Source organism: Psychrobacter sp. D2 (assembly GCF_013608135.1).
GTDB lineage: Bacteria > Pseudomonadota > Gammaproteobacteria > Pseudomonadales > Moraxellaceae > Psychrobacter > Psychrobacter cryohalolentis.
The window spans coordinates 1-207,806 of the sequence record NZ_JACDXZ010000006.1; the positions used below are offsets into that span (position 1 = coordinate 1).

Below are 207,806 nucleotides of genomic sequence, written 5' to 3' on the forward strand. Positions count from 1 at the left end.
TGTCTCGTCCTAAAATATATTGATAGTTTTTGCTAAGCCAGATACCCTGAATATCTGGCTTTTTTGTATTAAGCAGGAGATAAATAACCGTCATGTACCTCAGCAGGTGTTCTCATATTTAAACTTAAATGCGGTCTGATATGGTTATAGACATAAACAGACTCATCGATCAGCTGTTTAAGCTCACTCATCGTATTGCACTCATACAACAAGAACTCATTCTTTAAAATCCCATTAACGCGCTCAGCCAATGCATTTTGATAACAATCATAGCCATCGGTCATAGACGGTGTGATGTTATTTGCTCTAAGCACCTCTTGATACTCTGATGCACAGTACTGTAGACCTCTATCAGAGTGATGAATCGCTTTATGAGTATAACGCCGCCTTTGAGCTGCCATCTTAAGCGCTTTTACAACCTCAGTCGCTGGCATACTCTCACTTAAATGATATCCCATAATCTGTCTTGAATACCCATCCGTCACTAAAGATAGGTAGTGCGTCCCTTGTTTGGATGTGACATAAGTAATATCAGCCACCAAGGTTTGTTCAGGCTTGATAGGCGCAGGGGCATCTTTCGTTAGATTGGGATGCTTTTTCATCCAGTGCTTACTAAAGGTCGTCTTTGTATAGCTACGTTTGGGCTTAACCAACAAGCGGTGTGCTCTTAGATAATCAAAGAAGCCATCACGGCCAATCTTTATGCCATGAGCCATCAGCTTAGGCTTAATGAGCCAATATAACTTCCGACCTCCTATGCGAGGCATGAGCATTCGATACGCTTGCACCCAGTCTTTGATGACAGTAAACTTGCTTGCTTTGTCATGCTGCCGAATACGATGTTGATATACCGCTTGCGGACTAACACTAAGCAAACGACATCCTTGAGCTAAACTTATTTGTTTGTCTGTTTTGAGTTTCCAAAGGATGCCGTAGAAGACTTTTTTCTAGCATTTTCTCCATAGTCATTTTCAAATACTTCGACTACTTTACTTAAAATAAGGTTATGTGCTTTAGCATCAGCCAGTTCACGCTCTAAACGTTTGATGGTTTGGGCAGGGGTTTCTTTATGCGGCATAGTCTGGCTCTTAAGGGGATGGATCCAGTCTAATTTACCATGCTTTCGCAGCCACACCAAAACGGTACTGCGTCCTTGTATGCCATAAATTGCTTGCGCTTGTTTATAGGTCATGTCGCCTTTTTCTATACTGTCAACGACGGCTAATTTAAAGCCTAAGGTGTAATCTTTTTGAGTGCGCTTAACCTTTACAGTGTCTAACTTGTCCATGAATAAGCTCCTTTTTCGTAAACTTATTTCAGGACGGGACAACTGCATAAAAAAAGCCTTATAACTCTTTATAAGGCTTTTTTTATGAGCAATATTTTCTGGATAGTGTGAATGCTAATAATTAATAGCGCGGCGGCACATACATATCATCAGGAATAGGCTCGCGATAATATTCATCATCACGCTTACGATCAGGTAGCTCCACCTCATCGCGTGGCACTTCTTTATACGGAATTTGCTCAAGTAAATGGGCAATACAATTGAGCCTTGCACGTTTTTTATTATTGCCCTCAACCACCCACCAAGGCGCTTCAGGAATGTGCGTACGCTCAAACATCGTCTCTTTTGCTTTTGTATAATCTTCCCAGCGTCGCCGTGATTGCAAATCCATCGCTGACAGCTTCCACTGTTTCAGTGGGTCATGAATCCGGCTCATAAATCGAGAATGCTGTTCATCATCAGTAATTGAAAACCAATATTTTACCAAACGTATGCCCGAACGTACCAGCATACGCTCAAACTCTGGCACTGATTGAAAAAACTCTTCGTACTGCGCATCCGTACAAAACCCCATGACACGCTCGACGCCCACGCGGTTATACCAGCTACGATCGAATAAGACAATCTCGCCTGCAGCAGGTAAATGCGCCACATAACGCTGAAAATACCACTGTGATTGTTCACGTTCAGTAGGTGCGGGTAGCGCAGCGACTCTACAAACACGGGGGTTTAATCGTTGGGTGATACGTTTAATCGCCCCACCTTTACCCGCAGAATCACGCCCTTCAAATATCACCACAATGCGCTCACCGCGATCAACGACCCAATCTTGCAGTTTAATCAGCTCACGTTGTAAACGTACCAGTTCTTGAAAGTAGGTACGCCGATCTAACCGCTCTTGCTCACTCATCTCGCGACCATCAAACCGGAAATCGCGTACATAATCGTCTATTTCATTCTCAAGCTCTTCATCGTAACTGTCAATTAAGTCTTGATGCATCTTGCGTTTTAACTCATCGTTCAAAAGATCTTTATCCATACGCTCTATGAATGTCACTTGCTCAGGTGTAGTTAATTTACTGCGTTCTTGCTCGGTTAAAGATGTCGGGTCAATTATTAAGGGTTTTTTACCCATGATGCGCTCCTGATAAATATTTTTATTATGCTGTTACTATCTTATAGCCCATTGAATCCAAAAGTACGTCGATATAAGTGTCGTTTTTACAAATATCTTTATTCTGTTTTATACCCATCTTTACTTTAGCATAGCAAGCTCAATTCTATGAGTAGAGTAAGCTTCATTATTGTGTTAATAAAGTAGCCAATATTTATTTAGATAAAAAAATACCCTCTAATCAATAGATTAAAGGGTATTTTTAAAACTGCATCAGTCTTACACGTTGTATTTACATATCACTATTTTTCTAAGATACAGGTCACACCTTGACCGCCAGCGGCGCAAATAGAGATAAGCGCACGACCTGAGCCTTTTTGATCTAATAGTTTGGCAGCAGTGGCTAGGATACGACCACCGGTTGCAGCAAATGGATGACCTGCAGCAAGTGATGAACCGTTGACGTTTAGCTTACTACGATCGATAGAGCCTAGTGGCGCATCAAGACCTAGACGCTCTTCACAGAACTTCTCGTCTTCCCATGCAGCAAGCGTTGATAATACTTGTGAAGCAAAAGCTTCATGGATTTCATAAAAATCGAAATCTTGTAGCGTCAAACCAGCACGCTCAAGCATACGCGGTACGGCATAGGCCGGTGCCATGAGCAAGCCTTCTGTATCACCAGATTTACCGATGAAATCAACAGCCGCTGTTTCTTGATGGACGATATAAGCCAATGGTTTTAGACCATGTGCTGCCGCCCACTCATCAGTACCCAATAGGATACAAGATGCACCATCAGTCAATGGGGTAGAGTTAGCAGCAGTCATGGTTGGCTTAGCATTCTTCTTACCAAAAACAGGCTTGAGCTTAGCTAGCTTCTCTAAAGTGGTATCTGGACGCAAGTTGTTATCGCGGGTCAGACCTTTATATGGGGTAATTAAATCATCAAAGAAGCCTTCGTCATAAGCGCGTGCTAGGTTTTGATGACTATTGAAGGCAAGCTCATCTTGCGCTTCACGGCTGATGTTCCATTCAAGCGTAGTGATCGCTTGATGGTCGCCCATGGATAAACCAGTACGTGGCTCACCATTTTGCGGCGTATCAAGTAAATCTTTCGGGTTTAGACCCATCAATGCTTTTAGGCGTTGTTTATTGTCTTTAGCTGCGCCCAATTTAATCAATACTTTACGTAAGCCATCGCCGACTGCGATAGGCGCATCAGAAGTAGTATCAACACCGCCAGTAATGGCTGAATCGATGATACCAAGCGCGATTTTATTGGCAGAAGCAAACGTCGCTTGCAAGCCAGTACCACAAGCTTGTGAGATATCATACGTTGGGGTATGTGGGTTAAGTGCAGTATTTAATGTCGCTTCACGAGTCAAGTTGATATCGCGGCTCAGTTTCATAACTGCACCAGCAACGACTTCACCGATTTTTTCATCTTGTAAGTTAAAACGCTCGACCAAACCATCTAACGCAGCAGTGAGCATATCCGTGTTGCTAACATCAGCATATGAGCCGTTTGAGCGAGCAAATGGGATACGGTTGCCACCTAGGATAGCCACACGGTTCTGACCTGAGCTAAGCTTAGTCGTACTTGCTTTTTTAGCCACAGTATTTGTTTTCTTAGCAGGAGTCGCGTCAGCCTTTTTAGGCGCTTCTTTTTTATCGCTGTTACCTTTTGCTGCACTTTCTTTAGCTGCGTTATCCTCTTTCGTAGCAGTGGTTTTACTATCTTTTGCTACGGTTTCTTTTTTAGCGCTATCAGCTTTTGGTTCTGCTGCTTTGGCATCTGTTTTTTTAGCATCAGTGGTGTCTGATTTTACAGCAGTATCAGTGCTCTTAGTATCACTGGCTTTTACCACGGTGGTCTCAACAATAGGACTATCTGGGTGATTGCTTTTGTTACTCATAATATTATCCTTAAAAAATATGGGTAGAAATAGAAAAGGGAAGTTATCAAAAAAAGATTTAAATAATAGAAGTCTTTATTCTAAAAACAACTAAAATACTTTAGATACGTATTACCATTTATTGCGATATATATTACACATTATTGTCATACAGCATAAGACGCTTTTTATAACCTTACTGTATATCTTTAGCAAACGATGTGACGCTTAACCGTAGATATTGCAGTGTTTACAAGGATAAATACAAGCTTTATAAACTGGCTAGTACTGATTAAAAGCATTGCATAATCGTAGGTTTGATAATATATTGTTATCGATAAATGGATTTGCTATAACTTATAGGTCTTAGTTTAGCACAAACTAAAATCCTTTAACGGCAGAAAAATAGACCATCTTGTATACTGGCTTGTCTACATATTGCTATGGACATTAGTGGTTTTTGGACTTATTCGGTATGAATGTGTATAGTTAAGACCGTTTCTAACCTATTTAATAAGTACTTATTATTTATAAATGATGATGTTAATGTCGCTTTATACAGGTAGTTTTTATAATCAATGCACTTTAATAGCGCGCATTTCATCATAGATACATTTTATTCTTGTTTACTATTATTTTACTCATCAATTAAAGGATTATATTATGTCAGACCGTTATGGTGATTTTGTTCAGTCGTCTATTGGTAAAAAGGTTGCAAAGAATTTAGGCTTACCGATGCCAGTAGATCTTGACCGTTTTGATAGTGGTCAACCTTTGGTACGTGGCAGCGTGCTGGTTGGTCGTGCTAATGGTGGCGATAACGCAGTTAGTGCGTCAGTGGCTCGTATTTTGTCAGAGCTGCATACGGAAATCTTTGTAAATAGTGGTGATGACGTAAAAGATACCCTGTCGGATGCAGGCGTTAAAGCCAAAGCCAATACTGGCAGTGATGATAAGTTTAAAGTTTTATTGTTTGATGCCAGCAATATTAGCAATGCTGAAGAGCTCAAACAAGTGTACGAGTTCTTTCATAGCGTTGCGCGCCGTGTCGAAAAATCAGGTCGAGTGATCGTCATTGGTCGTCCACCAGAAGCGTTGACTGATATCGAAGCCGCATTGGCGCAGCGTGCCCTTGAAGGTTTTGTAAAATCAGTTGGTAAAGAGTTTAAACGTGGTATTACCGCACAGCTTATCTATGTTGAAGCAGGCGCAGAGCAGAATTTAGACTCAACGCTACGTTTTTTCACGTCAGCGCGTTCAGCTTATGTGTCAGGACAGGTCGTACGTGTCAGTAATGGTTCCAATGTCGATGTCGATTGGAACCAACCATTAGGTGGCAAAACCATGCTTGTCACTGGCGCAAGTCGCGGTATTGGTGAAGCAATTGCCCGTGTATTGGCTCGTGAAGGGGCGCATGTTATTTGTTTAGATGTACCACAGCAGCAAGCTGACTTGCAGAAAGTGGCAAGTGAAATTAGTGGTTCGGCTTTGACAGTGGATATTACCAGTGCTGATGCTGGTAAAGAAATCGCAGAAGCTGCACAAAAACGGGGTGGTTTGGATTCAGTGATTCATAATGCTGGTATCACCCGCGATAAAACACTAGCAAATATGGATGATAAACAGTGGGATATGGTGCTCAATATCAATTTGGGCAGTATCGCTAAGCTCAACCGTTATTTACTAGATAACGATGTACTAAAAGATGCTGCACGTATCGTCTGTGTGTCTTCAATCTCAGGTATCGCTGGCAACTTGGGTCAAACCAACTATGCGACCTCAAAAGCTGGTGTCATTGGTTTAGTCAATGCAACCGCCAAGCAGCTAGAAGATAATGCAAAAGGCATGACCATCAATGCAGTTGCGCCAGGATTTATCGAAACGCAAATGACTGAAGCGATTCCATTTGCTATCCGTGAAGCAGGTCGTCGTATGAACTCGATGAGCCAAGGCGGTTTACCAGTCGATGTTGCAGAAACCATCGCATGGTTTGCATCGCCTGCTTCTGGTGGTCTAAATGGCAACGTTGTCCGCGTTTGTGGTCAAAGCTTATTGGGTGCATAATTGTCCTAATACCATATGAAAATGCAGATAATAACGAGGGATATGTGAGCCATAAAGCTGGTCGCTGATTGCCTTTATTAAGCAAGATATTGAGGTTACTTCACATATGCTTACGAAAAAACTGCTCATAACTTGTAATAAAGCTGCCCAAGGGTGGCTTTTTTATGATAAAAACAAAGTGACAATAAGCCAAACACCGTTGCGCCTATTTTAGGATTTCATCTTATATTTTAGTCATCGAATTCATAGCATATTAAATGCCATCAAAAAACTACTCAATCCCAACTTAGGATGTATTATGTCAGACAAACATTATGATGCGTTGCCCAAAGCGCATACTACCTATGCAAATATTGTCAAAAGCCTATTGCCTATCGGTAATAATGGTAAAGTCAGCCGCGATGAGTTGCCGCAAGCGACATATTTTGTAGATGATTTGCATATTGATCAAAGCAATCTAAATGATTATCGTAAAATTTGCGGCTTTGCAGACGATGGCAATGTGCCAATTACGTATTTTTCGGTGCTTTCACAGGCGTTACAGATGAATATGATGGTCAAAGAGCCATTTCCATTTGCTATGCTAGGACTGGTTCACGTCGATAACAGCGTGACCCAGTATCGTGCCATTAAGCAGAGTGAAACGGTTGCTATGTCAGTGATGTTTGATAATTTGCGTGACCATGCCCAAGGTCAGCAGTTTGATTTTGTCACCAGGGTAAAAGCAGCAGACGAAATCATTTGGGAAGGCACGTCGACTTATCTATCACGCAGCAAAAAACCTGCCAGCAGTAAGGACAAAAAGAGTACGCCGCGTCCAGTAGCCGTTAAGCCATCAATCAAAGAAGAAGGTGTTCACAGTATTTTTGAAGTGCCAGAAGATATCGGTCGCCGTTATGCGTTTGTCTCAGGTGATTTTAACCTGATACATTTGCATCCATTATCAGCGCGTGCCTTTGGTTTTCCAAAAGCCATTGCTCATGGTATGTGGTCAAAAGCTAAGTGTTTGGCGATGATGGGCGAGCTGCCTGATGCTTGTACGGTTGAGGTGTCATTTAAGCTGCCTATTTTCTTACCATCAGAAGTAGAGCTTATCGCTGATCCACTTGCTCAGTTAAAAGGCGCAGAAGATACTTGCCAGTTTGGTTTGTTTAGTGCAAAAAATGACAAGCCGCATCTTGCTGGTGTGATTACCTTGCAGGATGAAGCAAAGTAAAATATAATTTTTATATCAAAAATCATTACTATTGAACACATTTATCCTTATGACTTTACATGAAAATTCAAAAAGCACCGAATGCTCTGCTCATTCAGCTGCGGTAGACAAAGCAGCAGTTGCTGATGCTAGCAGTGCCGACACTAGTAGCAACGATAATGGCATCGATCTTGCCACCATATTTGAGCCATATTTTCGTCCTGATGAAAATACCATCGTATGCGGTGCGCTTGATGATGAAAAGGTGGCCGCATTGGCAGCAGCTGGAGTTGAGTTGGTTATTAACTTGCAGCCTGATGAAGAGCTGAAATTCGATGAAAGTACAGCTGTAGAGCAAGCAGGTATGCAATACGAGCATTTACCTATCAATGGCACTGCTGACTTGAAACAGCTTAAAATACTGGCGTTTGATAACATACTACGTCAGCATCATGGCAAAAAAATTGCCATGCATTGTGGCTCTGGCAATCGTGTTGGCGCTGCCATAGCCTTACGGGCTGGTTGGTTACGTGGACGTAAAATGGATACGGCTATGGAGCGTGGGCGTAGTCATGGTTTAACTAAACTTGCAGAAGAGGTTCATAATCGATTGCTAGTGCCGCGTTAAATCATAAATATCCCTAATAATAAAAATGGCGACCTTAGGGTTGCCTTTTTTATTGTGTGATACATTATAAAAATATTTTGGAGGATAGAGATTTTTTATCCTGATAAGATGTATGACAGGCTTTAAACTGAATAACTTCATAAATATAAAATAGAACAGGGCACTTATGAAAAATAATAATGAAAGCATCTCTACAGCTACCCATCAAAACGCTACCGTAGGTACATATACTGACAATCATATCCAACGTCGGCTTCAACAGTTGCTAACAGATTTGCAGCTTGATGATGCGCCGGCAGGCGGTGCATTAGTGGTTTATCAAGCTGGCAAATGTATCGCACAGGCAAGTGTGGGACTGGCACGTGCTGATTTATCATGGAATCCAGATACTTTATCATTGAACTTTTCGACTGGCAAAGGCATCTTGGCGACACTGGTTCATGTATTGGTATCACAGAAAAAACTGGATTATGACCTACCGATTGCCCATTACTGGTCAGCATTTGGCGCGCAAAATAAAGAGAAAATCACTTTACGCAGCGTAATGTCGCATCAAGCCAATATTTTTTCGATTCAAAGTATTGACCTCGATAATGAAACCGTCCTTGATTGGAATATGATGCTAGAGAAAATTGCAGCAATGCCTGTGACTGCCCCTGAGCAGGCGGAATTATACGACAGTGCTTACAGTGCCTTGGTCTATGGTTGGGTGCTGGGCGGCGTGATAGAAGCCGTTACTGCGATGCCACTGGCTCAAGCGTTACGCCATTATCTAACAGAGCCATTAGGTATTGCCAACAGCTGCTACTTTGGTGTACCAAAAAATCAGGTCGACAAGGTTGCGCGATTGGTTAAAAACTTTGAGTCAGTAGAAGAAGTGTCAGAAAATGCACAAGAAAGCTCACAACCGCAGCCACGTTCCCGCCGTCATAAACCAGTTTTAAAACCAGATTCGGTAGATACCTTGCAAACTTATAGCGATTTACCAAGCTATGCCTGCTGGCAACAACAAGCAGCCAATCAGTATGTAATCCAATCAGTAACAGCTGATAATAAAGAGCAGAGAGGGAAAGTATTGCCAACATTGGATACGGCACAAATCAACCGTTTATACTTTGATAACAGTCAGCTGAATCTCAAAAACTATAAAGCAGCCCTGTTACTTGCGAGCAAAGAACCGATTGACTATTATCATCCGCAGACTTTACGAGCTACTATCCCTGCTGCCAATGGCGTCGCATCAGCACATGCACTGGCGACGATTTATGCGATGTTGGCTAATGGTGGTATGTGGCAAGGGAAAACACTCATTGATGAGGCAACTTTTAAGCAGCTATCAACGCCGCAAGTCACTGGTATGGATGCCGTTATGCCAGCCCATATGGATTGGCGCTTGGGTTACCATCGCCGCTTTAGTATTTGTAATAGCGATAATTTTGAGGTAAACACTCACGATACAAAATTTCATGCGCCACAAAGTTTTGGACACATGGGCTATAACGGTTCAGTTGCGTGGTGCGACCCTGAGCGGCAGCTATCGTTTGCCTTTGTCCATAATTTTGATGTGACCATGCTCAACGATATCCGCCAGTTTGCGCTGACGGAAGCAGTCTTGGATCTAATTAATACTGAAATTTAATCAGCGTTAGTGCTTTATAAATAGCATTTTTTAGTTAAAGAAATACTGTTCATTTTATTATTGCGCTTTGTTTGGTGTCATTTTAAGCAGCTGTTTTGCTGTTAAACCATGTATAAAAATAGACGCTAAAATCACAATTGAGCACACTATCCAAAGTTTAAGGGCATCTTCATCATTAAAAAACCCTTGGTTGAGTGCATAAGATAAGTAGTACAGGGTACCGATGCCGCGGATACCTAGGGCTGATATGGCGTATTTTTCAGTAGGCGGTAGATTCAGCCCTGATAAGGCAATAAAGCCGCCAAGCGGACGAATCAATAATAAAAAAGTAAAGCTGACGATGTAGACGCGCCATGTTAGCTCAACGCCAGCTTGTAGACCTTGTCCAAGGAACATGCCAAAGATGACAAGCACCAGTGACATGAGTAAACCTTCTGATTGCTCAGCAAAATCATGCAATTTATGGTGGTAAGTGTGTTCAGATTCGGAACGACGGAACGCAAATGCCGCGACAAATACGGCAATAAAGCCGTAACTATGGACGTATTCTGCCAATCCATATGCCACCAAAGTCAGGGCAATGACCACATAACCTTGAGACATAGTCGTCTCACGGCTATACTTTGAGAACACCAACTTTGCCATGACTTTGCCAACAACGATGCCGACCAGTAACCCTGCGCCAATCTTCCACAATACATCATGGGTAAACCAAGACCACAGCATATCCCCCGTAAAACGCTCTCCTTCGCTATAGGCTTCTGCGATCTTAATCGCAAGATATACAAAAGGGAATGCTAGACCATCATTTAACCCTGCCTCTGAGGTTAAGGTAAAGCGTGGTGTATCTTCACCTCCGGTATTGGGCGGTCCAACTTGAATGCTAGAGGCCAATACCGGATCCGTTGGGGCAAGGACAGCGCCCAATAAAATCGCAGCACCTATCGTCATACCAAAGGCATAGTAACCTAATACTGCCATCGCAAAGATACCGATGGGCATGGTAATCAGGAGTAGGCGCATCGTCGGACGCCATAATCGCCAGGACAGCTCTGTATCAATCTTGATACCCGCACCGACCAAAGAAACCAACACTACGATTTCAGTCAGTTTTTCAATAATCAGTCCATTATCGATAGGGTTTAAAAATGCCAAACTTGTCCAAAAATAGCCCATCAGCAAACCAAAGCTTAATTGCAGCATGGGCAAGGAGATAGGCGTGCGTTTAAAGATAATCGGAAATAGCGCACCGAATACGAAGGCAATGCCGCAAACCAATAAGAATAAATTGTAATTTTCAATCATGAGGTTGATGCACGCTGTTATATTTGATTTAAAGTTTAAAAAAGTCACACTTAGTAGCTGTTTATAATGACGGTAAAAATATCTAAATATCGCAAAAAATCGTTATCAGATAGTGATTAAATAGACAGATACGTTGTTTTTTGGTGAAAAAAAGCCTGCATTGCGCAGGCTTAATAAATTCAGTTCAAGTATAGTACTTAAATATTATTGTCTAACGTTCAACTTGGCTGACGTCACGTACAGCGCCCGTATCGGCGCTGGTGGTCATTGCGGCATAGGCACGTAAAGCAGGAGAGACATGACGCTCACGGCTGACGGGTTTCCAAGCATCACGTCCACGACTTTCCATTTCTTCGCGGCGAGCCGCTAATTCGGCGTCGCTCACTTGCATATTGATGGTACGGTTTGGGATATCAATATGGATAGTATCGCCTTCTTGCACTAAACCAATGGCGCCGCCTTCAGCGGCTTCTGGGCTGGCATGACCAATAGACAAGCCTGATGTCCCACCAGAGAAGCGACCATCTGTAAGCAGCGCACATTCTTTGCCTAGGCCTTTAGATTTTAGATAAGTCGTCGGGTAGAGCATCTCTTGCATACCAGGACCGCCTTTTGGACCCTCAAAACGGATGATAACCACATCGCCTGCGACGATTTGATCATCAAGCACCGCTGCTACTGCGTCATCTTGTGATTCAAAGATGCGTGCACGTCCGGTGAAAACCAAGATGCTGTCATCAACGCCCGCAGTTTTGACCACACAGCCACGCTCAGCAATGTTTCCGTATAGAACGGCAAGACCGCCATCAGTTGAATAAGCATGTTGGGCACTTCGGATACAGCCTGACTCTCGGTTCACATCCAGATTTGACCATTCTTTTGATTGTGAGAAAGCCTCAGTCGTCCGTACGCCACCAGGGGCTGCGATATAGCGTGCACGTGCTTCAAGATTGTCAGGATTCATAATATCCCATTTATCAATCGCTTCTTTCATCGTGGCACTATGGATAGTTGGCAAATCGGTATGCAGCAAACCAGCACGGTCAAGCTCGGCCAATAGCGCAAAGACACCACCAGCACGATGCACATCTTCCATATGATACTTTTGTGAAGCAGGGGCAACTTTAGCCAAACAAGGGACGCCACGACTTAAACGGTCAATATCGTGCATTTTAAAGTCGACTTCGGCTTCATGTGCAGCAGCAAGCAAATGCAAAATAGTATTGGTAGAGCCGCCCATGGCTATGTCTAAAGTCATGGCATTTTCGAACGCGGCTTTAGTGGCGATAGAGCGCGGTAGGACTGAATCATCATCTTGCTCGTAGCGACGTTTGGCTAGTGACACGATAGTACGACCAGCTTCTAGGAATAGCTCGCGACGTAGCGAATGAGTTGCCAATAGGGAGCCATTACCCGGTAATGCCAATCCTAACGCTTCGGTCAAGCAGTTCATCGAGTTGGCAGTGAACATGCCAGAGCACGACCCACAAGTCGGGCACGCTGAGGCTTCAATAGCAGCGACATCTTCATCACTAATGCTATCATCGGCCGCGTCCATCATCGCATCGACGAGGTCAAGCTTACGAATGGCATTACCTTTACTGTCAGTGCTATGGACGTCGCTACTACCATCATTATTATGACTGTGTGCGACCGTGCTGGCGATAATTTTACCCGCTTCCATTGGACCACCTGAAATAAAGACGACGGGAATATTGAGGCGCATGGCTGCCATCAACATGCCAGGGGTGATTTTATCGCAGTTAGAAATACACACCAAGGCATCCGCACAATGAGCATTGACCATGTATTCAACAGAATCAGCAATTAAATCTCGACTCGGTAGTGAATACAACATACCGCTATGACCCATGGCAATACCGTCATCGACGGCAATGGTATTGAACTCTTTTGCCACGCCACCGGCTTTTTCAATCTCGCGTGCAACCATTTGTCCCAAATCTTTTAAATGCACATGGCCGGGTACAAACTGGGTAAAAGAGTTCGCAATGGCAATAATAGGTTTGCCAAAGTCGCCATCAGTCATGCCAGTTGCGCGCCACAGGGCACGAGCGCCTGCCATATTACGACCGCCGGTAGAGGTTTTTGAATTATAATCCATGTGGTATTCCTTACAAATGAGCGAGATTTATTAATATGTGCAGCATCCGCTGCAATGTTGATAGTGTGCTTTTTATACCGGGCGAGTACTAGTGAATAATACTAAGTCGTTACCATACCATTAGATATGAGTAACTGAAAATAATTAACCTATAACAAACAAGAATTAAGGGTAAATCATTTATGCAATGCGCTCCAAAATAGCGGTTTCAAACCAAGGGAGCTCAGCTTTATCTGCTTCTAGCTTGGCAATGACGACTAAGGCGTGAGTCGCTGGTAGGTATTGATACTCTATATTGGCTTCTATCGTCAATGGTAGCGGCTGATTGGTTTCTGTATCAATGCTCTGTTCGTCAATACTAATCAGCGCTTGTTTATTGTTTTTATACAGGATATCAATACGACCAAAAAACTGCCATTCTTTAAAGGCTGCAATGATAGCATCATCTTTATCTTTAGTATAAATCTGCTGCGTCTCTTTACCCGTATTGGTCCAATGCAAACGCACAGCGAGTTGTAATGCTTCGCTAAATACCACCAATGAGCCAATCACCTTGACATGCCACGGATTGGATATGAGTCCTTCATCGATACCAATTAGCTTGGCAGCTTCTTGCGCTGTCATCGGTGTATTAAATTGTGCCAGTAGCTTTGGGGTTAAAGGATAAGTCTGCTTAACGACATCGTCCAAACTGTCATAATGATATAAAAATGGCAGCGGTAAGTCTTGAGTGATGGTCTTTTGACTGATTTTACAGTTATGAATACGCCAACTGATGGCTTTATCAGTCAATGCTTGCGCTAATATAATGGCATTTGGGTCAGTAGCTGGAGGGTTATTTGCCCCAAGCGTTTGCTCATGCTCACCATTGTTTATGGTAGCGTCGTTGATAGACTGCGTATGAGCGTCAGTATTATTAGATAATTGAGTTGGCAAGGCAGTCAAATCCATCATGGTAAGGTCATCGAGAGAGTAGATTAATATAACATTTATCGCGCATGGCTCGTCAATAATTTAATTATCAACGAGAGCAGCAAGTTAGTTCATGAAGATCAATCAGTGATTATCTGATACTTGTACTTAAGTGAGATTTCGTCCACTATATTTAATGGTGTAAGTATTCGTTTAATACTCGCTATCCAATCAATACTAACTTTGATTCAATAATAATACAGGTTAAAGGAATAAGATAATGAGCCAAGCCAATCCGCAAACTACTTATAAAGACGATAATATTTTTGCCAAAATGCTCGATGGCGATATCCCTTATCATAAAGTTTATGAAGATGATAAGACTCTTGCTTTTATGGATATCATGCCACAAGCAAAGGGGCATGTTTTGGTCATTCCTAAGCAAAAAGCGGTGGACTTAGCTGATCTTGAGCCTGAATACGCGGCAGCTGTGTTGATGACGGCTAAAAAAGTCATGGAAGCCCAGCGTCAGGTATTTGATCGTGAAGGCATTATCCAAATGCAGCTAAATGGTGCAGAAGCGGGGCAAACAGTTTTTCATTATCATGTGCACCTGATTCCTTCTAGTATTCATGAGCTTGGTCGCCATGCCGTCACACAAGCAGATCATGCCGAGCTTGCAAAAACAGCTGAACAACTGGCAGCGATTATTGCTGCGTAATTTTAAAAACGTCTATCGTTGTTCTGAGTTAAAAGAACAGATAGTACTTACTCTTTAGATAATAATAAAAGGGCAACTAACAAGTTGCCTTTTTTGTTTTTAGGTAATAGTGCTGTAACAATAGTTCAAGTAATGTGACAAATGGGCAGCAATACTGGGGTTAGTAATCGGTTTGTGGTAAACATTAAGTCTACTTGATCGTTAATATAAGAATCTGCTTATGAAGAACAAATCCTCCCGTTCCACTATCTTATTGCCCGTCTTCGTGCCGGCAGCAGCCATTATGCTGCTATTAGTGATTGGTACTGCTATTAATCCTGAGTCTGCTGGGGAACTATTTAGCACCGTTCTGAATTTTACCACTGAGACTTTCGGCTGGTTCTATATGTTAGCAGTCGCCATATTTTTGATGTTTATCATTGTCTTGGCGTTTTCGTCTTATGGCAGTATTAAACTGGGACCAGATCATGCTCAGGCTGAGTACAATTTTCTTGAATGGTTTGCCATGCTATTTTCAGCAGGGTACGGCATCGCTTTACTATTTTACGGCGTAGCAGAGCCAGTCATACACTTTGCCAGTCCGCCACTCTCAACGCCACAGACTATTGAGGCTGCCAAAGAAGCGATGCAAATTGCCTATTTTCACTGGGGTTTTCATATTTGGGCGATTTATGGTGTGGTAGGTTTGTCGCTGGCATATTTCTCTTTTCGTCATGGCTTGCCCTTGTCAATGCGCTCAACACTATATCCACTCATTGGTGATAAAATTTATGGTCCGATTGGACATACTGTTGATGTGTTTGCCATTGTGGGCACGATGTTCGGTATTGCGACCAGTTTGGGGATTTCTGTATCACAGATCAATGCCGGGTTAAATTATCTATTACCAAATACGATACCTGTTAGTATTACAGTTCAGGTGATTATCATTGCGCTGGTGACACTAGCAGCTTTGGCATCTGTTCTCGCTGGCATGGATAAAGGGGTAAAGCGACTCTCAATTTTGAACATGATGTTAGCAACGGGACTGATGCTGTTTGTTTTTATCGTGGGTCCCACCATCTTTATTCTAAACGCTTTTATGGAAAACACGGGCAGCTATTTAGGCAATATCGTTGAGCGTACTTTTAGTTTACAAGCTTATCAATCGAGTGATTGGATCGGCAGTTGGACACTCTTTATCTTTGCATGGACGATTGCTTGGGCACCCTTTGTCGGATTGTTTATTGCCAAGATTAGTCGGGGTCGTACTATCCGTGAATTCGTATTGGGCGTGATGTTAGTACCAACCTTCTTTACATTCTTTTGGTTCGCGGTTTTTGGTGATACAGCGCTCCATATGATTATGGTTGATGGCTACGATGCACTCATTACTGAAGTGCAGAACAACCAAGCAATTGCGTTATTTAAATTATTAGAGAACTTGCCTTTTACTCAGATAGTGTCGTCATTAACAGTACTATTAATTATTACCTTTTTTGTGACCTCATCGGATTCAGGGTCGTTGGTGATTGACTCTCTTGCAGCGGGTGGACGTAGTGATACGCCATGGTGGCAACGTACTTTTTGGGTAGTAACTGAAGGGGCAGTTGCCGCGGCTTTACTGGTAGCTGGTGGACTGACAGCATTGCAGACTGCCGCTATTGTCAGCGCCTTACCCTTTGCCGTTATTATATTGATTTCGATATTTGGCATGTGGCGAGCGCTACGTATTGAAGGTCATCGTAACCAGAGTTTAGGTAACGATAACCATTTGCCGCCGCATCTTCTGAAACTAGAGGCTTGGCGCGAGCGTATTGATTATATGACTGAGCAGCCAACACGCGATAAAGTGCTTAGTTATATCAGAGGAACGATTTTATCTTCTATGAACGAAGTGGCTGAGAAGTTCGCCGATACAGGTTGGTTACCTGATGTGAATTATGATGAGATCAATAACCGCGCTGTATTAGAATTGAGAAGTGGCGATAATGTGGAGTTCTGGTACGAGGTTCGCTTATCAGAGCATGATATTCCTGATTATTATACGGAAGATATGGCAAACAAATTGCCGCAAGAGCACCATTACCGTGCTGAAGTGTATTTGCGCCGTGGTGGTCAGACCTATGATTTATATGGTTATGAATCAGTGTCGATTATTAATGACATTATCGATCAGTTTGAGAAATATCTACACTTTGTCAATGTTTCACCAGATATTCTACCGTGGCGTATGCAAGAGCATGATGAAGATATAACGCTTGAGCAGGGCAGTGTGTTTGATAAATAGGTATATTAAACAGGACATTCAATGTTGATAAACTTTATGAGCTGAGCAAATGATTACGTAATCCCTTGCAATATGCGCACGAATCCTTAGAATAACGGCTTGTTTTCATTACCAATCAAGCCGTTTTTTATGTCTATTGATTCTCCAGTTTTACTTTCGTCTAATCCTACCTCAGACCATCCTTTATTGCAGCCACTCGTGATTGGCGGCTTGACGATTGAGAACCGTTTGATAGTTGCACCGATGGCTGGCGTGACAGACAATCCTTTTCGCAGATTGTGCAAATCCTTTGGGGCAGGTCATGCAGTCAGTGAAATGATTATCGCTGATACGGCATTATATGCGCGCAAAAAATCGCTCTATCGTGCCAATTTTGATAATGAAATCGCGCCAATTTCGGCACAAATTGCTGGAGCTGAACCTGATAAATTGGCAGAAGCGGCGCGTTATCAGATTGATAATGGTGCACAAATTATTGATATTAATATGGGCTGCCCTGCCAAAAAGGTTTGCCGTAAATTGGCAGGCTCTGCACTATTGCAAGATGAAGACTTGGTAGCGCGTCTATTAGATGCAGCCGTCAACGCAGTGGATGCGCCCGTTACATTAAAAACGCGCTTGGGCTATGAGAATGGACGTGAAAATATTTTGCGCGTGGCAAAGCGAGCAGAGCAAGCGGGTATAGCTGCTATTGCTATCCATGGACGCACGCGTGAAGATATGTATACCGGAGAGGCGCGCTATGAGCTGATACGTGAGGTCAAAGAAAGTATTAGCATTCCAGTAATTGCCAATGGTGATATCGATAGTGCGCAAAAAGCGCAGCGCGTTTATGAGCTGACCGGCTGCGATGCGGTGATGATTGGACGTGCTGCCCAAGGACAACCATGGATATTTCGCGATATTGAGCATTTTTTGCGCACAGGTGAGACGCTGGCATCACCCAGTGTTAGCGAGATAAAAGAAATTGTACTGACACATTTAGAAGAGCTATACGGTTTTTATGGTGAATACTCAGGCTGCCGTATTGCTCGCAAGCACATTGCTTGGTATACCACCGGTATTCCGAACTCTAACGCCTTTAGGCAAGCCATGTATGGTAAGGAAAGTACCGCCGGACAGTTCCGTGTGGTAGAGGATTTTTTGAATGCTCATGAATAAACAGTAAAGAGCATATGTCGAGCACAAAGTGATCTATACTTCATCTAATAACAATGTCTATCCAGTTAAACTGGCTTTATTGCTTATTTATTTCCTTTAACCTATATTTCTTTGTTATGATTTAGGTAAATATTAACGGAAGTCTAATTTTTAAAAGGATGTTTCATGGCTAACCCTTCAAAAAAAGCAATCGGTAAAGCAGTTCAAGACAAGAATATTATTATAACGGGGGCATCAAGCGGTATTGGTGAGCGTACTGCTTTTTTGCTTAGTGAATGCGGTGCTCATGTTATTTTGTTGGCACGTACTGAAGAGAAGCTAAAAGCGGTTAAAGAAAGTATCGAAGAGCTTGGTGGTAAGGCAAGTTATTATCCTTGTGATTTGACCAATATGGATGCCATTGAAAAAGTTAGCACGCAAATTTTGGCGGACTTTGGTCACGTTGATGTCTTGGTAAATAATGCCGGTCGCTCGATTCGACGCTCGGTTCACGAATCCACTGAACGTTTCCATGATTTTGAGCGTACCATGGATATTAATTACTTTGGCGCAGTCAAAATCATTCTTGGGTTTTTGCCGACGATGATTGAACGTCAAACAGGTCAAATTGTGAATATCTCATCCATTGGTGTATTGGCAAACAGTCCGCGTTTTGCCGCGTATGTTGCCTCAAAATCGGCCTTGGATGCCTTTAGCCGTTGTCTAGCTGCCGAAGTCAAAGGCGATAATGTGACGATAACCAATATCTTTATGCCATTGGTACGCACGCCGATGATTGAGCCAACTAAGCTTTATCGTTATATGCCAGCGCTTATGCCAGATGAGGCCGCAATGATGGTCGCCAAAGCGATCGTTCATAAGCCAAACAGTATTGCCAGTAACATGGGCAAGTTTGCGTCGGCTACTTATTCATTAGCACCAGCGATTAACGTTGGTATTCAATCGATGGGTTATCGCATTTTCCCGAGCACTCGTGCCGCTCAGACCACCGATAAAAAACCAAACCTTGCTCAACGTGCCTTTGCCAGAATCTTACCGGGTGAGCATCACTAGAATAGTATTCTATTAGCGCTAACATAAAATCAAAAAGGATACTTCGGTATCCTTTTTTAGTGCCTTAAAAGCATTTATAATGATATAGACGGGTAAGCAGTGGATTTCTATTTACCATAACGCCCGTTATGGGAAGAAGGGCTGCTATCTAATGAGGATTTGAATATCAAGCTGTATGCTAATGTCATCGGTGCTTTAACTCACTGAAATATTTACAGTGTGAAGGTTTTTAATAAAGCATTACAGTTAAATATATTTAAAGCCCTTTAAACAAGGGGTTTTCTTTCAGTAAATAGTCATTATCACGTAAAGGGATTTTTCCCCAGAAAATTCTCATAATATGAGTAAACCTATCGTAATATTCTGTTAACTCTTCTATATCTATATTTTCTACACTCCAACCATCATATGGGTTTAGAGTTGAAGAAAATGCTGTTTCAATTGATCTTCCTAAATAATAAACATCTGCCATCACCGTCTTGTCTACAGTTTCCTTATTTTCAATGTCTTTAATAATATCTAGTAAAAAGATTTCCAGATCCCAATATTTATCAACGTCCCAAACAAAATCATTCTTTAATGTATTAGTAAAGGATTCGTGACCCCAAAGATACGTTCGTATGTTAGCCTTCATTTCAATGTCCATTTTTTTACAGAACCTGCCATAATTATTGAGAATATAGCTTACAGTTCGCTGTCTGTATAGCGCACTCAACTAACTTAATGATTTCATAACTGCCGAACTGATTGAATCAGTTCGGTCCCCTAGTGAGGACTTGAACAATAGGCTGTAGGCTAATGGCATTAATGGTCTAAGCGTATAAAGTAGTGTAAGTGTACTTAGCAATGTACATGAAATAGAATTTGCAATAATATCTATCTTAATACTTAATCTCTACAGCCTAAAGTGATCAAATTTAGTATGTCGCTGCTATTAAATTCGAAGTGTATGTATTTGTTCTTATCTAAGTAATATTTAATAAATTTCTCTTTTTCAACGTTAGGCATTCCTATGCTTTTAACTACCTCTGATCTAGTTGAAAAGCGCTCAATATTATCAAAAAGCCTATCTCCTAAGGCGTATTTTTTATACTGTGCGTTGGCTACCATAAATATAAAAATGGCATCAAGTACTTTATCTGTGAAACTAAATGCAACTCCATATTCTAAAAATTGGTAAGAGCCATACTCAATTCCTTCAATCTCCATAGCTTCCATAAAGAACCTTGGTCCTGACAATACCATGGCATCTAAAATTTTTTTATTACCTTTTTTAGTACCTAGACTATTTAAATAGATATTAACTTCACCTGACAACACTAGCATTTTATTCTAAGCTCCTTGTCTGGGATTAAAATACATCTGTAACTATTTATCAATACGTGATCGATGCGCTATACAGTTGTCGAACGATTGTCTATAAGGGCATTTTTTATCTTATATTAAACGTATACCCCAAGGGAACCAGTTATTTCACCCTTCAAGCCTATTAACAGACTACTTAAAACAGACTGTTAGCATGGAACCACTTATAAAAGACTAGCCAAACACACGCCACATTATCCAAAATAACCCAGCCATAATGATAGCAATGATGAGTAGTCGCTTTGCCCAGTAGGGCAGTAAGGGTTTTTTATAGCCCAAGTCATTAAGCTGACTGTTAACGCCTTCTTGTAGGCTTTGAAAGCTTTGCTCCGTTGGTGTGCTTTTTACTTTACTCTTAATCAAGCGCTCAGTATCATCTTCGACTGTTTCTCTATCAAAGTTCATGGCTTGACTAGGAATGCCTTGTTTATTAGCGATACTGTTTAATTTTTGCTGCTGCTGATTTTTGAGAGCAAGCTCGTATGCATCGATGCGAGATTTTGCAGCATCCATACTGATATTTTCGTCGGCGGCTAACGTCTTAATTGCCATGACCAGATTGCCTTTTTCGACCATCATAACAACCGTTTTCGGTAATTTTACTTTGGCAGGTTTTGAGCCTGAATCAGAATCAAACATGACTGTCCTTATTTGAACATGATAATAAGTAGATTGGGGTATTATAACCTTGTTGTACAGTCAAAATTCAAGCAAAAAAATACCGCAGTTATCATCATATCTGCGGTACTGTTATCAATTTTATTTCATTCTAATTTATAGATCTTTCCAGCGTTGGATAGACTCTTTAATGACTTCTTTGGCTTCTTCTACGTCACCCCAAGATTCAACCACCGTTGTACCTGCTTTTTTGAGGTCTTTATAGTGACTGAAATGGAATTCTAGCTGATTGATCAGCTGCTTTGGTAAGTCCGCTAGACTGTTATAAGCATTGCCTGTATCACGGTCGTCAGCAGGTACGACGACGATTTTGTCATCGACTTCGCCATCATCAACGAACTTCATCACACCGATGACTTTCGCTTTTAAGAAAATACCAGTCGGTAAAGGCTGTTCTGTGATGATAAGCGCATCTAACTCGTCGCCATCTTCATCAAGAGTTTGTGGGATAAAACCATAGTTGCAAGGCTTGGCAAAAATCTGTGGGTCAACACGATCAAGCTCAAATACGGCCAACTCGCGATTCCACTCAATTTTATGGCTACTACCAGCTGGGATTTCTATTACAACATTAATAATGCCGCCGTCGACGTCGCCTGCGTCCAAAATTTTATTAAAATCTGCCATAAAATACTCCAATGTGCTTTTGTTATGAATGTTTGAATCGTAAAGGGTTAAAGTTGGCGTATAAGGTTTGTTACTGCGCCCAATTTGTACCATGTACGATTATAACAAGTTTGAATCAAATTTTCTCAAAATGCTTAAGTCTAAGCGCGCACGATATTATGCAAAAAAGGATTATGCAAAAAATACCTATTTTGGCGCTAATTCACGCAATGGGATGTCTCCTGCATGACGTTTTGCGATATTGTCGATGAGCTGTTGCGTAAATTGCTCGTAGGTAAGTGTTTTTTTGTCATCGGTAAGCGGTAGGTTATTTGGCTGTATATTGGTCGCTTGGTTCATATTAACAAAATCCGCCAAACGCAACATTTGCATGCCAGCATAACCACAAGGATTGATAGCATTAAATGCTGATAAATCACAATCTAAATTAATGGCAATACCATGGTAGCTAAAGCCATGCTTGATTTTAAAGCCAAGCGACGCAATCTTGCCAATCATAATGGTATTATCAACTTCTATCTCATCAGTAGAAGTAGCGCTGTCAATAGGAGCGCTGTCAATTTCTGTAGCCGTATCAGCATATAGATAGACACCAGGCGCATCACGGCGGGCACGGGCGCTGATATGGTTGGTGTCAGTTGATGCTGTGCTCTTGAGACAGTCATTGACCACATCCTCAATCGCTTGCTCAGCGTGTGAGACCATATTGCGCACACTCCAGCTGATACTGTCCAAATCAAACAGCCAATACATAACCAGCTGACCATGTCCATGCCATGTTACCTGACCACCGCGATCCGTCTTAATGATAGGCGTATTAGTACGTTGCAGGATATGCTCTTCTTTACCTGCTTGCCCAAGAGTATAAACGTCATTGTGATCGACAATCCATAACTCGTCAGGCGTACGCAGTCCTTGCTCTTTTTTAAGAGAAATACGCTCTAACGTGCGTGATAACATGGCATCAAGAGTAGCCACATAGTCAGCAGCAGTGAGTGACTTTGTGATAAGATTTTCATTAAGTGGTTGCGTATGAAGCGCCTGCATAGTGTTTGGCATGAGAGTGGCTGTCTTATGTTTTTGTTATGTAAAATGGGCTATCTATTGTTAATATTACTGTCATTGAGTGTAGCAGTTTTCATATTGTCGCCCAAATTTTAATTTTAATTATATTGAACTGGAAAAATATAAAAGAATAAAATAGTCACAAAAGGCCACTTTGTAGTGAGCAGATACGCATCGTATACAAACGCATGGGTGCATTAAAGATGCTGTTCATTCAGGAATCAATGGGCTACATTAAATAGTACTAAACAAAAGTAATATCTAAGAAAATGATGTTTTAGCCTTATTCACTATTAGACTTTTTCACATAGATAGCACGTTTACAAGGATAATAGAGTGATATCAGTGATTTTTAGTGTCTAATAATAGCTATAGAGTCTTAAATTTGACAAAACGTGCTGACTCTCACGTATATGACAAGGAAGATATATGACAGACAGCGATCAAAACAATCAGGTTCAAGCGATGCATCCTAAATACGATGAGCACGAAGGGCTTAGTATTATCAAAACCGTGGCAGATATGCAGTCACAGTTTTCACGCATGCAAAATCTAAGCCGTACTCAGCCTATCAATGATTGGGCAACGCGTAGAGACCAACTCGATAATCTAGAGCTAATGCTGAGTGACAATCAACAGCTACTTGCTAATGCTATCAGTGCTGATTTTGGCTATCGTAGTGAATCAGAAACTCAATTTGCCGAGCTGTTTCCGAGCTTTACGGGTATCAGTCATGCCAAAAAGCACGGTAAGAGGTGGATGAAGGCGCAGCGAGTATCGATTTCAGCACTATATATGCCAGCCCATAATGAGATTTTGCCACAGCCATTAGGTGTGGTTGGTATCATGGTACCTTGGAACTATCCTTTGTTCTTGGCGATAGGACCGATGATTGACGCGATTACCGCTGGTAACCGCATCATGGTTAAAATGAGTGAGGCAGCACCGCAATTTGCGCAAACGTTTGCAGAAACCATTTCACGTTATTTTTCAGCAGATATGGTTTGTGTGGTCATCGGTGAAGTTGAGATTGCAGCTGCCTTTAGTGAGCTACCTTTTGATCACCTGCTCTATACTGGCTCTACCGCCGTTGGTAAAAAGGTGATGGCAGCGGCAGCACCAAATCTAACACCCGTCACGCTTGAGCTCGGTGGTAAGTCGCCAGTCATAGTACTAGAGGGTGCTAACCTAGAAAATGCTGTCAATCGCGTGATGATGGGTAAGACCTTAAATGCTGGTCAAACGTGTATCGCGCCTGACTATGTACTGATTCAGCGCCAATATCATGATGAATTTGTGCGTCTGGCAAGAGAGTGGATGGAGAAACACTATCCCAATATTGAAAGCAATCCTGATTACTCGCGCATTATTAATGTTCAGCAGTTCAAGCGTGTTAAAGGCTATTTAGAGAATTTATCAAGTGAAGGTGTCTATAGAATTACTGATGCGACGTCTAATCTTGAAACGCGTCTCATGCCACCGGTTATTGTCAGCGAGCCTGCGCCTGAGAGTGATTTGATGCAAAACGAGATATTTGCACCCGTTTTACCGCTCATGCACTATGACACTCTTGATAATGCGATTGCATTTATTAACGCCCGTCCACGACCGTTAGCACTATATGTCTTCGGTGATAATAGCCGTGATATCGATAAGGTACGCACCAATACGGTATCGGGCGGATTATGTATCAACGAAGTGATTATGCATGTAGCGCAGCATGACTTGCCGTTTGGCGGTGTTGGCGATTCAGGTACAGGCGCTTACCATGGTAAAGCTGGCTTTGATCGTTTGAGCCATATGAAACCTATCTTTGTACAATCCAAATTGAATGGGCTAAATATATTGTTACCGCCCTATGGTGGATTATTTAAAAAGGCAATGGCACTGTTTTTGAAATAGCGGTTTAAAATAGTTGCCTTATTGAATAGATAGTATTTATTCACATTCATCAATAGCATCTACTAGGGTAGGTGCTATTTTTTTGTCTAAAGAATCATTTGTTATCAGTGTTATAAATCGCTACACTTTGTGGTGACACTAAACGATAGTTTTGTTTGTTTTAGATAAAAATCAGTAGTAGATGTTAGGCTTATTAATTACTCAGGTAAGGCTAATGACAGCTATTTTCATAATAAAGATAATAAAGATAATAAAGATAATAAATAGGATAACGCCGTGCGCCAATGGATTGCATTTAGCTTATTGCTTATAAGCTCGCTTTTACTGTCTTTGCCAGTATCAGCTGCTGTGCCAACATGCCAAGCACCGATTAAATTTGGGGCATTGACATGGGAGAGTGGTCAGTTTACAAGCGGTGTTTTAAAATACATCATTGAAAGCGGTTATGGCTGTCAGGTAGAAGAGGTGCCGGGAGCAGGTCCTGCACTTGAAACGGCATTGTCGCAAGATGATATCCAAGTTATTGGAGAGCAGTGGGTAGGGCGCTCACCCATCATGACACAAGCTATTGAGCAGAATAAAGTCGCTGTCATTGGTGACACGCTTAAGGGCGGTGCAACCCAAGGTTGGTATGTTCCTAAATATGTACTGGACGAAAACCCGGGTCTACGCCGTTATCAAGATCTGCCTAAATACGCTGAGCTGTTTAAAGACCCTGAAAACCCCAGTAAATCACGCTTTATGAACTGTCCATCTGGTTGGACGTGTGAGATTTTTAATACGCGATTGCTTAAAAATACTGGCTTGGATAGCGATTTTAATAATGCTCATCCCGGCACAGGTGCAGCCCTTGATGCCGAAATTGCCTCTGCTTTTGAGCAGCATAAGCCACTCTTATTTTATTACTGGCAGCCGACAGGTTTGATGGCAAAATACGATTTTGCCGCATTAGAATTTCCTGCCCATGATGATGCCTGCTGGCAAGACTTATTACTTGCTGATGGCACAGCTGATTGCGTGTCTGGATTCCCTGTATCGCCCTTAGGTATCGCTGTATCTACCCCGTTTATCAATGCCAATCCTGAGCTTGCAGATGTTTTCAAAAAAATCCAATTTAGCCCCGCTGAGCTTAATGGTGCTATTTTAGAGATGAGTGAAAGCAAACGTAGCGGAGAAGAGCAAGCCTTTGTTTTTCTGCGTGATAACCCCCAAGTTTGGCAGAAGTGGTTATCGGACGAGGCAGCTACCAACCTTGCAGCTAAATTAGGTATTAGCTTAACGGGTGCTGCTATCGTGACTGATAAAACAGCATCTAGTACGAACCTAGCAGACCCGTCATCTATCTTCCCTTCATGGTCACTTGAATCTCCACTGAATAACACCTTAGCCAGCGTTGTTCGCAATCATGGCGACGTATTCCGTACGATCAGTACTGTCGCCTTAACGTATTTATTGCTTCCTATTGAGCGCCTATTAACGCTTATCCCACCATGGCTAATTATTGCCCTTGTGACGGTATTGGCATGGTTTGCTGTACGCAAGATTTGGTTTGCCTTAGGATGTGGTGCTGGGTTGTTCTTGATTGGGGCATTTGGATTATGGGGGGCGTTAATTGATACCTTGGCACTGCTCATCGTTTCAGTATGGGTGACGGTGGTTATTGGTATTCCTATCGGCATTGCCATGTCAGGAAGTAAGCTATTGCGTAAGGTTGTGACGCCTATATTAGATGTGATGCAAACCATGCCAAGCTTTGTTTATCTGATACCGGTACTGATGCTGTTTGGAATCGGTAAAGTCCCAGCGCTGTTTGCCACCATTATTTATGCATTACCGCCGCTTATTCGTCTGACGACCTTGGGTATTACTCAAGTGAATCATGAAATGGTGGAAGCAGGGCGCTCGTTTGGCAGTACGCATCTGCAATTGCTTATTTGGATTAAGCTACCACAAGCGCTGCCCAGTATCATGGCAGGGGTAAATCAAGCCGTCATGATGTCACTGTCTATGGTGGTATTGGCGTCCATGATCGGAGCGCCAGGTCTTGGTGAAGATGTATTGCAATCTATTCAAACGCTCAATATTGGTCAAGGCTTACAAGCAGGTACGGCGATTGTCATTGTGGCGATTATCATTGACCGCATTACTCAGGCGTTTGGGCAAGGTAAGCGTGCGCGCCAAAAAACCATTGAAGCTGGTAGACGCCCGATTGGTTAACGATTATTTGCAGACATAATAATGCCTTGTGTCGGTTTTAAAATAACTCAACTACATGAATCAATCTTAATAAATAACAACTCTAAAAATAAAAACAAAGAGAACGACAATGAATCATATTCAGCTAGAAAATATCAGTAAGATATATAACGCCAGTCACGCACAAGCAAAAATGGCATTGGCATTGCTGGCTGAGGGTATGGATAGTATTGCGGTAAAAGAGCAAACCGGCTATTCGGTCGGGCTTTATGATATTAATTTGGCGGTCAAAGCAGGCGAGCTGCATTGTATTATGGGGTTGTCAGGCTCCGGCAAGTCAACCTTAATACGTCATATCAATCGTCTGATTGATCCAACCAGTGGCAAGATATTGGTAAATACAGATATCAATGCTAAAAACTCTGTGACTAAAATAGTATATAACTCAGTAGTTACAAATAAAGATGTCTTGCCAGTAGAGAAAGGAGAACCATCTTCTGCTATTAATATCTTAGCGCTCAATGATAAAGAGCTTCAGCACTATCGTCAGCAAACGGTCAGTATGGTGTTTCAGCATTTTGGTCTGGTACCTCATATGACCGTCATTCAAAACGTCGCCTATGGCTTGCGGGTGCGAAAAATGAGTATCAAGGAACGTCATGAGGTAGCTCGGCACTGGCTCAATGAAGTTGGTCTAGCCAATCTAGAGCGTAGCTATCCCGATGAGCTGTCAGGAGGCATGCAGCAGCGCGTTGGGCTGGCACGTGCTTTGGCAATGGACAATCCTATATTGCTCATGGATGAAGCCTTTTCGGCGCTCGATCCTTTGATTCGCGCTCAACTACAGGATCAATTATTAGAGCTACAAGCACGATTGAATAAGACGATTGTATTTATTACCCATGATATTGATGAAGCTATCAAGGTAGGTCAGCGTATTAGTATTTTGAATGGTGGACGTTTGGTGCAAACAGGCACACCAAGCGACTTACGTCATAATCCCGCTGACGAATATGTATCTAGATTTATGGGTGCTAAGCACTAGGTGTATATAGTTGATTCATTTTAAAAACGATACAGTGCTATTGGCTATAAATTTTTTGCAGCCTCTGTCACGCCTGCGAACAGCAAGCAAGAAAAAATTATAGCCAATAGCACGTTATTACAATCGTATCGCTTTTATTTTGAACTGACTATATAGCGACTTATGTCATCGTCATTATATTATTAAAAAGACAGTTCGACTAAATTCTTCTATCACTCTACTATTTCCATGCTGTTAAAAAAGTGTAGCAGTGCGCCTTTTACTATTAAAGAAAACTCCATTATCAGTATATACTATTAAGATAGTCTAATATGGAAGTCATACTTAAAGCATGTCATATCTTTATCTAAGCTAAAGCCACTATAGGTACAGATACAGCATTAGGTTTCAGCTCTAGACTCACACTCTATTTCTATTTTGTCTTATAGCTTTTACTAAGCCTGACTCACCCTTTTACAGTATGTTTATCGCTCCAAAACCTTTACTCATTCACTTTAACTAATAGCGCAAAAAGACCATAAGCTGCCCTACAGCATGTAGCTTATAGTCGTAAGACTTCGTCAAAAGGATATCTCATGCCACATAAGAAAAACCATCATGATGCGAATAATCATAACACTAATAGTCATGAAAATAAGAACGCTAATAATTCTGCGATAGCCTCACCGCAGGCTGCGTCACGTTGGTTAAAGAATATCAGTGCGTTTGGCGTCACGACGGTCTTGAGTGCAGGCATATTGGTAGCGTGTGGACAGATGAGTAGTGCAGAGAATAACGTCAGTAGTAGCACGAGCAAGCAAAATAGTGGCGTGAAAAGCTCACGTGATATGTTGCCATCTGATATGCTCAAAACAATGCAAGCATTACCGCAGTTGACTAAAGGTTTGGGTAAAAATGGCGCTGCTGTGATTGACCCTAATAAACCCACCTTGGTTAAGTTTTGGGCGAGCTGGTGCCCATTATGCTTAGGGACGCTAGCAGAAACTGAAGAATGGCGCACGGATCCTAAATTTTCTGGTTTAAATGTCGTCACTGTGGCAAGTCCCGGTCATCTGAATGAAAAAGCCGATGGCGAATTCAGCACTTGGTATGCTGGCGTGCAAGCCGATTACCCTAAGCTTCCTGTATTGATTGATGCCTCAGGTGAGCTGATTAATACGCTTGGCGTACAGGTTTATCCAAGCTGGGCAATACTCGATAAAAACGGTAATTTGGTGCATTTGGTCAAAGGTAATATGTCAGCAGAGCAAGCCTACGCCCTTGCTGAAAATGCGAATAATGATTTTGCTGAACTCAAAGCTGGTAGTGCTAAGCCTGCAAATGTCCAAACATTAGATAACAACAGTAAAATTGAGACTATTAAGCAAAAAGATGGCGTTTATTATAATGACAAAGGTAAAGCGATTAATACCCGCTCAATCTACCTAGCAGGTGGCTGTTTCTGGGGCGTAGAAGCCTATATGGAGCGGGTCGATGGTGTCGTAGATGCTGTATCAGGTTATGCCAATGGCGATACGGTCAACCCAAGCTATGAGCAAGTAATCCGTGGTTCAGGGCATGCCGAAGCAGTCAAAGTCACCTATGATGCTGATAAAACTGATCTGGATACGATTTTAAAGTATTATTTCCGCGTGGTTGATCCAACCAGCTTAAACAAGCAAGGTAATGATCGCGGTGTACAGTATCGTTCAGGCGTTTATTACACGGACAAAGCAGATAAAGCGGTAGTTGATGCTGCAATTAAGCGTGTGCAAAGTCAATATAAGCAAAAGATAGTCGTTGAAAACAAAATATTGGACAACTTTTACTTAGCTGAGATGTATCATCAAGATTACCTAGCGAAAAATCCGAATGGCTATTGTCATGTTGATTTAAGCCTTGCCGATGACAAGCCTGAAGACACGGTACGTACTAAGCTTGCATCAGTAACTACTGTCGCTGAGACGTTAGATCCTAAGCGTTATGCTGGGTTTGATAAAGGCGCGTTAAAAAACACTTTGACCAAAGCACAATATGATATCACTCAAGATGCAGGCACTGAGCGGGCGTTCAGTCATGAATATGATAACTTGTTTGCACCCGGTGTCTATGTCGATGTGGTCAGCGGTGAGCCTTTATTCTTATCAACTGATAAATATGCCTCAGGCTGTGGTTGGCCAAGTTTTACCAAGCCAATTGATAAGCAAGTGATTACGCAACATGACGATATGGCATTTAACATGGTACGTACTGAGATTCGTTCACGAGTAGCGGATTCGCATCTGGGTCATGTGTTCCCTGATGGTCCAAAAGACCGTGGCGGTCTGCGTTATTGCATCAATGGCGGGGCATTGCAGTTTATCCCAGTCAATGTGATGCCTCAGTCAGGCTATGCGCCACTAGTGAAGTTGGTTAAACCTGCGAAACCTTAGTAAATAACATGGTTTAATAATTTTATAAAAAGACGTTAAGAATATTCTTGGCGTCTTTTTTATAGGTGATAGGCGGCTAATAATGTGATGAATACTGCTATGAATCGTAGTAATTTTGCTGCAATCCATAGTGAATTCTGAAAAATAACCTAAATTTCGTTATACTCAAACGCTTATGATTGTTCTATCAGTAATATATATAGTCAAAATACTCTAGAAACGCTACGGTACTGCTGGTACAAATTTTTTGCAGCCTCTGTCTGCGTAGGCACAGCAAGCAAGAAAAATTGATACCAGCAGTACATAATGTGTCGATATTACTTTTCATTGACTATATCGTTATGTCCATCTATTTATCGCTTGCTTCGTTTAGCGATTTTTCATTTTTGTATTTAAGGCTGTAACATGACCGTTACCCATACTTCTACTACTTTTGAGCCTATTATTACCTCGTTACTTGATAACGACTTGTACAAATTTACTATGCTACAAGCCATGCTACATCAGTTTCCTCAAACCCATGGTGTCTACCGCTTTCGCTGCCGTAATAACAAAGATGCCGCTTATCCACTTGCTGACATTAAAGAGCAATTAGAGCAGCAACTAGACAGCTTATGTGAATTGCGATTTTTAGAAGATGAACTAGAATACTTACGTGGCTTGCGCTTTATGCGTTCAGACTTCGTTGATTACTTGGAATTGTTTAAATTAAAACGTCGTTTTATCACGGTGACTACCGATGACAAAGGTCGCCTATTTATCGATATCGAAGGTCCGATGATTCAGGCCATGTTCTTCGAAGTATTCGTACTAGCCATTGTCAATGAGCTATATTTTAAAGTATTAACGGATGCAAGTGTGCTTGAAGAAGGGCAGCGCCGCTTAGAGAAGAAAGTGGAGTTGTTACATCGTTATGCTGCCGAACAAGCAGGTAATAGCCGTGATATCCCTCCTTTTATCGTTGCTGATTTTGGTACACGTAGACGGTTTAATAAAGACTGGCAAGCTCATGTGGTTCAGACTTTGCACAAAGCTGAGCCAAATATAGTGGGCGGCACGTCCAACGTTTATTTGGCAAAAAAGCTTGGCATGACGCCCATTGGTACCATGGCGCATGAGTTTATGCAGGCATTTCAGGCATTGGATGTGCGTTTGCGTGATTCGCAAAAAGCAGCGCTTGAAGCTTGGGTACACGAGTATCGCGGTGATTTGGGTATTGCGCTGACTGACGTCGTTGGCATGGATGCGTTCTTACGCGATTTTGACTTGTATTTTGCCAAGCTCTTTGATGGTTTGCGTCATGATAGTGGCGACCCTTATCTTTGGGGTGATAAGGCGATTGCTCATTATCAAAAGCTAAAAATAGATCCAAGAACCAAAGTGTTAACCTTTAGTGATGGCTTGGATCTGAATAAGGCGTGGGATTTGCATCAGTATTTTAAAGGTCAAATCAAAACCAGCTTTGGTATTGGCACCAATCTCACCAACGATATGGGCATCACGCCATTGAATATTGTTCTGAAATTGGTTGAATGCAACGGTCAGCCGGTCGCTAAACTGTCTGATAGTCCAGGCAAGACAATGATCAATAATGACACCTATCTTGCCTATCTGCGCCAAGTGTTTGAGGTTGACGAGCCTGAATAGCTTTCATTAAAAGCCATTTAGGCACGAAAAAACGGCTATTTAGCTCTCGCTTGCAACCGTTTTGTTTTCTTCAGAGAATGCGGCATCTAAAGCTTGTTGTACTGCGTTAATGCGAGTCTCGCAAATGCGATAAGCGGCAATCGATTCTTCAACAGTGGTCATGAGATTATCAATATCAGGCTCATCTTGTTGCTGCAATTCAGCAGCATTGGTTTTTAATATATCGTAGGCCGCCTTAAAGGTTTTTGGGGCGGCTTTTTTGCGTTTACGTATAGGGGTAGTCATAAGGTTTCCTAATATCTAAAGTAAAAGTAATAAATAATCGTGAAATATTATTATGGGGTTAAGTTGAAGCTTCTGTAAATTCTGTGGGCTTCTTATCCATTTTGATGTCAATGATCTGTGCTTTTGCTTTACCGTCTTTTAGGACGATATGAATGGTCTGCTCCGGGTAAAGCTGGTGGCTACTGGTCAGTATTCGTTGGTCCTGTTCATCAGTCAGCATGCTATAGCCCTGCTTAAGCACGCGAGACGGTCGATGCAAGAGTACAATATCACGCAGATGTGCGCTATCACGCTGCGCTTGTATTAACTGCTGCTGAGCACTTTGCATAATAATTTTCTGATGATTTTTACTATAAGTAGAGGCGAGTGAAAGTTGTTGATAAGCAGAGGCTTGAGTCTGTATATGCAGCTGGCTTGCTTGTCTGGCAGCTTGTTTCACTTGACGATGTGCACTTTGTTGGATACTACGCCACGCATAAGCACTGTCTTTTTGTAGTGCCGTTAATTGACCAATGGTTTGCGATTGTATTTGGCTCAATTGGCGCGCAGTTTGTTGTTCAGCGGTGTTTAATTGACGCTGCGCAGCTTGTTTGATCTGCATTTGATATTGCAGTGTCTGAGTGACCAGCTGTGCTAAATGCGCCATGATAGCCGCAATGACTTTTGATGGCGTATCAAAGCTAGTATGAGCCACTTCATCTAAGATAACTTTGTCACGCTCATGACCAATCCCAACCCAAACAGGGACAGGTTGCTCAGCGACTAAAGCAGCAAGCTCATAATCGTTAAGGTAAGCCAAATCACCAACAGCGCCGCCACCACGAATAATCACTAATAAATCTGGCAGGCGCTGATAAGTATTTTCAAATTGTTGCTGAGCACTGATGATTGCTTGACGAATCTCCGCTGGGGCATGATTACCTTGAAAAGTGGCGTTATGATAATGGAAATGACAAGCGCCTGTACTAGCGAGTCTGTTGGCGTCCGCTTGAAAATCGCCTAGCCCTGCAGCTTTTTCAGGCGCGATGACCAATACATGCTCGATATCAAACGGAGTTGGCAACTGCTGATTCAGGTTTAATAATCCTTCACCTGCCAAGCGGTCAACCATCTCAGCATATTGACGCGCTAAATCGCCTAACGTATAGCTTGGGTCAATATCTTCAATGGTGAGAGAGAAGCCGTATTGCGCATGGAAACCTGCCGATACCTTTAATAAAACCGTCAAATCGCGATCCAGTGGCATACCCGTTGCGCGCTCAAACTTGGCTAAAACCCGCCCCGCTTTAAAGCGCCATAGATTGCCACGGCAGCTGGCAATGACTTTACCGTCGTCATCTTTTTCTGCCAATTCAAAATAATAATGCCCACCTTTACTGGATAAATTTCGTATCTCAGCTTTGACCCAAACACGGTGATTAAAAGTTTGCTTGATCACCATATCGACCGCTGATAAGTAATCACTAAGGCGCAGGACAGTATCTTCTAAGTTATTTTCCACACTGTTTTCTTGTTCTGCCAACTCTGCCTCCAAGGTCGCTAAATCTTTGGCAGGCGCTAATACTTTAGTGTGCTTGGTATTTGACAGGTTGGGTTTGCGCATAATAATAGACCAGAGATAGTGAGGGCTTAGAGACGGGTTAGGTGACGTAAAAGACAAGATAGGGTAGTTTAACCCAAAAGCCTCTACACAAAAAGCAAAGCCAACAAGCAGCGATTGATATCGTATCTTTATCGCAAGCTTATTGGCTATAAGTTATCGCTAATACACTACATATATAACTGCAGCTTTATGACATGACTTACTGACAGCGGAAACTGATCATATACTCATAGTCATCATCACGTGATAAATTTGGTGAGCCTGTGCCAAGGATGGTACCGAGCACGGCACTCGCTTGACCAATCATACGCCCTGTACTCTCATTTAAGATGCCATTATATTTCACTTGATCCTCAACGATAATCACCTGTTTGCCTCGGCAAGTAGTCTTAGCACTATCTAGTGCGTTTTGCTGAGCTTTTATCTTGGTCTTGGCAATACCAGTTGTTTCATAAATAGAGTTGGCACGTTGAATAACTGGCGATGAAGGCGTGGTTTGACAGGCACTCAAAGTGAGGGCAGCGACTAAGGTGGCTGCTAAGGTAGCCGTTTTATTAAAAGTCTTCATAAGTATTTCCTAATTCCGGTAAAGTAAAAATGAAAGCATGAACCCAAAAGTGACAGATATAGTTAAAATATCTCAAAACGCTACAGTGCTGCTGGTATAAATTTTTTGCAGCCTCTGTCTGCATAGGCACAGCAAGCAAGAAAAATTAATATCAGCAGTACTTGATGTATCGATATTACTTTTCTCTGACTATAGATACGTTAAAGCTCTTATCGAACGATGAATTTACCCTATTGATATATTGAGTGTCTAGACGGTTATTGTGTTCGATATTGCGCTTGTATTACCTACCGAAATAGACAGCGATAAAGGTGCACTAAGTTTGCCCAAAAGTCATAAGTAATGTCTGTCTGAAGCAATATCTGTCTGCTATATTTTTTGACAATTTTCTATGATTAATAGTAAAAATTCGACAGATAGCGGCAATACACAGCAAATCACTTGAAATATAAACCATATCTAGGATAATTGAGCTATTCATTCTTAACTAATAAGTATTATATGCAATTGATTCCCGCTCCTGCTGGCGTGTTAGAAGTTGACGCGTTTTGGCAACAAGACAATTCTAATGATCCAAATACGGATACCGTTGCGCTGCTTTGCCATCCCAATCCGTTGTTCGATGGCACGATGAATAATAAAGTGGTGACGACCATGTATCGCTTTGCTCGTGATAATGGTATGCACGTGGTACGTTTTAACTTTCGTGGTGTTGGACAATCGACCGGTGAGCATGATTATGCTGATGGGGAAGTAGTTGATGCAATGACCGTGCTACAATGGATTGCTGAGCAAACTCCTGCACGAAAATTATGGCTTGGCGGCTTCTCCTTTGGTGGTTATGTGACAGCGCGTGTGGCTGAGCAAGTATTGGTATCACCTCATATATGGGGACTGGATGATTTTGAAATATCTAAGATTGCTCTCATTGCTCCCTCAGTCGAAAAAAATGACAGCAGTGATATAGACTTACCCGCCGATAAGACCTTTGAGATTTACGGTAATGCGGATGAGGTTATCAACCCAAGCAATATGCAAGATTTTGCTGAGCGCTTGGGGATTGATGTCAGTATCGTTGATGGCGCAGGACACTTTTTCCATGGGCGTTTGTCTGAGCTGAAAAAGCTTTTGGAGCAGCATACGTATAACGGCGATATATAGTATTTAGAGAGCGCTTAATACTCTTTAAGCTACCTAAAATAGCTTTGCGCCAATCAGTATTGTTAAGAGTTAACGGATTATTTTTACAATCTTAAGCTGTGTTAACCTAAAGAATGGTTATGATAAGCCATTCTGATAAACCAGTTGCTACTATCTCAGTGTAAAAATCATAAGTTAGTAGCGATTGTCGGTATTAATACTTTATTCTGATATTTATTTTGTTTAATGATGAGTCGTATTATGAGTTTATCTCCCTTACAGCGTTATGAGCAAGCCATCAGCACGGATGAGTTTACTCGTGATGAGCAGCAGTATTTGGCGATGAGTTACTTGGATGGTCTTTACCATCAGCTCAATGATAGCGCGGTACAGAAAAAAGGCTTTTTTAGTTTTTTAAAAGCAAAACCTGTTGCACCCAAAGGTTTGTATATGTGGGGCGGGGTAGGACGTGGTAAAACATGGATGATGGACATGTTTTATGATTCATTAACCATTGAGCGCAAGATGCGTCAACATTTTCATCATTTTATGCAGCGGGTACATCAAGAATTACATAAGCTGCAAGGCGAGAGCGACCCGTTAGAAAAAGTCGCTGATATCATCTATGCTGAAGCGGTGATTATCTGTTTTGATGAGTTTTTTGTCTCTAACGTCTCTGATGCGATGATTTTAGGTGATCTGTTTACGATGCTATTCAATCGCGGTATTACGTTGGTGGCGACATCAAATATTGAACCATCTGGACTCTATAAAGATGGCTTGCACCGAGATCGCTTTATGCCAGCGATCGCTGAAGTTGAGAAGCATACCAGCGTTATGAATATCGACTCCGGTATTGATTATCGCTTGCGTGTACTGCAACAAGCTGAGCTATACGAGTCGCCCATGACCAAAGCCAATCATCACTGGCTCGCCAACCGTTTTGCCAGCTTGTCTAACAATCAAAAATTCAGTAATGAGCCTATCACTGTTAATGGTCGTGAAATCAGGATTAATGCGCGTACCGATGATATCTTATTCTGCGACTTCCGTCATTTATGCATGGAGCCGCGTTCAGCATCTGATTTTATTGAAATCGCTAAGCAGTTCAGCACCGTACTTATCAATGCCGTACCAGCGCTCGATGATGATTTGCGGGATCCAACACGACGTTTTATTTATTTAGTTGATGAGTTTTATGATCGCCGTGTCAAATTATTGGTGCGCGCGCAACAGCCGATTCTTGAGTTATATCAAGGACAAAAACTGGCGTTCGAGATTGAACGTACACGTTCGCGCCTGCTTGAGATGCAGTCAGAAGATTATCTGAAAATGGAGCATCGTACTGAAGATTCGGATGCAGCATAGATTTTATTCAATTTTCTAAATATTAAAAACCAGTTGCTGTCAAATACTGTTGGCTACTCTATAACAATATAGCAGCAGCTGGGTTGTTTCTACTTATAATCCCATAAAACTATAATAATATTACCTATAATAGGCAAATGTGCCTAACCGCTAAACACTTATAATAATGAATAAGGATAGACCATGAGTACCTCTGAAAAGAGTCACAACCATAATAATGATGAGCCAAACAATACTGAAAGTCCGATAGTAACCAACTCACAAGTGACCGATGAACAACTGATCAATTGGATTAAATCGAGGCGCAGTATCGGTAATCTGAGTATCCCTGCACCGACAGAAAGCCAGATAAAAGCCGCTATTGATTGCGCAGTGACTGCCCCAGATCATAAGAAACTACAGCCGTGGCGCTTTATCGTCACACAGGGTAATGCTCGTCATGAGCTAGGTCGTGCATTTTTGGTGGCAGCTGAAGCCAAAGCAGCACAAGAAGGCGATACCTTATCTGAAAAAGATCGGCAAAAAACTTATATTATGCCATTACGTGCACCCGTTATTATTACTGTCGTCACACAAATGCAAGCGCATAAAAAAGTACCACCCTTTGAACAGATGCTTAGTGCGGGTGCGGCAGTTCAAAACCTCATCTTAGCGCTAAAGGCACAAGGTTTTAGTACGGTGTGGCGTACTGGGTTACTCTGTAATGAGCCTGCTGTTAAAGCATATTTCGATGTAAGTGCAGATGATTATGTCACGGCTTTTGTTTATACCGGCAGCAGCCCTTGTGATATGCCAACGCGCAAGCCGATTGATATTGAACCACTGACGCGCTTTGAGCAATAAAAGTCTTTATTGCGTAATATAGTGGGCTACCAAGTGCGTAGCTAAGTAATGACTTAACGAGAATGGCTGTTTGGCTGAGCTAGTAGCCTAAAAAATACTGTTAATTTGTACAAATAATTGTTCATACATTTTGCTGCGCTCACTGTATACTCAGCATAAATCAATTTATCACAAAGTCAGTCAATACGGATAAAACATATGATAAGCGCGAATGACAAAAGCACAGATACCAATGTAGACAGTACTCAAGCTGAGCAAAAAATAGCTGAAAAACAAAATAAATTGTTGTCTGGTATCATTGAGCGTGCTACCAAATCTAGTCTTGGACGTAAAAAGTTAAATCCAAGTGTGGTGGAATCTGCCGTAGCAAAAAAAATGGAAGAGATACATAAAAATCCGACCAAGCTGCGTTTAGTGGTATTAGGCGGCGGTAGCTTTGGCACCGCCATGGCAAACCTAGCGGCACGCAATGGCTGCGATACCACGTTGTGGGTGCGCAACAAGCGTACGGTCAAAGCGATGGCAAAATCGCAAATGAATAAAAAATACCTGCCAGGCTATAAGCTTGATGACCGCCTAAAATACAGTCATGAGCTGCAAGCCGCAGTTAAAGATACGGATATTATCTTCATTGCCGTACCTGGATTGGCGTTTCGCGAAACGCTTAAAAGTATCGCCCCTTTTATTAGTGGTCAATCAATCGTTTCATTGACCAAAGGGATGGAAAAAGACACCTTTTCCCTGATGAGTGACATCATCAAAGACGAGCTACCTGAAGTAAATTTTGGCGTGATGTCTGGTCCAAATCTTGCTATAGAAATCATGAAAAATATGCCTTCTGCCACGGTAATCGCTAGTGAATCTGAACTATTACGTCATGCCGTACAAGCGGCATTACATAGTGCATTCTTTAGAGTATTTGCTAGTGATGATATCCGCGGTGTTGAGCTTGGCGGCGCGCTAAAAAATATTTACGCCATTGCTATGGGTATGGCAGCTGCTTACGAGGTTGGTGAAAATACCAAAGCGATGATATTGACCCGTGGCTTAGCGGAAATGAGTCGCTTTGGTGTACATGCTGGTGCCAATCCGCTGACCTTTTTAGGGCTATCAGGTGTCGGGGATTTGTATGCCACTTGTAGCTCTGAGTTAAGTCGTAATTATCGTATCGGTAATATGCTTGGTCGTGGTATGACGATTGATGCAGCGGTCAAAAAATTGGGACAAACTGCTGAAGGGGTGAATACCATTCAGCAAGTACATGAAAAAGCTACTAAAGAAGGCATTTATATGCCTATTACTCATGCGTTATATGCCGTCATTTATGAAGATAAAGCGGCGCTTGGTGTTGCCCTGCATTTGATGGAAGCAGGCTTTCGTAGTGATGTTGAGTTTGTCATGGAGCACGACCACAGTAATGCTTCGCTGACCGCGCAAATGCAAACTGCAAACAGTCAATCAAAAGAGGATAAAAGTAAGCAGGGTAATAAGTAATAATAGGTTGTTAGCGCAATAGCAATAACGTGTCATTAAAAGAGAGTTACTTATAATTTGAACTGGCGATATAACAACAATAAAAAAGGCTGATAACTTATGAAAATTATTTTGATGCGCCATGGTCAAGCAGAAGACGAGACGCGTCCCGATAGCGCCCGCCAGCTGACGGATTTTGGTCAGCAGCAAGCAAAGCAGACCGCAAAATATATCACTACGCATTATCATCCCGATTATTTTTTGGTCAGTCCTTATGCGAGGGCACAGCAGACACTGGCAGAACTACAGGCACAACTGCCTACTGTTCCAACGAGCATACAAGACAATCTCACACCGTCTGACGATGCGCGTCAAGCGTTAAATGAGATTGCTGACATTGAAGCTAAGTGTCTGGTGGTGGTTTGTCATATGTCTATCGTTGCTTATATCGCAGGATTATTAACCAATGACTATCCTGAGTCTTTTTCTTTGGCAGAAGCACGTGTGTTTGAGATGGATTTTGTGATGGCAGGTATGGCACGCGAGATTGCCCGCTTTGTACCGGATCAGCCTTATTAATATAAGTTATTATTGATGGTTAATAATAGTGCTGCTGTTGATGGTCCTAGATCATCTGCATTTTAGCTAAACGATAGCTTTGATATATTATAGCTTTAATAATTGAGGACACATTTGGTGTTACATGTTTGGTTAAGAGCGCAGCACAGTCCACTAGCGGTCTGGCATGAAGACAGTCAACACTGGCAGTTGGTCGAGGGTTGGCAGCAGCTACAGGATATCTATAGTCGCTATAAAGCAAATAGCCAAAAAGCCATTTGTCTTTATTTTCCGTCTACTCATATGTTACAGGTCGATACGGAGCTAAACAGCACTCAGCTTAAGCAGTTAGGCAGTAGCGGCAAGCAGTACTTGTTTGAAGAGACTTCTTTAACGCCTGTTGAGCAATTGGCTATTCGGCAAATGAGTCATAACAACACCCATCATCTGTATGCGCTGGCACAAAGTGATATTGAGTTATGGCAACAAAGCGCAAAGATTGCTGGCATGAATATCATCGCCTTGCTGCCTGATTTTCTATTATTGCCACTGCCAGAAGAAGGGGCTGGGCAGCAAATCACCCTATATCAAGACAAAGAAACGGTGTTGCTTCGCCAATCTTTATATCAAGGGATGGCAGTCAGCTATTTACCGCTAATTTTTGAGCGTTTTCCGCATTTAAGCGAGGTTTTGATAGTACCTGCCATTGATGACCCTGTTTGCGATACTGGCTACGTTTCTGACATTATTGCTACTGATATCATTACGACTGATAATGAGCTTGCTAATCGAACTGAGATTGAAAACTCTATAGCAGCAGGCAGCTTTACCGCGATTACAGCTGACATGATAGCTGAGCATCAACTGTTGTTAATCACACTAGTGACGACGCCAAAACCACTTGATAACGCAGAGCGTCATTCGCTGAACTTTTTTGTTAAGTCAACGGATTCGCAGTTGTCACCTTATCTTCGTGTGGCGATGATGGTGGCGTTATCGGCACTGGTATTGCAGATGGCGACCGATGCGGTGCAGTGGTATCAATATAATGAGGCAACAACTGCGACTAAGACTGAGATTGCGACACAATATCAGTCTTGGTTTCCAAATGAGCCACTCAGTACGCGTACCAAACTACAAGTTCAATTAGAGCCAAAATTGCGCAGCGATAGCCAAGCACCAGCGTCACACATGGCAGTGCTTTCGCGTATATCCCCTTTGATTAAACAGTCGTCATTAAAGGCGCAATCATTGGTTATGCAGCCTTCAGCACTTAGCTTTACGTTGATTGCTCCTGATCGCGGCAGTCTTGATCAGTTTACAGCTACACTCGTCGCGCAAGGTCTAACGGCAAAACTAGAGCAAGTGAATGGCAATGAGCAAGGGCAGTTTAGCGGTCAAGTAACGGTCAATGTCATAGAAAACAACAGCAGTGTCGGCAATAAAGGGTAATGATGAAAATACTACAGCGCCGTACCAAACGTAGCTCAACGATGCTGCAGACAAGTGGATTATCAGCGCGAATAACAGGCTATCAAAACCTGCTATTTGTACGCTGGCAAGCATTGTCTTCTCGTGACCAGTTAGCTTTGCTACTACTGTCTGCTTTTTTACTATTGTTTGTTGGCGGTTATGGCGGTTACAGCATTCATCAGGCAGCCAACAATAGTAAAAGCGAGTATCAAGAGCAGGTTGCTGATTATTTTTGGTTGCGTGCTCAAGCAGGTAATATCGATAGTAATGCGTTAGTGGCTGCCAATACTACTGATGGTGCAGAAGCAATACCTGCTGCTAGTAGTGTCAATGCGCTGTTGACTAACTCAGGCATTGTAGAGGCGCAAGTAATTGCTAATGGTGAGACGGTACAATTGAGCTTTAATAATCCGAGTCAAGCAGTGGTGAGTGCTGCCCTTGGTAAGCTTGAACAACAAGGCTGGCAATTCACTCAGTTGTCTATGCAGCAAGATTTACTCACTAAAGCGATTCAGGTTCAGGCTACCGTGACCTCATCATAAAGGGGCAAGGGGCAAGGGGCATTGGGATAAAGTTTACTCAGAAGTAGCCAATAGCTTTTATGCTAACAAACCCATTTATACAACAGACCTTATTGAAAAAGTACTTCTTAGACACTATAAAATAGCTATAACAAATGTTTCACTTTAAAATTCATGCCTCATTTATGTGTAGGGTTTTATAATCAGCACAATATGCTATGTATGCCATGACAGGTGATCATATAAATAATCCGATGAGTGATAATATGAATAATAAACAAAGCCGCTCTTTAGTAACGTATAACCACATTACGTATTTATTATATGTACTCAGTTATTTTACTGCCGGTTTACTGTGGATTGTGCCTATCTTTATGAATTATGCCAAACGTCGTGATGCTGATGGCACATGGCTTGCCACGCACTTTGACTGGCAGATTAAAACATTTTGGTACAGCATCGTATGGTTTATCGTGGGTATTGGCATCATCACTTTTGCTCTTGGTAGCTTTGGCGTGAGTATTATGGCGGATAGCGGTAATATCGCTGTCGGCTCGGTATTACTGGCTAGCATTGGTTTTATTATTATGGGTGTTGCCTTTATTTGGCATTTATACCGTATCGTGCGAGGCTGGATTGCTTTAGCGGATGGTCGACCTGTTCCTTAATAATTGAGCTGTATTTTAATATAGAGAGTAGATAGCTATAGTCGATTCCAAATAAAATAGATACGCTATATTGCAACGCGGAACTGGAATAAATTTTTCTGGCGTGCTGTGCCTACGCCGACAGAGGCTGCGTAAAATTTACTCCAGTCCCGCTGTATCGTTTTAATACTGAATTCACTATATATTCTCTATAGTAAAATTGGCTGATGAAACTTTGGTCTTATTTCGACTAAGCTGATATAATCGCTGCGCTTGACCACATTGGTTTTCTTTATTCATTTTCACTTTCAAGCAGGGTCTGTCGTTACTATGTCTTATGCCTTACTTCGCCCTTTTTTGTTTAATATGGACCCTGAACACGCGCATGAAATGACCTTATCCTTATTGGATAAAGCTCATAAAGCGCGGGTTTTAGGTTTGGTTTATGGTCAATCTATGCAGCCAACTGATTGCATGGGCTTGCAATTCTCTAATCCTGTTGGGCTAGCAGCCGGACTGGATAAAAACGGCGATTATATTGACGCCTTAGCTGAGCTTGGTTTTGGCTTTATCGAAGTAGGCACGGTCACGCCAAAGCCGCAAGCTGGTAATGATAGACCACGTTTATTTAGGCTCAAACAAGCAGACGCCATTATTAACCGTATGGGTTTTAACAATGAAGGCGTCGACTACCTCATTGAAAATGTGCAGCGCTGTAAATACAAAGGCAATATCGGCATTAATATCGGTAAAAACGCTGCAACGCCAGTTGAAAAAGCGGCTGATGACTATGTTTACTGCTTAGAGCGTGTTTACCCACATGCTTCCTACATCACTGTCAATATCTCTTCGCCAAATACCGCAAATTTACGTGACCTGCAAAGCGGAGAGGCATTAACCCATCTGTTAGATGTGATCAAAAACCGCCACAGTCAATTGGCAACAGAATACGGTTTTTATGTGCCATTGGTTCTTAAGGTCGCGCCTGATTTAGATCCAATACAGGTAGATTATATCTCTCAGCAACTGCTGGATTTCGAGATTGATGGTTTGATTGCGACCAATACCACATTGAGCCGCGTAGGCGTTGAAGATTTGCCCGATGGCGATCAAGCAGGTGGTTTATCAGGTCGTCCGGTCAGCCACATTAGTACGCAGATTTTACAACAATTCTCTGATCAGCTGGATGGTAAAGTGGCATTGATTGGGGTCGGCGGTATCGATAGCGGCGCTAAAGCTGTCAAGAAAATCGAAGCGGGCGCAGATATGGTTCAGCTTTATTCAGGGCTTATTTACAAAGGGCCTGGGCTTGTACAGTCTTGTATACAGTCTATCGGTGGTTATTACGACGCAATGGAAAATTAATTTAAGCTATATGGATTACATTCAAAGTATGAAGGCTTGTTATCTAATACTTAATTCAACACCTGATACAAAAGATATAAAGTAACGAGGCGGTAAACATGAGTGGTTTAGACATTGTGATTGCTGTTGTGGTGCTAATAGGCTTATGGCGCGGCTTTCAAGTGGGTCTGATTAAGACGGCAGTTGGTTTGGTCGGTTGGTTTATCGCTCTTATTGCAGCAAGTCGATTGGCTGCTTCCGTAGCACCGCAGTTATCGAGTATTATCCAGAACCCTGTCTTACAGATGGCTACTGCTTTTTTATTGGTAGTGATTGCGATATTGGCTATCATGCACTTGGTTGCTTTTGTCTTTTCAGGTGTCTTAAAAACCTTGCGTTTGGGTGTGCTTGATAAGATGGCAGGTGGTCTATTGGGCGCGGCTAAAAATGTGCTGATGGTCTTGGTAGTCCTTAGCATTAGTGCGCCGCTATTGGTACAAATGCCGCAGTGGCAGACATCTATACTGGCACCCGAGCTGTTACCTTATGCACCTGTCGGTAAAGCGCTCGTCTCAGATATGTTTGGGATGGCTTGGGATCAGGTCAATCAATCATAAGGGTTGAATAAAAAGCTATTAAACCGCATCTAATATTCGTAAAATACCATCCATCAATTATCACTGCTTAATTATTAGCTTAATCATCAACCGTTTGTGTCATAGATCATTCTCTTCTTAAAAAGATTTTAATCTTAGCAAACATCATCAGCTTGGCGGCATATGATAGGTCACAAACTAAAGCGACTTTATCAGTAGTGATGCCGTTATTGTGTTTTTAATGTGTGGTTCAAATTCAAAATAGGATACAACTATGTGTGGAGTCGTTGGGGTCGCAGCTCATGAGCCGGTCAACCAAATTTTGTATGATGCCTTAACCATGTTGCAGCACCGTGGGCAAGATGCGGCAGGTATTGTGACTTTACAGGATGGACGTTTATATTTACGCAAAGAAAACGGCATGGTACGTGACGTCTTTATGAATCGCCATATGTTAAAGCTGGTCGGTAAATTCGGTATCGGTCATGTGCGTTATCCGACTGCTGGCACGTCAAGCAGTGCTGAAGCGCAGCCTTTTTATGTCAACTCGCCTTACGGTATCACGCTGGCACATAATGGTAACTTGACCAATGCTGAGAGCTTGGCGAAGTCGCTTTATCAAGAAGATCGTCGTCATCTAAATACCGACTCAGATTCTGAGGTTTTGCTCAATGTGTTGGCACATGAAATGCAAAATCTAGGCAAAACTCATCCAACGCCTGCTGACATCTTTGAAGCAGTGACAGCGGTTTATGGCCGTGTTGAAGGCGCTTATGGCGTAGTTGCTTTGATTACTGGTCATGGTTTGCTAGCATTTCGTGATCCAAACGGCATTCGTCCGCTTATATTTGGTAAGCGCATGGCAGCTAATGGCGGCACAGAATATATGGTGGCATCAGAATCGGTTGCTCTGACCGGTTCAGGTTTTAGTATTGTTCGTGATGTTAAGCCAGGCGAAGCTATATTTATTGATTTGGACCATAAATTGCATACGCATCAGTGCGTTGAGCAAAAAGAATATACACCTTGTATCTTTGAATATGTGTATTTCGCCCGTCCAGATTCTATTATGGACAATATCTCCGTTTATAAATCACGCCTACGTATGGGTGAAAAACTGGCCGATAAAATCCTTGCTGAATGGGGCGAAGATCATGATATCGATGTGGTCATTCCTATTCCTGATACCTCGCGTACCTCAGCGATGGAGCTGGCACTAAAGATGAATGTGAAGTACCGTGAAGGGTTTATGAAAAACCGCTATATCGGTCGTACCTTTATCATGCCAGGTCAGCAGCAACGCAAAAAGTCAGTGCGTCAAAAGCTAAGTGCAGTGCCACTAGAGTTTAAAGGTAAAAATGTCCTTTTGGTTGATGATTCAATCGTCCGCGGTACAACCTGCCATGAGATTATCCAAATGGCACGCGATGCAGGCGCGCGCAAGGTATTCTTTGCCAGTGCAGCGCCACCGGTTAAGTATCCAAATGTCTATGGTATTGATATGCCAGTGCGTAGCGAACTTATCGCCTCAGGACATAGCGTTGAAGAAGTGCGTGATATCATTGGTGCTGACCGCTTAATTTTCCAAGATTTGGACGATTTGATTGAAGCGGTCAAAGATACTAAGCATAGTAAAGTTGAAGGTTTTGATTGTGCCGTATTTAATGGCTGCTACATCACTGGTCAAATCAATGAAGCGTATCTTGAGCATCTGCAAGAGCAGCGTAACGACACTGCTAAAAAGGGTAAGAAAGGGGTACAAATAGTCGCTGATACGCCAGTAGATATGATGGGTGTAGAAGAACTTTAAGCCTCTTTATATCTTAAAATAAAGTAAGTAAAAAAAGGCTGGATTCTCAATGAATTCAGCCTTTTTGCTATTAAATTTATTGTCAAAATATATAGTTTTAAGAGTGATTCTTTAGATTAAAAAAGCATTGAACAACCATAAAAAGCCATTAAGCGCAGTGATACCGACCACCATGCTGACCAGTAATTGACGGCTAATATGATAGACAAACAATACCAATAATAAAGCGCCAATTTGTGCCATTAGTAAATGCATCTCCGCACTATTAATACCGGTAGTTTGTGACAAACCTTGATAAGACAAGCTGGTCAAAATAAGCAGTACCATGACCGATAACGGTAAACTTTCATTTAATCGATGCAGCCAAGGCGTATCCAGTAGCTTTTTGGGTATTAAAGCGGGTAGAGCGCGGGTAATAAAAGTCACTGCTGCCATCGCGAACGTTGCAAAAATCAGATAACTACTGCTCATTACTGCCTCCTTGCACACTGCGCTGAACCCAAACTCCACGGACTAAAATCATAAGCATACAAATCGTAATCGCTACCAATAATAACCAGTTACTGGTAAAAAACGAGGCGATAACTAAAGCAATGACAGCAATAATAATAGGGAAATAGCGTTTGATACTTTGGAATTGCTCATAAGCTAAAATCGCAAATAGACACACCAAGGCAAAGTCTAAATGTGGCACCAAATCACTCAGTGCACTACCAATCATTACACCAATCGCACCTGCTAATACCCACCAGCTTTGATTGAATAAGCTTATGGGCACTATCAATGCTTGTCGTGATTCATTCGGCAAACTGGTCATCACCGAAAAAGTTTCGTCAGTTAGAGCAAACAAGCAATAGGTCTTGGCTATTTTATTCTTTGGGAGATATTGTAATAACGGCATGCCATAAAAAACATGACGCAAGTTAATAGCAGCAATATTGGTTGCGATATTGCCAATCGGTAATCCAGCACTTAACATTGGTAGGCAGGCATATTGAGCGGCACCCGCATACAACACCACGCTGAGCATAATCGTTGCCCATACTGGTATACCAGCAACTTGCGCAAGCACACCAAAGGCGATGCCCGCTGGCAAATAACCCATGGCGACTGGTAAGCTTTTTTTAAAGCCTTCTCCCCAGTCGTAGCCCTGTACTTGAGTTTGATTGATCTCATTTGATTGAGTATTCACGTCACATCCTAGTTTTTACCATTTTTGTTTGTTATTAAATTTTAAAGGGAGCTTAATAGTGTAATGCTGATCGGTCAATGGTCAATGGTCAATGGTCAATGGTCAATGGTCAATGGTCAAGTTGGAGTTTTTCATAGCTACCAGTTTGATGAGCACGGTATAAAAATCCAGCAAGTATCAACATTCTTAGCAACAATAAACACCATACGCTGAGCCAGATGCCTGTCATAGCCCACTGCTGATAAAACAACCAACTCAATGGGAAAAAGATAGCCGCTAATATAAGGGCTGCATTGCGAATAATGCTACCTGCTGTTAAACCAAAAAATATCCCATCTAACCAGTAAGCACCAACCCCGACAAGTGGTAACAGGACAGCATATAAATGATAGTCGTAAGCGAGCGTAAAGACCGGTTCGATATTGGTCATAAACTGTAAATATGTGGGCATGGCAAGCCACCATATCGCACTTAGCAGGATAGCAAGACCATAGCTCACGATGCCGGTACGCTTCACAATAATGCGAAAGCGCGACCAATCTCGTCGACCCGCTGCTTGTCCACTTAACGTCTCAGCAGAGACTGCCACCCCGTCAAGGGCAAAGGCTGAGATGCTTAATACTTGTAATAAAATAGCATTGGCAGCGAGTATGACGTCACCGCTTTGAGCAGAGAGTCGAGTAATCCAAGCAAAGCTTAATGTTAAAATAAGCGTACGAATAAAAATATCTTTATTTAATGAAAATAGCCTAAGCATCTTATCTTTATTAAAATGCTGCGGATCAGCAGTAAATAACGCCTGCCAAGAGATTTTCAAATGTAGACGACTTAACCATAATGCCAATACTACGCCCAGCCAGAAGGCAATCGCTGTACCCAATGCAACACCGACCAAGCCCATATCCATTGCAAAGACAAAAAATAGTGTCAGAATGATATTAATTAGGGCGATAAAACCTTGTTGATATAGCATATAACGGGTCTTGCCTTGACCTGCAAACCAGCCAATAAAAGCAAAGTTCATTAGCTCAGCAATCACACCCCAAAAGCGCACATCTAAATAGGTCTTTGCTGCATCGCCGCTATCAGGATTGGCGGCAAGCGCTTGTAGACCAAAATCAATGAGCCAAGGTTTTACCAGTAGTAAAACTGCACCAATCATAAATGCCAAAACCAAAGCGCGTTGCAAGATGGACAACAGCGGTGATTGCTGACTAGGATTATTCTTTAGAGTATCGTTATGAGCGGTATTTTTATTAGCCAGCTGTCCTAGCGCCTGTGCCGAAAGTCCAGATGAAGCATATTGCAAAAAGTTAAAACTGACGAGCAATAGTGATAGCAGTTGTACTGCAAGCCCGATACCAGCAAGTTTTGCCGTATCATTCATATTGCCAATAATCGCCGTATCAATGACGCTTTGGAGTGGCATTGCAAGATTTGCCAATAATACTGGCAATGCAATAGCGATAATACGTGCATAGCGAGTATCAATAGGCGGCATAGGACGTGGCGGTAGCATAGATGACATAAGGCAATCGCTTAGATAGGCAGATTAAGAATGCTCATAGGTAGTGCTAAGGATAATAACTTATAGCAGCGCTAAAATTTTTAGGTATTGATTTGATTTTGACCATGATACATAAACAAAAGCACCTAGAGTCTAGGTGCTTTTTTAATGATCACGCTTATCTACTCACTTAATAGAGAATTTACCAAGTGAGCAGGGGTGCCATTATCACTCTTGTTCAAACATCTTTGGATCATTGAAAGTCACGATTTCTTCTTCAAACTCAGGTTTTACTTTGACGATAAAGTCATCACGTGACAGACCCATCGCTAGAGGAATCGAGCTTGCAATATAGGTAGAGGAATAAGTACCAGCAAGTAAACCAATAAACAGTGCCGCTGAGAACCAGAATAAGCCATCGCCGCCCAAGAACAGCATTGCTAATACCACTAATAGCACGGTTGAAATGGTCATAATCGTACGACGTAGTGTCTCTGTTAATGACAAATCAATCGTTTGACGCGGACTGATACCACGGACACGGCGGAAATTTTCACGGATACGGTCATAGACAACGATGGTATCGTTCAATGAATAACCAATCAATGCCAAGATGGCTGCTAGTACTGTTAAATCAAATGGGAAGCCAAATAAGGCAAAGACACCGATGGTCACGATAGCATCATGGAACAAGGACAATACCGCGCCAAGTGCCAGTTTGAACTGGAAGCGCAGGGCGACATATCCCAGCATACACGCTAGTGCAAGCACAATTGACATGACTGAGCTTAAATAGATCTCGTTACCAACTTGACTACCGATAATATTCACGTTGCTGATTTCAACATCGTTATTAGGTAGCGCTAACGCTTCGCTCAAGCTGGTGTTAAGACCATCAATGTTATCAGATTGAGGCGGCAAACGTATTAGCAGCTCTTGCGAGGTGCCTAGGTACTGCACGACTGCATCATCAAAGCCATTATCTGCCAACGCAGTAACCACATCACCTTGCTCAACGGATTGCTCATAGCGCACATCTGCTGACACGCCGCCAGTAAAGTCGAGACCAAGGTTTAAGCCATTGACCGCAATTGCAATGATACTACCAATCACCAAAATGATTGATAAAATGCCCATTGGCTTTTCTAGCTTCATAAAAGGGATGATACGCTGATCACCGACGGCTTTGATACCCCCTTCGGCATAGGCAGCAGCATCTTCAGCGGCATCACCTAATGCTAAGCTAGGATCAAGAGCAGTAGTCGCGAATACTTGACTGTCTTTATTAGCGCCTTTGCCAGTACGCTGAGTTTTACTGGCTGATTTCTTAGCAGTGGCGTTATTGGTTTGGGTATTGCTGCCTTTGCCATCACGGCGCGGTTTTTTACGCCCACGCCCACTTGCTTCACTATTTGAGCCATTGGGTTCTGGATTGTTCTGTTTTTCTAGAGGATTGTTATTATCGATTGCCATAGTTTTCTCCTAACCGATGCTCAGACGTTTGATAGATTTACGCTTACCATAAGCAATTTGTATCAGTGCACGGGTTACTAAAATTGCCGTAAACAGCGAGCTGACGATACCAATGGCCAAAGTAATCGCAAAGCCTTTAATCGGACCTGTACCAATCGCAAATAAGATAAAGGCGACCAGTAAGGTTGTGATATTGGCATCGAAAATACTACTATAAGCACGATCAAAACCTGCCACGATAGCCGATTTCGGTCTGACTCCATTAGCTATTTCCTCGCGAATACGCTCAAAAATCAGCACGTTGGCATCGACCGCCATACCAATGGTCAATACAATACCAGCGATACCCGGTAGCGTCAGTGATGAGCCTAAGATGGACATAATAGAGATAATGATAATAACGTTGAATGCTAGAGCGATATTAGCGATCACACCAAATAGACGATAGAAGATAATCATAAATGCAAAGACTAGTAAGTAACCAACCTGCGTAGAGAATAAGCCTTTATCGATATTTTCCTGACCCAGTGATGGACCAATGGTGCGCTCTTCAACAAAATACATCGGTGCCGCTAACGCGCCTGAGCGTAGTAACAATGCAAGCTCAGCGGCTTCAGCACTACTATCCAGACCAGTGATACGGAAAGATGAGCCTAGTACTGCTTGGATATTTGCACGGTTAATGACTTTTGTTTCAGCATATGGCGTCCGAACTTCAGTCGTTTCGCCAGTAACTGGGTCTTCTTCATAAGCGATGCGCTGTTTATTTTCAATAAACAATACTGCCATTTGTTTGCCAACCGCGGTACGGGTAGCATTCTGCATCAGCTTACCACCAGCACTGTCTAAGGTAATACTAACCTCAGGTGAGCCACTTTCATCAATACCGGTTTGAGCATTGGTAACTTTATCACCAGTGACAATCGCTTGGCGCTCTAATAATACTGGCGGACCATCAAGGGTTTCAAATGGGAACGCTTCAGTACCGGCAGGTGGAATACCGCCTGTATAGTTTTCGGCACCTTCAGCGACCATACGGAATTCAAGATTGGCCGTACGACCAAGGACGCGTTTTGCCTCAGCGGTATCTTGTACACCTGGTAGCTCAACGACGATACGGCTAGCGCCTTGTGATTGTACCAAGGCTTCTGTTACCCCAAGCTCAGCAATACGATTGCGTAGGGTAGTCAAGTTTTGATTGACCGCATAGCTGTTGATTTCATCAAGCGTTGCATCGTTATACGCCAAAATCAGGGCAGGGCCTTGCTCATCAATAGAAGATTGCAGGGCAAAGGTGTTACCCATTGAGCTTTGCAAAACGTTTTGGGCACGGTTACGAGTGTCTGTATCGGAAAAATGCAATACCACGCTACGCTTGTCGTTTTTGATACCTTTAACAGCAATGCGCTCAGCTCTTAGATCTCGTCGAATATCGCGACTGGCACTGGTCAGACGTTGTTCGAGCGCCTTGTCCATATCAACTTCTAAGACGAAACGGACGCCGCCACGCAAATCAAGACCAAGTTTCATGGGCTTTGCGCCGATATCACGCAACCACTGCGGCGTTGTCTGCGCTAAGTTCAGTGCGACCACATAGTTCTCACCCAAGTTTTTTCTCAATACTTCCTGAGCTTTGAGCTGATCGACTGGATTGTCAAGACGTACCAATGCACTGTTACCTTTGAACGTACCATCATGGTAGTTCAAGCCAGCTTCTTTTAACAAGTCTTGTGACTGCGTTAAAATGCCATCAGACAACTGTGTGCCTGCTGCAGCACTGGTAATCTGTACGGCAGGTTCGTCAGGATATAAGTTAGGAGCAGCGTATAGACCGGCAATGATAAGTACGACGGTGATGAGTAGGTATTTCCAAGCGGGATATTGCATAATCACTTCTTTAGGTTGATAAACTACTGGCGACGCAGGCCACAAGTTAGCAGATGGGAAGTTAGCGATAACAATGGTGAGGTGCTTATTTAGCTGCCATAGAAGCCATGATAGTGCACCACTGTGATCATCCGCGATGATAATAAAGCATAAAACGGTAAAGCCAAAAATGACCGTAAATAATGTACGGTCATTTTATAATCATTACAACTGTTAATTGATACTGATACAGTAATAGCCAGTCATTATCGTGCTGACTAACTTTAACGATTACATATATCAATTATCAAAGATGCCAATGACGTTTAAACGCTTTCGATAGTACCAGCTGGCAATACTGAAATAACAGAAGCACGTTGTACCTTGATATCTGTATTATTATTTAAGCTTACCACTGCATAATCGCCTTCCAAATGTTTGATACGACCCATCAAACCACCAGCAAATATGATTTCACTGCCGACTGTCAAAGCACTTACCATAGCGCGATGCTCTTTAGTACGTTTTGATTGTGGACGAATCACCAAAAAGTAAAAAATAGCAAAAAAAGCAACTGGTAATAAGATTTGACCGAACAGTGATGCCGCACCGGCAGTTTCAGCAGCATGAGCGGCTTGGATAAATAACAACATAGTTTCTCTCGACAAGTTATAGATAACAATTAATTTAGACGCATAGTAGCAAAAAATACCAGACTTGGTAACTGTTAATCATAAGCTGGTTATGTTTTTCTTAAGCTAAAGGCATGTTGATAGCGCATTACTTTGCCTATCTGACTTTTTAAGCTGTCTACATTATATAGAATCCATTGACTTATAAAACAAGCCCAATAGTAAATAGTTAACATGCCATCAAGCGAAACCCGTATTTCTCTCATTCGCAAATGTGTCTTGATTATTGAAATATATAGCGATTTATTGTGAAATAAGCGCATCAATGCTACTATCGAAAGCAAATAGTCGCCAGTTTTTACAGTAAGATTTAAGCCATTGTGCTGAGCGATATGTGCTCATTTATATATCAAAGATCCAGACCATATCAGATAATATTTTCTATCTGCTTGCCTCTGCTCATGATATATTGTGACTTCCTTTTACTTCTTTGTTTAGGTTACCTAACTTGTTCACCTCTTTTATGTCTGTACCTCGTTTACATCGTTCGCGTGCTTGTCGTAAAGACGCCTCTGCCAAACCTCCCCCGACGATGCTTTGCGATACTCGATTGAGTATCAAATCATTGTTGGCGTTATCTGTCTGGATAACGCTGCTGCTACCGCAAACGGTCTGGGCAGCTGAAGGAGTAGCGGACCCAAGTACAAGTAGCATATTGCTGCTCATACTATATGTACTCGTTGCCATTGGTATCTCATTTATCTGTTCACTGGCAGAGTCAGCACTCCTGACGATGACGCCGTCTTATATCGCTGATGTTCAAGAGCGCAATCCAAAAAAAGCCCATATGTTAAGACGCCTAAAGATTGATAATATCGATCAGTCCTTGGCTGCTATTTTGACCTTGAATACAGTGGCACATACACTAGGCTCGATAGGCGCAGGTGCGCAAGCGACGATTGTATTTGGTAGTGCTTGGTTTGGTTTGTTTTCTGCCATCATGACCCTCGCTATTTTATTCTTATCTGAGATTATTCCAAAGACCTTAGGTACGATGTACTGGCGTCAACTCAGTGGCATGGTTGCCTACTTTGTACGTGGTATTATTTTACTGTTATATCCACTAATTTGGATCTCAGAAAAACTTACCAAGTTGCTGGTACGTGGTAAAGAGCCACAAACCTTTAGCCGTCGCGAATTTGCCGCGCTTGCCAGTATTGGTGAAGAAGCAGGACAAATCGATCCATTAGAGTCACGTATTATCCGAAACTTACTGGCATTTGGTGCTATTAAGGTTGAAGATATTATGACGCCGCGTTCGGTGATGCTGGCTTTTGAAGAGAATAAAACAGTAGCAGAATTGCTGGTTGATCGTCCAAAATTGACCTTTTCTAGACTACCGATTTATGATGGTGATTTGGATAATATTACAGGTTTTGTCTTAAAAACAGACATGCTATTAGCAAAAGTGAATCATGCCGTACATAAGCCACTGACGCAGTTTAAACGTGACATTACTTTTGTTTTTTCAAAGATGAAATTGTTTGATTTGCTTGAGCTGATGCTGAAAAACCGTATCCATATTGCCATTACGGTCGGTGAATACGGGGAAGTCAAAGGTTTAGTTACTCTAGAAGATGTGTTTGAAACTCTCTTAGGTCTTGAGATTGTCGATGAGATAGATCGCGTTGAAGACATGCAAGCATTGGCACGGCAAATGATGGACAGACGTGTCGAGCGTTTGGGTATGAAGCTGAGCGATGATGAGCATTATGAAGACTATACGGCTGAGAGTAAGCAGTAAGCAGTAAAAATTTAATCAGTTTTTATTGCGTAAACTACTGATAGTTTATCGTATGCTTTTTATAAGATAGCTCATTTATTCAAAAAGCATACTTTACTGAGGTAGTCGCAATAATTACACAGGGTGTCACATGGCTGTGAGAATTAAGTGATAGGCTAAAAGTATCCTAATAAGAGGCTGCTAGAAATTTAATATAAAAGCACTTGTTAGAAATGCCTATCAATAGAAATACTCGTTAATTACTGCATCGATTGAATATACTAGTTCGTCAGTAGTTAAAAAGTTCAGGGTATAAGATTTATTAGATATAAATAGCACTCTATAATTAAATCGTAGCTATTTCATTGTCGTTCAATAGTAATGATTATAAAGCCACCATTAAGGAATATCATGAAACAACTATGGGGAAAAGGGCTATTGGCTCTATTGATAAAAGGTGCCAGCTTGGCGGCAATCGTTGCTGCTGTCAGCACTATAACTATCACTGCGCAAGCAGCAACCATGACTGAAGCCTTGGTACAAAACTACGCAACTGCTATGAAGTCTGCCGCTAATAATCGAAATATTAATCAGGTGGCGCGTTTGGTTTCTGATGAGGCATTGATTTCGTTGTCAAGAAAAGGCAAGTCTACCAGTTTGGATAAAGAGGCTTATTTAAAACTGCTGCAAAATAGCTGGGGCAATACCTCAAACTATCGCTATGACATCAATGTTGATAACATTGTAATTTCAGGTGAACAAGCAAAAGCCAATGTAACGACCAATGAAAGCTGGGTCAAAGATGGTCAAAAGGTCTCTTTTGTTACTACTTCAAGAGTGACACTGGCTTTGTCTACTGGTGACGCCATACTTTTGCGTGCTGTATCCCAAGTTACGATTAATTAGTCTTTGTTCAATAATAAAGTCAGCCAATGAGCAGAACCTTTAGCCATCAATGATAGGGCACATTAATTTTTGTGCATTATCTTTTATATTGAGCTGGTCTTTATTAGATATTGCGTACTATACTGTTGATCAACTTTATTTCATCACTTCTCGTTGTTAGGAAACTTCCATTATCATGTCTACTGTGTCATCAAACTATCGCTCATTTATAGCTTTACCATTGACGCTTGCGGTGTCAACTCTTCTTATCAGTGCGTGTAGTAATACATCAGCGGTGAAAAAGACGGGGGCGACTGGCAGCACAGCTGTGGTTAAGCGTCCTACCACGCAAGTTCAGCCAACGGGAAATGCAGATTATTCGACTGCATTTTTGGATGCTGAAAGCTTAGATGAGCTTGCTGATTTATTGGAAGCCACTGATATGACTATGGTTGAGGGCAACAAACTTGCTATTCAACAATATGGTGACTTATGGAATCGCCTGCGTGCTGGGTATCGGATGAACGGTGGACAGCCGGTTTATAATCAGCGTATTGAAGCACAAAAAGGCTGGTTTACCAGTAGACAGGATTATTTAAACCGTTTAACAGCGCGTGCCAGTCGCTATATTTATCACACAGTAAGAGAGGCAGAGCGTCGCAATATCCCAACCGAGCTGGCTTTGCTACCTGTGATTGAGAGCTCCTACGATCCAAGTGGCACCAGTAGTGCGGCAGCGGCAGGTTTATGGCAGTTTATTCCAAGTACGGGACGTATTTATGGTCTAAATCAAAGCAGTACATATGATGGTCGCCGTGATGTGATTGAGTCAACACGTGCCGCTTATGACTTTTTGACGGCATTGCACAATCAGTTTGGTAGTTGGGAGCTGGCATTAGCCGCTTATAATGCCGGTCCTGGTCGTGTGCAAAAAGCCATTGATGCCAATAGAGCTCAAGGTTTACCTACCGACTATTGGTCACTCAGATTACCGACTGAAACCATGAACTATGTACCACGCTTTTTGGCAGTTGCCGAAATCGTTGCCAAACCTGAAAAATACGGTGTCTATTTACCGGCTATCGCTAACCGTCAGCATTTCCGTAGTGTGCCTGTCAACTATGGCGTAAGCTTAGCCGAAGTATCGCAAGTCACGGGTGTTAGCTATGATGAATTAGAAAGATTAAATACGGCGTTAACCTCAGCACGTATCGATTCATCAGGTCCGCAGCGTATTATTATTCCTAATGATGTCAGTCTGACCACTGATGTGAAGCTGAGCGCTTTGAGGGGTAATGGCAGTAGTAATATTCTTGCTTCTAGCAATGCTGTTACGACGACTACGCCAAGCTACTCTGGGTCAACAACGCCAAGCTATAATAATAAGCCATATACTACCAGCTCATCATTACCAGGTACTGGCAAGGGTCTTGCTGACTATGCTGCCAGTGCGAGCGTCCCGCAGCAAACCACCAGCTATATTCCGCCATCGTCATCAACGACCAGCAGCTCAGTTTATAGCAGCAGTGCCTCAGTGCGTACAGAGCCACCTTTAACCTCAGCAGAAACCAAAAAAATCAATGCTGAGCTGAAAAGTAGTAACAGCTTACCGACCACATCAGCGCAAATCACTCAAAACAATACCATCATTCAAGAGCCGCCGCTAAGTAAAGCGGAGCGTGATTTTATTGCCAATCAAATTCGTATTAATACGCCTGAAACCAATGTCATTAACGCCGATGGTAATATCAATCTATCTGCCGTGCAGACGCAGCAGTCCGTCTTAGAAGCCACGGGACAAGAGAAGAAACTGAGCTTCCCAAAAACCTCAGTTAGTAAGCCAAAACCACAAGGCACACGTACCACTTATACGGTCAAACGCGGTGATACTTTGGCTAATATTGCCAGTCGCTCTGGTGTGAGCTGGCGCGATATTGCCGAATGGAATCAGATGGATGCCAGTGCCAAGCTACTCTCTGGTAGTACTTTGTATCTATATAATGCCAAAGCTATCGAGCCATTGAGCGCTACCAGCAGTACTGTCGCGAGCCAACCTGAAAGTTATGTGGTACAAGGTGGCGATACGCTTATAGGTACTGCCAATCGCTTTGGTTTATCAGTGACGCAGTTAGCAAGTTATAATAATTTGAGCAGCCGTGCAGACTTATTAAGAGGTCAGAAACTATGGCTTATCCCAGGCAAAGTAACAGCGCCAGTCAGCACTCCTGCCGCGCCATCTACTAAACCGAAGAAGTCATCGACTGCGACCAAAAACTATAAAGTAAAAGCGGGTGATGGCTTGATTGCACTTGCACGCCAATTTAATATAACGACTGAGATATTGGCCAGTCTTAATGATATTGGTACGACAGATTCACTATACGTCGGTCAGACCTTAAAAGTACCTGCTAGTGTAGACTTTACTTCTAGCAGTGCGCCTACTGCTACACAGAGCACTGCTGGTAGCAATAACACCACAACCAAAGCAAGCAGTTCAAGCTCAGCGCCAACTAGCAATTATAAAGTCAAATCAGGGGATACCTTGATTGGCATTGCTAATAGTGTTGGGGTCAGCGCAGAAGATATTGCTGCCGTAAACAGTAACTTTGATGCTAAGGCGCGTTTGCAACGTGGACAAACGATTAAAGTTCCTGTATCAAAAGAATTGGTTGATCGTCAGCTAAATGATGAGGCAGTCAGCTACAAGGTAAAATCAGGCGATACTTTGACGGGTGTTGCCCAGCGTTACAATATTGGCTTGGGTGATTTGGCAGCAGCTAACAACCTCAAGACCAATTCTAACTTGATCTTAGGTCGCACGATTACCATTCCTGCTAAAGGTAGCGTGAGTACTAGTGCCAATGCTGCGGCCAGTAGCAAGAGCAGTAGTTCGGTGAGCACAGAGACGACCAGTAAGGCTGATAGCGCGCCAGCTACCAGTAATAGCGGCAAAAAGCTCGGCAACACAGAAAGCTATAAGGTGCAGTCTGGCGATGGACTCATCGCTTTAGCACGCCGCTTCGGTGTTTCAGTTGAAGACTTGGCTGCTACCAATGATATTTCGACTAAAGCTCAATTACAACGTGGTCAGACCATCAAAGTGCCGAAAGTAACGGTCAGCTATACGGTTGGCTCAGGAGACAGCTTGATTGGTTTGGCACGTAAATACGACGTTTCAACCAAAGAGCTTGCGGATATGAATGACATTGCAGTCGATACCATGCTGCAACGCGGTCAACGCTTAACGGTGCCTAATCGCTAATCTGTTCATATTTGAATAAATGTTGTTAATAAAAAAGCTGCTCTTATTAAAGAGCAGCTTTTTTATTTATAGTCAAAATTCTCTAAAAACACTACAGTACTGCTGGTACAAATTTTTTGCAGCCTCTGTCTGCACGGGCACAGCAAGCAAGAAAAATTGATACCAGCAGTACATAATGTGTCGATGTTACTTTTCACTGACTATAGATATCGCTATCTGTAGAGGGTTGATTAAACTGTGGCTGTTTTTATTGTTTCAAGATAACTTCTGATATTGCTCACATAGTGCATGGCTTGACCATAGCGGCTATTTGACGCTTTATTATCAGACAGATAGGCATATATGTTTGCCCAACTTTTATCATCAATACCTTTGGCACTCAATTTACGCTGAATACCTTTAACAGCATTTGGTCCCATATTATAAGCCGCAAGCGCAAACCAAATACGATCCGTTTTTGGTACATCGGCAAAATCAGTTTTCATCTGCTCCAAGTAACGAGCACCGCCGCCGATACTTTGGTAAGGGTCAACACGGTCTGAGACGCCCATTGCCTTTGCGGTATTATTGGTTAGCATCATAATGCCGCGTACTCCGGTCGGAGAGACGGCATTGGCATCCAAGTGCGACTCTTGATAACCCATGGCAACCAAAAGCTCCCAATCATGATTGTAGTTTCGTGCTTGTTCTTCAAACGAAGACTGATAATCAGGCAGCTTTTCTGTCAGTGTGGTCTTGAAATGGTCTTGACTATAGGCATCTTTTAATAAGTCTTGATTATAAAAGGCGGCTAGCTTTTGAGTGTTATCAAGCTTGATGCTATCACATAAAAAATAGCTGGCTTTTTGTGACAATGGATCATTAGCAGAATTAAACGTCCAGCTTACTTTAGGATGCAAGCCATTTTTGGTCAAGCTGGCATCATAACCACAGCTGACATTAATAGAAGACAAGTTCAGCTGGCTTTTTAATTGGGTGCTGGCCGTGGTCAATGCCATATCCGCATCGCCTGACTGTAACGCTCTTAGCGCAGCTTCCTCATCAGCATAAGCTTTGAGAGTGACTTTTACCCCAAGCTCATCAGCATAGTTACGCACTAAGTCGTAACCAAATCCATGTTGGAAGCCATCGGTCGCAAAATAAGTGCTATCGCCTGGGACAGCAGCAATGGTCAAGGTCTTCTCCAGCATAACATGGTCATAAGCTGGTACTTGGTTATTCATGGTCGTCAGACTCTCAGCAGGGAGTGAGAGTAGGGCGATGCTTGAGATTTGCGCCAATTTCTTGGTTTTGGCGAAACGAGTGACTTTGATAGATGCAATAGCTGGAACGATGTTACTTTCTGTGTTTAGCAAGCGTTTAGATGGACGCAATATATATGAGATACGGCGTTTAGCCCCTCGCGCAGATGCTTTCGCACGATAAGTAATTCGCTGCATGGATGTCTCCTAATTTTAGCCATCCTACTTACCATAAAAATACGTGCTCATTTACGCCAATATCAGCAGCATAAATAGAGGTGCATTTTAAATACTATAAAATTTACATACTTATTGAGCATATAAATCTCATAACATCTCGTTTAAATATAGCCGTACAGTCTCAGCTGGCAACCTTATAGCAAGAGGTGTAAGAGCATAAAAAAGTACTCTAGGACTTGATTGCTAAAAAAAGGCCGCAAAACACCGCAAAGGCGCTAAATCAGATGATTCCTTCATCAATGATAGACTTGGCTGTGATTCGAACTATTTAAACGACATTATTTAAAAGACACTTTAAAATATCGGTAAGGTCATGAATAAATTATTGGAAAAACGTGGCGTGAGCAGGATATGCTCAGAGTTGTTACGCTGGTATGGATAATTAAATACTCTGACTATGTTAAGAGTAAATGGTCACTCATACCGTTTGTCCAGCAATAAAGACAAGCAAGTTAATCTGTCTGATAAATAAGACTGATCAATAAAAGCCAATGGTTAAAAAACCATCTGGCAGTTTGCTGTACTGCTACTGCGACACTAAAATAGAAAATATCACCTTACTCAAGAATATATAAGCCGAGGTGAGATTGTATTGATTACTGTCTATATCCCTATTAAAAAAGTAAAAATAATAGGATTTTAGACCTCAATCATCATTTTAGTGCCATAACCGGAAGCTGTAATAATGGGGAGTCTCATGACAAGACATTCTTTCTACAGATAGTAATATGCAGATATTCATCTGATTATTCAAGTGTGGTTAAGAAAATTGCGATAAAACTTAACAATAGCACTATAGACGGTAATAATTTAGCCTGTTTTCTGTCGCATAATTTCGATTTAGTGAATATAAGTTTGTTCTGTTACTGGCCAAAATAAAAAAGACAGGTAAGAAAAAATCTGCTTACCTGCCTTTTTTAGGAGAAAAATAAGTTTCTGCTGCTTAAGCAGGATTATCGATATCGATAAATGTCACTGATAAGTCAAACTGCTGAGCAACAATCCTACCTAATGCTTCAATGCCGCCGCGTTCTGTCGCATGATGTCCGCAAGCAAAATAGTCAATGCCAAGCTCACGGGCGATATGAGTGGTACGCTCTGATATTTCACCAGAAATAAAGGCATCACAGCCCATTAATGCTGCTTGCTCAATCATATCTTGTGCGCCGCCCGTGCAGATGCCCACTCGCTCAATTAACTTATTACGGTTATGAGTATCGACGTTATACTCAGCGGCAATATGTAATGGCATGCGCCCCAATGCTTGAATAATTTGAGTGATAAGGCTTTGAGCATTCTGTGCGGTACAAATGGCAATATTACCAACCGGATGTGTCTCAGCAGGATACAGTGCCTCGATAATGGTCATGTCTAACGCCGCCGCCAATGTGGCATTGTTACCAATGATGGGGTGGGCATCGAGTGGTAGGTGATAGCCGATCAAGGAGATACCATGTTGCATAAGCTTGCGAATACGCTTACCTTTCATACCAGTCAATGGGGCAGGTTCACCTTTCCAAAAATAGCCATGATGTACCATGATTGCATCAGCATTATCTGCAATGGCGGCATCAATCAATGCTTCACAGGCAGTCACACCAGTGACAATACGCTTAATAGGCCGCCCGCCATCTACTTGTAACCCATTCGGTGCATAATCTTTAAAGGCATTCGCTGATAAGTAATCATCGCAAAATTCAGTTAGGGATTGTGCAGTAATAATTGTATTTGATGATGTGATTAAGACATCGTGCGTGCTCATAGTATTCCCTTATCAATGTTTCAATTAATAATTGCAGTAGCTCAAGTATTTATAAATAATGAATTATTTCTCGTAATCACCATTTTAACATGATGTGGCAAAAGAATAGACAAGCCCAATAACTGAAACGGTACACGATGCGCTACCATTGTATTATGAGGACAGCTATAATTTACACATGTGAAAGTGCCTTATATCAAGGCGTACGCCTGATATGGCTTAATACCGATTGTCCATGTGAAATTATAGAGGTTTTTATATGTCGTCATCCCCGAATGCCGAGAACAAGGCTGGTCTCTTAAAGTGGTTACCTTGGATTTTACTGCTATTGGTCACAGCTGCCTTTATTTGGTTATTTGCGAGTATGAAGACAGCATCGGAGGCAAAATGGGAGCCGCCAAAGACCACACCTGCTGAGCAGCAAGCTTCCGAGCCGGTATCGGACTCACCAACGCCTATCGCCTCTTATCATAATGGTGTGGCTCGAGCCTCCCAGTCTGTGGTCAATATCTATACCACGCAGACGATGGCAGAACATCCTTATATGAACGATCCGGTGTTGCGCCGGTTTTTTGAATATCATGGCGCACCGTCAGAAGAGCAAGGCAATACCAACCTAGGTTCAGGCGTTATCGTGTCGGATGATGGTTATATCGTCACCAATGCCCATGTGATCGAAAAAGCCGATGAAATCACCGTTGCTTTTAATGATGGTCGTAAAAGCCGTGCAAAATTAATTGGCACAGACCCAGATAGTGATTTGGCAGTGATTAAAGTCGATATGACTGGGCTTACACCATTGGGCTTTCGTGAAAAACCGACGCTGGTAGGCGATGTAGCACTAGCGATTGGTAATCCCTTTGGTGTCGGTCAAACCGTTACCCAAGGTATTATTTCAGCGACGGGACGTACAGGGCTTGGCGTCAATAAGTTTGAAGACTTTATTCAGACTGATGCGGCTATCAATCCCGGTAACTCGGGTGGCGCATTGGTTGATGCACGTGGTGAGCTGATTGGTATCAATACTGCCATCTACTCACGCTCTGGTGGCTCTATGGGTATTGGATTTGCTATTCCCACCGCTATCGTTGAGCAAGTGATGAATGCTCTGATCAAAGATGGCAAGGTCAGTCGTGGTTGGCTGGGTATTGAGATACAGTCACAGCTGAGAGACCCCACACAGCTCGAATCATCAACAGGCGTAGAGGTACTTAACGTGGTTCCTAAGAGCCCAGCTGCTAAGAGCAGTCTAAAAGTTGGCGATATTGTTTTGACCATTGATGGGGTTGAGATGACTGATGCCAATACCTTGATTCAGTATGTCGCTCGTAAAGCACCTAATACCACGCTGCATGCTCAAATCTTACGTCAAGGTAAAAATGCGCAAGTGAAGATATTGCTAGAGGAGCGTCCAGTTGAAGAGCCAGTCACCGTTCCTGTCGTGATTCAAGATGAAACGCTTGGGGGGAATCAGCCGCCAAGCTTACAAGCTCCAGAACAAGATATCCCAATGATGTCAGAAGCCGAGCGTGACCGTATGCGTGAAGAGCTTTTATTGCTGTTCGAAAGAGATGGTGCACCTTTGTAAAGAGGGTGTTTACCGATTCTCTGATCTCTAAGAGTAACAACAAAAAGCGCGCTATCTATAAGATAGCGCGCTTTTTTAATAAGTTTTGATTGATCGAATGGTTAGTAATTTATTGATTTAGCAGCTACTTTTCTATCAGCTCATGATTGACATAAATCACGCCTTGTACTCTACAGCAGCAGGGTAGGATTTCATCTTTTTCAATCATAGCAAGCGGCTCAAAAGGATAATCAATAACGTGTGAGCTGGCGATACGCTTGATGCGGCAGCTGCCACAATAGCCTTCCTTACATTGATAATTGATATCATGTCCGGTGCGTAGCAATCCATCAAGCAAGCTTTCGTCATCATGCAAGTAAAATTGCTTCTTACTCGTCATTACCCAAGTCATAGTTTTATCCTATCTTTTTATAATATGGTCAATCCTAAATAAAATAAGTACAATTATTATAACGTGCTACTGGGATAAATTTTACTTGCTTGCTGTGCCTACGCAGACAGAGACTGCGCAAAACTTATCCCAGCAGCACTACACTTATTCTATGATGAATCGACTATATTAAAAGCTCAATCTTGAAAAACTATCTTCTATAACTCAAAATCATCAAAATCGCTGTCTGATAAGTCTGAATCAATCTGACCGACCAAGTACGAGCTGATTTCAGTCTCTTGCGGGGCAACTTGCACGTTGTCAGATGACAACCACGTGTTAATCCACGGAATCGGATTTGATTTAGAATTCGGGAATGCGACTGGTAAGCCAACCGCTTCCATACGTAAATTGGTGATGTATTCGATGTATTGGCAAAGGATGTCTTTATTCAGCCCAATCATTGAGCCGTCTTTGAACAGATAGCCTGCCCATTCTTTTTCTTGCTCAGCCGCTTTACGGAATATCTCGATGCTTTCTTCATAGCACTCTTTGGCAATATCGACCATCTCAGGATCATCACGACCGATGCGCATGAGGTTAAGAATATGCTGCGTACCGGTTAAATGTAGCGCCTCATCACGAGCAATCAATTTAATAATCTTGGCATTACCTTCCATTAGCTTACGCTCAGCAAAGGCAAACGAGCAAGCAAACGACACATAAAAGCGAATGGCTTCTAGGACATTGACTGCCATCAAGCACAAATAAAGCTGCTTTTTCAGTGATTTTAAATCGATGGTAATTTGCTTACCATTGATCGTATGCGTGCCTGCACCATATAGGTTATATAGCGATGAGCTGTAATACAAATCATCATAATACTTAGCGATGTCCGCCGCGCGCCCTAGGATGTGCTCGTTTTGCATGATGTCATCAAAGACGATAGCAGGGTCATTGATAATATTACGAATGATATGGGTATAGCTGCGTGAGTGAATGGTCTCAGAAAACGTCCACGTCTCAATCCATGTCTCAAGCTCAGGAATTGATACCAGTGGTAATAGCACGACGTTTGGGCTACGACCTTGGATAGAGTCGAGCAGCGTCTGATACTTTAGGTTGCTGATAAAGATATGCTGTTCGTGTGAGGACAGATTGCCATAGTCCATACGATCACGTGACACATCAACTTCTTCTGGACGCCAAAAAAACGACAGCTGCTTTTCGATCAACTGCTCAAAGATAGGGTGCTTTTGTTGGTCGTAACGCGCCACGTTGACCGGATTACCAAAAAACATCGGCTCTGTTAGCGCATTGTTTGGCGTTTGGGAAAAAATCGAGTATGTCATGGGACTGCCTTTATCATTGATAGGGTTATTAAGTTATAGGGTTTTAACTAGATTTGGTTTGATTGGATTATATTACAAGTTCTCTAAAGATATCTGTTCTGGCGTCTGTCCATCATTCATATATGCTTTAAACATCTCACTCAGCTCGCTATCGTCCAAACCTTCCAATTCATCGATCGCACTCTTACGCAGCGCACTCAAACCATCATCATCTGATAGTTGCTGCATTTCTTTCTGTACGTCTTTTTTAGTCGCTCTCTTTATTGGTTTTTTCAATACTTTTGTGGCGACTTTCTTTAATGCTTCTGGTTTTGCTGCTGTGCCTTCGCCTAATTGCTCACGGACGTCTGCCATGTCGACTTCTACTTGTACGATATGCGAGCCACCATCGTTTAGGTCTGAAAATACGTTTGGGATAAACAAACCACCGTCTTTGATGATTGCGGTATATTGCACATGACCTCCGTCGTTTTTATTGTTTGTGTGTTTCTATATTTTTATGATAGCGCTGGACGCCTTTTATGATAAATGTGTCAATGTCTTAGCTTCATCATGGCTGGCGTGTCGCAAGATTGTCATATACTTTGTTGTTTTCTCTTTTGCCAACTGCCAATACATAAACCACCACCACATCATCTTTTACGGTATATACCAGACGATAGTCTACGGTGCGTAGCTTAATTTTATAGGCATCCGTATGTCCCGATAGTTTTGACGCAGGCACATGAGGGTTTGACAATCGCTGCTGTAATTTTTTCTTAAACTGCTGCTGAATACTGGGCGCTATCTTTTTCCACTCTTTTAATGCCAAAGGGTGAAACTCAAGATAATAAGTCATCCAACGTTACCTTTATCGGTATCTGCCCATCATTTAACCGTGCGCTAACGGTTTGGCTTAATGCCATGTCGTCCATCGCTTCCATCATGCGCTCAAAGACGTCTGTTGAAACTAGGTAAGCCACGGGTTTGTTGTGGTTTAAAATAGCAATGGACTCACCATCTGACTGTTTAATCAGTGCTGATGGGTTGGCTTTTAGTTCCGAGATACTGGCTGTCTGTGTGGCAAATATTGGTTGCATGACTCATTCTCCGCTAATATTGCGCTCTAAATATAGGGCTAATTTTAGCACAGAAATTAGGTCTTATTTGTTAATCTAGTTACGCTTAAGTTGTAGGGTGTGCCTTGCGCACCTTTAAACACAGTTTCTATATTATCGGTGCCCCGGGTGTGCTCTACAAAACATCCGCTTTATATGCTTTTGAGTAGGTTGGTGTCAAGGTGCGAGACCCAACAGAATCTTTGTTGGGTTTCCTTCGTCAACCCAACCTACGTGCTCGTTAGCATCTACTGGTTCATTGTCCGAGATAGGTTTTAACATCTCTTGAATAAGGAAAAAAATAAGTATCTGCATTTTTATCCCATCTAGAAATATGCTTCGGTTACAATCACTAACTATGAGATTTAATTTTCAAATAAGACTAATTTAATCGTATTTAAAAATTAAATTTTGGGATGATAACAGCTCGAAAGCCATTACCATTTTAGAACTTAAATTATAATTGTTAGTTAATTGGGATAGCTACGACAATGTGTCCGTACTTTTTCCCAACGTCCAAATCTGAAACGTAAATAAGAACATACGCTTACGGCTTTTGGGTAACTACACTGCATGTTGTACTCCTAAATGATAACTAAATTAAATTAACTTTAGTGAACGTTCAGGCGTGACATTCAATAATCAATGATGTTAATATCACCAAGTCCGGCAAGACAAGAGAACTAACCATCAGTAACTACTCAAATCACATATTGAACAGTCACTTATTGAATTAGTTTTCTAAGCCCAGTTTGAGCTCAAAAAGCTTTGCTGGGCTTTTTTAATCCTTTAACATATTACACCTCCCTTTTACTTCGTCTAAATTGAACTCTATCTACTGTTTCGGACATTTATTTATAGGCGACAGGTCTAACATATTAGCCAAACCCGCCATCCATCAGAGACTCTCTTCAGAGAGCTTCTTTTTCAAACCTAAATCTTACACGCACCGCCAGCACAATCATCTTCCATATCCGCTTGGGCATCGTTCGCACCATCACGAGTGTTATGGTAGTACAAAGTTTTCACGCCAAGCTTATACGCGTTTAGCAAGTCTTTTAGCAATATCTTCATTGGTACACGACCACCTTCATAACGAACGGGATCGTAGTTAGTATTGGCAGAGATACTTTGATCGACGAACTTCTGCATGACAGCGACCAGCTTTAGGTAACCGTCATTGTTTGGCATTTGCCATAGTAGCTCATACTGATTTTTTAGCTTATTAATCTCAGGCACGACTTGCTTCAAGATGCCATCTTTTGACGCTTTGATAGAGACCAGACCGCGTGGTGGCTCGATACCATTGGTCGCGTTGGCGATCTGACTAGAGGTCTCAGACGGCATCAAGGCGGTTAGGGTAGAGTTGCGTAGACCGTGCTCAGTGATCTCGCCACGTAGCGTTTCCCAGTCTAGATGTAGCGGCTCTTGGCAGATTTTGTCCAAGTCGGCTTTGTACGTATCAATCGGCAAGATACCTTGTGAGTACGTGGTCTCATTGAACGCAGGGCACGCGCCTTGCTCTTTTGCCAATTTGTTTGACGCTTTCAAGAGATAGAATTGCAATGCTTCAAACGTTTGATGGGTCAGACCAAGCGCGCTGTCATCTGAATAGCGTACGCCATTCTTGGCAAGGTAATAAGCATAGTTAATCACGCCAACACCGAGCGTACGGCGACGCATGCTGCCGTTTTGAGCGGCTTTTACTGGATAGTCTTGATAGTCGAGCAGGGCATCAAGTGCACGGACGATTAGCTCGGCGGGCTCTTCGATATCGCTGACGTTTTCAACTTTACCTAAGTTGACCGCTGATAGCGTACAAAGGGCGATTTCGCCTTCTTCGTCATTGATGTTATCAAGTGGCTTAGTCGGTAGCGCGATTTCCATACATAGGTTTGACTGGCGAATCGGCGCAACCGTCGCGTCAAATGGGCTATGGGTATTGCAATGATCGACGTTTTGGATATAGATACGACCCGTACTGGCGCGCTCTTGCATCATTAGGCTGAACAAGTCTGCTGCTGGGATTTGACGGCTACGAATAGCAGGATCGTTTTCGTATTTGGTATATAGCTCTTCGAACTTGTCTTGATCTTCAAAGAACGCATCATACAAGCCAGGAGTATCGCCTGGTGAGAATAGCGAGATATCTTGACCTTTGATAAGGCGTGTATACATCGTTTTGTTTAACTGTACGCCGTAATCCATATGACGGACACGGTTGTCTTCGACGCCGCGGTTGTTTTTGAGTACCAATAAAGACTCAACTTCTAAATGCCACAATGGGTAAAATAACGTCGCTGCACCGCCACGGACGCCGCCTTGTGAACAGCACTTAACCGCCGTTTGGAACAGTTTGTAGAATGGGATACAACCCGTATGCTGTGCTTCGCCGCCACGAATAGGGCTACCAAGGGCACGTATACGACCTGCGTTGATGCCGATACCAGCACGCTGTGACACATAGCGTACGATGGCGCTAGTGGTCGCGTTGATAGAGTCTAGGCTATCACCACACTCGATCAATACACATGAGCTAAACTGGCGCGATGGGGTACGTACACCAGACATGATAGGCGTCGGTAGTGAGATTTTGAATTCTGAAGTCGCATCATAGAAACGCTTCACATAGTTCATACGCTCTGACTTTTCGTAACGGCTAAATAAGCACATACCGACCAGCATGTACAAAAATTGCGGGCTTTCATACACGGTTTTGCTAACACGATCTTGGACGAGGTATTTACCTGCCATTTGCTCAACAGCTGCATAAGCCAGATTCATATCGCGCCAGTGATCTAGATACTCTTCTAATTCATCAAATTCCGCACGGCTATAATCGGCTAGGATGTGCTGATCATATTTACCGGCATCAGTAAGCTTTTTGACATGATCATAAAGGTGCGGTGGGGTGAATTTATTATAAGCAATTTTACGTAAATGGAAGATGGCCAAGCGCGCCGCTAAATACTGATAGTCAGGCGTATCTTCAGAGATAAGATCTGCTGCTGACTTGATGATGGTCTCGTGAATATCACGAGTTTTGATGCCTTCATAAAACTGAATGTGCGATTTTAGCTCCACTTGTGACACCGACACATTATCTAAACCGTGAGCTGCCCACTCGATAACCTTGTGAATTTTATCTAACTCGATAGGCTCTAAACGTCCATCACGTTTGGTTACTTGGATTTTATCGATATGTGTCATGCTGACCTCGTAAGTTGATTGCTTAATAGTTATTTACTGAATGACTTATTAGTGATGCCGCGCGGTGTAAGGACGCCAAGCATGCTTTATAACGCGATATATGTGCTCATGATAGAGTGTTTTTTTGAGGCAAAAGCTAGCCACGGCTCATGGTGATGGTTAAAATCACTGAGCACTACATATAGCGTGTTTGTTAATAGGTGGACACAATATAGCGGGAAAATTTTGAAAATGCTATATTGATTTTAGCGGCAAACTATGTTGCTGAGGGCTTATACGTTGCCCGAATTTGGGCAAAGGACGATGGCATAAGGGTTAGACGCAAATGAGCTTAATAATAAATTTTTTGTAAAAATCTAATCACTCTCTGCTTTTTATTTTCTCGTAAATTGTTGACTAATAAAAGCAGTCACGGTAATAATAATGCGGGCGCAGATTGTACATCAAACCACAAAAAATCGCCACCCAAATGAGTGACGATTGTCATTATCTTCAGTGAATTTACGCCCATGATAGTAGGATTTGATAGAGGGCAGTAAGAGACTGTCAACCCTATCATATGTTACATCACAATGCGTACGGTCTTAGCCGCATCAAGAGCCGCATATAGGGTATTGACTTGCTCAGCAGTCGTTAAGTATAAGTTCACCCGTATAGAATGAAAGCGTCCTGTTTTTGAAGGTTTGACTTGCATAGACGCTAAGTCAAAATCCGGAAACTGGCTGCCTAAAATGAGTTTGACTTCGTTCAACAAAGTCTCATGCTCACCTTCATTACCGATAATGCTCATCGGGTAATTCATTGGAAAATCCCATAGCTCAGGATTTTGAATGTCGGTTTTTTTGCCTTTAATTTTGTCATTGCCCAACGATATTTGAGAGACGTTGACATCTTTTTTAGGATTTTGTTGATTATCGCTCATGGGTGAGTCCTTAGTACTATTTTATAATGGGGCTTGAGTCTTAAAATTGGCTGGTATTTTAACAAACGACTATCGATTAACCACAAAAAAGCTGAGACGCGCTCAGCTTTTAGGCTCATATACTCTGCGATATATAAAGACAGTATGCTAAAAAGCTACTGTCTTTATAGGGGGCTTATCAGTCATTTTCAAGGAAAGAGCGCAGATGCTCAGAGCGTGATGGATGACGCAATTTACGCAAGGCTTTTGCTTCAATCTGACGAATACGCTCACGCGTCACATCAAACTGCTTACCAACTTCTTCCAAAGTATGGTCGGTCGGCATATCGATACCAAAACGCATTTTGAGCACGCGTGCTTCACGCTCAGTCAAGTTGCCCAATACATCACGCGTCGCTTCACGTAGACCAGCAGCCGTCGCATCGTCAACAGGGCTTGAGATCGTACCATCTTCGATAAAATCACCTAGGTGTGAGTCTTCATCATCACCGATAGGGGTTTCCATTGAGATAGGCTCTTTGGCGATTTTTAGTACTTTACGGACTTTGGCTTCGTCCATCTCTAAGCGTTCGCCTAATTCCTCAGGCGTTGGCTCGCGTCCCATTTCTTGTAGCAATTGACGAGAGACACGATTGATCTTATTAATCGTCTCAATCATATGCACAGGGATACGGATGGTACGTGCTTGGTCAGCGATAGAGCGGGTGATTGCCTGACGAATCCACCAAGTCGCATAGGTCGAGAACTTATAACCACGGCGATATTCAAATTTATCGACCGCTTTCATCAGACCGATATTACCTTCTTGAATCAAATCCAAGAACTGTAGACCACGGTTGGTATATTTTTTGGCAATTGAGATAACGAGACGTAAGTTAGCCTCGACCATCTCTTTTTTGGCACGGCGGGCTTTGGCTTCACCAATAGCCATACGGCGCGCCACATCTTTCATATCGTGGATTTCCATCTCGAGCTTATGCTCGTAATCACGGATAGCACGTTGTAACAAGATAACATCGTCGGCGACTTTCTCTAACGTGGCAGCAAAAGCAGGCTTACCTTTAATACGCTCAATCAACCAATCAACGTTGGTTTCATTACTTGGAAAAGTCTTACGGAACTCTTCGCGCGGCATACGACCACGGCGAATCACCAAGCGCATGATTTGACGCTCATGCTTACGCACGTCGTCATAGACGTCATGCATGATGGCCATGACTTGATCAGATAGACGGTTATTCAGCTTTAGCATCATAAAGCGGCTAGCCAGTTGCTCGTAAGCTTCATTAGCTTGGGCGCTACCACGACCATAATCAAGCAATGCTTGCTTGGCTTTAATAAATAGATGCTCGATCTCTTCTAGACGCAGGCGCACTTCTTCTGGATCGATACCGCTGGTTTCTTCTTCAGCGTCCTCTTCCACTTCCTCGTCGTCCTCCTCGTCATCATCAAGCCCAGATTTTACTTTGGCTTTTTCTTTGATGATCGGCGGATTTTCTTTTTCTTCTTTGATGCGCTCGCGCTCTTCCTTCGCTGCTTCTTTGGCTTCTTGAGCAGCGATTTTGTCTTCTTCGGTTTCAGGGTCTAAGAAACCAGTGATAACGTCAGAAAGCTTTTTCTCGCCATCTTGGACTTTTTGGTACTCGTCAAGGACGAACTGTACCGTGCCCGGCCAATAAGACATGGCATGCTGTACGTCACGAATACCTTCTTCGATACGCTTGGCAATGGCAATCTCGCCTTCGCGCGTTAATAGATCAACCGTACCCATCTCACGCATATACATACGCACAGGGTCAGTGGTGCGACCAGGTTCGGTTTCAACAGAAGCTAGTACCGCTGCTGCCTCATCCGCTGCCATGTCATCATCACTTGAATCGTCGTTCATCAAGATGTCATCGGCATCAGGCGCAGATTCAAAGATTTTGATGCCAACGTCGGTTAGCATTTGTACAATATCTTCGATCTGATCGCTTTCGGTAATAGAGTCGGGCAGTTGGTCATTCACCTCAGCATAGGTTAAATACCCTTGCTCTTTACCCATTTGGATTAAGGTGGCCAGTTGAGATGTGGACTTAGAAACTGACTTATCGTTCATAAATACTCGCTTACTTGCATCGGACATTTTTATATTGTGACTGGCTATCGCTCGCTGGGTGCGTTGATCTTATCAATCGATTGATCAAAATATGGCGTAAAGGTAGTCAATAATATCAAAAATGAGTGGATATGAATAAAGGCTCAAAATACTACAATTACAATGTTATAAAACCGCTAACGCTCAAAAATTTTCAAAAGGCTAATACCTAGAAATAAATATTTTAAAATGCGCTTTAACGATAACATTTAAAAATTTATACCTAAAACTGTGCTCAATCATACGGGCGTATCATCATTTTGTCGTTATTCATTAAGCCATGCTATAAATAGTTAGCGACATAGTTTAACACAGACCAGTGTAATCAAGCACGAGGTAGTGATATCTACCGACTGTTTTTTACTGATTATTTACCAGCTATTCCATGTTAAACATAGTTTTAATAACAGGCTGTTTTAATAAGCTAAGACAACAGTGCATAATCATTAATAGTGGGGACAATGTCGACCCTTTTAAAGGGCAGCTGTTTTATAAATAAAATCTAATAATCATATTAAGATTTAACCGTCGCCATTTGTGCTGATTGCTCTGCTTGCTGTACACGTAACCAGTCATTTAATAACTGGGATTGTTTGCGGACAATCGCCAGTTTTATATTGTCAGGATTCTTAATTAAATCTTGTGTTTTCTTCTTCATATGGCGTTCAATCAGTTGGCTGACCAACTCTTCGACCAAACCATCGAGGCTCAAGATATTACGACTGGTCAGGGCTTTATAGAAGCTGCTCCAATCACGACTAAGCGTCTCTTGCGTCAAGGGTTTGACGTTAGAGAGAATAAAGTGCGCCGCCGCATTGGCATCTTTTGGCAAATATTTCAGGCAGCGCTTAATAGTGCTGACGACATCAAGTAATGCCGTGTCCTGCATATCTTCCCAAGCCAGCGGGCGTAAAACATCAGCCGAGGCTTTTTGCTTAAGATGAGCGGGCAAGTGTAAGTCATTAATACCGGCTTGTTGCCAAATGGCTTCGATAGGATCATCAATCAAGGCACGCGGCTGGAATACAAAGCACAGTTGAAGCTGCTGACTGATGGTCATCTCACCATCAAAATCTAGCAGGGCATCTTTGGCTTCGATGTTTTGGCTACGTTTGCCGCCAAGCTTTTGATAAATATCATTATTGAGCAGGTAGCGGAAGCTACTGCCTTTTGGTAAGGCAGTAGTCAAGGCGCGTACTTGTGACATGAGCTTGGCTTTGCCTTCCACCAAGGTCAAATCATGACGCTCACTTAAATAAGCAAAGATATACTGTGATAACGGCATGGCATTGGTGATCTGCTCACGCATGGCATCCGCGCCCTGACTTTTTATAAAGGTATCAGGGTCATGATTGTTGGGCAGCGTTAAAAAACGCAGCTCTTTTTCATCACTGAGTACCGGTAGCGCCACTTCAAGCGTACGCCAAGCGGCTTTTTGTCCGGCGCTATCACCATCAAAACTTAAGGTTAATGTTGGATTTAGCGTTAATAGACGTGAGATTTGACTCTCATTAATTGCCGTGCCCATCGACGCAATGGCACCATAAATACCGACTTGATATAATGCAATCACATCCATATAGCCTTCGACTACTAGCCAGTCATTTGCACGTTTTTGGCGTGACTCATAATAGCCATATAGTACATGCTGCTTATGAAATACGGGCGAGTCAGAGGAGTTGATATATTTGGGCTTTACCTCATCATCAAGCGCACGACCACCAAAACCAATGGTACGCCCTTGATTGTCTCGAATAGGGAAAATAACCCGATCACGAAGTAGGTCATAATCGCGTCCAGATTCTGAGCGCCGCACTAAGCCAAGCGCTTTGAGACCTTCGATATCTTGTGGAAATTGATGCTCAAGATGTTGCCAACCAAAAGGCGCGTAGCCCAAGCCAAAAGTTTCGAAGATTTCATCGCTAATACCGCGCGATAAGAAGTAATGCTTAGCATGAGGGTGAATACTGAGATTATGTTGATAAAACTGCTGTATCTGCTCTAGCAGCTCATATAAGTTGCCATCTTTATCAGAGATACTATTATCATTGTAGAGAGCAGTATTATCATCACCGGTTAACCATGCAGGCGGATAGCCATTGTCATCTTGATAATGAGCATCATAGCCATCCATTACATAAGGAACGGCATCGTGAGCATCTAACGGTGGGTAATTGTCATAACTATGGTGGTCATCATAAATTGGCGGCTGCGTATCATCAGCTGGCATGATTATGGCTGACTGATTATTGGTTACTGGCTGACTATCATTTTTTCGCAGATGCGTTGCCGATGTTGCTGGCTTAATAGCAGATTTTGGTTTAACTTTTGATTTAATAGGGGCACGCTGATAGCTGACGTTTTGCTGTTCTTCTTTTGGCACTTCAATGCCCGTCTGCTTGGACAGCTCATTGACCGCTTCGATAAAGGTGAGGTTTTCATAATCACGTAAAAAACTGATGGCGTTACCACCGACACTGCAGCCAAAGCAGTGGTAGATGTTTTTTTGTGGATTGACATAAAAAGACGGCGACTTTTCACCATGAAAAGGGCAGCAGCCTTTAAACTCACTACCAGCACGTTTAAGCGTAGTATGACGCCCAATGATACTGACTAAATCAGCTTGGCTATTTAATTGTTCAAGAATGTGATTTGGGATACTCATGCGAAAAACAGTTTACCATAGGTGCAATATTGTTGATGCTCAAAATAATGCAAAAAATAAAACAGAAAAAATAAGGCCAACCGTATCGTTGACCTTATTTTTAGTTGACGTCTGACGCCATGACAGCGTTATTGATTAAAGCGCATAAACGCTGTTAATCAATTGTACCAAAATACGATTAATTGCTATCGGTCATATCGATGCTGTCATTTTCAACCGCCCCTAAGCGTACACGACGATTGTCATCAGTCAGACGCAGCGGAGAAGTGCTGCTTGGGGCTGCTGTATTTGCCGCATTGTCGCTTGGCAATCTCAGTTGAGTGGCATTGCGAATGACTTGAGTTTTGGTCGCACCGCTATAATTGCCAGTCGAAACTGTGGTGTCTTTATCAAAACGACTCAGCTGTCCAAAAGTTAACTTGTTCACTAGAGAACGCTCACGTTTGGTATTGAGCTTGACACGTCCATCAGCACTTAGCATGTTTGGATAGTTAATTTGCAATAAAGTTTTATACTCCTTTGCTAAATCAGTTAGACCTAATTTTTCATGGCTATAAGCAAGGACGGCAATCGCATCTGGCACAGATTCGCTGAGTGGATAATATTGAAAGACCCATTTGGCACGATTGACAGCAGCTACATAAGCTTCACGCTCAATATACCAATTAGCAGCGCTCATCTCACTTTCAGCAAACTGATTATAAATAAACGTCATGCGCTGAGCGGCATCAGGTGCGTAAGGACTGTTTGGGTATTTGTTCAACAGCTCTTGGAAATTGGCGAAAGCAATACGATAGTAAGCAGTATCGCGCTCTGCTTGATTGAGCTTAAACAGTTTCAAACCTTCAGACGAGCCTTGCATGTTGGCAACGCCGCGCACATAGTAAGCGTAGCTCACTTGCGGGTTAGACGGGTACAGACGAATGAACTGCTCAGCACTGGCAGCTGCAGTTTCATATTTACCACTGGCATATTGTGCATACATCATATCGAGCAAAGATTGCTCGGCATATTGTCCAGTCGGATAAAAAGTACGCAAGTTGGTTAAATCTTCGATCGCTTGGGTATAGCGACCTTTATCAATCTGAGCAATCGCGTCATTATAGTACGCTTGCTCTGACTTCTCAGCAGTGACCACTGCATCCACATCTTTACCGCCGGTGAGGTTTTTAAAGGTTTGACAACCCACTAAGTTGACGCTTAGGGCAAGTAAAGTGATTGAGGACAGTTTGATAAACGTATTGCCAACAGCTTGCATACTTCTTCTCCGACACAAGACGTATAATAGCAGCAACGCTATCATACTATTTAGTAGATTGATGATAAAAAACGATGCTTGGTGCATCAATAATGGTCTATCATTTTACATGCCAATCACTAAGCATGCGTATTATTATAAAAACATGCTCATTAAAAAACATAGTTATTAATTTATTAAAAATTTACTCTGTAAACATGTTACGCAATAAGGCGTGCATCATATGTAAAGCTTTTATAAAAGAGCTGCAATAACGACACAGTGCCATAGCATACAGCAAAACATGGCTTACTTTATAGAATAACATTTGCTGCGTCTATTTTTTCATGAGCTATTTTGTAGTTAAGCGCACCGCTGGCTTATTCTATAATGCATTTTTATTCAGCGATACCTTAAGTATATTCCAATAATATAGTACAACGTCTGAATCGCCACGCTTATCATGATTGCGCTCGCTAGTTTAGCATGAGCAGTTGCAACGGGCGATATTCAATAGTGCTGACAGTGACAAATATACAGTAAATTACAGCCATGTTATATTTTAGAGAGTTAATGACTACTATAAATTGCCAGATAACATGCAGCTTCTATAGGGCTTAAACGCTCAGCATGTTACACTAGAGCGATATTATTGCCATTTTTGACCACGATTATTATTTATGGTCTATAAGTGCCAATCTGTTTTCTTATGAAGTTCTCCGACTGAACATTGTTAGAGGCTTTACTATATATAAATCTGCTATGAATACATGATGCTATGACTATCAATTTACCCGCGAACCAATCCACTGAAGATTCATCAATGACAGACTTATCAACGCAAGGTTCACCTGTGCCAGAATCCACGATACCCACTGAATTATTAACCATCAATGAGCAATTTGACGAGCATATGGACGATGATAACTTGTCAGATGATGAGCTGCTTAATGACGAAGACGAGCATGGCGATGATGAAGTCTCGGTCGCAGGGCAATCTGTGCCTGTTGTGGTTGACGTGAAGCATACGGTTATAGAAGACGAAGCAGGTTTGCGTATTGATAAACTGGCATCAAAAATATTTACCGATTTTTCACGTGTCCAGTTACAAGGCTGGGTAAGTGATGGCAGCTTGCTTTATAACGGTAGCATACAAAAACCTAAGATCCGTGTTAAAGCTGGCGATATCTTGCATCTGTCGACGACTTTAGAGCAGCATAGCGAAGATCAGCCAGAAGATATCGCAATCGACGTGGTTTATGAAGATGATGACGTATTGGTCATCAATAAGCCAGTCGGCATGGTGGTACATCCCGGTGCCGGTAATCAAACAGGCACTTTGGTAAACGCGCTATTGTATCACTATCCGCAGCAGCACCATTTGCCGCGTGCAGGCTTAGTCCACCGTATTGATAAAGATACTTCAGGGCTATTGTTGATTGGTAAAACCAAACCCGCACAGCTGGCACTGATGGAGCAGCTAAAGGACAAATCAGTGTATCGTCATTACCAATGTGTGGTCGCAGGGGATGCAGCGAGTCTATCTCGTCATCGCCGTATTGACGCACCCATTGGACGCCATCGTAATCAGCGTACCAAAATGACGGTGATGACGGCAGGACGCGAAGCTGTGACTCACCTGTTGAATGTAACCGCGCTTAATGGTAACTATTGTTTGTTGGATATAGGGCTTGAGACAGGGCGTACGCATCAGATTCGTGTGCACCTGAGTCATATTACTTATCCTATTGTTGGTGATAGAGTCTATGGCGGTCGTCGTCAGCTACGTGCTGGTCTAACAGAAGCGCAGCGTCAAGCGATTAATAACTTCCCGCGTCAAGCACTCCATGCTTATACGTTGGGTTTTGTTCATCCAACGACTGGTGAAGACGTTGAGGTCACTACACCAATGCCTGAAGATATGCAGCAGCTAATGGCGGTCTTAAGTGACGGTTATGACGAAGAATAAGCGCTGCAAAAACGCTTTATTAAAACGGTAAATATGCCATGAAAAATACGCTTCCCATGACATTGCTAGCACAGCTTGATGATGTGGCTGTGTTTCAAACGGCTGCTTTTTCTGATATAGACTATGCAAGTATTGATATATCTCGGTCTAAAATCAATCAGCAGCCACATCAACGACAGCAAGCAAGTTATGGCGAGCTGAACTTGGGGCTGCATGTCAATGATGATGCAAGCGTAGTATTAAGTAATCGGATGCGTGTGCTTGCTACGATTAATGAGCAGATGATCGCGCAGCAAAACCTACCTGTTCATAGCGTGCCTGTCAAAGCGCTACATTGGGTTAATCAAGTCCATGGTAATCATATACATGATACCGATGCTACGGTACTGAGTATGGCGCCTATGGCAGCTGATGCTATGGTTAGCAAACAAGATGGTACTGGGCTTGCCATAATGACGGCTGATTGTGTACCGATCGTTCTTTATCAGCCAGCAACTGGGCAGATAGCGGCGATTCACGCGGGCTGGCAAGGGCTGGCATGCGGCGTAATCAAAGCAACGGCTGAACGCTTTAGCGCCAGCGGCGAGATTATGGCATGGATAGGCGTTTGTATCAGTCAAGATAATTATGAAGTGGGTAGCCAAGTCCGAGATAAGTTATTGGCAGGTTGCATCGCGAATAACGCTTTGACGACAGATGCAATAAGTAATTTTGATGAGCGCTACGTGATGGCGTCAGGTACTAGCGAGTTAGACGCAGCGAGTACAGCGGACAAGTTATCAGACAATACGCCAGTCTATGCAGAAAAAATTAAGATAGATTTGCCAAAAATTGCCGCGGATCAATTGCAGGCAGTAGGGATTGCCGTATGCAATGAGTCCTCTATCCCTTGTAGTTATGCTGACGGGCATTACTATTCTTATCGACGTCAGACCCATTTGCAGCAAGCTGCAACGGGACGCATGGCCTTGATTATTACGCGCAGTGCTTCTATATATAGCTAATCCACTTTTAAAAGGGTACAGAACTACTGGGGTTAATTATTCGCAGCCTCTGTCTGCGTAGACACAGCAAGCAAGAAAAAGTAACCCCAGTAGTACCTTATAACATTTGGATTTCTTTTATTTAGGACCGATTATAGTAACTAAAGCATGATTATTTAAAAGAGTAACTGTCACATAATAAGTGCGTCTTCTTATCATTAACAATCATAAGCCTAATTTACCTTTTTATTTTTTATTTCATTACTTATAGCCATTATTAGAGTTTATATGAATACATCTGTTACACCGTCTATTGTACTACCTCCTGACGAGACTTCTCTTAGCGTATCTAATATATCGATGGCCGTTATTTACCATAGTAACTACGGTCATACTCAACGTGTCGCAGAAGCAATCGTGACGGGCGCTCGTCAGCAACTACCTGAAGCGCAAGCCAAGGCTGTCGATGTCAATGACGTCGATTGGGAGTTTTTAGATCAAGCGGATCTGTTGGTTTTTGGTAGTGCGGTATATATGGGCAGTGTGACAGCAGGCTTTAAGACTTTTATGGATGCGACATCGAAGCGTTGGTATCATGGCAAATGGCAAGGCAAGTGGGCAGCAGGTTTTGCCAACTCAGGTGGGCTTAGCGGCGATAAGCTTGCTGTACTACAGCAGATTTGTCTTTATAGCATGCAGCATGGGATGAACTGGATAGGGTTGCCACTCAGACCGACCGGACATGAGCCCCATGATCTAAACCGTTTATCGAGTAATTTGGGTTTGATGACCCAGTCGCTTGATGGTCCACCTGAAGAAACACCAGGCGTGGGTGATATAGATACAGCGATTTGGTTTGGTGATCATCTGGCAAAAACCATCATAAAACATCAGCCTGCCTCATAAAAATTCAAAAGCTATTTATTAAGTAGTAAATACCAAAAAGCAGATATCAAACTGATATCTGCTTTTTTTATTGTCAGCTTTTTATATCTATCTTAGTGCTCGTTATTTTCAACGGCAATATCTGCAACTGGGACAGTTTTAACCAACAGATTTTTGCTCGGAGCGTTTTTGACAGGAATCGGGCTTTCGACAAATTGAAACGACTGACAACCTGTCATAAATAAGGCAGCTGTGAATATATAGGTCAAGGTTAATGACTTCATAATGATATCTCAAAAGGCAATCGGCGACGGTGAAATAGCGCTCATCATAACCAATGCACGGGATTGTGCAAGATATTATCTCATTATAAACGGAAGTAGTACGCTCTATAAGAAGCGTTTAGGATGGGCGTTATGTATCCATTATGTACAGCCATAATAAAGTAAGAAGAACTGTTGGCTTCATTATCTAGCCATAATTTACCAGTAATTCATGTTTATAAATATATAAAAACAAGATTTTATAACTTTACTAATTGTTTTATAAAGAATTAATTATTTTACCTAAATTTATAATATAAAAAGGTATAACCGTCTATTAAAAAATATATCCAATTATTTATCTTTTTAAGTTTTGTAAAAAAATGATAGCAATACGTTACTATTCAAGTAATAGAAGTGAAATAGTCTTACAGTAGTGAGGTTAACAGACATTTTTTAGCAATAATCTATAAATGGATATTTTATTACAGTTTTATCTTGTACTGATAATAGCAAAAAATAATGATAAAAATTCAGCTTAACAGTGGAAGTTATGCGCAACAATCATGAAAGTATATGAGATGTTAGCGAAATGAGGGAATTATGAAGCGATTTTCTATGATGTTATCGATGCTTGCCATTGGTATGGCCTCCAGCGCTGCGATGGCTGAGGATACGAGCCTTACTAATACAAGCTTACCTAATGCGACCTTACCTAATATCAGTCCTGCCAATAGCGCGCTCGTCAATCGAGGTGCCTATATTGCTCGTGCAGCGGACTGTATGGCGTGTCATGGCGAAGACTATACTGGCGGTACAGCAATAGAGACCCCTATGGGCGAGATTTATTCTACAAATATCACCCCCTCCAAACGCTATGGTATCGGCAATTATACTGAAAAAGATCTAAAAAATGCGCTACAAAAAGGTCGTGCGCCAAGTCATATGCTATATCCGGCTATGCCATATCCTTCTTATAGTGGTATGAAAGAAGAAGATATCAGCGCACTGTTTGCCTATCTGCAAACCGTGCCAGTAGTAGATGAAGCGCCAAAGCATAAAACTGACCTACCATTTCCGTTTAATATTCGTGCGCTAATGCTCGGTTGGAACTTTTTGAATGTTCCTTCTACTGAGGGACGTGATGGCCTCAATGAGACGCAGAAGCGCGGTGAATATCTGGTCAATAATCTAGAACACTGTGGTACTTGCCATACGCCACGCAACAGCACCATGGGCTTCGATAAAAAAATGTATTTATCTGGAGCGCAGTTAGGGCATTGGTACGCACCTAATATCACCCCTGACGAGTCAAGTGGTATTGGCAGCTGGAGTGAGCAAGATATCATTACTTATCTACGCACCGGCGAGCTTGATCAGCGCGCTTATGCTGGTGGTCCAATGGGTGAGGCAGTCGCGCATAGTACTCAGTATCTAAAGCAAGAAGACTTAAGTGCGATAGCCTCTTATCTAAAAGCAGTACCCGCCATTCAAACCGATGATAAGGTATCTGCTGTCGATGTCTCACGCTTACCGACGCGGGTGAACGAATCTATTACCCATGATTTACTTGCGCAAAAAGATTATTTGGCTCAAGCAAAAACTGCTGTGAGCAAGGGCAGTAATTCACCAGAAGCCTTGTATTTGGCTACGTGTGGCAGCTGTCATGGCGTAGACGGTTATGGGCAACCTGATGCACAGTATTCGCCCATCGTAGGGCTAAGCAGTCTTCGCCGTGATAAGCCTGATGTGCTCGTCAATATGATTTTGCATGGGGTCGTTGGCAGCACCAATACGTCACCGATTATGCCTGCTTTTTCGGATGAGCTGAGCAGCGAGCAAATTGCCAGTATCGCCAATTACGTACGCGTGAACTTTGGCAGTCTTGCCAGCAGCGATGTGAGTGCAGCCGATATCGAGCGCATCACTGCCACTAGCGCCGAAAAGCCATTTTTAATTAAATACGCAGGCTTGCTGGCGATATTGGGTATGATCGTCGCTATTGCCGTCATTATATTTATTATTCGAGCCATCATACGCTCTAAGCACCGTCACTGATTTGGGTTTCATTTCACCTTTCATCAAACAGCGTAGTAATAAATACTATAAAGCTATGTTAGATACTGATTATAAGACAAGGATTATGACAATTAGATAGAGCGTTATCGTTTGGCAATTATAGACAACAACACGCCAAGTACATTGATAAAGATGCGTCTACTATCCTGCACCATTGTCTACTTTAAGGATATTATTATGAAAGACATGCTTCAATCACCCACGCGCCGTCAATTGCTTTCAATGATTGGTAAAACAGCGGGCGCGACCGCCATGTATCAAGCAATGACGACCTTGGGGTTTGCTTCAGAGTCCAGTTTTAAAGAAGCAATGGATCTTAAAGGCGCACCTGCTGGCGCGAGCATTGTCATTCTTGGTGCTGGTCTTGGTGGTCTTACTGCCGCCTATGAGCTGCGAAAAGCGGGCTACGATGTCAAAGTGCTTGAGTTTCAAAATCGTGGTGGCGGTCGTAGTTGGACACTGAACAGCGGTGATAAATATACTGAGCTTGGCGGCGAAGAGGTCACTTGTGATTTTGAAGAAGGCAATTATTTCAATGGTGGACCATGGCGTTTGCCAAGCCACCACTATGCCGTCTTTCATTATTGCAAACAGTTCGGTGTTGAGATGCAACCCTTTATCCAAACCAATGACCGCGCTTATTTGCACCGTACTAATCATTTCAATGGCGTACCGCAGCGTTTGGGTGACATCAAAAATGACATTCAAGGTCATGTGGCGGAGCTGCTATCGAAGTCAGTAAACGTGGGTGGTCTGGATCGCTCAGTCAATACTGAGGACAAAGAGAAGCTGCTAGAAGGGCTAAAAGGGTGGGGCGTGCTCGATAAAGACTATCGCTACCGCCCCAGTAATGAGACTACCAAACATCGTGGCTTTAGTGTGTTCCCAGGTGGCGGTTTGATGCCAAATGAAAAGCCGTCAAAGCCATTACCAATCAGTGAGATACTAGATTCAGGCATGTGGGGAGATATTTATAGCAATCACATGACCTATGGACATCAGCCAACCATGTTTCAGCCAGTTGGTGGTATGGGTAAAATCGGTGATGCTTTCACCCGCGAATGTCGCGATATGATTGAATTTAATGCCAAAGTCACTAAGATTCATCAAGATGATACTGGCGTTACAGTCGACTATGTGGACAGTAATAGTCCCGATGGTGCAATCAAAACCATTCGGGCAGACTGGTGTGTCTGCAATATACCTTTAACCGTATTAACCCAGCTCGATATCAATGTCTCAAAACCAATGAAACAGGCGATGGCAGCGGTTCCTTATGACACTTCCTATAAAGTAGGTTTGGAATTTAATCGCCGCTTCTGGGAAGAAGATGAGTGGATTTATGGCGGTTTAACCTATACCAATATGCCTATTACCCAAATTGCTTATCCGTCAGAAAATATGTTTAAAGATGGCTCGGGTGTATTGCTTGGTGCCTATGGTTTTGGCGCGACTTCTTATAAGTTTAATACTCTAACACCGCAAGAGCGTATCAATGTGGCGCTTGCCTACGGTAAGTATATCCATCCGCAGTACCCAAAGGAATTCCGCGCCGGAACATCTGTCGTCTGGCACCGTATTCCTTGGACACTCGGCTGCTACGGTATTTGGAGTGAGTCTAGTCGTGAGCAGCATTACGATAACCTATGCAGTATAGACAACCGTATTGTGCTGACAGGTGAGCATTGCTCTCATATTCCTGCGTGGCAGGAAGGGGCTATATTATCTGGCATGGATGCAGCTAAACGCTTGCATAAAAAAGCAAAAATGCTGGGTTAATTGCGGCGCACATAGAGACAATCATTATAAATTCAGAGGCTATCATGAACACTATCATCATGAAAACAACTATCATGAAAAACATGACACCTAAGATGCTGATGATCATGCTGCTAAGCAGCAGCGCATTATTAGGCTGTAGTCAAAAAGCAGACGATGTAGAGACGATAGCCAGTAAACACGATGCTGAGCAAACGGTTGACTATCAAGCAAGTCGCAATACTGGCAGCTGGGGCGCTGTCTATATGAGCCGTGACGAGCTAAAAGCGCAGCCTATCAATGTCGTTGATGACAGCTCATTACCCAATATGGAAAATGATCCTATTATTAGCGAGTGGGAAGCAAAGTTTGAAGGGTCAAATGCCTTTATTACGACCGATGGCAAAAAGCTCTATCATGACTCCTGTGCTGGCTGTCATATGCATAAAGGCGAGGGCGCTTATGGTGCAGGCTATTATCCGCCACTGGCTAACAATAGCAAAATGCAGTCAAAATATTACATCATTAATATTCTGATCAATGGTTTCCGCGGGATGCCATCGTTTCATATGATGATGAATGATGCGCAAATGGCGGCAGTGACTCAATACGTCGTCAGTGACTTAAATGGTTACACGGATACAGTGACCGCTGAAGACGTGGCCAAGCTGAGACATGCCAATCCGCCCGGTTATGATCCAAGTGAATAGTGTTGCTGTGAACAATGTTTCCTTAGAATAAAAGCTAATCGATTTACTCTCATATAAAAAAGCGCCCAATCGATGATTGTGCGCTTTTCTTGGTTAAGACATTACGAATTTCTAGCTCTATCTGGGACTGGCTGACCAGACAGGTGAGCGAATCGTACCTTGCCCAGATTTACCAAAGGCTTCGCCGCCGTTTAGTGATTTGATAGTCAATACGCCCTTACCACCTTGCTTTGATGCATAAACAACACGCTTACCATTTGGTGAAAAGCTCGGTGCTTCATCGATACCAGTATTGCCCAAATTAGCAGTGACCGCGCCGCCGCTGTTCATAACAGCCGCTGAGCGCCCATTTAAAAAGGCAATTTGCGTGCCATCGCTACTAAATTGTGGGCTGGTCGCATAACCACTATTAGACACTTTGGTTGTGCGCCCTGAACCAAATTCATAACGATAAATCTGCGGCTTATTAAATCCAGTCTTATCAGATACAAAGACAAAAGATCTGCCATCAGGGGCGTAGCTTGGCTGTACTTCACTGCTTGGCCAATTGGTCAGTCGTCTTGGTTGACCGCCGCTGGCACTCATCTCATAAATATCAGCACTGCCTTCAAAACTACTCGAAAACAGTATTTTGCTGCCATCTGGCGAGAACGAAGGACTTAAGTTGCTACCAGGGAAAGGCGTCAATGGAGTTGCACCGCCGCCGCTCACGCTTTGCACATAAATAACAGGATAAGATTTATCACGTTGTACTGAATAAGCAATACGATTGCCATCGGGCGACCATGCTGGAGAGAAGATAGAACCTGAAACCTCAGTAATGGTTTTGGCATTTTCGCCATCAGCATCCATGACTTTTAAGCGTGAGACTTTTGCTTTTCCGGCACCAATTTCTTCAATATAGGCAATACGCCCTGAGAAGTCCCCTGGAATGCCGGTAATGAGCTCGTACACTTTATCTGCGATGACGTGACCGGCATAGCGCATGCTGTCTTTATTGTTATCAGCGGTTAAAGTTTGCTTGCCTTCGATCACGCGTCCTGTTTTAACCTCAATCACTTCATAATCGGTCACTACTTTACCGCGGCTACTGCGCGTGCTACCTACGACAAGATAGGGAATCCCTATACTTTGCCAAACCGGTAATGTCCCTGCCAGCTCGCTGCTACTGCGTGGCTGCTGCGGTAGATTCTGACTGGTAACTTTGAGTTCAGTTTTACTCAAGTCATTGACAATAATAGGTGACAATACGCTATCACCAGCAAAAGGTACAAAAGCCACTTGGTTCTGTTGCACAGGAATCTCGTAATCCAATTCTAAAACGACAGGCGCTGCCAACACACTGGGCGCGATAAGTAAGCTTGAAGCGCTAGCAAGTAATGATATGAGTAGTTTTTTATGAGTGCGCATGAGTAATTTAAGCTCCTAAAACAGTATGAGTGTCATTTTTATAGGTTATTAGTCCGCCATAAAGATAAGGCAGTCCCTTCTACAGTACAAGCTGTTTAAGGTAACGTTATCAATAATATAAGACATGAGCAACTGATTAATTGCTACCTTTAAACTGTAGAGTAAAGGTCGGGTATTTGGGATCGTCAGCATCGATTGGTAAGCTACCGGTATTTAGTACGGCTTGTTTGGCGGCTTCATTGACAGCTTCATCCGGTCCTGACGCAGTAACATTGGTGATATTACCGCTGGCATTGACCGTAATTGTGAGGGTCGCACGCTGGGTTGAGCCCTTTGCCGCAGTCGGTGGGTTATAGTTACGTCTGATGAGGTTAATGATTTCACTATTACTGGCGCCGCGACTGCCACCTGACGCTGAGCGGCTGTTGCCTTTTGAAGGGCTTGAGGTTGTGCTATCACCAGATAAAGTCGACTGCCCATCGTTTGATAGACTAAGGGTTTGACCTGAACTACTAGAGCCGCCCGTATTGATTTCTATATTTCGGTCGGTAGCAGTTGGGCGCTTAATCTTGGGAGGATTGTTTTGTTTATTGCGGAAATCCCCAAGCCTTTTTTGCTCTTCAATCAGCTGCTGTCGTCTTTCTTTTTCAATTTGGTCATGTTCTTCTAAGACGGATTCGTCTAAGCGCGCGGCCCACTCAGCCATACTGCGTTCATACTCTTGGTTTTGCTCAAGCAGGCGTTGATGCTGCTCTTCACTCATGAGCATCGGACTAGTAGCAGATTCATCCGAGCGTGTGAAGACAGGCACTTGCTGAGAGTTTGGTTGAGCAGGATTTGGAGTGCTGACGCTGCCAGCAAAGGCTTCTGTTGGCGTAGCTGAACTACTTGAGCCGCTTTCCGCTTGCATAGCACTGGCTGCGGCGGCGCGATTGGCAAGAATTTGACCTTGCATCTCGGCTAACTGTTCAGGAGATACCATGGTCGTTTCAATACTACCTGCGGTCTCAACGTCCATATTTTGGTAGGTATAGATAAGTATACCAATGACAAGACCATGTGCCAGCAAACTGAGCAGCGTGGGTAAGGTTAGCCCATTGCCTTCGGGTTCAGTTGGTACATAAACGGTTGGAGCCTTGTGCATGGTAGTGATACTCAAAAACGTGATACTAAAAGATAAGCTACATCAGATTATCTGCTTTATTATAACCGGCTACACCAAAACGGCTGTTTTTTAATATTATAAAATGATTAAACTGCTGGTGTAGGCAATGGAGCGCCAGTTAATAGTCCAACCTTCTGAATACCAGCTTGTTGCAACGTTGCCATCAAGGTCATGATAGCGCCATATTGATTGTTTTGGTCGGCATTAATCATCACTTGTACTGGCTGAGCACCGGCATCACTGCTTTGACTTTGCAAAGTCGAGAGGGTATCAATCAGCTCAGGCTCACTAACAGGTAAGTCAACATTGCTCTCATAACTGATAAAAATCTCACCGTTACCGGTCAGAGATACAATGACTGGTAGCTGGCTTTGACTCATGGTGTTGGTTTGCTCTTTTGGCAAATCAACATCGACGCCAGTAATCAGCATCGGCGCGGTCACCATAAATATCACGAGCAGCACGAGCATTACGTCGATATAAGGAACAACGTTCATCTCCGCATTTAGTGCTTTTTTCTCACGGCGATAGGGACTTTGTTTCATAGACCAGCCACCTGAGTGCTTTGGCTGGCTTGGTTGGCTTGGTTTACTTGAGTGCTAGGCTGCGGGCTTTCATTACTGGTTTCGCGCTGCAGCATACCTGTCATCTCATCACAGAATAAGGCACGTGAATCATATAATCGACTAGATTTGGCGGTAAAATGGTTATAAGCCAATACCGCAGGAATAGCGGCAAACAAACCCATAGCGGTGGCAATCAATGCTTCTGCAATACCTGGTGCCACAGCGGCTAGGGTAGCTTGTTCATTTTGTGACAAGCCCAAAAAGGCATTCATGATACCCCAAACGGTGCCGAACAGGCCGACGTAAGGTGCAACAGAGCCGATACTGGCAAGCGTTGTAAGTCCTGATTCCAAAAGTAGCTGCTGACGACCAAGACCCACCCTAAGCTTACGCTCAACGCCATCGATAATGTCATCTTTTGGTTGACGTTTTTTGTGCATTCTTAAGTATTCAGAGAAGCCAACATAGAAAATCTGCTCAAGACCTTGGCGCTCAGGTGAGCCCTGAATACCTTGATACAATTTTGCCAAATCTTCACCCGACCAAAACCAAGCCTCGAACTGTTGGTCAAAGTTTCTAGCAGTGCCAAGCCGCGCACTCATACGAAAAATAATCACCCAACTGAGTAACGATGCTAATAACAATAGAGCCATCACGATCTGAACCAGCAGGCTCGCTTGAGTAATAAGGTCGATAATATTTAAGGATTCAGGCATGTAAAGGACTCATGGATAATTAATAATAGTCATTAAAAATAGGGTGCTCATATTAACCCCCTAGTGTACTGCTAATCTTGGTAAATATCATTAATAATGTGTTAATTACATAATGAGCAGTTTTTTCCTAAAATTTATGGTGACAGCACTATCATTTTATAATATTGTCCATATGGTCAACTATTTTTTGCTCTTTTACTGACAAGTTCATGGCATTCATTGAAATTATCTATTTATTTCCATAGAATGTTATGATTTGTTGCTGTAATTTTTCACAGTGGTTTTATTTTTAGCAAATCTTGTGTGGCTAAAGGATTAAAAACATCATCTCCAACCGTAGTTTATAGCGTCATTTACAGTCGCAATTTGGAAGCGTCATTTATCGTCGCAATTTAGGTGTATTTTTTATGTTTGAGTTAAAAGCGGCATTTATCGTCGCAATTTGGAAGCGACATTTATCAATACCATTTGATAATGATAATTTACTCACTGCAATTTGGAAGCGACTCCTATGAACGCAATTGAACGATATTTTGGGATCGATGGGCACAATACCACGATCAAAACAGAGATTTTAGCAGGTGTAACCACGTTCTTGACGATGGCTTACATCATATTTGTCAACCCTAATGTACTTGCTGATGCAGGTATGGATAAAGGCGCAGTATTCGTAGCCACCTGCCTTGCCGCGGCCATTGGTTGTTTTATTATGGGTATTTATGCCCGCCTGCCAGTGGCCCTAGCGCCTGGAATGGGACTCAACGCCTTCTTTACTTATGGCGTGGTTTTAGGAATGGGCTATGCTTGGCAAACGGCGCTTGGCGCAGTATTTTTGTCAGGTTGTATCTTTATCCTATTAAGTTTGTTTAAAATCCGTGAAATCATTATTAATTCTATTCCGACCAGTATCAAACAAGGGGTTGTCGCTGGTATTGGTGCATTTTTGGCCTTTATTGCGCTCCAAACCGCAGGCGTTATCGTGAATAATGATGCGACGCTGGTGGGACTTGGTGACATGACCTCGTTTTCACCTGCGATGGCAGCCCTTGGTTTTATTGTCATCGTGGGTTTGTCACATAAAAAAGTACCAGGTGCGGTCACTATTGGTATTTTACTAGTCGCGCTTATCAGTCTGCTCACAGGAAATACGCAGTTTTCAGGTATTATTTCAGCACCGCCACCTATTGCTCCAACGCTAATGCAGCTTGATATTGCTGGCGCGTTTGATGTGGCGATGATCAGTGTTATTTTTGCCTTCTTATTCGTCGATTTATTTGATACGGCGGGTACGCTGATTGCAACCACCACTCAGGCAGGTTTGATTGGTAAAGATGGTAAAATCCCGAATATGGGTAAAGCGCTACTAGCAGATTCGACGGCAACGGTAGCTGGTACTTTCTTGGGCACGTCATCAACGACAAGTTACATCGAAAGTGTGTCAGGTATCGCATCAGGTGGTCGTACTGGACTGATGGCAGTGACAGTTGGCGTGTTATTTTTACTCAGTGTGTTCTTTTCACCACTTGCTGGTATGATTCCAGGATATGCGACGGCAGGCGCTATTTTTTATGTAGCAGTACTCATGATGGAGACGTTAAAAGATGTCAAATGGAATGACTTAACAGAAGCAGCGCCAGTGGTGGTCGTATTATTGTTTACGCCTTTGACCTATTCTGTCGCTGACGGTATTGCACTTGGCTTTATCACCTTTACTGCCATCAAGGTGGTCGCTGGTAAATTCTCTGACATCAGTATTCCGGTTTGGATATTGACAGTAGTATTACTGGCTAAAATTATCTTTATCTAGTTTTTAATCAATCGACGCGCACTGTTAATTACGGTTGATATTGCTATAGAGATATCAGTTAAGCCCTTCTTATTATCAAATGATAAGAAGGGCTTTTTGGTATTTACTATTCTTATTATATCAAGACAGTAGCGCCAACTATTTGATTCATAAAACAATTAATCATAAATAGTAAATCAGAAATTATAACCAAAGCGTCACGTTTGTGAATGCGTTAATAACTGTTTGTTTTTTAACACTATTATAATTGGCTAAAATGCGTAATATTGTTAGTTTGAAAATTTATTTCATGGTAATATGCGGATATTAAGCGCATCACCTCAATCAACGCCGTAGAGGTTTTTCTTATCAGTGAATCAGCATTGCATATTGCCACTTTATATTGCAAACACTCTCCTTTCACTACTAACAAGAAGAAGGCACTAATGCCGCTTAGTTTTATGTTGTTGCCTTTGTATTGTTGACGTAGTCCGTTGCACAGTCAAACGATCTACTTGACCTTTTCCAGCTTATGCTGGATTTTCTCGTTTTTTAATATTGTCGTGTGTTCTGTTCATTGTTATGTATGTTATCGACGCCGAATCACTCACACTGCTTACTAGCTGATTGTGATTGATTGCTGTTTTCGATAGGGTAGATGATAAACCGTTTCAATACTTTAGCGTTACGACGTTGTTTTAGCGCCACAATATCAAAAAGTTTCAATATCAAAAAGTTTCAATGTTAAAAAGCCTCAGCGCATCACTTATGATGGATTTTCAAGTTATGGAGTTGTTATGAACCCAGTAGAGCAATTTACCCCGCAAGAGCCGATTTTATTTAATCCTATTGATTTGTTATCACCAGAATATATTGCTCAGTCATCAACAGAGCTACATGCGCGTATATCGCCTTTGTATAGCGTGGATGAAGAGCGCTGGTTGACGCAGTTATTGCCACTTGCCAAACCGACAGATGCCGAGCGTGACAGTGCAGCTACGCAGACGCGTCAGCTGGTTGAGCATGTGCGCAATGATGGTAAAGCGGTAAAAATGGTTGACTCATTATTGCTTGAGTACAGCTTGGATACCCAAGAAGGTGTTTTGCTCATGAGCTTGGCGGAAGCCTTGATTCGTGTGCCGGACAATTATACGGCTGATGCGCTGATTCATGACAAGATGAGCGTCGCTGACTGGAAAAAACATTTAAAAAATGACAATGGTTTTATGGTCAATGCCTCAACGTGGGGCATGATGATGACAGGTCGTGTGGTGAGTATCGATAGTGATACCACGGCATCTGGATTTTTGGATCGTATGACCAAAAAGATGGGTGAGCCTGTTATTCGTAGTGCTATGCAAAAAGCCATGCGTATCATGGGACATCAGTTTGTACTTGGCGAAACAATTGAAGGCGCTAATAAAAATAGCCAGCCATATCGCAATAAAGGCTATACCTACTCATTTGATATGTTGGGTGAAGCGGCAATTACTCATAAAGATGCTGAAAAATACTTTAATGATTATTTGCATGCTATCAAAGCCACTGCAAGTGTGAAAGTTAAAGAGGGCATGCCGAAGCCGTCAGTCTCGATCAAGCTGTCTGCATTGCATCCGCGTTATGAAGCCACGCAAGAAGCGCAAGTCATGGGGCTGTTGCGTCAACGCTGCTTACTGTTGATTGAAGCTGCACGTGAGGTGAATGTTGATATCAGTATTGATGCCGAAGAAGCCGATCGTCTTGAGATATCGCTAAAACTATTTGAGTCTTTATATCGCGACAATCTAACAGCGGATTGGGATGGTCTTGGCTTAGTTGTACAAGGTTACTCAAAGCGTGCAATTGCTATTTTGGCTTGGCTGGCACGCTTGGCAACTGAGGTTGGCGACCGTATTCCTGTACGTCTAGTAAAGGGCGCTTATTGGGATACAGAAATCAAGTTGGCGCAGCAAAAAGGTCTATCAGGCTATCCGGTCTGGACGCGTAAAGAAGGCACGGATACTGCTTATCTTGCCTGCGCGCGTTTCTTATTATCAGAGCATTTGCGTGGTCTTATTTGGCCACAGTTTGCAACGCACAATGCGCACACGCTTGCTTCAATCATGACCATGAGCTCGCACAGAGACTTTGAGTTCCAGCGTTTGCATGGTATGGGTGATGCGCTTTATGACCATATCTTACAAGCTTATCAAATCCCTGTGCGTATCTATGCACCGGTTGGCGCTCATAAAGATCTGCTGCCGTATTTGGTACGTCGATTGCTCGAAAACGGTGCCAATAGCTCGTTTGTCCATCAGTTATTAGACAAGTCTTATCCAATTGACAAGCTAACTGTACATCCGTATGACAAGCTATTAACCAATGCAACGCTACACAATCCAGATATTCCATTACCGTTAGCTATCTATGGCGCACGCCGTGCCAGCTTTGGTCCCAATATCTTTGTAGAATCGCAGTGGATACCGTTTAAAGCAGCTATCGATACGCATATACACAAAACATGGTCTGCGACTTCTGTTATTAATGGCAACGCAGTCAATGACAATACGGTAGATGGCGACACTCATCAGCTTGACAAGCAAGCTATATGTGCGCCTTGGAACCATGAAGTTATCGCTGGTGAAGTTGTTTATGCCAATGCTACTATTGCACAGCAAGCAATTGCAGCAGCAGTCGCTGGACAAGGCGAATGGCAAGCGGTTGCTGCTACTAAACGTGCGGCTATATTGCGTAAAATAGCGGACTTATATGAAGAAAACTATGCAGAGCTGATGGCATTATGCCAAGTTGAGGCAGGTAAAACCTTACAAGATAGCATTGATGAAATCAAAGAAGCGGTTGATTTTTGCCGTTTTTATGCTGATGAAGCCGAGCGTTTAGATGATGTTATTTATGAGTTTACCGATTTGGCAGGCAAGCCGTCGCGTCAAGTTTATAAAGCACGTGGCACCTTTATTTGTATCAGCCCATGGAACTTTCCATTGGCTATTTATACCGGTCAAGTAGTTGCAGCACTGGCTGCAGGTAATACCGTAGTGGCAAAACCTGCCGAACAGACGAGCTTAATCGCTCATTTCGGTGCGCAGCTTATGTATCAAGCTGGCGTGCCAGTAGAAGCATTGCAACTCGTGATAGGCGCGGGCGACGTTGGTGCTGCATTGACTGCTGCGGACAATATCGCAGGTGTTATCTTTACAGGTTCGACCCAAACGGCGCAGCGCATCAACCAAAGCCTAAATGCCCATGCTCAAGTCAGCGGTGAGCTGCCTGTCTTTATCGCGGAGACTGGCGGACAGAATGCCATGATTATGGACTCAACGGCATTGCCTGAGCAAGTGGTTAGAGATGCGGTATTATCTGCCTTTGGTTCAGCAGGTCAGCGCTGTTCAGCATGTCGTATCTTATGTGTACAAGAAGAGATGGCAGATGATTTGATTGAGCTATTGCAAGGCAATATGGCTGAATTAATCGTTGGCAACCCGCTATATGCGACTACAGATGTAGGTCCTGTGATTGATATCGATGCCAAGCGCGGACTTGAAGCGCATATCGAACGCATGCGTACTGAGCCAACGGCTACTATTTTGGCGCAGACACCGATGAGTGACAGCTCAGAAGTCAGTCAAGATCAAGCAACGTTTGTATTGCCAACGGCGATAGAAGTAAAAAGCATCGATGTGATCGGTGGAGAGCATTTTGGTCCTATTTTGCATGTACTGCGTTATGAAGCACGTGATCTAAATAAGCTGATTGATGCGATCAATGCGACGGGTTTTGGTTTGACCTTGGGCATTCATAGCCGTATTGAAAACACGGTAGAGCATATCGAGCGCCGTGCCTTTGTCGGCAATACTTATATCAACCGTAACCAAATCGGCGCGGTCGTCAACGTACAGCCGTTCGGTGGCTGCGGTCTATCGGGCACAGGTCCCAAAGCAGGTGGTCCACATTATGTTGCCCGTCTGATGAGCTTAACGACAGAGCAGTTGGCTAATGAGCAAGTGGCTCTGATAGACAATACCGCTGCAACCAGTACTCAAACAATAATCGCATAAGGAGTAGCACTATGGCGACTGAATTCAAAAAAAATCATGGCCAAGTTTGTGAAACTTGGCGTTTGCTTGGCGCAGTTAATCGTGCCACTTATCTGCAAGAAGCCGCACCAAGACTGGCATTATTGACCGGTGATGCCAATAAGGCAAAGCGTCTGTTCAATCATTTATTGAGCGCCGCACCCATGCTTGACGAAGAGCACCGTATGACTGGTGCTACGGGCGAGTCAAATGACTTGTACGTGACAGGTCGCGGTAAGACGATGGTTGTTGGCGGCGAGTCTGCTCGCGCTATGGCAGTACTTGGGCAATTGCTAGCAGCATTATTAACGGGTAATGAGGTGATATTGCATTGCCCAAGCCAAGATGAGATGTGCATTGAAGCGGCAAAAATCCTCTATGAGAGTGGCATCAGTGATGATGTGCTGAGTGTCGCCAATGACTCGCAAACCGTCACGCTTTTATACATCGATCGCCTTGCGCAAGTGGCTGTTTCTGGTAATCGGCAAGAGGTGCAAGCGGTCAGTCAAGAGCTTGCTAAAACTGATGGTATGTTGACGCAAGTCATTAGCGTCACTGATATGGACGGCTTATCAGAGATGCTAACGCCTGATTATCTATACCGCTTCGTCACTGAGCGTGTAAAAACCATTAATACCACTGCCATTGGCGGAAATGCAAGCTTGTTAGAGCTTGGCACATAGAAGTAACAGCAATAATTTAGTACAGGCAACCAATAATCTTATAAGAAGTTAAAAGATTAGCTTATTGCCAATAAAGAAATAGCTCGAATAGTAAAAATGACGATCAGTCATTATTCCCAAATATTTGGTGAGTAATTGCTGGTCGTTTTTTTATGCTTAAATTTAGAGGTAGGATAGGTAGGTATTTTAGTAAATACTCACTTTAGTAATGAAGTTTCTTGGCTTTTCAACCAAAATAAGGTATTTTTTGAGTTGTAAGTTAAACAAAGATGGTGATAATATAAGTTAACCGTTTAGTCAGCAATTATTCACTAAATGGTTAATAAATCCCTTTAACACGGAACGTTGACGTAAGCTAAGCCTCGGAAGTATGTTTTAACGGTGCTTATATTCCTCGATTTTCCGATAGAGTAGTCGTCATTGAGACGATACCCAAACCCTTTATAATGCTTTTGTATTTACTAAAGATGCTCATCCATCATAGGTAAATTAAAAAGTTCAAACCGCAAACAGATTAAGCCTGAGCAAGTCAGTAGTCAGATAGGCAGTCAGCTTATTCAATACAGTTATAACTCTCAGTATTGATGTAGGTATGATGATCATCATCGTATAAATTTTATTAACATGGTAATTAAGTACTCACTTAAGGGCAGCGCATTTGTGTGCAGTTATCCTTTAAGATACTGATTGTTAAGATTTTATGATTCGATTAAAGATAAAGCAGTTTTTTATCTTCCTTTTATTCTGACAGCTGAGCATTGCTATGATTCATTTTTATTTGAACGGTCAATATAAGCAATTAACTGACCTCAATCCGAATACCACGGTGCTTGAGTATTTGCGCTTGCACGAACGCCAGACTGATACCAAAGAAGGCTGCGGCAGTGGCGACTGCGGAGCCTGTACGGTGATGGCGCAGCGCTTACCTAGCAGTGGTGAAGATTCTTCTGATTTGCCTTTTTATACCCTTAACGCCTGTATTACGCTACTGTCATTGATGGATGGTCATCATATAATGACGTCAGCTTATATCGCGGACAATCCTGAACATCATCCAGAACGTGCTTTATTGCACCCAGCGCAGCAAGCAATGGTCGAATGCCATGGCTCGCAGTGCGGGTTTTGTACGCCTGGATTTGTGATGACGCTGGCCAGCACCTACGAGAATCATCGTCTGCAAGTCGCAAAGGGAACCATTAAAGATGATTTAAGCTACGATGATATCGTGGCTTCAATTGGTGGGAATCTTTGCCGTTGTACAGGCTATCGTCCGATTATCGAGGCTGGTTTGGCAATGAGTGAGATTGGTAGACAACGCGATGCTGATCAGACGATCGCCAAAGACTTGACCATCAGTTTAGCGACAGATGCGATGGCAAATAGCAGACAAACCGTTTCAAGCGAAATGGGCACTATTGAGCCTGCACTTACTCAAGGGTCACGTAAGTTATTCATTCCACAGTCTGTTGCTGAGCTCAATCAAGTGCTCGCTGCCCATCCAAAAGCGACCATTTGGGCAGGTGGTACGGACTTAGGTTTGAGTGTGACGCAACACTTGGTTGATCACGATATTATCGTACAACTGTCAGCGATTGACGAGCTAAAATCTTGGTCACTACAAGCGTTAAGCTTAAATACCGATGAGCAGTCTAAAGGCGATAGCGAAGTAGAGTCTTTAGTATTGGGTGCTGGCATGAGCTATAAGAGCATGCTGCCTGCGCTTGAACAGCATTTCCCTGCGTTTGCCAATTTGTTTGAACGTATTGCTTCTCCGCAAATCCGTAATATGGGCACTATCGGCGGTAACGTTGCTAACGCTTCACCGATTGGCGATTTGCCTCCCATTCTATTGGCATTAGATGCTCATATTCATCTGCGTCATTGTGCTGCTAGTAACAGCGCTACTGACAATATCAATGTTAATAATGTCCATTCAAATCAAGTATCTAGTATTGATGAAATCATTCCTTTATCTAAATTCTTTTTAGATTATAAAAAGACCAAACTACGTGCTGGTAGTTACGTGGTTGCCCTTCATATTCCGCTAATGCAAGATCATCAGTATCTCTATATTCATAAGATTAGTAAGCGTTACGAAGATGATATCTCAGCGTGCTTGCTTGCTGCGCGACTTGATTTGTCAGCGGATGGCATGACTATCCAAAATGCAAAATTTGGACTTGGCGGCATGGCGGCGATACCTTTATTGGCAGCAGAATGTCAGCAGGCACTAATTGGACAAGCAGTAAATGTTGCCAGTTTCGAGCAGGCAGCACAAAGGCTACCTAATGATGTCTCGCCGATGACCGATGTGAGAGCCAGCCGTGAGTATCGTATGCATGTGATGCAGCGGTTAATCATTAAGTGTGGCAAGCAATTGGTTGCTGATGTGCAAACGGTAGATGCGTAAGTAAACATATAGCAAGTAAGCTCGGCAAGAGCTAAATAGACGGCCCTAGCGTTTGAACTTGCTTGATTATGCTAACTCACCTAACTTTCGCATCGCTAAAAGATACAGTCAAAACGCTATTGTTAGAGAGATAGGTTTTGCTAAAAATATAAGAGAGAGAGCCATTATGAGCCACCATTCTTCATTATTTGATAGCTACAGTACCCGCAGACAGCGTCCACCAAAAGACAAGATTGGCACCCAAGCAAAGCATGACAGTGCTATTAGTCACGTTATGGGCACTGCCACTTATGTGGACGATATGCTAAAACCACAAAACACCCTGCATTTAGCAATTGGTAAAAGTGCTCACGCGCATGCTCGTGTATTGAATATGGATTTGAGCGCCGTACGAACAGCAGACGGGGTCATCGATGTCATCACCTTTAAAGATTTACCAGCCAAGACTGATATCGGAGCAGTGTTTGATGGCGACCCACTCATGGTCGATCAGATCACAGAATATGTCGGTCAAACGCTATTTACGGTGGTTGCCACCAGTCACCGTGCAGCAAAAAAAGCCGTGCTCAAAGCCATTGTGGAATATGAACCGCTGTCCGCAATCCTCACTATTGATGAGGCGCTAAAGCAAGAGCAGTTTGTACGTCCAAGTCACTTTATGACGCGCGGTGATGCTCAGGCTGAGCTTGAAAATGCACCTACTCGTATTGCAGGGCATATTCGTATGCTAGGGCAAGAGCATTTTTATTTGGAAGGGCAGGTGTCATACGTCATTCCTTGCGATGATGGTGGGCTTGAAGTCTATACTTCCTCACAGCATCCGAGTGAAGTGCAGCAGCTGGTCGCCGAAGTGGTCGATTTACCTTTTCATGCCGTGACGACAGTTGTGCGCCGAATGGGCGGCGGCTTTGGTGGTAAAGAAACGCAAGCCGCGGCATGGGCGTGTCTGTGCGGTATCGTTGCCAAACGCCATAATGTGCCAGTGAGTATGCGCTTAGACCGTCAAGATGACATGGTCGTCACTGGTAAACGTCATGAATTTGCCAATCGCTACGATGTCGGTGTCAATGATGCTGGTCAAGTGCTTGGCGTTGATATGCAGCTATCAGGATTGTGTGGCTATTCACCAGATTTGTCCGATGCCATTGTCGATCGGGCGATGTTCCATTGTGACAACGCCTATTATTATCCAGCGGCTCAGATCGCTGGTCATCGCTGCAAGACCCATACGGTATCTAATACCGCTTATCGAGGTTTCGGTGGTCCACAAGGTTTGCTGACCGCTGAATACATGATGGACGATATTGCCTACAGTTTGGGCAAAGATCCTCTGCAGGTACGTTTGGCAAATCTATATCAAAACGGTCAAAGCACCCATTATGGGCAGCCAATTGAGCATTTTGATTTGGCGACTATTATGCAGACGTTAGCTGATGATAACGATTATGCTAAGCGCCGTGAACAAATCACAGTCGCTAATCGAAAAGCTGAAGCCGAAGGTAGTGACAAACGTTTTGGTCTGGCTCTAACGCCGGTCAAATTTGGTATCTCATTTACGGTACAGACGCTAAACCAAGCAGGTGCTTTGGTTCATATCTATACCGACGGTACCATTCAAATCAATCACGGCGGTACTGAAATGGGGCAAGGGCTATATATTAAGATTGCCCAAATCGTTGCCAATGAATTCGATGTCGACTTGGATACCGTAAAAGTAACCGCAAGTCGCACTGATAAAGTGCCAAATACTTCGCCAACAGCGGCGTCGTCAGGTACTGATATGAATGGTAAAGCCGCCCAAAATGCCTGTATTACTATTAGGGATCGCTTGGTTGAATTTGCTACTGAACATTTTGACGTAAGTGCAGAGGATATTAAGTTTGAGCGCAATCATGTCCATGTCGGTGATAAAGAAACACTAACCTTTGCTGAAATGGTGTTACTCGCATATCAGCACCGCGTCAGCTTATCTTCTACTGGCTACTACAAAACACCAAAGATATTTTATGATCGCTCAAAAGCGTGGGGTCGCCCATTCTTTTACTTTGCCTTGGGTGCCTCTTGTTCTGAGGTTGAGATTGATATTTTAACGGGTGAATATAAAGTATTGCGCTGCGATATCTTACATGATGTTGGGCAGTCGATTAATCCTGCAATTGATATCGGTCAGATTGAAGGCGGTTTTGTTCAAGGTATGGGCTGGCTTACTGCTGAAGAGTTGGTTTGGGATAAAAAAGGAAACCTTGCGTCAAACAGTGCCGCCAATTATAAAATTCCAACGGCGCATGACTTACCAAAACAATGGAGCGTCAAACTGTTCGAGCGTAAAAACGAAGAGCAAACTATTTATAACTCCAAAGCCGTTGGCGAACCGCCATTTATGCTTGCCGCTAGCGTTTGGTGCGCGATTAATAACGCGATTGCAAGCTTAGGTAATTATCAGAGAAACCCTGAGCTGACCATGCCGGCAACGCCAGAAGCGGTATTAAAATCGGTCATGCGCATGCAGGGTCAAGCGTGGGAAATCGCCTCTAAAGCGGATACAGATACGATTACTAGCCTAACAGTAACCGATGATAATTGCGGTATTGATGATGATAAAGTCAAGCCGCAGCAGGTCGCACACGGTAAAGATATTAATCCAACAGAAGTCGAAGGTAAGCTAACGGATGATCAGCCTGAAGCGATACAAAACCCAAATGTATCAACGGCTCGCGGACCGGCACATAGTGAATAAGTCACTAATCACACCGATGCCACCAACAAAGTGGTATAACGGACTGGCGCAATATCAGCAGCAAGGTATTGCGCACGTTTTGGCGACGGTCGTTGCGGTGAATGGCTCAGCACCTCGTGAGCTTCAATCCAAAATGATCGTGACGCTTGATGCATGTTGTGACACCTTAGGCGGCGGTAGCCTTGAACATGACGTGACGATAACCGCTAGGCAATTGCTAAATGGTGAAATTAATGCCACTGACGCTAGAAGCATGCAACCGTTAAAAGAAGGTAAGTCTGCAAAGGCGCAGGCAGTACGCCGCGATGCCGTTTATACCAAGCATTATCCATTGGGCGCTACATTGGCTCAATGCTGCGGCGGTAGCGTCACGGTCATGTTTGAATGCTTTAATGTAACGCCGCCCATGTCGTTACTGGTGTTTGGTGCAGGGCACGTAGCAGCTGCGCTAATGACCATTCTTGCTGAGCTACCTTGTCAAGTCGACTGGGTAGACAGCCGAGCTGAAATGTTTGAGCGTTATCTAACCCATAATCCGGGTACTGTAGAGGGGCAAGTGACTTCTCAACTGCCTACTCACATTCGCCCGCATATTGATGAAGATCCAGTCGATTTTATTCAACCGTTTGTTGCTAAGAGTATTAAAAGTGCTTCAATAAATGCGTCAATGAAAAAAGGTACTCAGTACTTTATTTTGGTCATGACACATGATCACAGTCTTGATTTTGATTTGGTACGTGCCGCGCTCGATTCTTATGTGAAAACGGGCATCGATAGCAGCTCATTACCTTATCTTGGCTGTATCAGCTCAGCGACCAAAGCCAAGCGTTTCAGAGATCGCCTGCTACAGCGTGACTACAGTGAGCAAATAGTCGATAAATTGACCATGCCTATAGGGCTTAATACTGGCGGAAAAGAGCCAATGGCAGTCGCTATATCTATCGCAGCGCAAGTTATGCAGCTTTATCATGATTTATAACTAACATTTATCTTAATTAAAAATTTTTTAATTCTCTATTTATCTGTCTGCCTTAAATGCATTAAGACATTGTTCTTAGCTTCATCAGCCATCATAAGATATAGGCTGCGCTCAGTACCTTTGTGCTTGTATTTCTTTGATTGTATTAGGGTAGATACATAACATGTATGAATTTTTAACCAAAATACTTATCTATTATTGTGAGATTTTTTATGACCATACATATTTATCAAGCACAATTGCTACATTATTTAACGGAAGACAATTTAGCTGATAGAGCCAAGCGTGCCCATTTAGATGCGGCTGATTTAAACAATGCTGATTTAATCAATGATAACTTGACCAATGTTGAGCGTCCTAGCATCACAGTAGTAGAAAAAAACGTTAGTTTGCTGCCAGTAGTGGCAGGCGTCAAGGTTTATCCTGAATATATTGCCAATGGTGCCTTGGTGGTCGATGATGCGACTGGTCGCGTCGTAGATTATGGCAGCTGTGCATCAATGATGTCGCAGTACGGCAACGCCAGTCGCCAAGAGGGTCAAGCGCCAGTACAGATTCATGATTGCCAAGATAAGCTTATCATGCCAGGCTTTATTGACACCCATGTACATTATCCGCAAATAGATATGATTGCTGCGTTTGGCGAGCAATTACTTGATTGGTTGAACAATTATACCTTTGTGACCGAAGCCAATTTTGGTGATGCAAAAATTGCTGATGATACTGCAAAATTCTTTTTAAATCAGTTACTTGCTAACGGCACAACAACCGCCTTGGTATTTTCAACCAGTCATCCGCAGTCAGTAGAATCATTCTTTAATGAAAGCAGTCGTCTGAATACTCGTATGATTACGGGTAATGTATTGATGGATCAAAACGCCCCTGAGCACCTGTGTGTGCCAACAGAGCAGGGCATCCGTGATACACAAAATATCATCGATAAATGGCATGAGCGCGGACGTCAGCATGTGGCGATTACGCCACGATTTGCTATTACGTCAACGCCAAAGCAATTACAAATGACCGGTGAGCTGTATCGTAGTTATGATAGTGTTTATCTGCAGACACATCTGGCTGAAAACCTTGATGAAATCGCTTTTGTACGTGAGCTTTATCCCAATCATAAAGGTTATTTGGACGTTTATCATGATATGGGCTTACTTGGCAGGCATACGACGTTGGCGCATGGCATCCATCTCTCGACATCAGAATATGAAGTGCTACGTGATACTGGCACCCAAATAGCCCATTGCCCGACGTCCAATTTATTTTTAGGCAGTGGACTGTTTGATTTATCTAAAACCTTAAGCTATACCGGTGTTAGTATCGCAACCGACGTAGGCGCAGGTACTAGCTTATCGATGCTGACCACTTTAGCAGAAGCCTATAAAGTTCAGCAATTACAGAGTAATCCGTTATCAGCGCATCAAGGGTTATATCAAATCACGTTAGGCAACGCGCAGTCATTGTTGTTAGACGATAAAATCGGTAACTTTATGCCCAATAAAGAAGCAGATTTTGTGGTGATAGATATGGGTGGCACTGATTTAATGGAGCGCCGTATGACACAGACCAAGTCACTTGATGAGCAGTTATTTGTGCTGATGATGTTAGGTGATGATAGGGTGATTGAAGAAACAATTATCGCTGGCGTGAGTCGTTATAAAAAAGCGGTTGCTGCATAAAGGGAAGTATTAAAGGTATTTTTTTGCTTAAGTTAGAATGTTTACATAAAAATCAGCGCCTATTTATTAAGACATTTAAATCTTAGTAAATAGGCGCTGATGGTTTTTAAATAATGCTTAATAGCCAATGTGCTATAAAAACTGGCTAATAACTATGGCATTACTCTGGATGATTCATCCATATCCAACCATTCTCTAACCATTCCATCACTTCATCAGGGTCAATCCCTTCCATATCGTCAAGGCTTAAATGCTCGCCATTAGATAAGCGTACCAGTAGTGCTATCGATGTTTCATGCAAATCATCTAGGCGTTGCCCATTGGCATATAAAACGATGTCATTATCCGCCTGGGTGTATAACAAACGATTGCTATAATCTGCTTGCAACGTCGCGCCAGTTGCCAATGCTGCTATCATCTCATCAGTCGTCAGCGACTCTTCAGGGACAAGCACATCATATTGACGCTTGCTGACCACTTCAGACACGGCTTGGCGAATAATCGTATCACCGCGCTCAGATTGGAGGAGTTGTAATAATTGAGTTTTAATCGCCTCAATGCTGTCAGTCTTTAACTCCCCTGACGCTTGCATAGCTTGTGGTAATAACATCGGTATAAATAAAGCGCTGTCATTGGTCGCGACATCGGCAAGGCTGTCAATGATTTGCATCAAGTTTGGACGACGGCAGCCAAAGGAAAAGGTTAGGCAATCATCTTGCGCTACGCCAAAATGTGCTAATTTTGGTGGCACGTATAGCACATCACCGGCTTCTAAGATTTCATCAAAGATAATCTCGCCCATATCATCAAATAGACGTATCGGCTCATCGGCAACAAATTGGGTCTGCTCATCACAAAACTTACCTAACTGCCAACGTCTAGAGCCAAACCCTTGCGCTAGAAATACATCGTAATCATCATAATGCTTGCCAACCGAGCCGCCTTTTGGCGCATAAGACACCATAATATCATCGCGCTGCCACTGCGGTATAAAATCAAGCGCCTGCCATAATGCGCCAAGTTCCGGCGACCATTGCTCAAGATTTTGTACCAGTACTGACCATTGCTCAGGTAAGTTATCAAAGTCGGCTTCAGTTAGTGGGTTCTTTTTAAGTTGCCATTGCGGCTGACCTTCTTGTTTGCTCGCAGCTTGAGTCAGTAGCCTTGCAGTAGCGTCTTCATCTATGGCTAAGCCTAAGATATCTTCCGGCTCAAACATACCAATTAATTGCGGTAAGCCTTGCTTAATCAAGAGGGGTTTTTTTTGCCAATAATCGTTTAAGAATTGCTCAGGAGTAATGGTATTCGGTAAACAAAGGGGGATAGAAGTCATGGATAAATCCGTATGGTTAACTGGTTATAAGATTAATAGAAATGATGGCTTTATAGGCAGGATTTATTAGTTTATGATTATTGCTTATCTGATGACTGTCATCAGAGCCTATAATTATTCTTAGGACATTTATGAAAAAATTGCATTTTATCGTTATTATTGCCAGTATGTTTTTGCTGCAAGCTTGTGTACATAAAATTGTTACTGTACCTGCTAAAATCGCTTATAAAACCACTAAAGGTGTGGTTAAAGGTACGGTCGCTGTGGGTAAAGCTATCATACCGGGCGATAGCAGTGATAAAGACGATAAAGAATAAAAACCTCACCCATCAACTATGTATTTTAAAAAATAATAGTGTTTAGAGTAAGGTTCTTATTAAGATATAAATGAGTGCTCATTTATATCTTTTTTCGCATTTGATAGAGATGAGCTGATTGCCAGTTAAATTTTAGCAATCCATTCTTTAATCGTGCGTGCTTGTTCAGCCGCATTACCAATATAAGTAGCAGGCGTCATTTCACGCAAACTGTTCTTATCGCTTTCACTAACTGCCGATAATTCATCGCCATCAACAAAAGTAAGCATTGCTTCACGAGTCATGGCATTACCACGGGTAAGAGCTTTAAGCTTCTCGTATGGGTTTTCAACACGGTAGCGACGCATGACCGTTTGAATCGGCTCTGCCAACACTTCTTGTGCATTATCCAAATCGTCATTTAAGCGCTGCGCATTTAATTCAAGTTTGCTGACGCCTTTGAGGCACGCATCATAAGCAATCATGCTTTGTGCTAGACCAACACCGATATTACGCAACACGGTAGAGTCAGACAAATCGCGCTGCATACGTGAAATCGGTAGCTTTTCACCCAAATGAGCAAGCATGGCATTAGCTACACCCAAATTACCTTCAGAGTTTTCAAAGTCAATCGGGTTGACTTTATGCGGCATAGTAGAAGAACCCACTTCGCCATCTTTTAGACGCTGTTTAAAATAGCCTAAGCTAATATACTGCCAAATATCACGGTTAAAGTCGATTAGAATGGTATTAAAGCGTTTTACTACATCAAACAATTCAGCGATATAATCATGCGGCTCAATTTGCGTGGTATAAGGATTAAAGGTCAATTCTAAACGTTCATTAATGAATTTTTCAGCATGATTCTGCCAATCAACGTCAGGATATGAGGCATAGTGAGCATTATAGTTACCGACCGCACCATTGATTTTACCGAGTAACTCTACCTGACCGACTTGCTTAATTTGACGAGCAAGGCGATAAGCAACGTTTGCCATCTCTTTACCTAGAGTCGTCGGGCTTGCCGTTTGACCATGAGTACGTGAAAGCATCGGTTGATCAGCATGGATAATTGCTAGATTAACGATGCTATCCGTTACTTCTTGCATTTTAGCAACGACGATTTCGCGGCTGTCTTTGAGCATGAGTGCGTAAGATAGGTTATTAATATCTTCACTGGTACAAGCAAAATGAATAAATTCTAATGAATCTTCAAGTGCTGCCTGACCACGGAATTTATCTTTAATAAAGTATTCAACCGCTTTTACATCATGGTTGGTCGTTGCTTCGATGTCTTTGATCGCTTGCGCGTCAGCTTCGCTAAAGTTCTCTACGATAGCATTTAAAAACGCATTGGTATTGGTATCAAATTCTGCCAACTCACCAATCGCGCTATTATCAGCCAATGACTGTAACCAGCGAATCTCAACGGTCACACGCGCTTTAATCAGACCAAATTCTGATAAATAAGGGCGCAAGCTATCGGCTTTGGATGCATAGCGACCATCGATTGGGGAGAGTGCGGTAAGTAGATTCATATCATTGCCTCAAAAAGTTATTGAAATTACAGCTGGTTAAAAAAATGTAAAAAATGATTTAATCTGAAAAATCATCATGTATTAATTAGATTGCGTTGTACCGTACTTAGTATTGAAGTAAAAGTCGTAAGATGATTTTGCCGCTAGAGTAAATATTTTGGTTTTAATTAAACCATTATTACCGATAGCCACACTATCAGAAGCATAATCATTTGGCTTATAAAGTGGTGCAATCAGTTTTGAGTCGACTACGGCCCCTTTTTCTCCCTTCTTTTGAAGCATATCTTGCATTATGAAGTTATCAATAGAAAGGTTGGCGCGATTGGTTGCCGTAATTTTATAGGCAATACAGTTTCCAGGCTCAATATTATCAATAGGTTTCGTACTAAACCCACTATTAGGGTTGTCAGCAGCGGTATTGCTAATATTGGGGTAATCAATAGTCGCCGGACAGCTATTTACATATTGGTATTTTATAAGTACTAGAGCAGCATTTTCAGCAGCGACTCTACCAAAATTATTGGTATCATAAAAATATTTGTTCGTCACTAAATCCACTTGTTTTTTACTATTAGTAGTGCGAATAGGGTGTGTATTCGTACTGTTTTCTTCTGTCAAACAGACAGTGTTTTTGCCGCTCAGATTGGCAATGGGCGTTCTAAGTTGATATTGCCCAACACCAGTCATAGGTAAGTTTTCACTAGCGTAAACTATATCTGAGTTGTTGCAATCGACTAGTTTAATAGTACTGTTAGAAATTCCGCTTTCGGAGACGGTATCAAAAATACCGTTAAAGTAGCCAGAGTTATTGACTTGTGGATTGGTATTACCACCATTATCGTTAAATACTGTTCCTGAAAAAACATAATAGAGAGGTTCGCTTTCTACCCCGAAGCTGATCCATTCGTTATAGGTTTCTCCAACCACATCCGCTTCAATAGCACTATTACCTCTCATGATGCCTTCGTAAGTTAAGGTGACAGTCTTGGCATTCTTAACCGCAAGAACATAGTTGCTGTCCGCATTAGCGATACCATAGCTGACGTAGCTGCTATTATTAGCTATGACGTCGTTTACGTTCAATGCCCGATAAGTCGTCTGATTATTGGGACTGGTAGAGGTTTCTTTTAGAATATTGGTAAAGGTGGGCATAGGGGGCAAGGTACCTCTTTTTTGACCAGATGCAAAAGATACTTGTCCACTACTATTGGTAGTAGGCGTAAACGAGCTACTATTACCACTACCGTTAAGCGCAGTGATTCCGTAATAATATAAGCCGCTATCCCCACCATTTGAGCTATCGAAGCGTAGCTGTGGCAAGGTAACCGTATTGTTAGAGCTAAAGCTATTTCCAGCCAGTTTTTTACCCATAAAATAATCACCCATTGCATTATAGTAATAGGGGACATCTGGGTTGTTTTTGATGGTAGCTTGCGCAGGTAGACTAATTTGACTATTTTGGGTAAAACTTAACGTTTGACGTGCAATCTCTGAGTTACCACCCATTGAATAGCTGGCTTGACCAATTTTTATGGTATGTATAGAGGCGTTATCATTGGGCGTAATAGTAAAAGTGTACTTAAATTTATCTCTATCAATACTAGTATTAGAATCATTCCTGATCTCAATACCACTGGCACGCGTACCACTAGATGGTGTTATCTCAGCATTACTGTTATAACCAATATTTTCATTGCGCACCAAAGTAAAACGACCGGTAGCACCAGAACCTGCTGCGATATAGGTGCCAGAAGCACTACCAGTCGAAGCATTAGAGCTGGTCACCGTAATACTACCCATCTCTGCTGGTGCTGACTGTGCACTAAATGACGCAGCAATGAAAGTAAGCGTAAGACCTCTCTTTACCCATATCGAACAAGAAAATGAGATATTCAGCAAGGCGAAAAGGCGAGCGGTCATTCAGTATCCTAAAAAAAAGCAAATCATTTTATTAATTAAGGATAAATGAGATGTCAAATTCCGCAAGGCGCATCAATAGAGGCAATCACGCCGCCGCCTAGACAAACTTCCTCAATATAAAATACCGCTGATTGACCGGGAGTAACAGCACGTTGTGGCTCATCGAAAACGACTCGCACCTCAGAGCCGTCTTCATTGTTAGCAAATATGGTACAAGCTTGGTCAGGCTGACGATAGCGCGATTTCGCCATACAACGTAAGCCATCTTCGCTAAATATATCTGCAGGCGGTAAACCATCGACCCAATCGAGCTTATAAGCTTGTAGCTCATTACTCAGCATCATGGCATGCTCGTGACCTTGACCGACGATAAGACGGTTGTTATCTAAGTCTTTTGCGAGTACAAACCATGGTTCTTCAGGACGATCTTTCACTCCGCCAATACCAATACCACCGCGCTGCCCTAATGTATAGTACATAAGACCATCATGCGTACCGATAGTAATACCATCGTCAGTGACGATATCGCCTTTTTGTGCCGGCAAATACTGCTGTAAAAAGTCTTTAAAACGGCGCTCGCCAATAAAACAAATACCAGTTGAATCCTTTTTATTGGCGGTAATAAGGTCATGCTCTTCAGCGATTTGACGAACGACTGGTTTTTCGAGCTCACCAACTGGGAACAGGGTTTTGGCAAGCTTGTCACCGCCAACCGCATGTAAGAAGTAGCTTTGGTCTTTATTATTATCGAGCCCACGTAGCAATTGAGCCACTTCAATACCGTCATTATTCTTATAGTTCACACTGCGGCGGGTATAGTGACCAGTGGCGATATAATCAGCACCAAGCGTTAATGCATAGTCTAAGAATGCTTTAAACTTGATTTCTTTATTACATAAAATATCGGGATTTGGCGTGCGACCCGCTTTGTATTCCGCTAAAAAATGCTCAAAGACGCGATCCCAATATTCCATGGCAAAGTTGGCGGTATGCAGTTTTATGCCAATTTTGTCGCACACCGCTTGCGCATCTGCTAAGTCATCCATCGCCGTACAATATTCGGTACCGTCATCTTCTTCCCAGTTCTTCATAAACAGACCTTCGACCAAAAAGCCTGCCTGCTGAAGCAATACGGCAGACACAGAAGAGTCGACTCCGCCTGACATGCCAACAATCACATGCTTAGTGCTAGGATCATTGATATCGGCAAGCGTTAGAGGGCGATGGGCGTCAAAAGAAGCAGAAGCTGATGTGTTAGAAGCGTTTGGTATGGCTGACATAAAGCGGCTCAACTATTTATACGTTCTCCAAAATACATATTGACGCTAAAATTATGCAATGACTACCATGCGTAGTCTCAGCAGAACGACGTCAGCTTATCTTTTGGATTGGGTATTATGATAAAATAAGCGTCATATTATACCAGTTAATTGAAACTGGTGGCGAGCTATGGCATCTTACTGGCGGTAAAATCGCTTTAAAAATTTAGATAATGGTTTTCAATTATCCTAATCACCATTAATTTACTTGGAATGATAATGATAAAAATTGGTCAAGGTATTGATGTTCATGCGTTTCATAATAATGGTCAACAGCAGCAATATGTGGTGCTGGCAGGTGTGCCTATTGATCATACGCACAGCTTACTTGCGCATTCTGATGGTGATGTAGTACTGCATGCACTTGCTGACGCTTTGCTTGGCGCCTTGGCACTTGGCGATATCGGGCAACATTTTCCAGATACTGATGCGGCAAATGCGGGTTTAGATTCACGCGTACTACTTCGTTATGTGTATGGCAAAGTTTTGGCCGCAGGTTATATGTTGGGTAATGCTGATATTACCGTAATGTGTGAGCGCCCAAAACTGGCACCACATAATTTAGCCATGCGCGCTAACATCGCTAGTGATTTGCAAACCGATGTGGGTAATGTCAGTGTTAAGGCAACCACCACTGAAAAATTGGGCTTTACCGGTCGGCAAGAGGGTATTATGGCCAATGCCGTGGTATTATTGGTGCCGAATGCGCTTGGCGTTTAATTCTCAATAGTATATCAGTGCGTATGATTATGGCTGTCAGCTTTCCAAACTGCTTGCAATGTGGTTAAGATTGCCCCATGTAGCAGCCACATGATAAATTTAATGTTACCTGTCTTTTTTATAAATAGTTTTAATTAATAGGAGTTTTTATGAGTGAGCAAACCCCAAATACTGCTGCCAACGATATTGAACAACTGATTCGTAACCAAATCAAAGACAACAAAGTCATTCTATATATGAAAGGCTCACCGCAGTTCCCACAGTGTGGTTTCTCTGCCAAAGCGATTGAAGTCTTGACACAAATTGGTCGCCCATTTGCTTTTGTCAATATCTTAGAAAATCCAGAAATCCGCGCAACGTTACCACAAATTGCTAATTGGCCAACTTTTCCGCAGCTATGGATTGATGGTGAATTGATGGGCGGATCAGACATTATTTTGCAAATGTATCAATCAGGCGAGCTTAAGCCTTTGGTTGAAGCAAATAGCCCAGCTGCTTAATATCGATAGTACTTTATATTGACGTTTAATGCTTAAATATCTAAGTGGCATTAAAATGTTGATATAATTGACGTTCGAGCCTAAGTACCCAAATCCGAGTCGCCTTATTAAAGGTTGCTCGGATTTTTTATTTTTTAATATTGACAGTCAGCAAGTTCAATTGTTTTTGCCAGCTTTATCCCCATATAACTCTTAATATCGATATTCAATACCTCGAAACATTAAGAAACATTGAATCAATAATAAGAGAGTTCTATGACTAACGAATTAAATAGCCAAGCCACTCAAATACAAGATGCCGAGCAAGCTGCGATTGAAAAACGTCGCGAGCACTTAAAAAATGAATCCACGCGCATTATTGAAATCGCTGGCAATGAGCCACATTCAGCGCTTAAATGTATTCATCAGCTTAGCGTGGCAGGCGGCGCAACAGAAGCCACTTATATTGCGATTGAACAGCGTATCGTCGCGGATCAAGATGCTGCGGGCGCTTATCATTTGGCGTTATTGGCACAGAATACGCCAGATTTACCCATTGATGCGCGTCAACTTATTGAACTGGTCGTTAATAAAGGCGACAACCAGCAGCGTTTGGCATTACTAAAAAACTTGCCACTACCACCCGTTGAGACGATTAAACAGTATATATTGGCGAGTGATGATGGCGATGCGATTGGGCAGATGAATGCTTATTTACAGATTAACCCTGAAGGCTATGGCAGCCAACATATGCTGGCGAGTGGGCAGGCGGATCGTATTGTGCCGCTTAGTCCTGGCAAATAAGCCCTGACACATGAAAGTTGGGAATGAGCATTGGTAAATGCTATCAACGTTAATTAAAACTTCTTAATCGTTAATCTCAATAGTTTTTCGTATAACGTTTTTTAAATGATAAAAAATTGTTATAATTAATGGTTATCTATTCAGCTAATAGCGGCTTGTTCTATATTCTAGTTGCTATTTCTTTTTTAAATTCGACTGACACTTATCTACCCAGTTCCTGTTATTGAATAATAGCCTGTCGCTAAGCATAGCGTGATCAGTCAAGTGAGGCATTACATGCAATACCCAAAAAATTACGACGTGGTGGTGATCGGTGGCGGTCATGCTGGCACAGAAGCTGCTTTGGCGGCCGCACGTATGGGCGCGCAAACCTTGCTGTTGACGCATAATATTGAAACGCTGGGACAGATGAGCTGTAACCCTGCGATTGGTGGTATTGGTAAATCGCATTTGGTGCGTGAGATTGATGCACTTGGCGGCGCAATGGCACTGGCAACGGACAAATCTGGCATCCAATTTCGAGTACTTAACAGTCGTAAGGGTGCCGCTGTACGAGCCACTCGAGCGCAAGCAGATCGTATCCTGTATAAAGCCGCCATTCGTCATACGTTAGAGAATCAGCCAAACCTTGATATCTTCCAACAAGCAGCCGATGATATTCTAGTTGAAAACGGTCGTGCCACAGCGGTTGTGACTGCTACTGGTATTATTTTTAATACGCAAACGGTCGTGTTAACCTCAGGTACGTTTTTAGGCGGGGTGATTCATATTGGTCTTGAGAGCTCAAAAGGTGGTCGCGCAGGCGATCAACCTTCTATCAAGCTTGCTGATCGTTTACGTGAGCTGAAACTCCCTGTTGGTCGCCTAAAGACAGGTACGCCCGCGCGGATTGATGCGCGTAGCGTTGATTTTAGTGTGATGACGGTACAGCCGGGTGATACTCCGCTACCGGTAATGAGTTATATGGGCGATGTGTCCATGCATCCTGAACAGGTCAATTGCTATATCACTCATACCAATGCCCGTACCCATGATATCATCCGTGAAAATCTAGACCGCTCACCGATGTTCTCTGGCAAAATCGAAGGTGTTGGTCCACGTTATTGTCCATCGATTGAAGACAAAATCCATCGCTTTGCGGATAAAGACAGCCATCAGATATTTATCGAGCCAGAAGGCTTGACTACGCATGAGCTATATCCGAATGGTATCTCAACCAGCTTACCGTTTGATGTACAGTTAGAATTTATTCATAGTATGAAAGGCTTAGAGAACGCTCATATTACCCGTCCAGGCTATGCGATTGAATACGATTATTTTGATCCGCAAAACCTAAAACCAACGCTCGAAACCAAATCGATTGACCGCTTGTACTTTGCCGGTCAAATCAATGGTACAACTGGCTACGAAGAAGCAGGCGTACAGGGTTTATTAGCTGGTACCAATGCCGCTCTAGTCACTTGTGAAAACAATGAGTTTGATGTCTGGACACCACGCCGTGATGAAGCCTATCTTGGCGTGCTCGTTGATGATTTGATTACGCATGGCACGACCGAACCATACCGCATGTTTACCAGTCGTGCAGAGTATCGCTTATTGCTACGTGAAGACAATGCTGACCAACGTTTGACTGAAACTGGTCGTAAGCTTGGCTTAGTAGATGATGTGCGCTGGCAAGCGTATGAAGAAAAAATGGAAGCCATTGCTTCAGAAACCGCACGCCTCAAAGATATGTGGGCAACCCCTGCCAATGCATTGGGCAAAAAAATCACAGAGCAAACGGGCGAGGTGCTATCCAAAGAGGCAACAGCTTTTGATTTGCTCAAGCGTCCGCAGATTCATTTTGCTGATATCGCTGCCATCACTGATTCGAAAGTCGATGCCCAAGTGGGAGAGCAGATTGAAATTTCTGTCAAATATGCAGGCTATATTGATCGTCAGCAAGAAGATATTGATCAGATGAAGAGATTGGAGAATACAGCGCTACCAATAGATTTTGATTATAGTGTAGTATCTGGGTTGTCCAATGAGATTGTCCAAAAACTTGCGCAAGTCCGTCCGTCAACATTGGCTCAAGCGGGACGTATCAGTGGTGTCACACCGGCTGCTATCCAGCTACTAGCAATGACGGTCAAGAAACAGAAAAAAGTAAAAGCAGCATTAAACGCGTCATAATAATGTATCAATGACTTAAAAAATAGAAAAGCAAAAAGCCCATACCGAGAAGTCGTTATGGGCTTTTTTATTGCCAAAATACTACCGTTGTTAAAAGAAAGAGGTGTACTCACTTGTCTTGGTTGCTGCTTTCTCTTTATACTGGCTCTACGAATTACCAACTCTATTATTATTACTTATATCTTTTTTATTAATTTACCTCGCTATTGTCCATATTATGATGGGCTTGTCACTAAACTGAGCCTATTTATGATTGATGCCATTATTTTTGCTATGACCATCGTCTTGCCCAACCTTGCCTTAATGTGGTTAGGTTTTTTTATGAAAAGACGCGGTGAGGCGGATCAAGTGTTTATCGATCAGGCCTCCAGTTTCGTTTTTAATTATTGTCTGCCATGTCTGCTGTTTTTTAGTGTGGTCGATAGTGACGTTGATTATGCGAAGCAAGTGGTATTGATAGGCGCTGGTATTGTGGTGACCTTTATATTGTTTATCGGCTCTGAGCTCTATGCCAAGCGCTTTATCAGCGACCCTGCCAATCAAGGGGTTTTTGTACAAGGTATCTTTCGCAGCAATATGGCGATTATTGGACTGGCAACCGTTGCCAACGCCTATGGGACGACTGGCTTAAGTATTGGCGCGGTATATATGGGTGTGGTGACAATACTGTTTAATATCTTAGCGGTGATTACGCTCAGCCGAGTGTCTAAGAGTATAGAGGATACTTGGCTCAGTCGTAGTACCATGATTATTAAAAAGCTATTTACCAATCCGCTCATCATTGCACTCGTTGCAGCCTTTACTTATAAAGCATTGCCACTACCACCGATAGCGGGTGTGATTCATATCACCGGTGGGTTATTAGCAGCAGTTGCTTTACCGCTTGCCCTGATTTGTGCCGGTGCCAGTATTAATTTGAAGTCGATGTTGCATCCTTCTGGACTTTCTATGCAGGCAAGTATTGGACGCATTGTTATTGCACCGTTGGTTGCTATAGCGGTTGGTTTTGCTTTTGGCTTAACGGGCGTGCATATGGGCGTACTGTTTTTGATGGTTGCATCACCAACAGCAGCAGCAAGCTATGTGATGGCAAAAGCGATGGGCGGTAATGATATTTTAGCGGCCAATATTTTGGCATTTACGACAGTAGTTGGTATGTTTGGCATGGCGATTGGCGCAGCAATATTACGCGCTATGGGGCTGATTTAACCACTGCTTAATGGATGACTACATATTTATAAAACAGTGGTTAAATCAAAAGACAGTTATTAAGAATTTATCAAGCCCTGTTTAAAAAACCTCCTCATCGTTTAAGAAGGGGAGGTTTTTTTAGTTATACAAATGCTTCTGTTGGTTGTAAATCAAATAAATTAAGCTCAGAGACAAGCTCAAGTGAGCGCAAACGTGCTGCTTGGTCATAGATGTTTGCTGTCACAATCAGCTCATCGGGCTGATAGGTAGCAAGAAACGCTGTAAGCTTTGGCTTGACAGTTTCAACAGAACCGATAAACGATACCGACAACGCACTATCCACCATCATTTTCTCAGCAGCGCTCCAGATACTATCCATATCATGAGTAGGCTTTGGCATTTGACCTGTTTCACCACGGCGTAAACGCACAAAGCTCTGCTGTGCTGAGGTAAAGTGATAATGGGCGGTCGCATCATCGTCCGCAAGCAATAAATTTGCCCCTAGCATGACATAAGGCTTGTCTAAGTAAGCTGATGGTCTAAATTGCTCGCGATAAGCATTGATGGCTTGCCCAAGCATTTGCGGTGCAAAGTGTGAAGCAAACACATATGGCAATCCTAAGTGCGCTGCTAAGGTCGCACCAAAAAGGGAAGAACCTAATATCCAAATAGGAATATTGGATTTTGCACCCGGGAACGCTTGTACGGGGCTATCATCTGTGCCATTTCCCAAAAAGTACATCAATTCTTGCACATCTTGTGGAAAGCGATCAGCATCTTGCATCTGGCGACGTAATGCCTGAAAAGTTGCGCCGTCTGTACCGGGCGCACGACCCAAACCCAAATCTACGCGGTCGCCATATAATGCTTGCAGGGTACCAAACTGCTCAGCAATGACGAGCGGGGCATGATTGGGCAACATCACACCACCTGCGCCAATACGTATACGCTTGGTCTGAGCACCAATATGCGACAATAGCACTGACGTCGCTGCACTAGCGATACCGGGCATATTATGATGTTCTGCCATCCAATAGCGGTTTAAGCCGGATTTTTCGGCTTGCTGCGCTGTCTCGACGGTTTGGGCAATGCCTTCAGCGATGCTTTTACCTTCAGGAACGGGGGCTAAATCTAAGAAGGATAAAGGAATAGAGTTACTCATAAATCACCTGTTTTTAGATGCCATATGATTAATGGCAGTATTATTTATTATAAATTTATAAGAGCCTCAGCTTGCGTAGTTATTATTCAACTAGTGATATAAGTATCACTATGCAAGTCCTGAACGCTTTACCTCCTATATAATGGGGCGGTTAAATAAGATATAAAGGTCAGTATTCATGTCAATAACAAATCTTAATCATATGAGATATAGAGGATAAGGGCAGTTGGTTTAGTCAGACGTCGACTAGAAAAGAATAGTTCACAAGAAAAAGCATCATTATCTAAAAATAATGATGCTTTTATGAGTATTTTTAATTACGAGTACTTTGATCTTCTATTTATATAACTGACTTAATAATCAAATACTATAGTCACTCCTAAATAAAATAAGTACAAATATTATAACGCGCTACTAGTATAAATTTTTCTTGCTTGCTGTGCCTGCGCAGACAGAGGCGGCGCAAAACTTATACCAGTAGCACTGTGTTTGATTGATAGTGGATTGACTATAGCTACACGTATTAGTGAAAACAGCAGTCATTACTGACTGAACTGTTTTTGACACAGCTCCATAAACGCCCGTCCATACTGACGAATCTCTGCGTCATCACGTACTGCCATCCAACTGGTAAAACGTCCAAAATGGTCGACTGGAATGGCGGTTAGATTTTGATAATGACTTGGCTCAAATGCCATTTCTGCAATAATACCAATCCCTAAGCCAAGTCCAACATAGGTACTAATCACATCAGCATCAAGTGCTGCTAATACGATATCTGGCTCAAGACCGGCATCGCTAAAAGTCTTGTCAATGGCGCCGCGCCCCGTAAAACCACCGTGATAAGTTACGATTGGATAGCTGGCAAGGGTTGGTAAATCGATAGATTCTAGTCCTGCCAATTCATGATCGCTTGGCACGATGACACGATGCGTCCAGTCGTAATAACGATAGCAGCGCAGATAGTTGTTATGTAGCAAGGACTCGGTTGCAATACCAATATCGGCCTGCCCACGTATCACCATCTGTGCGATGGTTTCAGGATCTGCCTGTTGTAGAATGAGATTAACCTTAGGAAAACGCTCTTTAAATTCTTTCACGACTTCTGGTAAGACATAACGTGCCTGAGTATGAGTCGTGGCAATTGTCAATGTACCGACATTTGGATTGTTAAAGTCGAGGCTGAGGTTTTCAATCGTACGGATTTCGGTAAAGATAGACTCAATATGCGGCATGAGCGCCGTACCCATTGTCGTAAGCCCCGTTAAACGTTTGCCTTGACGCACGAACACTTCAGTTTTGAGCTGATTCTCAAGTGCTGCGATATGCTTTGAAAGACTTGATTGGCTGGTATGCAGTACCGTCGCCGCCTGACTTAAATTATAGCCATTGATTACGGTATGCCACACTGTCTCCAACTGTTTGAGTTGAATTTGCAGATGCCGCTGATTGACCACTACGTCGATTGCCATAAGTTAATCCCATTATATAAAGAGTCAGTCGTCTTTATAAAAGTTAAAACGCCCAAAAAACATAACAAGCGTGTAGTGTAAATCAAAGCTATTATTCTTGTATATAATAAATAGGTATCTATTTATACATATATGGAATATAGGAAAATCGCTTGAATAGTAGGCTAGATAGAAATCTAATAGGAGTAAACCAAAAAATTATAGCTTAATTTATATTTAAGAAAGGTTAAGATACATGTACTTACTAAGGAAAGCTATAGAGTATATCCGATATGCTCAATCAAGTAGTTAGTGGAAAAACATCTAGTCAATTTAAGCATTCTCAAGTACCATTATTCAATTTTGCAGCAAATGTCATTTTCTTTGTACAGAGCTAGGCAATTTTTTGTCCTTTTTTATCCTGATAGTCTCGATGTCACACTGCCAGTAGATAAAATTTTTGGATAAAAAGTAGCGCACTGTCGTATTTTTTGTCTAAATTTTTGGTGAGTCGTTATGTCTGCTGTCCAACCTATTCCGCCCAATTCTCCTATTGCCAAGAAGTCACTTAGCGAATCTTTGCAAGCTTATCTTGATCGGCGTTCACTTATCATGCTGTTCTTGGGCTTTGTCGCTGGCATTCCGATCTTACTAATTTTCTCTAGCTTATCATTATGGCTGCGTGAGGCAGGGATTGATCGTAGCGTAGTAACGATGTTTAGCTGGGCGGCGCTTGGTTATGCCTTTAAGTTTATCTGGGCACCACTGATTGATGCGGTGCCATTGCCAATATTAACCAAGATCTTAGGTCGCAGGCGCAGCTGGATTTTGGTCTCGCAGATTATGATTATTGCCGCTATCTGTATTATGGCGAGTGTCAATCCAGCGAATGAGGGCAGCCTAGTCCTGATGGCAGTAGGTGCAGTACTACTTGGCTTTTCATCAGCGACACAAGACATCGTTATTGATGCCTATCGCATCGAATTGGCACCACCAAGCCTACAGGCGGTCTTGTCTGCCATGTATGTGACCGGTTACCGTATCGGGATGATTGTCGCTGGTGCTGGGGCATTATATTTAGCCGATTACTTTGGTTCTACCGAGAGCTTCTATAGCTATGAGGCGTGGCGCAATACCTACTGGATTATGGCAGCGGTGATGGGCATTGGGGTTATTACCACCTTGGTGATTCATGAGCCGATTAGACAACAAGTGGTTGTTGAACGTAAAACGTCAGAATATACCCGTCTAGTATTAGTATTCGCTATATCAGTCATAGGTTTTGTACTGGTATTTGCTAATGCGGGCTTGGTCTTACCTGAGACAGAAAGTGTGTTCGCAGGCTTCTTAATCGAAGTAGTGCGTATGGTATCGAGTTTGGCAGCGGCTTTGATTATCGGTTACGGCTTAGTAAAAGCCAATCTTGTGGAGCAAGAGTTTGCTAAGACCACATGGATTGAGCCTATTGCTGACTTTTTCCGCCGTTACGGTAAAAAGGCGTTATTATTATTGGCGCTGATTGGTCTTTATCGTATCTCCGATATTGTTGCCGGGGTTATCTCTAATGTCTTCTATCAAGACATGGCATTCACTAAAGTTGATATTGCCAACGCCGTTAAATTGGTTGGTGTTGTCATGGCGATTGCTGGTGGTTTCTTAGGTGGTTTATTAGCACAAAAGATGCGTATCATGCGTGCAATGATGGTTGGGGCAGTCCTCGCCTGCGTGACCAACTTGTTATTTATTCTGCTGACATACCATCCTGGGAGCTTGCCGTATATGTATTTGGCGGTGATCCTTGATAACCTTGCAGCTGGTCTTGCTAGTGCTGTATTTATTGCCTTTTTATCTGCATTAACATCTATTCGATTTACTGCTGTCCAGTATTCAATATTTTCATCACTAATGACATTATTACCAAAAGTGGTGGGTGGTTATTCAGGGACTATCGTTGATAGCACCAGTTATCCCTTCTTCTTTATGTTTACTTTTCTAATTGGTATTCCTATTTTAGCGCTGATTTATTATGTTGATAAATATATCGTCATTGGTGACAATGATGATATTTATGGTGATGGCGGTGACGATAGTAATAGTGGCAGTAATAAAGGTGTTGAGTTAACCAAAGCCAATCCTAATTTAACCAATACCAATGAGCCACCGCGCGCGTCAGAGTAGGTTAGAGGTTATAAAAATAAAGCAGATATAATTATTAAGAGTCATTTATGACAGCGCAAAAAGCAGCAGACGTAACAGTATGGCAAATCAAGCAGCAAGCGATACAAATGGCGGAAGAATTATCTGTTCCGCCATTTTGGATAACGGATTGGCTGTTATATATCATTGATAAACCCGCGCTATTTTTAATAACGGATGATAGCTATCAGCTAAGTGATGTTGAGGTTGAGCGATTTAACACTGGTGTGACCAAAATGCAGCAAGGTATACCATTGGCTTATTTAACGGGTATACAGGCATTTTGGTCGCTTGATTTTGCCGTTAATGAACATACCTTAATTCCCAGACCCGATACTGAAGTTTTGGTTGAGCAAGTACTACATTGGATAAATATTGCCAATGAAGAGTTTGTGCCTAATGCTGCTAGCAATAAGCGTCTGCTTGATCTGGGCACGGGTTCTGGTTGCATTGCCATCAGTCTTGCTCACGAGTTAAAGCTGGCTCGCAAATTGGAACCAGTAAGCTGGCAAGTTGTTGCCGTTGATTTCTCGCTAGAGGCGCTAAAAATTGCTCAGCATAATGCGGTTAGTAATGCTGTAGATATCGAGTTTGTCCATAGTAGCTGGTATGATGCACTCTCTACTCAGGACGAACATTTATTCGATGTGATTGTCTCAAATCCGCCCTATATTGATGAGGCGGATGAGCATTTATCAGGTTTATTAGCAGAGCCAATTAGTGCTTTGAGCGCCCCTAATCATGGTTTGGCTGATATCGAACATATTGTCCATCATGCGCCGCAGTACCTAAAAGTAGGCGGGCTACTAGCGATTGAGCATGGCTTTGATCAAGGGCATGCTGCGCGCCAGTTATTTGCGGACAATCACTTCGATAATATACAAACGATTAAAGATTTTGGTGGGAACGATAGAGTGACGCTTGGGCAGTTTAATAAAAATAAGCGGCAATATTGAGTACTGGTAATCCATATGAGTAATGTAGAAACAGAAATATTGTTAGATGATGAGCTGCTGCGTTATGCGCGTCAAATATTGCTTGATGGCTGGGACATTGATGCTCAGCTACGACTAAAATCATCACGTGTCGTCATGATAGGCGCAGGTGGGCTAGGTTGCCCAGCTTCTGAAACCTTAGTGCGTGCAGGACTTGGGCATATTCACCTAATTGATGACGATGACATTGAAGCCAGTAATTTACAGCGTCAAACATTGTTTTTACCGGAGGATATTGGTAAACCTAAAGCTCTAACTGCTGCGCAAATGTTAATGCGTATCAATCCTTTAATCACAGCTCGCGGTACGATAGCGCGTTTGAGTGAAGACAATGCTTATGAGTTACTTGATATGGCGTCCGGTACGCCAGACCTATTGTTAGACTGTACAGATAATTTTGCTACCCGTGACATCATCAATCGTATTAGTGTGCGCTATCAGATTCCATTATTATCGGCATCTGCTATTGCGATGCAAGGGCAACTGGCACTATTTGAGCCAGATCTAAATACCGGCTGCTATCACTGCGTGTTTGGTTCGGTAGTACTGGATGCCGAGGCGGATGAACGTACGTGTGCTAATTCAGGGGTACTTGCCAGCACCACAGCTATCATGGGCAATCTACAAGCCAATGCTGCTTTACAATATCTAGGATTAACCAAAAATCCACTGACAAACAAACTGCTGATATGGGATGGTAGTCGGATGCAGCAACGCTTGATGGGATATCGAAAAGAGTCAGAATGTCCTGTCTGTAATAGCCTTTCCTAATTTCAATTAATGATTTTTTACCAATTATAATCGCCGATTCTCAAATATCCTTCTTATGACCACAGTTGTCTTTTATGAAAATTCATCGTCCGCATTTATTAAAACATACCTTTAATGTCGTTAATCGTGTTCGTCAAACAGCAAGTGTCGCTGGTTTATCAGCGCTTAGAGTGGCGAAGGGCGAAAAGCCTGATGCCATGCTGTTAAAAGAAACTTTTGAACAACTGGGTACGACTTATATCAAAATTGGGCAGTTTATTGCCAGTACGCCGTCATTATTTCCGCGCGAATATGTGCAAGCCTTTCAAAGCTGTTTGGATCAAACCACGCCATTGTCTTATGCTTATATCGAGCAAGTATTAACAGAAGAGCTAGCTGTTAATGGACTCACACTTGAAGAGACGTTTGCCTATATTGATTCAAAACCACTGGCTTCTGCTTCTATCGCCCAAGTCCACGCAGCGCGTTTGCATAATGGTGATGAAGTTGTCTTAAAGGTGCAAAAACCTGGCGTCGAAACCATTATGCAGACGGATTTGGGTGTATTGCATGGCGTGACAAAGCTGGTTGAATTGTTGATGCCTTCAATGAGATTTGCCAGCATTGCACCGATTATTGATGAGATTCGTTTGCGTATGCTTGCGGAGACAGACTTTATCGCTGAGGCACAAAATATTCGTGACTTTCAGCAGTTTTTGGCAGTATCAGGCAATACACGCGTGGTGGCACCAAAAGTCTATGAGGCGTACACTACCAAGCGTGTGTTGACCATGAGCCGCTTATACGGTGTCTCTATGGTAGATGAAACTTTGATGCGTCAATATTGTACTGATCCTGCCCAAGTGATGGCAGATACGCTCAATACTTGGTTTGCAAGCCTGATGCTGTGTAATAGTTTCCATGCGGATTTGCATGCGGGTAATTTAATGCTATTAACTGATGGACGTATCGGATTTTTAGATTTTGGTATTGTCGGTAAATTGAAGGCTGAAAGCTGGCGCGCTTGCATGGGAATGATGCAAGCCATGCAGGATAATGATTATTATGCGATGGCACGCCATATGATAGATATGGAGATGACACATGGTGGTAATCAGGTTGATGTGGTGGCATTAGGTGATGATTTGCAGCGTATGATGAAGACCATCATGGCAGAGGACAAAGCCTTTACCAGTGGTGTGCCTTTTAATACGAAAGAGCAGGCGGATGAGTTGAATACAATGATGCTGGAGATAGTTGAGGTCGGTAAGCGTCATGGTATTCATTTTCCGCGTGACTTTGCTTTATTGACCAAGCAGATGCTCTATTTTGACCGCTTTATGCGTACGCTTGCACCTGATATGGATATGTTTAGTGATCAGCGCGTGCAGATGTTGGGACAAGCAGAGAGAAATGAGCAAGAAAATCGTCCAACACTCAATGTTTCGTAGGATTAAATACTATATTCAATGCTGTTCTAATACTCGTTCATTTAACACAAAGGATTGTGTGCTTTTTGCCACAAAATGGCCCTGTCATGATGACTGCTCTCAAAAGCCGTGCTGTTATTACTATTACCAATGAAACAGCTGTTGCGTTGATTGGTATGTACTGTATGGCAGTAGTGATGGGGTTTGGACGCTTTTTATTTACAGCCACTTTACCTGATATTATGCTGCAATTGTCGCTATCCACGACCATTGCAGGCTGGCTGGCTTCAATCAACTATATTGGCTATTTTATTGGCGCGCTTATCGCGATGTTTGTGCCGCAGCGTTTAACATGGCATATGCTAATATTATGGACAATAGTTAGTGTCATTACTACCATTCTGTTGGTCGTGCCAAATATGTCATTAAATCTATGGTATGGCATTCGGCTGATATCAGGTATTGCAAGTGGTGTGGCGATGATTTTAAGCTCATCTTTGGTCATTCAAAGCTTCAGTCTTGAGCGCCGTTCAGTGCTATCGGCAGTACACTATGCAGGTATCGGCGTCGGTATCAGTGCCTCCGCAATATTGACGTGGTGGTTACTGACGCTTGGCTACCATTTCGACGTGATTTGGCTGATCGCTGGAATGATTAGCTTACCTGTTTTATGGTTGCTGTATGGCATACGTCCGTCTGCTATGGTTACTTTATCTGGTTCAACATCATCAAATCCAACATCAGTAAGCTCAGAAACACCCCAGAGTAATCATTATTCCTCGCTATATCAAACCTATATTAATTTTAAGCGTTCTTTATACGAGGCGCTAGCAGGTCATAGCAAGCCCATTGCATTATTGTTGACCAGTTATGTGCTGGCAGGCTTTGGTTATATTACATCGGCGACTTTTTTGCCGGTAATGGCAGCTCAGCGCTTGACCACTCAAAATTCTGCTGGACTGTCTATTTGGTTGGTGGTAGGTATCTTTGCCATGCTCTCAAACCCGATTTGGGGTGCTCTTGCCAAGCGTATTGGTGAAGTCAAAACCTTAATGGGCTTGACGTTATTGCAAGCGTTTGGCATGTATTTGCCAATAGGGTTTGATGGTGCTATTGGTTTATATGCTAATGCCATGATTTTAGGGTTAACCTTTGTGGGTATGGTCTCTATGACCTTGACGATTATTAAAAACATAAATCCCATCTACTCAAATCTGCTGATAGGACTGGCGACATTAGCCTATGCAATAGGGCAGTTCATCGGACCATTGGTAACGGTAGCGCTGGCGGGAGAGAATGATAACTTTAATGCAGGGTTGTTGGTAGCGGCTATAGGACTGCTGATAGGACTGGTTTTAGTATTCTTTTTCTGGCGTCAAACGAACCGACTGCAAAAAATAATCATTTAAGTGAATCACTTTAGTAGGATTAAACCATACTGCGGCTGAATACTTCTCGCAGCTCAAAGCTGGTATGAACTTGTGCCACGCCTTCGATACGATTTAACCGATGCAATAAAAATTCCTCATAGTGAGCCATATCGCGTACGCGTACTTTAATCAGGTAGTCCTCAGAGCGACCAGTGACGATACTACAGCTGATGACTTCATCGAAGCTTTTAACCTTGCGCTCAAACTGCTCAAAACGGTCGGCCGTGTGACGGTCCATACTGATAGCAATGAAAACTGCCAAGGGATAGCCAAGTTTTTGAGCATCGGTTTGAGTATGATAACCGGTGATAACGCCACTATCTTCTAAGCGCTTAATACGGCGCGCACAAGGGGTTGCCGAGAGATTAACGCGCTCGGCAAGCTCAGTAATGCTCATACGTGCATCGGTCTGCAATAAGCGCAATAAGCGTTTATCTGTGTCATCAATATTTGCAATTAACAGCTGATTAGAATGAGTATGTTGCATAATAAGTATTTTTATTAGTGGATTATGCCAATTATAGCGATTTATTTATCGTATTTCACTAATATAAGGTAAATATACTTATTATAAAGCCGATATTCACCTTATAAACTTTGTTATTATAATGGCATAAGTTCGTATTATCTCGTATGATAAAGCAGGATTTTGGCATTGATTGCCTCACTAAAAATACCAACCTAATGCCATCTAAGGATTGATTATGTCTGACCAAGCAACACGCCCTGTAGCGCCTGCCGCTGCAAAGAGCACACCAAAAAAAGCCGCTTTCGATTTCCGTAAATATCGCCCTTTTGCATTTGCGCCACTGTTGCCAGATCGCACATGGCCGAGCAAAACGCTAGAGAAATCACCGATATGGGCAAGTGTGGATCTGCGTGATGGCAATCAGGCATTGATTGATCCGATGACTATTGAACAAAAAATGCGTTTTTTTGAAACCTTGATAGATGTGGGTTTTAAAGAGATTGAAATAGGTTTTCCCTCAGCGGCACAAGTCGAGTTTGATTTTGCTCGTAAATTGATTGAAGAAAATCATGTGCCTGATGACGTGACTTTGCAGGTATTGGTACAGGCACGTGAGCATTTGATTGCTCGTACTTTTGAATCCTTAAAAGGCGCTAAACGAGCCATCGTTCATGTTTATAACTCAACTTGCCGTATTCAGCGCGAAAAAGTATATGCTAAAGATAAAGCTGAAATCAAAGAGATAGCTGTCACTGGTGCTAAATTATTGGTTGAATATGCTGCTAAATATCCAGAAACAGAATGGGTATTCCAGTATTCACCTGAGAGCTTTAGCCAAACTGAGACTGAATATGCAGTTGAAGTCTGTGATGCCGTTTGTGATGTTTGGCAGCCCGAGAATGGTCAACAGGTAATCTTAAACTTACCTGCGACGGTTGAGGCGTCAATGCCCAATGTATTCGCTGATCAAGTCGAGTATTTTTGTCGTAATCTTGCCAAGCGTGAGCATGTGACTATTAGCTTGCATACGCATAATGACCGAGGCTGTGCGGTGGCGGCGGCTGAGCTTGGTGTGCTTGCTGGCGCAGATCGTATCGAAGGCACCTTGCTTGGTAATGGCGAGCGTACCGGCAATATGGATATCATGGTCATGGCGATGAATCTGTTTAGCCAAGGTATCGATCCTGAGCTTGATTTTAGTAACATGAGTGAGATTGTACAAGTCGTTAGCGAATGCAATAACTTGCCTCTGCATCCACGTCATCCTTATGTGGGTGAGCTTGTATTTACTGCCTTTAGCGGCTCGCACCAAGACGCGATCAAGAAGTGCCTCGACTATAATGAGAAGCATGTGGAGAAGACAGAAAACGTCTGGGATGTGGCATATTTACCAATTGATCCTGCACATATTGGTCGCAGCTATCAGGATGTGGTTCGTATCAATAGCCAGTCTGGTAAAGGCGGTGTGGCTTATATCTTGCAGCGCAACTATGGCTTTAATTTGCCACGATGGATGCAAATTGACTTTAGTGGTGTGGTACAAAAACAAGCTGAAACCACGGCTCGTGAATTGCAGAATGATGAAATCTTACAGACCTTTGAAGACACTTATTTACAGCAAGGCAGTTTTGAGCTGTTAGATTACACGGTCAATAATAAAGGCGGGGAGGTCTACTTTAACGGTCAAGTTCAGATGAATGGCGATACCATCACTATAGATGGTGGTGGTAATGGGCCGTTATCATCGTTTATCGATGGATTGGCGCAGCATACAGGCAAATCAATCCATGTCATTAATTACGCTGAGCATGCAATCAATCCGCAGCATAATAGCGGTGATGGTATCAATGATGATAACAATAGAGACAATAAGACAAATGCCAATGCTGCTGCTTATATACAGCTAAATGTAGATGGTGAAGTTTATTCCGGTATCGGCACTTGTAGCAGCACGGTATCAGCCATGCTAAAGGGCGCATTGTCAGCCTTTGCTCAAGCAGTTGGTATCGCTGCTGTTTAATAACTAAGTACTTAAGAATTTAAATATTTAGGTATATAAGTTTACGTTTCTATAAGTATAACGTCATGGCTCATTGCGATAAGCAAATCAGAGCCATGGCGTTATTTTTTATGTTTGGACCTATGTTTGGACCTATGTTTGAAACTCAGTAATTAGAGATCTTATTGAAATGCTTACCACTGAGAGGTTAAAGCCTAATAGCATAATGTTACTTGTGTTTTCGGTGACTAAGACTTACGCTAATGTACATAGCATTCATTATTATAATAGTATAAATAACAAGGTTAATTATGGAACCTCTCTCATTTGCTTCATTTTCATTAGCCGCTATTTTGGCATCATTGCCAGTAAATGGCGAAGCAGTTAGTAAGCCGACCATTACCACACATATTAGTCCTGCGATTGCTGGACAGTGGGAGATCGATTTAAACAGTAGTATCACGATGACCAAAGAAGCTGAGGCGCGGCAAGCAGCGTCAAAAGAGAAGAGTCAGATTAAAAGTAATGAACCTAAAGTCGACGCCGGTGCAGGACTATTGACACAAAACGAAAAACGACTCATTAATATTCAAGCAGATACCAGCAAAAAACTCATTGCATCAGCAAAGAAATCTGCTCAGTGCCGTGAGCTTTACAATTTTGCTGCTGATAATGAAATGTGGTCAGTCAGTGGCAAAGAGTGGACTTATGGACGTTATTTGATTACGCACCGTGAAGAGGGGCTACCTATCATTGCTATTAAAACCGTTTACGATAACAATGAAGTAGATTGCTCCGGCAGCCAGATAGATCAGAGCAATGAGGCGTTGATTGCCTTTTTAAATCATGATGGCAATCAAATGCAGTGGTGTGCTGATCCTGATGGCAAAGAGTGCTTTATGAACTTTAATAGAATTCTGCCATAATAATGGTTTTTCGGTGACTTTGCTTTAGCTTTAATTACAATCATCAATAAAAAAACCGCTATCTGCATGGATAGCGGTTTTTTTATTGAGAACAAATCTTTAGGATAACAATATGTGATATCAATATTTAATCAGTTCACAAGTTGGCTTTTTCTTTATTAGCAGTTAACAATTCTCTTTCAAGATAATGAATATTCTGTGCTTCATGAACAAAATTATCATCTGATAAGATTACATCACGATGCATCGGGATATTTGTTTTGATACCTTCGATAACCAACTCATCAAGTGCCTGTAGCGTTTTAGAAATCGCTTGCTGACGGGTTTGACCATGACAAATAAGCTTACCAATCAAAGAATCATAGTAACTTGGAATCTCATAGCCAGGATATAGATGTGAGTCAAAGCGGATACCAGCCCCACTAGGCGAATACAGCTGAGTAACCGTACCAGGTGATGGCATAAAGGTCACTGGATCTTCAGCATTGATACGACATTCAATCGCATGACCTTGAATTTCAATCTCACTTTGGCGATACGATAAACCGTAGCCGGCTGCGATTTTTAACTGTTCAACGACCACATCAATGCCTGTAATCATCTCAGTAATAGTATGCTCAACTTGTACGCGAGTGTTCATCTCAATAAAGAAATATTCATTATTTTCAAATAAAAACTCAAAAGTACCAGCACCGCGGTATTTGACCAGCTTACATGCTTTTACACAAGCATCTAAGATAGGCTGACGTACATCATCAGGAATATCAGGGGCGGGGGCTTCTTCTAAAACTTTTTGATGACGACGTTGCAATGAGCAATCTCTGTCATATAAATGAATGGCATTACCATTACCATCGCCAAGTACTTGTATCTCTACATGTCGCGGGTTTTGGAGATAACGTTCCATATAAACCGTGTCATCACCGAACCACAATTCAGCTTCTTGCTTAGCCGCTTGCACTTGACCGATAATTTCTTCAAAGCGCTCAACCACACGCATACCACGACCACCGCCACCCGCTGCCGCTTTAATCAACAAGGGAAAACCGATATTGCGCGCTTGCTCTTCAGCATTGTGTAGCGTCACAGCACCTACTGAACCAGGTACTGTCGGCACACCCGCTTTTTTCATAGCATTGATCGCGGAAACCTTGTTGCCCATCAGACGAATATGATCTGCAGTAGGGCCTACAAAGGTTAATCCAGCTTCTTCAATACGTTCAGCAAATTCAGCATTTTCAGCCAAAAAACCATAACCGGGGTGAATGGCATCAGCGCCAGTAATCTCAGCAGCAGTCAAGATAGTATTGATATTTAGATAGCTTTGATTGGCATTAGGCTTGCCGATACAAATGGCTTCATCAACAAAGCGTAAGTGCATCAAATTGGCATCAGCCGTAGAGTAAACACCAACGGTTTGAATACCAAGGGCTTTACAAGCGCGAACGATACGTAGAGCAATCTCACCTCTATTGGCGATGAGCAGTTTTTTTATCATGGGGTCATCCTTATTGAAGCGGCGTTTTTTAATGGAGTCACTATATTCAGCAATATCAAAATTTATTATTAAGCCTAGTGATTATCTAACTTTAAAATCTTTAAGCTAAAATAGCCTAAGCATAAGTTGATATTGCTTGGTAAATAGCACGCTCTCCATCAGAACGAAGTAAAGGTTGGCAAATCTGGTTACGCTTTATAGCGTACGATAGGCTGACCAAACTGTACCACTTCAGAATTAGTGACCAAGATCTCATCAATAACACCACTTTGAGTCGCCTCAAGAGGATTCATAATTTTCATCGCTTCAATGATGCCGAGCGTATCACCAGCTTGCACTTTTTGTCCAACCTTTATAAATGGTGGATCATTAGGGCTAGGGGCTGAGTAATAAACGCCAACCATAGGTGATGTCTCAACACTACCTGCTTTCATCGCAGGCTGCGATTCAGTAGTATGAGGTGTAGCAGCACCAGCAGTAGGTGCAGCCATCATCGTTGGCGCCGGCGCATCATAGTGACGAGTCAAACTGATATGCTCGTCATCTGAGCTTATTTCCAAATTAACCAGTTCGCTTTCTTCCATGAGTGCAATGAGGGTGCGTATTTTTTCAATATCCATAATTGTATTTTTGCCTTGTAACAAATTCGAGAAAAATAGTGTAACTAAATATTGTGTAGATAATTGCTAATGATACCTATATTCACGGCAATGAGCAATCGATGTACAGTTGTTAACTGAGTTTTTTTACATATTATGACGTAAGCGCTCGTTTGAGTAAGAATTTATCATAGTCTATGTGACTTGCGAGCGCCAGTGATGATTATTACAGATAACATTTAGATAAACTTGTGTAAACCTAGTCTTATTATTATCCCCACATTGCCAGCAATCTCTTTTGTTGGTAGCGCAAACGTATGGTAAGTAAAATAGACGATAAAAATAACCCTGTAATTAAAGCCATCCAAAAACCTTGCGCCCCAATATCAGTAAAGCGTACTAGATAAATACCAAGCGGCAGTGCCACTATCCAGTAGCAAAATAGGGTAACCCACATCGGGATTGTAGTATCTTGCATGCCCCGTAATATGCCTGCGACATTGACTTGCCAGCCATCAAATAGCTGATAAGCAAGCGCAAAGATGAGCAAATGCATGGCTTGAGCTCGTACTACAGGATTGTCAGTGAATGCCGCTGCTAATTGTGGTCTAAATAGCCAAACACCAATCATACAAGCAAATGCAATCAGTACCGTCCATATAAGACCGGTTGCTTGTACTTGACGCAGTGCCATTAGGTTTTTTTCACCAAAGCGGTTGGATACCATAATGGTCAGTGCCATCGCGACCGAAATTGGGATCATAAACAACTGCGAGGTCACTGATAGGGCGACTTGGTGCGATGCGGTTGCCAGCTCACCCAATGGACTAATCACCAGTGCGCCTAAGCTAAATAGACTGGCTTCAAAAAAGATAGAGACGCCAATCGGAATACCAAGCTTGAGAAGTTTTTTTATCTGTGCCCGATTTGGGCTGGCAAAGGCATAAAAAAAGCGCGTACTGGCAAATTGCTGACGCTTAGTAAAGCTGGTATAAGCGGCTAATAATAAGACGTTAATCCACAAAACGATAGCAGTTGCTACCCCGCAACCAGCGCCACCCATCTCAGGCATGCCAAACAAGCCATGGATAAAAATATAGTTGAGCGGGATATCTGCAAGCAGCCCTATTATGCTAATAACTGTCACAGGCTCTGGTCGACCAAGCGCTTCACAGTAACTACGCAGCACCGCATAAACGGCAATTGCAGGGAAGCCAAATGATACGCCATGCAAATACTGAGTTGCTATCGGTTGTATATTTTCAGGAACACCCATGAGGGCAAGTACATTGGGTGCTAGGTTGACAATGATAAAACCAAGGATGCCGATGACACCAGCTGTCCATAATGACTGCTGCGTGATATGTGGTACTTTATCGAGTTGGTTTTGACCAATGGCTTCACCGATCAGAGGCGTAGTCGCAATCAAAATACCTGTTGCTAATAAAAATAATGGTAGCCAAATACCTGAGCCGACAGCGACAGCAGCCAAATCAAGTGCCGAAACTTGACCTGCCATAATGGCATCGACAACACCAAGCGCTGCTTGACAAAACTGGGTGATTAAGATGGGCAGCGCGAGTATACCTAAGCGTAAACTGTAACTTTTAAAATCTACAAAAGACAACGGGAAAACCATAATGAGCAACTTTTATTCTTTACAATAATTATTTTTGATAAACAAATTTTACTAATGAACAAACACAGCCATTAATAAATCAATAGCGAGACAGTAAAATAGGAGGTGTGCGACGATAATACTCCGATAAATAATATGAGCAAGTCCATTTTTAATAAGACTAGGCATGCAGAGTGAAAAAAGAATCACTGATGCTAAAATAAAAATAACCCGTCAATTCAAGTGATGAAGTGACAGGTCATAAGTTAATAGAATGATAAAGAAGTTAGGCTATAATGTAAATATTTTAGAAAGGTTTGATAAGGGTCGTATTTATAGGTGTACTCAGCCCTTAATAGAAGAATTAAACATCAATTTTGGTGCTTGTAAGCCAGAATTATTCATTCAATAGAGTCAGTATCTTCTGACAGTAAATTAAGATTTTCTGCAATATCCATGATTGCATACCAGTGTTTAGGCTCAAGCGGTATGATGGTCAATTGCTCACAGCCTTTTCTCAGTAATAATGAGTCCTCGAGCGCGGGCAGAAACTTTAGCTCTGACAGTGGTAATATATTGTTAAAAGCTTGATTGAAAGTCACATCCACCATATACCATCGCGGATTCTCTGCGGTGGCTTTCGGGTCGTAATGCCGGTGTTCAGGATGAAATTGAGTAATATCAGGATAGCCAGCTTGACTAATAGTCACGATACCAGCAACGCCAGAGGGTTTAGCACTAGAGTGGTAAAAAAACCCCTTGTCACCTACTTGCATATCATCACGCATAAAATTGCGGGCTCGGTAGTTACGCACGCCATCCCACATCTCTGTTCCTGCACCTTCTAAGTCTTTTATACTAAAACAGCTTGGATTAGATTTTATAAGCCAATATGCCATGGTTTTTATCCTTTTTATATAGTCGGTTATTTATAATTATTTTATATAATAATGATGATTCTTAGTTATTTTGCCTATAACTAAGAATTTTTAACATGAGCCTTCGTTGCTGGTTTTGTTATCGATAGAATTTTCTTGAAGTTAGGCTTTTTTTTACTGTGCTTAGCCGTTATCCTAGCGGTATTTTCTGCTATTGATGGCAGTTACCTATTTATAGATAAGTCCGCTTATGTCAAATATCAAACCTAATCAACTGTCTCAGCAAGCAAAGCCTTTTCATGATGGTCATTCGAATGCAGTAGAAGTGACAGACATTCCATTGGCGTTATACATCCATATCCCGTGGTGTGTCAAAAAATGCCCATACTGTGATTTTAATTCACATGAGCTACCACTAGACGGTCAGCTGTCCATGTATGATGAATATGTAGATGCATTATTGCAAGATGCTGCTATGCAGCAGATATTGACCCAAGGACGTGAGATTAGCTCCATATTTATAGGCGGTGGTACGCCGTCGTTGTTGCCCATTGCTCAATACCAGCGCTTGTTTGATGGTTTAAAGAAATATTATCAATTTTCTAGCGACATCGAAATCACCATGGAGGCAAATCCAGGCACCCTTGAGCATGCGCCATTTGCTGAGTATTTAGGGGTGGGTATTAATCGCCTATCGATAGGTGTGCAGAGCTTTTCTGCTGAACAATTAACCACGCTTGGACGTATTCATAATCCTACTCAAGCGCTATCTGCAATTAAAGCAGCTCGAGAAGCTGGATTTGAGCGCGTAAACGTGGATTTGATGCATGGACTACCAGAGCAAACCATGAGCGAGGCGTTAGACGATATTCAAATGGCACACGATGCTGGTGCGACCCATATCTCATGGTATCAGCTGACCATTGAGCCAAATACCGTATTCTATCGCAGTCAGCCAATTTTACCCAATGAGGATCGCTTGGCAGATATAGAAGAATCTGGTCAGACATTATTACAGAATTTAGGCTATTGCAATTATGAGGTATCTGCATGGTCTGGGGCAGCGGATAAGCCTTGTCAACATAACGTCAACTACTGGCAGTTTGGTGACTATTTGGCAATCGGGGCGGGTGCTCATGGAAAAGTCACTATTGGACAAGATATTATTGGACAAGGTATTGGCAATGAGATGACGACTGATTTCTGGACTATTGATAATGAAACCAACCAAGCAGGTATCTATCGCTTTAGTAAATCCCGTATGCCAAAAAGTTATATGGAATATGAAAAAGCTCATGGCCAAGATGGGGCATCAATATCAGTGCCAAAAATGGTTGGCTGGCAAGCGATTGATGAAGAGGAGTTGGTTAGTGAGTTTATGCTTAATGCCTTACGTTTGCATGGTGGTGTAGCATGGTCGTTATTTGAAGCACGTACGGGGCTAAGTTATGACAGCATTGCAATACAAGTTGCTACATTAATCGAGCAAGGTCTATTGATAGATCATCCGGAACAGTTGCAACCGACAGAACTTGGTAAAAGGTATCTCAATCAAATATTAAGAGCATTTTTATAGCGAAGTATGCTCGTTAAGTGTTCAGAACTTAAGCTTAATAAAAAAGGGCTTATCACATAGATGATAAGCCCTTTAAACAACCTAAATATTTAAAGCTTAGATTTTGTTTTGTACTTCTTGTGCAGTACCACTTACAGCACTACCAGCGCTTGATACGTCTTGGCCTAGACCTTTAAAAGTGTTACAACCAGTTAATACAAACATAGCAGCCAAAGATGCGATAACTAATTTTTTCATGGTATATTCCTCAAAAAATACAGATACAGATAGGTAGTGTAATAACAGTGAAACCTGATGTTGATCTTAAGTTGCACTGCAAGATGATAACAGACGATGACAATATTTTTATATTATCCCCTTGTCCGTTACAGCCATCATAATCAAAGTTAAAATACGTGCCCAGTATCAAAATGTAATTATTGGCAGTAAACTGTAACTTTTAATTACCTTTGCCATATAAGTCAGAAAAACAACCCTAATGCTAATGACGGAGAGAGTATGACCATTCATATCGTGCTGGTAGCGCCAAAAATGCCCAGTAATACGGGCAATATCATTCGTCTGTGTGCCAATAGTGGGGCGCAGCTGCATTTAGTCAAACCATTAGGGTTTGAGCTGGATGATAAAAAATTGCGCCGTGCAGGATTGGATTATCATGAGTATGCCCATCTGCAAGTGCACGACAATTGGTCAATGGCAAAGCAAGCACTGCAAGATGCTGACTGTCATACCATTACGGCGTTGACTACCAAGTTAAGTAAGCCTTTTTATGATTATGATTTTGGTGGACAAGAGACTGCAGAATCGGGCAGTGAGTTTTATGGAAATAATGTGGCCATGGTTTTTGGCTCAGAAACAGCGGGACTGGCAGATGATATACGTGAAGATATTGGCGCTGATAACTGGCTACGATTGCCGATGCTAGCAGATTCACGCAGTTTGAATCTGTCGAACAGCGTGGCAATATGTTTATATGAGGTATGGCGACAACAAGGATTTGGCGGTGATGAAGGTCGTAGTATCGGCTATGAGACACTCACCGTCTACGACCCTAAAGAGTAATTTTTATTATTAAAATTAAAAAAGGCAGATAAAGAAAATGATTTATCTGCCTTTTTTATGGGCATTTATAAGCAATTAGGGGGTTTGGGCAGCCCAGCAAGGCGATTGACATGGCGGGCGACCAAACCAGTATTGAATAGCTGCTGCAGCTTTTGATTACTGATGTCATTATCAGGCAAGGTTTGCTGTAGCCATTTAATCAACGGGCGCGTAGCAGGTGCGTGATTGAATTTTACAAAAAAAGCTCGTACTTGCTGTAACACTGCCAAGCGCTCAGTATCTAAGACGACATCCAAGGTATTAGCTAGCTGCTGTGCAATAACGGGCGTCCAGATAGTGTGGTCACATAAATGCCCATCTTGGTCTAATGCCACATCGTCTAATGCTAAATCGATTGAGCTCAGAGAGGATGTAGACGAGTTAGTAGACATACTCATAAGGCAATCGTCACTACTTTATCAAAGCGGCTGTCTTGGGTCATCGCTACCCATTCGGCATCGCTTAAAATACCAGTGAGCTTTGCCGCTAGATTAAGCTTCGCTGCGGTGTTTTCATGCAACTGTGCCACATCGTCGGCAAGCGCGTAAATACCAGCAATGGTTTCTATTTCCATATTCTCGATATCGCCCAAATACGCATTGAACCAATCTATATACGCGACGGTCGTACCCAATAAAAGGATGCTATCGTCCGCCTGCCATGACAACGCCATTTGTTCCGTAGTGCGTCTGAGCGTATCCATACTGCTATGTAATTGATATAAAGTTGCCATACTCGTGTCCGATTGCTTGCTATAGGTTTGAAACAATAAAATTTTATATCAGCTTTGCTATTTATAGCTTTAAGATTAAAAAGTGAGAATTTGCTCAAATATTTGTAAATTTACTTCTTCTGGAATCAAGACTAACTGCGTTGCCAAGTCCGTCGGTAGCATGCCAGCTATCCAGCCACTAAAAACATCTTCAGGTAGCCACGCTGGCGGCATGTCATAAAGCTCAAGCGCTTGAATCATACCTTGCAAGCGTGAGTTTGGCTGCATTAAAAATCCAAAGACGGGCGCATCCAAATACAGCTGCACTTCGTGCCCAAAGGTTGCCAAAGTCAAAGCCAGCGCACAGCCTTCATAGCTTGCCATTTCAGTGGGCGTATGCAGCCGAATGAGTAATTTCATGAGGTATTCCTAATCTTGTTTGTCGCTATCTATTAGTATCAAACTGAATTTTTATTTCCATCATTTTTATTAGAATTGTAGTAAGCGACAGTCGCCTTGCATCATCATAGCAAGCTCACTCAGACCTACTAGCTTAAAACCTGTCGCTAGATTTTCTGTCTCTAACTGATGACGGCTGCTGTTGTCCGTATCACTAATACCGCGACTGAGTGCCGTACTGACGCATACTGGCAGCACAAGATTATACTGTGCTGCCAGTGCCTGCCACTCTTGGGTAATATTTGATTGATCAGCTGACTGCCACCTTAAACGATTGGCAGTATGTGCTGCATCTGCATAAAAAAAGATGTTTAATACAGAGTTTTCATGATTGGTGCTGTTACCTTCTTTATTATCTGTAGAAGCGCCTTGTAGATAAGCGCGCGCATAGCGTAATGCCAGATAGGCAAGTGGATGGCTTGGGTCAGCGGTAATTAAAAGTAGAGGTGTTGAGAGTGTCATAATGGCGGTATCACATAGTATTAATAAGCATTGAATAAATGAGTATTGAAAAAGAACTGAGACCTTGTATGGCTGTATATTGTATCATCATTCAGCGCTTTTTCATTTTTTGCAAGTATAGTCAATTCTAAATAAAACAGATACGTTATGTTCCAACGTAGTACTGGTATAAATTTTTCTGGCGTGCTGTGCCTACGCCGACAGAGGCTGCGTAAAATTCATCCCAGTCCTACTGTAGCGCTTTAATACTGAATTCGCTATATGCTTGCTCTTGGCAGCGCATTACTTTATTTATGTTACTATAAAAGCATGGTGTTTCACTGATCCATAGCAGTTGTGACCGTTCCGTAAGAAAAAACAATAAACTTATTCGCCCAGTTCACGTAGGCTTATGGCTCTATGCTGCAATGAGGTAACATCATTATGCTATCTACCACTCCAAATGGTAACGGCTATCAGCCCACATCAGAACAGCTACAAGTATTGCAAACTGCCAGTGAGTTTGCTTATCAAATTTGGCAAAGTCGCACGGGCGCCTGCCAGACGTTTTTACGCAGTTATCCTTTAGACACGACCTTAACGCGCCAACAGATTGATGACCTAATACAAGATTATACATTGGACGAAAATTATCAGCTTGGTCATGAAACCAAAGTGATGAGTGGTTTACGCAATTTGCGTATGCTACTGATGATGCGTTGGGTATGGCAAGACGCGTTGGTAGTGATTGAGCTTGAGCAATTGACCGACGAGTTGTCCGAATTCGCTGATGGTTGTATTTTATTTGCGAAAAACTATACCTATCAGCAGTTGGTGACTCAATATGGTCAGCCTACCTTTATTAATGAGAAAGGCAATGCGCAAGTTGATGATATGGCGATTATGGCAATGGGCAAGCTTGGCGCTCATGAGCTGAACTTATCAAGTGACATTGACCTGATTTTTATCCATCAAGCGCGCGGTGAAACTGATGGGGATAAAGCCAAAGGCACACGCAGTATCGATAACAAGCGCTTTATGACGCGCCTTGGTCAAGGTATTATTAAGCTGCTCGATAACAATACAGCAGATGGTTTTGTGTTTCGGGTAGATATGCGCCTGCGCCCATGGGGCGATGGTAGTGATTTAGCGATTCATCTATCGGCGTTACAGAAGTACTTTTCTCAGCATGGGCGGGCATGGGAACGATTTGCTTGGTTAAAAGCCCGCGTGGTTGGACATATAGAGCGACCGTTCTATGATGACATTCAAGCACTTATTAAACCGTTTGTCTTTCGATATTACGTCGATTATAGTGCTTTTTCGGCATTACGAGAGATGAAGTCTCTGATCCAAAATCAAGTCGCCCAGCGTGAAGATTTGGATAATATCAAACTCGGTGCTGGTGGTATTCGAGATATCGAGTTTATCGTTCAAGCTTTCCAGTTGATTTATGGCGGACGGCATCCGCAGCTACAGGTCAAATCTTGTTTAAAGGCAATGCAGGCGCTGTATGAGCTTAAGTATTTAGAAGAAACCACTTATCAAGAACTGCAGAGTGCTTATCGGTTTTTACGCCGGCTTGAGCACGGTATTCAAGCGATCAATGACCAGCAAACCCAGCGTCTTCCTCATGATGCCCATTGGCAGCACAATCTTGCGCTCACACTTGGGTTTGAAGACTGGGCTGCATTATTAAATACGCTTAATTATCATCGATATCATGTCAATGTGCCGTTTGAGCGTATGGTTACTGAAAGACAAGTACCGGATCACAATGATGAGCTAGAACCTGCTAACTTGGATGAGCAAGTGGCTCGTTTAAATGACGTGTTGACGGAAGAGAATCATAGCCAATTGCAAAATTTTTGGCAGTCAAAAATGGTTGCCAATTTAAGCGATGAGGCTCGTGAACGCTTGGACGGAGCGTATCCAGTCATTGTGCATGCGCTACTTGCTCATCAAGATCAGCAGCAATTGGCGAATACTGCATTGCCGCGCTTGATTGCCTTGCTGGAAGCGATTTGTCGTCGTTCTATCTACTTGGTTATGATTGCAGAGAACCCAAACGCCACGGTTGAGTTGATTCCGATGCTGTCTGCTAGCCCTTGGATTGCCAAAGAGCTGGCACAGTATCCAGTGTTATTAGATACATTTTTACAGCAACGCTATCGGCATTTACCAGACAAGCTTGAGCTGCGTGATATCTTGCGTCAGCAGTTATTGAGAGTAGAGCCTAATGACGAAGAAAAGCTGCTTAGCGTATTACGATTGTTTAAAAAGAATCAAGTATTAGCGGTTGCCGCCAGTGATGTGTTGGCTGAACGTCCAATCATGAAGGTGTCGGATTCTTTAACATACATTGCCGAGGTGGTATTAGAAGCGGCGCTTGAGCGTGCTTTCGCTGAAATTGTGAAACGTTATGGTTATCCTATTGGCCAAGATGGCGATCCGGTCACCGAAGCGGATTGCGGCTTTGCTATTATCGGATACGGTAAGCTTGGCGGTCTTGAGTTGTCTTATTCATCAGATTTAGATTTGGTGTTTTTGCATAAAATAAAAGAGCAGGGTATGACCACGGGTGAAAATTCGGTCAGTGGCATGAAGTTTGCGGCACGCTTGGCGCAAAAGCTCATGACCTATCTTAATACCCAAACCCGTGATGGCCGTGCTTATGAGGTAGATATGCGCCTGCGTCCCTCCGGCAATGCTGGCATGATGGTGGTGTCTTGTCATGCGTTTGAAACCTATCAGCTTGAGAAAGCTTGGTCATGGGAGCATCAAGCGCTGGTACGGGCGCGTGCAATCTGCGGTGATAAACGCGTCACAGCCCGTTTTTGTGATATTCGCCGTACGGTCTTAGCATTACCGCGCACAATTGAGGAAGTACGTATCGAAGTGACAAGTATGCGTATCAAAATGCAAAAGCATCTGGGTACGAGCCAATGGCAACAGCAAGCGGGTAAGTTTCATCTTAAACAAGATGCAGGCGGTGTCATTGATATCGAGTTTTTGGCACAATTTGCCGTACTGGCCTATTCGCATGAGCATCCAACCTTGACCAAATGGAGCGATAACGTCCGTATCTTTGAGGAGATGGCGACACTAGGTATTTGGGAGCGTGAGATCTGTCAAGATTTGACGGATGCTTATTTGCGCATAAGGGCTGCAACGCATCAATTGGCACTATCCGAGCAGTCATTACTGGTCGATGAGTCGCTTTGGACTGAAACACGTGCACTCGTACAGGCGCAGTGGCAGCATTTGATGGGTGTGGAATCGACAGAATAGCGGTATTAAAAAGGCTGTGCTGAATGAAAGGACAGTGTTAAGACAGTCTTGGTACTGATATTTAACGCCATATAAATAAGGGCACTGCAGTAATGAACTAAAATATTTCATTTGCTTGGCGTGCTGGTGATATAATCATTTGCGCATTAAATTTGCACATGATATTCGTGCATTAAAACAGACACTCAGTGTCATTATAAAATTTTAATTAAAACATTTACTTAACACTCAACAAAAAAGTTAGACGTTAGCGCTAGCATAAGGATTATTAGATGAATATGGCAACAAAGGAAGGCAAGCTTTGGATGAATGGCACGATGATTGAACAGCCAGATGCCAAAATTCATGTGCTTACGCACAGCATGCATTATGGTATCGCAGTCTTTGAAGGCGTCCGTGCCTATCAAACTGCTGATAACCGTACCGCGATTTTCCGCTTAAAAGAACATACTGAGCGTCTGCTAGGTTCCGCAAAGATTTTCCAAATGGATGTGCCTTTTGATGCAGCAACACTTGAGCAAGCACACAAAGATGTGGTCAAGCAGAATAACTTAGCAGAAGCTTATATTCGCCCGCTGATTTGGTTCGGTGCCGAAAAACTGGGTCTATCATCACGTGATAATAGCGTTAATGCCATGGTAGCCGCTTGGCATTGGGGCGCGTACCTTGGTGAAGAAGGTATCAAAAACGGTATTCGTGTAAAAACGTCATCATATACCCATCATTTGCCAAACGTGACCATGTGTAAAGCAAAAGCCTCAAGCAACTACCCAGTATCTATCATGGCAAACCAAGAAGTGACCCGTAACGGCTATGACGAAGCCATCTTGATGGATCCACAAGGCTATGTCTGCCAAGGCGCTGGCGAGAACTTATTCTTAGTTAAAGATGGTGTGCTACATACCCCTGATTTAGCAGGCGGGGCACTTGACGGTATCACGCGTCGAACTATTGTCCAATTCGCTGAAGATTTGGGCATTAAAGTTGTTGAGCGCCGTATCACTCGTGATGAGTTTTACTTAGCGGATGAAATATTTATGACAGGTACCGCTGCTGAAGTCACGCCTATTCGTGAATACGATGATCGTACTATCGGTAATGGTGGTCGCGGACCCTTGACTGAAAAGCTGCAAACCTTGTACTTTGATGTGGTTCATGGTCGTAATGAGCAGTATATGGATTGGTTAAGCTTTATTGACTGATTGTGTTACTTTGTTTTTTAAAAAAGCTGGACGTCACTGTCCAGCTTTTTTATGATTAAATGATTCTTTTTAAGTAGAGGTATTAAATAACTATATTCATAAATAGTCTACAATAACTGCTTTTTAAAGTATTTTACTAATCTGGTTTGAACGCACATTATATCGAGGTAGCTGTGAAAATCCTTCATGTTCTGCTTACTAGGATGCCTATACCGCCTTTAAAATATGGAGGCACTGAACGTGTTGTTTGGGCATTATATAAAGGGCAAAAAGAGTTGGGGCATGACGTTAAGTTTATGACCAAGCATCAGAACCAACATCCTGATTCAATTTTATACAATCCTGCTCAGGGAATTGAAGATCAAGTAGAAGGCTGGGCCGATGTTATTCATTTCCATTTCTTATTTCAAGGGACATTAAAAACCCCTTTTGTTTGTACAACGCATAACCAACAGATTACCCCTGCTATATTTCCTAAAAATACTATATTTCTGGGGAAATTACATGCCGAACGTAGTGGGGGAGAAGCGTATGTTTATAATGGCTTATACTGGGAGGATTATGAGCAACCTAATATAAAGCAGCCAGAAAACTATGTACATTTTTTAGCGAATGCAAAATATAAAGACAAAAATTTAAAAGACAGTGTGGATATTGCAAGACAAGCAAATAAAAAATTGCATGTTATTGGTAGTAAACGTTACTGCTTAAAATGGCGTAAAGACGGAAAATATCAACCTTATATTTATCCGGGTAATGATCTTAAGTTTTATGGCATGATTGGCGGTGACAAGAAGAATCAGGTTATTCGCAACTCGCAAGCGTTGATTTTTCCTGTACTAACAAATGAAGCTTTTGGCTTAGCTATGATTGAAAGCCTATATTTAGGCTGCCCTGTTATTGGTAGTCGATGTGGTTCTCTACCAGAGCTCATCAATCAAGATGTCGGTGTTAGTACCGATAGTAAAAGTGTGATGATAGATACTCTAAGAAATATTGGACAATTTAGTCGTCAGCGCTGTCATGATTATGCACGAGACACATTCAATCACCTTGTGATGAGTAAGAACTACTTATGTTTTTATGAAAAAGTCTTAAATGGTCATGCTTTACATGAGACAGCACCTGAGGTGACTCAAAATCTCCCATATGATTTTGTCTTAAAAGATTAAAAGGTTAAATGATGAAAATATTACATGTACTTTTGACTCAGTTAAGTATTCCACCCAAAGATTATGGTGGTACTGAACGAGTGTTATGGGGATTGTATCAAGGACAAAAATCACTAGGGCATGAAGTCAGGTTTTTAACCAAGCACAAAAGCTCACATAAAGATGCGGTCTATTTTGATGAGCAACTGCCTTTAGAAAAGCAAATAGAAGGGTGGGCAGATATCATTCACTTTCATTTTCGCTATGATAATGATATCGATACTCCATTTGTGTGTACTGAACACAGTAACAGCGAGATTGAAAAAGAATACCCTGTCAATACGATCTATTTATCAAAGAAGCATGCGGAAAACTATAATGCCAATTGCTATGTGCATAATGGTTTGTATTGGAATGATTATGGCGAGCCAGACTTTAATCCTAAAAACTATGTCCATTTTTTAGCAAAAGCTTCTTGGCGAATTAAGAACCTGCAAGGAACTGTGAAAATAGCGCAGCAAGCGGATATTCCGCTACATGTATTAGGCGGCGATCGTTTTAACATCCGTCGGAACCCTTATTTTTATACGTCCTCAAAACTGACCTTCCATGGAATGGTCGGTGGTGAGCAAAAAAATCAGTTACTCCGTCACTCCAAAGGATTGCTCTTTCCCGTGTTATGGCATGAGCCTTTTGGATTGGCAGTCATTGAAAGCCTATATCTGGGTTGTCCTGTACTGGCAACACCTTTTGGGTCTCTACCAGATATCATCTCGCAAGAGGATATTGGCGTTTTATCTGACAGTTATGCCGAGCTTGTTGAGGCGACTAAAAATATTGATAGATTTGATAGACGTGCTTGTCATCATCATGCGCAGACGTATTTTAGTCATGTTGCCATGGCAAAAGGCTATATGGAATGCTATGAAAAAGTGCTTGCAGGCGAAGTACTTAATGCAACTAAACCAAGAGCCAAAGCAAATATTAAAGAAAGATTAAAAATGAAAGACTAATTTTTTATTATTCAAAAGGTACGGTAGTGTAAAAAATACGTTTGCCGATACTACGTTTTATCTTTTTGAAAAAATGATTTAAGTCCCTTGGGTTTTTAAGCATATTGCTATTATGTGCTGAACGAGCTTTGCTTATATCACTTTCCAAAGTGGGGTTCTCTGGCTCTAAAATAGTCGATTGTATGCTTAAGGCAGGGGATAATTGATAAACACATGTAATGTTTAATAATTTACCAAATATCAGGTGATCTATTGCTATGTAGTCGTTTGCACTTAATGATCTAACATGCTGAAGCAGGGTAATAGCTGCTTTTTTTGAGATTATATAAGCAGCTGTTCCAGTATGAGAGCTTCTTAAGCGAGAGACACACCGATCCTTATAGCTAATCGATGCTTTATCAAGATGAATTTTTTCAAATGCTGTTTCTAATTTGATAATATCCATGTCAATTAAGTTATCTAATATCCATTGATTATCAGTGAGAAAATTATTAGCATTTTCTCCTAAGTATATATCGTCCTCAAATATTGACATATATTCGAGATTGTCGTCTATTATTTTTTGCCATAAGCAAACATGGCTCAAAAAACAAGCTTTTTCTATAGGTGATAAACGCTCACTTTCTGCCAAGCGTAAACCTAATGCTTTAGACACTTCCGTCAATTGAGAGACTGTTATCGCATCATAGAATTTAAAAGGGATGTTTTGCTTTGTAAATTCTTGAATGATGTGCTGACGACGATCAGTCGCGGTTGTTAAGCTGATGACATGGTTCTGCATTCAATCTTTTCCTTGGTTAAGCTGCCAAAGCATTATATATTTATCCATTGTGTAGCCTAATGAGGCGAAAGCCAAAATATAGCCATAAGCCCCGCCTAATATGTCAGCACGCATGATGTATTCACGAAAGAAAGAAAACCAAGAACGTAATACCATGCCTAAAAGCGTTACCTTTTTACCTTTATGATGTTTTTCTCTTGCCCAATCATGACTGTAGCGCACATTTTTCATCAAAAAATGGTGTAAATTATCATTGGTAATATGCAATAGATAACCTTTCAATACCTCACTTGGAACGCCTTTTTGATCTAACGATTCATGAACGTCTAAATTAGAGTATTTAAATAAGCTATTGGCATATAATCGTGCCAGTTTATCTGTATACCATATTCGTTTCTGTACTTCGACGCCGCAAAACTGATTGACTCGAGCCACACTAAATACTCTATCAGTCTGTAGCGGCTCATTTAACAACCTAGCAATAGAGTGTCTTAAATTATTCTCTAGACGTTCGTCTGCATCTAGTACTAAGACATAATCAAAAGTAGCATAAGATTGTGCCAACTGTCGCTGTCTTCCGAAGCCTTGCCACTGCTCATTGACGTACCATTTAGCACCATACTGTAGGGCAATGGCTTTAGTATCATCTGTGCTACCAGAATCCAAAATAATGATTTCATCTACAATATCTTGTACCGTTTTTAAACATTCTTGTAAATGCTTGCCTTCATTTTTTACAATCATTACTAAAGACAAGCTGCTTTGTTTTTTCGATACGTCTACTGGCTGTAAGTTTTCAGCTATTTCCAACGATTTTATAAATGCTTGCTCTGTTTTATTGTATGTTAGGTCATATAAAATAGCGTATTTATTAAAGGTATACTGCATAAATAGCAGCGAATATATGAGTCCGTATTTGCCTTTTAAGAAGCGTCCATCTATTAGGTACTGCTTAATAAATGCCCAAATTGGATTGAAAATAACTTTATAAAAGCTAATTTTTCTACCTTTTTTATGGCGATCCTCAGCCCACGCCTTAGCATAATCTAAACGTTTTTGTAGCCAAAATAGTGGCGTTTCGGCTGTATGATGGCGCATAAACCCATCTAATGTCTTAGTAATAGCATTATGTAAGACGACAGATTCATGGACTAGATTTTCATTATAATAAAAGTGACAGGGATATAAACGCCAGTGTGCTTTTATTGCCCAATAGCTAGGGTCAATTTCGTGCCCAAAAATACAATCAATACGCTTAATACCATAGACTGTATTATCAGGTTTTTGTGTGATGATCTTTAGTATACTTTCTTTAAGCTGAGGAGTAACTTCTTCATCAGCATCTAATGCAAAAATCCAATCACCGGTCGCATATGACTGTGCCAATTGACGTTGTTTGCCAAATCCTTGCCAATCTGTATTGACATACCATGTTCCGCCATATTGCTCTACGAGCTGACGGCTATTATCGGTGCTGCCTGAGTCTAATACGATGATTTCATCAGCCAATCCTTGCAGAGAAGGTAAGGTAATAGCAAGGTTTTTGGCTTCATTTTTAACTATCATTACTACTGATAAGCGGTATGACCTAATATTTTTTACATGATTCACACCATATGCTCCTGTAGATAGTGATTTAGATTTGCATCAAAATAAGGGCTAATACCCTAAAAAATGGTAGCCTACAGTTTAATTAGACAATAACAAATGTATTAGCGAATGAATAAAAAAATGTTTTAATAGATGCTTGTTCGTAATATAAAAATAGAGGAGACTAGCATACAAAGGTAGAGCGCTGCAATATTAAACAATTATTTTACGGCTATTTATTATACCAAGATAGGCATCACAAGTATGAAGGACGGGTTACTATGATAACTAGCAATAAACCAACTATTTTACTAATATTAAAAGCGTTAGAAGGGCGCGGTGCAGAACGTATGGTCACGACATTGGCGCGTGCCTATATAGATATGGATTATGATGTCCATGTGCTTTGCCTAGAAGATACGACAGATATGTGCTTAGATTCTCGCGTGCATTACCACATCGTCCCTTATAATCAGCCGCTTTTTAATATAGAAACTGAGCAAGCCACCGCTTATAAACAGGTTGCAGCGCGCATTGATGAATATGTACTAAAAAATATCGGAACACCTAAATTAATCTTGGCCAATATTTACAAGGTTAATTGGATTATGGCATATAGTAAGCTACCAAATATAGTGAACGTATTGCACACCGCAGTGTCCAAACAGTTTCAAGAAAAGCTAGCAACCATATCTGCTCAAACCATAAGTCATTTAAAAGTGGTTTATGGCGCTCATCCGTGTAGTTGTGTCAGCGAAGGCACACGTCAAGATTTGTTAGCGCTTATTGGTCATCATAAGCATAGAACTGCGACCATTTATAACCCATGCGATGTCAGTCAAATTCAGCAATTGGCCAGCGAGACTTTTTCTATTGAAGAGTTTGGCTTGATTGACAAGGGTTATATTATTCATGTCGCTTCGTTTGACGCTATGAAAGGTCATCGTGATTTACTGCAGGCCTATGCCAAAACAGAGCGCAGACTACCATTGGTTTTGGTAGGTAAAGGTCGACTTGAAGATGACATAAAACAATTAGCGATTGAGTTAAAAATTGAGGATAAAGTATATTTTTTAGACTTTTATACCAATCCTTATCCGTTGATTGTGGGAGCCGCACTACTCGTCATGACCTCTAAGTACGAGGGCTTTGGTTATGTTATCGTCGAAGCGCAAGCCTTAAATGTACCTGTTATCAGTACGGATTGCCCCTTTGGTCCAAGAGAGCTGTTACCACAGAAAAACTTAGTTGCTATTGATGATATCGAAGGGTTGGCAGCGCTAATAAGTCAGGCATTAGATAATGCGAATCAATTTATAACGCCGTTAGATCAGCAGCTATTACCAAAACACATTGCACAGCAGTATTTAGATTTTTCGCTATCAATAGTAAATGATATTAACTAAAGTCGAAAAGTGATTTAGAGATAGGAGAGTGATTGGTAACACGCACGCCATATTGTTGATAGGTTTTGGCTAATAAATTAAATGACGGTACAATGGTCTTGCTGATGACATTATTTAGCGTCGTGGGCGCGCTACGCTCTCTATCTTCATAAAAACGCGGCTCGTTACTATTAAGTAGATCAACACCATATAAATGCAGCACACCTGCACCACGGGAGAAAGCCAGTTGTGTTGCTACGTAGGCGACGGTTCCTGCTTCTACAAAGCCGTAAGTGATATCTAAAGACAGTCCGATAGGTGCTGGCTGATGATAGCTATCGATAACAAATTTAGCATGCTTAGCAAATGCTGATAGTGGTGTTTTTCTATTGAGCGCTTGGTATCGTGACTCCTTACCTAACAGCAAAAGACTAAATTCTGAATCATTTCCTTTAACACCCCACGGTCTGTCAACAAGATAGATAATACACATCTTATGATGATATTTTTCTATTATCTCAGGATGGGCACTCACCAATGCTTCGAATACTGCCAAGGTGGCATATAAGGGCTGACCAGTATAGTATTTATTTAATATATCAGGTTGATGAAGGATAAAACGTGCATCACTAATGACATAACCGACGACATTGATAAAACTATACTGAGCAGTGAGACTAATACTACCATTAATAAAAATCGTGGCTGTATCTAGTAAAGGTATAAAATCTACATCAGCAATAGAGGGACCTGAAGCAATGATATTGACAGCTCGTCGGTCAAGGTTTTGTTGGGGTTCTTGCGCGTCAAATGCGTGAATAGAGAAAGGCTGATTACCAACCTCAAACTCAATCATAGGAGGTAATCGCAATTTCAACTCCAGATATTTTAAAGTAATGATGTTTTGATGATTAAATTATACCCAATACTCCTTTAACCAAGGGCTCGGCTTCACATGACGATACCATTTACCGCTTCCGCCATTGATGGCATCCGGTGGATTAATCTCACCATGGAAAATAACGATTTTAGCATCATTTGGCAGAGTAGGTGCCCGTACTAGATTAAACGGAATAGGTGCAATACACTGATATTTAAAGCTAACACACCAGTCTTTGTCCCAATACTCTAAATGATGATGCTCACGTAAATAATTGGACAGATATGCTTGCTCATGACGAACTTGAGTACGAATAGTTTCAAAATTACGTTCAAAATTTGCGAGCAAATCAGGATAAGTATCCATACCGATATTGAAGCGGTATACCGAGCTATTGCCAATCATCCGCCAAGGTTTTTTCCAGTCACGAATGATAACCACACTATCTTCATGCTCAGCTTCATAAGTGAAAAAGCCGTCGATATTATCAACGATAACAATATCAATATCTAAAAACAAGGCGACGCCTTTTAAATCGTAAAGCTCGGGCTTAAACGTCGTGAGCTTTTTCCAGCCACGCTCAGGTCCTGCAGGTAGATTGAGCTCAGGGATAGGGTGGCAGATAACAGCAGGATCGATACCAATACTGTCATCAGTTAAGCAAACCATCTGAAAATCTAAAGTTAGGTTACGATGCACCATGTTATAAAGACGGTTAACATATTCAGCACCATATTTATCACCCCATTTCATACAAATGATATAACGCTGATCAGAGTTTTTACTGTCTGTTGGCGTTTGATTGGTTGGTAAATTTTGATTCATGTCAGTTGCCATAGTGCACTCATATTTATATAAATAAGGGGCTAACTTTTAAAAAATTGATAAACAACACTAAAATTGAGAGTCTATCAGTAGCGTACGGATTTCACTGTATCTATTTTATTTATTATCGACACTAGGATGATGTGCGCGAATAAATGCGGCTAGATTGGCTTCATCAGTGTTGTAAGGGTTGTCTATCATAGGGATATGCTTAAAGCGTCGATACCCCCACATGTAATGACTGTAATTGTCTTCAATCATACGTTGCATTGCTAGATTGAGTGCATAAGCTGCCGTTTCAGTATTGCGATCATATAAGGCTGGGTCATCGAGTTTATAGCAATAAATATCAAAGCCATGCCCGTCGTCGCGGCGAATACATGCCAATCCGACCAGTGCGCATTTGGTTTTACTAGCAAGTTTGGAGGCGAGAGTACTGGTCAACGTTTCAATGCCAAAAAAAGGCACGATGACACCGCCTGAGGGGTCAGGAACGTGGTCAGGTAAGACAATACTAAAACCACCTTGTTTGAGTGTTTTAAATACTGCTTTTACACCGCTACCATCCGTCGGTACTAATGTCGCATTGAGGCGGGCACGACCTTGCAATATAAAATTGTTGGTAATGTCACCTTTTACGGGCTTATACATGATGGTTGGCGAGCCAAATTGATTGAGCCAAGCATTCATCATCTCCCATGTACCCAAATGCGGTACGATCGCGAGCATGCCATTAGGACTAGCAAGTCCATCAAGTAAAATGTCTTTATTATGAACGTCACGAATTTGAGCGATACTCCAATCAGGTGGCATCGCCCAGCTTTTGATTGACTCAATACTGGTTAGACATTGATGATAGATAATATCTTTGGTTAAGGCTTGTTTTTGCAGATGAGATAACGTAGGGGCAATCAGTGCCATGTTGATTTTAACCGTGCGCATGATACTAGCGCTTGGCATCCTTAAGATTATCCACGCAACAAAACGTGCCAGCATCTGCAAGACAGACAGTGGCACGATTTTGAAAATATGATACGGATTCATGACCATTCACACAGTAATGAATCACATAACAGGCACTGTAAAAAATAGCTTCTCATGATCAGACTATTTATTCAGCAGACTTACTGGTGTCAGCTTGTACCTTTTCACGGACACGGATACCAAGCTCACGTAGCTGCTTAGTATTCACCTCAGCCGGTGCTTGGGTCAATGGACATTCAGCAGTTTTGGTTTTTGGGAAGGCAATCACGTCACGGATAGAGCTTGCGCCTACCATAAGCATGATTAAGCGATCCAAACCAAATGCCAAGCCACCATGTGGCGGCGCACCAAATTTTAACGCGTCAAGCAAGAAGCCAAATTTGTCTTCTGCTTCCTGATCATCAATACCCAATGCTTCAAATACGGCTGTTTGCATCTCAAGTGTATTGATACGTAAACTACCACCACCCACTTCAGTGCCGTTTAATACCATGTCATAAGCGATAGAAAGGGCAGATTCAGGATTGGTTTTTAATTCTTCAACCGAACCTTTTGGCTTAGTAAACGGATGGTGCATTGAGGTCCAGCGACCATCTTCAGTTTCTTCAAACATCGGGAAGTCAGTTACCCAAAGTGGTGCCCACTCACAAGTGGTCATTTCTAAATCTAAACCAATCTTTTGACGTAGGGCGCCGATGGCATCATTGACTATACTGGCTTTATCCGCACCAAAGAAGATAATATCATTGCTTTCTGCACCAGTACGCTCAATGAGGCTTACCAATACACCATCAGTCATATTCTTAATGATAGGAGACTGTAGACCAGATTCTTTATCCACACCGTTATTGATGTTGCTGGCATCGTTGACTTTAATATAAGCCAAACCACGTGCACCATAGATGCCAACAAATTTGGTATACGCATCGATTTGCTTACGGCTTAATGAAGCACCGCCAGGGATGCGTAGGGCAGCAACGCGACCTTTAGGATCGTTAGCAGGACCGGCAAACACTTTAAAATCAACGTCTTTCATTAAGTCTGCAACGTCAATCAATTTAAGCGGAATACGCAAGTCAGGCTTGTCTGAGGCATAATCACGCATGGCTTCAGCATAAGTCATACGTGGGAACTGTTCAAATTCAACGTCCATCATCGTCTTAAAGACATGCTTAATCAGACCTTCGTTGATATTCATGATTTCTTCTTCATTTAAGAAAGAAGTCTCAATATCGACTTGGGTAAATTCAGGCTGACGATCCGCACGTAAATCTTCATCACGGAAGCACTTAGCGATTTGATAATAGCGGTCAAAACCTGCGACCATCAATAACTGTTTAAACAGCTGTGGCGACTGCGGTAAGGCAAAGAAGTTACCCGGACGCGTACGTGAAGGCACAAGATAATCACGAGCACCTTCTGGCGTTGCACGAGTCAAGATAGGGGTTTCTACGTCTAAAAAGCCATGATCATCTAAATAACGACGAATCGCTGAGGTGGCTTTCGCACGGAATACCATACGATCTTGCATTTGTGGACGGCGCATATCAAGATAGCGATATTTGAGACGCAAATCTTCTGATACCGTACTTTTCTCATCATTTAATGGGAATGGCGGAGTTTCAGACTTTGCAAGCACTTCGATTTCTTTCGCCAACAGCTCGATGTGACCACTGGTCATATTTGCGTTTTCAGTGCCCGCGTAGCGTTGACGGACACGACCTGTGATTTTTATTACATATTCAGGACGTACTGCATCAGCAATAGCGAACGCTTCTGGGGTATCAGGATCGACAACGACCTGCAAGATACCAGCGCGGTCACGCATGTCTAAGAAAATCACGCCACCGTGATCGCGACGACGATGTACCCAGCCTACGACACTAATGGTTTGCTCAATTAAGCTTTCGGTTACGGCTCCGCAATATTCGTCTCGGTATTCGCTATGCGTCATAATATAATTATCCAGTTGTCAGCCCAATTCGAAATACAATAATGCAGCCATCGTTGCCCTTCTTTTAGATAATAACTAGTTTAGTTAAAAGAAGCGCAAACAACGCGATTAAGACAAATAGTCATCACGTTGGCTACAGAAAATTTGGTGTAAACGTATATTATGCCTAATCTACCTTTGTTATACAACCGAATCAGCCCAATCAAAGCTCAGTAAAGATGGCTATAAGCCGTATTTATGCCGTAACAATTGCCTTAGGTTAAATATTGTTCCTTTGCTTGAAAAGATAAGCGCGCGTGCGCATATCAGCTTAACTTATAAAATTACACTAAGACCGTCTTAATCATTTAAGGAATCGTACTCATGCTTTTTAATCCCTCTAAAAACCCTGTTGAGCTAAGAGTTATCCATCTGAATAAAAACCAAGAGCAACGCCGTGAAGACCTGATGGAGGCGACTCAAGGTAAAGCTGCCCTCAAAAAATTCAAAAAAACACTGGCTAAAAAAGCAAAACAAGCCCTAAAAACGAAAACCAAAAATAAGAAAAAAAATAGCGATAGTAAGCAACAAGTTTTTGTACTCGACTTTGATGGCGATATCAAAGCCACTGCTGTTAAACACCTGCGTGAAGAGATTAGCACGCTAATAAGCACCGCAAATAAAGGCGATGAAATAGTGGTGCGTCTAGAGTCGGGTGGCGGCGTAGTACACGGTTATGGTTTAGCCGCCGCACAATTGGCTCGTCTAAAAGATGCCGGTTTGAAACTCACCGTCTGCGTTGATAAGGTTGCAGCTAGTGGTGGCTATATGATGGCCTGTGTAGCGGACAATATTGTAGCGGCACCATTTGCCATTATTGGCTCTATCGGTGTGGTATCACAACTGCCCAATTTTCATAAATGGCTCAAAAACCATGATGTCGATTATGAGATGTTTACGGCTGGTGATTACAAACGTACTGTGACCGTATTTGGTGAAAATGATGATGAAGATCGTGCCAAATATCAAGAAGAACTAGAGCAAACACATGAGTTGTTTAAGCACTTTGTCAATCGTTACCGCGGTATGCTTGATGTAGATAAAGTCGCGACAGGCGAGCATTGGTATGGTGAAGATGCGCTGCATTTGAACTTGGTGGATAAATTACAGACATCAGACAGTTATCTATTAGAGCGTATGGAAAACAACGAAGTATATGCGCTGCATTCACGCCAAAAGCCAACACTGGCAGAAAAGCTAGGGCTATCACAAGCTGCAGAAGCGACCATCAGCATGGCGGTTGATAAGCTGCCAGAGGCACTAGCACGATTTGACCTTAATAGTCGTTTAAATATCTTAAAGTAGTTTTAAGTATTAAGAGGCTAGTGCATAGCTGATCTTTAAAGTTCTAACCTTAATTTGTGCATTGTTTGTATTTTGTAAAAGGCGTGTCCTAACGGGTCGCGCCTTTTTGCTGTTTAAAAATAATCGCTGTGTTATAAATGGTAAATACGATACAGAGTTTACGTACGTACACTATGAAGTTTTTTATAAAAACGTGATTGAGATAATTAATAAGGATAGGGAAATCATTATGTCTAGCAATGCCTTAATGTTTACAGCAACAGAACATGGTCAAGCCATGCATGCCCAAGTACAAGCATTTATCGAAACCCATATTGAGCCCATTGAAGCGCAGTTTTGGGCAGATTGTCATCAGCAAAATCCTGATGGTAATTGGAAAAATTGGCAGTGGCCAGAAAAGTATGAGAGCTTACGTAAGCAAGCACGTGAAGCCGGTTTATGGAATTTATTTTTGCCGGATGACACGCTAGGGGCTGGCCTTTCGGTTACCGATTATGCACCGATTGCCGAGCTAACAGGACGCAGCTTACTTGCGCCTTATGTCTTTAACTGCAATGCCCCCGATAGTGGCAATATGGAGCTGTTGTGGCGTTACGGTACACAAGAGCAGCAAGATAAATGGCTGACGCCAATCTTGGAAGGTAAAACCCGTTCGGTATTTTGTATGACTGAGCCTGAGGTGGCATCCAGTGATGCGACCAACATGCAGGCGACTGCGGTTGTCGATGGCGATGAGATTATTATCAATGGTAGTAAATGGTGGTCGTCCGGTCTTGGCGACCCAGCAGTTGATATTTTGATTGTGATGGCATACACCCCTGATGAAACTAAAGACCGTCATCATCAGCATTCGATGGTACTGGTTCCAGTAAAAACTGCAGGCGTCAATATCGAGCGCATGCTAAAAGTATTTGGCGATTATGATGCGCCGCACGGGCATGGTGAAGTCAGCTTTAATGATGTACGTGTACCTGTGAGCCACTTTATCGGTGGCCCAGGTATGGGCTTTGAGATTGCGCAAGGTCGCCTAGGGCCAGGTCGCATTCATCATTGCATGCGTTGTATTGGGGCCGCTGAAAAGTCGCTAGAGCTGGCTGTAAAACGCGGTATGGAGCGTACGGCTTTTGGTAAGCCATTGCTACAACTGGGTGGTAACTTTGAGCGTATTGCTGAAGCACGTATTAAGATTGACCAAGCCCGTTTGCTGACTCTATATGCCGCACAAAAAATGGACGCGCAAGGTACCAAAGCAGCATTGACTGAAATTTCTGCCATTAAAGTCGTTGCACCAACGGTATTACAAGAAGTAGTCGATATGGCGATTCAAATTCATGGTGGCATGGGCGTTTGCCAAGATACGATGCTGCCGAGTTTCTTTGCTCAAGCACGAGCGCTGCGCTTAGCCGATGGTCCTGATGAAGTGCATAAAACCATGATTGCGAAACTTGAGCTAAAGCGTCAAGGTTTTAGCCGTTCGTCGAAACCTGCTAAATCTTAAGGTAACTTAGATTTGTATCTATAACTAATACAAAACAAGCTCAATGGCGACCATAACTATAAATCCACTATCAATCATTTGATAGTGGATTCTTCACCCCTAAATAATCAATAAAAATAACTGACCACACGATAAGGACTGTCTTATGGCAACTGCTAATCAGAGCAATACTACGGATAAAGAAGTAGCTAATAAAATCTTAGATAAAGGCGGCGAGGTTCGCGAGGGCGAAGAGCTTGACGCCAAAGCGGTTAGTAACTGGCTACGCGCCCAAGGAATCGATGTAGCAGGCGAGCCAACGGTTACCCAATTCTCAGGCGGAGCATCAAACTGGACTTATCGCCTGCAATATGAAGGCGAAGGTAACGCTGAAAGTAAAAGCCAAGATTTAATCTTACGCCGTCCGCCAAAAGGCACTAAAGCCAAATCAGCACATGATATGGTGCGTGAATACACTGTCCAAAAATCCTTAAAGGATGCTTATCCTTATGTACCTAAAATGGTCGCGCTATGTACGGATGAGTCCGTCATCGGTGCCGATTTCTATGTCATGGAGCGTATGGAAGGTATCATTCCTCGTGCCAATTTGCCAAAAGGGATTGATTTAAACGAAGAGCAAACGCGTGCATTATGTACCAATGTTATCGATGCTTTGGTTGAGCTGCACCAAGTAGATTATAAAGCGCATCCTGATTTAGTGAATCTTGGGCGTGGCGAAGGTTATTGCGAGCGCCAAGTAACAGGTTGGGATAAGCGTTATGTCAAAGCCAAAACACCTAACGTCCCTAGCTTTGCATTAGTACGTCAATGGCTTGGCAAGCATACGCCTGCTGATAGTAAGACTTGCTTGATTCACAATGATTGGCGTTTTGACAACGTCATTTTAGATGCCGCAGATCCAACTAAGGTTATCGGCGTACTTGATTGGGAAATGGCGACCTTGGGTGATCCTTTGATGGATTTGGGTAGCGCCTTGGCTTATTGGATTGAAGAAGATGACAACATCATCATGCAGCAGTCACGCCGTCAGCCCACGCATTTAGAAGGCATGATGACCCGTGATGAAGTGGTGGATTACTATCTTAAACAATCAGGTTTAGAGATAGATAATTGGACTTTTTATGAAGTATTTGGTTTATTCCGTCTAGCAGGTATTGTCCAGCAAATTTATTACCGCTACTATCATAAACAAACAACCAATCCGGCGTTTAAGAATTTTTGGCTTATCGTTCATGTATTGCATGCAAAATCTCTGAAGTTGATAGCACAGTATGAAGGTGAGGCGTTATTCAACACTCATGTGCAGCCGCATTTGCAAGATATGGGCGTCGATGCTGCCACCATTGAGCAATTACCAGCGCCTGTACAAAAAGTTATTAAAGGTATTTTACCGAAAGGCTATTTTGCTAAGTCGCCGTAATCAACAGTTGAGTAATTTTTTAGCAAGTAAAATTTTTGAAATCAGCATATTGAAACTATGATAAAAGGCAGTATTTTATGACAACCATTCTTCTGGCACGTCATGGCCAGGCATCCTTTGGACAAGAAAATTACGATCAGCTGTCAGAGCTAGGTGATATCCAAGCGCAAATGCTCGGCCAGCATTATGCAACGACCCAGCGCCGAATCGATGCTATTTTTACGGGGAGTTTGGTCAGGCAACAAGATTCTGCACATCATTTTTGGCGGCGTTATCAGTCATTTGCTGATACCGATAGCTCTAACAAGCCTGCAATCGATATGAGTGCGGCGGATAGCTATGTACTGCCACAATTTGATGAATTTAATCATAAAGATGTTTTTGTTAAATCAGATCCAGCATTCAGCACTCGAGCATCAATTGCAGCTGAGATTGCTAAAGCGGATGTACCGATGACACGTTTGGCTGAGTTATTCGATAACGCGATGCAGCGCTGGCATGGTGGTGATTATGATCAAGATTATATAGAAAGCTGGTCGCAGTTTAATGAGCGAGCTAAGCAAGCGCTTGAGCAAATACGTATACAGATGACAACGCTAAATTTAAATCGTGATAGTACGGTATTGGTATTTACTTCAGGCGGCATTATTGCGGCTATTACCGCGCAGTTATTACAACAAGGCAGTCAGACTGCGTATCAAATCAATAAAAGCTTGGTTAATACGGGCGTGACATCTATTACTTTAAAAGAGCAGAATTCACGTTTACTGTCATTAAATGAGTATAGTCATTTATTCGCTGATGGTAAGCGTTTTGTGACATGGCGATAATTCATGATTGGTTGCTAAAACCTTGTTATAGAAAGTCTGTAGTGGCTGGCTACTAGCGCAGATAACACCAAAGCCACATAGACAGTTGGAAGGGTTTACGTTATCTTGAAGTTATCATTGATACATAAGAGAATGTCCATGCAAAATAAATTACTGAGCCTAGTGGCAAAAAAAGCCACCAAAAGTAAAAATCAATTATTTGGCGCGGTTCAACCAGCACGTTATTTAAAAGGTTTAAATAAACAGCAGATTGGTCGTGGCAAAACGGTTTTAATCACGGGTGCCAGCTCAGGGTTGGGCGAGGGCATGGCGAGATTGTTTGCTAAGCTTGGATACAACCTTGCTATTTGTGCGCGTCGTACGGATCGTTTAGAGAGTCTACAAATAGAGCTGATGGCACAATATCCTGATATTCGTATCGAGTATCGAGTGCTAGACGTTAGTGATTATGATGCGATTTTTGAAGTGTTTGATGCCTTCACGGCTGACTTTGGTCATATTGATCGTGTTGTGGTCAATGCAGGCATTGGCGAGAGCCGCCGTATTGGTAAAGGACGCTTTGATACCAACCGCCGTACGGTTGAAGTTAACTTTATCTCAGCGCTCGCGCAGTGTGAAGCAGCGATGAGTATCTTTCGCGCACAAAATAGCGGCCATTTGGTCGTGATATCTAGTATGTCAGCGATGCGTGGATTACCTAAGCACTTGACTGCCTATGGTGCGAGTAAAGCAGGTTTGGCACATTTGGCAGAGGGCATCCGTGCTGATATGCTATTGACCAAACTGCCGATCAAAGTCTCTACTATTTATCCAGGCTATATCCGTACTGAAATCAATGAAAATGCCAAGCCATTACCGTTTGAAGTAGATGCAGATACGGGCACCAAATCCATCGTTGCAGCGATTGAAGCTGAGGTTGATGAAGCTTGTGTACCCAGTCTACCATGGTCTATCGTCGGTCAAGCAATGAAGCACTTGCCATTGCAGGTGGTCAATAAAGTCAGTTAGTACAAGCGACATTAATAATATCAAGACCAATAAAAGAATCCCTCTATATGCTGATATAGAGGGATTCTTTTATTGGTCTTAATGTGTACAGATTTTAGAAGTTATAACATTTGAGGGTTATCTGCCATGTGTTTTTCACGCAGTTTTTGACGCAATATTTTACCCACATTACTCTTTGGCAACTCACTCACAAATTCAATATGACGCGGGCATTTGTAGCCAGTCAAATTGTCCAAGGCAAATTCTTTAATATCACTCTTGGTAACATTGTTATCAGCAGGAACGATATAAATTTTGACCGCTTCGCCTTGATGCTCATCAGAAATGCCAATCACTGCGCAATCAATAATACCTTTGCAATCTAGCATAACTGACTCAATCTCATTCGGAAAGACGTTAAATCCTGATACCAAAATCATGTCTTTTTTGCGATCAAGTAAAGTGATATAGCCTTTTTCGTCCATACTAATGATATCACCAGTACGGAAGTAACCCTCTTTAGTAAAGTCGTTGGTGTTGTCTTTATTAAAATAGCCTGAGGTGATATTTGGTCCCTTAATGCACATTTCACCAGACTGATTAAAACCTACGGTCTCGCCATTATCATCGACCACAATTACATCGACACTAGGTACAGGAATGCCAATAGTGCCATTGAACTTGCGATCAGTAATGACGTTAGCAGTACCTGCTGCAACCCCTTCAGTCATACCCCAACCCTCAACCATCGGGCAACCAGTGACTTCTAACCAGCGCGCTGCCGTCTGCTCAGTCGCTGCCATACCGCCTGCTTGTGAGATACGTAATGCGCTAAAATCTAAGTTTTTAAAGGTTGGTTGATCAAGTAGCCCTTTAAACAAGGTATTGACGGCAGGAAAAATATGGAAGGGCTGTTTTGATAAGGTTTTGACAAATCCAGGCATGTCTCGTGGATTAGGTATTAATATAAAAGTATAACCCGAACGCATACCTAGCAAGCTCAGCATAAAGGCAAATATATGATATAGCGGCAATGCCATCACCATATTAATGTACACCTCATTAATTTCAGAGGTAACAGGGCGATACCATGCTTCTGATTGCATGGCAGCAGCGACAACGTTACGCTGGGTTAAAATAGCGCCTTTAGATAGGCCTGTTGTACCGCCGGTATATTGTAAAATAGCTTTTTGTTGCAGTGAGGTTTTTGGTGTTTGAAAAGGCAGGTTTTTGCCTTTTTTAAGCACATCAGGGAATTTGGTAACATTATACTTAGGGTCATTCAGGTTGTACTTAGGCACTAAGCGTTTGACCTGACGAATAACGGTGTTGACCAAAATACCCTTTAGTCCCATCATGTCGCCCATTTTCGATAGGACAATACGTTTGATGTTCGTCTCTTCAATGACTTGCTCAAGTGCTTGAGCAAAGTTATCGACGACAAAAATAACCTGAGCGCCTGAATCATTGAGTTGATGACGTAGCTCACGACCAGTGTATAGTGGGTTGATAGGAGTGCAAACATAGCCGGCGCGTAATATACCGATCATCGTCGGTAAGTATTGCGGTACATTTGGCATCATGACTGCCACTACGCTACCTTTGGGGATATCTTGTGCTTGCAACCAAGCAGCGACAGCAAGAGACGCTTTGTCCACGTCTCCATAAGTATGAGAAACGCCCATACAGATGGTCATAGGATGCATACGGAAGCGGTCAAAACACTCTTCATACAACTCGATGAGACTTTCATACTGATCAGGATTAATAGTCTTGGGTACGTTTGCTGGATATTGAGCAAGCCAAGGTTTATCTGTTGTCATACTAAGCGTCCTTAAATTTGCGATCAGTTAAGGCTCTATACAAAAGTAGTCACATCCATGTCAACAATACGAGTCATCACCAGTTAGGCGGTGGATTGTCGAGTGCTATCCCATTTATTCACAAACTGCTAAAATACGGCGGCCTTTATACAAGGTGATTGAACTAAAAATTCATTTAACCACACAGAAAACTCATCTGAATGGATTAAATGGCTGGTTTGTAATTATTTTTGAAAAATGTACTGCTGTTTAAGGTCAATTAATTGACCTCAGTTAAATATATTACTGACTCAATGTTATAAACAATAGCGTAACATATTTTGGCAATACATTAACATAAGTGTAATTGAGTAAGTTATTGCTATAAAAGAACTTGAGAGTTTGTCGTTATACTTGATATATTGAAAAATATATGTTGCAACTAAGAATAGTGAAGCGATTGCAGAGATAAGATAGCATATTAAAAATGCTAATAAAGTTTAAAATTGATCGATGGTATGGTTAATAAAAAAGCGCCTTGCATCTAATGCAAGGCGCTCTTGACAATTAAAAGACCGCTTTAATTATAGTTGAGGATTGTCTATCATATGCTTCTCGCGAAGTTTTTGACGTAATACTTTACCGACGTTACTTTTTGGTAGCTCAGTAACAAACTCGATATGACGTGGGCATTTATAACCAGTCATATTGTCTAAAGCAAACTCTTTAATAGAGTTTTTGGTGACATTGTTATCAGCAGGGACAACATAGATTTTGACCGCTTCACCTTGATTCTCATCAGGGATACCGATGACAGCACAATCGATAATGCCGTCACAATCAAGCATGACCGACTCGATCTCATTTGGAAATACATTAAATCCTGACACCAAAATCATGTCTTTTTTACGGTCTAATAGTCTAAAGTAGCCTTTCTCGTCCATGCTGACGATATCGCCAGTGCGAAAGTAGCCATCTTTGGTAAAGTCATCACTACTGTCTCTATTTAGATAACCTGAGGTGACGTTAGGTCCTTTGACACACATCTCGCCTGCTTGATTGGCACCGACAGGGTTGCCCTCGTCATCGATAATAATGACATCAACACTAGGGACAGGGACGCCAATCGTACCATTAAACTTGCGATCAGTGATGACGTTGGCAGTACCAACAGCAACCCCTTCCGTCATTCCCCAACCTTCAATCATAGCGCAGCCTGTCGTCTCAAGCCAGCGTCTTGCTGTTTGCTCAGTCGCTGCCATGCCGCCTGCTTGTGAGATGCGTAATGAGCTAAAATCTAGATTTTTAAAGTTCGGATTGTCGAGTAAGCCTTTAAATAAGGTATTGACCGCAGGGAAAATATGGAAGGGCTGTTTTGATAACGTCTTAACAAAGCCTGGTATATCACGCGGGTTAGGAACCAATATAAAGGTGTAACCTGCACGCATACCCAGTGAGCTCAGCATAAAGGCAAAAATATGATACAGCGGCAGTGCCATCACCATATTGATATATACCTCATTAATCTCTGAGGTAATAGGGCGAGTCCAAGCTTCTGACTGCATCGCGCCTGCGACAATATTACGCTGAGATAAAATAGCGCCTTTAGACAGCCCTGTTGTACCACCTGTATATTGCAAAAAGGCAGTTTGACTCAAAGAAAGTTTTGGCTTTTGGAAAGGCAGGTTTTTGCCTTTCTTGAGCACATCAGGGAACTTAGTGACGTCGTATTTTGGGTCATTCAGATTATACTTGGGTACCAAGCGTTTGACCTGACGGATAATAGTGTTGACCAATATACCTTTTAGACCCATCATATCGCCCATTTTTGACAGGACAATGTGTTTGATATGGGTTTCTTCAATGACCTGCTCAAGTGCTTGAGCAAAGTTATCGACGACAAAAATAACCTGAGCGCCAGAGTCATTCAATTGATGGCGTAGCTCGCGACCAGTATACAGAGGATTTACGGGTGTACAGATATAACCGGCGCGCAAAATACCAATCATCGTTGGCAAGTATTGCGGCACGTTTGGCATCATAAGCGCGACTACGCTACCTTGAGGCAGACCTTTTGCCTGTAACCATGCAGCAACCGCCATAGAGGCTTTATCGACATCGTCGTAGGTATGAGTAACGCCCATACAGATGGTCATAGGATGCATGCGAAAGCGATCGAAGCACTCTTCATATAGCTCCATGATACTGCTATATTTGTCTGGATCAATCGTCTTTGGCACACCAATAGGGTAATTTGCAAGCCAAGGTTTATTTGGCGTCATAGTCAGCGTCCTTGAAATATGAGAGAGGTTAAATGTTGCTAGCTAAGCAGTCAGATCCTTGTCAATAAAAAAACAGCGCTGACATAAAAGCGATCGCTGAATTTAATAATATCCTTATCCATTGACAGACTGCTGGTGTTATTGGGTTATTTGGCATCAGTAAATGGTAAAAAATAAGTGTTTAATTAAGAAGCTATCTGAGTAATCTTAAAAAACTAGCTGAATTAATTTTTTCTACCAACCATCTACCACAAAAAAATAATATATCAAATATATAATGATACATTTAAGCAATACGTTAGCATGAATCTAGGCTAAGGCACTATGATGATAAGAGTACTGCTCAGTACAGGAAATATCCTTATAAATGAATATATAGCAAGGTCTATAGCCAGCTCAATGTAAAAATGATACAGCGAGGCTGGAATAAATGTTTTGCAGTCCTTGTAGGCATAGCATGCTTCACAGGGGCTACGAAAAGTCTATAGCAGTAGAGCTGTATCGGTTTTAAATCAAATCGATTCTATATATCATACGAAAAGAGAAGATGACTAATTACTGTCGTAGGAAAAACAGATTTTTCTAAAGATATTTAAGAAATCAATTATTATAGAAGCTACTTATTGTATTCTGAAATTGCTTGCTCAATAGCAACACGCAATTTTTTTGGCACACGAATAGGGCGCATTGGCGCGGTATTTGAGATGGTTTTATTTGACGCATCATTCTCTATAGCATCCGGTGTGATTTGATTTTGTACACAGGCAACAACGATTTTAGTGCTGCTTAGCAAAACCGCTTTTACATTGTCAGCAGTGTTCTCTTGAGAGGGCTGACGATAAATGCTTTGATAAAATACAATGCTGGCAGGTTTTATCTCAACGTTATCAATGCGTACATTAATGACCTCATCTAATAAAATTGCGCGCTTATATTGCAAGTCCGCTTGAGTGACGACGAAATGCTGAATCTGACCGTCATTGGTCTCTAAAAAATAACCATTTAAGCCCAATTGAGTAAACCAATCGCGGCGGCAGTTTTCAAAGAACACTAAGTGATTGGCATGATAGACTATACCGCCAGCATCAGTATGATTGATGTAGACATTATAGTTGGTCGCAAATAACGGCGTAATTATGTGAGGTTTTGATACGGCAGTTGGGTTCTTATCAGTTGTTTTTGTCATAATAATGCTCAATAGATTTTTAATAATAGGGTGTTATAAGTTGTTTAAATGCCGCTGCTTGATAAGCATGATTTAATAAAAAGTAGGATAGTCAATAAGAATGGCTTGATAGCATGTTTTGATAAAATGACACGGCAAACAGCCAAGTAATTAGACCAAACAAACACTCTAACTCAAGATATAAAAGGGTGCAACAGCTAGCGCTGTCTATGTCTGTTATCATAACCGTATTTGTTTTATTTTAGATTTATTTATAAGTGCATTTTAAAACTGCATTTACTTATCAAAGCAGTTATTTATATAGGATAGGATAATTTATGACCCGTTTTGTTTGTTTTAATATCAATGGTATCCGAGCTCGTCAACATCAGCTGGAGGCGGTGCGAGATATTATTGATCCTGATGTCATGGGTCTGCAAGAAACCAAGGTGCATGATGAGCAGTTTCCCCTTGAAAATGTAGAAGGCTTGGGCTATCACGTCGAGTATTTTGGACAAAAAGCGCATTACGGTGTGGCATTATTATCGAAAGTTGCGCCTATTTTTGTGCAAAAAGGTTTCCCTGACGAAGATGAAGAGGCGCAAAAACGTTTTATTCATGCGCGTTATGAGTTTGATGGGCGTGAGATTGATGTGCTCAATGGCTATTTCCCACAGGGTGAGAGTCAAGATCATCCGACCAAATTTCCGATGAAACGCGCTTATTATGCTGATTTAATGGCCTATATTGATACGCTAAAAGCAGAAGGGCGCTCGCTAGTGATTATGGGGGATATGAATATTGCCCCAGAAGACATCGATATTGGAATCGGTGAAGTAAATGCTAAGCGTTGGTTGAAAAATAGAAAAACATCCTTCCTACCTGAGGAGCGTGAGTGGTATAGCAATCTTATGTCACGTGAGTTGACTGATACCTACCGTTTGCATTATCCAGAAAGCACTGAATTATACAGCTGGTTTGATTATCGCAGTCGCGGTTTTGATGATGATCCTAAGCGTGGATTGCGTATTGATCATATTTTATGTACGCCTGATCTTGTTGAATGTTGTGTTGATGCGGGTATCAGCTATGAGCTGCGCGCTATGGAAAAACCCTCTGACCATGCGCCTATTTGGACAGCATTTGATTTAAACAAAGTATGATGTTTTTACCATTACGATTAAAGCTTTACAATCAATAAAAATATACCAATATCAATAATTAAGGAGTGAATGATGGCAGTTGGCAATGTTGCAGTACCTGAGACGATTTATCCTATTGAAGGCATTAAATTAAGCGCTACCGCAGCAGGCGTACGTTATAAAAATCGTGATGATTTGGTAATTATTGAGATCGCAGCTGATGCGGCCACTGCAGTGGTAACGACCAAAAACGCATTTTGTGCAGCGCCTGTGCGCGTATTACGTGAACACTTTGCTGCAGCTTCTCCGCGCTATTTGGTGACCAATACTGGTAATGCTAATGCTGGAACCGGTGCTGATGGCAAACGCCGCGCCACAGATATCTGTGCGGCATTGGCTGCTAAAGCTGGCGTGGCTAGTGATGCAGTACTGCCATTTTCGACGGGTGTTATTGGTGAGCCATTAAATAGTGAAGCGATTATCGCTGGACTAGACAACGCATTAGCCAATCTAGCGCCTGATAATTGGCTTGCTGCTGCAAATGGTATCCGTACAACGGATACGATTCCAAAGCTCGCGAGTAAAAAAATCGATGTTGATGGTAGTAGTTATCATATTACGGGGATGTCAAAAGGCTCAGGCATGATACGTCCCAATATGGCAACCATGCTTGGCTATGTTGCAACCGATGCCAATATTGCTGCTGACTTATTACAAGAGATGTTAAATGCTATCAATGAGCAGTCTTTTAACCGTATTACGGTTGATGGTGATACCTCGACTAATGATTGTTGTGTATTGATAGCGACAGGTGCTGCGAGCTCAGATATCATTGATAGCCCTGAGCACCCACATTATCAGGCAGTGTTTGAGGCGTTAGCTGAAGTCTTTATACGTTTGGCACAACTGATCGTACGTGATGGTGAAGGCGCTACTAAATTTATGACAGTTAAAGTTACAGGTGGCAAAACCACGCAAGAATGCTGCGATGTGGCATATGCGGTTGCGCATTCACCCTTGGTCAAAACGGCATTTTTTGCCAGTGATGCCAACTGGGGTCGTATATTAGCAGCCGTCGGTTATGCTGGGATTGAAGACCTTGATACCGAACAAGTCGATGTCTACTTAGACGAAGTTATGATTTGTCAAAATGGTGGTGTCGCGCCAAACTATACGGAAGAGGCGGGCAATACGGTCATGAGTCGCCCTGAGATTACCATTCATATCGATCTTGTACGCGGTGATGCCCATGATACCGTTTACACCTGCGATTTATCTTACGACTATGTCAAAATAAATGCGGACTATCGTAGCTAAACAATCTTAATACTTACTTACAAAAAACGCTCAGAATCATCATGATTCTGAGCGTTTTTTATTTAGTGTTTTAAACTGATATCACTGAAAGTAGGATGTATTTATCGGTAATATCAAAAATATTTATTTACTGTTGATTAACAGTCGTTGCAAAAGCTGACGTTAAGTTACAAAGCAGTTATAGAGGCGCAGTTACTTTGCGCCCTATACTGGTCGAGTTAATAATAAGTGATTAAGTGATATTGAAAAACCGGTTATTCTAAAATGAATAAATCGAGTCTAAACAAATAAAACTATGAATATATTGAGGATTTTATAATGAAAAAGTTAGCATTAGCAGCAGTGATGGCAACGTTTGTTTTATCAGGTTGTTCAACCATGGCAACTGACGATACGCGTACCATGGTCGTTGAAGGTGAACCAGCAGTGGTTAAAGTCATTAACATTCCAAGTTTTAAAATAGAGATAGCTCCGCTGAAAGCAGTTTGTGAGCTACAAGCTTCTAATGGTGCCATGATTGAGTCAGAGTGCTTGCAGTATCGCCAAACGTATCAGAAAAACTACACCCCTTTAAATGGTAATATTCAAGGCTTTACGTATGAGCCAAATTATCGTTATGTTTTGGACGTTCGTCAAGAAGCGATGATGGATGAAGTAACGAATGCGGTTAAGCCAGTTTGGATACTTAACCAAGTAGTGTCAAAAAAAGCGGAATAATTGCTCATTAAGTAGCTTTTGGAATAAATAGCACTACCGTTAGTTCAATAGCAGTTAGCTCAAAAAAAGACCTCTAATCATTAGAGGTCTTTTTTATAATAGGGTTTATATGTTCTATTGATTTATAAGCTGCCCAATTATTAGCATTGGCTGTATTTCACGCTGACGCCATGAGTGGCAGTCGGTATACGGTTGTCAGCATATACTGCCAATCCACCGCGAGAAGTTTCTTTGTATTTATCTAACATGTCAGCGCCAGTAACTTTCATAGTTTCAATGACTTTGTCTAAAGAGACAAAATGTTGACCATTACCACGACAGGCAAGTCGTGCTGCATTGACGGCTTTGACTGCGCCCATCGCATTGCGCTCGATGCAAGGTACTTGGACTAAGCCACCAACAGGATCACAGGTCAGACCCAAGTTATGCTCGATACCAATCTCAGCAGCATTAAGACATTTAGCAGGGTCGCCACCTAAGATTTCTGCCAATGCAGACGCCGCCATTGCACAAGCTGAACCGACTTCGCCTTGGCAGCCCACTTCAGCACCCGATATTGAAGCATTTTGTTTGATTAAGCTACCGATCGCCGTGGCATTTAACAAAAATTTGCGCGCGCCATCAAGGCTATAGTTTGATAAAAAGTCACGATAATAGTGCATCACTGCAGGAATGATACCTGCCGCGCCGTTGGTAGGAGCAGTGACCACATTGCCGCCATTGGCGTTTTCTTCATTGACTGCTAAAGCATATAAATCAATCCAATCCATCGCAACCAGTTTGTCATTTTGCGCAATCGGCTGGTCTTTTTCAGCACATAGTTGCACATATAGTGCTTGAGCGCGGCGTCTTACATCTAATCCACCCGGTAAAATACCGCTGTTTTGGCAGCCACGAGTCACACAATCTTGCATCGACTCCCAAATAGAATCTAAATACGCAAATACTTCTGCCTGCTCACGGTAATGGCATTCGTTTGCTAATACCAGCTCGCTCACGCTCAAGTGATGTTTACGGCATTGTTCTAATAGTTCTGCGGCGCTATTAAAAGGATAAGGAATCACATCGATAGTCGGCGTTGCATTATCTTCATCAGGATTGGTTGCATCTTCTTCATTGATAACAAACCCACCTCCTACGGAATAATAAGTCTGCTGATAATGGCTGCCATTCGCCAAAGACACACGAATAGTCATAGCATTCGGATGATAAGGTAGAACCGTCTCATCATACCAGTGAATATCACGCTCTGTATCAAAAGCAATAACGTGCTCGCCTGCGATATTGAGTTGATTGTCTGAAAAGATCGGTGCCAGATATTCACTGGTCAAACGCGTATCGATGGTGCTAGGTGCATGACCAAGTAAGCCCAGTAATATGGCAGTATCTGTAGCATGTCCTTTACCAGTTGCCGCAAGCGAGCCATATAACTCAATCTCTAAAGACTGGATGTCGCTCAGATTGGTTTGCTTTAGGAGTGACTGTACAAACAAGTTAGCCGCTATCATAGGACCAACCGTATGAGAGCTTGATGGGCCAACGCCGATTTTGAATAAATCAAAGACACTAATCATAATAAGTTACCAAAAAATAAAAGGGAGTCAGAAAAACCGCATAGCAAAGACTACTGCGCCCATATAATATTATAATGGGCAACAATAGATAATAAGTATCGATCATCGATAAATTTAGTGCATTGTCTATGAAAATGTTTAAACGTGTTCGTTCGAGTGACGGGTGAATAATAGCTGTTGTTTATTATTAAATTCCGTTATGATGCTCGGCATCAACGCTTATGTAACATCCTGTAAGTTAGCTGTCGCTATAGAATACACGGTATGAGCAGCCAAAGCGTTGAATTTAGTAAAGCATATCTTAGTCAATACAGCTAGCAAAATGTGGTAATACTCTAAAATAATACCTATTATTATGATATTTCCAAACAGCTGATTGGAGATAGAAAAATAGTGTAGAAAAACATAGAAATAAAAAGTATGTTCTTGCGAGATATTAAGATTAAGCGAGAGAGACAGCGTGTTAAAAATATCAAAAATAGCTCTGTATTCATACAAGAATCCGTAGTTAGTAAGAGCTATATTTCATTATTTTTCCATTAACTTTTTATTGTATAGATAGCTATCTCATATAATAGCCACTATTTATAACAGCACTTATAGTAAATACCGTTACTTGTTATCTCTTCATTTATTCGAGCTATTATTAGCCTGTATCGTTAGTGAGTTATTACCAGTCTGTTATTATTAGCTTAAGCCTATAGGACAATCACGCATGATAACCCCTCCAGAAAACTCGTCTCAATCAACGCCGCATAGTCAGAAAGAACCATCAACGCCAAATGCACTAGAAGCAGCAGGTATTGATGTTGCAACTGGCTCGGCGACAATGAACTTACCACACAATCCAGACTTTGATAATGGTCGCTGGTTTCCAACATGGCGTCCATATGGCGGTGATTTGGATCGTGATCCGGTTGGCATTAATGAGTATTTACCGCCCTCAAAAAGCATGCTACTGGGTATACAACATACCTTTGCGATGTTTGGGGCGACAGTGCTTGCGCCATTATTAATGGGCTTTGATCCAAACTTAGCGATTTTGATGTCTGGTATTTGTACGGTAATGTTTTTTGTGATTACCGGTGGACGTATGCCAAGTTATTTGGGATCGAGTTTTGCTTTTATTGGTCCCGTGATTGCCGTGACCGCATATGCTGGCGTAGGGTTTAATGCTAATCTGAATGTTGCATTGGGCGGCATTATGGCCTGCGGTATTATTTATGCATTGATAGGTCTGCTGGTCATGAAGACGGGTACAGGCTGGATTGAGCGCTTAATGCCACCGATTGTTACCGGTGCGATTGTAATGATTATTGGTCTTAATTTAGCGCCCGTAACCATTCAAGGGGTGTCTGCCAACCAATTTGATGCATGGATGGCCACGTTAACGGTATTGCTTATCAGTGGGGTAGCGGTATTTACCCGCGGCATGCTACGTCGTTTGCTGTTATTAGTTGGCTTAATATTGTCTTATATTGCTTATTTTGTGATGACCAATGTATTGGGCTATGGCGTGCCGATTGATTTTAGTAGTGTGTCGACGGCTTCATGGTTTGGGCTGCCAAGTATTCATGCGCCGCGTTTTGAGATGAGCGCTATTATATTAATTGCCCCTGTCGCCTTTATTTTAGTTGCTGAAAATTTGGGACATTTTAAAGCGGTAGAAGGCATGACTAAAGCGCGAGTAACGCCTTATATGGGTCGCGCGTTTTTTGCTGATGGTTTAGCAACGACTTTCTCAGCAGGATTTGGCGGTACAGGTGTCACGACTTATGCTGAAAATATCGGCGTGATGGCGGTCACCAAAGTATATAGTACGACTATTTTTGTCGTAGCAGGTTTGGTTGCTATCATGCTGGGCTTGTCACCGAAATTTGGTGCGATTATTCAAACCATTCCGCCAGCATTATTGGGCGGTGCTTCTATCGTAGTTTTTGGTTTGATTGCTATCGCTGGTGCGAAAATTTGGATAGACAACCATATCGACTTTAGTAAAAACAGCAATCTTATTATCGCAGCAGTCACTGTGATCATGGGAACCGGTAACTTTAGCTTGCATCTAGGCGGCTTTGATTTGGGTGGCATCGGTACGGCTACCTTAACAGCAATTGTGCTTAACGCTCTATTTAATCGCCAAAAAGACTAACTTTTTTACTATCTTAAGCTTCAAATAATTCACTATATTGATAAGCAAAAGCCACAATAATCATTGTGGCTTTTATCTATTATGGCGCTTGTTTATAATTGTTCTGATAGCCAAGTTTTATTTATAATCACGCTTATAAAACCGTGCAAAAAACCGATAACGGCGTAGGGCGCGTGGTTTAGGCTTTAGCGAACCCAAATAAATGGCAAACATCGTGAGTAACGCACCGCTCCATTGTAGGGTATTGATGGGCTTATCAAGCCAAGTATAATCAATTACCAATGCCGCAACCGGCTCGGTCAATAATAGCAATCCAGTTAATGCTAAAGACAGCTTGGGAATAGAGTAGGCGATAAGCCCCCATGCTAGGCACTGCATGACCGTGCCATAAATCAATATCCAGCCAATATCAGACCAGCTATTAGGCAGTATATTACCCATATCAAAGACAAACATTGGCACAATCATTGCCAGTCCGCCCCCAATACTAATCAGCTGCATAAGCATGAATATCGGCGTCGGCTCAGTATCATGGGTCTTACGTATAAAGGTCATTGATGCTGCAAGCATAGCCCCTGACACGATACCAGTAATAAATCCCCAAGTAGCAGCCTTATTCTGGGCAAATTCTGGGCTACCGATCATTGCCACACCCAACATTGCCAAGACCAAGCTGACAAGCTGTAATATAGATTGGCGCTCGTTAAAGTATAGAAAGCCAATGGCTGCCAAAAAGAAAATCTGTAAGCTGTTTAGTAAGGTTGAAATGCCGGGACCCACCGCATAGATACTCTCGTGCCACAGTGCCAAATCCAAACCTAAAAATGCACCCGATAATAAGCCATAAAAAACAGCACGTTTTGAGCGCGGTAGCCGTTGCCCTGTCATTTTTGCTAATACCGCAAACACCACGCCTGAAATAGCCAAGCGCCAAAAAGCCATTGCCCAGCCACCGATGTCAACATGAGCGACGATTAAACTGCCCAAACCAAAGATCACACAGCCAATGAGCAAGCCAGTAGCAGCGGAGCGTGAAGAGGCAATAGCCATATATTATCCTTATATCATGACAACTTTTATTTCAATTATTGCGTACTAAAGACATCATCTTTACCACAAGCCGTATTGTCGATGTTTTGAGCTAAAATTGAAATGGTTTGATATTTTTTATTTTTATTTTATAGTGGTATTTTATGACTTTAGAGAATATAAACTTTCTAAGGTTTCATCTAAAGTATAAAGACAAGCTACTGCCAATTAATATCCTTACAGGAATATCATTGGCGTTTTTACTGTGATTTGTTACCCTCATTTCTACTTTTATATTGTAATATCATCAGCTTAAAAAACTAATACCCTTAAAATATCTCATTTAAATTGCCTTAACCGCCATCATTACTTTAGCCTAGGTTTGCTTATGCTCCAACGTACCTTATCAAAACGATCACTGTCATTAACGACATCTGAAGATCAGTCATCCCTAATAAAGCGCTGTGCTCTGACAATTGGTATGTTAACAACCGCGTTATTTGTCATACCGAGCGCGCAAGCTGCCAGCTGTAAAATCCCTAAGAGTTATTATAAGAACGTCTCTTGTACGGCGAGTAGTGGTTATCTCTTAGCGGTGAAAGACTTTGGCGCACCGGTCGCCCTTATGGATAAGCAAGGTAAAAGCCTTGTTGATTTAACGCGCTATCAAAAAGTGGATACAGATAAAATATCAGCAGGTCTATTGCCTGTCATGCGTAATAGTCATGTCGGTTATCTGAATATGCAAGGTCGTGAAGTGATTCCTGTGATGTACGATGTGCTAAATGACGGTCAAGGTTGGGCGCGTCCGGTATCTGAAGGGCGTATCGTGGTCAAGCAGGGCGGTCACTATGGCGTCATCGATACGGCAAATAGGACTATTGTACCGTTTTCAGCAGCGATTAGTGATATTGATGATTACCGAGGCGGTATGGCTCGTGTACGTAAAAACAAAGCGATAAGCTGGCTTGATAAAGAGGGCAATATTAAGAACATCAATACTCAAAGTACTAATACTCAAAATGCCGGTGTCAAAAAAGATAATAGTAAAAGTAATGACGGTAAGAGTGCCAAAAACAGCCGTGTAAATGACCGATCGGCTGCCAGTAAATCAGAAGTTAAACCTAGTGCTCGCGCAAATAGCACACAGAAAAATTCAGCCTCCATACCAATTAATCGCTTTACCACGCTGCAGCCGCGTCAACAAGACGGTAGATGGGGATTTGTTGATGACAATAATGTCACTATGATTACGTATTCTTTCGACGAAGTACGTCCATTCTCGGAAGGGCTAGCGGGCGTGCGTATTGATGCAGAGTGGGGCTTTATCAATCTTGGCGGCGAGCTTGTGATTCCTTTTAACTTTAAGGATTTTGACGGCTCTAATAACTTTAATGATTCCAATAATAAGAGCCTCAATCTTGATAGCCGCTATAAGGACAAACCTTCTTTTGTGTTTGTAGCGGATAAGGCTTGGATTGGCAGGCTAGAGAACGGCACTAAGATGTGTATTGACAAAGAAGGCGCGGCTGTCGCCTGTGATTAAATCCTAACAGCATATTTTATTTTGACTAAAAAAAGAGCCTATAGCGATTCATGATTGCTGTAGGCTCTTTTTTGTAGCCGGAAAAATTCACAAGCTAAATCATTAAAACTATTTTTTTAATAAGTGATTGCTAATTAAATCAACCATATATGGCTGGTAGTACTCAGGAATGTCATGCGCCATGCCTTCAATCAAATGAAATTTGGCATTAGGGATGGTTTTGGCTACCACGCGACCTTGTGAGGCAGGAATTAAGCCATCAGCGCTGCCATGTAATACGATAGTAGGTGCTTTGACTTGTTTGCTAAATCGACTGATAGAACCTGATGCCAAGATAGCATTGAGCTGCTGCACCGTACCGAGCGGATGAAAGTTACGCTGATACCGTATCTTGGCAATATCACGTACCATGCGCACATTTACATGCCCTGGCGTGCCAACAGTCTTCATAAACCAAACGCTATGGCGCACGATATCACGCTCAGAGTGGCTCTCAGGGCGATTAATCAGCGTATATAGCTGTCTAGGCTTTGGTGGTTTTAAAAAGGCACGGTTGGTGGTGGTAAACATCAATGCCATCCGCTGTACTAGGCTTGGATAACGTGCCGCTACGATTTGGGCAATCATGCCACCCATAGAAGCACCCAGCAAATGTGTTTTGCCAAGCTGCAAAGCCTTGATTAAACGCGCCGTATCTTCTGCCATGTCGGTTAAATTGTAGGCAACCTGTGCACCTTTATTAGACAGTCCCGTTTGCAGGCGCATCATCATTTTAAGCTGACTAATACGCGGTAGACCATCGATTTGTACTTTAGAAGACAAACCGATATCACGATTGTCAAAACGAATCACAAAAAAACCGGCATCAATAAGGCGCTTAATAAAATGATTTGGCCAAAATATCATTTGCGAGCCAAGTCCCATAATCATAAGCAGTGGCGGATGATTAGGATTACCACCAGCCTCAACACACAGCTCGATGCCGTCGCCGATATCTATCATGGCTTGATAAAGATGCTCACTGAGGTCTGATGCGCCCCACAGGTGCTCACCAAATCTTTGCCATTCAGGCGTCGGGTAACTCGAGCTGCTATCCAATGAATCAGGCAAGTTAGCAGCATTATCAATGTTGTTTTTTTCTGTCATGAACGGTCCTATCTAAAAGGTCATTGGCTTAAAGTTCTAGCATCTCAAAATCAAGCTTGCCAACGCCGCATTCTGGGCATGTCCAATCATCAGGGATATCACCCCATTTGGTGCCCGGTGCGATACCTTCTTCAGGGCAGCCCAGTGCTTCGTCATATATCCAGCCGCAGACAATACATTCATAACGTTTCATAAAGAGTCCTATCGATTATTACCAGTGTTACCATACGTTTTTAAGGTGATATTGATGGCACATCAAGAATGATTACCGTCAATATCTAGACTGTAAAAACGCAGCTAGTTTAGCATATAACCGTTGTTTTCATAGTTAAGTTTACACTTGTATATTGAGATTGATAAACGTTTATCAAGTCACTATGCCTGATTTTATTGACTTAATAAGTGGTGTTTTCCCATTGCCGCGCAATATTAAAGGCAATTATGCTATAATAACCGCCGTTAATTTTCCGATGCATAGATTATTTGCTATTGTTACATCATTATCTAAGTTATAGACGTTAAGGGTTATTATGAGCGCAAACACCACTGTTACAGCAGTTGATACCGCAATCGAGTCATCGAATACGCTCAATACCGATCATCCATTTTGGAACATCATTCGCACAGTACCAGACTTCCCTAAAGTCGGCATTGATTTTTATGATATTACACCGTTACTACGCAGTCACATTAATGAAGTCATTGATGCACTGTTGGCTGTCCTACCTGAAGGCATAATGGATGAGGTGGATTGTTTGGGTGCTGTTGAAGCCCGTGGATTCGTGTTTGCAAGTTTGCTGGCAGGACGTCTGGGTAAAGGTATGATTTTGCTACGTAAACCCGGCAAGTTACCACCGCCTGTTGCCAATAAAGCCTACGCGTTAGAGTACGGTAAAGATACTCTTGAGATGCAAAACAATCTGCCACCAGAGCGCGTGCTATTGGTTGACGATATCTTGGCAACGGGCGGCACATTGACCACCGCTTATGAGCTATGTCAATCAGCCGATCATACGGTCGTTGGTGCATTAGTCTTATTAGATTTGGTGGATTTACATGGCGATTTCCCCGTGCCTGTTTATACGGTATTGAAGGCGTAAATGAGTGGCGGTTTTACTTATAGTGGGTAAAAATAAAAAGTAATATGGATACATTATGTACTGCTGGTATTAATTTTTCTTGCTTGCTGTGCCTACGCAGACAGAGGCTGCAAAAAATTTATACCAGCAGTACCGTAGTGTTTTTAGGGTACCTTAATTATAAGTAAAATGCGATAAAAGCCAGTTGTCTATGGCTTTGAGATGATATGACTAAAGCATCATTAAAAAAGCGCGCTGAATACATTCAGCGCGCTTTTTTAATGATGCTTTTGCCTATTTTATTTGTGCTATTTGGCTTGTTCGTAGTTTTTACAAGCTTGCTCGACTAGTATACGACTGACAGTTTTTGGGGCAGTAATTTTAAAATCTTTGGTAGTCAAGAGAGGTTTTTCTGATTGCCAAGACTTTATTACTTTGTCGTCAGCGGTATAATAAACGTATGCCCGTCTGTAATAGCTGGCGTCCTTACAAGAGATAAGCCATTGCTGGTCGCTATGATGAATGCCGCTTTCTTTACTATCACTCGTTGTACTTTTTAATGCAGGGTAGGTTCTACGAATGGAGACGGTAATATTTTCGACCCGCTTTTCATCAAGGATATTGATGTCAGAGCGTTCGATAGAATCCAAATCTAAGCTAAAAATGGAACCGGTCTGACTTTCTGTTACTTTCGACCAGTTTACTGCATGAGCACCAATCGCAAGCGTACTGCTTGCTAATATCACTGCTAGCCGTTTCATAATTAAGCCTTGCTTGTAGTCATTTTAGGTCGCTCATAATAGCCAACTTACTATGAGCAGGCAAATTTCTTTTATTACCTGCTGCGTATACCTATGTAATATTTCCACTGTTTTATAGTGCTTTAGTAAGTAACTCTCAAGCCAGATAGGCTTGGTTATACGCCCATATTAATCATATATACAGCTTAGCTGCGCATACTCGCTAGCATATGAGCAAGCTCATCACGCGCACCAATAAAGCCGTCAATGCCTTTTGGTAAAAGATCTTGAGTAATGGTATCTTGTTGATAGGCGCTACTGAATTCTTCAGCGCTTAAGCTCACTCGTGTCATATCTGTCATGTCCATCGACATACTTTCTGATAATTGACGTGTAACCTCGATATCCATTGCTGCTAGCTCATCAATGAGGTCAGGTGCAATGGTCAATAAATCACAGCCTGCCAGCGCTAATATCTGCTCAGTTGAGCGGAAACTTGCGCCCATTACCTGCGTTTTATAGCCATGCTGCTTGTAGTATTGATAAATGAGCTTAACCGATTGTACGCCCATGTCATCAGAGACAGGTATGTTTTGACGGTTTTGCTGGCGTTTTTGCCAATCCAAAATACGTCCAACAAAAGGGGATATCAAGGTTACACCAGCATCGGCACAAGCGATAGCTTGATGTTGCCCAAAGAGCAAGGTGAGATTGCAGTGTATACCTTGAGTTTCAAGGTAGCGTGCCGCCTCAATACCTTGCCAAGTCGCTGCCATCTTAATCAACACACGCTCTGAGTCGATACCTGCTTTTTGATAGGCTTCCATGAATGCCAATGCCTTATCAATGGTCGCTTGTGTGTCATAGGACAAGCGAGCATCTACCTCAGTTGAGACACGTCCTTCAATTAAAGATAAAATATTACAGCCGATTTGAATGGTTAGCTCATCAATTACCGCATCGATATCATCTCGATGGCGGCTCATGGTTTCTGATAATACCGCTTCATTATCAGGATGGATCAGTGCTTTGGTAATTAGACTTGGATTGGTGGTCGCATCGATAGGTTTTAGACGCTCAATGGCGGCAAGATCGCCTGTATCAGCGACAATGGTGGTCATAGTGCGAAGCTGTTGTAATGCGCTCATCAGATATCCTTGGTATTATTCATTAATGGTGTTATTTTCTTATGGATGGTTGTGGTCTATTATGGATAAAATCCTATGTCCGTTTAAACTGTAACATAGATTTAGGTACATGTTACTTGATAGTTTTAGAAGGCTAAGCCCATATATCGCTTAACTATGCTAAGATTTATAGCGATTTGCCACTTTACGTTCATTTACGAATGGGCACTGTCCGTAGTTTTTGTTATAGTAGAGCCGGTCAGTGGTTGAGCTTTACGAATACTACGAACTTTACCAAGAACATAGCGCTGCTTCAAAAAACCAATAATGATAAATTGGTGATATAAGAGCAAAAATATTTATGTTCTTTAAAAAGTCTTCATGTCTTTTAACGAAGTATTTATGGTCATCATTGACAAGTAGTTATACCTAACAGTAATAAAATCTAAAAAGGATGGGCGGTAATGAGTGAGCAGTCACCAGAACAAAACAATGATAATCTAAACCAAACCACCGCAAGCATCAGTACTACCGCAACGGATAAAGAGTTTTTGAATACATTGCGCGGCAGTATCGATGCGGTAGACTGCGAAATTCAGACGCTGATTAACAATCGTGCCAAATTGGCTCAGCAAGTGGCAAGCGTGAAAAAGAACCACATTGCCAATGATTCTGCTGCTGAAAATGCCAACCCTATCTTTTATCGTCCAGAGCGTGAGGCGCAAGTGCTAAAAGCCGTCATGGAGCGTAATGAAGGACCTATTGCTGATGAAAAAATGGCACGCTTGTTTCGAGAGATTATGTCGGTATGCCTTGATTTAGAAGCGCCGCAGCGCATTGCGTTTTTGGGTCCACTGGGCACTTTTACTCATGCTGCTGCATTAAAGCACTTTGGTAAAGCGGCGGATACTGTACCGCTGAATACCATTACTGATGTGTTTCGTGAAGTTGAAGCGGGCACCGCAATGTATGGCGTCGTGCCCGTTGAAAACTCATCTGAAGGCGTAGTCAACCATACGCTAGATGGCTTTTTATCTTCTACACTAAAGATAATCGGTGAAGTCGAGCTGCCGATTCATCAAAACTTTTTGGTCGCTGAACATACCAAACTTGATGGGTTAAGCCGTATTTACTCGCACCAGCAATCATTGGCGCAGTGTCGTCATTGGCTTGATGTGAATTATCCCAATGTCGAGCGTGTTGCGGTATCGAGTAATGGTGAAGCGGCACGTCGCTTGAAGAATGAGTGGCATTCGGCAGCGATTGCGGGTGACGTGGCAGCAGCAGAATATGATTTGCATAAGCTTTATTCAAATATCGAAGACAATCCAAGCAATACGACCCGTTTCTTGATTATTGGTCATGAAGCAATTGCACCATCAGGTCAAGATAAAACCTCGATTATGGTATCAGCGCATGACAAAGCGGGCGCTCTGATCGAAATCTTAAAACCTTTGTCGTATCATGGCGTGTCTATGACCAGCATTGAAACGCGCCCTGAGCGTCCTAATAAATGGGCTTACGTCTTCTTTATTGATATGAATGGGCACATTGAAGACCCAAATGTGAGCGCTGCTATCGCTGATATTCGCCCATTGGTCAAAGACTTACGTGTCTTAGGCTCTTATCCAAAAGCGGTACTATAAACTTACTGGTTTCTATGAGTCATTGTTTTATTAGTATTAGCCGCAAGCGTTTTATAAATTGCCTTGTCATAAATAGCGGTCACCAGTGACATTAATGGGCTTAGCCAATGATAGGTGCGTTATCACATCTAAGGATTAATCATGCAGTCTGCGCAATCGACAGAGTCAAATTTATTACCGCTCGTACCTGCTTACGAGAGTGTTTTGGCGTTGACACCGTATCAAACCGGCAAGCCTATTGAAGAGCTAACGCGAGAGTATGGTGTTTCAGATGTGGTAAAAATTGCCAGTAATGAGAATCCGATAGGCTGCTCACCGCACGTTACGCTAGCGATTACTGAACAGCTAGGTCAGCTGTCACGTTATCCTGATGGCAATGGTTATTATCTAAAGCAAGCATTGGCTGATTTTAATGATGTCAATGTTGATCAGATTACTTTGGGTAATGGCTCTGATGATTTGCTTGATATCTTGGCGCGTAGTTTTGTAGGTGCAGATGATGCAATCGTTTATAGTCAGTATGCCTTTGTGGTCTATTCGATGCTCGCTAAAATGCAGGGTGCTATGGATGTTGAAGTGCCTGCTCAGCGCTTTGATCATGACCTAAAAGCCATGAGCCAAGCGGTTCAAGACAATGCTAATACCAAGATGGTGTTTATCGCCAATCCGAATAACCCAACCGGTACACAGCTTGAACAGGCTGAGCTGAGAGAGTTTGTCGCTAGTGTGCCAAGCTCGGTACTGGTGGTGTTAGATGAAGCTTATATTGAATATAGCCCTGAGAGCAATAATCGGGCGCTGTTAGATGAATTTGATAATGTGGTTATTGTTCGCACCTTTTCTAAAGCCTATGGGCTGGCAGGTCTACGTGTTGGCTATGCGTTAAGCTCGGTAGCTGTGGCAGATTTACTCAATCGCATTCGTCAGCCATTTAATGTGAGCCGCATTGGACTGGCAGCAGCGGCAGCGGCACTTGCGGATCAAGACTTTATTGAAAAAACTCGTCTGATGAATAACGAGCAGATGCGTTGGTTGGAAAAACAGCTTGATGCCCTAGGACTGGGCTTTATAAAGTCACATGCCAACTTTATTATGGTCGAAATAGAAGTTGAGATGGAAGACACAAACGCTGCTGTTATTTATCAGGCATTGCTTGAGCAAGGCGTTATTGTGCGACAACTAGAGGTTTATGGTTTGCATAATTGGTTGCGTATTAGTGTAGGGGTCGCAGAAGATAATATGCGTCTGATTGATACTTTGCGCTCTATTTTGACCGATGATTAAATCAATAACTAATAAGTAATTTAATAAGCAACCTAATAATTAAAACAATATGCAAAAAATAAATCACGCCGTAAATCTTCAAACAGCAACTAAACTGACTCCATCCTCTACGCAGCCGCTATTCCAGCAAGTGTGTGTGATAGGTTTGGGTTTAATTGGTGCAAGTCTTGCGCAAGCGATTAAAGACAATGGTTTAGCTGAGCGTATCGTTGCAGTCGATAGACACGAGCCAAGTCTAGAGGAAGCTATTCAACACGGTTTATTAGACGCTGGTAGCTCAGTACTTAATGACGTGATATCTAATAGTGACTTGATAGTGATTGCGGTACCAGTACAAGCGGCACAAGCGGTATTTATAGATATCAAAAATGCAATGGATAGTGGTCTACTTGCTACTGACTGTATTATTACCGATGTATGCAGTACCAAAGTTAATATTATTGATGCTGCCAAGACTGTGTTCGAGACATTGCCTGTCGGGCTTGTGCCTGCACATCCAATTGCTGGTGCCGAAAATTCAGGGTATCATGCTCGCCGCGCTACATTGTTTGTCAATCATAGCGTTATTGTCTGTGAACTCCCAACGACTAGCCATATAGCAATTGCCAAGCTAAGCCAGTTATGGGAAGCAGTGGGTGCAAGCGTCATGCCGATGGATGCCGCTCATCATGATTCTATATTGGCACATACCAGTCATTTACCGCATTTGCTCGCCTTTAATTTGGTTGAGCAGCTGGCAAGCCATGATGATAATTTAGATATTTTCCGCTATGCCGCAGGTGGTTTTCGTGATTTTACCCGCATTGCTGCCAGCGACCCTAAAATGTGGCATGATATATTTTTTGCCAACCAAAACGCGATTGTAAGCGCCCTTGATGAGTACAGCGTTTATTTAAATGATATTCGTCAGCTTATCATTGATAAAGATTCAACCGCCCTGATGGGACTTTTGGGCCGCGCGCAAGCCGCACGGCGACATTTTGGCCATATGTTAGCCAGCACCCCTTATACGGATACTTCTGCCATGTCAGCTTCTTATAATATCACCCCAAGCAACACCGTCTCTGGCACTATTGCCATTCCTGGAGATAAGTCTATCTCTCACCGTAGTATTATGCTCGGTAGCCTTGCTACTGGCGTAACTAAAGTGACTGGATTTTTGGAAGGGGAAGATGCACTTGCCACTTTGCAAGCGTTTCGCGATATGGGCGTGACCATTGAAGGTCCTGATAATGGCAATTTAACCATTCATGGCGTTGGTATGAATGGCTTAAAGCCAAGCAAAACACCTTTATATATGGGCAATTCTGGCACCAGTATGCGTCTGCTTTCAGGCATCTTAGCAGCGCAAGCATTTGATAGCGTATTGACGGGTGACACTAGCCTAAATAAGCGTCCAATGGAGCGTGTGGCAGCACCATTACGTGAGATGGGTGCAGTGATTCAAAGCACCGGTCAAAAAGGTACAGCGCCACTGAGTATTACTGGTCGAGATAGTGTTGGCAAACCTCTACAAGGGGCTGAATACGATATGCCAGTTGCTTCTGCACAGATTAAATCTTGCTTATTGCTGGCTGGACTTTGGGCGGAAGGCACCACGACCGTTACTCAACCTGAAGTTAGCCGTGATCATACCGAGCGTATGCTTTCAGCTTTTGGTTATCCAGTAACGGTCGATGGCAATCGTATCAGTGTTGAAGGCGGCGGCACGCTCACAGGCGGTAATATCGCAGTACCTGCTGATATCTCATCGGCCGCATTCTTTATGGTGGCTGCGGCCATCAGCCAAGGTAGCGAGTTGACTTTGAAGCAAGTCGGTATCAATCCTACGCGTACCGGCATTATTGATATTCTTAAGCTGATGCAAGCGGATATCAGCTTAAATAATGAGACTCATGTTGGCGGTGAGCCAGTAGCGGATATTACTATTCGAAGCTCAAACTTGGTCGGTATTGAAATACCAGAGTATCTAGTACCACTTGCCATTGACGAATTTCCTGTATTATTTATCGCAGCCAGCTGTGCCCAAGGCCGTACCGTTTTGACCGGTGCAAAAGAGCTGCGTGTCAAAGAATCAGATCGCATTGCAGTAATGGCAGAAGGCTTGCAGACATTAGGCGTTGACTGTACCGTTACTGAAGATGGTCTTATCATTGAAGGTAAAGGGGTGGTCGGTCAGAGTAATAAGGTGAATAATAGCCAAGCGGTTTTTGGTGGTGGACATATTGTCTCGCATCATGACCACCGTATTGCTATGAGTTTTGCGGTTGCCAGCTTACGCGCCTCTAAGCAGATTACCATTGAAGGTGTTGAAACCGTTAATACCAGCTTCCCAGGATTTGCAGAACTTGCCAACCAAATTGGCATGTCTATTGACGTTGTGAGTGCTTAACGCAGTAACTTTAATTTGAGCCAATGATAATAGCTTAGCAATAAAATGAGCTATTAATTTTATTGTTGATTTTATTATTTTAATTATGGTTTTCGGCAGCAATGAGTTGATACGATTTCTAGTATCAACTCATTGCTTTTTACCTTTTATTCTATCTGTAGTGACCCTGTACTCTTAACACCAAATTACCATCAATGATAATAATTGGGTGAGGGTGCGCTTTGCTCTAAAAAGTTGTCCTATCTTATGACTACCCAAAATGTCATCAAAAAACCTGCTGCTCCCATTAAAACGACCAGACGTGGTATTGTCACCGCGCTGATAGCTTTTTCTATCTGGGGCGCTTTTCCTTTATACTTTAAGCAATTATCGGACTATAATGCCACCGAAATCATTGGTCACCGCATTGTTTGGACCTTTGCTTGTCTTTTAGTTGTGCTAGTAGTGACCAAGCGCTGGCAGTGGATTGACACGCTAAAGAAAAACCCGAGGTGGATAGTCTATACCTTTGTGTCAGGTATTATCATCGCGATAAACTGGCTCACTTATGTATGGGCGGTCAATAACAACCAGATTTTAGAGGCCAGTTTGGGGTACTTTATTGGACCACTGGTTGGCGTAGGGTTGTCGATGTTACTGTTCAAAGAGCGCCTGCGTACTTTGCAATGGGTGGCAATTGGTTTTGCGCTATTATCAGTCGTTATTCAAGTTGTCATGCTGGGTAGCCTGCCGTGGGTATCGTTAATATTGGCGTTTAGCTTTAGTACCTACGGCACCATTCAGCGCCAAACCCCTCTGACAGCAGTCGATGCAATGTTTGTTGAGACAGCAATGCTATTGCCTATTTTTATCGCATGGTTCTGGCAGTCTGATGTGGCGAGTAGTAATATCAGCTTTTGGTTTACGCCTTCTATTTGGCTGCTTATGTTGGCAGGACCTATTACTTTGATACCGCTATTGATGTTTAACAAATCCACCAAGCTGGTCGCTTATAGTATCCTCAGTTTTATGAATTATCTGACGCCGACCTTTATTTTCTTCTTGGCGGTATTCTATTACAATGAGCCTTTTGATTTACATCGTTTGGCAGTCTTTGGTTTAATTTGGCTGGGTCTGCTATTATTCAGTATCGATTTATGGCGTCATCGCCCAAGCAAGCAGCTAAAAGCGGCACGTCTACGTGAAGAGGCATTAACGTCTAAATAAATCATCAAATTAAAATAGATAGTAAAAATATCATTAACAAGGATGCTTGTATGTTTCATACCCAGTCTGATGTCGTATTTGTAAAAGGCTTAAAAGTAGAGGCAGTGATTGGCGTTTATGAATGGGAGCGCGCCATTACACAGCCGTTATTAATAGACATCGCAATGGAAACTGATATCAGCCGCGCTGCGGTGTCAGATGATGTAAACGATGCGCTAAATTACAAAGAAGTTTGTGATGATGTCAGTGCGTGGTGCCAAGCTATTAAAGCAAAGCTGCTAGAGCATTTAGCTGGGAAAATCGCCGATAAACTGCTTGAAAAGTACAGCTGCCAAAAGGTTACCTTAAGTGTGGCAAAGCCTACCGCTATTCAACAAGCAGATGCAGTTGGTGTCCAAATCACTCGCTATGCCAAAGCCGCATCTAGCGTATCTACCAATCAAGCTAATACTAGCTTGTCTGATGATGCATAAAGCCTTGGCTGATTTATTTGAATCGCTGATAAGCTGCGAGCCCGAAACGCTGCAAGCACAGCCTGTAAAAGCTGTGCTACTGGCCTTAGGTAGTAACCATGATGCGCAGATACACTTACCGCGTGTCCGAGAGCGATTGACAAGTATTGGTGCTATAACATTGTCAACAGCTTTTCAAAATCCTGACTTCACTGCCACTATAGAATTACCAAAACCTGACTATACCAATCAATGTGTCCATATTTTGTTAATGTCACCGATGACATTACAACAGTTGCAGCAAATTTTCAAACAGTTTGAATGTGACTGTAATCGGCAGCGTTTAACGGAAACACAGGCACCAATAAAAAAAGTCACGATGGATATTGATATATTGCTTGTTAAATTGGATAAAGATAATAGCCTAAGCAAAAATAATGATTCTGAATGGATAATAATGGCAAATCGCTATCCATTCAAAGCGCATGAAAGAGCAGGGATAAAAGAATTGGTAGCGGGGATAGATAGCTGACAGTTGTAAAACGAAAAATCTAAGCTGAGCTTAATACTAAACTCAGCCCAAGAATAAAAGGTTATTGCGATTCAGCACCTATCTCATTCATGTCACTTTTGCCAATCACGTCCAGATCTTCTAAGCACAATTTGTCATATTCTTTTTTGCAAAAGTTAGGATCGATTTTGCACATGGCAGTTTGTAGTTGATCTAAGCGATTTTCTGATTGTTGAATGTGTTCAAGCATTTTAGCAAAGGCTTCAGCAACAGGGTCTTGTGACATGGGATCAATGCCATAAGCTTGGAAAGTGGTTTCGCGCGCTGTGTGATTCGTTGGTTTTTTATCTGCAGGGTTCTCGGTAGAAGCAGCTTGTACCGCTTTTTCTTGTTGATTTACATCATTGACTTTGGTCGTAATAGGATTGCCTTTTTCGTCATGATGCTCTGATATCATACGCGCAGCATTACCGACCATGGTTGCGCCTGCTGGCACTGCTTTAACCACGACAGCATTCGAGCCAATTTTAGCGCCTTTACCAACAGTGAATGGTCCTAATACTTTAGCACCGGCACCGACGATGACGCCATCTTCCAAAGTAGGGTGGCGTTTGCCATTATTCCAAGAAACGCCGCCAAGCGTGACGCCATGATAAAGGGTCACATCATTACCAATCTCTGCTGTCTCGCCAATGACGATACCCATGCCATGGTCAATAAAAAACCGACGACCAATCTTAGCAGCAGGGTGAATCTCGATACCAGTAATGATACGCGAGCCATAAGAAATCACTCGAGCCGCAAGCTTTTGCTCATTTTGCCAAAGACAATGCGCGCCGCGATGTAGAATAAGCGCGTGGATGCCAGGGTAAGTTAAGATTACCTCTAGACTATTACGCGCAGCAGGGTCGCGATTGAATACCGCATCGATATCTTCTTTTAGGTCTCTTTTGATGCGGACGAGCGATTTGAATAAAGCAGTTGGCAATGACATAAATCGTCCTATCGTATTTTTGGTTACAATCTCTTTAGTTATAGCAGTTTTATAGCAAAAAATATAGCAATGTACTTTAAATAAAAAATCGTCTGTAGATAAAACGCCAATAATTAGCGCTTCATCTACAGACGATTACTCTTATCCTTTAGCTATCACTGACAATATATTTGAGCAATTCAACAATCTGTTCAGGCGTTTGCGCCCATGCCATTGCCGCGGCATCCACTTCTTTTAGCGGATGAATAATATCCTCAGCATGCAATGTGATATACGGTTTGCCCAACGCGGCGCAATAACCGGCATCGAATGCGGCGTTCCACTGCTTATATTTATCACCGAAACGAATAATAGCAATGTCACACTTTTGGATCATATTTTTGGTGCGAATCGCATTAACTTTGGATGATTTATGATCGCGCCAGAATCCATTGTCATCTTTACCGAGTACATCACCTGCCGCATCGCTGGCTTCATGCTCAGTGACTGCTGAGATAAAGGTAATGTCTAAACCCTGTTCTTTCGCGCCTTGCATAATTTTCTGTCGCCAGTCAGTGTGTATTTCTCCGGATAAGTAAACAGTCCAATTCATCGTAAATCCCTTTTTATTGTTAAATGATATGACTACCTGTACTACTAATAATGCCCATAGTGGCAAGAAAATTAACTTATTAAATGTTAGTCTTTTAAAAGTTTTGCTAGCAGAGCACTGAGTAATTGATACTCTTTTTGGTCGAGTTGAATACGTGAACCGAGTCTAGATAAGCGTGATGGCAGCGATTTTAAGTTTTCACTATCTGCCAGTTTGCGTTGAACCATCAATGCGGTGGTACGCTCAGTAAGCAGTTGCAATTGCTGTTGAGTAATCGCTGGCTCATCCCATTGCTGGCGCACATAGGTATTAAGCATCCCTTGTTCAAGCGTCTCTAGGTTGTCAGTTACCTGTGCTATATCATTAACTTCGCTGTCAGCTTGGATATGAGTTTGTGCATAAGCATAAATAAAGCTTGCGATCACTTGAACGGCTGAAGCGACATTGAGCACTGGATAAGCAGGATTGGCATCAATTTGAATATGATAGTCAGCATAAGCCAATTCTTCATTGGTCAAGCCACGATCTTCACGCCCAAACAGAATGGCAATATTGGGCGCTGTATCAATACCATTTCGCTCATTAATCGCATTTTGCTTGTCAATAAAATCCAGCATGATTTTGGCAGCTTGTGTCGGCGTAACCACAGGGCGTGGCAAATGACGACTACGACTACTGGCTGCAAATACCAGCTGGCAATCAGCGATAGCAGACTCAAGTGTTGGTGCGATGATTGCTGATGATAGCAAATCACTGCCACCAGCAGCATGAGAAACGCTAGTGTCATCAATCGGTAATTTTGGATTAACCACCGTCAATCTCGATAATCCCATGGTGTGCATGGCGCGTGCTGCTGAACCAATATTGGCAGGCAATGTCGTATTGACCATCACTACTTGAACACAAGACAAATAATTGCTGACGTTTGGTACTGCTGTTGCTAAAGATGAGGGTGCATTGTTACTCATTATTGTCCTAGTCGCTGGTTGATGTCTTGCTCAGCACGTTGCAATGCAACTGCAATATCCTCGATAAGAGGGGCTTGTTCGCTGATAAGACGCTCACGGCAAAGCTCTTGCAATTGACTGCCAAGACGCGTCATTTGGGTTGCGCCCAAATTGACACTGGCTCCTTTTAGTGCATGAGCAAGCTCAAAGCCATTGGCATTATCTTCTTCTTGCTGAGCTTGTCTGAGTTTTGTGATACGGTGACGACAATCAGTAAAATAGACTTGTATCAAATCGACAAAGTCTTCTTCTAATAAGTCGCGCATATCTTCAAACTGCTCAGTATTGATAATCTCGTCATCAGTTATGGCGGTCATATCTTTGTTCGTAATAGTAGCCATAGTCATGTTCCAATAGGATTAAAGTTAGCGCAGAAAGAATTATTATAATAAATATTTTCCTACTAATGAATATGCTAACGATAATACATTCGTTAGCTGTAGTGAAAATGTAAGTTATCTTCGCTAATCATGCTTTTTAGCTGCTGTAAATTATCATCATTCGGATAAATGCGCCAATGCTCAGACAGTCCTACATTGGCAATGCCATATTCTTCATAAATACTGAGTCCAAGGGGTAGGCAATTATCTCTAATAGAGACGTCGGTGTTGCTCAAAGCGTTGTTGGCGTAGCTTTGGTTGCTTAGGCTTGGGTCAGTGTCATTTGAATAAGCATCTTGTGCCATATTACTCTCTAATGCCAACAAATCATTACCATTTTCATCATATAGACTGCCACCCATTGAGGCATTATAACCGTCAAAACTATTGCTATTATTATTGTCGCTTTGCTCGTCTTGCTCATCGTTATAAGATATTTTTGGTACTGGAATCATGCTGACTTGTGCCGATTTCAGTAAAGGCTGCATGCGTGTCAGCAGCTCGATATCACTACCATGAATTTTAATACTGATTTTTTTGAGCCATCTTAGGCGAGCATCGACCATACTCATGGCATTATCAAGACGAGCAAATAAACGCCCATCACGCTCACGGATGCTGCCTTTAATTATGACGACTTCATCTATTTTTAACTGTTCTTTGACACGGTTAAAGCGCTCAGCATAACAGCTGACCTCTAACCTTGATGTCCCATCGTCTAAGGTAATAACGTTACGAGTGCCAAAGTTGGCGATATCAATGATAAGACCGGCAAAATAGCAGCTGCCGTTATAGCCCGTATCAGTCAATTTATCGAGACGAGCACCTGAGGTATAGCGTTTGAGCTCGTCTCGATATTCATCGATAGGATGTCCGGTCAAATAAAGCCCTAGAGTATTTTTCTCTGCTTTTAGGCGGTGTTTATCACCCCAAATTAGCTCTGGCGTCATAACGAGTGGCGGGGCAGCGACGACACCATCCATTTCACCAAACAAATCCATCATACCGATTTCACGGTTTTGACGGTCTTGCTCAGCCGCCTGTACCGCACTTGGCAGCTGACTCATTAATGCGCCGCGAATCTCGTAGGCTTCATCGGCTGGCAAGTCTGGACGTAAAGTCGCCGCAAAGTCATCAAAACAGCCAGCACTGACCAAGGCTTCAAGCGTGCGTTTATTGACCTTTTTGATATCAACGCGACGGCAAAAATCATATAAGTCTTTGAATGGGCCTTCACGTCTTCGTGCATCGACAATAGACTCGACCGCGCCTTCACCGACCCCTTTAATCGCACCCAAGCCATAAATAATATTGGTCGGGGTATCAGCGACGAAATGCCATTCACTACGGTTCACTGAAGGATTAACGACGGTTAAATCAAAGTTTTCACGGCAATCATTGATAAAGAACACCACGTTATCGGTGTTGTTCATATCTGATGTGAGTACGGCTGCCATAAACTCAGCAGGGTAGTATTGTTTGAGATAAGCGGTTTGATAAGCAAGCACACCATAAGCGGCAGAATGCGAACGGTTAAAACCGTAACCGGCGAACTTTTCCATCAAGTCAAATACGCCCCCTGATGTCGCTTCATCAATACCTTGTGCCGTAGCACCCGTGACAAAAATATCGCGCTGTTTTGCCATCTCTTCAGGTTTCTTTTTACCCATAGCTCGGCGGAGCATATCAGCACCGCCTAAGCTATAGCCAGCCATCACCTGCGAGATTTGCATCACTTGTTCTTGATAGACAATAACGCCGTTGGTATTTTCTAAAATCGGCTCAAGGTTTGGATGGTCATAAATGACTTCCTCGCGACCATGTTTACGGTCGATATACATCTCTACCATGCCTGCATCGAGTGGACCTGGGCGATACAGCGCACACATGGCAATCACGTCTTCGATGTTGGTCGGTTGTAATTTCGCCAAATATTTTTTCATACCCATACTTTCTAACTGAAAGACGGCAGTGGTCTTGGCATCTTGCAAGAGCTTGTAGGCTTTAGCATCATCTAACGGCAGGTCTTCTAACACCAACGCATCTTTGCCTTCTTTAGCACGGCGCAGGTTGATATTTCTGACAGCAGCATCAATCACGGTCAAGTTACGTAGACCCAAAAAGTCAAACTTTACCAGCCCAACGGCTTCAACGTCATCTTTATCAAATTGGCTGACGCGGTGACCTTCATCATCACAATAAATGGCGCTAAAATCCGTGATTCTGTGCGGTGCAATCAATACGCCGCCGGCATGTTTACCCACGTTCCGGCAAATACCTTCAAGCTTGATAGCCATCTCCCATACTTCGATGGCATCTTCATAATCCATATTGTCAGGATTGGAAATTAAGTCTTTGAGTTGTGGCTCTTGCTCAAGCGCTTGACTGAGTGTGATCCCCGGTGTTTTGGGAATAAGTTTAGACATTTTGCTGGCAAGGAAGTAAGATTTGCTTTGTGCACGTGCGACATCTCGTACCACTGCTTTTGCTGCCATGGTACCAAAAGTGATAATCTGCGAAACCGCTTCACGCCCATAAGTTTGCGCGACATAATCAATAACGCGGTCACGACCTTCAATACAAAAATCAATATCGAAATCGGGCATTGAGACACGCTCAGGGTTTAAAAAGCGCTCAAATAATAAGTCGTAATGAATAGGGTCAAGGTCGGTAATATTGAGCGCATAAGCCACGAGCGAGCCTGCACCAGAACCACGACCAGGACCGACTGGTACGCCATTGGCTTTTGCCCAACGGATAAAGTCCATCACGATCAGGAAGTAACCGGGGAATCCCATTGATAAGATAACCTTGAGCTCATACTCTAAGCGGTCATCGTATCTTTGGCGTATATCACTCCAATTATCACTGCGCGCGTCAACTGGAAAGAGCTTGTCTAAACGATTATTAAGCCCACGCTGCGATTCTAAGCGAAAGAAAGATTCAGTGGTCTCGCCCTCAGGTACTGGAAACTCTGGTAGTACGTTAATACCTAGCGTTAAGCTCACATTACAGCGCGTTGCTAAGCGCAAGGTATTGTCAATTACCTGCGGAATATCAGCAAATAGCTGCTGCATCTGCGTTTGGGTTTTCAGATACTGCGCATCAGAATAAGTTTGCGGACGATTTTGGTCGGCAAGGACATAAGAGCCAGCAATACAAACCCGCGCTTCATGAGCATCGAAATCATCTTGTTCTAAAAACCGCACGTCATTATGGGCAATAATAGGAATGCTATGTTTGGCACCCGAGTGAATCGCTGCTTTAATAAAGGCATCTTCGCCAGTACGATTGGTACGCTTAATCGCAAAATACAAGCGATCATTGAACTGCGCTTGCCATTCTGTCAGTAGCTCATCGGCTTTTTCTGGCATTGAGCCAATCAATGCTTGCCCAACGTCTGACTTTTCAGTGAACAAGACAATCACGCCTGCCGCATGCGCTAAAATATGATTGCGTTTAATAACAGGAGTACCATGGTTAGTAGGATCAGCACGTCCTTCGGTAAAGCCAAGCGATACGATACGAGTGATGTTTTGATAGCCTTCGTTGTTCATCGCCAATAAAGTTAAGCGCGTGTCTTCATTCTCCATGATGACTTCGCTGCCGATAATGGGCTTGATGCCAGCACCTAGGCAGGCACGATAGAATTTCACCGTTGCATACAGGTTGGATAGATCCGTCAAGGCAAGGGCGCTTTGATTGTCTGCCGCCGCCGCTTTAACCAACGGCTTAATACGCACGATAGAATCGGTAATGGAATATTCGCTGTGGATGCCAAGGTGTACAAATGCCATAGAAGACTCTTACGGATGCAAACAAAAGGAAATGGTACGAGTTAGTGTCAGAGATAAATTAAGAAAGACCGCTAGTGATTTATTATATAAAACTTATTATATCAATATCTTATAATGTATTTTTAATAACTTAGTATGTAGCAAACAATGCTATATAAGCTTTGTCTTAGCCGCTAATAATAGCATTGTTTGCTACATACAGCCACTCATTCGGAGTTATCAAATAGCATAGTGTGTTATTGATAATGGGCCTAATAATAGAAAAAAGCCTTCTACATCATTATGATATAGGAGGCTTATATGGGGGAAAATTACGATTATTTAGCTAGAATTTAACGTTTATGATGTCTATCACTATATTCTATCCAAAAGTCTGCATTTTCAACGCCTGCTTTTCTAGGGTCAAAGACAGGGTCAAGTCCCAGCTTCATTTGCTCATCGTAGTCTTTTAACACTTTTAGCGCCGTTTTACTGAGTAATACGATAGCGATGAAGTTAAGGTAACACATGCTGCCAAAACCAATATCACCTAGCGCCCACATCACGCCAACAGACTGCATGCTACCGGTAAAGCAAACTATTAAGAATAATATTTTTAATAATGGTTTTAAAACAGGGTAGCGCAATTTATTGTCTAAGTATACTAGCGTGGTCTCAGCAATATAGTAATAAGCAATCAAGCAAGTAAAGGCAAACAAGAAGATGGCGATAGCGACAAAGCCACTTCCATATTGGCTAAACACTGTCGATACAGCTGCTTGGGTAAATGCGGTTCCAGCTTCAATGCCTGGCATGTTTTCGACTAGTACCAAGCCTTCTGCTGGAATGACGTTATACATACCAGTAGATAAAATCATCAATGCAGTAGCGGTACAGACAACAACCGTATCGATATAGATAGAAAAACTCTGTACTAAGCCTTGCTTGGCAGGATGAGAAACCTCTGCAGCTGCTGAGCTGAAAGTTGCTTCGCCTGCACCAGCAACGTTAGAGAATACCGCACGGCGGACACCCCAAGATATGGCTAGACCGACGATACCGCCAAATACAGCATCCATACCAAACGCGCTTTTGAAAATCAAGGCGAACATAGCAGGTAGGTTTGAGGCATTAAAGGCTAAGACGATAACCATCATCAAAACATAGCCGATCGCCATAATAGGCACGACCTTGCCAGCGAAGCTTGCAATACGTTTTATGCCACCAAATATGATAAATGCTAACAGCGCAACGATAATGAAACCAGTTGCAACAGGTGGGATGTTAAAAGCGGTATTAAAAGAATCAGCGATGGTGTTGGCCTGTACGCCAGGCACCAAAACACCATAAGAAAGACAAGTCACCGTAGCTACTAAAATAGCAAAGGGTTTCATCTTTAGGCCACGCTCGATATAAAAGGGTGAGCCGCCACGATACTGGTCATCAACGGTATGCTTATATACCTGTGCAAGTGTTGACTCGATAAAGGCACTGGCACCGCCAAGCAGACCCATAACTATCATCCAAAATACTGCGCCAGGTCCACCAGCTGCGATTGCGGTGGCAACCCCTGCAATGTTACCGACGCCGATTCGGCCTGATAAGGCCATACTAAAGGCTTGGAATGAGCTAATACCTTGGGTTGAGGTTTGCTTGTCAAACAACAGCCTAACCATCTCTTTAAGATAGCGAAACTGGACACCGCGAGTCATCACGGTAAAATAAATGCCGACACCGAGTGCCAAATAAACTAAAGCATCGCTCCATATATAGCCGACGATAGTATTAATAATCGCTTCCATGACCTTACTTCCCTGTAAGTATGTGACTAAAGGCTTAAATCAACTAAGCTACTGTTTTTATTAGTGAATACGGTTATATAACCGATACCTATTGAGTAAGTGTGCTAATTAACCACCCAGATGGTTTTAGTCTGTGCGTATTGTGATAAAGCCTCTAAACCATTATCACGACCGCCGAATCCTGATTGCTTATAACCGCCAAATGGCGTGGTGATATCACCTTCTGAAAAGCCATTAATAGAGACCGTGCCTGCTTTGATAGACGATGCCACACGATAAGCGCGCTTGATGTTCTGGGTGTAAAAAGAAGCGGCGAGCCCATAGTTGCTCTCATTGGCTAATTTGATGGCTTCTTCTTCAGTCTCAAAGCTTGTCACCGCCAGCAAAGGGCCAAAGACTTCTTCTTTAAACAAAGTCATGTCAGCGCTGACATCGTCAAATATCGTCGGCTCGATATACCAGCCACTGCCTAAATCTTCACAAATGTTGCCACCTGCAACGATCGTTGCGCCTTCCTCTTTTGCAGTCTGTAAGTAATGACAAACCTTATCGAAATGTGCTTTTTCAATCATAGGGCCAATGGCAGTATCAGGGTTGTAAGGTGAGCCGACCTTCCAATCTTTTAAGCCATTTTTTAGCTGCTCAAGCAGCGCTTGTTTTTGACTGCTGTGGACTAACAAGCGCGAGCCGCAACTACAATTTTCACTCATATTCCAAAATGCGGCTGATAAGATGTCGTTAATGGCAGCATCATCGAGTACGGCATCGTCAAAGACTATTTGTGGGCTTTTACCGCCGCATTCTAAGACGATTTCTTTTAGATTGCTTTGTGCCGAATACTGTAAGAACAAACGTCCGACCTCAGTCGAGCCAGTGAACGAAACCATATCGACATCCATATGCTGCCCAAGTGCGGCACCGACATTTTCACCAAGGCCACAGACCATTTGCAGCGCTTCTCTGGGCACGCCAGCTTCATAGGCAAGCTCGGTTAAACGATAAGCCGATAGAGAGGTCAGCTCAGCAGGTTTAACAATAACGGAGTTGCCCATAATGAGAGCAGGGGCGACTTTCCAAGCGTACATTTGGGCTGGGAAGTTCCAAGGTAATACCGCACCAACGACACCAATGGGCTCTTGCACGATAAGTCCTAAAGCTGCGCTACCTGTCGGCGCGACTTTGCCAAATACCTTATCAGCGGCCTCGGCATACCATTCAAAAGTTTCAATAGTCGCTGGCATGTCAGTGTTTAAGCATTCGGTAATCGGCTTGCCCGCATCCACACAATCTAATGCTGCCAGCTCCTCGACGTGCTCATGCATGAGTGCACACCAGCGCTGCATAATAGCCTTGCGCTCAGCAGGAGCCAGACGACGCCATTCACCGTTTTCAAAAGCATCGCGAGCGACTTGCACGGCAGTACCGACATCATCGCTAGTACCTGAAGCAATCTGACCGATAATACTGTTATCAATCGGCGTGTAATTGTCCAAAGTAGCTTCTGATAAGCCATCTGCTGCTATTAAGTGACCCGCCCATAATTGCTGCTGTTTTGCTTTCTCAAATACTTGCTCTTTAGTGGCTTGTTCTTTAGTGCTCATTTTTCTAATCCTTGTCTGCTAAATTTGATGCCATCGATTCGAGATTTGAATACGGCATCAAATATAGCGTTGGTTATCCTTAACGTTGTTTTACTAAGCTGAGTACTATTTAGCCAATAATGCTAAAAACTCTGCTTTTTCGTCTGCTGGCATATCAGTTAATGGCACACGCACTGAGCCAACATCCATGCTGCCTTTTAAGCAGCCCGCTTTGGCTTTCTGGTTGTAGTTGCCAGACTCCATAGAATGGATAGCAGGATAAATCTCGCTCATAATTTGCTTGGCTTTATCCCAGTCACCTTGTTGAGTGGCATTAAATAGTGCAACTTGTTCTTCTGGGAAAACGTTGGCTGCGCCTGCAATCCAGCTCTTTGCACCCCAAAAGAAGAAATCGACCGGTTGATCATCACAGCCACAAACCACCTCAAAGTTGTCAAAATCAGCTTGCAGCATGCGTAGCGCATGACTAAAGTCGCCGCTGCTTTCTTTTACGCCGACGATATTGGGGTGTTTAGCTAGATGAGCAACAGTATCAAATTCAATGGCAACGCCAACACGAGCAGGGAAGTTATACATAATGATTGGCAGCTCACTGGCATCCGCGACTTTTTCAAAGTGAGCGATGATGCCGTCTTGTTCAGGCAAGCTATAAGGAGTGGCAGACAGCATCAGACCGTCATAGCCTAAGGCTTTGGCTTGGGCAGCAAGCTCAATAGAATGGTCAGTCGATAAGCTATTGATACCAGCGATAAGAGTCACCTTATCTTTCGCAGCTTCAGCAATAGTGGTTAATACCAACTCACGCTCTGCAGCCGAAAAGGTATAGTATTCACCCGTAGTACCACAAGCAACGATACCGGCTACGCCTTTGTCGATAAAGGCTTCGACCAGTACTTTTAGTTTTTGCGCATCAACGTTGCCGTTATTGTCAAAAGGGGTAACGATCGGGACTAAAATTCCATTAATGTTCATAAGACTATCCTTAGTGATGTTGATTTCATGGGTGATGATTCAATGCTGAATCGGTTAGTTTTGCTGGGTTTATAAACGTTTAATAAGATGCTTATTTAAAGCGGGAAAGTTGATACGGTTTTGGATCGATAGTGTGGTCTTCATCAAAATAGTAGTTGGCAATCATTTGCGCACTAACGACAGCTTGCGTTAAGCCTAAATGCTGATGCCCAAAGCTTAAAAAGACGCGCTCGATTTTGTCGATGACTGGCAAGGAGTCTGCGGTCGATGGTCGAAACCCCATCCATGGCACACTACCAGTAGCGTCTAATTCGGCTTTGAGCATAGGCTGGGCTTGTTGTAATAGCATATGCGCGCGCTGCATATTGGCAGGGGCATCAAGGCCTGCGTACTCTACTGTGCCTGCCAAGCGTAGTCCCTCTTGCATCGGTGTCATAATAAAATGGCGATCCATGCTTGATACCGGTATCTGTAAGCGCGTATTTTCATGCGGTAGCATTAAGTGATAACCGCGTTCGGTATCTAGCGGTACATTCACGCCTGTCAGTTGCTTGGCCAATGCCTTAGAGTGGGCGCCTGCTGCTAGCATCACTTTGGACACTGTCATATCACCTTGACTGGTTGTTAGGTGAATACCCTCTGTGGCATTGGTCGCTGCAAGGACACGGCAATGTTCAATGACATGACCGCCTAGCTGTCTAAAAGTATGGTGAAGCTGATTGATCACGGCTTTTAAATTGGTGATATGTCCTGTATTTGGGAAAAACAACGCCGCTAGTTGGTTATCTCGTAAAGCAGGTTCACGCTCTAATAGTGCTTCTTTGGTCAATAGCTCATTAGCTACGCCAATATCGTTAAGTCGACTACCATGTGTTATGAGATGATCGACGCTACTTGTCTTCTCGGCCGTCAATAATGAACCTTTTACTTGCACCCATTCGTCCAGTTGCCACTGATTGGCAAAGCCTTGCCATGCTTGCAGACTGTTTTTATTTAAGTTTAATAACGCTTGATGAATCCGCTCAAATGGCTCAGGACGCATATTCATCAATAGCTGCATTGCCCAAGGCATCAAGCGAGGTAGATAGCGCCAGTCTATACGCAGCGGTCCAGTCGGATCGAATAACATGGCTAGTACATGACGCAGCATGCTGGCATCTGCAATGGGGAATACTTGCTCAGTAGCGATATGACCTGCGTTACCAAATGATGCTCCTTGACCCACTTCGTTGGCGTCTAGCAGTGCGACCTTGACGCCTCGTGCTTGCAACGTCACCGCAGCCGCTAGACCGATAATACCGCCGCCCATAATATGTAAGTCGAAGTCTGAGGTCGTCATGGTTTTTCTCGATTACGTTCTGTCGATTAAGCGGTTTTAAGAGTGTTCACGCGTTTATCAATAAACCTGTCATTTCATAAATAATGCTGTGATTTTATTAAGATGGGAGTCCCCATTTAAAGGGATCGTCTTCTTGCACAATGAGCGTGGTTTCGGCACAAACATAAGCATGACCACAAATCGTTGGGATGATGGTCTGTGCCGGATAAGCCGTACCATCTGGATTTTTGAGCGTAGTATTAAGCTCAGTTGCATGCTGATAACTGCCAGTGAATACGCTGCCGACTATGCCCTGTTGCCGCCAAAGTTGTTCAGGTGCTAGACGGTTATCAGCTGCTAGGCAAGCAAGTTTGGCACTTGTGCCGGTACCACAAGGAGAGCGATCGTAAGCTGAACCTGGGCACAAAACAAAGTTTTTACTATCTACCTGTGTATCATCGCTATCGGCAAATAACTCAATATGGTCAATCTCGCCGCCGTTGTCGCCAGTGATGTTGGCGGCGACCAGTGCTTGCTTAATTTGCATGGTTACTTGAGTAAGCTGTTTAACATTGCTGGCTTGAATGTCTTGTCCATGCTCACTCACTAAAAAGAACCAGTTGCCACCCCAAGCGATATCACCGCGGATAAGCCCTAACTCAGGAACGTGAATTTCGACTTGTTTTTTATAACGATAGGAGGGGACGTTTTGTACGCTACAGCTGTCATCATCATGTAAGGTTGCTTTAACCAGACCTACGGGAGTTTCAAGCCAATGTACGCCTGCTGATATTTTTTGTTGATAAGCTAACGAGACGATTACGCCAATCGTGCCGTGCCCGCACATGCCCAGATAACCAGCGTTATTAAAAAATATAACGCCTGCTGTAGCTTTAGGATTACTTGCAGGAAGGAGTAGCGCGCCAACAAGGACATCATTGCCGCGAGGCTCTAAAATGATACTTTGACGTAGGTGATCGAAGTTTTGTTTGAAGGATTGCAGCTTGTCTTGAATAGTATCACCAACGAGGTCAGGAAAGCCGTCATAGACCATACGAGTAGGCTCACCGCCCGTATGCGAGTCAATAATTTTGAAATTAAATAGAGAAGAAGCCATAACCGACATCCTAATTCATCCGTGAAAAAGTAACATTCCATTGTTGTTTACTAGACCTTGTCAGCACTATCTTGTTAACGCGGTCTATATATAGAATGAACTTTTTTAGATAGAGCGTCTTGCTGTTTTCTGATGAAAAAATGCGCATTCCTGCACAGTGGGTCGGTGTACACTAGAGGCTGCACTGATAGTTTTTAATGATAAAAAGATATCGTGAAATAGCTTCTAATTAAGTGATATTTGGACAGTGAATCATTAGCTTTAGCAAAAGATAAGCACATAATATGGCTTATGAACGACTGGGGTTGAGATGACAGGGATGACGTAAAATGATGGATGTAATAGAAGAAGCGGGGCTTGTCGGCTTTAGTGCCTCATTGCGGCAGAGCATGTCTGCTTATTATCCAGATAGTAGTGAGGCATTTATTGGTAATGTCTCACTACTACTACCTCTACTTGATACTTTAAAGAATGTGGTATTTTTTGTGAAAGATGAGCAAGCGCGCTACCAGCTGGCAAACAAAACATTATTAAAGCGTTGTAAGTTAAGTCAGCATAGTGACATCGTAGGGTTTACCACTGAGCAGGTGTTTTCTCATCAGCAAAGTAAGGATTATATTTTGCAGGATATGAAAGTATTGCGAGATGGGAGGTCAATTATTGATAATCTAGAGCTACACAGTTACGCATCTGGTCAGTTAGGTTGGTGTATTACTAATAAATTGCCTATCTATAATGACAATCAACAAGTGGTCGCGATGGTTGGGATATCCGTCGATATTGATGAGGATAACGAACGCATTTTACGTAAACACGCGCGACTGGCTGACGTAGCACAGTTCGTACGCGGTAATCTGGATCAGAAAATCAATATAGCAGAACTGGCGGAGCTGTCACATTTTAGCTTATCGCAGTTAGAGCGCACCTTTAAAGCAGTGCTAAATATGTCGCCTTTACAGTTTGTACAAAAGCTGAGATTAGAATATGCGGTTAAGCTATTAGCCATGCCTGAGATGTCAGTCACTCAGATATCGTTGAACTGCGGCTATAGCGATCATAGTGCCTTTAGCCGCCAGTTCAAACAGTTTACGGGCTTGTCACCCAGCCAATTTCGCCAAACGCATTTATCATAAAAAATTAAATCAGTATCCAACCACCGCAGCATCGACAATACGTGGATCTGAAGATCCATACACGCCATTTGGGGTAATCATAATCGACTGCGTTGAGCCCATGGCTGACTGCTGACTGACCTTATGTCCCATGGACTCGAGCTTTTTAATGGTATCGATATTTAGTGCTTTTTCGATACGAATCTCATCCGGTAGCCACTGGTCATGAATGCGCGGAGCATGCGTGGCTTCAGCGATATTCATATCGTGGTCGATAACATTTGAGATCACCTGCGTGACGGTAGTAATAATGCGGCTACCACCCGGACTGCCTGTGACGATATAAGGTTTGCTGTCTTTAAATACCAGTGTTGGACTCATAGAAGATAACGGGCGTTTATTGGCTTCAACCGCATTGGCGTCGCCGCCGATTAAGCCGTAACCATTTGGCACACCGGGCTTAGCAGAAAAATCATCCATCTCGTTATTGAGCAGTATCCCCGTACCTTCAGCAACAAGCCCCGTCCCATAAGAAAAGTTCAGCGTATACGTATTGGCTACCGCATTGCCGTCTTTATCGACAATAGAAAAATGCGTGGTTTGATCACTCTCGTACGGTAGAGGGTTATTCGCTTTAATGGTTGCTGCTGGCGTGGCTTTATTTGGGTTGATTAAAGCGCGCAGCTTATCAGCATAAGGCTGGGCAGTTAAACCGCTAGCGGGTACGTCAATAAAATCAGAATCCCCCAAATATTCAGAACGATCTGCATAAGCCAACTGCATAGCTTCAGCCATTAAATGAATGGTTTGGGCGCTGTTTTGACCATAGTCTTTTAGCGGATAACCTTCTAAGATATTTAAAATCTGCACGATATGAATACCGCCAGAAGACGGTGGTGGCATTGAGACAATCTCATAACCACGATAATCGCCTTTAACAGGCGTACGGGCAATAGCTTGATAATTTGCCAAGTCCTGCAAGCTCATTTTACCGCCTGCTTCATTGACCGCTTTAACCAATTTACGGGCGGTTTCTCCTTTATAAAAACCATCATTGCCTTTTGCCGCAATCAGTTTAAGGGACTTTGCCAGCTCCGGCTGTTTTAAACGCTCACCCGGTTGATAAGTGCTACCATCGGCTTTAAAGAATATCTTTTTGGTACTTGGCCATTTTTGTAAGCGATCGCTTAACGCTTCTAGGGACTCTGATAATCCAGCAGTGACTTCGATACCGTTTTCAGCCAGCGCAATCGCTGATGCCATTACTTGCCCGCGGCTCATGGTGCCATGATCCTCTAACGCTTTGAGTAAGCCTGCGACCGTACCCGGCACACCAACGGCTAAGCCATGATAACGAGATAAATCACTGACGGCATTGCCCTCCTTATCGAGATACATATCACGCGAGGCGCTACTAGGGGCTTTTTCACGATAATCGAGTGCGACTGTTTTACCTTGTTTGGCGTCATATACCATCATAAATCCGCCACCGCCAATATTACCGGCTCGCGGTAATGTCACAGCTAACGCAAAGCCAACAGCTACAGCAGCATCAACGGCATTGCCACCATCTTTCAAAATCTTTAAGCCGATATCAGAAGCCAGTGCTTCTTGGGTAGCAACCATGCCGTTTTTTGCCCAAACAGGATGGTGGATAGCGTCCACAGAATAGATGGCTTGATCGGTTTTGGCTTGCGTAGCCTTAGGCGTGAACGTGTTACTTTTCGCTCGTGTCACGCGCTGCGTCTCAGACAATACCGTAGGATTTTCTTTCATAACCGTTAGATTAATCGCACTGGTATTAATCGAGGTTGGATTGATGGTTTTTGAGGCGACAGCAGTATTTGTGTCTACCGCATGGGCAGATACAGAAAATAATAGCGTGCTGCCAATAATTAACGCTGCAGATTTTAAAGTCTTATAAGTGGGCGCTTGTGTCTGATGAGAATGAGAATATGGAGCTGACATCGCAAAGTCCTTTTTACGAGGATGAAAGAAATTGGGCTAAAAATACAGGATTAATCAATAAGATTAACTGATAAGGTTAAATAGTAACGAATATTGCTAGTAGTAGAAAGGACTTTGACATCTTTCGTTTTCAGATAAGAAAATGGTTATGAGGTAATTGAATTTAGGAAATGTAAAGTACAGAGGAAAAGAAGCGCATCGGTAAGCCGATACGCTTCTTTAAATGTTCTTACTTTATCTAACTAATGCTTTTTAACTCCATGGCTTATATCTTACTGCGCTTGGTTATGCATCTTACGCTGTTTTGAACCATGATGACCTTTGGTTGTTCTTTCTGATTTTAACTGTGCCATTTTTGCACGCTGCTCAGCTGTGAGTACTTGCGAAATGGCATGTTGGGTTTGAACGCGTTCAATAAAGCGCTGCTTGTTTTTAGCTGCTTGCTGGTCTGCAAGACGATTGATGGCAGCGTTATCCAAGGTATTAGCGTTCGTCAATGCCTGCATCTGCTGCTGCATTTGCATACGTTCTGCTTGATGTTTTGCACGGTCATTTTTGCGATCGCCCTGTTTTTCTTGCATGATGGCTTTGATTTGTGCCTGCTGCGTCGCTGTTAGATTTAGCTGCGCCATTGGACCTCTCATGCCGTCTTTCATGCCTTTATGCTGCATTTTGCTCGTGGTTGGCGTCGCCTCAGTAGCGGCATTGACACTGCTGCAGGCAGTCACGGTCAACACACTGGACATCGCTAATACTGAACCCATCAATAATTTTTTCATTTGCGTCATTTGCATAAGAGTTACCTTAATTTTTGTAAAAGTGAGGGTATGTCTGATAATTCTAGTCTTGATCGAGCGTCCCGGATAGTCACTATGGATCACTACTATAAATCACTAATATGAATCATTGCTCGACATTGTAAATTAGCATCAACTTGTTTTTGATAACCACTATCATACGACAGCCAGAGGTTACGAACATTTATGAAACATTAAGAAAGGTAACGTTTATAGCGCATAGGTAGCGCTTGCTTGATAATATGAGCCATAAGATGATTGAGAGGTACAATAATAAGGTGATAACGATGTCAAATATTTTATTGGGTGACGATGACGAAGAGTTGACTCAATTACTGCAAGAATATCTGCATAATCACGATGTTCGTTGTGACTGCGTGCATGATGGCGAAGCGGTCATAGAGCGATTAAAGACGACGATGCAAGATAATTCGCCTTATGATTTGTTGGTGCTCGATATCATGATGCCAAAAATAGACGGGCTCAGTGTGTTACGTCAGCTACCTGCTATTAGTGATATCCCTGTCATTATGCTTACTGCAAAAGGGGAGGAGATAGACCGTATCATCGGGCTGGAGCTTGGCGCTGATGATTATATTACCAAGCCTTGTAATCCACGTGAGCTGCTGGCACGCATCAATGCGGTGATTAAGCGCACCAGTATTGCAGCACATATTGTTGAGCAATTACCGCTGCCGAGTAGTCGCTTATATCTTGACCAACAGCAAAGGCTTTGCCAGATAGATGGCGTTGAGCTGCAATTAACAGGTACAGAGTTTGATTTATTGTTGGCTTTATTACGACAAAAAGGCGAGGTAGTCAGTAAATCGTGGCTATCACAGCATGTCTTGCAGCGAGAATTACAGCCTTTTGACCGTAGCCTTGATGTCCATGTCTCGCGCCTGCGTAAAAAACTTCAACCTTTCCATGATGAGCCAATCAAGGCAATTCGTGGTAAAGGCTATCAGTTGGTACTCTAATGACAGAAGCTGCCCAAAATCCTACAGCGATAAACAAACCGAAGCTGAGCATACCTGTGTCGCTATTTTGGCGACTGTTTTTGAGTTTGCTATCTATGATTCTGATCACTTCTATCTTATCTATAGCAGTAGAGCGCTGGCTTAATGAGCGAGAGCTTGCTACTCGTATGGATTCTCAAATTGATAAGCTGCTTATTCAGCGTGAGCGGCTGGTCATATCCTTGAAGGCGGGTGATTTATCTGCTGTAAAGCAGATTTATGATGAAGATCGAAGACTCATGAGCCAAATCAGGATATACGATGAGCAGGGCGCTATTATATTTCCAAGATATCGGTTTCGAGAAAATCGAGTCAAGCGGCGTCAAGCACGTGACGTGGCAAGTATAAAGGCAATAGATTTGCAGATAGAAGGTGAGCAATCATCTGTACCACCGAATATGCACAATTCTGTGAGTAGCAGTACTGACAATAAAACATCTGATTATCGTGAAGTTAGTGATAAAGAGCGTGTCGATAAGAACCCTTATAGGGTGTATTCCTTTGATAAGGATGGCGTCAAAAGCGAGCGCCCAAATGATAAACCTTTTAGCCTCGATGATATTTTAAAACCAATACCGTCTCATAAAGCCATTGCTGACATTGATAGCCGACCTGAGTTAGCTGAGGTTACAGTGGTTATGCCAAATAATAACAGCGTTATCGTACAGCTGCGTCCGCACCTATTATTTAAGGATGTGTTAGAGCTACAGCGGGGCAATTTTATGCTGCGGCTTTTGTTGATTATACTCTTTAGCGTGTTGGTGTGCTTTTGGCTCAGTCGTACGTTGACTCGGCGTATTGGGCGTGTGCAGGATACCGTACACCGGATGATAGATGGCAACTATGAAGTCAATCCGCAGTTATCAAGTCTGGGTTCTGACGAATTGGGGTTATTAGCAAAAGATGTCGCTTTACTATCAACGCGGCTCGCTGACAGTGAGCTGGCACGCAAGCAGATGTTAAGTGATATCTCCCATGAGCTGCGCTCGCCGCTGGCCCGTCTCGATGTAGCGACTGAGCTGACACGAGATTTTGCGCCCAACGCCAGTCGTTATCTTGACCGTATCGATAAAGAGTCAACGCGGATGAATGAGCTGATTGAGCAAATTATCCGTATTCAATCGTTGCAAATGCAGCAATATACCGTCGACACTCTAGAAAATGAGGCAGTAGACATCTGTGAAATTATTAATGAGATTGGTCAAGATGTCTGTTTTGAGTTTCAGCATAAAAATATATATTGGCAATGGCATGCGAATCCGTCTTTATTGCCAGATTCTTGCACAGTAAGGGGCAATCAAGAACAGCTGCATAGTGCCCTTGAAAACATCATCCGTAATGCCTTTATGCATACTGCTTTTGATTCGGCAGTGATGGCTGAGATACAAGCAGTGAAGATGAATAATAAAGTGTCAGCTATTGAAATAAGCATCACTGACGAGGGCGGCGGTGTTGCCGAAAAGGATCTGGAGCGTATTTTTCAGCCTTTCGTTAGGCTTGATACGGCGCGCCATCGCGAAACGGGCGGTTATGGACTGGGGTTGGCAATCGTCCATGCCGTAGTGATGGCACATAGAGGTCAGATCACTGTCCATAATCGCCAAGATGGCATATTAGGGCTTGTGATAAAAGTAATATTACCTATTAAATAGAAACAACCTCAAATGAGAACGTATTTCATCAACATATATTCACTAATAAGAATATAACGGATGAACGGTAGTAAATTACCGATGGGTGGTATTGAGACTCTCTGTATATTCGTTAATAATAATATACAGAGAGTTATAATGATTTACAAAATAAGACGCTTTATGTCTCAAATAATCATCTAAGTAATTTTTTAACCCTAACTTCTAATCCTATTGCCTCATAACTGTTTTCTTTTGTTACATCAACTCTCTACAAAATGGATTTTAACTTCGATTTTTTAAATCAGACAAATCTATAAGGGAGTATACATTATGAACCGCATCTATAAGGTAATATGGAATGAAGCCTTAAACTGTTTCACTGCAGTTGGTGAATACGCAAAGGCACGTGGCAAATCTTCCAAATCTAGCGTGAGTGCAAACGCTACCATCAACACGACAGAAAATCTTTCATCTACCAGTGCTTTTAAACTCACGGCTATCGGGCTGGGTTTAATGGCGGCTGGTTTTTGTATACAAGCGAATGCTGCTTCAGACTTTGAGGGTGACATTGGTGGGAAGCTTGACGCTTCTATTCAACTTAACATTGTAGGTGGTGAAAGTAATCCTATCAATCTAACAGATAACAACATTGGTGTCGTAGGCAGTGGTGGTGGTGATGATACTACCCCTAATGATCCAAAAACGTTAACCATTAAGTTAGCCAAAGATATTGATCTAACCCATGAGGGTAGTCTCACTATTGGCGATACCTTAGTGGATAACTCAGGTATTACAATCACTAATATCGATCAAACTAAAACTGTCAGCTTAACAAGCACCGGTCTTAACAACGGTGGTAATCAAATCACGAATGTTTTTAGTGGTGGCGAAGTTGAAACCAATGCTGCAAACATTGGTGATGTTAATAGGGTAGTTTCAGCCAATAGGATAAAGTATTTCAGTGTCAAATCAACAGGTGGCACGAATGAAGATAACCTAGGTGCTCAAGGTGTAGACGCAATTGCGATTGGTAAGGGTGCTTCTGCAGTTGGACAGACTACAGTAGCCATAGGTTTAAACTCCGGTTCTGGATCAACTGCAGGTACTGAACAGGGAGTATCTGTAGGTAATGCATCAGGTCAAAATGTACTATCATCGGGTAACGTAGGTATAGGTAGAGGTGCAGGCTCAAATGTAAGTGCTACGCCAAGAGCTACAGTAGGTGGTAACCCAGCATATAGACCTTATTCGATCGAAGGACAAAACACTGCAATTGGCGCTGATGCTGGCAATGGAGTCTATGGTGATTCTAACTCAGCATTAGGTGAGCGTGCAGGTCGTAATGTTGACGGTCATGCTAATACGGCTATTGGTGCCTTCTCAGGTAACGCAGTAATTGGTAGTGCTAACGTTGCTATGGGCCCTACTGCGGGCTACACAGTTACCGGTGACAGAAATACAGCAGTTGGTAACTTCTCTGGTTCGCATGTAGTTGGTAAAGCTAACTCGGCGTTTGGTAACGGTGCTGGTTCAAACGTTACAGGTGAATATAACCTTGCTCTAGGTGCTGGTGCAGGCGCCGGTATCACTAATGATTTGACAGTAGCTATCGGTAATAATGCTGGCAATTTCCAGAACGGACAGATTGGTAAAAACAGCATATCAGTAGGTACTAACTCTTCAGCTCAAGGTCACAGCAGCATGGCGCTTGGACGTGGGTCTGTCTCTGCTGGAATTAATGCTATTGGTATTGGTGTTCAATCTATCGCCTCAGCAACAGGTACTATTGCTGTCGGTGATAGAGCTGAGGCTAGTGGTGAAAATGCTATTGCGATTGGGAAAAATTCGCTAGCTACAGGGTCACAAGCTATTGGTGTAGGATCACGTGCAGGGAATGGTGGTGCAGCATACGGTGATAACGCTGATGCAGGAGGCACCATAATGTCTGCTACTCCTACTGTTATCAAAGGAACTGCTATAGGTAATGGCTCTATAGTTAATGTTGATAATGGCGTGGCTTTAGGATTTAAATCAGTAGCTAACCGTACTGCTACTGGCTTGGGTACAGTGTTTGTCCCAACATCAGCAAGTAGATTAGCTATTGAATCTACTAGAAGTACTTTACTTGGTGCTGTCTCTGTAGGCAATAATGTTGACGGCAACCGTCAGATAGTTAATGTCGCAGCTGGTAGAGATGATAGTGATGCGGTCAATGTATCTCAGCTAAAAGGTGTTGATGCTAAAGTCAACGAAGGCTTTGGTTTAAGAGCTGCCGATGGTAACACTGTCATGAAACCATTAGGAGAACAAGTCGAGGTAATTGGCTCTAATAGCAATATCACAACTACAGCTGCTAATGGTAAAGTTGAAATTGCCCTAAATAACAACCTAGATTTAGACACTAATGGCAGTGTCAGAATGGGAAGTGGTGGTTTGTTTGGACTAGGGTCTGTAACTACAGTTAATCGTAATGGCATGAGAACAGGCAATATCCTGCGTAATACAGTAGTTACTGATTCGGGTGTGAGTGTTAATGGTATATTTGGCAACAGTGCTTTGGCCACTGATGGTCTAACCATTAGTAATGGTCCAAGCGTCCTTAGATCTGGTATCGATGCAGGCAATAAAAAAATCACTAATGTGAAAGCGGGTTCACAGCCATTAGACGCAGTTAACGTCAGTCAGCTTAGCCGTTCTGCTGCAGGATCTAGAACAGAGGTGGAAGCTGGTACTAATGTTGCTGTCACGAACATTCCAGGTGCTAATGGTCAGAACGTTTACAAGATCAATGCAGATGGAACTACTGTTTCTGGATCTACCGCGGTAACGGTCACCGCTGGCTCTAAAAATGCGACAACCAATCTCACAGACTACGCAGTTGATCTAAGCCAAGTTACTAAAGACAGCTTAGTGAAAGCGGACAACTCAGTACAGTATGATAATGCCGGTCAGACCAGCGTGACGTTAGGTGGAACAGGATCAACAACGCCTGTCACACT

Annotated in this window: 162 protein-coding genes; 82 read left to right on the plus strand and 80 right to left on the minus strand. The window is 42.5% G+C overall.

Annotated features, from left to right (window positions below; genetic code table 11):
• Positions 1–68 precede the first annotated feature (68 nt).
• The 3 genes from H0262_RS08740 to H0262_RS08750 all read right to left on the minus strand — a co-directional run bounded on the left by H0262_RS08740 (position 69) and on the right by H0262_RS08750 (position 4,321).
• A protein-coding gene (locus H0262_RS08740; RefSeq protein ID WP_181209883.1) for an IS3 family transposase occupies positions 69–1,288 on the minus strand; the annotation gives its coding sequence in 2 pieces (ribosomal slippage) (positions 69–949 and positions 949–1,288; 1,221 coding nt in all).
• A gap of 121 nt (positions 1,289–1,409) precedes the next feature.
• On the minus strand, positions 1,410–2,423 hold the full coding sequence (ppk2, locus tag H0262_RS08745) for a polyphosphate kinase 2 (protein WP_011513404.1): 1,014 nt from the start codon (positions 2,421–2,423) through the stop codon (positions 1,410–1,412).
• Between the two features lie 281 nt (positions 2,424–2,704).
• Entirely contained in the window at positions 2,705–4,321 is a 1,617-nt protein-coding gene (locus H0262_RS08750; RefSeq protein WP_181210493.1) for an acetyl-CoA C-acetyltransferase, read from the minus strand.
• A gap of 642 nt (positions 4,322–4,963) precedes the next feature.
• On the opposite strand from H0262_RS08750, the gene H0262_RS08755 reads away from it, so the two are divergent.
• The 4 genes from H0262_RS08755 to H0262_RS08770 all read left to right on the plus strand — a co-directional run bounded on the left by H0262_RS08755 (position 4,964) and on the right by H0262_RS08770 (position 9,826).
• Positions 4,964–6,364 carry a 3-oxoacyl-ACP reductase gene (locus H0262_RS08755; RefSeq protein WP_011513406.1) on the plus strand — a complete coding sequence of 467 codons (1,401 nt, stop codon included), beginning with the start codon at positions 4,964–4,966 and terminating at the stop codon, positions 6,362–6,364.
• A 298-nt stretch (positions 6,365–6,662) separates the two neighbouring features.
• Entirely contained in the window at positions 6,663–7,580 is a 918-nt protein-coding gene (locus tag H0262_RS08760) for a MaoC family dehydratase (protein WP_181210494.1), read from the plus strand.
• Between the two features lie 49 nt (positions 7,581–7,629).
• Complete coding sequence (locus H0262_RS08765) at positions 7,630–8,187, plus strand: beta-lactamase hydrolase domain-containing protein (RefSeq protein WP_181210495.1); 558 nt, start codon at positions 7,630–7,632, stop codon at positions 8,185–8,187.
• Positions 8,188–8,353: 166 nt separating this feature from the next.
• Positions 8,354–9,826, plus strand: coding sequence for a serine hydrolase (locus H0262_RS08770; RefSeq protein ID WP_181210496.1), 1,473 nt, complete (start codon positions 8,354–8,356; stop codon positions 9,824–9,826).
• Between the two features lie 57 nt (positions 9,827–9,883).
• Here the strand turns inward: H0262_RS08770 and H0262_RS08775 are convergent, their stop codons facing one another.
• The 3 genes from H0262_RS08775 to H0262_RS08785 all read right to left on the minus strand — a co-directional run bounded on the left by H0262_RS08775 (position 9,884) and on the right by H0262_RS08785 (position 14,207).
• Complete coding sequence (locus tag H0262_RS08775; RefSeq protein WP_181210497.1) at positions 9,884–11,131, minus strand: sodium:proton antiporter; 1,248 nt, start codon at positions 11,129–11,131, stop codon at positions 9,884–9,886.
• Positions 11,132–11,342: 211 nt separating this feature from the next.
• Positions 11,343–13,253 carry a dihydroxy-acid dehydratase gene (ilvD, locus tag H0262_RS08780; protein ID WP_181210498.1) on the minus strand — a complete coding sequence of 637 codons (1,911 nt, stop codon included), beginning with the start codon at positions 13,251–13,253 and terminating at the stop codon, positions 11,343–11,345.
• A 180-nt stretch (positions 13,254–13,433) separates the two neighbouring features.
• Positions 13,434–14,207, minus strand: a complete 774-nt coding sequence (locus H0262_RS08785) for a hypothetical protein (RefSeq protein WP_181210499.1) — start codon at positions 14,205–14,207, stop codon at positions 13,434–13,436.
• 238 nt (positions 14,208–14,445) lie between these two features.
• Here H0262_RS08785 and H0262_RS08790 point away from each other — a divergent pair, with 238 nt between their 5' ends.
• The 4 genes from H0262_RS08790 to H0262_RS08805 all read left to right on the plus strand — a co-directional run bounded on the left by H0262_RS08790 (position 14,446) and on the right by H0262_RS08805 (position 19,369).
• Positions 14,446–14,886 carry an HIT family protein gene (locus H0262_RS08790; protein ID WP_181210500.1) on the plus strand — a complete coding sequence of 147 codons (441 nt, stop codon included), beginning with the start codon at positions 14,446–14,448 and terminating at the stop codon, positions 14,884–14,886.
• A gap of 220 nt (positions 14,887–15,106) precedes the next feature.
• A complete protein-coding gene (locus tag H0262_RS08795) occupies positions 15,107–17,155 on the plus strand; it encodes a BCCT family transporter (RefSeq protein ID WP_149492715.1) in 2,049 nt (682 codons plus the stop codon).
• 129 nt (positions 17,156–17,284) lie between these two features.
• Positions 17,285–18,316 (plus strand): tRNA dihydrouridine synthase DusB, encoded by a 1,032-nt coding sequence (gene dusB, locus H0262_RS08800; protein ID WP_181210501.1) that lies wholly within the window; start codon positions 17,285–17,287, stop codon positions 18,314–18,316.
• A 165-nt stretch (positions 18,317–18,481) separates the two neighbouring features.
• A complete protein-coding gene (locus H0262_RS08805; RefSeq protein ID WP_020443284.1) occupies positions 18,482–19,369 on the plus strand; it encodes an SDR family NAD(P)-dependent oxidoreductase in 888 nt (295 codons plus the stop codon).
• Positions 19,370–19,625: 256 nt separating this feature from the next.
• Here the strand turns inward: H0262_RS08805 and H0262_RS08810 are convergent, their stop codons facing one another.
• From H0262_RS08810 to lipB, 5 genes are all read right to left on the minus strand, one after another.
• The gene (locus H0262_RS08810; protein ID WP_020443285.1) at positions 19,626–20,003 is read right to left on the minus strand and encodes a hypothetical protein; all 378 of its coding nucleotides are present in this window, start codon (positions 20,001–20,003) and stop codon (positions 19,626–19,628) included.
• A gap of 254 nt (positions 20,004–20,257) precedes the next feature.
• The gene (locus H0262_RS08815; RefSeq protein WP_181210502.1) at positions 20,258–20,695 is read right to left on the minus strand and encodes a hypothetical protein; all 438 of its coding nucleotides are present in this window, start codon (positions 20,693–20,695) and stop codon (positions 20,258–20,260) included.
• 213 nt (positions 20,696–20,908) lie between these two features.
• On the minus strand, positions 20,909–21,373 hold the full coding sequence (locus H0262_RS08820) for a hypothetical protein (RefSeq protein ID WP_181210503.1): 465 nt from the start codon (positions 21,371–21,373) through the stop codon (positions 20,909–20,911).
• Positions 21,374–21,508: 135 nt separating this feature from the next.
• Positions 21,509–22,039 (minus strand): inorganic diphosphatase, encoded by a 531-nt coding sequence (locus tag H0262_RS08825; protein WP_020443289.1) that lies wholly within the window; start codon positions 22,037–22,039, stop codon positions 21,509–21,511.
• A gap of 186 nt (positions 22,040–22,225) precedes the next feature.
• Positions 22,226–23,098 (minus strand): lipoyl(octanoyl) transferase LipB, encoded by an 873-nt coding sequence (gene lipB, locus H0262_RS08830; RefSeq protein WP_181210504.1) that lies wholly within the window; start codon positions 23,096–23,098, stop codon positions 22,226–22,228.
• A gap of 435 nt (positions 23,099–23,533) precedes the next feature.
• Here lipB and H0262_RS08835 point away from each other — a divergent pair, with 435 nt between their 5' ends.
• The 5 genes from H0262_RS08835 to pncB all read left to right on the plus strand — a co-directional run bounded on the left by H0262_RS08835 (position 23,534) and on the right by pncB (position 32,305).
• A complete protein-coding gene (locus H0262_RS08835; protein WP_181210505.1) occupies positions 23,534–25,006 on the plus strand; it encodes a coniferyl aldehyde dehydrogenase in 1,473 nt (490 codons plus the stop codon).
• Between the two features lie 276 nt (positions 25,007–25,282).
• Positions 25,283–27,223: a glycine betaine ABC transporter substrate-binding protein gene (locus H0262_RS08840; protein WP_181210506.1), complete on the plus strand. Its 1,941-nt coding sequence runs from the start codon at positions 25,283–25,285 to the stop codon at positions 27,221–27,223.
• 109 nt (positions 27,224–27,332) lie between these two features.
• Positions 27,333–28,247, plus strand: a complete 915-nt coding sequence (locus H0262_RS08845; RefSeq protein WP_181210507.1) for an ATP-binding cassette domain-containing protein — start codon at positions 27,333–27,335, stop codon at positions 28,245–28,247.
• 575 nt (positions 28,248–28,822) lie between these two features.
• Complete coding sequence (msrAB, locus tag H0262_RS08850) at positions 28,823–30,658, plus strand: bifunctional peptide-methionine (S)-S-oxide reductase MsrA/peptide-methionine (R)-S-oxide reductase MsrB (protein ID WP_220432411.1); 1,836 nt, start codon at positions 28,823–28,825, stop codon at positions 30,656–30,658.
• 405 nt (positions 30,659–31,063) lie between these two features.
• Positions 31,064–32,305 carry a nicotinate phosphoribosyltransferase gene (pncB, locus tag H0262_RS08855; RefSeq protein ID WP_181210508.1) on the plus strand — a complete coding sequence of 414 codons (1,242 nt, stop codon included), beginning with the start codon at positions 31,064–31,066 and terminating at the stop codon, positions 32,303–32,305.
• A gap of 39 nt (positions 32,306–32,344) precedes the next feature.
• On the opposite strand, the gene xseB is transcribed toward pncB, so the two are convergent.
• The 3 genes from xseB to H0262_RS08870 form a co-directional block, all read right to left on the minus strand.
• Positions 32,345–32,590, minus strand: coding sequence for an exodeoxyribonuclease VII small subunit (gene xseB, locus H0262_RS08860; protein ID WP_181210509.1), 246 nt, complete (start codon positions 32,588–32,590; stop codon positions 32,345–32,347).
• A gap of 58 nt (positions 32,591–32,648) precedes the next feature.
• Positions 32,649–34,193, minus strand: a complete 1,545-nt coding sequence (xseA, locus tag H0262_RS08865) for an exodeoxyribonuclease VII large subunit (RefSeq protein ID WP_181210510.1) — start codon at positions 34,191–34,193, stop codon at positions 32,649–32,651.
• A 199-nt stretch (positions 34,194–34,392) separates the two neighbouring features.
• Positions 34,393–34,761 carry a hypothetical protein gene (locus H0262_RS08870; RefSeq protein WP_011513429.1) on the minus strand — a complete coding sequence of 123 codons (369 nt, stop codon included), beginning with the start codon at positions 34,759–34,761 and terminating at the stop codon, positions 34,393–34,395.
• A 501-nt stretch (positions 34,762–35,262) separates the two neighbouring features.
• Between H0262_RS08870 and H0262_RS08875 the strand changes: the two genes are divergently transcribed.
• From H0262_RS08875 to purF, 11 genes are all read left to right on the plus strand, one after another.
• Positions 35,263–35,922 carry an alpha/beta hydrolase gene (locus tag H0262_RS08875; RefSeq protein ID WP_181210511.1) on the plus strand — a complete coding sequence of 220 codons (660 nt, stop codon included), beginning with the start codon at positions 35,263–35,265 and terminating at the stop codon, positions 35,920–35,922.
• A 240-nt stretch (positions 35,923–36,162) separates the two neighbouring features.
• Positions 36,163–37,269 (plus strand): cell division protein ZapE, encoded by a 1,107-nt coding sequence (gene zapE / locus H0262_RS08880; protein WP_181210512.1) that lies wholly within the window; start codon positions 36,163–36,165, stop codon positions 37,267–37,269.
• A gap of 183 nt (positions 37,270–37,452) precedes the next feature.
• Entirely contained in the window at positions 37,453–38,112 is a 660-nt protein-coding gene (locus H0262_RS08885) for a nitroreductase (protein ID WP_181210513.1), read from the plus strand.
• 198 nt (positions 38,113–38,310) lie between these two features.
• Positions 38,311–39,606: an NAD(P)H-dependent glycerol-3-phosphate dehydrogenase gene (locus H0262_RS08890; protein WP_181210514.1), complete on the plus strand. Its 1,296-nt coding sequence runs from the start codon at positions 38,311–38,313 to the stop codon at positions 39,604–39,606.
• A gap of 99 nt (positions 39,607–39,705) precedes the next feature.
• Complete coding sequence (gene sixA, locus H0262_RS08895) at positions 39,706–40,164, plus strand: phosphohistidine phosphatase SixA (RefSeq protein WP_181210515.1); 459 nt, start codon at positions 39,706–39,708, stop codon at positions 40,162–40,164.
• Positions 40,165–40,281: 117 nt separating this feature from the next.
• Positions 40,282–41,595 (plus strand): type II secretion system protein GspL, encoded by a 1,314-nt coding sequence (gene gspL / locus H0262_RS08900; protein ID WP_181210516.1) that lies wholly within the window; start codon positions 40,282–40,284, stop codon positions 41,593–41,595.
• 2 nt (positions 41,596–41,597) lie between these two features.
• Positions 41,598–42,158 (plus strand): type II secretion system protein GspM, encoded by a 561-nt coding sequence (gspM, locus tag H0262_RS08905; RefSeq protein ID WP_181210517.1) that lies wholly within the window; start codon positions 41,598–41,600, stop codon positions 42,156–42,158.
• Positions 42,159–42,403: 245 nt separating this feature from the next.
• On the plus strand, positions 42,404–42,805 hold the full coding sequence (locus tag H0262_RS08910; RefSeq protein WP_226939338.1) for a hypothetical protein: 402 nt from the start codon (positions 42,404–42,406) through the stop codon (positions 42,803–42,805).
• 309 nt (positions 42,806–43,114) lie between these two features.
• Positions 43,115–44,149: a quinone-dependent dihydroorotate dehydrogenase gene (locus H0262_RS08915; RefSeq protein ID WP_133104186.1), complete on the plus strand. Its 1,035-nt coding sequence runs from the start codon at positions 43,115–43,117 to the stop codon at positions 44,147–44,149.
• Positions 44,150–44,247: 98 nt separating this feature from the next.
• Positions 44,248–44,745 (plus strand): CvpA family protein, encoded by a 498-nt coding sequence (locus H0262_RS08920; protein ID WP_181210518.1) that lies wholly within the window; start codon positions 44,248–44,250, stop codon positions 44,743–44,745.
• A 253-nt stretch (positions 44,746–44,998) separates the two neighbouring features.
• The gene (gene purF, locus H0262_RS08925) at positions 44,999–46,534 is read left to right on the plus strand and encodes an amidophosphoribosyltransferase (protein ID WP_181210519.1); all 1,536 of its coding nucleotides are present in this window, start codon (positions 44,999–45,001) and stop codon (positions 46,532–46,534) included.
• 111 nt (positions 46,535–46,645) lie between these two features.
• On the opposite strand, the gene H0262_RS08930 is transcribed toward purF, so the two are convergent.
• The 6 genes from H0262_RS08930 to yajC form a co-directional block, all read right to left on the minus strand.
• Positions 46,646–47,005, minus strand: a complete 360-nt coding sequence (locus tag H0262_RS08930; RefSeq protein WP_181210520.1) for an AzlD domain-containing protein — start codon at positions 47,003–47,005, stop codon at positions 46,646–46,648.
• A complete protein-coding gene (locus tag H0262_RS08935) occupies positions 46,995–47,726 on the minus strand; it encodes an AzlC family ABC transporter permease (RefSeq protein ID WP_133104189.1) in 732 nt (243 codons plus the stop codon). Before H0262_RS08935 ends, H0262_RS08930 begins: the two co-directional genes overlap by 11 nt.
• A 109-nt stretch (positions 47,727–47,835) precedes the next feature.
• On the minus strand, positions 47,836–49,254 hold the full coding sequence (locus H0262_RS08940; RefSeq protein WP_181210521.1) for an MATE family efflux transporter: 1,419 nt from the start codon (positions 49,252–49,254) through the stop codon (positions 47,836–47,838).
• A 207-nt stretch (positions 49,255–49,461) separates the two neighbouring features.
• Positions 49,462–50,706 (minus strand): protein translocase subunit SecF, encoded by a 1,245-nt coding sequence (secF, locus tag H0262_RS08945; protein WP_181210522.1) that lies wholly within the window; start codon positions 50,704–50,706, stop codon positions 49,462–49,464.
• A gap of 9 nt (positions 50,707–50,715) precedes the next feature.
• The gene (gene secD, locus H0262_RS08950; protein ID WP_011513445.1) at positions 50,716–52,593 is read right to left on the minus strand and encodes a protein translocase subunit SecD; all 1,878 of its coding nucleotides are present in this window, start codon (positions 52,591–52,593) and stop codon (positions 50,716–50,718) included.
• Between the two features lie 305 nt (positions 52,594–52,898).
• Complete coding sequence (gene yajC / locus H0262_RS08955) at positions 52,899–53,225, minus strand: preprotein translocase subunit YajC (RefSeq protein ID WP_011513446.1); 327 nt, start codon at positions 53,223–53,225, stop codon at positions 52,899–52,901.
• Between the two features lie 502 nt (positions 53,226–53,727).
• Here yajC and H0262_RS08960 point away from each other — a divergent pair.
• The 3 genes from H0262_RS08960 to H0262_RS08970 all read left to right on the plus strand — a co-directional run bounded on the left by H0262_RS08960 (position 53,728) and on the right by H0262_RS08970 (position 59,134).
• On the plus strand, positions 53,728–55,008 hold the full coding sequence (locus tag H0262_RS08960; protein WP_149408788.1) for a CNNM domain-containing protein: 1,281 nt from the start codon (positions 53,728–53,730) through the stop codon (positions 55,006–55,008).
• Between the two features lie 390 nt (positions 55,009–55,398).
• Positions 55,399–55,893 (plus strand): hypothetical protein, encoded by a 495-nt coding sequence (locus tag H0262_RS08965; protein ID WP_011513448.1) that lies wholly within the window; start codon positions 55,399–55,401, stop codon positions 55,891–55,893.
• A 175-nt stretch (positions 55,894–56,068) separates the two neighbouring features.
• Positions 56,069–59,134, plus strand: coding sequence for a LysM peptidoglycan-binding domain-containing protein (locus tag H0262_RS08970; protein WP_181210523.1), 3,066 nt, complete (start codon positions 56,069–56,071; stop codon positions 59,132–59,134).
• 230 nt (positions 59,135–59,364) lie between these two features.
• Here H0262_RS08970 and H0262_RS08975 read toward each other — a convergent pair whose 3' ends face one another.
• Both H0262_RS08975 and H0262_RS08980 read right to left on the minus strand, forming a co-directional pair.
• A complete protein-coding gene (locus tag H0262_RS08975) occupies positions 59,365–60,573 on the minus strand; it encodes a transglycosylase SLT domain-containing protein (protein ID WP_011513450.1) in 1,209 nt (402 codons plus the stop codon).
• Between the two features lie 985 nt (positions 60,574–61,558).
• Complete coding sequence (locus tag H0262_RS08980; protein ID WP_181210524.1) at positions 61,559–62,377, minus strand: Nif3-like dinuclear metal center hexameric protein; 819 nt, start codon at positions 62,375–62,377, stop codon at positions 61,559–61,561.
• A 259-nt stretch (positions 62,378–62,636) separates the two neighbouring features.
• Between H0262_RS08980 and H0262_RS08985 the strand changes: the two genes are divergently transcribed.
• Positions 62,637–63,965 (plus strand): S1C family serine protease, encoded by a 1,329-nt coding sequence (locus H0262_RS08985; protein WP_181210525.1) that lies wholly within the window; start codon positions 62,637–62,639, stop codon positions 63,963–63,965.
• A 124-nt stretch (positions 63,966–64,089) separates the two neighbouring features.
• Here H0262_RS08985 and yfaE read toward each other — a convergent pair whose 3' ends face one another.
• The 10 genes from yfaE to H0262_RS09035 all read right to left on the minus strand — a co-directional run bounded on the left by yfaE (position 64,090) and on the right by H0262_RS09035 (position 76,976).
• Positions 64,090–64,356, minus strand: a complete 267-nt coding sequence (gene yfaE / locus H0262_RS08990; RefSeq protein ID WP_011513453.1) for a class I ribonucleotide reductase maintenance protein YfaE — start codon at positions 64,354–64,356, stop codon at positions 64,090–64,092.
• Between the two features lie 197 nt (positions 64,357–64,553).
• Positions 64,554–65,687, minus strand: coding sequence for a class Ia ribonucleoside-diphosphate reductase subunit beta (gene nrdB, locus H0262_RS08995; protein WP_020443319.1), 1,134 nt, complete (start codon positions 65,685–65,687; stop codon positions 64,554–64,556).
• 72 nt (positions 65,688–65,759) lie between these two features.
• Positions 65,760–66,143, minus strand: a complete 384-nt coding sequence (locus tag H0262_RS09000) for a hypothetical protein (RefSeq protein ID WP_181210526.1) — start codon at positions 66,141–66,143, stop codon at positions 65,760–65,762.
• A 94-nt stretch (positions 66,144–66,237) separates the two neighbouring features.
• Positions 66,238–66,525, minus strand: a complete 288-nt coding sequence (locus H0262_RS09005; protein WP_181210527.1) for a type II toxin-antitoxin system RelE/ParE family toxin — start codon at positions 66,523–66,525, stop codon at positions 66,238–66,240.
• Entirely contained in the window at positions 66,509–66,766 is a 258-nt protein-coding gene (locus H0262_RS09010; protein ID WP_181210528.1) for a type II toxin-antitoxin system Phd/YefM family antitoxin, read from the minus strand. Before H0262_RS09010 ends, H0262_RS09005 begins: the two co-directional genes overlap by 17 nt.
• A gap of 951 nt (positions 66,767–67,717) precedes the next feature.
• The gene (nrdA, locus tag H0262_RS09015; protein ID WP_181210529.1) at positions 67,718–69,994 is read right to left on the minus strand and encodes a class 1a ribonucleoside-diphosphate reductase subunit alpha; all 2,277 of its coding nucleotides are present in this window, start codon (positions 69,992–69,994) and stop codon (positions 67,718–67,720) included.
• 562 nt (positions 69,995–70,556) lie between these two features.
• Positions 70,557–70,916 (minus strand): YbeD family protein, encoded by a 360-nt coding sequence (locus H0262_RS09020; protein WP_259275440.1) that lies wholly within the window; start codon positions 70,914–70,916, stop codon positions 70,557–70,559.
• Between the two features lie 178 nt (positions 70,917–71,094).
• Entirely contained in the window at positions 71,095–73,014 is a 1,920-nt protein-coding gene (rpoD, locus tag H0262_RS09025; RefSeq protein ID WP_041753074.1) for an RNA polymerase sigma factor RpoD, read from the minus strand.
• Positions 73,015–73,567: 553 nt separating this feature from the next.
• Positions 73,568–75,718: a DNA primase gene (locus H0262_RS09030; protein WP_181210530.1), complete on the minus strand. Its 2,151-nt coding sequence runs from the start codon at positions 75,716–75,718 to the stop codon at positions 73,568–73,570.
• Positions 75,719–75,896: 178 nt separating this feature from the next.
• Complete coding sequence (locus H0262_RS09035; protein ID WP_181210531.1) at positions 75,897–76,976, minus strand: outer membrane protein assembly factor BamD; 1,080 nt, start codon at positions 76,974–76,976, stop codon at positions 75,897–75,899.
• 802 nt (positions 76,977–77,778) lie between these two features.
• Here H0262_RS09035 and H0262_RS09040 point away from each other — a divergent pair.
• The 3 genes from H0262_RS09040 (at position 77,779) to H0262_RS09050 (ending at position 80,813) form a co-directional block, all read left to right on the plus strand.
• A complete protein-coding gene (locus tag H0262_RS09040) occupies positions 77,779–78,924 on the plus strand; it encodes an RluA family pseudouridine synthase (protein ID WP_409033823.1) in 1,146 nt (381 codons plus the stop codon).
• 38 nt (positions 78,925–78,962) lie between these two features.
• Positions 78,963–79,928, plus strand: a complete 966-nt coding sequence (locus H0262_RS09045) for a polyphenol oxidase family protein (protein WP_181210533.1) — start codon at positions 78,963–78,965, stop codon at positions 79,926–79,928.
• Between the two features lie 267 nt (positions 79,929–80,195).
• Positions 80,196–80,813, plus strand: coding sequence for a flavodoxin family protein (locus H0262_RS09050; RefSeq protein ID WP_409033824.1), 618 nt, complete (start codon positions 80,196–80,198; stop codon positions 80,811–80,813).
• A 92-nt stretch (positions 80,814–80,905) separates the two neighbouring features.
• On the opposite strand, the gene H0262_RS09055 is transcribed toward H0262_RS09050, so the two are convergent.
• Positions 80,906–81,076 (minus strand): hypothetical protein, encoded by a 171-nt coding sequence (locus H0262_RS09055; RefSeq protein ID WP_156772645.1) that lies wholly within the window; start codon positions 81,074–81,076, stop codon positions 80,906–80,908.
• A gap of 582 nt (positions 81,077–81,658) precedes the next feature.
• Here H0262_RS09055 and H0262_RS09060 point away from each other — a divergent pair.
• The 3 genes from H0262_RS09060 to H0262_RS09070 all read left to right on the plus strand — a co-directional run bounded on the left by H0262_RS09060 (position 81,659) and on the right by H0262_RS09070 (position 85,602).
• Positions 81,659–83,113, plus strand: a complete 1,455-nt coding sequence (locus tag H0262_RS09060) for a cytochrome c (RefSeq protein ID WP_181210534.1) — start codon at positions 81,659–81,661, stop codon at positions 83,111–83,113.
• A gap of 198 nt (positions 83,114–83,311) precedes the next feature.
• Positions 83,312–84,913 (plus strand): flavin monoamine oxidase family protein, encoded by a 1,602-nt coding sequence (locus tag H0262_RS09065; protein ID WP_181210535.1) that lies wholly within the window; start codon positions 83,312–83,314, stop codon positions 84,911–84,913.
• A gap of 44 nt (positions 84,914–84,957) precedes the next feature.
• Entirely contained in the window at positions 84,958–85,602 is a 645-nt protein-coding gene (locus tag H0262_RS09070; protein WP_181210536.1) for a cytochrome c, read from the plus strand.
• A 117-nt stretch (positions 85,603–85,719) separates the two neighbouring features.
• On the opposite strand, the gene H0262_RS09075 is transcribed toward H0262_RS09070, so the two are convergent.
• From H0262_RS09075 to tolQ, 4 genes are all read right to left on the minus strand, one after another.
• Positions 85,720–87,012: a PD40 domain-containing protein gene (locus H0262_RS09075; RefSeq protein WP_181210537.1), complete on the minus strand. Its 1,293-nt coding sequence runs from the start codon at positions 87,010–87,012 to the stop codon at positions 85,720–85,722.
• A gap of 136 nt (positions 87,013–87,148) precedes the next feature.
• The gene (locus H0262_RS09080) at positions 87,149–88,171 is read right to left on the minus strand and encodes a cell envelope integrity protein TolA (RefSeq protein ID WP_259275441.1); all 1,023 of its coding nucleotides are present in this window, start codon (positions 88,169–88,171) and stop codon (positions 87,149–87,151) included.
• Positions 88,172–88,263: 92 nt separating this feature from the next.
• Entirely contained in the window at positions 88,264–88,722 is a 459-nt protein-coding gene (gene tolR / locus H0262_RS09085) for a protein TolR (RefSeq protein WP_133104210.1), read from the minus strand.
• Positions 88,719–89,459, minus strand: a complete 741-nt coding sequence (gene tolQ / locus H0262_RS09090; RefSeq protein WP_181210538.1) for a protein TolQ — start codon at positions 89,457–89,459, stop codon at positions 88,719–88,721. Before tolQ ends, tolR begins: the two co-directional genes overlap by 4 nt.
• Positions 89,460–89,970: 511 nt before the next feature.
• Between tolQ and H0262_RS09095 the strand changes: the two genes are divergently transcribed.
• The 7 genes from H0262_RS09095 to guaD all read left to right on the plus strand — a co-directional run bounded on the left by H0262_RS09095 (position 89,971) and on the right by guaD (position 103,812).
• Positions 89,971–91,266 (plus strand): NCS2 family permease, encoded by a 1,296-nt coding sequence (locus tag H0262_RS09095; RefSeq protein ID WP_181210539.1) that lies wholly within the window; start codon positions 89,971–89,973, stop codon positions 91,264–91,266.
• A gap of 776 nt (positions 91,267–92,042) precedes the next feature.
• Complete coding sequence (gene putA, locus H0262_RS09100) at positions 92,043–95,300, plus strand: bifunctional proline dehydrogenase/L-glutamate gamma-semialdehyde dehydrogenase PutA (RefSeq protein ID WP_181210540.1); 3,258 nt, start codon at positions 92,043–92,045, stop codon at positions 95,298–95,300.
• Between the two features lie 11 nt (positions 95,301–95,311).
• Positions 95,312–96,001 carry a 1-pyrroline-5-carboxylate dehydrogenase gene (locus tag H0262_RS09105; protein WP_011280520.1) on the plus strand — a complete coding sequence of 230 codons (690 nt, stop codon included), beginning with the start codon at positions 95,312–95,314 and terminating at the stop codon, positions 95,999–96,001.
• A 763-nt stretch (positions 96,002–96,764) separates the two neighbouring features.
• Complete coding sequence (locus H0262_RS09110; protein WP_181210541.1) at positions 96,765–98,411, plus strand: xanthine dehydrogenase small subunit; 1,647 nt, start codon at positions 96,765–96,767, stop codon at positions 98,409–98,411.
• Positions 98,412–98,577: 166 nt separating this feature from the next.
• On the plus strand, positions 98,578–101,148 hold the full coding sequence (xdhB, locus tag H0262_RS09115) for a xanthine dehydrogenase molybdopterin binding subunit (protein WP_181210542.1): 2,571 nt from the start codon (positions 98,578–98,580) through the stop codon (positions 101,146–101,148).
• Positions 101,141–102,127, plus strand: coding sequence for an XdhC family protein (locus tag H0262_RS09120; protein WP_310502988.1), 987 nt, complete (start codon positions 101,141–101,143; stop codon positions 102,125–102,127). The genes xdhB and H0262_RS09120 overlap by 8 nt, the downstream gene beginning before the upstream one ends.
• A gap of 212 nt (positions 102,128–102,339) precedes the next feature.
• Positions 102,340–103,812 (plus strand): guanine deaminase, encoded by a 1,473-nt coding sequence (guaD, locus tag H0262_RS09125; RefSeq protein WP_181210543.1) that lies wholly within the window; start codon positions 102,340–102,342, stop codon positions 103,810–103,812.
• A gap of 160 nt (positions 103,813–103,972) precedes the next feature.
• Here guaD and H0262_RS09130 read toward each other — a convergent pair whose 3' ends face one another.
• Positions 103,973–105,145, minus strand: coding sequence for a cupin domain-containing protein (locus H0262_RS09130; RefSeq protein ID WP_181210544.1), 1,173 nt, complete (start codon positions 105,143–105,145; stop codon positions 103,973–103,975).
• A 131-nt stretch (positions 105,146–105,276) separates the two neighbouring features.
• Between H0262_RS09130 and H0262_RS09135 the strand changes: the two genes are divergently transcribed.
• Positions 105,277–105,462 carry an NF038104 family lipoprotein gene (locus tag H0262_RS09135; protein WP_011513481.1) on the plus strand — a complete coding sequence of 62 codons (186 nt, stop codon included), beginning with the start codon at positions 105,277–105,279 and terminating at the stop codon, positions 105,460–105,462.
• Between the two features lie 125 nt (positions 105,463–105,587).
• On the opposite strand, the gene purB is transcribed toward H0262_RS09135, so the two are convergent.
• The 3 genes from purB to mnmA form a co-directional block, all read right to left on the minus strand.
• Entirely contained in the window at positions 105,588–106,979 is a 1,392-nt protein-coding gene (gene purB, locus H0262_RS09140) for an adenylosuccinate lyase (RefSeq protein ID WP_181210545.1), read from the minus strand.
• An 81-nt stretch (positions 106,980–107,060) separates the two neighbouring features.
• Positions 107,061–108,899 (minus strand): hypothetical protein, encoded by a 1,839-nt coding sequence (locus H0262_RS09145; RefSeq protein ID WP_181210546.1) that lies wholly within the window; start codon positions 108,897–108,899, stop codon positions 107,061–107,063.
• A 53-nt stretch (positions 108,900–108,952) separates the two neighbouring features.
• Positions 108,953–110,179 (minus strand): tRNA 2-thiouridine(34) synthase MnmA, encoded by a 1,227-nt coding sequence (gene mnmA / locus H0262_RS09150; RefSeq protein WP_181210547.1) that lies wholly within the window; start codon positions 110,177–110,179, stop codon positions 108,953–108,955.
• Positions 110,180–110,431: 252 nt separating this feature from the next.
• Between mnmA and ispF the strand changes: the two genes are divergently transcribed.
• The 5 genes from ispF (at position 110,432) to H0262_RS09175 (ending at position 115,605) form a co-directional block, all read left to right on the plus strand.
• The gene (gene ispF, locus H0262_RS09155) at positions 110,432–110,938 is read left to right on the plus strand and encodes a 2-C-methyl-D-erythritol 2,4-cyclodiphosphate synthase (RefSeq protein ID WP_133104219.1); all 507 of its coding nucleotides are present in this window, start codon (positions 110,432–110,434) and stop codon (positions 110,936–110,938) included.
• A gap of 149 nt (positions 110,939–111,087) precedes the next feature.
• Positions 111,088–111,438 carry a Grx4 family monothiol glutaredoxin gene (grxD, locus tag H0262_RS09160; protein ID WP_011280514.1) on the plus strand — a complete coding sequence of 117 codons (351 nt, stop codon included), beginning with the start codon at positions 111,088–111,090 and terminating at the stop codon, positions 111,436–111,438.
• Positions 111,439–111,693: 255 nt separating this feature from the next.
• The gene (locus H0262_RS09165; RefSeq protein WP_149408418.1) at positions 111,694–112,221 is read left to right on the plus strand and encodes a hypothetical protein; all 528 of its coding nucleotides are present in this window, start codon (positions 111,694–111,696) and stop codon (positions 112,219–112,221) included.
• 276 nt (positions 112,222–112,497) lie between these two features.
• On the plus strand, positions 112,498–114,396 hold the full coding sequence (gene mnmG / locus H0262_RS09170; protein WP_020443354.1) for a tRNA uridine-5-carboxymethylaminomethyl(34) synthesis enzyme MnmG: 1,899 nt from the start codon (positions 112,498–112,500) through the stop codon (positions 114,394–114,396).
• A gap of 249 nt (positions 114,397–114,645) precedes the next feature.
• Positions 114,646–115,605, plus strand: a complete 960-nt coding sequence (locus tag H0262_RS09175; protein ID WP_011513488.1) for an AEC family transporter — start codon at positions 114,646–114,648, stop codon at positions 115,603–115,605.
• A 124-nt stretch (positions 115,606–115,729) separates the two neighbouring features.
• On the opposite strand, the gene H0262_RS09180 is transcribed toward H0262_RS09175, so the two are convergent.
• Both H0262_RS09180 and H0262_RS09185 read right to left on the minus strand, forming a co-directional pair.
• Complete coding sequence (locus H0262_RS09180) at positions 115,730–116,749, minus strand: LLM class flavin-dependent oxidoreductase (protein WP_181210549.1); 1,020 nt, start codon at positions 116,747–116,749, stop codon at positions 115,730–115,732.
• 542 nt (positions 116,750–117,291) lie between these two features.
• A complete protein-coding gene (locus tag H0262_RS09185; RefSeq protein WP_011513490.1) occupies positions 117,292–118,221 on the minus strand; it encodes a LysR substrate-binding domain-containing protein in 930 nt (309 codons plus the stop codon).
• A 495-nt stretch (positions 118,222–118,716) separates the two neighbouring features.
• Between H0262_RS09185 and H0262_RS09190 the strand changes: the two genes are divergently transcribed.
• From H0262_RS09190 to H0262_RS09210, 5 genes are all read left to right on the plus strand, one after another.
• Positions 118,717–120,378 carry an AmpG family muropeptide MFS transporter gene (locus H0262_RS09190; RefSeq protein WP_181210550.1) on the plus strand — a complete coding sequence of 554 codons (1,662 nt, stop codon included), beginning with the start codon at positions 118,717–118,719 and terminating at the stop codon, positions 120,376–120,378.
• 47 nt (positions 120,379–120,425) lie between these two features.
• A complete protein-coding gene (gene prmC, locus H0262_RS09195; RefSeq protein WP_181210551.1) occupies positions 120,426–121,352 on the plus strand; it encodes a peptide chain release factor N(5)-glutamine methyltransferase in 927 nt (308 codons plus the stop codon).
• 15 nt (positions 121,353–121,367) lie between these two features.
• Entirely contained in the window at positions 121,368–122,162 is a 795-nt protein-coding gene (locus tag H0262_RS09200) for a HesA/MoeB/ThiF family protein (protein ID WP_181210552.1), read from the plus strand.
• 74 nt (positions 122,163–122,236) lie between these two features.
• Positions 122,237–123,592 carry an AarF/ABC1/UbiB kinase family protein gene (locus tag H0262_RS09205; protein WP_181210553.1) on the plus strand — a complete coding sequence of 452 codons (1,356 nt, stop codon included), beginning with the start codon at positions 122,237–122,239 and terminating at the stop codon, positions 123,590–123,592.
• 86 nt (positions 123,593–123,678) lie between these two features.
• Positions 123,679–124,980 carry a YbfB/YjiJ family MFS transporter gene (locus H0262_RS09210; RefSeq protein ID WP_133104229.1) on the plus strand — a complete coding sequence of 434 codons (1,302 nt, stop codon included), beginning with the start codon at positions 123,679–123,681 and terminating at the stop codon, positions 124,978–124,980.
• 19 nt (positions 124,981–124,999) lie between these two features.
• Here the strand turns inward: H0262_RS09210 and H0262_RS09215 are convergent, their stop codons facing one another.
• The gene (locus H0262_RS09215; RefSeq protein WP_181210554.1) at positions 125,000–125,488 is read right to left on the minus strand and encodes an Lrp/AsnC family transcriptional regulator; all 489 of its coding nucleotides are present in this window, start codon (positions 125,486–125,488) and stop codon (positions 125,000–125,002) included.
• 217 nt (positions 125,489–125,705) lie between these two features.
• Here H0262_RS09215 and leuA point away from each other — a divergent pair, with 217 nt between their 5' ends.
• Both leuA and H0262_RS09225 read left to right on the plus strand, forming a co-directional pair.
• Entirely contained in the window at positions 125,706–127,490 is a 1,785-nt protein-coding gene (gene leuA, locus H0262_RS09220) for a 2-isopropylmalate synthase (protein ID WP_181210555.1), read from the plus strand.
• Between the two features lie 290 nt (positions 127,491–127,780).
• A complete protein-coding gene (locus H0262_RS09225) occupies positions 127,781–128,395 on the plus strand; it encodes a hypothetical protein (protein ID WP_181210556.1) in 615 nt (204 codons plus the stop codon).
• A gap of 136 nt (positions 128,396–128,531) precedes the next feature.
• Here H0262_RS09225 and accC read toward each other — a convergent pair whose 3' ends face one another.
• The 4 genes from accC to H0262_RS09245 all read right to left on the minus strand — a co-directional run bounded on the left by accC (position 128,532) and on the right by H0262_RS09245 (position 133,009).
• The gene (gene accC, locus H0262_RS09230) at positions 128,532–129,893 is read right to left on the minus strand and encodes an acetyl-CoA carboxylase biotin carboxylase subunit (RefSeq protein ID WP_020443367.1); all 1,362 of its coding nucleotides are present in this window, start codon (positions 129,891–129,893) and stop codon (positions 128,532–128,534) included.
• Positions 129,894–130,081: 188 nt separating this feature from the next.
• Complete coding sequence (gene accB, locus H0262_RS09235; RefSeq protein ID WP_011513500.1) at positions 130,082–130,513, minus strand: acetyl-CoA carboxylase biotin carboxyl carrier protein; 432 nt, start codon at positions 130,511–130,513, stop codon at positions 130,082–130,084.
• Between the two features lie 250 nt (positions 130,514–130,763).
• Positions 130,764–132,131: an MATE family efflux transporter gene (locus H0262_RS09240; protein ID WP_011513501.1), complete on the minus strand. Its 1,368-nt coding sequence runs from the start codon at positions 132,129–132,131 to the stop codon at positions 130,764–130,766.
• A 380-nt stretch (positions 132,132–132,511) separates the two neighbouring features.
• Positions 132,512–133,009 (minus strand): EVE domain-containing protein, encoded by a 498-nt coding sequence (locus H0262_RS09245; protein ID WP_181210557.1) that lies wholly within the window; start codon positions 133,007–133,009, stop codon positions 132,512–132,514.
• 229 nt (positions 133,010–133,238) lie between these two features.
• On the opposite strand from H0262_RS09245, the gene hemW reads away from it, so the two are divergent.
• Entirely contained in the window at positions 133,239–134,564 is a 1,326-nt protein-coding gene (hemW, locus tag H0262_RS09250; RefSeq protein WP_181210558.1) for a radical SAM family heme chaperone HemW, read from the plus strand.
• Positions 134,565–134,660: 96 nt separating this feature from the next.
• Here hemW and H0262_RS09255 read toward each other — a convergent pair whose 3' ends face one another.
• Positions 134,661–134,801, minus strand: a complete 141-nt coding sequence (locus H0262_RS09255; protein ID WP_011280495.1) for an entericidin A/B family lipoprotein — start codon at positions 134,799–134,801, stop codon at positions 134,661–134,663.
• 261 nt (positions 134,802–135,062) lie between these two features.
• Here H0262_RS09255 and H0262_RS09260 point away from each other — a divergent pair, with 261 nt between their 5' ends.
• Positions 135,063–135,626, plus strand: a complete 564-nt coding sequence (locus tag H0262_RS09260; RefSeq protein WP_181210559.1) for a tRNA (cytidine(34)-2'-O)-methyltransferase — start codon at positions 135,063–135,065, stop codon at positions 135,624–135,626.
• A 65-nt stretch (positions 135,627–135,691) separates the two neighbouring features.
• On the opposite strand, the gene H0262_RS09265 is transcribed toward H0262_RS09260, so the two are convergent.
• From H0262_RS09265 to tusD, 4 genes are all read right to left on the minus strand, one after another.
• Positions 135,692–136,057 carry a TusE/DsrC/DsvC family sulfur relay protein gene (locus tag H0262_RS09265; RefSeq protein ID WP_409033825.1) on the minus strand — a complete coding sequence of 122 codons (366 nt, stop codon included), beginning with the start codon at positions 136,055–136,057 and terminating at the stop codon, positions 135,692–135,694.
• A gap of 2 nt (positions 136,058–136,059) precedes the next feature.
• Positions 136,060–136,398 carry a hypothetical protein gene (locus tag H0262_RS09270; protein WP_133104237.1) on the minus strand — a complete coding sequence of 113 codons (339 nt, stop codon included), beginning with the start codon at positions 136,396–136,398 and terminating at the stop codon, positions 136,060–136,062.
• Positions 136,399–136,473: 75 nt separating this feature from the next.
• A complete protein-coding gene (locus H0262_RS09275; RefSeq protein WP_181210561.1) occupies positions 136,474–136,797 on the minus strand; it encodes a hypothetical protein in 324 nt (107 codons plus the stop codon).
• A gap of 69 nt (positions 136,798–136,866) precedes the next feature.
• Positions 136,867–137,298 (minus strand): sulfurtransferase complex subunit TusD, encoded by a 432-nt coding sequence (gene tusD, locus H0262_RS09280; protein ID WP_181210562.1) that lies wholly within the window; start codon positions 137,296–137,298, stop codon positions 136,867–136,869.
• A 423-nt stretch (positions 137,299–137,721) separates the two neighbouring features.
• Here tusD and glnE point away from each other — a divergent pair, with 423 nt between their 5' ends.
• The 4 genes from glnE (at position 137,722) to H0262_RS09300 (ending at position 143,934) form a co-directional block, all read left to right on the plus strand.
• Positions 137,722–140,568 carry a bifunctional [glutamate--ammonia ligase]-adenylyl-L-tyrosine phosphorylase/[glutamate--ammonia-ligase] adenylyltransferase gene (gene glnE, locus H0262_RS09285; protein WP_181210563.1) on the plus strand — a complete coding sequence of 949 codons (2,847 nt, stop codon included), beginning with the start codon at positions 137,722–137,724 and terminating at the stop codon, positions 140,566–140,568.
• A gap of 272 nt (positions 140,569–140,840) precedes the next feature.
• On the plus strand, positions 140,841–141,770 hold the full coding sequence (locus tag H0262_RS09290; RefSeq protein ID WP_011513510.1) for a branched-chain amino acid transaminase: 930 nt from the start codon (positions 140,841–140,843) through the stop codon (positions 141,768–141,770).
• 173 nt (positions 141,771–141,943) lie between these two features.
• Positions 141,944–142,942 carry a glycosyltransferase family 4 protein gene (locus H0262_RS09295; protein ID WP_181210564.1) on the plus strand — a complete coding sequence of 333 codons (999 nt, stop codon included), beginning with the start codon at positions 141,944–141,946 and terminating at the stop codon, positions 142,940–142,942.
• 11 nt (positions 142,943–142,953) lie between these two features.
• On the plus strand, positions 142,954–143,934 hold the full coding sequence (locus H0262_RS09300; protein ID WP_181210565.1) for a glycosyltransferase family 4 protein: 981 nt from the start codon (positions 142,954–142,956) through the stop codon (positions 143,932–143,934).
• A 7-nt stretch (positions 143,935–143,941) separates the two neighbouring features.
• On the opposite strand, the gene H0262_RS09305 is transcribed toward H0262_RS09300, so the two are convergent.
• Positions 143,942–144,715, minus strand: a complete 774-nt coding sequence (locus H0262_RS09305) for a glycosyltransferase family 25 protein (protein ID WP_181210566.1) — start codon at positions 144,713–144,715, stop codon at positions 143,942–143,944.
• On the minus strand, positions 144,716–146,281 hold the full coding sequence (locus H0262_RS09310; RefSeq protein ID WP_181210567.1) for a glycosyltransferase family 2 protein: 1,566 nt from the start codon (positions 146,279–146,281) through the stop codon (positions 144,716–144,718). It abuts the gene before it with no gap.
• A gap of 305 nt (positions 146,282–146,586) precedes the next feature.
• Between H0262_RS09310 and H0262_RS09315 the strand changes: the two genes are divergently transcribed.
• On the plus strand, positions 146,587–147,711 hold the full coding sequence (locus H0262_RS09315; RefSeq protein WP_181210568.1) for a glycosyltransferase: 1,125 nt from the start codon (positions 146,587–146,589) through the stop codon (positions 147,709–147,711).
• Here the strand turns inward: H0262_RS09315 and H0262_RS09320 are convergent.
• From H0262_RS09320 to aspS, 4 genes are all read right to left on the minus strand, one after another.
• Positions 147,704–148,561 carry a hypothetical protein gene (locus tag H0262_RS09320; protein WP_259275442.1) on the minus strand — a complete coding sequence of 286 codons (858 nt, stop codon included), beginning with the start codon at positions 148,559–148,561 and terminating at the stop codon, positions 147,704–147,706. The genes H0262_RS09315 and H0262_RS09320 overlap by 8 nt on opposite strands.
• A gap of 45 nt (positions 148,562–148,606) precedes the next feature.
• On the minus strand, positions 148,607–149,407 hold the full coding sequence (locus tag H0262_RS09325) for a glycosyltransferase (RefSeq protein ID WP_181210569.1): 801 nt from the start codon (positions 149,405–149,407) through the stop codon (positions 148,607–148,609).
• Positions 149,408–149,512: 105 nt separating this feature from the next.
• Positions 149,513–150,439: a lysophospholipid acyltransferase family protein gene (locus tag H0262_RS09330; RefSeq protein ID WP_181210570.1), complete on the minus strand. Its 927-nt coding sequence runs from the start codon at positions 150,437–150,439 to the stop codon at positions 149,513–149,515.
• A 67-nt stretch (positions 150,440–150,506) separates the two neighbouring features.
• The gene (gene aspS, locus H0262_RS09335; RefSeq protein WP_181210571.1) at positions 150,507–152,333 is read right to left on the minus strand and encodes an aspartate--tRNA ligase; all 1,827 of its coding nucleotides are present in this window, start codon (positions 152,331–152,333) and stop codon (positions 150,507–150,509) included.
• A 363-nt stretch (positions 152,334–152,696) separates the two neighbouring features.
• On the opposite strand from aspS, the gene sohB reads away from it, so the two are divergent.
• The 5 genes from sohB to H0262_RS09360 all read left to right on the plus strand — a co-directional run bounded on the left by sohB (position 152,697) and on the right by H0262_RS09360 (position 158,433).
• Positions 152,697–153,677, plus strand: coding sequence for a protease SohB (sohB, locus tag H0262_RS09340; protein WP_181210572.1), 981 nt, complete (start codon positions 152,697–152,699; stop codon positions 153,675–153,677).
• Positions 153,678–153,924: 247 nt separating this feature from the next.
• Complete coding sequence (locus tag H0262_RS09345) at positions 153,925–155,175, plus strand: acyl-CoA dehydrogenase family protein (protein WP_259275446.1); 1,251 nt, start codon at positions 153,925–153,927, stop codon at positions 155,173–155,175.
• Between the two features lie 145 nt (positions 155,176–155,320).
• Positions 155,321–156,595: a phosphotransferase family protein gene (locus H0262_RS09350; protein WP_181210574.1), complete on the plus strand. Its 1,275-nt coding sequence runs from the start codon at positions 155,321–155,323 to the stop codon at positions 156,593–156,595.
• A 77-nt stretch (positions 156,596–156,672) separates the two neighbouring features.
• A complete protein-coding gene (locus H0262_RS09355) occupies positions 156,673–157,425 on the plus strand; it encodes a histidine phosphatase family protein (protein WP_181210575.1) in 753 nt (250 codons plus the stop codon).
• Positions 157,426–157,563: 138 nt separating this feature from the next.
• Entirely contained in the window at positions 157,564–158,433 is an 870-nt protein-coding gene (locus H0262_RS09360) for an SDR family oxidoreductase (protein WP_020443390.1), read from the plus strand.
• Positions 158,434–158,534: 101 nt separating this feature from the next.
• Here the strand turns inward: H0262_RS09360 and H0262_RS09365 are convergent, their stop codons facing one another.
• From H0262_RS09365 to H0262_RS09375, 3 genes are all read right to left on the minus strand, one after another.
• Positions 158,535–160,235 (minus strand): long-chain-fatty-acid--CoA ligase, encoded by a 1,701-nt coding sequence (locus tag H0262_RS09365; RefSeq protein ID WP_020443391.1) that lies wholly within the window; start codon positions 160,233–160,235, stop codon positions 158,535–158,537.
• A 563-nt stretch (positions 160,236–160,798) separates the two neighbouring features.
• Positions 160,799–162,496, minus strand: a complete 1,698-nt coding sequence (locus H0262_RS09370) for an AMP-binding protein (protein WP_181210576.1) — start codon at positions 162,494–162,496, stop codon at positions 160,799–160,801.
• Between the two features lie 616 nt (positions 162,497–163,112).
• Positions 163,113–163,682 (minus strand): thioesterase family protein, encoded by a 570-nt coding sequence (locus H0262_RS09375; protein WP_020443393.1) that lies wholly within the window; start codon positions 163,680–163,682, stop codon positions 163,113–163,115.
• Positions 163,683–163,999: 317 nt separating this feature from the next.
• Here H0262_RS09375 and xthA point away from each other — a divergent pair, with 317 nt between their 5' ends.
• The 3 genes from xthA (at position 164,000) to H0262_RS09390 (ending at position 166,837) form a co-directional block, all read left to right on the plus strand.
• Positions 164,000–164,824, plus strand: coding sequence for an exodeoxyribonuclease III (gene xthA, locus H0262_RS09380; RefSeq protein ID WP_133104253.1), 825 nt, complete (start codon positions 164,000–164,002; stop codon positions 164,822–164,824).
• 72 nt (positions 164,825–164,896) lie between these two features.
• A complete protein-coding gene (gene argJ / locus H0262_RS09385) occupies positions 164,897–166,120 on the plus strand; it encodes a bifunctional glutamate N-acetyltransferase/amino-acid acetyltransferase ArgJ (RefSeq protein WP_181210577.1) in 1,224 nt (407 codons plus the stop codon).
• 318 nt (positions 166,121–166,438) lie between these two features.
• Positions 166,439–166,837, plus strand: a complete 399-nt coding sequence (locus tag H0262_RS09390) for a DUF4377 domain-containing protein (protein ID WP_020443396.1) — start codon at positions 166,439–166,441, stop codon at positions 166,835–166,837.
• Between the two features lie 140 nt (positions 166,838–166,977).
• On the opposite strand, the gene H0262_RS09395 is transcribed toward H0262_RS09390, so the two are convergent.
• Positions 166,978–168,411, minus strand: coding sequence for an L-serine ammonia-lyase (locus H0262_RS09395; RefSeq protein WP_011513529.1), 1,434 nt, complete (start codon positions 168,409–168,411; stop codon positions 166,978–166,980).
• A 715-nt stretch (positions 168,412–169,126) separates the two neighbouring features.
• Here H0262_RS09395 and H0262_RS09400 point away from each other — a divergent pair.
• Positions 169,127–170,560, plus strand: a complete 1,434-nt coding sequence (locus H0262_RS09400; RefSeq protein WP_133104256.1) for a solute carrier family 23 protein — start codon at positions 169,127–169,129, stop codon at positions 170,558–170,560.
• 117 nt (positions 170,561–170,677) lie between these two features.
• Here the strand turns inward: H0262_RS09400 and H0262_RS09405 are convergent, their stop codons facing one another.
• On the minus strand, positions 170,678–171,610 hold the full coding sequence (locus H0262_RS09405) for a DMT family transporter (protein ID WP_011513531.1): 933 nt from the start codon (positions 171,608–171,610) through the stop codon (positions 170,678–170,680).
• A gap of 367 nt (positions 171,611–171,977) precedes the next feature.
• Here H0262_RS09405 and H0262_RS09410 point away from each other — a divergent pair, with 367 nt between their 5' ends.
• Positions 171,978–173,135: a WG repeat-containing protein gene (locus H0262_RS09410; protein WP_181210578.1), complete on the plus strand. Its 1,158-nt coding sequence runs from the start codon at positions 171,978–171,980 to the stop codon at positions 173,133–173,135.
• 108 nt (positions 173,136–173,243) lie between these two features.
• Here H0262_RS09410 and H0262_RS09415 read toward each other — a convergent pair whose 3' ends face one another.
• Together H0262_RS09415 and H0262_RS09420 are read right to left on the minus strand one after the other, a co-directional pair.
• Positions 173,244–174,281, minus strand: a complete 1,038-nt coding sequence (locus H0262_RS09415) for an alpha/beta fold hydrolase (protein ID WP_181210579.1) — start codon at positions 174,279–174,281, stop codon at positions 173,244–173,246.
• 28 nt (positions 174,282–174,309) lie between these two features.
• Positions 174,310–174,474, minus strand: coding sequence for a rubredoxin (locus tag H0262_RS09420; RefSeq protein WP_181210580.1), 165 nt, complete (start codon positions 174,472–174,474; stop codon positions 174,310–174,312).
• A 337-nt stretch (positions 174,475–174,811) separates the two neighbouring features.
• On the opposite strand from H0262_RS09420, the gene H0262_RS09425 reads away from it, so the two are divergent.
• Positions 174,812–175,381: an adenine phosphoribosyltransferase gene (locus H0262_RS09425; RefSeq protein WP_181210581.1), complete on the plus strand. Its 570-nt coding sequence runs from the start codon at positions 174,812–174,814 to the stop codon at positions 175,379–175,381.
• A 287-nt stretch (positions 175,382–175,668) separates the two neighbouring features.
• Here H0262_RS09425 and H0262_RS09430 read toward each other — a convergent pair whose 3' ends face one another.
• Together H0262_RS09430 and H0262_RS09435 are read right to left on the minus strand one after the other, a co-directional pair.
• Positions 175,669–176,121: a hypothetical protein gene (locus tag H0262_RS09430; protein ID WP_020443402.1), complete on the minus strand. Its 453-nt coding sequence runs from the start codon at positions 176,119–176,121 to the stop codon at positions 175,669–175,671.
• A 185-nt stretch (positions 176,122–176,306) separates the two neighbouring features.
• On the minus strand, positions 176,307–177,248 hold the full coding sequence (locus H0262_RS09435) for a transaldolase (protein WP_133104259.1): 942 nt from the start codon (positions 177,246–177,248) through the stop codon (positions 176,307–176,309).
• A 443-nt stretch (positions 177,249–177,691) separates the two neighbouring features.
• Between H0262_RS09435 and pheA the strand changes: the two genes are divergently transcribed.
• The 6 genes from pheA (at position 177,692) to H0262_RS09465 (ending at position 184,739) form a co-directional block, all read left to right on the plus strand.
• On the plus strand, positions 177,692–178,873 hold the full coding sequence (gene pheA, locus H0262_RS09440) for a prephenate dehydratase (protein WP_011513537.1): 1,182 nt from the start codon (positions 177,692–177,694) through the stop codon (positions 178,871–178,873).
• 141 nt (positions 178,874–179,014) lie between these two features.
• Positions 179,015–180,157 carry a histidinol-phosphate transaminase gene (hisC, locus tag H0262_RS09445; RefSeq protein ID WP_181210582.1) on the plus strand — a complete coding sequence of 381 codons (1,143 nt, stop codon included), beginning with the start codon at positions 179,015–179,017 and terminating at the stop codon, positions 180,155–180,157.
• Between the two features lie 49 nt (positions 180,158–180,206).
• A complete protein-coding gene (locus H0262_RS09450; protein ID WP_181210583.1) occupies positions 180,207–182,549 on the plus strand; it encodes a bifunctional prephenate dehydrogenase/3-phosphoshikimate 1-carboxyvinyltransferase in 2,343 nt (780 codons plus the stop codon).
• A gap of 246 nt (positions 182,550–182,795) precedes the next feature.
• Positions 182,796–183,755, plus strand: a complete 960-nt coding sequence (gene rarD / locus H0262_RS09455; RefSeq protein ID WP_181210584.1) for an EamA family transporter RarD — start codon at positions 182,796–182,798, stop codon at positions 183,753–183,755.
• Positions 183,756–183,805: 50 nt separating this feature from the next.
• Positions 183,806–184,228 (plus strand): dihydroneopterin aldolase, encoded by a 423-nt coding sequence (folB, locus tag H0262_RS09460; protein WP_181210585.1) that lies wholly within the window; start codon positions 183,806–183,808, stop codon positions 184,226–184,228.
• Positions 184,218–184,739: a 2-amino-4-hydroxy-6-hydroxymethyldihydropteridine diphosphokinase gene (locus tag H0262_RS09465; protein ID WP_181210586.1), complete on the plus strand. Its 522-nt coding sequence runs from the start codon at positions 184,218–184,220 to the stop codon at positions 184,737–184,739. Before folB ends, H0262_RS09465 begins: the two co-directional genes overlap by 11 nt.
• Positions 184,740–184,800: 61 nt before the next feature.
• On the opposite strand, the gene cysE is transcribed toward H0262_RS09465, so the two are convergent.
• The 10 genes from cysE to H0262_RS09515 all read right to left on the minus strand — a co-directional run bounded on the left by cysE (position 184,801) and on the right by H0262_RS09515 (position 198,277).
• Entirely contained in the window at positions 184,801–185,673 is an 873-nt protein-coding gene (gene cysE, locus H0262_RS09470; RefSeq protein ID WP_409033826.1) for a serine O-acetyltransferase, read from the minus strand.
• Positions 185,674–185,860: 187 nt separating this feature from the next.
• Positions 185,861–186,304: a YtoQ family protein gene (locus H0262_RS09475; protein WP_149493347.1), complete on the minus strand. Its 444-nt coding sequence runs from the start codon at positions 186,302–186,304 to the stop codon at positions 185,861–185,863.
• Between the two features lie 86 nt (positions 186,305–186,390).
• The gene (locus tag H0262_RS09480; RefSeq protein ID WP_181210588.1) at positions 186,391–187,272 is read right to left on the minus strand and encodes an RNA methyltransferase; all 882 of its coding nucleotides are present in this window, start codon (positions 187,270–187,272) and stop codon (positions 186,391–186,393) included.
• The gene (locus H0262_RS09485) at positions 187,272–187,652 is read right to left on the minus strand and encodes an Hpt domain-containing protein (RefSeq protein ID WP_041753088.1); all 381 of its coding nucleotides are present in this window, start codon (positions 187,650–187,652) and stop codon (positions 187,272–187,274) included. Before H0262_RS09485 ends, H0262_RS09480 begins: the two co-directional genes overlap by 1 nt.
• Positions 187,653–187,744: 92 nt before the next feature.
• Positions 187,745–191,488 (minus strand): DNA polymerase III subunit alpha, encoded by a 3,744-nt coding sequence (dnaE, locus tag H0262_RS09490; protein ID WP_181210589.1) that lies wholly within the window; start codon positions 191,486–191,488, stop codon positions 187,745–187,747.
• Between the two features lie 332 nt (positions 191,489–191,820).
• A complete protein-coding gene (locus tag H0262_RS09495; RefSeq protein WP_011513548.1) occupies positions 191,821–193,269 on the minus strand; it encodes a sodium:alanine symporter family protein in 1,449 nt (482 codons plus the stop codon).
• 104 nt (positions 193,270–193,373) lie between these two features.
• On the minus strand, positions 193,374–194,870 hold the full coding sequence (locus tag H0262_RS09500) for an aldehyde dehydrogenase (protein ID WP_181210590.1): 1,497 nt from the start codon (positions 194,868–194,870) through the stop codon (positions 193,374–193,376).
• Between the two features lie 105 nt (positions 194,871–194,975).
• Positions 194,976–195,842 (minus strand): 4-hydroxy-tetrahydrodipicolinate synthase, encoded by an 867-nt coding sequence (dapA, locus tag H0262_RS09505; protein WP_181210591.1) that lies wholly within the window; start codon positions 195,840–195,842, stop codon positions 194,976–194,978.
• 91 nt (positions 195,843–195,933) lie between these two features.
• A complete protein-coding gene (locus tag H0262_RS09510) occupies positions 195,934–197,181 on the minus strand; it encodes an FAD-binding oxidoreductase (RefSeq protein WP_181210592.1) in 1,248 nt (415 codons plus the stop codon).
• Between the two features lie 97 nt (positions 197,182–197,278).
• Complete coding sequence (locus H0262_RS09515; RefSeq protein ID WP_181210593.1) at positions 197,279–198,277, minus strand: proline racemase family protein; 999 nt, start codon at positions 198,275–198,277, stop codon at positions 197,279–197,281.
• 329 nt (positions 198,278–198,606) lie between these two features.
• Between H0262_RS09515 and H0262_RS09520 the strand changes: the two genes are divergently transcribed.
• Entirely contained in the window at positions 198,607–199,410 is an 804-nt protein-coding gene (locus tag H0262_RS09520; protein ID WP_181210594.1) for a helix-turn-helix domain-containing protein, read from the plus strand.
• Positions 199,411–199,419: 9 nt separating this feature from the next.
• Here the strand turns inward: H0262_RS09520 and ggt are convergent, their stop codons facing one another.
• Together ggt and H0262_RS09530 are read right to left on the minus strand one after the other, a co-directional pair.
• Positions 199,420–201,357: a gamma-glutamyltransferase gene (gene ggt, locus H0262_RS09525; protein ID WP_181210595.1), complete on the minus strand. Its 1,938-nt coding sequence runs from the start codon at positions 201,355–201,357 to the stop codon at positions 199,420–199,422.
• Positions 201,358–201,629: 272 nt separating this feature from the next.
• The gene (locus H0262_RS09530; RefSeq protein WP_181210596.1) at positions 201,630–202,151 is read right to left on the minus strand and encodes a Spy/CpxP family protein refolding chaperone; all 522 of its coding nucleotides are present in this window, start codon (positions 202,149–202,151) and stop codon (positions 201,630–201,632) included.
• Between the two features lie 290 nt (positions 202,152–202,441).
• On the opposite strand from H0262_RS09530, the gene H0262_RS09535 reads away from it, so the two are divergent.
• From H0262_RS09535 to H0262_RS09545, 3 genes are all read left to right on the plus strand, one after another.
• Positions 202,442–203,134, plus strand: a complete 693-nt coding sequence (locus H0262_RS09535; RefSeq protein ID WP_181210597.1) for a response regulator transcription factor — start codon at positions 202,442–202,444, stop codon at positions 203,132–203,134.
• Positions 203,134–204,825 carry a cell wall metabolism sensor histidine kinase WalK gene (locus H0262_RS09540; RefSeq protein ID WP_181210598.1) on the plus strand — a complete coding sequence of 564 codons (1,692 nt, stop codon included), beginning with the start codon at positions 203,134–203,136 and terminating at the stop codon, positions 204,823–204,825. The genes H0262_RS09535 and H0262_RS09540 overlap by 1 nt, the downstream gene beginning before the upstream one ends.
• Before the next feature lie 312 nt (positions 204,826–205,137).
• The coding region (locus tag H0262_RS09545) for an ESPR-type extended signal peptide-containing protein (RefSeq protein ID WP_259275443.1) at positions 205,138–207,806 on the plus strand (2,669 nt) is incomplete at its 3' end.

What these genes read in the sequence shown, in the direction of transcription:
- ppk2 (WP_011513404.1), bottom strand. Translation starts at nt 2,423, where the DNA reads ATGGGTAAAAAACCCTTAATAATTGACCCGACATCTTTAACCGAGCAA.
- H0262_RS08750 (WP_181210493.1), bottom strand. Translation starts at nt 4,321, where the DNA reads ATGAGTAACAAAAGCAATCACCCAGATAGTCCTATTGTTGAGACCACC.
- H0262_RS08755 (WP_011513406.1), top strand. Translation starts at nt 4,964, where the DNA reads ATGTCAGACCGTTATGGTGATTTTGTTCAGTCGTCTATTGGTAAAAAG.
- H0262_RS08760 (WP_181210494.1), top strand. Translation starts at nt 6,663, where the DNA reads ATGTCAGACAAACATTATGATGCGTTGCCCAAAGCGCATACTACCTAT.
- H0262_RS08765 (WP_181210495.1), top strand. Translation starts at nt 7,630, where the DNA reads ATGACTTTACATGAAAATTCAAAAAGCACCGAATGCTCTGCTCATTCA.
- H0262_RS08770 (WP_181210496.1), top strand. Translation starts at nt 8,354, where the DNA reads ATGAAAAATAATAATGAAAGCATCTCTACAGCTACCCATCAAAACGCT.
- H0262_RS08775 (WP_181210497.1), bottom strand. Translation starts at nt 11,131, where the DNA reads ATGATTGAAAATTACAATTTATTCTTATTGGTTTGCGGCATTGCCTTC.
- ilvD (WP_181210498.1), bottom strand. Translation starts at nt 13,253, where the DNA reads ATGGATTATAATTCAAAAACCTCTACCGGCGGTCGTAATATGGCAGGC.
- H0262_RS08785 (WP_181210499.1), bottom strand. Translation starts at nt 14,207, where the DNA reads ATGATGGATTTGACTGCCTTGCCAACTCAATTATCTAATAATACTGAC.
- H0262_RS08790 (WP_181210500.1), top strand. Translation starts at nt 14,446, where the DNA reads ATGAGCCAAGCCAATCCGCAAACTACTTATAAAGACGATAATATTTTT.
- H0262_RS08795 (WP_149492715.1), top strand. Translation starts at nt 15,107, where the DNA reads ATGAAGAACAAATCCTCCCGTTCCACTATCTTATTGCCCGTCTTCGTG.
- dusB (WP_181210501.1), top strand. Translation starts at nt 17,285, where the DNA reads ATGTCTATTGATTCTCCAGTTTTACTTTCGTCTAATCCTACCTCAGAC.
- H0262_RS08805 (WP_020443284.1), top strand. Translation starts at nt 18,482, where the DNA reads ATGGCTAACCCTTCAAAAAAAGCAATCGGTAAAGCAGTTCAAGACAAG.
- H0262_RS08810 (WP_020443285.1), bottom strand. Translation starts at nt 20,003, where the DNA reads ATGAAGGCTAACATACGAACGTATCTTTGGGGTCACGAATCCTTTACT.
- H0262_RS08815 (WP_181210502.1), bottom strand. Translation starts at nt 20,695, where the DNA reads ATGCTAGTGTTGTCAGGTGAAGTTAATATCTATTTAAATAGTCTAGGT.
- H0262_RS08820 (WP_181210503.1), bottom strand. Translation starts at nt 21,373, where the DNA reads ATGTTTGATTCTGATTCAGGCTCAAAACCTGCCAAAGTAAAATTACCG.
- H0262_RS08825 (WP_020443289.1), bottom strand. Translation starts at nt 22,039, where the DNA reads ATGGCAGATTTTAATAAAATTTTGGACGCAGGCGACGTCGACGGCGGC.
- lipB (WP_181210504.1), bottom strand. Translation starts at nt 23,098, where the DNA reads ATGCCAAACACTATGCAGGCGCTTCATACGCAACCACTTAATGAAAAT.
- H0262_RS08835 (WP_181210505.1), top strand. Translation starts at nt 23,534, where the DNA reads ATGACAGACAGCGATCAAAACAATCAGGTTCAAGCGATGCATCCTAAA.
- H0262_RS08845 (WP_181210507.1), top strand. Translation starts at nt 27,333, where the DNA reads ATGAATCATATTCAGCTAGAAAATATCAGTAAGATATATAACGCCAGT.
- msrAB (WP_220432411.1), top strand. Translation starts at nt 28,823, where the DNA reads ATGCCACATAAGAAAAACCATCATGATGCGAATAATCATAACACTAAT.
- pncB (WP_181210508.1), top strand. Translation starts at nt 31,064, where the DNA reads ATGACCGTTACCCATACTTCTACTACTTTTGAGCCTATTATTACCTCG.
- xseB (WP_181210509.1), bottom strand. Translation starts at nt 32,590, where the DNA reads ATGACTACCCCTATACGTAAACGCAAAAAAGCCGCCCCAAAAACCTTT.
- xseA (WP_181210510.1), bottom strand. Translation starts at nt 34,193, where the DNA reads ATGCGCAAACCCAACCTGTCAAATACCAAGCACACTAAAGTATTAGCG.
- H0262_RS08870 (WP_011513429.1), bottom strand. Translation starts at nt 34,761, where the DNA reads ATGAAGACTTTTAATAAAACGGCTACCTTAGCAGCCACCTTAGTCGCT.
- H0262_RS08875 (WP_181210511.1), top strand. Translation starts at nt 35,263, where the DNA reads ATGCAATTGATTCCCGCTCCTGCTGGCGTGTTAGAAGTTGACGCGTTT.
- zapE (WP_181210512.1), top strand. Translation starts at nt 36,163, where the DNA reads ATGAGTTTATCTCCCTTACAGCGTTATGAGCAAGCCATCAGCACGGAT.
- H0262_RS08885 (WP_181210513.1), top strand. Translation starts at nt 37,453, where the DNA reads ATGAGTACCTCTGAAAAGAGTCACAACCATAATAATGATGAGCCAAAC.
- H0262_RS08890 (WP_181210514.1), top strand. Translation starts at nt 38,311, where the DNA reads ATGATAAGCGCGAATGACAAAAGCACAGATACCAATGTAGACAGTACT.
- sixA (WP_181210515.1), top strand. Translation starts at nt 39,706, where the DNA reads ATGAAAATTATTTTGATGCGCCATGGTCAAGCAGAAGACGAGACGCGT.
- gspM (WP_181210517.1), top strand. Translation starts at nt 41,598, where the DNA reads ATGAAAATACTACAGCGCCGTACCAAACGTAGCTCAACGATGCTGCAG.
- H0262_RS08910 (WP_226939338.1), top strand. Translation starts at nt 42,404, where the DNA reads ATGAATAATAAACAAAGCCGCTCTTTAGTAACGTATAACCACATTACG.
- H0262_RS08915 (WP_133104186.1), top strand. Translation starts at nt 43,115, where the DNA reads ATGTCTTATGCCTTACTTCGCCCTTTTTTGTTTAATATGGACCCTGAA.
- H0262_RS08920 (WP_181210518.1), top strand. Translation starts at nt 44,248, where the DNA reads ATGAGTGGTTTAGACATTGTGATTGCTGTTGTGGTGCTAATAGGCTTA.
- purF (WP_181210519.1), top strand. Translation starts at nt 44,999, where the DNA reads ATGTGTGGAGTCGTTGGGGTCGCAGCTCATGAGCCGGTCAACCAAATT.
- H0262_RS08930 (WP_181210520.1), bottom strand. Translation starts at nt 47,005, where the DNA reads ATGAGCAGTAGTTATCTGATTTTTGCAACGTTCGCGATGGCAGCAGTG.
- H0262_RS08940 (WP_181210521.1), bottom strand. Translation starts at nt 49,254, where the DNA reads ATGTCATCTATGCTACCGCCACGTCCTATGCCGCCTATTGATACTCGC.
- secF (WP_181210522.1), bottom strand. Translation starts at nt 50,706, where the DNA reads ATGGCAATCGATAATAACAATCCTCTAGAAAAACAGAACAATCCAGAA.
- secD (WP_011513445.1), bottom strand. Translation starts at nt 52,593, where the DNA reads ATGCAATATCCCGCTTGGAAATACCTACTCATCACCGTCGTACTTATC.
- yajC (WP_011513446.1), bottom strand. Translation starts at nt 53,225, where the DNA reads ATGTTGTTATTTATCCAAGCCGCTCATGCTGCTGAAACTGCCGGTGCG.
- H0262_RS08960 (WP_149408788.1), top strand. Translation starts at nt 53,728, where the DNA reads ATGTCTGTACCTCGTTTACATCGTTCGCGTGCTTGTCGTAAAGACGCC.
- H0262_RS08965 (WP_011513448.1), top strand. Translation starts at nt 55,399, where the DNA reads ATGAAACAACTATGGGGAAAAGGGCTATTGGCTCTATTGATAAAAGGT.
- H0262_RS08970 (WP_181210523.1), top strand. Translation starts at nt 56,069, where the DNA reads ATGTCTACTGTGTCATCAAACTATCGCTCATTTATAGCTTTACCATTG.
- H0262_RS08975 (WP_011513450.1), bottom strand. Translation starts at nt 60,573, where the DNA reads ATGCAGCGAATTACTTATCGTGCGAAAGCATCTGCGCGAGGGGCTAAA.
- H0262_RS08980 (WP_181210524.1), bottom strand. Translation starts at nt 62,377, where the DNA reads ATGAGCACGCACGATGTCTTAATCACATCATCAAATACAATTATTACT.
- H0262_RS08985 (WP_181210525.1), top strand. Translation starts at nt 62,637, where the DNA reads ATGTCGTCATCCCCGAATGCCGAGAACAAGGCTGGTCTCTTAAAGTGG.
- yfaE (WP_011513453.1), bottom strand. Translation starts at nt 64,356, where the DNA reads ATGACTTGGGTAATGACGAGTAAGAAGCAATTTTACTTGCATGATGAC.
- nrdB (WP_020443319.1), bottom strand. Translation starts at nt 65,687, where the DNA reads ATGACATACTCGATTTTTTCCCAAACGCCAAACAATGCGCTAACAGAG.
- H0262_RS09005 (WP_181210527.1), bottom strand. Translation starts at nt 66,525, where the DNA reads ATGACTTATTATCTTGAGTTTCACCCTTTGGCATTAAAAGAGTGGAAA.
- H0262_RS09010 (WP_181210528.1), bottom strand. Translation starts at nt 66,766, where the DNA reads ATGCAACCAATATTTGCCACACAGACAGCCAGTATCTCGGAACTAAAA.
- nrdA (WP_181210529.1), bottom strand. Translation starts at nt 69,994, where the DNA reads ATGACACATATCGATAAAATCCAAGTAACCAAACGTGATGGACGTTTA.
- H0262_RS09020 (WP_259275440.1), bottom strand. Translation starts at nt 70,916, where the DNA reads ATGAGCGATAATCAACAAAATCCTAAAAAAGATGTCAACGTCTCTCAA.
- rpoD (WP_041753074.1), bottom strand. Translation starts at nt 73,014, where the DNA reads ATGAACGATAAGTCAGTTTCTAAGTCCACATCTCAACTGGCCACCTTA.
- H0262_RS09030 (WP_181210530.1), bottom strand. Translation starts at nt 75,718, where the DNA reads ATGAGTATCCCAAATCACATTCTTGAACAATTAAATAGCCAAGCTGAT.
- H0262_RS09035 (WP_181210531.1), bottom strand. Translation starts at nt 76,976, where the DNA reads ATGCAAGCTGTTGGCAATACGTTTATCAAACTGTCCTCAATCACTTTA.
- H0262_RS09040 (WP_409033823.1), top strand. Translation starts at nt 77,779, where the DNA reads ATGACAGACTTATCAACGCAAGGTTCACCTGTGCCAGAATCCACGATA.
- H0262_RS09045 (WP_181210533.1), top strand. Translation starts at nt 78,963, where the DNA reads ATGAAAAATACGCTTCCCATGACATTGCTAGCACAGCTTGATGATGTG.
- H0262_RS09050 (WP_409033824.1), top strand. Translation starts at nt 80,196, where the DNA reads ATGAATACATCTGTTACACCGTCTATTGTACTACCTCCTGACGAGACT.
- H0262_RS09055 (WP_156772645.1), bottom strand. Translation starts at nt 81,076, where the DNA reads ATGAAGTCATTAACCTTGACCTATATATTCACAGCTGCCTTATTTATG.
- H0262_RS09060 (WP_181210534.1), top strand. Translation starts at nt 81,659, where the DNA reads ATGAAGCGATTTTCTATGATGTTATCGATGCTTGCCATTGGTATGGCC.
- H0262_RS09065 (WP_181210535.1), top strand. Translation starts at nt 83,312, where the DNA reads ATGAAAGACATGCTTCAATCACCCACGCGCCGTCAATTGCTTTCAATG.
- H0262_RS09070 (WP_181210536.1), top strand. Translation starts at nt 84,958, where the DNA reads ATGAACACTATCATCATGAAAACAACTATCATGAAAAACATGACACCT.
- H0262_RS09075 (WP_181210537.1), bottom strand. Translation starts at nt 87,012, where the DNA reads ATGCGCACTCATAAAAAACTACTCATATCATTACTTGCTAGCGCTTCA.
- tolR (WP_133104210.1), bottom strand. Translation starts at nt 88,722, where the DNA reads ATGAAACAAAGTCCCTATCGCCGTGAGAAAAAAGCACTAAATGCGGAG.
- tolQ (WP_181210538.1), bottom strand. Translation starts at nt 89,459, where the DNA reads ATGCCTGAATCCTTAAATATTATCGACCTTATTACTCAAGCGAGCCTG.
- H0262_RS09095 (WP_181210539.1), top strand. Translation starts at nt 89,971, where the DNA reads ATGAACGCAATTGAACGATATTTTGGGATCGATGGGCACAATACCACG.
- putA (WP_181210540.1), top strand. Translation starts at nt 92,043, where the DNA reads ATGAACCCAGTAGAGCAATTTACCCCGCAAGAGCCGATTTTATTTAAT.
- H0262_RS09105 (WP_011280520.1), top strand. Translation starts at nt 95,312, where the DNA reads ATGGCGACTGAATTCAAAAAAAATCATGGCCAAGTTTGTGAAACTTGG.
- H0262_RS09110 (WP_181210541.1), top strand. Translation starts at nt 96,765, where the DNA reads ATGATTCATTTTTATTTGAACGGTCAATATAAGCAATTAACTGACCTC.
- xdhB (WP_181210542.1), top strand. Translation starts at nt 98,578, where the DNA reads ATGAGCCACCATTCTTCATTATTTGATAGCTACAGTACCCGCAGACAG.
- guaD (WP_181210543.1), top strand. Translation starts at nt 102,340, where the DNA reads ATGACCATACATATTTATCAAGCACAATTGCTACATTATTTAACGGAA.
- H0262_RS09130 (WP_181210544.1), bottom strand. Translation starts at nt 105,145, where the DNA reads ATGACTTCTATCCCCCTTTGTTTACCGAATACCATTACTCCTGAGCAA.
- H0262_RS09135 (WP_011513481.1), top strand. Translation starts at nt 105,277, where the DNA reads ATGAAAAAATTGCATTTTATCGTTATTATTGCCAGTATGTTTTTGCTG.
- purB (WP_181210545.1), bottom strand. Translation starts at nt 106,979, where the DNA reads ATGAATCTACTTACCGCACTCTCCCCAATCGATGGTCGCTATGCATCC.
- H0262_RS09145 (WP_181210546.1), bottom strand. Translation starts at nt 108,899, where the DNA reads ATGACCGCTCGCCTTTTCGCCTTGCTGAATATCTCATTTTCTTGTTCG.
- mnmA (WP_181210547.1), bottom strand. Translation starts at nt 110,179, where the DNA reads ATGTCAGCCATACCAAACGCTTCTAACACATCAGCTTCTGCTTCTTTT.
- ispF (WP_133104219.1), top strand. Translation starts at nt 110,432, where the DNA reads ATGATAATGATAAAAATTGGTCAAGGTATTGATGTTCATGCGTTTCAT.
- grxD (WP_011280514.1), top strand. Translation starts at nt 111,088, where the DNA reads ATGAGTGAGCAAACCCCAAATACTGCTGCCAACGATATTGAACAACTG.
- H0262_RS09165 (WP_149408418.1), top strand. Translation starts at nt 111,694, where the DNA reads ATGACTAACGAATTAAATAGCCAAGCCACTCAAATACAAGATGCCGAG.
- mnmG (WP_020443354.1), top strand. Translation starts at nt 112,498, where the DNA reads ATGCAATACCCAAAAAATTACGACGTGGTGGTGATCGGTGGCGGTCAT.
- H0262_RS09175 (WP_011513488.1), top strand. Translation starts at nt 114,646, where the DNA reads ATGATTGATGCCATTATTTTTGCTATGACCATCGTCTTGCCCAACCTT.
- H0262_RS09180 (WP_181210549.1), bottom strand. Translation starts at nt 116,749, where the DNA reads ATGAGTAACTCTATTCCTTTATCCTTCTTAGATTTAGCCCCCGTTCCT.
- H0262_RS09185 (WP_011513490.1), bottom strand. Translation starts at nt 118,221, where the DNA reads ATGGCAATCGACGTAGTGGTCAATCAGCGGCATCTGCAAATTCAACTC.
- H0262_RS09190 (WP_181210550.1), top strand. Translation starts at nt 118,717, where the DNA reads ATGTCTGCTGTCCAACCTATTCCGCCCAATTCTCCTATTGCCAAGAAG.
- prmC (WP_181210551.1), top strand. Translation starts at nt 120,426, where the DNA reads ATGACAGCGCAAAAAGCAGCAGACGTAACAGTATGGCAAATCAAGCAG.
- H0262_RS09200 (WP_181210552.1), top strand. Translation starts at nt 121,368, where the DNA reads ATGAGTAATGTAGAAACAGAAATATTGTTAGATGATGAGCTGCTGCGT.
- H0262_RS09205 (WP_181210553.1), top strand. Translation starts at nt 122,237, where the DNA reads ATGAAAATTCATCGTCCGCATTTATTAAAACATACCTTTAATGTCGTT.
- H0262_RS09210 (WP_133104229.1), top strand. Translation starts at nt 123,679, where the DNA reads ATGATGACTGCTCTCAAAAGCCGTGCTGTTATTACTATTACCAATGAA.
- H0262_RS09215 (WP_181210554.1), bottom strand. Translation starts at nt 125,488, where the DNA reads ATGCAACATACTCATTCTAATCAGCTGTTAATTGCAAATATTGATGAC.
- leuA (WP_181210555.1), top strand. Translation starts at nt 125,706, where the DNA reads ATGTCTGACCAAGCAACACGCCCTGTAGCGCCTGCCGCTGCAAAGAGC.
- H0262_RS09225 (WP_181210556.1), top strand. Translation starts at nt 127,781, where the DNA reads ATGGAACCTCTCTCATTTGCTTCATTTTCATTAGCCGCTATTTTGGCA.
- accC (WP_020443367.1), bottom strand. Translation starts at nt 129,893, where the DNA reads ATGATAAAAAAACTGCTCATCGCCAATAGAGGTGAGATTGCTCTACGT.
- accB (WP_011513500.1), bottom strand. Translation starts at nt 130,513, where the DNA reads ATGGATATTGAAAAAATACGCACCCTCATTGCACTCATGGAAGAAAGC.
- H0262_RS09240 (WP_011513501.1), bottom strand. Translation starts at nt 132,131, where the DNA reads ATGGTTTTCCCGTTGTCTTTTGTAGATTTTAAAAGTTACAGTTTACGC.
- H0262_RS09245 (WP_181210557.1), bottom strand. Translation starts at nt 133,009, where the DNA reads ATGGCATATTGGCTTATAAAATCTAATCCAAGCTGTTTTAGTATAAAA.
- hemW (WP_181210558.1), top strand. Translation starts at nt 133,239, where the DNA reads ATGTCAAATATCAAACCTAATCAACTGTCTCAGCAAGCAAAGCCTTTT.
- H0262_RS09255 (WP_011280495.1), bottom strand. Translation starts at nt 134,801, where the DNA reads ATGAAAAAATTAGTTATCGCATCTTTGGCTGCTATGTTTGTATTAACT.
- H0262_RS09260 (WP_181210559.1), top strand. Translation starts at nt 135,063, where the DNA reads ATGACCATTCATATCGTGCTGGTAGCGCCAAAAATGCCCAGTAATACG.
- H0262_RS09265 (WP_409033825.1), bottom strand. Translation starts at nt 136,057, where the DNA reads ATGTCTACTAACTCGTCTACATCCTCTCTGAGCTCAATCGATTTAGCA.
- H0262_RS09270 (WP_133104237.1), bottom strand. Translation starts at nt 136,398, where the DNA reads ATGGCAACTTTATATCAATTACATAGCAGTATGGATACGCTCAGACGC.
- H0262_RS09275 (WP_181210561.1), bottom strand. Translation starts at nt 136,797, where the DNA reads ATGAAATTACTCATTCGGCTGCATACGCCCACTGAAATGGCAAGCTAT.
- tusD (WP_181210562.1), bottom strand. Translation starts at nt 137,298, where the DNA reads ATGACACTCTCAACACCTCTACTTTTAATTACCGCTGACCCAAGCCAT.
- glnE (WP_181210563.1), top strand. Translation starts at nt 137,722, where the DNA reads ATGCTATCTACCACTCCAAATGGTAACGGCTATCAGCCCACATCAGAA.
- H0262_RS09290 (WP_011513510.1), top strand. Translation starts at nt 140,841, where the DNA reads ATGAATATGGCAACAAAGGAAGGCAAGCTTTGGATGAATGGCACGATG.
- H0262_RS09300 (WP_181210565.1), top strand. Translation starts at nt 142,954, where the DNA reads ATGAAAATATTACATGTACTTTTGACTCAGTTAAGTATTCCACCCAAA.
- H0262_RS09305 (WP_181210566.1), bottom strand. Translation starts at nt 144,715, where the DNA reads ATGCAGAACCATGTCATCAGCTTAACAACCGCGACTGATCGTCGTCAG.
- H0262_RS09310 (WP_181210567.1), bottom strand. Translation starts at nt 146,281, where the DNA reads ATGATAGTTAAAAATGAAGCCAAAAACCTTGCTATTACCTTACCTTCT.
- H0262_RS09315 (WP_181210568.1), top strand. Translation starts at nt 146,587, where the DNA reads ATGATAACTAGCAATAAACCAACTATTTTACTAATATTAAAAGCGTTA.
- H0262_RS09325 (WP_181210569.1), bottom strand. Translation starts at nt 149,407, where the DNA reads ATGGCAACTGACATGAATCAAAATTTACCAACCAATCAAACGCCAACA.
- H0262_RS09330 (WP_181210570.1), bottom strand. Translation starts at nt 150,439, where the DNA reads ATGAATCCGTATCATATTTTCAAAATCGTGCCACTGTCTGTCTTGCAG.
- aspS (WP_181210571.1), bottom strand. Translation starts at nt 152,333, where the DNA reads ATGACGCATAGCGAATACCGAGACGAATATTGCGGAGCCGTAACCGAA.
- sohB (WP_181210572.1), top strand. Translation starts at nt 152,697, where the DNA reads ATGCTTTTTAATCCCTCTAAAAACCCTGTTGAGCTAAGAGTTATCCAT.
- H0262_RS09345 (WP_259275446.1), top strand. Translation starts at nt 153,925, where the DNA reads ATGTTTACAGCAACAGAACATGGTCAAGCCATGCATGCCCAAGTACAA.
- H0262_RS09350 (WP_181210574.1), top strand. Translation starts at nt 155,321, where the DNA reads ATGGCAACTGCTAATCAGAGCAATACTACGGATAAAGAAGTAGCTAAT.
- H0262_RS09355 (WP_181210575.1), top strand. Translation starts at nt 156,673, where the DNA reads ATGACAACCATTCTTCTGGCACGTCATGGCCAGGCATCCTTTGGACAA.
- H0262_RS09360 (WP_020443390.1), top strand. Translation starts at nt 157,564, where the DNA reads ATGCAAAATAAATTACTGAGCCTAGTGGCAAAAAAAGCCACCAAAAGT.
- H0262_RS09365 (WP_020443391.1), bottom strand. Translation starts at nt 160,235, where the DNA reads ATGACAACAGATAAACCTTGGCTTGCTCAATATCCAGCAAACGTACCC.
- H0262_RS09370 (WP_181210576.1), bottom strand. Translation starts at nt 162,496, where the DNA reads ATGACGCCAAATAAACCTTGGCTTGCAAATTACCCTATTGGTGTGCCA.
- H0262_RS09375 (WP_020443393.1), bottom strand. Translation starts at nt 163,682, where the DNA reads ATGACAAAAACAACTGATAAGAACCCAACTGCCGTATCAAAACCTCAC.
- xthA (WP_133104253.1), top strand. Translation starts at nt 164,000, where the DNA reads ATGACCCGTTTTGTTTGTTTTAATATCAATGGTATCCGAGCTCGTCAA.
- argJ (WP_181210577.1), top strand. Translation starts at nt 164,897, where the DNA reads ATGGCAGTTGGCAATGTTGCAGTACCTGAGACGATTTATCCTATTGAA.
- H0262_RS09390 (WP_020443396.1), top strand. Translation starts at nt 166,439, where the DNA reads ATGAAAAAGTTAGCATTAGCAGCAGTGATGGCAACGTTTGTTTTATCA.
- H0262_RS09395 (WP_011513529.1), bottom strand. Translation starts at nt 168,411, where the DNA reads ATGATTAGTGTCTTTGATTTATTCAAAATCGGCGTTGGCCCATCAAGC.
- H0262_RS09400 (WP_133104256.1), top strand. Translation starts at nt 169,127, where the DNA reads ATGATAACCCCTCCAGAAAACTCGTCTCAATCAACGCCGCATAGTCAG.
- H0262_RS09405 (WP_011513531.1), bottom strand. Translation starts at nt 171,610, where the DNA reads ATGGCTATTGCCTCTTCACGCTCCGCTGCTACTGGCTTGCTCATTGGC.
- H0262_RS09410 (WP_181210578.1), top strand. Translation starts at nt 171,978, where the DNA reads ATGCTCCAACGTACCTTATCAAAACGATCACTGTCATTAACGACATCT.
- H0262_RS09415 (WP_181210579.1), bottom strand. Translation starts at nt 174,281, where the DNA reads ATGACAGAAAAAAACAACATTGATAATGCTGCTAACTTGCCTGATTCA.
- H0262_RS09420 (WP_181210580.1), bottom strand. Translation starts at nt 174,474, where the DNA reads ATGAAACGTTATGAATGTATTGTCTGCGGCTGGATATATGACGAAGCA.
- H0262_RS09425 (WP_181210581.1), top strand. Translation starts at nt 174,812, where the DNA reads ATGAGCGCAAACACCACTGTTACAGCAGTTGATACCGCAATCGAGTCA.
- H0262_RS09430 (WP_020443402.1), bottom strand. Translation starts at nt 176,121, where the DNA reads ATGAAACGGCTAGCAGTGATATTAGCAAGCAGTACGCTTGCGATTGGT.
- H0262_RS09435 (WP_133104259.1), bottom strand. Translation starts at nt 177,248, where the DNA reads ATGAGCGCATTACAACAGCTTCGCACTATGACCACCATTGTCGCTGAT.
- pheA (WP_011513537.1), top strand. Translation starts at nt 177,692, where the DNA reads ATGAGTGAGCAGTCACCAGAACAAAACAATGATAATCTAAACCAAACC.
- hisC (WP_181210582.1), top strand. Translation starts at nt 179,015, where the DNA reads ATGCAGTCTGCGCAATCGACAGAGTCAAATTTATTACCGCTCGTACCT.
- H0262_RS09450 (WP_181210583.1), top strand. Translation starts at nt 180,207, where the DNA reads ATGCAAAAAATAAATCACGCCGTAAATCTTCAAACAGCAACTAAACTG.
- rarD (WP_181210584.1), top strand. Translation starts at nt 182,796, where the DNA reads ATGACTACCCAAAATGTCATCAAAAAACCTGCTGCTCCCATTAAAACG.
- folB (WP_181210585.1), top strand. Translation starts at nt 183,806, where the DNA reads ATGTTTCATACCCAGTCTGATGTCGTATTTGTAAAAGGCTTAAAAGTA.
- H0262_RS09465 (WP_181210586.1), top strand. Translation starts at nt 184,218, where the DNA reads ATGATGCATAAAGCCTTGGCTGATTTATTTGAATCGCTGATAAGCTGC.
- H0262_RS09475 (WP_149493347.1), bottom strand. Translation starts at nt 186,304, where the DNA reads ATGAATTGGACTGTTTACTTATCCGGAGAAATACACACTGACTGGCGA.
- H0262_RS09480 (WP_181210588.1), bottom strand. Translation starts at nt 187,272, where the DNA reads ATGAGTAACAATGCACCCTCATCTTTAGCAACAGCAGTACCAAACGTC.
- H0262_RS09485 (WP_041753088.1), bottom strand. Translation starts at nt 187,652, where the DNA reads ATGGCTACTATTACGAACAAAGATATGACCGCCATAACTGATGACGAG.
- dnaE (WP_181210589.1), bottom strand. Translation starts at nt 191,488, where the DNA reads ATGGCATTTGTACACCTTGGCATCCACAGCGAATATTCCATTACCGAT.
- H0262_RS09495 (WP_011513548.1), bottom strand. Translation starts at nt 193,269, where the DNA reads ATGGAAGCGATTATTAATACTATCGTCGGCTATATATGGAGCGATGCT.
- H0262_RS09500 (WP_181210590.1), bottom strand. Translation starts at nt 194,870, where the DNA reads ATGAGCACTAAAGAACAAGCCACTAAAGAGCAAGTATTTGAGAAAGCA.
- dapA (WP_181210591.1), bottom strand. Translation starts at nt 195,842, where the DNA reads ATGAACATTAATGGAATTTTAGTCCCGATCGTTACCCCTTTTGACAAT.
- H0262_RS09510 (WP_181210592.1), bottom strand. Translation starts at nt 197,181, where the DNA reads ATGACGACCTCAGACTTCGACTTACATATTATGGGCGGCGGTATTATC.
- H0262_RS09515 (WP_181210593.1), bottom strand. Translation starts at nt 198,277, where the DNA reads ATGGCTTCTTCTCTATTTAATTTCAAAATTATTGACTCGCATACGGGC.
- H0262_RS09520 (WP_181210594.1), top strand. Translation starts at nt 198,607, where the DNA reads ATGATGGATGTAATAGAAGAAGCGGGGCTTGTCGGCTTTAGTGCCTCA.
- ggt (WP_181210595.1), bottom strand. Translation starts at nt 201,357, where the DNA reads ATGTCAGCTCCATATTCTCATTCTCATCAGACACAAGCGCCCACTTAT.
- H0262_RS09530 (WP_181210596.1), bottom strand. Translation starts at nt 202,151, where the DNA reads ATGCAAATGACGCAAATGAAAAAATTATTGATGGGTTCAGTATTAGCG.
- H0262_RS09535 (WP_181210597.1), top strand. Translation starts at nt 202,442, where the DNA reads ATGTCAAATATTTTATTGGGTGACGATGACGAAGAGTTGACTCAATTA.
- H0262_RS09540 (WP_181210598.1), top strand. Translation starts at nt 203,134, where the DNA reads ATGACAGAAGCTGCCCAAAATCCTACAGCGATAAACAAACCGAAGCTG.